This window comes from Sporolactobacillus shoreicorticis, assembly GCF_024125445.1.
GTDB lineage: Bacteria > Bacillota > Bacilli > Bacillales > Sporolactobacillaceae > Sporolactobacillus > Sporolactobacillus shoreicorticis.
In genome coordinates this window covers 57672-288357 of the sequence record NZ_JAMXWM010000001.1, presented here as the reverse complement: position 1 = coordinate 288357, position 230686 = coordinate 57672, and the positions used below count along the sequence as shown (strand labels likewise).

Sequence of the window (230686 nt, the reverse complement as noted above, 5' to 3'; positions counted from 1 at the left end):
GATAAACGAAGCTATTTCGGCAATGTATTTTTGTTGTTCCTCGTCCGGTATCATGTGTCCGGATTTTTGAAACGTGACAAGATTAAAACAAGAGATTTTTTGTCTATAAAGTTGTAAAATTTCTTCTGAGATATCGGATCGAATTTTAGAGTTCTTATTCTTGCCTACAAAAAAGGTGACAGGAATTCGCAATTGTGACAACTGAGAGGAAAAATCGATCTGAGTCGCCTCTCTTTCTAGTCCTTCCAGCGCTGTCTTTCGCATAAAATTCAGTATTGGAACACCCAAGTATTCAAGGTTTGCCCAAAATGCTACGGATTCTGAATCCGGCTTGCTATGCAGCGGAGGCTGATCAACAAGAATCAGTCCGCTCATGCTCTGTTGATTCTTCAGACTCCATCCAAGCGCATAGGATACGCCACGTGAAAATCCGAGGACACAATAATGATCAAGTTGAAGATGCTTCACCACTGCCTGAACATCAGAAAGGTGGTCGTCAAGATCGTAACCCTTAGCAGGAGTTGAACTTAATCCTCGCCCTCGGAAACTCAAGGCAACCGTATGACTTCCAACCTGTGAAAGTATCGGAATTGCTCTCTCCGCAGGCTCCCAAATTCCACCGATAACAAGCAGTGACGGAGTATCATGAGAAGGGACTCCATTTTCAAGCACATGTATTTTTACCGAACCATTACTAACAAAAAAACTTTTCATTTTAAGCCTCCCAAATCACATACTTGATTGTGCTGATTGATGATGCAGACACTAACAAAAGTATAGTAGATGTATCTTACTATTTTAGCATGAACGAATCTAAAAGCGCTAATATCAAACAAATTATTTTTACCAATCATCTCACAGGTTTGCCTTAAAATATTTGATAAGAGAAACCGGCAAAAAACACCTAAATCATAAGTCGTTGTTTTGCTTTTTTAAAGTTTTCTTTCTGCCATCTGCTATTTTTTAGTTGCTTTCCTCAAAATTTTCCTCTAAAAATTAGTCTACATATAATTTGTCCAGCTTTTTGCATGATTGTGTCTCCAACCGAAATTCCAGTGGAATTTCGGTTTTTATTTGTCCTTTTAGGGGAATGAATAATCATGTACCGCAAAGGAGCTGTTTTGTTACATGTTGAAAAAGATCATTTCTTCGGCCGGGCTCATTATATTGGTTTTACTCACTGCCTGCGGCACGACGCAAAATGCGGACTCCGGCCACTCGTCAACTCACGAGTCTTCAAGTCATGAGTCCATGGATCATATGGAATCGGACGACGACCAAACGCTGGATCTTCAGGAGGCCAACAATCCGAACTATAAAAAGGGGAGCAAGATCACATTGCTCAACGGTCACATGGCCGGAATGAAAAATGCGAAGGGGACTGTCGAGGCCGTCTATACAACTCATGTTTACAGTGTGTCATATAAGCCAATTACCGGTGGCAAGCCGGTCAGAAATCATAAATGGGTCGTTCAAGAAGAATTGGCAACGAAAAGCAACGCCCTTTTGCCCAAAGGCACAAAAGTGAAACTCAAAGCCGGTCACATGGAGGGGATGAACGGCGCAACCGCAACGATTGACAGCGGCAGTAAAACAAATGTGTACCGAGTGAGCTACACCGATACAAATACAGGCAAACTCATGAAGCATCATCAATGGATGCGCGAGGATGAACTGAAAAAACGTTAGTTGCCCGAGCAACGATGATTGGAATTGTCACTAAAAAACTTGCCCAAAGGGTCAAAAATAAAACACCTAAGCCAGGCAAACCGATATTATTAAGCATCAATTTCCTTGAGCTTGTCCTGCTGCAAATCTAATTAGGACATTCGCTTTTTTAAATTTCACAACTTTTCCTTTTTCGCAGCAGCAGATTCATCCGCATGCCGCCTTGACCCGCTTAATAAAACGTGTGCGCTCGTCTTTATTTCTCAGCAACTTTCTTACCTTTTTCCGTGATGAAAAATAGGCCCTAAACTCCGGATCCTGTTCAATGAACGTGCTGATCGAAGGGTGTTCCTTTACCAATTGCTGAAACCAGTATCGCTCTTGAACAGAACGGACATTGAATGCTCTTTTCTGCTCTCTTGATAAGAAAAAATATTTGCAATAGGAAAGAGAGTCTTTAGTTAGTTCCCATAACCCCTGTTCATCGATCATGTCCTTCACTCCAAATAATGATTTTTAATACATCGTGCCGGCCAGAATTCATAAAGACATATGCTGTCTATTTTCACACAGAAAGGCTTAAAATACGCTGCAACAATAGGCAGCGCTTTTTGTATTGCATCAGGATTGTCGATTAATAACGTGGCATGTGCCGTCCATTCATAGTCGTTGCGGCTACCCTTAATAAAATCGCTTTGAAAATTAAGTAATTCATGAGTTATATTAGGGGCCAAGAATAGAACACCTAAGCCAAACAAACTGATATGACTAAGGGTCAATTTTATTGGGCTCGTCCTGCTGCAAACCTTCTCAATACGTTCACTTATTTCTGATTGTTGATCGGGATCAAAGCTACCCAAGGTTAGATGATAGGGTAAATGCGCTGCTTGTTTGCCGATCATCCCTCGTTTCACAAGCTCATTTTGGATTTCACGCAATTTCGCCTGCGATTTACTGTCAAACTGGGCAAGCACATATAACAGTTTATCCGCCATAGCCTTCTCCTTCATCAATCAACGTTTTGTCATCTGACTTGTAAACAGATCAATTGTCTCAATTGGTTTACATTTGCTGTGATCAAAAGTAAGTTTCACAATCCAAGGCATCAAGTGCTTCATTTGTTCAAAATCTTCAAATCCGTATGCAGAATCGTAATGATTGATGATCGTGCTCAGAGCAGTACCATGACTGCCAACCGCCAAAACTTTATTGCAGTGTTCACTCAGCAAATGACCCAATGTATCAATCGTTCGAATCTGAACTTCTCTCAGACTCTCCGCCTGACAGTTTAAATTGAAAGTCCTCCCACTGTCTCTTTGAAAAAGCGTGAAAATTATTAACCCACTGCCCCACTTTTCGCTCACGAAACGCTTCGACCTTATGAACGAGAAGCCTCTTAATATCCGCAAAAGGTTTGACCGTATCTAGCGCCCGTCTGTAAGGGCTGGAAAGAACGAGATCAACACCTTTGTCAAGTAAGTAGTCGGTTACTCGTTCTCTGTCCTTCATTCCTTTTGCTAGTGGTTCCGTCATTGATATCGGACCGGGATCCGGGGATGATGGCGTTAATCAATCATTCAGGCTTCAGTTATTATGATGCAGATCACGAAATAGGATTTTCATATAACCCCGTCTGCAATAAAGCACACGCAAGACATAGATATGATCACGTTCATGCCGATAAAATACGAAATAGCTTCCGACTACTATGAAACCGCAATCAGTCTGCAAGCTCACTTTTAAAGATAAAAGAACGCCTGAATCCGGAAAGTCAGTAAGTCTATGGATCGATCTTGTGATATGAGTAATCATGCTAATCGCCGTTTCAGAGTTTTCAAGTTCCGATTCAATATATTTTTTAATCTCTTTTAAATCGATTTGCGCCATGGGAGATATAGAGATGATCATGTTACAACCCCAATGACTTTTCTACTTCATTTAGTGATAACCATCCTTTTTCACGTCCAGCTTTCTCACCTTCAACGAGTTGTGCCATCAGCTTCATCGTTGCCTGATTTTTTTCATAATCTGCGAGATCAATCAGTACATATTTCCCTCTTCCATTTTTTGTAAGAAATACCGGTTCACCCTCAGCAACATCACGCAATACTTCATTGTAATTCCGCAAATCCGAAACAGGTTTAATATTCGGCATTGGCTCACCCCTCTTATCGTTGTTCTTATTATACGTTAATTTGACGTAAAATAACACAGTAAAAACAACAGCAAAAATTCACACAAAACGTTCCGTTCTCACCTAACGTACTCAGGCAGCACAAATGAAAACGACACAAAGAGATGACTATCTTATTTGTGTCGTTTGTTTTTTAATCCTATTGAATTGATCGTTAGTTAGCGCCCTATAGACCTCAAAGGTTCGATTTGATCGAGAGACGGACCGATTCGCCAAGGTGAAAATTGTGGGTTAAATCCGTGTCAACCTGCCATCTGGCCGTTGCGGTCTTGACGGTATAACGGATGTCTTTGCCCTGGTACTGAACATTGGCTACTTCCCCGGGAATTCCTGAATCCCCCTGGTTGATTTCAATCTGTTCTGGACGGAGCGAATAAACCGATTCTTGTTTCAAAATTTCTGACACCCCATGATCTTCCCAATGCACATCCGGCGCTTCCTGTGGTGAAAAAAATGATCCTTGCCATTTGCCTTTAACAAGATTCGCTTTCCCTACAAAACGGGCGACAAAAGAGGTTTGGGGATGATTATAAATTGCTCTCGGTGTGCCGATTTGTTCAACGGAACCGTGATTCATCACCACGATGCGATCAGCCATGGCAAGCGCTTCACTCTGATCATGCGTCACATAAATAATTGACGTACCGGTTAGACGATGAATCTCTTGCAATTCACCGCGCATCGCAACGCGTAGTTCGGCATCCAAACTGCTGAGCGGCTCATCCATAAGCAGAAGCTTCGGCTGCGGAGCGATGGCACGCCCAAGTGCGACGCGCTGCCTTTGACCACCGGACAGCTCTTCAGGCATACGTTCTGCTAAATCCTGTAGTTTAATCATTTTCAATACCTCATCGGCGCGCTGCCTCATGTTCTTTTTTAACGCTTTGCTGACAAATTGATGATGCATCAGGGGGAACTCAATATGCCGGCGCACATTCATATGCGGCCAAAGGGCGAATGACTGAAAGACCATGCCAATATTGCGTTTTTCAGGAGGCACAATCTGCTTTGGACTTCCCACAACACGCCCATCCATCTCAATCGTCCCAGATGACGGGGCGTCAAAACCGGCCAGAAGACGGAGCAGCGTCGTTTTTCCGCATCCGGATGGTCCGAGGATAGCCATAAATTCGCCGTCTTCGACCGTGAGATTGACATGCTTCAGTGCAGTGAATGAACCAAAGGTCCGTTCAACTTCCGCAACTTTAATGGACATTGGCGATCCCTTCCTTTCGTCTCCAAAACGTTTGAACCAGCGACAAAATAGCAAATCCAATCAGAATAAGGAGCACAATCAGACTGGAAAACGCGGTTGAAAATGTTGTATACCCTGCCTGCTCATAACCGAAAATAACAACGCCAATTGTTTTTGATTGTGCAGAATAAAGCAGTGCGGAGACCGTCAGTTCTGTGAGTGCGGTCAGAAACAGCAAAGAAGCTCCGCTCAGAATGCCCGGAATGAGCAGCGGGATTAAAATTTTCTGCCACTTTGTCCACCCGTTTGCTCCACTAACCTGCGCCGCCTCCTCCATAGATCTGTCAACTTGAAGCACAGCCGTTGCACTTCCGCGCACCTGCAGAATAAGAAAACGTGTAAAATAAGCAATAAACAGAATCGTCATCGAGCCATAGATACCCGGATTCCATCCCGGTATCGGTTCCATCCAGACAAAAATCATCGACAGCGCCATAACCGTACCCGGAAGCGCGTATGGTAGACTAATAAAACTCTCGCATAGTTTCAGCCACCGTGACGACTTACGCACTTGCAGATAGGCAAAAGCAGTACCGATAACCGCACCAATCACTGTCGTTATCACAGCAAGATTCAGACTATTGCGGATCGCCAGCTGTGTATCCGGACTTTCAAACAGAACAAAGGCGTAATTTTTCAAACTCATATTCTGCATAGTAAAGTCCAGCCCATACGCCGGCAGCAGTGAAGTCATCATCATCGCAACAAACGGAATCATAGCAGTTGCAATGAAAAAGAGCCAGATGACAAGTTCCAAAACCACTCGTGAATGGCGAGAAAGAATGTAGCGAGGCTTACGTTCACTACTTGTTGTGGCGCCTGCTTTGAATGTCCGTTGAAGCAGCCATTGACCCAGCATTGCCAAAAGCGCCAGCACCCCAAGCAGTACTGAAAAAACTGAAGCACGAGCAAACGCATCCGGACCAAAACCAATAATCTGCTGATAAATATACGTGCTGAGCACATTGATATGTGCAGGAATTCCAAGAAAGGCGGGAATACCAAAATTATCAAGGCTTGCAAGAAAAGCCAAAAAGGCTCCGCTTACAATACCGGGAAGCGCCATTGGTAATGTGACTCGGCAGAAAGTCAGTGCTTTCGATCCGCCCGACACGCGGCATGCCTGCTCCATTTCCCGTGGGATTTTCCGCAGCACATTTACGGTAAACAAATAAACGAGCGGATAATGTGTGATCCCAAGAATAAAAATCATCCCCATATAACTGTAGAGATTCCATGGCTGCAGGTGACCCGGAAACAGAGAGAGCAATTTAGCCAGAAGACTATTCTCACTAAAAAGCTGCGTCCACGCCAATGTCGTGATATAAGACGGAATGACAAAAGGCAAAACAATAAAGAGCTGCATGATCTTTTTCCCGCGAATGGTGACATATGCCATCAGCCATGCAAATGAAACACCAAGAACGGTAGCAATCACCATCGAGCACGTGCTGATCAGCAGTGTATTCAAGACGACTCGCCAAGCAAACGGATCACTCAAAATGGTTTGATAATTTTCAAAGGTCACTCCATGTTCCGAATTGAAGCCAAGCGCTACAAGACGAAAGATCGGCCAAACAAAGAGCAAGACAAGACATAAGAATGTAATGGTTTGAATAGGAAAAGAGAGCCAGGCTGCTCTTGGCACTGTTCTCTCTTTTTCATCTGATAAAAATTTCAGGAAATTCATGGATTCACTCCACTCCTTCTTACTTGCCGAACAAATTCATAAATTCATCTTTATCATCATTTCTTGATTGATTCAGCGTCTTAATGTCGGCGCTCAGAACCTTAAGATCATCAATACTTTTCAGTCCTTCCGGTGCCTTGACGCCTGGACGGATCGGTGTATAGCCAAGACCCGCAGCAAGCTCTTGTCCTTCTTCCGAAAGAACGAAATCAACAAAAGCTTTGGCCGCTTTTTCATTTTTAGTATCTTTCATGATTCCAATCGGTTCGGTGATGACCGGTGATCCTTCAGAAGGATAAATCAGTTTGATCGGCGACCCTTGTTTTGCTGCATTGGCCACCACAAAATCAACAACCATTCCATAGGACTTATTTCCGGATGCAACCGCCTTTAAGACATCTCCGTTCCCTTGAACAACTGTCACTTGATTCTTTTTAAGATTCTTGTAGAATGGCCACCCGAACCGGTCATTCCGTGTAAAAACGCCTAAGTTATACGCCGCCGCTCCAGAATAAAGCGGGCTTGGCATAATCGCCTGACCCTTTGTTTTGGAATCAGTCAAAACGCTCCATGAGTCCGGTTCCTCTTTTACCTTCTTCGTATTAATTGCCAGCGCTGTTGCCATGACTTTCGTTCCTGTATAGTAGCCGTCGGAATCAATCAGCTCCTTAGGAAAATCAGCCGCTTCTTTTGATTTGTAAGCCATGAGCATGTCCTCATCTTTCAGTGTCTCAAAGGTTACCGCATCCGCCAGCAGAAGCACATCGGCCTGAACCTTGCCAGACTTTTTCTCCGCCTGAATCTTGCTCATCACATCTTCTGTCCCTGATCGGAACACATTCACTTTGACATCCGGATATTTTTTGTTAAATGCAGCGACAAGCTTCTGCTCATCCGTATCCGGCTGTGACGTATAAAAAGTCAAGATGCCGGTAAGTTTGTTTTCACCCTGCTTGCTCTCAGACGAACCCGTGGACTGTGATGTGCCGCATCCGGCAAGAATACCAAGCAATAGCAGAGATACAATCAAGTACTTAACGATTTTCATGAATAAATGCCTCCCTTGAGCTGTTGAATTCCCGAAACCATTGTTCAATCTGGTTCAAGTTTCGTTTTCCATTTTGCTTCCATTGAACTGGAGTAATCGTCACATAACCGTCCTTCAAGTGAATAAAATCCGAACCCTTTGTCAGCTCGTCCAGCTGCTGGTAGTCATCTTTCAGCCAGTAGTAGACATTGCCATATGGATCATTCATGCCAACATATTGATAGCGCGACACAGACAGATCAAGCGGTGCAACCTTGACACCGCGGCAGCACTCACGCGTGGTATAAGGAAAATTCACATTTAAAAAAACCCCTTTAGGAATCGTACTGCGTGCAATAATTTCACATATCTCATAGACAAGCTGCTGAACATTCTGGTAATTGACGCTGCGTCCGTCAAAAGCAGCCAGTGACAGAGATACGGCCGGAATATCGCACAACACGGCTTCAACCGCGGAGGCGATCGTTCCCGAATAGAACACGTCCCTGCCTATATTCGGCCCCAGATTGATTCCTGAAAAAACAAGATCGGGTTTTTCTTTCATCAGCACTTCGATGCCCATCTTCACGCAGTCAGCCGGAGTTCCGTTGACCGCCCATGCCGAAACATTATTTGGAAAAATATTCAGCGGCGTCGCTTTAATCGGATAGCTCAGCGTAATGGAATGACTGACCGCACTTTGTTCCCGATCAGGACAGACGACGCATACCTCTCCAAGGTGTCCAAGCACATTGACCAGCGCCTCGACTCCCGGAGCAAAAATACCATCATCATTAGACACGAGTATTTTCAAATAATTTCCCCCCACCGATACATCTTGCGTTTATAGAAAACTTGCCTTCGACGTTATTCATAGGTGTGAGCCGTTAGTCGAAGCTTCATAAATCACCGGACCGCTTACTTAAATGTTTTCACTTTTTTATTTGTGTAAGAAAGTCAAGATCAGCATGAAGAATCTCATGTGACGAGCTTACGTCAAAGCCTTCCAGAACAACCGGTACATCCACATTCTTCAGTACCGATAAAATTGATCGCAGCGGCAGATTCCCTTTACCCAGCGGAACATGACAGCGTCCCGCAATTGAATCACTGAAGTGTATCTTGCTTACCCTGTTTATACGTTTAAAATAAGTCAAAACATCTTCATCCAATGGTACATGAGCGATGTCAAAAGTCGTCATGACGCGCGGGCTCAGTTCATTTAAAAGACCGTTGATGATTTCCGGTGTTGTAATAAACTCCTTCGGAATATGCTCCATTAATTCAATCGACAGAGTCACTCCAAGCTGTTCCGCACGTTCTGCCAGATAGCAGAAACTGTCAATCAGCCATTTTGAATGCAGGTCTGATAATTCCGGCAGTGTCTGCCTTCCGGGATGAACCGTCACGTTTGAAGCGCCAATACGGCTTGCGAGACTCATGGATCGTTCAATTTCGTTAATGGATTGCTGGCGCACATGTTTATTTAACGCACATAAATTCAAATCCCAGCTGGCCGCATGAAGCGTCAATTTTTGCTTATCATGCAGGCTCGCCTTAACAATCAGTGACTCATCCGTACCACGCTGCCAAATGTGTTCCGCCCAAACCTCTACACCTGAAAAACCCAATTGATTCGCCAGTCTGATCACTTCGTCAACCTCGTCCGACCAGCAGAGTGTTGACGACAGAAACATCTGAAATCCCTCCCATTCGTATTCATTAACTTCCGTATCCTTAATGATAAAGAGAAACTTTTAATCACAAATAAACAAAAATAATCTTTATTGTGTATTTATTGTAAATTCATAAATTGTAAGATCATGGAATCCGAAACGATATCTATTAAAAAACGCAATAACAACAAGCCGTCCGGACAATTACATCCATTCATGTTGAACAATCATGTTAATACACGATTAAAAATTTACGCATTATTAATATTCACTGACAAATAGTGATCATTTCAGACAGCAAAAGTAAAAAAACTCCTCTGCGCTTATCCACTGCAAAATCGCAGAAAGAGCAAAGGAGCAAAAATATCTTAATGGAGTTTAAAAGAATGAAAAACAGATTAAAATTTTGATTCCATCATCGCGTCTTCATTCAGTGCAACGGAAAGCCGTCCGCCCCGCCGCTGCACTGACACTTGGTGATCATAGAATGCGGTCATGATTTCAGGCGTCATGACCTCGCCTGTAGTTCCGGATTTAAAGACGGTACCGGCTTTGAGCAAAAGTGTGTGCTCGAAGCACGGCAGCAGTTCTTCGACATGATGCGTCACGAAAATTATTGACGGTGTCTCCGACGAATTCGCCATTTTGGCAATAATCGACAGCATTTGTTCTCTTGCAAACAGATCTAAACCGTTGCATGGTTCATCCAGAATCAGCAACTTCGGATCCGCCATCAACGCGCGGGCGATCAACACTCGCTGCTTTTCACCTTGCGATAAAAGTCCGAATGGCCGATTCTCGAATGATCCGCAACCGAGTTTTGTTAATAGGGCATGTGCCTTTTCACGCTCCCCGGGTGACGTTTGCTCGTATAAACCAATTGAGGCAAATTTACCGCTGAGCACAATCGCTTCCGGACGTTCGCCCGGTCTGATTTTCTCAGAGAGTGCCGAACTGACCCAGCCGATTTTTTTGCGCAATTCACGCAGGTCGCAGGTCCCGAACGGCCGATTCAATACAGTCAGCTTACCACTCGTCGGCCAAATGTACCCGTTGATCATCTTCAGCAGGGTCGTTTTTCCTGAACCGTTGAGCCCGACAAGCGACCAATGTTCCCCTGTACGGACCTGCCAGTCCACGTTTTTGAGAACCATGTGATCTGAACGCACCCAGCTGATCTTTTGAGCATCAATGATCATACCGTGTTCCACCTTTCACAGATTGCAAGCATTACGATTTTCGCCTAATGCCATTTGTTTAATCACGGCAAGCTCTTCCGCATCCGCGTTGCCACCGCTGACAATTAATCCGACATGCTTTCCTTTCACAGACACACTGCCGGAAAGTGCCGCCGCAAGCGAGGCCGCACCGGCCCCCTCGACCAGCAACTTGCCGCGCTCCAGCATCAGAAGCATCGCTTGGGCAATCTGCGAATCCGTAACGGTTACCAGATCATCAAGATAATGTCTCAGGACAGGAACGGTACGCTCGCCCGGTTGATCGACGAGAATTCCTTCGGCAATTCCCGGCGATTGGCGGTTTGCCTGTTTCTTATCATGATGAAAAAGGTTATACGCCGCCGGTGCGTGATCGGATTGAACGCCGATCACACGGATACTTGGCTTGACATTTTTCAGATAGCAGACGGTTCCGGCAGCAAGCCCCCCACCGCCGATTGGTACAAGTACCGTGTCTAGATCAGAACATTGCGCGAGCATTTCTGCGGCGACGGTTCCCTGTCCGGCGATCACTTGATTGTCATCGAACGCATGGACAAAAACAGACTGGTGTGCTTGGCATTCGGCGCGTGCCGCCTCATAGGCTTCTTCATAGGATGCGCCGGCAAGCACAACCTCAGCGCCGTATGCAGCAGTCGCTTGAATTTTTGCCTGCGGGGTGCGCTCCGGCATAAAAATTTTTGCCATTGCCCCGCGTTTGGATGCCGCATAAGCGATCCCCTGGGCATGGTTGCCCGCAGATGCAGTCACAATACTGCACTTTAGTTCTCTAACGGACAGATGAGCCATTTTATTAAATGCGCCACGCAGTTTAAAAGATCCGGTTCGCTGCATGTTTTCCAGTTTCAAATGCAGATGTGCTCCGCTGATTCGGTTCAAGGTTGCCGACTCAAGCATCGGTGTCCGATGAACAACAGGCGTCAGTGTTTCGCGCGCCTCCGCGATGTCCGCTGCCGACACATAATCCCCAATGGTCTTCACCCTTTCTTTTGTTGCGATTCGGATTGTACCAACGTCGTTTTATTGAGCGACATTTGCCGTGATATCTTCGCTGTCCTGCTTGCCTTCCTTAACGAACGGCATCAGCTTACGCAGTTCGCGGCCGACGCGTTCGAGTTCCGAGTTATTTTCCTTTTGCTGAAGTGCGTTGAACATCGGGCGACCCACTTTGTTTTCAAGCACCCAATCGCGAGCAAATTTACCGGATTGGATATTTTCCAGGACCTTTTTCATACGCGCTTTGACACTGTCATCGATGACATAGCGGCCGACGGTAAAATCGCCGAATTTAGACGTATCTGAGCAAGAGTAACGCATGCCGGTCAAGCCGTTTTCATAGATCAGATCAGTGAGCATTTTCATTTCGTGACAGGTTTCAAAATAAGCATTTTCCGGTTGATAACCGGCTTCAACGAGTGTCTCAAACGCGGCTTCGATCAAATGAGTCAGCCCACCCATCAGCACTGCCTGTTCACCGAACAGATCGGTTTCCGTCTCTTCTTTGAACGTGGTCTTCAGGACGCCGGCACGAGCCGCTCCGAGGCCTTTTGCCCAAGCAAGCGCCAATTCCTCCGCTTCGCCGGACGGATTCTGTTCAACCGCGTAGAAGGCCGGAACACCGCCGCCGTTCAGATATTCGCGGCGGCAGAAGTGGCCGGGACCTTTAGGTGCGACCATGAATACATCGACATCTTTCGGCGGAACGATCTGAGTGAAATGGATGTTGAAGCCATGTGAGAAAGCAATGGCGTTGCCCGGTTCAAGCCCTTCCTGAACTTCACTGTAGTAAACCTCTGGCTGGCGTTCGTCGGGGAGCAGCATCATTACAACATCCGCTTCGGCAGCTGCCTCCTTAACACTTTTTACCGGAAAACCGTCACGCTGCGCCTTGTCCCAAGATTTGCCCGGCCTCACACCGATGGTTACGGAAAAACCGCTGTCGCGCAGGTTTTGCGCTTGTGAATGCCCCTGAGATCCGTACCCCATGATCGCTATTTTCTTGCCACGCAATACATTTTCATTAATATCCTTGTCGTAATAAACTTTCGCTGTCATTTTCGTATCCCCTTATCTGTTTTTGTTTTATTGCCAATAATGCAATAGTTACGACTAGTCTCGTCCTGCCGTGCATCCTTTCTCGCCGCGCGGGGCAACCGAATACACATCAACCAGCCTTTCTGCCTGCCTGATAAATCGATTCAACTGACGCTCATTTTCCGCAGCCAGTGTCATCGTCATCTGAAATCGAACGCCTTCTCGCTCAGCATGTAAATCAGCAATCGACAAATGACCGCGCGCAAGCAGCATGGTTACCCGCGCAAGAACATCTGGGCTGGCCGCTGTTTCTACCGATACCGCCTGTCTCATTGATTTACACCCCCGTCATTTCCATTAGGCCTTTGCCGGGAGGAACCATCGGCGTAACATTTTCCATCTGCTTCACGACACAATCGACAAGCACCGGCCCATCGGTTGTAAATACGGTTTCAATCATCTTAACTGCACAGGATGGATCGGTCAGCCGCTGCGCCGAAATTCCATAGCTTTCCGCGAGCCGGACAAAGTCAGGCTGCATGTCAGGAATGGATTCCGCATAGCGTTCTCCATAAAAAGATTCCTGCCATTGCCGAACCATGCCCAGCGTGTGATTGTTCAGAATAAAAATTTTCACCGGCAGTTTGCACTCTGCAATGACAGCCAGCTCCTGAAGCGTCATCTGAAAACCACCGTCGCCGAGAATCGCCACAACTTTTTTATGCAGACAGGCAATCTGGGCACCGATGGCAGCCGGAAGGCCGAAGCCCATAGTTCCGAGTCCGCCCGAGCTGACAAAACGGTTTGGCTGCTCGAAGCGGTAATATTGAGCGGCCCACATCTGATGCTGCCCGACATCCGTTGCGACGATAGCATCGGGACCGGCAAATCGGCAAATCTGCTCAATCACGTATTGCGGCAACAAGTCGCGACCGGTTTGGGCATAATGGGGCGGGTGCCGATCAGCATAGTCGCGCAAATGATTCAGCCATTGTTCGTGATCTGGCATCGGTTCTCGCAAAGCATTCTGCAATTGCTCAAGAACCATGCCGGCATCGCCAACCAAACCGTAGTCCGTATGCACCGCTTTGCCTATTTCCGATGGGTCGATATCAACATGTGCGATCTTGGCATTGCGGGCAAATTTTTCAAGATTCCCGGTCAGCCGGTCATCAAAGCGTGAACCGATATTGAGCAGCAAGTCACATTCGGAAAGTGCCATATTGGCGGCGAATGTGCCATGCATTCCGCCCATTCCGAAAAACAGCGGGTGCGACGCCGGCATACTGCCAAGGCCAAGAAACGTCGTCACCACCGGCAAATGACAGGTTTCGGCAAATCGGCGCAATTTTTCAGCGGCGTGGGCATGAAGCACACCGGCCCCGGAAAGCAGCATCGGGTGTTCGGCCTTATTCAATGCTTCAGCGAACCGTCTCACCACGTGATCATTTGCCTTATTTGGCACACGATAACCGGGAAGCCGGAAATCACGGGACAAATCCGGCGCATTTTCCAGCCGTCCCGCGCAAATATCCTTGGGCAGATCGACCAAAACCGGCCCCGGACGTCCGCTTGCTGCCAAGAAAAAAGCTTTGGCTACCACCTCAGGAAGTTCGCTCGCATGTCGGACACGAAAATTATGTTTTGTTACCGATCCGGTAATTCCGATGACATCCGCTTCTTGAAACGCGTCGGTGTTAATCGCCTGCCGCGTCACCTGTCCGGTAAAAACAACGAGTGGCAGTGAATCAATCAGTGCGTCCATCAGCCCGGTAACAAGGTTTGTCGCGCCCGGACCGCTTGTCGCGAGAACCACTCCGGGCTTCCCCGAAACCCGGGCATAGCCTTCGGCGGCATGCACTGCCCCTTGCTCATGCCGGGCAAGCACATGGCGCATGCGGTGACGATACACCGCATCATAGAGCGGCAGCACCGCGCCTCCCGGATAACCGAAAAGCACGTCCGTCCCCGTTTGCCGGATTAAGCGGATCAATAAATCTGCGCCTGTTTCTGTGCGCTGTTCCGTTTGTTCGGCCACAATAGGTTCCTCCTCTCTTTTTCTGAATCTGCCTTTGTTTCTGAGACCTTCATCCTTCTCTGTATTTTTCGCCTCAGCCCCCTCAATTCCTCAAGTGGAATTTTTTGGGGTTGGCACAAATGTTAATCACTTTAAAAAATTCAGTCAACCCCCTTTTTTGAATTTTATTCAGTAATTTTTGGGCGCTCTTATGGAAGAAAATAGTTTAAAAAAATTTTTTGAAGTGCTCGACAACTCTGGTGTGAGCAATGGGTCAATCATTTGTGAAAATTAGTGTTGACATGAATTTTCAACAGTGCTATATTTGCAGTACTAAAAAATTCGACAATTCAGGTAAGGAGCAACTTGCTATGAATATCCTAATCCAACGAGTCAATTACGTCTTGATTATTAGCTAGGGTCCCGGCATCCGTTGAAAATTTAACGAATGCTTGGATCCAGCTTGGTGTTGGATGGGTTCAAGCAAAGCCGCCCATTCAAATCGAATGGGCGGCTTTTTATTATGATTAAACAAGGAGGAATTTCTGTGAACGACCAGTATTGTGCCACATCTGTCTCTCATAATTTTTTCACTTGGCTGTTTTTCAATTTATTCCACAGCGTTTTCGGAAGTCGTGCTGCACGCGTTTTTAACACGAACACTAACAAGAAATACTTAAATAAATTCGTTATGCCGTTTCGGTCCGCATTCAAACATCTGTGTAACTGCCTGCGCTTCACACTCGGCCGGCGAACGATCCGTTCATTCTTCGTTGCGCATAACAGGTATTCATCCTTAAGTCTAAGACCGCTCCCCTTTGCAGGCAGATTGCAGCAAACACGAGTGAGAAAAAACCATGCAGTATTCCACCTAGTCATTCATCGTTTGATTCAAATTCTCAATTTGCCCATCATCATGAAAAGCATTATTTATCAGCAACTTTTCATTCAAAAAATTGACATGATTGCCCTAAGATAAAAAATGCAATAGATTGTCAAAAACTTAACAATCAAATTTGGCACCAAAGCGAACCCAGAAAGAATAATATGACAACTAAAGAGAGTCGAATCGCTCGATTGGCGGCTCAACAACTATTGCCCGCTGACCGGTCATAAATTAAAACCAAATGTCACCTAACGCATTCAGGTGTTTGGGTCAGACTTTCCAGAGGTCAATAGTTATGCTTTTTGTGAACACCTTCGCCTCAGAGCATTAAGAACCGTTAAAATTCCTAATGTATTGTCATAATAATTGATGTGTGCTGGAGTATATTGCCACGGCGGCGGATCACTAAAGGAATTAGATTCGAAGTACGCATGCAACACGTGGCTCTTAAGTTCGTGTAGATCCCAACGCTACTTGACAAAGTCGGAAAAATTTTCCATCCATCCGCATTTCGCGCACGGAGCTCCAACCGCATATCAATCCTATATATAGGAAGATTCTTTTTTCTACAAATGGTTTGATCGCCTCAACCATTCATTGATAAAAACCGGACACATCTGATCGACACCCGAAACCATAAAAAAATTTACGATCCTAACATTGCTTTTTGTTAGATAACCTCCTATAAATATTAAAAACGGTTAATCCCTGATAAGATTAACCATTTCTAATGACCTTATTAAATTATTTTTATTCCTCTATAAATTCTTTAGGATTAGCTCCATAAACATTTTCCTTGTCTTGGGTATCTGTGCAGAAATAAATAAGCAAAACAATCCACCCTAAAATAGGAATGAATCCAATAAGCTGCCACCATCCAGTTTTGCCAATATCGTGAAGGCGTCGAGCGCCAACTGCAAAAGTTGGTATAAGAACAGCTAAAGAATACAAAGAATAAATAATTGGCACACTACTTGGAAGCAGCCAATCAATCAGTCTAGCAATAACAAGAATGAAGAAGTTAAAAAGTACAAACATCCAGTATTCTGTTCGCGTCGCCCGACCGCTAAACCCTACATAATTTTTGATAACATCAAAATACCAATGCATAAAAAATCATCTCCTGCAAACTTTTTTAGTAGACATGGTATGAATAACAGTATAATTATAACTCATAATACTACTTAAGAATCCGCACAAATCATGCGCGACACCGAATAATTTATGCGTGACCACGCATGATCACGCATAGATTATCTTCTCATCTTGGAAGAAGTTTCTCTATTAATGGGCTTAAAAAACGAGTACATTCCCAAAAATGTGCTCGTTTTTTGATTATTCTTTTTTGCCTGTCGGAACAAATACAATATATAAGACGCACATAGGAATAATTATTCGAGATGCTGTCGATACAGGAATTACTTTGAAGTATGAAAATATAAGAAGAAAAACAGAAACGATAGTTATAGCTATTCTCAAAAAGAGATAAAATTTTTTCATGATCAATCCTTCTTAGTCATTGTCAATGTATATTGCTAATACCACTATCTGGATAGTAAGTGAAGAAACGTCGCTATTATATATCTTTTGATCTACAGACACATAAGTGTAAAACTGGACAGTTTACGCCGGGGTTAGATTTTGAGAAGAATTATTTTTAGTCATCGTATTTGATGATTCAGGCTCCCTTGCTGGTTTAGTAGCTGCATGGGCGATCGGTCAGAGCAAACGAATTGAAGAATAAATCGAATGCTCAAGTAACGATGGCATTTTGTTTGATTTCATAATTTAAATTCTCTCCTCTGTGATTTTTTAATTGTACATTCTACGAATTGAAAATGTTGTCATTTTATGTCGAATTGAAAATTATAACGGGAAAGAAAAGGATTTTTTTCGAAGCCGTCTGAAAAAGTTATTGTTTGAAAGGTAACTACCTCATTGGAATGGACTTTTTTCTCAGTATTAGATAGTCGAGTAAACCACGAAGGCGTGGATTATTGAACCAATAGACATAATCAAATCATTCAAATTCAAGATCGTTAACTATATCTAATCGCAATACGAACATTGCCCCCTTTAGGCTCCACATACAAGATGACTACGCCCCATTGCAAATGATATTCGATCACATTATCTGTGACATCATCCGGCTCACCTAACAGTGCATTAACCATCGGTTATGGCTTTCTTTCTTTAATTTTACTTTATAGTTAGACCAATTAGAGTAACTGTTAGATAAATGCTCATTTGCATTTTCTAATTCAATAGGTAGAAACTATTCCAAAGAGATTTTCCGAATATAGGTTCAACAATATTAAAGATCTTCGGGATTAATTGGTGTTTTCTCTTCAATTGAGGCAGATCTTCATTCACCTGTCGGTATTCATTTGTCAGATTTTGATCCAACTCCTGAACGTCGAGAACCATTTTCGCTCTTTTTTTCTCGGCGGAGTCCAATGCCTGATCCACATCATGATTGGAGAAGACGTTGATCGGCACAAGATCAGAGATACTGCTCAGAATTTTAGATATGTCTTCTCGTGCTCGCGCACCATTTCCTTGGAGCGTGCATACCTCAGGGACAGATCTTCATTCAGAAAGGGGACTTGGACCTTTGTATCCCCGCCAAGATCTTTATCATCAATCATGCCGGCAACACTTTGAAAATAAGCGATCTTCTTATCAATTAACCGCAGCCAGCTATCTACGACATTGACTTGCCCTGAATAGAACCGTTTAATTGCGTCTGCTCCTTTACCCTGAAAGTCGGAACCAAGCCCGGCTATTTGTTGAAAAGCATGACGCAACGTGTGGAACTGATCTCTCAGCGTTTGGTAGTGCTCGGCATGCGACTTAGCGGCTTTGATCAGTGATTCGGCGTCGATAGGTTTTCGTATCGCCTACCGAACCTGAACCACCGCCCATATTCACTCTCATTTTAATTACCTTCGAAATAATAGACGTTATGGGTTACTGAATAAATCTATATAATAAGGAAGAAATGTGATGAACTGTTGAAGAAACATGCGATGATGAAATGAAGCATTTTTGATTTATCTCCAATGTACAAAAAACGCTCTTTGGTGAATACGGTCTAAGTTCCTAAAAATCCGCTAATTTTTGGTGTTGTAACAGTTCTTCGATATTCTTCGACATTAAATTCCCTACCACTTTTCCTAGAAAAGCAATCAGCAGAAAAAAAAATGACCAGCAGCGAGGACGCCTGCTGGTCGATACCTATTCACTATTTAGCTCAATCCACACATACTACGCAATTTCTGCCGTCTGTTTTCGCTTGATATAATGCTTGGTCTGCGCGAATCATCAACTGAGGCAGCGCATCACTGCTCGATTTGAGCAGTGCCACCCCAATGCTCGCGGTCAGCAGAACTTCCGACCCGTCATCCAACATTATTTTTTCGGCTTCAATAGATTCCCGGATTGTTTCCGCGACACGCACCGCTCTTGAATGTCCCGTACGCACAAGAAAAACAACAAACTCCTCTCCGCCGATACGGCCGAGCAAATCCTGATCACCGATCACGCGCAGGCAAAGCCGTGCTACATGTTGCAGAGCCCTATCCCCGACAGCATGACCATGTAAATCATTAACGCGTTTAAAATGATCAATATCAAAGAACATTAACGCACATTTTCCTTTATGAATGATGTGCTGCTTCAGTTCATTTTGGGCGGCAAGCTCAAATGCTCTCCGGTTAAGAATCCCGGTCAAGGCATCGGTATGTGCAAGCTTCGACAGCTTGGCCTCCATTTGTTCCGAATGTCTGCGATAGTAATAGGCGGCGTACGCAAGCCCGACAAAGTTAGCCGTTACACTGGAAATATACATAAACTGCGTCATATATGAGTTTGTTTTCGTCATTGGCGGATACATTTGTGTGTAGTAAAACAAAAAAAGTGTGACAGTAAAAAGGAAAAAGATGACGATGAAACGCAATGAAATGGACCATCTTGCGAAGAAAACAATCGGCACAAGAGCAAGAAAATAATAGTAATACCCTTGATCCCAGCCAAGGATCAAAATACAAAAGACAGAATGTAGCGCGATTTCACAAATCCAAATAAAACTCGCAGTCCGCGCGTAACCTCTACGATTGAGCACGAAACACACAAGATCAAGCATAACGGCAAGGATGTTATTGATAAATGTTACCGGATTGCCTAAGAAATAAAAGATAGGAATAAACACGATATGAGCGACGCAGGCAAAGAGAAACATGTTGTTACAAAATATGGAGAACTTCCGATCACTGTCACTGTTTGAGTGAACGCTCTGAACCTGATTATTGGTCACCGATATTCTCATCACCAACTCATCCTCTGCATTGCAATCGCTTAATCGATCCTTTTTTAATATTATCGGAACTGTTTAAAGAAAGCTTAACTGCAAGGCTATCATAATTATAGCACGTCAAGAATGTGTCGCTTTAATACAAAATACTGGGGGAGTTATAATGAAGGAAAACAGGAGAAGAGACTATTTCCAAATATATGGCGCGTGCCACATCCTCAAGGTAATCTGTATGATCACAGGATCATGGAGCAACGGCAAAATCAGTAAAATACCATGAAAGAAGCACTGTTTACAGTGGTCTTTCATGGTAAATTCAGGATAGCAAGATTCCTGTTTTATACTTTCTGGTTAATCAGCTGCAGAATGTACTTTCTTTTTTGGTGAAACGGTTCTGAATAGCGTACACCATCTGTATCGTGCTCAATGATTGATTTCGTGAAATCCGTTTGAAAATCGGCAATGACCTTTCCCGGATGCTTGGACATCACAATGACCCGTGTCCCAAGAAGCAGTGCTTCATCGACGTCATGTGTAATAAAAAATATCGTTTTCTTTGAATTCCACCATATCGTACGGATCAGCTGCTGCATCTGTTCTCGGGTGAGCGCATCAAGCGCACCAAACGGTTCATCCATTAATAGAATTTCAGGATTATTGATTAATGCGCTGGCAATGGCCGCCCGCTGCTTCATCCCTCCCGACAACTCATACACCTTTTTATCAGCGAACGCTTGGAGCCCGACTTTCTCCAGATATATGTCTACTTTTTCGTTCACTGTTCTCTTTGGCACCTTTCTGACCAACGGACCAAACGCTATATTTTTACGTATGGAAAACCATTCGTAAAGAGGCGGATTTTGGAAAACAACGCCTCTGTGCCAGTCGATTCCTTTGATCTCTGTCTGATTCAGCTTCACACTGCCACGGGTAGGTTTGATGAATCCTGCCAGAATATTTAACAATGTGCTTTTTCCGCAACCACTCGGTCCCATGACGCAGACAAATTCACCATGGTAGAGGTTCAGATTGATGTTTTCAATTGCAGGAATCCTAGAATCTTTACTTTTATAAACAAGGCTTACGTCTTTTATCGAGATGAGCTCCCGATTTACTTCAGAAAAACCTTTAACGCCTAATACATGCTCATTGTTCATAATGACTTTTCGTTCCTTTCGCGTGATAAGGACCCGCTCCCCGGTTATTTAGATCCGGGATATAAAGATCGGTAAGTCGCTGAATCGATTTACTTTTTTAGTACCTTTTCAATATAGGTCGAATCGATCGCAGACTCAAACGTCGAAACATCCGGAGATTGGCTGATATCACCTTGTTCTTTATGGAAATCAGCGATTGTTTTCAGCGTCTCAGCAAGTTTTCCCTTACCGCTTTTGCCCAAATATTGATTTGAAAGCTGATCTTGAGGAGATGCCCAAATATTATCGGTAATCTGACCTTTTGCATTAGCCTCGGTTACATTTTCCCACTTTGCAACATCCTGCGTTGCGCGTTCCGGATCTTCCTTAACCAGATTGGAGACTTTAACAAGGGCCTGAACATATTTTTGTACAAGTGTCGGATAGTTTTTCGCAAATTCGCCACTTGCCACGGCAATCTCAGGAATAGTGACTCCCTTTTTCACTAAATCGCCGTCATTGGCAATGATTTTGCCACCTTTTTCAACGGCTTGATCCAATGCCGGGCTCCAAATATAAGCTGCGTCAATATCGCCTCGTGTCCATGCGGCCACGATGTCCTGTCCGCCCATATCCAGCAGCTTCACATCCTTCTTTGCGTCCAAGCCGGCCAACTTGAGTGTATTCAACAAAGCATACTGTGAAGTCGTACCAAAAGGTGTGGCAATTTTCTTTCCTTTCAAATCTACCAAAGAATTAATTTTCTGTTTCTTCTTCGCAACAAGCGCTTCAATGTTTCCGCCTTCCACATAGGGAACATACACTGCTTTGTAATCAATGCTATTGGCAATACCTAATGCAATAGGATACGAGCCAAAGGATGCCAAATCCACTTTTCTTGAGACGAATGCATTATTAATGTCCGTACCCGCGGAATAACTGATGACTTTGACCTTTACGCCAAAATTTTTGAGAAAGTTTTCTTTAACAAGAATCGCAGACTCAGGTCCGCCTTCGATAACACCGACATTAATTGACTTTGGATAAGGGTTCTTAGTAATTGGATCGCTTGCAGAAGAGCCTGTTGCTTTTGATGTATCGCCATTTTGCCCGCTGCAACCGAAAAGTGCACCCGTCAGAATCAAAATGATTCCCGCTGTTATGAGTGTCCGATACCCTTTCATTTTTCTCTACCCCTTTTCCCTGAATCATTTGATTTAATTTTTACCTTTCCAAAAAACAATGACATTCTCCAGCAGCAGCAATGCTTTATCCAGAACAATTCCGGTAATGCCCATAATGATAATCCCTACAAAGATTACATCACTGCGCAGATACTTGCTTGCATCCAGTACCATCCAGCCAATTCCCGAATCCGCGGCTACCATCTCTGCCGCGACAGAGGTGGCATAGGCAATACTCATCGCATTTCGCAATCCGATAAAAATGTCCGGAAGCGCTGCCGGCAAAATAACATAAAAAAATACTTGCCTTTTCTTTGCGCCGAGGGTACGCGCGCGGCGAATATAGTCGATGCGCACCCGAGCCACCCCGGCGACACAAGAAATAAAGAGTGGTGCAAAGGCGCCAATAAATAAAAGAAAAATCTTTGAACTGTCCCCGATGCCCATCCACAGAATGATTATTGTGTAATACCCTAACGGTGGCAACGGGCGTATGAAAGCAATAATCGGTTCAAAGACCGCACAAATTTTATCAGAATAACCACTGAGAAGCCCTAACGGAATAGCGGTCACTGCCGCCAGGAAAAACGCGATGAATAGTCTTCTTAAACTTGCCGACAGATGCTGCCAAAGTGTGTGCCCTTTGTAGCCGTCTTTAATCAAGTTCAGGAAACAATCCCACATCTCGCCTGGCGATGGAAAAATGACGCTTGAAATTCTTCCATGCCATGTTAAGGCTGTCCAAAGTATAAAAATAACAATACCGGTAAGCATGCTGATCAAATAATTTTTTTTCGAGTACGAGGTCATCATATTCCTCAATTCATAGTTAATCAGTTTGTTTAATGTGATATCACAATTTTAATGTACCCGATGTCTTCTCAAATTGGAAGACACGATAACTTTATATGGGGTATTTAATAATTAAATAGACGATGCTATGATCATTCTGATGAACCACCGCGCAGCATCGCTTCAATTACAAATCATTTTGATTCATTTTGCTCAGATCGAACCCTTCAATCATTTTAGACAGGGTTGTAAGAAAAATCTGATCAATTTTCTTTGTTTTATATTTAGCACTTTCCACATAACCGACTTCAAAGTCTAATTTTTTATCAGATACGGTAATTCTCCTTATCCAACCACTTTTCACGTATAAATCATTTTCAGACATAAAGCTTGGAAAAAAAGCAACATAATTATCATGCATGATCATGTTTTTAATAGAATCGAGATTATCTGTACGGAAAATAATGTTGGGCAGCTTATTCGCTCCAATCATATTGGTCAGGCCTCCGTTGTAACGTCTGAATTCATCCTGATAAGCAATGTACGGTTCCTGAACCAGTTCGGCATAGGTAATCCTTGATCTGTTCCAGAACGGTGATTTTCTGCCTACATAGAGTACGTATTCATCACGAAAGAGCGGTGTATACCTCAATTCCGTATTTCTCTCTAATTCCTCAAAACGAATCAGGATACCAAATTCCGAAATGCCGGAAGAAACATGCCGCGCCACACTATTGCTTTCCTCCGTCTCCACCGAAACGAGAATATCATCCGCTCGCCTTTTTAAAATTTGCAACACTTTGGGCAGTATCCAGTCACAAATGCATGGAATGCAGGCAATGTTAACCTCGCCGTCATTTCGATGCCTGTTTGAGATCTCAACGATTTCTTCCGTAGCTTTGAAAATACTTTCGGACTTTTGCAGCACCATCTCCCCGGCCAGTGTTGGTGTAACCCCGGAATTTGTTCGTTTCAAAAGATCAATGCTTAATTCTTTTTCCAATTTACTGATTGCGTAACTGACCGATGACTGAGAGATGAAATTTTTTTCAGCAGCAACGGAAATCGACTGATACTTGACCGCTTCCTTTAAAAAAAACAACTGCTCAAATTTCAATGGAACCTCCTCCCTTCTCATAAATAATTCCCAGTAAAACGATGTTAATTCATTTATTTATAGTCTTTTACTTAGATCAAGTCAATGAGCGTTATCACGCATCTTCCATATCATCATCGTCTGTGAACAATCAGGGCGTTTCACTTCGATCATTTTTTGCGAAAAAGAATCTATCGATCTTTTCGATACCCTATATTCTTTTTTGCTTCTATGCACCCGGATCGCGATTGCTTATGATAGATAACATTCTTAGGTTGTCCGTTACTATTAATGAATAGAGATAAACTGAAGGAGGAGACACGAGATGACAAGAGATGCAAGGACGCAGAAATTAATTGTTTTAGGCATTGACGGCATGGATTCCGCGACAACAAAACGTTTACTGGATGAGGGAAAACTTCCTCATATTAAACGCTTTTTAGAGCATGGCGCAACGCGTCAGGATCTGAGTATGCTCGGCGCTCATCCGACGATTACTCCGCCGTGCTGGACAACTCTGGCCACCGGCGCGTATCCGGGAACGCACGGAATTACCTGCTACTGGCGTCAATCCCCTGAAAGTCTTGATGCTGTGACCTACAACATCGACTCACGCAACTGCAAGGCGGAACAGATTTGGAACACGACCGTAGAAGCCGGGCTGAAAACACTTGTCTGGCACTGGCCGGGTTCTTCATGGCCGCCAAGCTCCGACAATCCGCTGCTGCATGTCGTCGATGGCACACAACCCGGTTCAGTCAACATGGGAATCGCCCAGATGGATTGGGAGAAAATTGTCTATGCCTCAAAAGAGACAAAAAAACTGCGTTTTATCCCGCATACGCAGAAAGCAGCGGGAGTGGGCTGTAATATTACGGATCTTGAGGAAGTTCTTCGAACCCAGCCGCAGACGGATGAAGCGGACAGCGAGGAAGATGAAATGATGGAACTCTGGTGGGGGGACAAGGCCAGAGAAGGCGGTGAAATACGTACTTATGTTAACGGCTTAGAGGATACGGAAATGATGATCGGCGCTAAAGTCGGTTATGATATCATTTTTACGCCACTGAAACCGGCTGAAAAATGGAATAGTGCGGCAGAAGATGCGCTCGAATTCACACTGCTTATTTCAGCAGGAAAAGAGAAACGTTTTGGACTGGTATTAAAAAACCAAGACGGCATTTATGATCACGTAGCCCTATACCGTTCAAAGCAGGACGCTGAACCATTCGTCACAATAGAAAAAGGAAAAATGGTCGGTGAAATTATTGACGACACGACCAAAAAGGGAAAAACCAGACCCAGTTGCCGCTCTTACAAAATACTTGAATTGGCGCCCGACGGAACGTCTCTGCGGCTCTGGATAAGTAATGCGCTTGATACGACAAACAAAATTCTGTGGCATCCGCAATCGCTGTATCCGACAATTGTTAATCATGTTGGTCATGTTCCTCCGGTCAGCCTGATCGGCGGAGAAGACTCTGAACTTGTGGATCAAATTTTCGAACCTTCGTGGGACGCCTATAACCAATGGCAGGCAGACAGCCTGATCTATCTGCTCGATCATGAACATTATGATGTTGTCTTCAGCCACTTGCATAATATTGACTGCGCCGGCCATCAAATCTGGCATCTTGCAAAAAATCTGGAGCCATGGAAACACACAGATGAGAAAGTTTACCAGGCGTTAATCGAACGCTTTTACATTCAGACCGACCGTTACCTTGGACGTTTTCTCCCCTATCTCGACGAAGGATTCACGATTCTCATCCTTTCTGACCACGGACTTCTGGTCGGTGAGAACGTGCCGCCTATTCTCGGTGAATACGGAGGACTCAATGTCAAAGTGATGGAAGAGCTTGGCTATACGGTGATGAAGAAGGACAAGAGCGGAAACGCAATCGGAGAAGTCGACTGGAGCAAAACACGCGCGGTGCAGATACGCAGCAATTATATTTATATCAATTTAAAGGGACGAGACAAACATGGTATTGTAGATCCTGCCGATAAATACAGATTGGAAGAACAGATCATTTCCGATCTTTATAACTATCGTGATGAAGCTACCGGGCAACGTGTTGTAGGGATTGCCTTACGCAATAAAGATGCGATCATTCTGGGCACAAGCGGGCCTGAATGCGGAGACATCTTTTTCACGGTTAATGAAGGATTTAATCGTTTGCATGGAGACGGCCTGACCACAGCTAAAGGCTACTTCGGTACCTCAGTCACGCCCCTTTTTATTGCAACAGGAAAAGGAGTCAGGCATGGATTTACCACTGACCGTGTGATCCGCCAGGTGGATGTAACACCGACAATCTCCTTCCTGCTTGGAACAAGAATACCTGATCAATGTGAAGGCGCACCTATTTATCAAATATTTCAAAAGGGACTTTGAAACTCTGGTTCGTTTCAGTCAGCTATTTAAACGAATTGATATCCATCTTTTGTGCCGTTCTGATCGGATATGTCAAAATAATTAATGACATCCTATCAGGACGGTCTTCTTTTGCATTAGCGTTTTGCCTTCATACGACATAGAAGACGGTAAGGCGTGCTCAATGACCAATCATGGGAACAGCACAGACATTAATAAACACCTCTGTCTCAACTGACCACCAGCGCTCTTCGTCCCATCGTATCATAGATTCTGATAAACTTTTCTTTCTCCACCTTTACATCCTTCCCACTCCGTTCAGTGGATTCACAGTCATTGAAAGAAACATAGTCCTCATCAACGCCTGTGACAACGATGCAATGCAACGGTCTCGGTGCAAATACTTCTTTGCCCGTCGGTGTATGCCAATATCTCAAGATGGGCATTTCATGAGAAATGGTGAACCAGACGAGAACAGGTATGCCGCTCGCCACATAATTCTGAATGACACTGAAGTCTTTGCCGTAAAGAGCGATGCCGCCGCTGCGGTATTGGTCGAGCACTTGTTTTAACGGATTAGGATTAATCGTAATGCCATCACCACGGGGATCACCGACAAAACCGTCTTCCGGATCGCCCCATGTTTTAATCGAACCATCTTCGTTTCTTGTTGCCGGTGTCGTATCAATCGGCATTTGATCAACAATCGTTTGTTTATCAACATTTATTCCATAGTAATGGAGCGCCATCGTTAAGGCGACGCCTTCGCATCCGGTCGGCAGCTCCGGCCTTTGTTTAATCAGCGGTACATCCAATCGTTTTATTGAGTTTGACTGTTCCTTCGCGCTCGTCGTTTCCACTTCCCTCATGTCGTTTTTTCGTTGCTGTATGCGTTGAACTATCGTTTATTTTTTTATTGATTTCTATAACTATTATAACAGATCATGGCGAACAGCTTGTGAAACAAAACACACCAACAATATGGACACAGTCCGTCACCGTTAGAATTGCCAATAATAGGAAACGTTTACATTTTTTTGAACAACTCCATAACGACCAAACCGGAGCATTACCGAAATGTCTGGAATCGAGGCAATCAATAACTATACAGTTGCTCTGATATCAAAAGAAGTGTAGTGACCCGGCTCAAAGTCGTGAATGTCCATATCTCTGATCTTGGCGAGAAAGTTGCCCCGTCCGATCGCTTGAATAAATTGATTTATTTGATGATTTGTTCCTTCCGCAGCAATTTCCACACGCCCATCATCTTTGTTTCTGACCCATCCGTTTATGTGATACTGAGCGGCTAACTGTTTTGTAAAATAACGAAAACCAACCCCCTGCACACGACCCGATAGTATCAGTTCCACGCTTCTCATCTTCCCAAGTTCACGATTCATTTTTTCCGGCTCCTTCATCTTGTATTGACTGTATTTGTGCGGTTTTGCTAAATGATTGTCATCTGTTTTATACCCTAAGAAGTCATAGAATGATCGGATGAATTGAATCGATAAAACACAAAAAACGCTCCCTTACTTTTGGGACGTTCAGGGCAGGTGCGCCAAAACTTTGGATCTTTTGCTGCGTATTTGTCTAGTTTTGAAGACGCGCATGCTTCTTTTCAATGATACTCTTCGCCTTTATGATAAAAATAATGCCTGCCGGTATTAACGATATCGCATTACAAATAAAGATGGACGGTGAGTGGAAAAATAGACCGTAAACGACCCAAAGTGCAAGTCCCATCAGGAACATAAAATACGTCAAGAGAGAGATGTCCGCTACCTGATTCGTTTTAATAACCTTTATGGCCTGTGGAAAGAAAGAGATACTTGTAAAGATACCTGCGATAAAGCCGATAATTTCTAACATTTCCAATCACTCCTTGCGGCTTCGGATCTGTGCCTGTTTTAGTCATCACAATTCCTTTAGATTTAACTTCATTTCGAAAATTTACGGTTCAGGGACGGATAACGCACTCTGAAACATCTGGACCGATCAATTTTCTGAGCATGGGAACGGTTATTCCATGAGAAATGGATAACGCGTAGGACTTTGATTCGGTGGTCTATTAAGCTCCAGTCTCACTTACATTTTCATGGTACACTGAATTTTTTTGCACACAATGCGATTCGATTATTTTGGGAACACCCTTCACCTTTTGATTTCTTTATCAACTGATGGGAAATTTTTCGATCAAATTCATAATAAAAAAAGGAACCATCACTTATGAAGTAATGATATCCTTTATGAAGCCTTTAAAAAAACAGAACCGTGAACACTTATGTGCGCTCCCATTCTTTTATTTGTCTTATTCAGCATTCTCATTTTGAAAAACATACCCAAAAGAAAGGGCTTCGCATAAAAAATTTAAGGTTGCCAGTGAAACGGGGCTTTCACTGACTTTGTTGTGATCTTTCACTGGATAAAGTGTTGACTGGAAATAAAGATTATAGGGAACGATGCTCGCTAATTCATTTCGTTCAAAATTCATATTCGTGATGGATAAAACCGGCACTTTTTTTACACGAAGCAACTTAAGATCATCCAAAAGATCCGGAATATCTCCGCTTAAGGAGATGACAATAAGCAAATCATTTTTATCCAACCATTTCAACGTTGTTTGTAATTCTCTTTTAGCTTCAATTAAATAAACGGCAACGCCAAAGTTTGAAAAATTCCTTTTTAATTCACTGGCAGCATTTCTCTGAGCAAACCCGGTACCATAAGCATAGATATGGCGAGCTTCTCTGATCCTTTCATAAATCGGGTGAAGATTAGTCCGCTCAAAAAAGGTCAGCGTATTGCGAATATTTTTTTCGGTTTCTTGTAGATAATTTTTCTCCCGTACAATTTCCGGTTCCAGTTCATTTTTAAGCGCGTATTTAAATTCGCTGAATCCTGAAAAGCCGAGTTTTTGGGCAGTTCGTAGAATCGATGATTTTGAGATATTGCAACTGCTGGCTATCTCTGTAATGCTTTCCTGAGCACATTTTTTCTTATTTTCTATGATATAGTGAAGTGTTGACAAGTCATTCTCATTCAATTGATCATAGTACTTCTTAATCAGCATTTCTATTTTCAAAGTCGCACCACCCCTTATACAGTTAAATCCATAAACCAGAAGCGGACTCCAAATGTATTTTTCAACATCTATGGTTTTTCAGACTTGCAGCGAGCGGTTGCAACGGCATTAAAATCATACATTAAGAAAGGCTATTCATGCGAAATAAATTGCCCTGCTATTAAATAATAACAGGGCAATTAACGAATAGCAATTGACTTAAGTAACGCAAATTTTGAAGTTCTGTGTAAGGACGTTCACATAAATAGTTGAAATCCGTTCGTAATGAAGGTCAAAGATTTACTTAATCCCTTCTTTGATCAAGCTTTCAAATGCTTCACGAACCTGGGGAACAGATAGTCCGACAATAACTTGAAATGCTTTTCCATGCCGGACGACACCGTGGGCACCTCCCGCTTTAAACGCCCCGTCAGGCTGCACTAAATGCTCATCCTTTACCGTGACTCTCAGACGTGTGGCACAGTTGGTCACATCCTGAATATTGTCAAACCCTCCGAGTGCATCAAGATAAATAGCGGCTGCTTCCGTATAACCGTTTGCATCCCCGGAAGTCTTTTCACCACCGTCCCCAACTTTTTTCTTATAATCTGCTTTAGAATACAATTTTGCCTCTTCATCATCTGCTTCACGGCCCGGAGTCGGCAAATTGAACTTCAAAATCAGGTAACGGAACAAGATGAAGTAGATGACAATAAAGATCAAACCGATAATGATCTGCGTTAGATAGGTCGGCCAATAATTACGAAACAAAGGAAGCCAGTTCTTAGAAGCAAGTGAGATTAAACCATCCCCCATATCACCAACTACCCCGAACAGATACATGGTCGTCTCCATAGTCGCACACAAAATAGCATGAATAATGAATAAAACCGGTGCAACGAATAAGAATGTAAATTCAAAAGGCTCTGTAATTCCGGCAAGAATGGCAGTCAATGCGGCCGGGATTAATAAGGCAAGTACCTTTTTCCTTTTTTCCTTCTTTGCAGTAACATAAAAAGCTGCGGCAATACCAACGGGAGGAAAGATTTTATCATTGCCAAACAGATCGAAACCGCCTTGCGGGAACAATTCTTTTAACGGCTTCGTTGATTGAGAGAATTCTCCTAAATGCTGCAGCCAGTATTTAATCGTTCCCCCGGGTGCCACTGCATCGCCAAGGGTAAAGGGAATATAAACAAAATGATGCAATCCTGTCGGTATCAGTACACGTTCAAGAAATGCGTAAATCCAAACACCGATAAATCCAGAATGGATCATGAAATATTGCATCGACGAAATGCCTCTTTGGACATTTGGCCAAACGAGACAAGTCAAAAATGCCATTGGGATCATGACGACAAATCCAATGATGACGACAAATGCTGAGCCTTGAAAAACGCCTAGGAATTCGGGTAGTTTTTTTTCAAAATACCGATTGTGAATCCAGACAACAATTGCTGAAATCACAATAGCACCTAAAATGCTTGTATCAAGTGTTTTCGTGCTGGCAATCATTTTCAACCCGGTACCCGCTGATTGCTTGCTGATATCGATGGCAAAGTTAACACCAAACGTTTTGCCCCAAAAAGTGAGAATGCTATTGATAAAGTAATTAAATGTTAAATAAGTAATTAAAGATTCCATGGCAGCCCGACCATTGGCTTGCTTCGCCAAACCAAGCGGAAGACCCACAACAAACAATAATTCCATTTGATTAAAAACGGTCCACCCGCCATTCTCAATCATTGTCCATATTTGTGTCCAAAATGTCCCAGGCTCTGCAATCCCCCCCACAATTAATGGATTGGTCATCATAATGGAAATCGCCAAAACAATTCCGGCAAAAGTAAACAGTAAAACCGGTGTGAACATTGCTCCACCAAAGCGCTGAATTTTCTGCATCATTGGAAACCCTCCTGATTCATTTAATCCTATCAATTTACACCTGTCACCACGTGCTATGGTGCTATGCATCGGTGCAGGCCTTCATGATATCGCTTACATTTAAATGATAAATGAATATCAATCGATTACAATCACTTTCACATAGTTTGGGAACGCAACGATGTTTAAGAGAAGGATTTCAGTTTGCGGGAATTTTCACAAGGAAGCTTGTTTAATTCTTTTTCTTTATTGCCATGCATACGAAACATCTTTCTTACTTAGTGTTAGAAGCCGATTGGAAAATTCCCTCAAAATGAGACATTATCCAAAAACGAAAGCGCTGTCCCAATCATCGTAAAATCTATTGTAAGCATTAAAAAATCGAGTAACATGAGAAACGTAAAAGCTATTCGCAAAAAAATAACAAGATCAACAAACATTTATGGAGGGACCAATGATGAAAAAGTTTTCCATTGTCATTGCCGGCGGCGGCAGTACTTATACACCTGGCATTGTTATGACCTTGCTCAACCACTTGGATCGATTCCCGATCCGTCAATTGAAATTTTATGATAATGACGGCGAACGCCAAAAAGTCATTGCCGATGCCTGTGAAGTCATCCTCAGAGAAAAAGCACCTGAAATCAAATTCGTTGCGACTACCGATCCGGAAGAAGGATTCACTGACGTCGATTTCGTTATGGCTCAAATTCGTGTCGGAAAATACGCGTTACGCGACCAAGATGAAAAGATCCCGCTAAAGTATGGTGTCATCGGTCAAGAAACCTGCGGCCCTGGCGGTATCGCCTATGGACTCCGTTCGATTGGCGGTGTACTGGAAATTGCTGATTATATGGAGAAATATTCACCGAATGCCTGGATGCTCAACTATTCAAATCCGGCATCAATCGTAGCCGAAGCAACTCGGCGTCTCAGACCAAATGCAAAAATTCTCAATATCTGCGATATGCCCGTCGGCATTCAGGAACGTATGGCAAAAATCGTCGGACTCAACTATTACAATGATCTTGAAGTGCGTTATTTTGGTTTGAACCATTTCGGGTGGTGGACCGCTGTTCGAGATAAACAAGGAAACGACCTGATGCCTAAGATTCGGGAATATGTAGCGGAACACGGATATCTTCTTCCGGATATCCCAGATGAATCAAGTTGGAAAGCAACCTTCGGCATGGCAAAAAATACCTTTGCCCTTGATCCTGAACGCTTTCCGAATACGTACCTCCAGTACTATCTTTACACAAAATTCGAAGCGGAGCATATGGATCCGCATCATACGCGTACAGATGAAGTTCGGGAAGGACGCGAAAAATTTGTGTTCAGTGAATGCAAAAAAATTGCCGCATCTCAATCCATTGAAGGCCTGAAATTCAAACCGGATGATCATTCCAACTACATCGTTGATTTATCTCGGGCGATCGCTTACAACACCCATGAACGTATGCTGGTCATTGTTGAGAATAATGGTGCTGTAGCAAACTTTGAACCAACAGCAATGGTTGAAGTTCCTTGCATTGTCGGATCAAACGGTCCCGAACGATTGGCGATGGGTGACATTCCGCGTTTTCAAAAAGGATTGCTTGAACAGCAGGTAGCCGTAGAAAAACTGGCAGTGGACGCATGGGAAGAGCATTCATACCTGAAGCTCTGGCAGGCGCTGACCTTGTCACACACCGTTCCGGATGCTTCCGTAGCTAAGAAGATCCTTGATGATCTGATCGAAGCAAACAAGGGCTTCTGGCCGGAATTAAAGAAAAATGAGCAAGTAAAAGAATTGGAACTTAACCTAAACTAATTTTTCACAGCCGTTCTTTCAATCAATACCCTGCTTTTTAAAAATAGAGCAGGGTATTGAAGTATCAACGATTTGTTGCTTTATCTTCATAATTAGCCTTAATTGTTTTACAGGAGTGATTAAAAATGAAAAATAGAATGCAACGTTTACTCCTTGTCCAAGTTTCATTTAAAAAACTATATGGTTTTTTGACTGTTTTTACCTTGATGACCCCTTGCCTGTACGGCAGCTATCTATTTTTAACCATGGTTCGAGATGGTAAAGATTTTAAGGAACTGTTGGTGTCCCACCCTCTTTATTCGGTTATGTTCACTGCTGTTCTGCTGAATGTGATCTGGGGGTATCTATTATTTCGATTGAATGGGAAACTTGATGATCAGGATGGAAGAAATTACAGCTACGGTATACTAGGACTGCTAACGATCGCTCAGCTTCTTGTTGGAAATATTGCAATCGCTATCATGGCTGCTTTTGTTATGATCCATGCGGACGCGCAATTGAAAGACGCCCTTTCGATTCGCAATATACTGCACGAGCGTCTGTTTTCGGCAATTGCAGCTGGCTTAGTTCTTTTCTCATTGTTATGCAGCTTCGCATTAATACGGTTGACTTTTTTCGCTTAAAACCAAAATAAAAATCGAAGGAGGCGATTGATATGTTCGGAAAGCTGTTTCAAAAGCAAGCAATTAAAGAAGAAAAGGTTTATGCACCCATATCTGGTAAATCACTGATGGTCACAGATGTCCCCGATCCGGTTTTCTCTGAAAAAATGATGGGTGAAGGAATGGCGATCACGCCGGATATTCGCACGCACACTATTGTCGCTCCCGTCGACGGTGAAGTGATCCAACTCGCTTCGACCAAGCACGCGTTCGGCATTCGTTCGAAACTAGGCGAAGAGATTCTCGTCCATATCGGACTGGATACCGTAGAACTCAAGGGCGAAGGTTTTGAAAATCTCGTTAAAGTCGGAGATAAAGTCAAAGTCGGGCGGCCTGTGATGAAGGTAGATTTTGATTATATCAGCGAACAAGGAAAAGGCATCATGGTTCCGATCGTGATCACAAACACTGCGGAAGACAAATTTTCTTTTAATTGGTCGGAATTAACCCAAGTCAAAGCCGGGGAATCCGTACTCTTTACATCGACACTCAAGAATTGAACGTTTTACAGACAAAGTAGCAAGGAGTGGTGGTTTTGAAACTGGCCGCCATTGATCTCGACGGAACACTCTTGAACAAGGATCAAGTCATCAGTCCCGAAAACATGAAGGCTCTTGCAGCAGCATCAGAGCATCATATTGTCACGATCGCGACAGGGCGGGCAATCATGGACGTTCAAGCGATGCTTAGGAATGAAGTACATCTGCCGGTGATTGCCTCAAACGGTGCGACGATTTTTGACCGTAGCGGACGTCTTCTGGATGAGGAACCGCTCCCTCAAGACGCCGCTGAAACACTGATTGCATACGCGGAACACCATCATCTCTATTATGAAGTAACAGTGGAACACGATCTGCTTGCACCGCCAGACGGCAAAATGATTCTTCGGAAAGAACTTGACCAATCAGAAGAACATCAGGAAACGGCGCAAAAGGCGCGGGCGCGGGCGGAAGTCCAGTTTAATCAGGCAGGCTGGAAACCACAGGCAGAGATCAGTAGGTTTATCCATCGTGGCTGTTCGGTTTACAAGCTACTGATTTTTTCCTTTAATAATCATGTTCTTGCTGACTTCAAGGAGCATTTTGCTGATCGAACGGATATTGCTTGTACCAACTCGGTGGGCTATACGGCGGAGTTCAACTCAAGTAAAAGTAACAAGGGCAAGGCGATCCGCCAGTTAGCCAAACGTTACGGTATCCATCAAAAAGATACCATTGTCATCGGCGACAGTCATAACGATCTGCCCATGTTTCGTGCAGCCGCGACACAGGTCGCTATGGGCAACGCTATTCCTTCGATCAAGGAAATCAGTTTCTATGTCACGCTCGACTGCAATCACGATGGTGTCGCATACAGTCTGAAACATCAGCTGGCATTATTTTAAAAAATATAACGGTCATTTGCTGACTCAGTAAATGATCTTTTTTATTGTACCGATTCTGTACTTATTTTATCTTTCCTATTGATAACCGTTTATTGTAACAGCTCATCCAGCATGGCTACTTCTCCACTCGATGCGTTTACAGCATAGTCGCAGTCTAATTTCCCACATAGAACGTAGAGCCGCTGCTTGAAGTCGTAGACATAATAAGGTTTTAATTCAATATAGGATTTAACTTTTTCATACGCTGCTTTTTTTGTCACCACTACTTCACCAGTTGTTTGAAATTGATTTATTGAGTCGATAAAGGGGTTGTTATCAATAAAGTTGCATAGATGAAGGCTGCTGCGATCAATCACAAGAGTGAGTTTTCTCTGTAAGGGTGGATTTTCTTTTTGAACACGCCTCACCGCAGCAAAGATATACCCTTGATCACGGTACAAGGATTTTAAAATCCATTTTCCTGAATCAGCTGTATATTCGCGGCTTAAGAACGCCCTGACTTCATGAATGCACATCCTCTGTTCCGGCCTTGTAATTGGTAACGAATCCGGACTTGGCTCACATGAGAAAGCTTGTTCAATCGTGGCTTTATCAGTCCAGTGAAGCACTTTTCTTTTACGAGGTTTGCCCAGAGGCTCGTCCCAATAAATCGTCTTGTCTATTGGGGTGAATGGATGTTCGTTCATAATAGGTTCATAAGGAATTTCCGATTTGCGGTCATTCGACAGATAAATCTCGTCGATGGCATAAACAGGAACGCGTTTTTCTTGCTCAAATCGAGGAATTTCGGTCAAGATCAGGCGCTCTTTCGCCAGCTCCGCAACTTTATCGAGTGTCAGCGAATACGCATCCTTTTGAATTTGTTGTTCATTCGGTACATGCACATAGGCTGAAAACGTCGTCAAGTTCCCTTGCGGATCGCATTGAATCTCAATCCATCCTGAAGGATACAGGGCGACGCCGTCTGCGCATTCACTAAAAGATAGCTTACCCGTTTTATCTTTTTGCATTTGAAATTGTTTTCCATAAACGAGTCCGGTCTCCTGTTCCACCCAGTTGATCATATCCTGCTTGCCCTTAAATTTAACTCCATCGGCAAAGGACTTATCGTTGACAAATACGACACTCTTGACTTTCTGCGTAGCCAGCTCAATTTCAATCACTGCCGTTCCTTCCGGATTTTGATCCTCCGCATGTGCCGCACTTTGATTGGGAAACCATTCCATAGATAGTGTGTATTCCGTATCATTAAACAGGTTGACCTTCTGAAAAAATTGGTAACCCTCTAAACGATAATGCTGCAATCCGAATTTGGCGCGCGTCGAATCAACGAGCCGTTTTAGTCTTAAATCCATTCCTTCAACCATCCTCCTTTTACTGCCGTTTACTCTTTTCAGAGCAGATTTGTTTTAATAAAGTAGTAGATATGTCCATAATAAAGGCAAAGACAGCGATTTGAAACATTCTGCCTTGCGTTTCGTAACTATCTAATAATAGAAACAGAATCTGAATGTTATGACATGGGAGTGACTATTTTGACGTTGCAAATACCTGAAGATGTGAACCTATTTGATGAAATGGTCAAACAGGCGAAGGCACATCCGAAAAAAGTAATCATTGAAGATACAAGCAGCTCATACACCTACAAAAAGTTCCTAATTGCCGTCAATATCATGAGCAAAAAGCTGGAACAGACGGTTGGGAATGACAAACGCGTCGGACTCTATTTGCCTAATGTGGTCGGACAGGTGATCGTGCTGTTCGGTCTGTTTAAAAACGAGCAAACGCCCTGCCTTTTAAATTTTACAATGGGCACAACAAACATCATCGACTGCATTGAGACAGCTTCCCTCGGAACCGTCATTACATCAAGAGAATTTGTTAAAACGGCGAATCTCGGTTTCGTCGTTGAAGAAATGGAAAAACAGGTTAAGCTGATCTATCTCGAAGATCTGGCGCATGGGATTACCACTTTTAATAAAATTGGCGGTCTGATCGAAGCAAGGACATCCAGATTGAAGAAAAAAGCGCCCGGCGAAGTGATCCTGTTTACTTCCGGTACGGAGTCGAAGCCAAAGGGTGTTGTACTGACCCATCGCAACATTTTTGCGAATATTAAGCAGACCTTTGCCCATATCGAGGTCAGAGAAACGGATCGTATTTTCAATCCATTGCCACTTTTCCATTCATTTGGCATGACCGTCGGTTCCATTTTACCGCTTGTCACGAATGTAAAAGCATACCTATATCCATCACCGCTCCGCTACAAAGAGATTCCGAAAGCAATTGAAAAAGATAAGAGTACACTTTTTGTCGCCACAAACACATTTTTCGAGAACTACGCCAAGTTTGCGACGAAGGAACAATTCCAGACACTGCGCATTGTGGTTGCCGGAGCAGAGAGATTGCAAAACGACGTAAGGAAAACCTATCAGGATAAATTCGGGATCACCATCTTAGAAGGTTATGGAGCAACGGAAACCTCGCCGATTATCTCGCTGAATACGCATGAGCGTTATAAGGCGGGTACGGTTGGTCCGTTGATTCCCCTAATGGAAGCGAAAATCGCTAAGGTAGAGGGCGTTAGCGAAGGTGGTAACCTGCTGCTCAAAGGTCCGAATGTAATGAAAGGTTATCTGATTCACGGACAAGGCTTCATTCCTTGTGGCGAATGGTACAATACCGGTGACATTGCTGAAATCGATAAAGATGGATTCATTCACATCATCGGCCGATTAAAGCGGTTTGCGAAAATTGCCGGCGAGATGATTTCTCTGAATAAGGTTGAGGAATTGGCACTTGATTGCTTTGGCGAGTCTAATTTTTATGCTGTATGTATCCCCGACAAACGTAAAGGTGAACAAATTGTTATGTTTACAACGAAAGCCAACGTTTCGGCGCGCGAGCTCAAGAAGTTCATCAAAAGCAAAAAGATGTCCATGCTCTACATGCCGTCCAGCATCGAACACGTGGAGGAAATTCCGCTTCTCGGCAGCGGCAAACCAAACTACTGGAAGTTGGAGAATCTGGCAAAAAGTAAAATAAAGTAAAACGATCAATAAGAGGCACCCATGAAAGGAGTAATCTTTTTTTGGGGCCTTTTTGTATAGATAAAGAACGTTCTCAGGTTGCCTGGTTGAAACGGAAATAAAGCCAAGTATTAAGGGGATTCGCTTATAACGATTAATCCCTTGCGAAACGAATGAAAATAAGTCCAAACCATCAATTATTGATCTTATCAACCGGATTGAATGAAGTTTTCGTTCAGTTTGATTCCAATGGAAATAAGAGGTAATTCGACAATTGGTGATGAAAGAAATGATCATCTAACCGCTGTGCGTTCTCTTGATACCTATTATCAATTAAAAAACAAACTGCATACTTGTCTTATTGGACCGAATCAGATGAAGATAGAAATGACGTTTTAGTCATTCTTTTTCCCCGAGAGTACTTCTATGAGCCACTTAAACTAACAATCTCTCTAAAATAAACATACAACAAGAGCTCCGGACCGAAGTTTTTTTGTATTGTCAGGTCATCTGCTATCAAAATTGAGCCGTTGTCATTCATTTAACGGTATTGCCTAGAATTTTACGTACAAGCATAACGAGCTGCGCACGTTCTCTCTCTGTAAGTCCTTCGACAGCAGCTTTCACGTGACGCACAATCTCCTCGTTGCCTGCCTGAGTCAATTCCCGTCCGGCAGGTGTTATGCACACATTGAATCCGCGCCGATCATTGGGAGAAACTTTACGTTCGACGAGGCCGCGACGCTCCGCTCGATCGACAAGGCCGGTAATGCTGGATTTGTCAAGGTTAAGATGCTTAGCGAGCTGCCGCATGCTTGGCTCTCGATCACGAAGAATTCCGAGCAGTCGAAGTTGAATAATCGACAGTCCATGCTCTGTCCCTACTCGTCCAAGGATTTCCTGAACAAGGAACGAGAGTTGGACCAATCCATCTACAATTGACTGATTTTGTATTGGATCATTGTTCATGTTGTTCACCCTTGTCACTTTTAGACTTTTTCTTCTCTCAGTGTACCACAGATTTGACTTTGTTTGTAAAACAAACTATATTGTTTGTGAAGCAAACTAATAACACACACGATGTGAATGGAGGTCTTTATTATGTACGCTGCTGTAGTGCACACGTTTGATTCCGTCCCAAACTATGAAATTTTCGATTTACTGCAGCCTTCGGGGAAAAATGAAGTACTTGTTGATGTTCTCGCCGCCGGTTTCCACCCTCGCGTTCGCTCTCAGGCTAACGGTTCTCACTATACCAGTACGAATCAACTGCCATTAATCCCCGGCATTGACGGTGTTGGGCGGCTGCCTGATGGTCAGCTCGTCTATTTTGTCACACCGGACAAATTTCTGGGTACGTTTGCGGAAAAAGCGGTCATCGACCTGCGGCGCAGTGTTCCGCTTACAGAAAATGCTAATCCGATTAATATTGCCGCTGCCATGAATCCGGCAATGTCTTCATGGGTAGCACTCCGCCGCCGTATCGATTTTCAGCCGGGACAAAAGCTTCTGGTTCTAGGTGCAACCGGAAATTCCGGACAGATGGCCGTCCAAATTGCCAAGCTTCTCGGTGCAAGTCAAGTGATCGGTGCCGGCCGTGATCCGGAACGTCTTGAATCTCTGCCGGCGTTAGGTGCGGATGCTACCGTGTCCTTGGCGGGCGATCCGAAGGAAGCTGCCAACCGGCTTGGTCAAGCAGCGTCTGAGGTTGACGTCGTCATTGACTATCTTTGGGGAAAACCGGCTGAACGCGCGATGCTCCCGATCCTGATGAAACGTTCTGATCGGAGCCGGAAGCTTTCCTGGATTCAAATCGGTTCCATTGCCGGACCAACCGCCGCCGTTCCTTCCGTCGCCCTGCGTTCTGCCAACTTTCAAGTGCTCGGCAGCGGTCAGGGCTCCGTCACGACCGCCGGATATCTAGCCGAATTCCCGGCATTGATCGATGTGATTACAGCCGGTAAGCTGAAGGTGAACGCGTCACCCGTCCCGCTCTCCGAAGTGGGGAACGTTTGGCGTGCTCCTGTTAAAAATGGAAAGCGGATTGTGTTCGTACCGACGATTTAATACAAGTAACAACGGTAAATTGAATACATTAAAACGCTTGAAAAATCTCCAAGCGTTTTTTTATTGTGCAAAAAGATTTAATAATTGATCTGTCTAAAATTGATCGTCGTCCTGCCACGATCAATCACGAGATCATTCAGTAATGCGTTTTACCGATATCCAAATTTCACTTTTGAACTTTGATGAGGTTGTGTCCTTGCTTTCATTCCAAAGGATCTCGGGCCCTTCAACCGCTTCATAATCAGACGAAGGAAACCATTCCGAATAGATGCGTCCCCACACGTCTTGCAGCGCATCGGGGAACGGACCGACCGCCTCAAAGACTGCCCACGTAGCTGCGGCAACTTCCAGTGATGCAAAAGGATCGGGGCACTCCTTTGTTGTTGCTGCACCGATATAATGATCAAGCGCTCCCTTTTCCTCCATTCTACCTTCAGAAAAATTGGTCGATGCACTGATGATTCCAGATGGCTCGATATTTGCGAGTCCTTTCAGGATCTTGATCTTTTGCTCATCCAAGCTCCGCCACATCGCCTCAATTTCAGAATTTACACCATTGAAAATAATTGGTACTCTTTTTTTCAAACCGACAATTCGAAAGGCATCTTTCTCTACAATGCGATATTTCATTTCGCTCACTCCCTGAATGGTTACTTGGAAGGTCATGCGTGGAAAGGCTTTGAGACTTTTCGCGGTATTCATTGCCTCTGAAGGCGTGATGCCGTGCAGGGAATGAAACGCACGAGTGAACGCATCCGCGGAAGTGTAGCCGTAGTTGACGGCAACGTCGATGACTTTGCGGCTGTCTCTGAGTTCAAATGCCGCAAGGGTCAACCGTCTTCGGCGAATATACTCGGAAATCGGTATGCCAGCAAGAAAGGAAAACATTCGCTTGAAATGATACTCCGAACAGCATGCGCGCCGTGCTGCTTCTTGATAATTGATCGTTTCTGTCAGATGCGCTTCAATGTAGTCCATGGCACAATTCATTCGTCTTAGCGAATCCATAGTCATGACCTCCTTGACTTAAAGATAACAAAAGAGAAACGAACAGATCCGACAATCTGTGCACCGTTAGGTAGGGTCGTTTCAATTCACCCTGAAGGATTGCATAAAAGTGCTGAGTATCAACGGAAAATAAGCGGAAATTTTCCGGTTATCTGCAATACGATGCTTGTTTCGTGGGTAAATAAAGGTAATTTTTCCGCTTATGCCAAACAAAACCCGCCATTTTCATATTTTTCGATTCGATAAGCGGAGTTTCTCCGTTTATTTCTTGGATGGGACGCTTTATCTGATCGTCAAACCGAATCTTATGATGCGTATCATCGTACCCACATGCTACAGTGCTAAACTTTCTTAACTTGTAACAAAAAAACTCATTCCCGAACCTTTAACGCGTTCAAGAATGAGTTTTTGTTCATTATGATGGAGATTCCTGCGGGACAGGTTTTCCCGCTTCAATCAATACCTTATTCCGTCCCATGCGTAAAACCAGAATCAGCATGATGGCACCGGTTCCCAGAAGCAGCCATTCGATCCGTATGAAATCCGCAATCGGCCCGAAAATCAGCATGCCCATCGGCATCATCGACGTAGAAATCATCCCCATGACACCAAAGACACGGCCCAAATAATCTTCTTCGACTTTTTCCTGCAGGAGCACGGTCGTCGGCGTATTTAAGATCGGCATGGCGACACCGAACAAAGCCATAAAAGTAAGATAGACCCAGAAGTTAAAAACGAGAGCCCCTAACGCAAGCGTGCAGATTCCCATCAATGCAGTCGAAAAGATTATCGTTTTTATTTTATTCTGGAAGCCGCCCCAAGACGCGATGATTCCTCCGCCGCTCATCATGCCGATGGAAAAGGCGATCTCAACCGCGGTTAGGCGCCAAACATCACTGCCAAACGTACGCGAAACTTGAAGCGGAGTCAGAAAAGCCGCCGGAGCCATCAAGACAAAGAAAACAGCAAAGTACAGAAAAAATATTTTTAGAAAGCTGTGATTATTTACATAGCGCAAGCCTTCTTTAAAGTCTTTGAAGTAACTGGTCGTCTGTTTCTTCAGCGCCTTTTCATGAACAGATACCTTAACCAAGGTAAACATAGTTGTAATCCCAATCACCGCTGTAATGACATCAATGAAGAAGATCATGTCAATGGAAGTCATGGTCAGCAAAGCTGCACTGACGATTGGCGAGACAAACATGATCACCGCTTGAATACTGCCGTTCGCGCCATTTACTTTCGTCAAATGATCCTTAGGTACAATTTGCGGCAGAATCGCACCAACCGCCGGCGTCTGGATTCCCGTCCCAAGAGCACGAATAGACGCCATGAGAAAAAGCAGCCAAATGGAATCAAATCCGGCTAAAAAGAAAAGAGCCAAGATGAGCGTTGCCGTAGCAACTAATCCGTCAGATAACATAATGAGGTTCTTTCTGTTAAATCGATCCGCCCATACGCCCGCGACAGGTGATAAAAGAAAGGTTGGAATAAATCCGCAAATAATGTAAATAGTCATCATTGATCCGGAACCTGTCCGCAGCGTGACATACCACATCATCGCATATTGAACCAAGGACGAACCAAAGAGCGAAATCGTCTGGCTGCCCAAAAAAAGAATACTATTCTTCAACCAGTGCTCCTTTAGAGGAACCGTTCGTGTAGTCACAGTGAATCACTCATTTCTTTTAAATTTTTCAATTAGTCTTTCACTGCAGATGCGCGATTCATCTGTTTCGGGCAGTAAAAAGAGGGGCGATTGATCCCCTCTTGTAAATTATCTATATTTATTAAATTCCCTAAAAACAGACAGACCACTCCCGTTGCTCCAAGCACAGTCAGAGCTCTCAAACATATTTAGTTAGCGAATGAAAGCAGTGATTCTTAATCTCATGGATGCTGTCAAAGGGAACCCCTCCTAATTTTTTTATAATCAATTAAAGTGTAACAAAGGAACGGAGTTTAGACAATCAAGAAAAAGGCCGCCTACAAAATTCGATCTGTCGCATCGATCACTGTTCCGATTGTTCATGGGCCAGCAGCCATTTCTTTCGTTCAACTCCACCGCCGTATCCCCCGAGTGTTCCATCCGATTGAATGACCCGATGGCATGGAACAATAATTGCGAGTTGATTGGCACCGTTCGCATTCCCGATTGCGCGAACAGCCTTCGGATTTCCGATCAGCACGGCCAGATCTTTATAAGTTGCCGTCTCGCCCATCTTTAGCTTCATTAACTGTTTCCAGACACTTTTTTGAAAATCGGAACCGATAAACATAATTGGTGTTTCAAACATGCTCAGTTCATGATCAAAATAGTCATGGAGTTCCTCTTTTATTTGATCCGATCGTTTCGTTGCTCCCGGTATAATCGCGGCGTTTAACCGATTTCTTAAGCGCTCAATTTCTCGTTCCAATCCTCGTCTGTCGGCAAACTCGAGCAAATAGAGAAAATCTTCATCCGCAATGCTCACCATGGGCCCTAAGGGGGTATCAATCCACTTTGCATAAAGTATTTTTATCTTCCTAGATCTGTTTGGTGTTCTGCCCATAATCTTGGAAAACGCATCATGGAATCCGCTCGAAGACGCGTATCCCGAATCAATTTGTGTATTAATAATTTTTTCTCCCGTCCGTATGGCATTCATCGCGATTCCCATTCTCCTTGCTCTGGCGTACTGTACAAAGGTCATATTATAGTTCTTCTTGAATTGTCTTCGGGCCGTCGCGGCATGAACGCCTAGCTCACTGAAATCGGAATCCTTCCATCTCTTCTCAGGGTTTTCTTCAACGAGAGCGACCATTTTTTGAACAAGCGGCAATTGTTTTTGCGGAAATGATAAGGGTTTGCATCGCTTACATGGGCGAAAACCTGCGAGAAGCGCTTCTTCCGCTGTCTTATAAAACAGGCAATTTTCATAATTCGGCTTTCTCGCCGGACACGTCGCATGGCAGAACACACCGGTTGTTTTAATACCCACAAAGAAAATTCCATCATATGCAGAATCCCGCTCGACCAGAGCTTGATAATATTCTCTTTTCATCGACTCATCGCTAATCACTGACAGACACCCCGTTTCAATTGAGCAAAGTTCTGCTGGTGCTACCCTTAGTTAAATTATAGCGGTACATTTATGATGAAACATACGAAAAATGAACATTGATTTTCCAAATCGGGCCTAAAAACAATACACAAAACAAATTCCCAAAGAATTATTTCTCCAGGAATTTGTTTTGTGCCGATCATACTCTCATCCAATTCGGTTACAGCTTAATATGCAGTTCCCCGCCTTCAGCGGTTACAACCGTATGGTCTTTCGTGACTTCGAATGGTATCGGCGCGTCATTCAATGAAACGGATTGCGCCTCAGTGTTGTTCAAAATGAGTATAAAAGAGTCGTAGCTTTTCTCGTAACCGTTATGTGTCCGACTCAATGATACATGGAGTTCCTTATTTGATGCGTCCAAGTGAGCAGTAAATTCATAAAGATTGTAGCTTCCCTTGCGATAATCGAAGCTTTCTCCATCATCCTGATAATGTATATAGCTGCCCGCCTCACCCTTTTCAGGCAGATACAGATCCAGTGTCAATTGATTTACTGCTTTTTCGCCAACATAATTTTGAACAGGGTAGAGAGGGATGAAGCTTGCTGCTTTAACATAGATCGGGCAGACGTCAAGCGGCGCTGTCTTCACAATGTATTGGCCGCCCTGATGGCTTTCCTTCGTCCAGAAATCAATCCATCGGCTGCCCTTCGGCAAGTAAACCAGCCGCTTCTTAGCACCTTGTTCGACCACGGGTGCGACAAGAATCGCTTCCCCGCAAAGAAATTGATCGTTGATCTCATAAGTTTTCGGATCGTTTTGATAGTCAAGCAGCAGCGGCCGCATGATCGGCAATCCGCTGATCTCTTCATCATGGAGCAGATCGTATAAATAGGGAAGCAGCTGATAACGTAAATTGATGTATTTTCGATTGATCGATTCGGTCTGTTCATCAAACGCCCACGGTTCCTGATCGCGCGTGAAAATACTGGAGTGGTTGCGGAACAGCGGGGTAAATGCACCGACCTGCACCCAGCGCGACAGCAGTTCGGAGGTACAGTCAAAACCAAAACCGCCGACATCCGTCCCGCAAAATGTGACACCGCTGAGCCCAAGATTCATCAGTATCGGCAACGCCATACGCAAATGTTCCCAAAGGCTCTGATTGTCTCCGGTCCAGACGGTGGAATATTTCTGCGTGCCGGCATAGCATGCACGTGTAATAACAAAAGGGCGTTTGCCTGTTGCCCGCTTGATTCCCTCATACGTCGCTTTCGCCATATAATGCCCGTAAACATTATGAATTTCGCGATGATCGGTTTGAATACCGTCATTGTTGAATTGAACATCGTCCGGAAGCGGTCCTTTAAAACTGGCCGGTTCATTCATGTCATTCCAAATGCCGGAAACGCCGAGATTGGTCATAATTTTCTGATTGTCCGCCCACCAGTTTCTCACGTTCTCATTGGAAAAATCGGGGAACAGAGCATCGCCCGGCCAAACCTGATTCACATAAGGAATGCCATCCTTATCCGTTGCAAAGTAGTGATTGGCGAGTCCTTGATCATAAATAGAGTAACCTCGATCCTTCTTGACTCCCGGATCAATAATCGTGACCACTTTGAACCCTTGCGTCTTTAACTTTTTCAGCAGTTCTTCCGGATTGGGAAACTTCTTGCGATCCCAAGTGAATACACGATAGCCGTCCATATAATCGATGTCAAGATGCAGAACATCACACGGAATCGCTTTTTTACGAAATGTATCGGCTACCTCATTAAGCCGTGCTTCAGGAGCGTAGGCCCAGCGACTTTGCTGATACCCAAGTGTCCAAAGCTGCGGCAGCGGCGTCGTTCCGGTCAGTTTTGTATAACCGGTGACAACTTCTTTAACTGAAGGACCATAAATAAAAAAGTAATCAAGATTGCCGCCCACTGCTGCGAAACTGTAGTATTCACTGTTCTCCTTCCCCAAATCAAATTGCGATTCAAAGGTAGTATCAAAGAAGTAACCGAACGCCTGATTGTCTTTCAATGCAATAAGAAACGGGATTGATTTGTACAAAGTTTCAAAGCTCTCAACATGTGGAGAAGGATCATCTGTATTCCACATCCTGTAGTGGTATCCTTTTTTATTTAAATGACCCGTCTTCTCGCCAAGTCCGTAAAAGAACGTGTTCGGATTCAGTTTCTTTTTTAATTTATAGCTGATTTTTTCCTCGGCTGAAGAAAGTTTATGACCTTCCTCAGCCGCCATGGCAATCCCTTCTCCCGCTCCTCTTCGAATAAAAGCTGTACCCGTTCCACGATAATCTTCACTGAGAATCGCACCGGAATGACCCGAGATGGTCACCTCAAATTCGTTTGTCACTTTAACCGTTAATTGTTCCGTGCGAATCGTCAGTACTCCTTCGGAAAAGTCAACAATGAGCACACCCGGTGCCTCTTCTAGATGTTCAATCGCTTTTGACGGACGCCGCTCACTTGCAAGAGCTGCAAAAAAGTTAATGATCGAAGGGGTAATCACGGTTATGATGACTTTGTTCTTTTCAAATTCAACCGTTATTCGATTTTGGTTCCTCGCGTATCCGATCAGTTCACCAAACATTGTGCACCTCCATAATTGATTGATTCTATTCTTATTTCTTCAAAAAAGAACGTTGCAAATCCTGCAAATTGCAGAATAAAAATGGTCCATAAGTTAAGTCAATATTTTTGTAAGCGTTTGCAAAAATATGATTCAATAGTACTTACTCACGCCTCAGTTCGAAACGTTTCATCATCGAACCTGTCTCGATTAAATGTGCAAGAAGCATCTTTTTTATTCCACTATTTTCTTCAAAATGCGTGCGGGATTTCCGGCGACAACAACATGATCCGGAACATCTTTAGTGACAACCGAACCTGAACCGACAACAACGTTATTCCCAATTGTGACCCCAGGATTAATCACAGACCTGCCGCCAATCCAAACATTATCGCCAATTGTTACCGGCTTGCCAAATTCCGCGCCTGATATACGCAGCTTTGCATCAAGCGGATGCGCCGCCGTATAAATATGCACACCCGGTGCAAGCATGCAGTTATCCCCAATATGAATCTCACAGATATCTAAAAAGACACAGTCAAAATTTGCATAGAAATGCTCGCCAACGTGGATATTGTATCCGTAGTCACAATGAAAAATCGGCTCAATAAAAAGCTGTTCCCCGGTCGAACCGAAGAGCTGCTTCAATAGGGTTATTCTTTTATCCCGCTCAGTTTCCAATGTCTCATTAAATAACCGGGTTAGCGCCCGGGCATTTAGTCGATCTTTTTTTAATTGCGGATCCGACGCATCGTACAGTTCGCCGCGAATCATTTTTTCTTTTTCGGATGTCATTGCTCAGGATCCTTTGTGGTTCGTTTTTTGTCGCTACAATTATTTTAACTGAAATAACACATAATTCCCACAAAAAATTCAAATGATTGTTAGAAAAACCGGGCAAAAACACCTGGTTTTGAATGCGCTCCGGTTGCTCGCATCAACAGGCGCGACCGCGGGCAGTCTAGAAGCCTCCTCAAACAAGCAAATGCCTCCTGAGTATCTCCAGGCCTGTACTCCCGCAGGATGCGGTGGCTATCGTGCTGCCCCGTATAAAAATAAGCGGAATTTTTCCAGTTATATGCATCATAGCGCTTGTTTCGCGGGTACATAAGGGTAATTTTTCCGCTTATGCAACGCAAAATCCACCATTTTCACGTTTTTCGATTCGATAAGCGGAATTTCTCCGTCTATTTTTCAGATTGGGCAATTCCTGCTCGTCCAACCGAATCTTATGACATTGATCGTCGTATCAACAAGACAAAACGCCAAATTTTTCTTTACCTGTTAAAAAACGCCCTGCAGAGAAACATGCCTGCAAGGCGTTTATAATCATAATATTCCAAAGTAGTCGATCAGCATCAAAATCACTTTGTAATGCCTTTCTGAAAAATCAGCGAACCACGAGAACGGATATGGGCGCATATTTTGCCATATATGCGGCTTGACTGCCAAAGTGTTTGGCAATACCCTTTTTATCTTCGGAACCAACAATCAATAAATCAGCATCCGTATGCGGAATAATGTCTTTAACAATCGCTTCACCGGGTTCACCTTCAGCTACAATGGCATCAACCTTTTCAACACCATAATCCAAAGCCGTTTTTTTGTAAAGCTGAACATGTTTTTCCAGGTCCTCACGCTTACCATGTATGAAGTCTTTATTTAAGGCCTGATACACATTCATCTCGTCTTTTTCCAATATAGAAACAATGGTCAATTTTAGTTTATCCTTTTTTGCACGATTCATAGCATATCTGAAAGCCAGCTGCGCATCTGCCGAATCATCAACACCCACAATTATATGTGAAAAATCATCTTCCAACTTTATTCCTCCATTCGATCATCACAAGGATGTAATGAATTGCCAAACAATTTGCAAGTTAAGATAGGTGAGCACAATGGTACATAACCAGGCAACAAGCGTTACCCATTTTTTATTAACAAAACGTTCACCCATTATTTTCTTTGAGCTGGTAAAAAGCGTCAGCGGAATCATCGATATCGGCAGAGCGACGGACAGGAATACTTGCGAGTTTACAAGCAAGTTATCCATTGCGCTTTCTTCACCGTGATAAATAATCGTGCAGGCTAAAACAGGAATAACAGAAATCAGACGTGTAATCAGACGGCGAGCCCACAGCGGCACCTTCATGTGAACGTAGCCTTCCATGACAATCTGCCCGGTCAACGTACCGGTAATCGTTGAATTTTGACCGGAAGCAAGAAGTGCGACGGCAAACAGAATACTTAAAACAGGACTTGCAACGGCACCGGCTAACTTATTATCCTGTAAAGCATTGAAAAGAGAAGTAAATGTGCCGAGACCTTCGCCATGCCCAAAGAACAACGCCGCACCTAATACGAGCAGCAGGCAGTTGATGATAAAGGCACCGGACAGTTGAATATTTGAATCCCAAGTTGCAAACTTAACTGCCTTTGCAACCTCTTCTTCATTGCTGTGATTGATGTTACGCGACTGTGCGATCGAGGAATGCAAGTACAAATTGTGCGGCATAACCGTCGCGCCGACAATGCCCAGAGCCATTGTTAATTGTCCCGTATGGAGAATTTCAGGCTTCGGAACAAAGCCGGCAAACATTGCAGCAATATTCGGGTTAGAAATAGCTACTTCATATAAGAAAACAAGCAGGATGACTGCAATGAGTGTAATAACAATGGCTTCAATTTTTCTAAATCCCAGCTTGGTGAGCAAAAGAAGCAGCAAAACATCAAGAACTGTCAGCGAAACGCCGACTACCAGCGGAATGTGGAACAATAGCTGCAGTGCGATCGCACCACCAATAACCTCAGCAATATCAGTTGCACAGATCGCGGCTTCTGTTGTAATCCAGAGAATCACCCCAAGTACTTTGCCCGTATGCGCCCGTGTCGCCTGGGCCAAATCCATGCGCGCAACAATTCCCAGTTTTGCAGACATATATTGCAGCAGCATGGCAATCAAACTTGAAATAAGAATAACTGAAATTAATAGATAACCATATTGCGCACCACCGCCAATCGATGTCACCCAGTTACCAGGATCCATATAGCCGACAGCGACCAGCGCACCCGGACCTGAGAAAGCGGCCAGTGTCCGCCAAAAGCTCCCTTCCTTAGGTACAGGAACTGTACTGTTTATTTCCTCAAGACTTGGTCCGTTTGCATACTTAATAAATTTATTGCGTTGCGATTGCTTAACATTTTCCAGTTCAGCCATACTTTCACACCTTTCTTTTTACGCATCACTATTTTTTTCTTGCTGAACCCGTGAATCATTATCAATGAAACGTCTATCAATTGATACTCAGCCTCATCTAAGACACGCCTGTTCTTGCGATAAGAAAATCATGGTCACAGCAAAAACCAACTGAATAAGATCGGAAAGCGATTATTATCATGACCATAATTTCTTTATTGCCGGAGCAACACTTTTCTTAAATGCTTCACTTTTTTAAGTTTCGATTCGCTTGCCCTCCTTATTCCCTCAGGTTACATTCTTTCTTATCAGAATTAAAGTTTCTTTTGAGAAACTTTAATTCCCTAATACAATATAACTCCGTTTTTCTTGGGTAACAACCCCTTTTTTAAAATTTTTTTCGATCCGTTTAAATTAAGTTTCAGCTTGATGTGAAGAGGCAACTTAGATGGAAAAATATGCCTACGGTACATAAATATTGGTTTCACTTATCATTAAAGTTGCCGCCTTTCTTTTAATTGTTCCGATTGCACAGACAACAACACGGCAGACCGAATAACATTCGGTCTGCCGTGTTTTCATTTTATTTTTTTAAGGTTAGTTTGGCTGCTTGTCAAACGCTTGAAATTTTTCCTTGATCGTATCTGCCGAATGTTTGAATCGCGCTTCTTCTTCATCAGTCAGCGGCAGGACGGTCACTTCTTCAACACCGTTTTTACCGATAATTGCCGGTTGACCGACATAGGTGCCGTACTTCTCACTGTAGCAGGAGCAAATGCAAGCGGCACGGGCATCAGACAGAACCGCTTGGCTTAGTTTAACTGCGCAGGTCGAAATGGCCCAGCTTGTGTAGCCCTTGCCCTTATAAACTTCCCAACCGCCGCGCCGCGCAGCTTCTTCCAGATCAGCCAGATTGAGGTTCCGTTCTTTAGCAAGTTCCGTAATTGGCAAGCCGTTTACTTGAACCGTCGACCATGCGGTAAATTGGGATTCACCGTGTTCGCCATATACAAAACCAGTAACATTTTTCGGATCACAGTCAAATTGATCCGATACCACTTTCTGCATCCGCGCCGTATCAAGGAATGTGCCTGTCGCAAACACCTGCTGCCTGCTCAGGCCGGTATTTTCCTGAAAATACTGCGTAATTGCGTCGCAAGGATTCATTGTATCAATGGCAACGCCGTGAAAACCAGAGGCTTTGACTTTAGGCGCGATATCCTGCACGATATTCTTCGTGTATTTGAATTCGGCCCAGCGATTGCCTTGTGCCTGCTTCTCCTTATACGCAAGAATATTGCCGGCAGTAATGAACAAAATGTCCGTATCGGCAAGCTCACTGTAATCATTAATTTTAATGATGGTCCTTGTGTCAATGCGGCCTTGCATGTCCTGCAGATCCAATTGTTCGGCGCGTGCCAGACCTTCGTTCGTATCAATAAGAATCAGCTCATCGGCAATCCCCTTTAATACGAGTTGAAATGCAACCGCAGCGCCGACATGACCAAGACCAATAATTGCATATTTTCTCATTGTTCATGCCCTCTTTATAGTAAAGTTAACATTCTATCATTATCTTAACATAGATCGATTTTTCTGAACCCGCTATCTATAAATTTTTCTAATAACATTGCATTTGAAGAAGTAGTAAACTCCGCAAATTTGGAACAACATCTTTTTACGCAGACTGATATACTGAACGTACCGTACGGTTGGAGGGAAAAACCCCATGAACACAATGGAAATCTTGCAAGATATTCTCGACTATGTTGACGAACATATTACCGATGCGATTAGCTTAGATTTACTGGCGGCTCGTGCCGGATTTTCTCCCTGGCATTTCGGCCGGGTTTTCCAATGGGGAACCGGCTATTCGGTAATGGCTTATGTGCGGAACCGCCGCCTTGCTTTTGCCGCCTATGAGCTCGCATCCGGACAGCGCATTCTTGATCTTTCACTGAAGTATGGATTTGAGACTCAATCCGGCTTCAGCAAGGCATTTCGCCGTTATTTCGGCTGCTCGCCGGGAACGTACCGTTTGCATGCACATGGTGCTTGGCCTCAGCCGCCAAACCTTCCCTGCACCAACACCTATTCGATTGGAGGAATTATTATGGAACCGAAATTTGTGACACTTCCTGCAGTAAAAATTGCCGGCTATGTATTGAAAACAACGGCAACTGACGGAGAAAACAGTCAGGCCATCCCTCAGTTTTGGAAAGACTATATGACGGACGGCAGGATGAAAAAGCTTCACGCCGAATCATTTGTCAAAAAGCATGACGAGTATGGGGCATGCTTCCCGGAAGATCCGCAGACCGGAGCATTTGAGTATGTGATTGGCGTTGAGCCGCTTAAAGAAGCAACAATTCCGGACAGCTATCAGGTTCGCGAGCTTCCAAGCGCCACTTATGCCGTCTTTTCCACGCCGCCCAGTAATGCTGCCAACTTTGTTTCTGCGATTCAGGGCACATGGAACTACATCTTTAACGAATGGTTTCCGAGGTCCGAGTATGAATATGCACCGAATTCTGCCGACTTTGAACTGTACGATGACACCTGCATGACCGATAACGACAAGGTATGCGCGATCTACATTCCCGTCGTGAAAAAACAAAACTAACTATTTGCTGATCATAAGGGTACTCTCAAAATCAGAGAGTCCCTTTTTTCTGCTTCCATGCCACCACTATCCTCGAAAATTTCAATAAAAATTATTCCGAATCAATCTCTCTGGAAATGACATAGTGTAATGCGCGCAGCGCATCGACAAGATGAAACCCCCAATGACTGTCGAAGCCGAGCTTCCAGTGCCAGGCAGCTTCATCGATCTCATTCTTTTTATACAGCTGCATACCTGCTTTAAGTTCTGCGTAAATATCGGACAAATCATCGCTCAGACTTCCTGTTAATGGTTCATCCGGATGATAAGGATCAAAGATTTCCCAGTACACATCATACTTTTTCACTTCAATGACCGGCAGATTAACGGTTTCTTGCCCTCCATCATAATCACAGTCTGAGTATTCCAGTGAAGATGCAGCCTGATAGAGAATGAGCAACTGCCGATGCAATTGTTTATAATCATCTAATTCGTCAACGCAGCGATTTTGTTCAAGGAAATTACAAAAGGCTTGAGCCGTTTGAAAAAAGTTCTGATTCGCACACATATTTTTGCTCACCGTATCCCCTACTAGATTTATTCACCTCGTGTTCAAAATGACGCATAACCGCTATGAATTGCGAGCAGCACCCCACTGACCTAGCTCCCGCTTAAATTTTTCTTTCTGTTCATCGTCCTGAAATACTTTTTTAAGATTGTATTTCTTGATAAATTTTCTGAACCGATAATCGTTTAGCAACTTCCGGCCATACTGCTGTTTAAACCAAGCCTCTCCTTCAAGATACTCTAAATTCACCTGAATTTGTGGATTGCGCAAGAAAATAAGACTAAATAAAAAAGAGAGAAAATCAAACAACGCCATAAATACCTCCCCGACAAAAAAGTATCGCTCATTTGCAGAATTCGTAACATGAAAAGAAGTACAAAACTTAATCTCGATCAATTTAGTGATGAATCATTTCATTGTGCTAACTCATAAATCCCATTTTTATAGACTTTATATAAGCCGACCGTTCCGCTGCCGCCATTTTTTCGAAGCGATTTGGAGATCAATTTGATCATATAGTATGAACCTTTTTTGTCTTTATTCAGCAATCCTCCCATATCGTCAAATAATAGATCGTTATTGTGATCCATTTTTAATTGCTGTTTCAAATATAACTGAGCAGAGGCACTAGTAGAGAGGGTAACGTTACCCGTGTTTGTGCTGCTAGAACTTGAATCAGCTTGGGCTGGCTGGCTGTTTTTACTCGTATTCGTACTTGATGACTGGTCAGTCGTATCACTTGTTGAGGAAGCGCCAGCAGAATCGGAATGATCACTTTCTTGGTCATTTACTGAATTTTGACCCATATCTATATCAGAATGATCTTCAGCGTGGTCACTGCTCTTATTTTTTGATGAATGGTTGGTGGAATCCGTGTTTTGATGTTCCTTTGAAACGTTTACCGCTGAGGTTGATGTTGCGCGCGCACTGCAACCGGAAAGGATAATCAAGAAAAACGTAGCAAATAGGATGATCAGACGCTTCATTAAAAAACCTCCAATGCCCTTTCAAATCGGATAAATTAAAAAAGGTAATTCAGACTAGGTAAGCCAAACTCATAGACATCTTAGTTCTTCTGTTCAGAAATCGCAAATGGAGAAAAATAGATCTGGAACTTTCAAGCGGGGCAAGAAAGACGTCATGCAAATGCTTAGTGGAAACGATGTGGAGGATTCGATATCTTCCACTAGGATTTAGTGATTTCATAAATCATCAGGTAGTCATCGATACCAAGCCGATCGTTATGATATTTATGACCGACCGCTTTAAAACCATTCTTTTGATAAAAACCATATGCTGTTGATCGGGCATTTACTTTGATTTGTTTGAAATGTTTCCTTTTTAAGTCACCAATCGCATCAATTAAGAGTTTTGATCCAATGCCCTGCTTTTGAAATTCAGGCTCAACAGCAAACGCAGTCAAGTGAGCAATTTGTGGTGCTTCGGCAAAAACACTAAACGTAGCAACGACCTTGTTATCAATTAATGCCGCATAGAAATCATTATCCTTTTCAACCGACAAATCCTCGCTGTAGATATCTTTGCCGATTGGTTTTCTTAAAACCCTATTTCTTAGTGTCAAAGCCTGTCGATAATAATTGCGATCAATCGTTTTATATTTAATAAAGGTTATCATTTTAAGATCACTCTGCTTAATCTATTTCATTGCCATTAAATGATTCGAACTCGGCGTAAATGCCGGCATAATCGTAACCGTAAAAAATGCGCGTGTATCCATAGTCATGAATTTCTTTTCATATATCTTTTATGTCGTCATCCGTTACATGGCCTTTCAGGCGACACAGCTATAGAGTTAGAATTGAACACTCAACCTTTGAAAATGATGTGTTCCTGTACCGAATTTAACCAAATCATGTTGAATCAGCCACTCAGCATCCAGCCCTGCTTCATGTAAAATGGAAGCATCCAGTCCCATTTCGTTATGTCCGCCAAAAACTTTTGAAACTTCTTTTTCCAAATGAGCAACCTTCTTAAAAGACTTTACTAATTCAAGTGGATCAGTCGAAGGATAGAAAGCGTAAATTGGTGTTCCTGTATAAATTAAGTCGCCGGAGAACAGATAGCCCGTTGATTCATCATAGAAGCATACATGGCCGGGTGAATGACCCGGAGTGTCAATGACATTAAGTTTTCGCGTGCCAAGTTCAAAGACATCCATGTCTTGAAACACTCCGGTTGGTTTTCCTTTGAAGGGATAGTAGCTTTCAGGCCGCACCGATGAAGGAATCGGTTTTGTCAGATCCTTAAAAACATCTTTACGAATCTGCTTGATAGATAAGCCCGGAATGCCGTTTTCCAACCAGCTTTTTTCTTTCTTATGAACATATATTTTCTTGAACAACCCATGACCACCAATATGATCCCAATGAACGTGAGTGGTCAATACAATTACCGGGAGTTGCGTCAGCTGTTCAACAACGAAGCTTATATCCCCTATACCAATTCCTGTATCAATGAGTGCTGCTTGCTTCCGCCCGATTAATAGGTAGGCGTGGACATGTTCCCAATGCCCGTACTCACTGATCGCATAAGTATGGGTATCAATCTTTTCGACTGTAAACCAATCGGAATTTGACATATACGCACTTCTTTTTGAGAAAAAATTTTTTATTCCACAGACATCTTCTTTATTTCGAATATCTTTTTTGTAAAAAATAGTGATTAAATCCCTCCGGATGATCTTCAAGCATACCAAAAACTTGAAATCCGTGTTTTTTATAAAATTCAGGAGCCTGAAAACTGAATGTATCCAAATCAATAAAGCGGCATTTGTTTTCCCGTGCAAAATGCTCCATCTTATTCAACAATTTACTGCCATATCCTTTACCACGGATTGTTTTATCAACCCACAAGAAATCAATATGCAGATGCCTCCAGAACATAGTTCCTGTGATTCCGCCCACTGTTTCCTGCTGTTCATCCTTTAAGATAAAACCGACCGTTTTAACCGATGTTTTAAGCCTGTCCGGAATTTGTTCCATATTATGTTCAATGACCTTTTTTCTTATAAACTCACGATCACTCTGTTCCAAGTATTGGATTATTTTCAAATGAAAGCAGCCCCTTTACCGGACAATAGTCGTATTTTTTGCAGGCAGTAGCCCAAAGCCGCAGGCAACCTATTGATAAGGATAATAATGAACAGCTTCCATTCTATATTCTCTTATGCATTGAATAGATCTGCGATTATATTGAACAATGCTGCATCCGTTGAAATGATGGTCTTTGTTTTCCGAATAGCATTTAAAAGACCATTCAAAAACAGCTGTTAATGAAACTGTATCGACGTATTGGTTTATGATCGCCCACTGCTTCACCCGATACTTCCTGTTTATCCAAGCATCAATCCATGTTTCTATTTGTTTGGTTCCTTTATACACGGAGCCATAGCATTCAACGATTTCACAGGAAGCGTCACAGGTACTTAGAATTAACTGTTTGTCGCTTTTCTTCCATCCGTTGACATAACTTTGAAAAAGTCGCCCCATCTCATCTCTGTTCATTTTGCTTCCATACTCCCTCCCCGATTGATCTTTTGACTTAAAACCACTCGGTTGTTCTAAAGCGCAATCCAGTAGCGCTGCGTGATCCTCTCTCCATGACGGATCTCGTTTTCAAGAATGCCACCATTATGAATAATCGTTTTTGCGGAACCGATGTTCTCTCGATCACATGTGAGCAGAACGCGCTTAAGATTTAGAGCTCTTGCCTTGTCAAGAGCCAGTTCCAGCATTTTGACCGCGCAGCCCTTATGCCGTTCGGAAGGCCGAACGCCGTACCCGATATGTCCTCCTAACTCCAGTAAGGCATCATTCAATTCATGACGCAAATGTACCGCACCATAGAGATGATTGTCCCCGTCCGTCAGAAAATATAAAGTTGCCGGCACCCAGCCGCGCTTGCGTACAACGTCAGTCTTTTCTTCTTCCAAATTTGCAAGAAATTGCTGATAGGAGATCGGGCCCTTTTCGGATGCAGCCGGAATAATTTCTTCTCCTGAATCTTTCCATTCTGACAAGTAACGATTAAAAGGAACTTCAAGTTCAGGGGTTAATTCAACTAATTGAAACATCAGATCACCTCATTATGTTGGGAAAAGAAACTTGTTCTTGCCGCCGAACTCCTGTTGACAATATTTTTTCCACTTTCTGATTTTCGTTCGAAAACTTTTGAATGGGGCAACGGAATTAATATGTATCCATTTCCACATTGGCCAGTTCGCACTCGTCACCGTCCATCTTCGCACTCCGGGTGTAAAAAGTTCATCATCGCTTAGTCCATTAATCCAAGTACACCATGTCTTGACCTTGTCTTCAAACAGTTCGCGAAGATCTTTTAAGGAGCAATCGCCGTATTGACAGTAAAATTGTTGATTAAGCAATCCAAGTTGATTCCACTTAAGATCAGGCGAAGGTGTGATCACTTCCTGACCGGCGAGCTCTTTATTTTCCCAGCCCATCACCAGACTCAGCCAGCCGAGTTGATAAGCGATCATCTCATGCGGCGTTTTGTCCACTGCTTCAATGCGCACATGTCGTTTCGTTTCCGGAACATCATCGAATTCGTTAATGAAAAGTTTAGCCGTTTTTTGGATTTCTCTGATTAAGGCTTCCTTGGTTGCATAATTGATCATGATCCATCCTCCAAAACATAGTCAAATCATAGAGTAAATTTAAATGCTCATTGCGACCCGCTTATCTTGAACGTTTCCGAGTGTTATGAAATTCCAGACCGGCTTCTGCATATTTCTGTTTGAAAAAGGATTCGTGAACACAGCGCCAGTAGGCGAGCGGGTGCCCTCACCTTCATGGTACGCATGCTCCCACGTTACTTCGTTAAAAGGAACGATTTCAACGACCACGGTTTTGATGATTGCAACCGGTGCACTGCTGCCATCAAGAATGATATTATATTCACCGACCTGTGGCAGTGGCTCGTCCTTTTCATACAAGTCATAGGCTGATGTCGTCGCGGTTTTGATGCCTTTGACAATCAAATCAGCCAATTGATTTGCCATCTCAGGCGTATCGCCGAATGCCCATGCTTGGTAATCATCATGCGTGATCCCGAATTTCATTTTAAATGAATTCCAGAATTTCTTTATCACTTCTACGTTTGCCATCCGTTTCCTCCTTTTACTCCAACAGTCCGCACAAGATTTACGCTCATCCGTTTATTAATTCGGATCTGAATGATTTCCTCAGTAGACAACAATTCTGTGTCCGCCATGACAATGATATTAAGAATGCGCTTCCTTTTTTCATAGACATTCTTTGTGCCGGACCGATTCTTTTTGTTCCATCCCCACAGGCGCAGTGCTGTTCTATACTGTAAAGCCATTCTCTCTGCTTTTTGCAGATTTCCCCAGTGATACGATTTCACTTGATGCTTGATCTGCTTTCATAACAGTTGCAAAACGCGGGATGGGAACACCTCGATTAAGTGTCGAAGTTCTAAAACCAAGCACAGAGAAATACAAAGTGAGAACGGACAACACGATAAGAATACCGATCAGCAGTCTTAATGCGTTCTTCTTGCTTGCCACTTTCACGCACGCCTCATCCTGAAAAAGCACACCTTTTTCAGTTCTTATTTTAAACAGTGTAAAGAACTTATTCACCCTAAAAAGTGATTCATTGACCGAAGTCTTTTCAATAAATGCTTCTCAGAGAAGCGGACACAATGAATCTTCTGCTCTGATTTTTCGCATTTTCATTTAAAATAGAGTAAACTTTTCATAACTTTTTATTTATGAATGGTGGTGATCAGATGGCGTGCATTATTTGGATTAACGGGACATTTGGTTCCGGGAAAACGACAACAGCCCATGAACTGAACAAATGCCTTCCGGATTCGTTCGTCTATGATCCCGAATATTTCGGTTACGCGCTGATGAAGAACACCCCGAAAATGCTTGCCAAATCAAATTTTCAGTCCGATCCTGAATGGGCTCCGATTGTGGCCCAACACTTAGCCAGAATTGCTCAATCGTACACGGGGGTGCTGATCGTCCCGATGACATTAATGAATGAAGCACTTTACGACTTACGACCGAATCATTGGCAGACTGCTGAAAAATCAGCTCCACGTACGGCACTTTACCCTCATGCTCAGGAAAGAGACGCTGCTGAAACGATTGCACAGCCGTCTGGAAGGACGACATTCCTGGGCGTACAGCCAGGCAGAGGATTGCCATAAGGAACTGTCCAAGAAAAAATATCGAATACATCTTCAAATGGATCATTATTCAGTGGATGAGGCAGTCCGAATCATTGCAAAACAATCAGAACTTGAGATCAGCGATGCACGATCTCCTCTGAGAAAAAGATTGGATCGGTTGCATGTTAAGCTCAGAGAAGTATCACTTTTTAAATAACGAACCGGTCATAAATTTTTTTGTCTCTTCGTGCCTGAACGCCGCTCAGCAACTTTGTCTTCTCGTTTCAACACCTTCAAGCTATTGAGAATGGCAAGAAGCAAGCTCCGAGTGTACATGGCGAACATAATCATCCTGCAGAAAAAACTGTTCTCAAAAAGTCTGTTTCATAGGCTTAAATATAACTATACGAGGAGTAATACAAGATGAAACGAACGATTCTCGCAATCTCCGGTGGCGGTTTTTCAGAAGAAAAAAGGGCCTTTATTGATGATTATTTACTGAAAATTCCTCGAAAGAAAGAATCTTTAAAAATAGCATTTATTGGGACAGCAAGTGATGATGCACAAGGTTATATCGATAAATTCTACAAAGCCTTTAAAGCGGAACGACCAACTCATCTGAGTATTAAAGATTTTACATCACCAAACATCCAAGACATTGTCAATGCTTTGGATATCGTGTACGTAGGCGGCGGTAATACACAATACATGCTTCATACTTGGCGACAGACAGAATTTGACACGGTACTAAAGAAGGCTTATCAAGCCGGTGTTATTTTAGCAGGGATCAGTGCAGGAGCCATGTGCTGGTTTGAAACCTGCTACAGTGACAATGACCAGGGAAAGTATGAGGTATTTAAGGGCCTAGGGCTGTTGCAGGGCAGCCTTTGTCCCCATTATAATCATGAAGAATGCCGTGCTGCGTTTGATCACTGGGCGTCTGCTCAATATAACGGTATCGTTTATACGCTGGCGGACAATGAAAATGTACACTTTATCAATGAAAAATTAGTGGCAAAAATCAGCACATGAGAAGCAGTAGTTTACCATGATCGTTGATTAATTCCTGAGAACACGGGAGCCTTAAACCGCCGCGATCTCCCAGGTCAACCTTTCATCGAAATACTGCTAGCTTAATTGGGCAAAAGCAACAGACTGTCCTTGATCACATGAGACAAAATGATTCTTTTCGTAAAAATGTCTGACTTTTGGCTCTTCCTCAGTCAACAGTACTTTTTGACGAACTTCTTTGTACTGGTTCAAAACATATTGAATTAATTCCGTTGCAATACCTTGATTTTGATGCGTCTTCAACACAAGTAAATCTTGAGTATAGATGATCGTTAATCCGTCACCAACGACACCGATCAGACCCCACAAGCTCGCCTGCATCCCATGCGGACCGAACCGATAATGACTGTTCGATGTCCTTTTGAAGCAGCGGCAAGTCTTTGATGTACGCCTACCACTGTGCGTCATGATACAGTTTATGGTCACGATAGGTTATGGCCACGGTACTCACCCCCAACTTTTTCTCAGAACGTTTCTCGCTCAAGGATAAACTTAATCAATTCATACAGACTGATCTTGTATGAATTCTTTGAAGATGGCATTGATCTATCATGAATGCAACACTGCTTTGCAATCCTGCCGGATCCCGCAGGATTGCACAAGTCGCTGCCCCAGCCCGCCTGTCACTCATCGGAGATTATAAAAAATACTTGCATGACGCCATATAAATAACATAGATTCCCACTGACAGAATAACAGCGTTCACCGGTTTCATCCAGTTCGTCAGCAAAAACACAGAAAAAATCAGAACGACCGCGCCAAATGCGCCAAATAGTCCATTAAATTCTGTAGTTCTGAACTCCTCAACATTCATGTATTTGATTTGCATGCCCATATTGATCAGCGTCATGAGCGGAATAAAAGTGATGACCCCGGATAAAAATAAAATTTTCGATTTACTGAAATAAGACATAAGTACAAAAATCGTCCCGCCAATGATAAATTTAATCACGTACCCCCACATCGACACATCACCTTCCCCGCAGTTGCCTGAATGATTGTTTACTGTTAAAAATACTATGAAACAAGGAAAGAGGCAAAACTTTTTTTGATTTGTAGAGCTATTATTTGTGCGCTGCTGCAAAAATCGGGAAGGGATCACAACATGATCGTCTCAATCGTGTTGTTTACGCGTTAAAAAGGGACAGAAAAGCAGAACGATAAATGCAATGCCCGTAATTGTACGGAAAGCAACGGCAAATACATGTGCGACAGCTTTCTTTGTTCTCGTCTGAAGCCAATCGGTCAGGCGGAATAATTCATTTTGCTGTTGATCCAGCAGTTTGTTAACAGAGCGCAGTGCCTGTTTTTTGGCAGATTTCTTCTGCTGCGCCATTTTTTCCGCCGCTCTCTGTCTCTCCTTATCGAGCTGTGCGAGCAGCAGGGTACGTTCTTGAGAATTCGGCCGGCGCTGCAGTTGTTGTTGCTGCAATTTAAACGCTTCGGCAATTTTCACCCATTTAACTTCAGCTTGGCGATCAATTTTTTTATTGACCTTATCCAGTTCCTTGGTACGCAGCAAAGCAAACGATTGATTGATCTTTTTGCGATTTGAAGATAGCGCGCCACCAGTAAACGTGTTCGTTTTAATCGCTTTGATCTTTATCCTCACGGTATTTTGGACAGATGGAAGAAGTATCGTATCACGGCTGATTCTTTTTAGCGCCTCGTACTTTACTTGATGCAATGATCCTTGCAGACTTCCAGTAAGAACAGCGACAATCAGTGCAACACCGACAATACTACCTAAGGTGCGTGCCATATTCCCAATGCCGGAAGCCATGCCAATGCTGCTTCCAGGCACTGCGCTGACAATTAGATTCATAATGACCGGCAGATTGATGCCGAATCCGCAGCCACTCAAAATTAAAACAAAGACAATATCCCGATAAGCCGTTCCTGCGTTGAACTGACTCATAAGCCATGTGGATAGGCCAATCATGCAGCTCGCTGCGGCAAGCAAAATGGCTGGCGGAATTTTCTTTATGAACCGACTGCAAATCAGCGACATCAGCATTGATCCAATCGAAAATGCACCTAGCACATAGCCAGCATGCAGTACGGACAACCCGCGAAGCCGTGTCAGATAAAGCGAACAGAGGAACATAATCGCATTAATCAAAATACCAATCAACAGAATAACATAGCTGCTGGATTGAAAAATCCGATTTCTGAATAGATAAATCGGCAGCATTGGTGTCTGCGTTTTCCATTCAACACCAAGAAAGATCAGCAGCGCAAGCGCAAAGGCCAAGAGTAAAATCAGCATCCCCGGATTGGTCCATCCATAATCATTGCCTTTAATCAGATAAAAAGTAAGTGAAGCGACTGCTCCCGAAAGAAAGAGCATGCCTGTCCAGTCAATTCGCCGGCTTGCTGATGAATCAAAGGATTCCGGAACAAACCAAGCCGTCAGTACAAAGGCCAGAGCACCGAGCGGAATGTTCACAAAGAAAACATCATGCCATGATCCATAATTGGTGAGCAGGCCGCCAAGGACGGGGCCGCATGCTGAAGCCAGTGCCGAACAGGCGCCCCAGACCGCGATCACAATGGGTTGCCGAGCTTTATCGAATAGGGACAAAAGTATTGGAATGGAGACGGGAACCAGTATCGCCGCTCCCATTCCCTGAACAATCCGGAAACTGATCAGCCAATGAATATTGGATGCAATGCCGCACAGCAGCGAAGAAACGGTAAAAACCATGATGCCAAGCAAAAACACACGCCTTCTTCCAAACTGATCGGCAAATCGGGCGGCACTGAGCAACAGAACGGCAAAAGCCATATTATAGGCATTAAGAATCCATGAACTATTGGAAACCGACGTATTTAAGTCCTTCATCATATCCGGCAAAACAATATTAACAATTGTTGTATCCAGTATTGCCATGACAAATGCAAGCGTTGCCGCGATAAATCCTAAACTCTTTCTCATTGTATCGTTCATAACGAATCCTCCCCGTCAATTTCTCAGGTAGATAATCAACAACACGGTGTTGATTATCTAAGCACAACTTAAGTATACTGAGGAAGAAAAGATTTTCTATCCGCAATTTCAGGCAGTCTGTCGCTTATGCAACAGATATGGGAAATGTGCCAATAAATGGAGGAATGATCCGTGAAAAAAGATCGTCGATATCTGAAAACAGAGAAACAGATTATTGACGTTTTTATTCAATTGCTGAATGAGAAGGGATTTAATCGGCTGACGGTCAGGGACATTGCCGATCGTGCCGATATCAACAGGGCTACCTTTTACCAGCACTATGTTGATAAATACACGTTACTGAAGCATTGTGAGGATCACTGGCTGCATAAAGCGGAATCCATGATGCAAACAATCATAAACGTCGATATGCTCACATTATACGATCATGGCACAGCCTTGCCTGGACTGGAGGAGGTTTTGGTCCACTATAAAGAGCATCGGATGCTGATCCTTGGTCTATTGGAAATTGGCGGTACCCCTTCATTTCGTGATCGGTTAACAGAAGCAGCACAGACTCATCTTAATACCATACTGAAAAGTCAGTTTAACGGAAAGGTGGCCTATCCAATGCCCTATATATCCGCATACCTGATCTCAGCCCATTTCGGGATCGTTCTCGAGTGGCTGAAGCGCGGAGCAAATGAACCAACAGAGGAAATTGCCACATTGATTACCCGGCTGACCCTTCACGGAGCATTACATGGATTGAATTTAGTTTAGTGAACAAGGAACGTTTTATCCCTTTGGTGTGAAAGTTCGGACATTAAGCGCGAATCGAGTGCCGGATCGATTTTAACTTTTATCGTTTTATCGAACAGCGCCGCCTCCGAATCTGCACTGAGCTCAGCACAATTGCTCGTTCAAAATGATTTTTCTTCTATATTATATTGAATTCATTGAGGGTGCATCCGATAAACATGACCTATTTCTCAAAATTTCCATGCGCTCAGCTCCGTTCACAGGATGGAAGAACTGTCTTAAGCATTTGTTCCTACGGTTATGCCTACCCGAATGCCAACGACCCCTATGATCGGGATTGGCACAAAAATTATTTATTACTGATGCTCCCGGGCTTCAAGGCCGAAATTGATGAAATCATTTTGGAAGGACATTCACTTAGGAACTGGATCAATGAACTGCGAGCGTTCTCTGCGCTGAAAACAGAGAAGATTTTTTTTGAGCCGACTGATCCGTATTTTTCACTCACCTTTCGTTTCTTGTCGCGTCGAAAAAATGTTTGCGCCGAAGGTTACGTACAGTACCCGATTGCAGATGGTGCTGTTCTGCGCTTTGAGCTGGAAACAGATTTAACCTTTATCGATTCATTCATCGCAGGATTGGAGACTATTCTGCATGTATTTCCCGAGCAGTCATAACCTATTATTCCAAGATACACCTGAAACGGTTGTATTGATTCTCTCGATCTTTTAATCTATAGTTAAAATAAGTAAGGCTTTGATGATTTACTGCTTTCATCAAGCCGTTTTTTTCGCATAGATTCTGTATGGAGGTATCCCTGCCTAAGAAAAGTGAGATGAACAGTGTGCGGTTACTTAATAGTTTATTTACTTTCATTATCATCTCGGTCGTTAATACGCTGATTTCGATCAAGCTTCCGAACTCCATATTCCATCTTGACAGTTGGTTGTTCAGAACAAGAGGATGGGAAAGAGAAGGCTATTTCTATCAGTATTGGTTCGGTGTGAAAAAATGGAAGAGCCTTCTGCCCGAACTCAGCGACTTCTTCTCCTTCCTTTTTTCCAAAAAACAAATGGGGCAGCCCAGTGCGGATTATCTCTACCGCTTTGCGCTGGAGACCTGCCGTGCCGAACTTGTTCACTGGTGCATTATTGTCAGCTCGATTCTTTTTATGCAATGGAATCATACAGGTGTCTCATTACTTACGGTTGTCATTGCTGTTGCGTGTAATCTTCCCTACATCATGATCCAGCGCTACAACCGTCCCAGAATTTTAAACATTTTAGCTAATAAGCGGGCGAACATCAGAGAAAATCGGATTAAAGATTTGGAAGTAGTCCATAAAGACGTATAAAGGAGAATTTTTTCTGTGACGAGAATCCTGTTCATTTCTTCGGAGCATACAGGCTGCGGACATAGAAGTATTACCGAGGCTTTAAGCGAGCAGCTGACGCTTCTTGCGCCGGATATTCAGTTCATGGTTATTGACGGATTTGCACTTGGCAACGGATTGCTTCGTTTCTCAAGCCGCGGCTACGATTCGTTCGCGGTTAAATTTCCATTCCTGTGGGGGCTCGTCTATCAATTGAGCAATCCGTTTAAAGGACTGGTCAACGCATTCATTGCGCGAAGTATTCGCAAATCGCTCTTAACAAAAATTCGTGCGTTTCAGCCCGACCTGGTCGTATCGGTGCATAATCTTTTTGTCGGTTCGGTCATTCGTGTCTTAAATCGGTCACATCAGGATATTCCGGTTGTCTCATTGGTCGCCGATTTAGACAATATCACCGGCCTTTGGGCAGATAAGCGGGCGGCCTGTGTAGTCTGTCCTTCTGAGGAAGCGCGGATGCGGATGCTAAAATCAGGGATGGCAGCCGAGCAATTGGCAATGACCGGCTTTCCGGTACGCGATGCATTCTGCACGGTGCATTTCCCCGAACCGCACCGTCTTGCAAACAGGGAGCCGATTTCGATTCTGCTGATGAGCGGAAGTCAGGGATCGGCTCAAGTATTGAAAATTGCACAAACTTTGCTTCACGATCAGCGCGTCCATCTGACTCTTATTGCCGGCCGTAACGCGGATTTGAAGAAAAAGATGGAGACTGCTCTGTCCGCCTATATTGGGAATCGAGCAGTCATCTATGGATTCACATCGGAAGTCAAGAAACTGATGATGGAAGCGGACCTGCTGATCATGCGTGCAAGTCCGAATGTATTAATGGAGGCCGTGAACCTTTGCAAACCGGTCATCGTGACCGGCGCGTTGCGCGGACAGGAGGCAAAGAATCCTCAGTTCGTCGTTCGCCACAAATTAGGGCTCTATTGCAGGAGCTTGAAGGATCTGCCGAAGATGGTCGCTGAACTCGTTGCAAACGACGGCGAAAGGCTGAAGGAAATTGCCCAAAATCAGTATCGCTTCAGAACGCCCGATTCGGCGCGTGTGATCGCTGAGCTGCTTATCCGGACAGCTAAAGAAGCCAACACGACTGAAGATCGTCCGATTGCCTGATCATTACTTGAACCGTCCAAATACTTTTCCAGGGTGTATGGTATGTCCAACAAAACAAAACTCAAACTGATATTCGGGATCATCATCACCATTCTTGTCCTCTATTATTCGTTCAAAACACTCGGCAGTCTTGACCTGAGCCCTCTAATCCATGCGAACATCAATGGATGGCTCGTTTTTATCTCCATTGCAGTCACCATCTATTCGAATTATATTCGCGGGCTCGGATATACGCTGGGCATTGATCCAAAAATTAACCGTCTGACCGCACTGCAAATCGTCGGGATCGGGCATGCGGCGAACATGATTCTACCGCTTCATATCGGGGACGGATTACGCTTCGCATTTTTCCCGGGCGACTATAGTCCGATGCGGCGAGCGAAACTGGTGATGATTCCGGCGATTGCCGATTCGATTGCGATTATTCTGGTTTCGCTGCTCGCCGTCCCTTTTTCCGGATTTAAAGATCCGACGATTGTTCGAATTCTTTGGATTCTTTTCTTTGCCTGCATTGTCCTGAGCATTGTTTTTCTCGTTGCAAGCTGCTGCGTGCCGCGGCTGCGCAGCTATATGCGGCAATACTTGACCATCAGCATGCTGAATATGGTGCTTTGGGTGTTGCTCTCCTATGTTCTGCTATTTCTGGCCACTTGGGCAGGACTGGCCGCATTCGGCTTCGGCTGGGGCCACTCCCTTCGTCTGTCGCTCGCTGTGTTCGCCACAACGAACTTGATTGGTTTTATTCCTGCTTCGCCCGGTGCCGTCGGCCTTTTTGAATACGGCGTAATCATCGGTCTCGCCGGACTGGGCATTCGGCAAAGCGATGCACTGTCAGCAGGGCTTCTGCTTCATGTCATTCAGTATGCGGCACTCCTGCCGCTTGGCATCGTTCTTTTTGTGCTCGCACTGCGCGGAAAATACGGAGAAACTGTAAAAAAAATACTGCATCAAAAAATGTAAAAGATCACATGGGATATGCGGCAGTTATCAATCTTAAATAAAATGCATCGCAGAACCGTTTGTCCTCGAATCGTGGAAATCACGTTCGTTTGCATCTATGGCGGGATGAAAAACGTGTTTGTACTTTCTTATACTCATATTCCAGTTCGGACAGCGATCATTCGAATAGATGCTTTCCGTCTTTTTTGCAAGATAAGAAAGTATAGCATTATGCCGTGACGGCCCTACAATTAGCGGCATTTCAACACTAAGTTCATTCCAGACGCGTAAGCGCGAGACGCCTGCGGGATCAGCGAAACAGGGAGAATCCTCAGGCACTGGTCTGCTCGAGGAAGCTTCCGGATCACCCGCGGCAAGTAGGCAGCTTCAGTGTCTCACAAGAACAAGGTCGATGATTAAAAACCGCATTTAGAGTAAAGGGGCTTTAGCGTTTTGCCTTGCTAGTGCGACGATCAACATAAGATTCAGTTGGGCGGATCAGGTAAGCGCTCAATCTGAGAAATAAACGGAAAAATTCCGTTTAATTAGAAAAGGAACGAAAAAATCGCTTAAATAGACGGAGAAATTCCACTTATCGAACCAAAAAATGTAAAAATGGAGGGATTTTCTTTGCATAAGCGGAAAAATTACCCTTATTTATCCGCGAAACAAGTGCCATGACTCATATAGGCGGAAAATCTCCGCTTATTTTGTTCGCTATTTAATGAAGAACCAAAATAATTTATGAAATAGAAATGTCTGTTTAAGACAAGGTTGATGATTCAAAGCCGCATTTGGAGTAAAGGAGCTTTCGCATAGAAAGGAATTTTTGCTAAAAACGCATACGTCCTGTACGCAATGCGAAAACCACCGCATCCTGCGGAAGTAAGGACCGGGTGCTTTTTGCCCTGTTTTGCTTATATACTCGGGTGCGCGATCAGTTGTTCAATTAATTGTTCACATCTGGTTTCCACTTCTCAGTGCACCGTCATAATGGCACATCTCCTTATAAAGAATAAAAAAGCCCGATCTCTCTTCACCTCGATAAGAAGAGAAATCAAGCTTTTCTTTATGCTGCCTTTAACGTACCACATCGGCTGATTGCTGAGGCTTCGCGGGACCGGCCCCTCCGCCTCTCCGGATAAGCATGATTCAATAGACGCGAACACTGTATGGTCAATTGTTCATTCCTGTACTCACTATTTGTTTCTACTCTTTAATGCCTTCAAAACGGCAACTGCGGATCGATAATAGAATTCCGCAGCGATGCGAATTCCTTTAGGATCTACTTGGAATGCGGGATGATGCCAATCCTCCGGCCCGTTCGATCCTACGAACGCGAACACTCCCGGTACTTCGCGTTGGAAGCAGGAAAAATCATCTCCGGCTACCGATACTTCCGGTGTCACTACCTGCGCTTCGTTTTCATTTGCTTCGCGAACAATCTGCGCTATTTTCTCATCATTAAACACGGATGGTGTTCCTTGGCCCCACTCCACAGCAATCTGTACGTTGTGAGCTCTCTGAAGCCCCTCGGCGATTGCGGTAAAGCGATCAATGATCAAATCCCGATCCTGATCATAAAAAGTGCGTACTGTGCCGAGCAATTCGACTTCCCCGGGCAGCACATTCCATACATCACCGCCATGAATACTGGTAATGCTTATAACCGCTTCATGCTTCGGCGAAACATTACGGCTGACGATCGTTTGCGCTGTTTGAACGAATGATGAGGCGGCAATAATGGGATCACGAGTCCGTTCGGGAATCGCCGCGTGTCCGCCGATTCCCTGAAATGTGATCTTGAATTTATCGCAAGCCGCCATTAAAGGTCCGGCTTTAATACCAATCGTCCCTACCGGCAAATCCGGTTTGTTGTGGATGCCAATGACCGCGTCCAGTCCTTTGAGTTGACCGTCTTTAATCACCTTCAGCCCCCCATGACCGGCTTCTTCAGCGGGCTGAAAAATTAACCGAACGCTGCCTGAGAGTTTCGCCTGATCTTTTTTCAACAATTCAGCAGTCCAAAGGAGTGCGGTCGTATGAAAGTCATGACCGCAGGCATGCATGACGCCTTCATTTTGCGATTTATAGGGCAAATCGGTTTGTTCATGAATCGGTAATGCGTCAATATCCGCGCGAAGTCCGACTACTGGTCCTTCCGGATCACCTGAAATCTCAGCGAAAACGCCGGTTGGCAGGCCGGTCTCCCGCAACGTAATGGATTGCTCCTGCAGCCAGTTTCTGATTTTTGTCGTTGTCTCATATTCATGCAGCGACAGTTCCGGGTGCTGGTGCAGCACTTTGAAAATGGATTGAAAAGCTGTTTCGTCATTGTCACGTGTGCTCATACTTGCTGTTCATCTGCCTTGCCATCAAATTTTTCGGCTGCTGCTCTTCACGGTCACTTTCATTTGCCAATGTTTCCACCCGATTTAAAGCATTCAAAATAAACGCCTCATCAAAGGTTTTAAAGACAAAGCGAAAGCCGAGCTCCGTTTGACACTCTCTAGCCAAAATTTCTTTAGCCTGAACCGAATCCTGAAGTCTGAATTGACTCAGCGAGTAACTTAGCCCGACTCGTTTGTAAAAAGGAAGCAGCTTTCGCACTTCAGCATCCTGACCCAGCGTGACGAGCAGCACGAGTATACCATACGCGACCTTTATTCCATGTTGATAACAGCCCGTCTCCGGAATCTTGCTCATTGCATTATGCACGGCGTGAGCTCCGGAAGCGCGCCCATAATCGCGGGCAAAACTGCCGACTGTTCCGGAAAGACCGACAATCACATCAGAGACAATACGAAAGGCGGGAGTGATCCGATGATGCTCCAGACTGGCCACTGCATCCTCTGAATACTGAAGAAGCAATTTTTTCGTTTGCAGTGCCGCATGGAGTCCGAGTGTTACAAATGGATCGATCTGCTGATTCGCATCTTTTGGTATCGCTTCCGCCTCATACCATTTTGCTAACGTATCCCCGATACCGGCAATGTAGTAATCTTTCGGTGAGTCAATCAGTAGAGACAAATCGACCAGCACCGCATAAGCGGATTCTTGAAAATGATCGCGGCCGATATGCTCGTGTTGCTGATTATAGATGATGGCGAGCGGCGTATACGCAGAACAGGTGCCCAGAACCGTTGGAATGCAGATATACTGTGCGCGCAGCCGGTGATTGACACCTTTGGCGGTATCTAATACACGTCCGCCTCCGATCCCGATAATTAAATCTGCCTGGTCAATTTCGCGCGTCAGTCGATCCATATCCTCATGACTTGATGTTCCATCATAACGATGAACCGGCCACTTAACTTCTTTTTTATATATTTTTTGAAAGGCCGCAAAAGATTTTTCACCTGTAACAATATGAACAGACGAGAAAGATGAAGCCAGTTCATCGAGTCGGCTGATCGCATCCTCAGTACACAAATATTGACTCGGGCCGCCTCTGACGATTTTTCCTAAATCCATTTTCTCACCTCATTTTTATTCAAATGCTTTGTCGATCGCCTGATCCAGATCACCGATCAAGTCATCCGTATCCTCTAATCCAATCGAAAGGCGAATCAGTGTATTGCTCAGTCCGGTTTTTTCACGGTTTAATGAAGGAATCTCGCGATGCGTGGTTCGGCTTGGGTTTACGATCAACGAACGCGCATCACCCACATTCGGCAAATAGCTGAAAATTTTTACAGAGCTCAGAATTTTCTTTGCCCGTACTTCAGTTCCTTCAATTTCAAATGCAAAGATTGCGCCAACTCCATGAGGAAAGTATCGGCTGACTAATTCATGCTGCGGATGCTCTTCCAATCCAGAATAGTGTACCGCTTTTACATGAGGATTGTCTGCCAAATATCGGGCAATTTTCTTTGCACTGCTCACCTGCTTTTCTAAGCGTTCGGACAAGGTTTCAATACCTAAGAGAACTAAATAAGCTTCAAACGGACTCAGTACGGCACCAAGCAAGCGAAGGTACTTAACTCTGACCCGTGCTGCAAATGCGTTCGAACCAAAAGTCTCAATAAAACTCCGCTTCTCACGCGCCTCTTCATTTTCCAAGACGAGCTCTTTTTCCTCAAACTGCTTAAACTTGCCATTTCCATAATCAAATTTTCCCGCGTCAACAATTAATCCTGAAACGGCTTCCCCATGTCCGCTGATTCCTTTTGTCGATGAATAGACGACAATGTCCGCACCATGGCGGATCGGGTTAAATAGATACGGTGTCGGAAACGTATTGTCAATAACCAGTGGAACACCATGTTGATGGGCCAATTCTGCCAGTGCCTCTACGTCCGTCACCGTTGTATCCGGATTCGTGACGCTTTCCGCAAAAATTGCTTTCGTATCCTCTTTGATCACGGCTGCAACACGCTCAAGGTCATTAATATCATCGATGAAATCAAAAACAATCCCAAATTTAGGAAACAGCGTTCGAAATTCATCAAAGCTGGAGCCATATATATTAGAAGCGGAAATGATTCTGCCGCCGCCCTCAGCCAAATTAAGTAATGTATAGGAAACAGCAGCCATGCCGGAGCCGACCGCCACCGCCTCTGAGGCGCCATCCAAATCAGCGATTCTCTGTTCAAGCACGGCAGTCGTCGGATTGCCGACTCTCGTATAGCTGAAGCCTTTTTCTTTAAGGTTGACCAGCCGTTCTGCACGCTCCGGGTCACCAAAACCAAAAGCAACCGTCTGATAGATCGGTACTTGCGATGCGTAGTTATGTTGTTCCGGATCATACCCTGCATGTATTTTCAGCGTATCAAATCGTTTCCCCGATTCCTTCGTCATCCCAAATCCCCATTTCTCATTCAAAATTTCACGTGCGCAAATTAAATTAAAGATACATCTGATAGGGTATATGCAATTGTTCTGAGATTTCTGCCATTTCTTTCACTGTTTCAGAATCGATTAGAATCCCGTTTTTCAAGCGATCTTCAAACGCGGCGGCTTCTTTGTCGCCATGTATGTAAATCTTTTCACCAGTTTCGGCTGGAAGGTTGCGAATTCGTTCAAGCATCACAGATAATGATTCTGAAATTTCGCCGGGATCACCAAACAAGTGCAGATCAATTGCAGTAAAAAAGTGACTGATTCCCTTGACTGTGCCGCTGCCAAGATCGGCAGAAAGATGACCTTGAGACAGGATTGACGTTAAGATCTCTACAATTAAAGCGTTACCGAAACCTTTATATCCGCCATTTTTTTCTCCCTTTCCTCCTACAGGAAGCATCCCTCCTATTTTAGGGGCAGCTGACAAATTCTTGCGTAATTTTTTTGCATCTTTGCTGATCTCATTGCTTTCATCAACTGCCCACGCTCCGGGAACCGTCTTTCCCCGTTTGGCATACACCTCAATTTTCCCGAGCGATACGACTGTTGTTGCCGCATCAAAAAGAAAACTGTGCGGCTGTGCCGGCATTGAAAAAGCAAGTGGATTACTGCCGAGAAACGGCTGCGTCGCATAAGTCGGAATCAAAAAAGGATTGGAATTGGTTGCGGAAATTCCCACCATTCCTTTGTCGCTCGCCATTTTGGCATAATAACCGGCCATTCCGTAATGATTCGAATGGCGAACTGAGACAATACCGACGCCGCTCTGTTCCGCTTTTTCAATCGCAAGCCGCATCGCTTTTCCCGCTACGAGCTGCCCCATTCCCTTATGTCCGTCAAGTACCGCGCTTACCGGCGTTTCACAAATAACCTCCGGAACCGCATCGACCTTGATGTCACCGGCATTAATTTTCCGATCATACATGGCGAGTCGCTGCACACCATGCGATTCAATGCCATAAAGATCGGTCGCCGTGATCGACCGCGCAATAATCGCACTGTCATTTTCCGAAAAACCGTATGCATCGTAAATCCTTTTCACCCATTGTTTTATCGCTTGATAGTCATACCGTTTCCCCATGTTCGCCTCCCTCACAAATCACGATCGAGATACACAATGTCGGGTCTGAAATTCCAGCCCTTTTTTCTCCAGAATTGTTTTCCTTCCTCATTATCAAGCACGACGTGCAAACCGATCTTCGTGATCTTTTCTCTTTTAAAAATGGAACAAACACGATCAATTAACTGGGTGCCGATTCCTTTTCCCTGATGCACAGGATCAACTGCCGTATGGTAAAGAAAACCTTTGCGTCCATCGGTTCCTCCGAGTATTGTTCCGATGATCCTCTCGTTAGTGACGGCGACCAAACAGGTCTCCGGATTCTTGCGAATAATACGATCAATTCCCTCATAACTATTGTCTAAGGAATTCAGATTCATTCCCGGCACTCGTGTCCATAGATCATAAGCGCCCTCGTAATCTTCAGAAACCATCCTGCGAATCTCCATGCTGCTTTCCACTCCAAACTATCTTTTCGCTTTTTCCAGTGCGCGCGCCAAATCTTCCAGCAGATCATCGGCATTCTCAATACCAATCGCCAAACGAAGCAATCCTTTTGTGATACCGATTTTTTCCTGAAGCTTTTCATCAAACGATTCATGCGTCATCGTTGCCGGCTGGCAAATCAGGCTTTCAACCCCGCCAAGACTGACGGCCAGATCAAACAACGAAAGTGCCGCTACAAACCGATCCTGATCATAATCTGATGCGAGACGAACGGAGATGACCGAGCCATGTCCCGATGCCTGACGCCGCTGAATTTCCTTTTCCTCCTGCGAGTACGATCCGGGATAATACAGTTGATCAATGCCGGGATGACTGCTAAAAAATTCAATGATCTTATTTGTATTCTCTTCTTGACGATCTAGGCGAACACTCAATGTCTTGATTCCTCGAATCAATGCATAGGAATCAGTCGGACTCAAGATTCCTCCAAGCGTATTCTGCAGAAATTTAAGTTTTTGTGCGATCTTATCTTGATTCGTTGCCACGAGACCGGCAATGACATCCGCGTGCCCACTCAGATATTTTGTTGCGGAATAAAGAACAAGATCGGCGCCTAACGCAAGTGGATTTTGATAATAGGCAGTTAAAAATGTATTATCAACGATCAGCAGTTTGCCCTTCTCGCGCGCGATCGCTGCAAGCCGCTGAATATCAGCAACGCGCAGCAGCGGATTTGACGGTGTCTCAATATAAAGTGCCGCCACATCATCATCCAGATCGTCCGCCTTCAGTTCATTAAAATCGTGCACCAATTCATAAGCGATGCCTCTCTCCGCAAAAAGGTTGCTGGCATAACGATAGGTTCCGCCGTACACGTTGTTGTTCAGCAGAATTTTATCACCGGACTTAAATAAACTGAAAACAGCGGAAACGGCCGCCATTCCCGAAGCAAACGCATAGGAATAGTCCGCCTGTTCAATTTTGGAAAACAAGGTTTCGAGATTATTCCGTGTCGGATTCCCGCCTCGCGCATACGCAAAGGACTGAAAACCATGCAGATTATCCTGAACATAGGTTGTTGCCAAGAAAATGGGCGGAACCACTGCGTGATTGGGATTATCTTTCGCATCAATTCCTTTCACAATCAATGAATCTAGTTTCACAATGCTTATCCTCCTCAAAATTCCTATGCTTGATTGTTGATAACCGGCTGCATTTAAATGCATGCCTGGCGGACGTCACGGATACGGTCACGTCACTGAACGTTTCACATGCCCAAGGCAGATCAATTGGCTCCCACATAAATGATTGGATGAATTGAAAATAATTGACATTTACTCTGCTCATTAATGATCACCCTCCCGCAAGCTATACTCTGAGTCTTCAGGTTCCATCCGGCCTGTCATTCACGCACCGCTAATCAAAAAAAGGCAATAAAAAAATGCTTTCTTATTTGAGAATAGATAAGAAAACATGGTGCACCGGTTCTCTTATCTCTCAGTCTAAACTGCTGGAATTAACACCATACACTGCGTGCTGGTTGTCGGGTTTCATTGGGCCAGTCCCTCCGCCACTCTTGATAAGAAGTTTACTATTTAATTTAAACGGAACATTTAGGTGACCATTAGGTTGCATGCGTCACCGTTAAAATATTCGTATGTGTTTACTAGGTAATATAATGTATTTAATAAATTATGTCAATGCTTATGCAAGAACTTAAACTTCGTCACTTAAACTTAAAATTGCTACTCATCCGCAAGGTTTGTTACATCAATGATTGCACGACATTTTCCCGATGTGGGCATGCATGCCCTTATGATCATTTCTCTGAATCGGAAGTGCATTTATCCGACCATTCACAAAGCAGTCCTTACTTTTGTTTGACGCACTTAAGCTTAATATTATAAAAATATAGTTATTGCCTTTTGCTAAGTTGATTTTTTCTGCGATGATGTTTCCATTCCATTTTATTTTTTTCGAGGGGTTGACAAGGATAATCGAATGGTTTAAATTTACCATCAACAAAGTAACCTGTTCATCCGCTGCTAATCATTAAGACGTTAATGGGCGGCAATGAACTCGTTTGTGATCAGTCGGGTACAGGTTTCACGCGACGTATCGCTGAAATCTTCCGCGCTTTGCCGATATCTTCTTAGACGCGATTTATTGCGGCCGCAATATTGCGTACCCGGTTTCATTCATTAGTCAAGAAAAGAGGTTTTGCACAAGCGCATATTAATATTGTTAATCATGACATTACTTTGGATGATGTATACGATCTATTGATCAAATAAATTTATTTGAAAAGTCTCAGCAGTTTATTGATCATCTATTTTTTTTGTACCAAATACCAAGTAATTTGAGATGTTTAGTTATTTTAACGAAAGCTTAGAACACTGCTGCAACGTATTCACAGATCAGCAACGGTTTCAGGTCTGATCATGGAATTATTTTGTATTTTATAATCAGAGGGGAGCAAGAAACATGGCGGAAAAAAGAAAAGTAAGCCGCTATGAATTATCCGGCGGCATGCAGCAACGCGTGGCACTGGCACGGGCATTGATCAATTACCCGAAGGTGCTGCTGTTTGACGAGCCTTTCGGAGCGCTTGATGCCTTTACACGGATGAAAATGCATGATGAACTTCTCAAAATTAAAGAAAGCACGAACATTACGATGGTCATGGTCACACATGATGTGGAAGAAGCGGTTTACTTAGCGGATCGCGTTTTTACAATGACTCCGCGACCGGCGATTCTGAAAAAGATCGTTGCGGTTGATTTGCCGCGTCCACGGAATCGGGATAGTAAAGAATTTATTGAAATAAAGGAAGAAATTCTCGATATCCTTAATTTTACGGCCTGACAAAATGATGTCCATAAATCGAATCATGATTCTGAGCGATCAATCCTCTCTGAAAAGAGGCATTGATCGCTTTTTTACAGATAAAAGGAAGAGATTATCGTTTTGCCTTGCTGATACGGCGATCAACCCAATCCGCACTGATCAACATATCAGGTTGGGTGAGCAAGTTAAACGCCCAATCTGAGAAATAAACGGAAAAATTTCGCTTAATTAGAAAATGAATGAAAAAATTACTTAAATAGACGGAGAAATTCCGCTTATCAAATTTAAAAACGTGAAAATGGAGGTTTTTGCTTTGCATAAGCGGAAAAATTACCCTTATGTACCCGCAAAACAAACACCATGATGCAAATAACCGGAAAATTTCCGCTTATTTTATACAGGGCAACGCGAAAACCACCGCATCCTGCGGAAGTAAGGACCGGGCGCTTTTTGCCCGGTTTTTCTACACGGATCCAATAAAGAACCTGTACCAATGCTGCTTGGCGCAGGCAGACATCGATGCATTTGATTTACCAAACCTCCCACCTTTTTTTAAATACCGTCCTTTTAATCACATTCGAGAAAAAAACGCGAATTTCTTAAAAAAATTCAACAACCGAGTTTAGAAAATCTGACGAATATAGATCTAAATACAAACAAACCATGGTCTGACCTTGGATAGATACCTCTGTCAGACCATAGCTTTTATTTCTGATTTTAAATGGGGTTACTTGTGATCAGGTGTCTCTCTATTCTCTCTCTTTCTATTCAGAGCAACGATTAGTGCTAGCACGGAGAAAACGAGTGCAGCCAGTGAAGATACGAGTGTAATAACCGAAAGTGTCTGATTGGCATTGGGCTTGGATTTCTTCGTATCTGTCTCCGCCGTACTCTTGACGACCTTTGTGATTGCATGAGGGGTTTCAGCATCTTCTTTGCCCGTCCATTCTACGATACTGCCGTCCTTGTACGTCTGATAAGCATTCCACGTGATACTGCCAGTTTTTTCAGGATTGAGCGCTCGGAATTCAAACTGTTGAAAAGCACCGGGGGCAATACCTGCGCCGGTCGCTGTCCATGTCACCGTCTGTACACGTTCCTTCGAATTTTTGACTGCTTTTGCTGTCCAGCCGGGTACCGGTTGGTAGCTGTAAAACGTGACATGAGTTGGAATCTGCAAAACGATTTTTGTTGTCGGAATCTCTTTTTCAGTAGGTACAGTGACTGTATAAGTCTCACTGGTGCCGGCGACAGCCTGCAACGGCTTAACGGTTACATGTGCCGACGCATTGAGTTGAAGGGCAAATAGAAGAAACACTGCGATCAGTGCAGCGAAACCTGCCTTACTGAACATCTTCATGATAAAACTCCTTATTCTGCAGAATTATTTGATGCTGACAAGAAAATCTTTATCAATTGACTGATAATTCTTGTCCAGCGCATGAACTTTGATCAGATAGCGATGGTTCATATCGAACGCATCTTTAATAACAAAACCCTTACCCAGTTTATCAACGGGAAATTGTATTTTCGACTCACCCATATCCATATCGATACAGCGAATGTTTAACACAACTTGCTGCAAATCACGCGCACGTTTTCTCTGTTTATTAAGGATATCCAGATACAACGTATTGGGTCCGCGCTTCAGTGGATCGAGGCGCAGAGAAAATGTATACCCGCTCGCTGTCGCATGTAATGTTTTTTTCGGATCTTCCAGCACGGCAGGACCTTTTTCGTTCTTTGTCGGTTTTCCATGATTAAATTTGGGGCTGAATCCCTCAAATGTGCTGTCCTGCTTCGCTGCCTTGGGCGCGGCAGCTTCAGGAACAGGCGGGGACACATTAGTTAAAACTGCCGCTGCCAGTAAAACCACAATACCGAGGATGAGTTCTCCGATGACACTTTTCTTCAGGAATTCACCTTGTCGTTTCGTGTGCAGATTGGAGAACAGGGCAAACAGCAGCATCGCCGCAAACAGAACTGCTTTAAGGATAATGATCTGTCCGTATGTCGATGTAAAAAGTGCGCGAAACGTCGACAGATGGATCATGCTGCTGAGCAATCCCGTTAAAAGAATCAGTCCTACAAGAATGAATGCAACCACTGAAAAACGGCGAATGGTCTGCCAGTAAATCGCCTTCTGCCGTTCCTGAGACTCATTCGCAGCTTTAACTGCTCCCGGGAGGAAAACCAAAATGCTAAATAATGAACCAAGCCAGATTGCAGCAGTAGCCAAATGCAGAAAATCCGCAATAACAGCCATGATGCGGATTCCTTGATCCTGAACCGCAGCTGTATGTCCGAGAAATGCCTTAACTAAAGAAAAGAACAACAGCAGAAAAAGCTGCACCAGGACAAGCCGGGTTGCTGTCTTCTCAGCGCGCGTGCGCATCAGCCAATAGAGCGCTGCAATACTCGCAAGCAATGCGGCAACCGCGAAAAACCAGAGCACGCCAAATGAGGTTGTAAACAGCGTCCCATACAGGCTGTCTCCGTTAAATGCATGCAGCCAATTAACGCCGGCGTTAATCGTTACCTGAAGCGGCAGCGAAAGCAGAGCACCGAGAAGCAGAATCCCTGCTGAAATCCATAACACTGCTTTGACGGATTTTCGTTTATAAAGAAGCGGACGATAAACAGGATAAAGAAATCGCACAAAGACAAGCGGTCCGAAGTAAACCGACAAACCGACATAAAGCAACCATCGAATTATCAGTTGATCCACACCCGGAGCAGTGCTGCCGTTTTTATCATTCTGAGCATCAGCCCGATCATTTACCGGCTGTCCGACCTTAAAAGCGATCGTCCCGTGAACGGCATGACCGTCAGCAGAAATTGCCTTCCACTTGATTCGATAATAGCCGGTGGAAAGCTTCCCCTTCACATTATTTTCAAGCACAGCAGGATTCTTTTTATCAATACGTGCCTGATTCGTGTCAATACGGGAGCCGGTTTCATCAACAAGCTGCAAAGAGAAAAAATTGGGCTGGATGCCTTCACTGAATTGAATGGATACGGTTTTGAGATCAGCGCTCGCCTGCTGGTTCTGAGCGGGATCCGACTTAATCACATAAGCATGTGCCGACGTAAATTTTGCAAAAAGCAGTGAAAAAAGAATAATGGCTGTAAAAATACCTATTTTTTGCTTCATAGTGCTACCATCCGTTCGCTAAAAATCATGACTGTCTTTCCATTTCTATCCTGCTTGTTCCTTTGGAGAACAGACCTGAGATCATTTTTTTCACCATAAAATGCTGATGAATGACTCCATTAACCAATTTAAACTACTGAACCACCTCCCTTTTTTCACAATAGAAAAAACAGCGATGCATGAGTGATGAATATCACAGAAATAATTTTAAGTAATCATAGCATCTTACTAGGCATTTAGCAACTCACTTATTTCTCCGTAAAACAAACAGCAATGTTTCAAACTACGCCGGACTTTAAGAGAGGTAAACCTGTCGTTCCACGATTCCTTCTCCGCAAACAACAGTTTCTTCCCCTTTTATGACTCATTGAGTTCGCAAATCGTTTACATCTGCAAACTTCGCAAATTCGGAACAACATCCCTTTTACAATTCCAATACACTGAGTGTACCGACTTGGGAGGATGCAATAAAACGCGATCCGTTTCAGGTCTTGTAATGACAAAGGGAGGTCATCTTATGACATTCAGTTTATTCGCTTTTACGTTCACCATTCGGCGCAGAAAACAAAGAACACCTCAGGAACGTTATCAGGATCGAGTTCGCATCGAAAAGCTGCGCAACCAAATGCTGGATCGACGTTTCGAACACGATCTGTGGATTCGATAATTCGTCCATCAAAAAATGATGATATAAATCTTCGCGGAAATCAAAGGTTCAAGTTGCTTTTGCAAATAAAGATCGGTCCACAAGTGATGCACCGAGGAAACGGTGCATAAACAGCAATAAAAGCATTGCTAAAGTTTGGACCGGCTGTCAGGATTCTACTCTGGATGAGACTGTTCCTTCCATTTTTTCCAGTCAGCTAAATCTCTTTTAAATCGTTTAAAACCGGCGGATCTATTCATGAGCATCTCATCTGCGTAGACAGCACTCGCTCATATTCTTGTTCCAGTTCCTCCAAGGTTAGCTGAAACAAATGCTTTCCATTCTTTTTGTAAATACGATGTGAAATGAGCTGATCAATTAATTGTTCGCGATACTCATTCGATTTGCGTTGAATACTATGGGCCATAAAGGGTCATCTCCTAAAAAAAGACTTAATCATCAGCAAGAGGATCGGTCCACTCGCATCGTTGCTGATTCCATTCTGATCGCCCGATACAAAATCAAAATCCCCTGTTTCACTTCGATAAGAAGAGGAAACAAGGGATCCATGATGCATTGACCTCGACTTATCTTCAAGCATTGCTGCTTTTGGAGTTAGCACCGTTCCTGTCGGCCGGTTGCTGAGGTTTCATCGGGCCAATCCCTCCACCTCTCTTGATAAGTACACTATTGAAAGAACTTAATCTTATATTATTACAATTAATCATATATGTAAACTATGAATAATGATTTATTTTTTATTCCTCTTTTTAGAGGATTAATTCACTACACGTTTCTGTTGAGCAACCACTTTTTGATGTGAGGGAAGCAGCAGAGACGCGATCAGCGTGGCAATGCCTATAAAAAAGACACATATAAAGACGAGATGAATGCCATGAGCCAAGTGAACAGCGGTGCTTCCGCCTGACGATATTTTTTCATCTGAAAGCGCGTTGTTAAAGATTGTTCCAAAGACCGCAATGCCGACGGTTTGCCCAACAGACCTCATCAGCATATTTGATGCGGTCGCCGCCCCGCGCATGCTCCATCCGACCGCAGATTGCACAAGTACCGTTGTCGGCGTCATCGCATAGCCCATGCCGAAGCCGATGACAATCATGATCCCGACGAAATACCAGTATGGCGACCCAAGTGACAAGGCCGCGAGCCAAATACCGCCAAGTGTGACGAGAATCGTACCGATCACAGCGGTTCGCTTTGATCCGACCTGATACATATAGCGTCCGGCAAGGGCTGCTCCGAGGGGCCAGGCGAGCGACATTGGCATCAGCGTCAGTCCTGAGCTTGTTGCGCTTTTACCAAGAATTGTCTGAATCCACATCGGCAGATAGACATTGACCGCAATGACGACACTGCTTGCCAACAGAGTCACAAGATTGGAAACAAGAATTACAGGAATTCGAAATAAAGATGGCGGAAGCATCGGCTCGTCCACTTTTGTTTCCAAATAACTAAATAAAGCCATGAAGATGACAAAAGCGGCAAAGAGCGCATATACTGGAGCCGAATTCCACGCAAAGCTTTGCCCCGCGTTAAGCAGCACATACAGAAGCGACGAGAGGCCGAGCGTAAACGCAGCCGCTCCAAAATAATCAATTGAATGGCTTGTATTCTTGTCAAACGATTCGTGAAAGCAAAAAGTAATCAAAAGCAGCGACACGAAGCCAATAGGCAAATTAATGAAAAAAATCCAGCGCCAGCTGATTTGGTCGACAAAAAAACCGCCAACGAGCGGACCAAGCAGACCGGCAATACCCCAGACCGAGCTGAACAGACCCTGCATTTTCGCCCGCTCCTCGCCTGGATAAAGATCACCGATAATTGTGAAAGTGATCGGCATCACCGCTCCCGCACCAATTCCCTGAATCGCACGAAAAATAATTAATTGCATCATCGTTTGCGACAGTCCGGATAAAACAGATCCGCCAATAAACAATATAACACCAATGATGAAGACTTTCTTTCGGCCGAACAGATCGGCAAGCTTGCCATAGATCGGCGTGGTCACCGACGTCGTCAACGTATAGATTGCAAACACCCAGCTGATTAAACTTAACCCATGCAAGTCGCGAACCACTTTCGGCATGGCGGTACTGACAATCGTCACATCAATCGCCACGATAAGAATGGCGACGAGCATGGCAACCGTAACGAGCTTACGGTTTGTTTTTTTATTTGACATGATCTTTGTCCCTCGATTCATGAAACACCGGCGCTCGGCAGAATTTCACTTGTATTGTTCCGCTTTTTTCATTAAGCTAGCATTAATCGGAGAGCACTTCGCTTATAGTAAACGGAGATATCTCCGTTCGTCAAGCACCTGACTTGTTTCTGAAAGGATGAAGTGAACTACATCGGGATTAAAATCCCGAGCTTCGGGAACATTGCAGAATAATATAAAAATGAGCGGCGACTTGCTGTATGGCAAGAATATTGCCCTCAACTGCGACGCCGTACAATCCCTTGGAAAGCTGATAATTGATGCGGAAGCCAAACATATTAACACCTTTTCGGCTTCAACTAATAAAATTTTCGGACCCAAGGGTGTCGACATTTGCTCCGTGAATCCTCATATCGCTCCCCCGCTGCAGCTGTCCGATGTACCGACAAAATACGGCATTTGTCCGGGATTAGTTCATCTCCCAGCTATTGCCGCTTTTGCTATGGCAGCCCAAGGAAGCCGTTCAATGGGCAAAGAAGAGCCTCAGCCATGTATAAGCATACGTGAGCAGTTTATTGCAGGCATTCGAAACAAAGACATTTCGTTCATAATAGAAGGATCCGCTCAGCACCAGCTGCCGCATATTTTCGCTATACGCATTTCCGGGATTGAGGGGCAGCAAATTATGCTTGCCGCCAATCGGCGTGGCTTGATCATTGCCACCGGGAGCGCATGCAGCGCGCCGGCCTTCGGACTTCTGCTGTCCTTGGCCGGTCAGCGAAGAAGCACGGCACTCGTCAGGCTGTCTTTCGGAGAAACAACTACTGAGGAATAATTGAGTCAGACCATTCAATTATTTCTCTGAAGCCGTCTCGGAGATGCACTCAGCCATGCAGGCGTAAACGCTCAGTTACACATTGTATTCATGCCCAATCAAATAACTAAAAAACCCTTTAAAAAGAATGACAAAAGATTTAACTTATTCATTATTTCATTAGCCAATCGATGAATTAAGCTATAATCGTTGCCATTGATGCCAAGAGTGATTGTGCTGACATGGATGCCTCGTGGTACTTCCGACGATGATATAGTTTTTTATTGTTTTCTGTCTGGTCTATCCCAAAAGTCGCACGCACCTTCCGTTACGGTTATCCGTAACCAGTGTACGCGCGGTTTCATTTGTTAACAGCTTAGCATTATTTTAAGGATAAAAGCCTAAAGCGTCACAACAAGTGGTGAAAATCCTTCGGTTGAGAATTTTATGGTGCCATTCTTCCCCGTATCCGTAATTGATTATATCATCGACATTCCCATTTTCAAACCTGAGAAATGCTGCATCCTCCAACGAAAAGGTCACGATCTTTTCGCCACTTGTCGCACGTCCTTTGTTATCAATAAACGAACCGCCGTATTCATTTGAAATATGCCACAAACCACTTCATCCAGATGGCCGTAACGTTCGGCAAGCCTGCCCGCTAAACGCGCACTGTATTTCTGAATGTCGGTGAATTCGGGCATGCATTATGACGCTCACCGAAACGGTGATGCCTACCGTAAAAATCGGTTCGCTCAACATCCCGGTATTTCTTCGCCATCCATGCTGCTGTCTTAACACACGAATGATCTCATCCAGTGCTGAAAAGTCATATTCATTCTCGCTCGGCTGCAGTTGTGCCCACGAAAAAACATTAACCGTCGCTTTATTCATAATCTGTGATAAGTTTCATGGAAAGGCGAATGAAATATCACCGGAGTTGGGGCGATGAAGGCTATGATCACCTGCAGCAGCTACTCAGCGCATGAAAGAATGGCTTACCGAACGAACATTGGTGATCTGCCTCGATTCCCCTGACAGGCAGGAGCCTCTGTCTGCTACCCGGATTCTGCCAAAAAAGGCGTGTCAAAAGGCCGCAGCTCAAACTCTGACCGAGGCACCGCCATATCTGAAACGCTCTGCTGGGACGCCGATTTATCAGGCCTTGAAAGACTTAGCTGGCTACTGATTTTTAACGCAAAAAGAAGTAAGGGAAAAGTCTTCCCTCATTGGTAAAAAGAGGGATTTGATCCAAGTCAGAGCCAGAAATCGTACAGATCGCTCAGAGTAATTAACAAAAATCATTTTATACTTAAGTGGGACCCATAATCACTTGACTTACCCATGTGCAATCAGCCAATACACAAATCGTGCAACCTGATGTATGATAGTCTTACTGCTTAAATTGGGGTGTGTGTTTCATGTGGGATTTAACAAAGGGGAGTCCGATTAAAAAAATAATAATGTTCACGATCCCGCTTCTTATCGGAAATCTTTTTCAGCAGCTTTACAACGTTGCCGATACAATCATCGTGGGCCGCACCATCAGTATTCGTGCTTTAGCCGCCGTCGGTGCGACAGATAGTTTATTTGCATTAATTATTGGATTCGCACAGGGGATGACAGCTGGACTAACCATTTTAACAGCACGCCGCCACGGTGCCGACGATTATTCTGGTGTTAAGCGTAGTTTTGCGGTCAATATTATCATCAGCACCATCGTTTCCCTGATCCTGACATTGATCGGCGTTCTCTTTGCCCGTCCGATACTCGTGCTGATGCAAACGCCTTACGACATCATTGACGATGCGCAAAAGTTTATCGTTGCCTGCTTCTGGGGGATCAGCGTTACCGTTTTGTACAATCTTTTTAATAACGCCCTGCGCTCTCTGGGCAACAGCCGGGCACCGCTTATTTTTCTGGCACTTGCCTGTGTTGTCAACATTGTTTTTGACTTTATTTTCATTCTGTTCTTTCATATGGGCGTCGCCGGTGCCGGCTATGCGTCGGTTGCGGCGCAGGGACTGTCCGCCCTCTGGTGTCTGCACTTCATCAAAAGGTTCGTTCCAGAACTTACGTTGTCGCGCAGCGATTTTGCGCATCTTTTTCGGGAAGTCAAGCCACATCTCCAGCTTGGTTTGCCGATGGGATTCCAGACATCGATCATTTCAATCGGAGCGATTATTGTTCAAGTCATGTTAAACACATTGGGATCAAATGCGGTTGCCGCTTATACAACAGCAGGACGTATCGATTTCTTAGCCACGCAGATCTCGTTGTCCTTCGGAATCACGATGGCCACCTATGCCGCACAGAATTTAGGTGCCCGCCAGTATGCGCGCATCCGCAAAGGCGTTCATCAGGCGATGGCGCTTTCTTGTGTACTGAGTGTTGTCATCGGTGTATTGATCATTACCTTCGCGATTCCTCTGTGCTATTTATTTGTCGGAGGCGAGCAGCCTGGTATCGTCCATTTGGCGCAAATTTATTTTCTGTGTAACAGCACGATGTACGCGCTGCTTTCTCTACTGCTGATTATACGTTACACGCTGCAGGGGCTCGGTCACAGCTTTTTACCTACGCTTTCCGGACTGATCGAACTGTTCATGCGTTCATTCGCAGTTACTTTTCTGATAAAGTTCTGGGGATTTGCCGGCGCCAGTCTCGCCAATCCGCTGGCATGGTGCGGTGGCTTGCTTATACTCATCGGCTCATACATCTCGGTCAGCCGTAAACTCAAAGCACGGGAAGCCAGCCAGCCAGCTTATAAAACACATCAGCCGCAGCCTGAGGCATACTGAGCATAAAACTTATTTTTCTACTTGGTTTGCAGAAGAACTTTCGCATTGTTGTACAGGCAGACGGTGTCCAGCAACGCGCTGACCGTGCAGAATGAATACATGAGACGGCGATCCGCCAAGGCTAAACGACCCCCAGCTAAAGCAGGTGAGTTCAGACATAAATGTCTGCGACTTAAAAGTCGCCACTCAAGACTGAAATCTTCTGAAAGGTTTTGTGCTCATGCACACTGAATTTTGACTGAACTCAGTCATTAATCTTAAAAATGTTGTCCTTGATTTTATTTGATTGGTTGGCAAAATAAGTACGGATGATTTCATCGGTCACGGTGCCGACCGTTGCATAAAAATAATCTCTGGACCATAAGTGCTGTCCCAAGCACCGTTTTTTCAGTTCTGGAAATTTATCTTGTAATAACCTAGATGAATGAACGTCCGTCCTTTTTAGGTACTGCATGACTTTACTCGAATCCAGACTGGGCGGACAGGAGATCAGCAAGTGAATATGCTCTTTACCTGCACTCCCACAAAATTGTGATCCCTCTAGCCTCACAGCCCTGCCAGATAAGTTCTCGTAACTGAACAGCAATCTGACCCCGCAATACTTTATATCGATATTTTGTCACCCAGATCACATGATACTTAATATCCATAGATCGCATGACCACTTTTTTGATAACCGTCCATACTTTTCACCTCTGTAAAAAGTATGGGCACGAAAAGCTAAGGCTAAAAGCAGATACCGTCTAAAGAAAGTAACGATGAGTATGCATGACGAAAAATAGACAATATGAAGAGAACGCTCTTTGCTTTACCTTAAAACAATCGTATCGATCTTTTCTAATTCCTCCATCGTAAAAGGCGAACTGTCTATCACTTTTTTAGATTATTCAGTATCTGCTACTTCTTTGACGCCCCAATGAGAACGCTGGTCACCGCTCCGTCGTAATTAGAAAGCCTGGCATACAAAGCCTTTCCGCTCTTTATCGCCTGATCAAGTGCACCCATCGTCTCTTCCAGCGTTTTTCCGGGTCCATCCGATGATGGTAAAAGACGTAAACATAATCAAGCTCCAGCCGTTTCAGATTTTGATCCACGCTGGACAGAAGATATTTTTACTTCCCCAGTTTCCTATAAGGACCGTCCCACATCTCATAGCCCGCTTTCGTGCTCATGATCAGCTCATCTCGATAGGGTTTAAAATTTTCCTTCAAGATTCTTCCCAAATTTTTTTCTGCGCTTCCCGCTTTCAGTCCATAATTATTGGTCAAATCAAAATGCATGATTCCATGATCAAAAGCCGTAAAACATAGCGTTTCCATTCGTCCGTATTCCGCCGTATCACCGAAACTATGCCAGAAGCCCAGTGACACAACCGGCAGTTTCAGTCCGCTGTTGCCGCAATAAGCGTAGGTCATTCAATCATATCGATTATCGGGTGCCATGATACATCGTCATCATCTCTCTTTCTTTATAACAGAAGATATCACTTCAAGTATACTTGAAGTCAACAGGTTATCTTATTTTACGAGAGCGCATGCAATAAATGTTTACACAATCAAGAATGTCTCAGAGATGTTCCATCTACCCGCATCGACACTGCATTACTACGAGGACATGAATATTTTGACCAACATCCGTCGAGCTGTCGTCGGTCAGCGCGTTTATGAAGAGAAACAAATTCATCGTTTCAGAACCATTTGCTGTCTTAAAAAGAACCGACTTATCGATTTTTAAACTGCAGACGTTCTTTACCTATGAAGAACATGAGCCGGGAACATATCGATGACATACTTAGTCTATTGAACGAGCAACAGCGGCAAATTACAAAACAGCTCACGCAGCTTCAAACAGATTTAGTACATGTAAAAAAAAAACTTCATTAACTACGACGATATCAAAATCGCCCTCATTGCATGGAGAGCGCTCCCCACTGGACGACTACAGAAAAAAGTTTTTTTGAGCATTGTAGATGGATGTCTTCATGAATCTGTTGAGATTTTTTCGTTCCATGTAATATATTTTTAACCGTTCATCTGATTTCGCCTAGTCCCCGCTGTTTTCCACTCAGAAATCGGTCCTTGAATGGGGATCTATGCAACATGCTCACCATATAAAAAGAGAATATCGCCTCTGGTTACTTCTAATTTACCTTGCATCGATAAACTGTCCTTACTGATCTTCAGGATCATGCTCATTCAATTCTTGTAAGAATCATTCTGGGAGTTTTTAAAAGACGGGCAAGGGGCTTTATCAACTAGGGATGTGGATCGTTGATTACCGAAAAAGAGTCATTGCGTGCGTATTTGTCGTTCTGATTCTTTTTGCAGCGATTGGTATCCAGTAAGGCGAAAGTTCAATGACAATAGGTCGCTTTCCGGTAGGGAATCTGTAAAGGCAAACAAGCTGTTAGAGAAAGAATTCCTGGCAGCAAATCCGATGGCGATCAGAGTCACCAAAAAAGCAGGTATTCAGACAGAGTTTACCGACACGGTAACCATCACCAAAATCGATACTGCCGAAATCTCTGAAGTATACGGCATTATTGCATTGTTTATTCTGGTGTGACCTTTGCCAGTTTTGTTGTAGCCGGTCTTCCGGTTATTTCGACAATTATCGGTCTACTCGTCGGCTTAATGGGTGTGTTTCTCTTAGTGCACTATTTCTCAGCAGTATCGGGTATGATAATTTTTTCTTTGATGGATTGCAAGAATAAATGAGTCGCCTGGATTCTTTCAGCAGCTACCTGCCTTCGTTTTATCCGTCATATCGGCCGACCCTGATCCCAGACACACAGCGTTCGTATGTACATCCGGAATTAATAAATTAATTCAATTTGATTTTCTCGCGTGAAAATAAGCCATTTATCACTAGGTTTTCGATCCGTAACAAGATAATCGATTTTTTCCAGCGGAAGTAGATTCATCAGCGCAATCTGTTCAAACTTGTCATGATCGGCAACAACAATTAGTTTACTCGCCTGCCTGATCATTAATCGTTTCACCTCCGCGTCAAAATTGTTCGATTCCGTAATTCCCCGTTCCATAGTGACTCCCTTACAACCAAGAATCGCCGTATCGACATTATATTTTTTCACCGTGTCAATCGCTTCAGGACCAACCAGTGAAAATGAAAAGGGTCTGAGAATCCCGCCCGTCGAAATCATTTTCTGATCATTCGTCGAACCAAGACGCAGCGCTTCAATTGAGTTTGTCAGTATGGTCAAATTCTTCTTCTGTTTATACAATTCATGAACGACAGCAAGTCCTGTCGAGGATGAATCAACAACTAAAGAATCGCCGTCTTTAATAAGATGGGAAACTCTGCGAGCTATATAGTGCTTTTCTTTCTGGTTCAATGTATTCCGTTCTTTATAGGAAACCTCTTCATTCGTATGCGTGTTTAAAAAAGCACCGCCGTAAATTCGTGTACAAAACCCTTCTTTCTCCATTTTTTCCAAATCACGACGAATGGTCTCTTCTGTCACATCAAACAAGACTGCCAGCTCTGAGACAAACACTTTCTTGTTTTTTGTAAGTTCACTTTTGATTCCGGCATAACGTTCAAAAGCAAGCATATGATACCCCCTGTCTGCTTAAATGAATTTGCTTGTTGACCTGCTCATTTTATAATGAACCTAGGAAACAAGCAACAATACAGAATAAAATGAGAAAAAAAGTAACCCCATCCCTTTCAGAACGAGGTTACCTTTGGTTCAAATCATGAACTGTAATTACTTTAAACGTCCAAATATCCTTCTCGAGGCGTTACATGAAAGGCCTTAGCCAAATCACTCAAATCCTTATCTGTGATTGTCTGTTCGATCTTCCCGCCCTGCTGCTGGATGATCGACCAAATCTGTGCCGCCTTTTCAATCGTTTCAATTAAACCGAAGGCCTCGTCAATCGAGCTTCCGGAAGCGAACAAACCATGCTGCGGCCAGATTACCGAACCGAAGTGTTCCAGTTTCGCGGCAGTCGCTTCGCCAATCGTCGTCGTTCCAGGAACCATCCACGGAAGAATACCCACTCCTTCAGGAAAGACAACGAGGGATTCGGTCTGCATCTTCCACAGAATTCGTGTGATTTCCCTTTCATCAAGCTTCTGAGTAAACGTCATCGCAATCAGATTCGTCGGATGGCAGTGCATAATCACACGCTGATCTGGGTTCATTTTTAACCGTGTTTTATGGCCCATCAAATGTGTTGGAAATTCACTCGTCGGCCGTCCGCCGTCATTGAAACCCCAAAGGAGATCCACACTTTTTCCATCATCGGCAATGCGTACCAAACCTGCATCACGTTCTGGAAAGTCAATCACGTTTTTAAAGTAGCGGCCCGTTCCTGTGACTAAAAAGTACATACCGGCCAGATCTTTACCGTCAAAATCAATTGGAATTGTCTTCAAAACCTTTTTCGTGTCTTCATAAGGTGTAACTTCCTCCTCTGTCAGTCGATAACTGACATTGCCACCATTACGTTCATCCCATCCATGATCGTATAACCGAAAAGTAATTTTTGACAGTTCCTGAACAAATGGTGAATTGATAAATTTACTCATAATCTTTGCCCCTCCTGATATGATTATCTTTTTAGTAGAACGTCTTTTTCATAAGCGACAATTTCCTTGAGCCATTCCGTTCCTACCGGTACACCGCTTTCCTGGCAGTAGTAATCCCAAACTGCGCCGAATGGATAGGATTTCAATTCTTCGGTGACAGCCAAACGCATTGTATAATTGCCTTCAAGCTCCGCTTTTTTCAAATCGTTAATCGGTGCCAAGAATGCTTGCAGTAATGCTTTTAAGGTAGAGCGTGAACCAACAACCCATGCGGCCAAACGATTAATCGTCGCGTCGAAGAAGTCAAGTCCGATGTTCGTTTTATCCAGAAGGTCATCACGAACGAGCGCGCGTGCAATGCGGGTCAGCGCATCATCAAAGATAACCACATGGTCACTGTCCCAGCGAACCGGACGGGAAACATGCAGCATCAGGCCCTTTCCGAATGGCAGGAATGCCGAAAATTTATCCGATACATCTTCGGTTGGGTGAAAGTGCCCGGCGTCAATCGTCCATAGCTTGCCACGGGTCAGCGCATAGGCTTCATAGAACTCATGTGAACCAACCGTATAGGATTCAACACCAGTTCCAAACAGTTTTCCTTCAACTGCTTCAATTGTGTATGCTTCGTCGATCTTTTCTTTCAAAATTTCATCGAGCGATTCAACCAAACGTAGACGCGGCGACAACTTGTCAATCGGATTATCTTTATAGCCATCAGGGATCCAGAAGTTGTTCACTGATTGCTGGCCGAGTTCTTTACCGAAATATTCGGCAATTTTGCGGCTGCCCTTGCCGACCTCAATCCAAAAATCGCGAATTTCTTTATCAGCACTGGCCAAGGTAAATCCGCTCGCCGACTTCGGATGTGAGAAAAAAGTGCCGTTCATGTCAAGCCCAACACCTTCTTGTTTTGCCCAGTCAACCCATGATTGGAAATGCTTCGGTTCCAGTTCGTTCAAATCTACCTTTTCATCTGTATCAGCATAAATGCTGTGCAGCTGAACTTTGTGCTTGCCCGGGATCACTGACAGTGCTTCACTCAAATCCTTTCTTAACTGATCTGCGGTTTTCGCACGACCCGGATAATTGCCGCTGACGGAAATGCCTCCGGTCAGATCCTGATTCGGAAACAGAAAACCCAGGACATCATCTCCTTGCCAGCAATGAATTGATAATTTTACGTTCTTTAATGCATTGATCGCTTTATCTGTGTCCACACCAATTTCCGCATAACGCTCTTTAGCAAGTTCGTAGCTTTTTGTAATCGTTTCGCTCATTAAAAAAACTTCCCTTCGTGTTTTAGTGGTCTAATTAATCGAGATGGAATACCTCATGCAAGTCCAACGCTACCGGACTGTTGTCCAGATTGGTTTTCATTAATGGTTTCATGTATGCCCACCATTTCTTGCAGATGTCGGTGTTTGCGATTTCGTTATAGCTCGCAACATCGGGTACTTCAAGATAGGCAAACAGTTCTCCGTTTTCCTTGTTGAGGAAAATGGAATAATTGGTCGCGCCATGGTCTTTCAATTCTTTCTTCATTTCCGGCCACAAATTGGCATGGCGTTTTTGATACTCGTCATAGACGTCTTTGTTTAGGTACATGATTTGTCCAATTCTAGGCATGCGGTTCACCTCCCTTGAATAAATGCTTGATATTTGGCCAATACGTCAGGATATTGATTATCCTGCGGTGTATAGGCCTTTATCTCAAATGACTGGTTGATCAGCTTTCGTGCTTCGACAAGATCAGAGAGATCTCCTGAGCTGATCATTTGCACAGCCAAATTACCCACGGCAGTCGCTTCGGATGGGCCGGCTTTAACTGTAATTCCTGAAAGCGTGCTTGTCAGCTGGTTCAGGAAATCAACATTACTTCCGCCACCAACAATGTGAAGCACCTTAATTGGTTGCCCGACAATTTTCCCCAGCTTCTCCAATTCGTTGGCGTAAAACAATGCGAGATTGCAGTAAGCAGCAGCCACTAACTCACCGGTCGTTTGAGGAACCGTTTGATGTGTTTCCTCACAATAAGCCTGAATTTCGTCAATCATACTTTTCGGATTGCTGAACCGATCATCATTGATGTTGATAAACTGTTGAAACGGTTCAACTTGTTCGGCCTGCGCGGCCATCTCCGCAAATGAGTACTTGTTATCTTGTTCACGGCGAATGCTCTGAACAATCCACAACCCCATTATGTTTTTCAGAAAACGATACGTTCCGTACGCGCCCCATTCATTTGTATAATTCTCTTTAAATGCTTCCGCACCGTTTTCCGGAACATTCAGTTCCTTGCCAAGAAGCGACCATGTACCTGAACTGAGAAAGGCCCAGTCGTCTCCTTCACCCGGTGTTCCCACAACCGCCGACGCCGTATCATGTGTCGCAACCGTAATCACTTCGCAATCGGGAAGATCATACTCCAGACGCCATTTATGCCGGATGGCGCCAAGAACACTACCCGATTCGGCCAACCGCGGGAACTGTTCCGGATAAACATTCACTTTTGCCAGCAAATCCTTATCAAACAGTCCCTCCCGCAAATTGAGCATCTGAGTCGTTGACGCGTTTGTCACTTCTGCGACGGCGTTTCCGGTGAGCACATACCCGATATAGTCGGGAATCATCATAATTCGATCTGTTTTTTTCAAGTCTTCTTTATTTTCTTTGTACAATTGATACAGCGTATTAAGTTCAAGAAATTGAATACCGGTCTTTTTGTAGATGTATTCCTTTGAAAGATCGCCTGTAAGCTCCTCAATCGCATGTCGTGTTCGTTGATCGCGATAACTAATTGGGTTTTGAAGCTTGCGCCCGTCCATCCCAACCAGCACATAATCTACCGCCCACGTATCAATTCCTACCTTCGCCTTGTTGACACCCATTCTTTTTGCCTTCTCAAGTCCGATAAAAATCTCGTGAATTAGCTGATCAATCGCCCAGCGATCATGTCCGTTTTCCTTCGTAAACCCGTTGATGAAACGATGAATCTCTTCCAGCACCAATTTCTTCTGATTATTTATTCGTCCCAGTATTAACCGACCGCTGGAAGCTCCTATGTCAACTGCAATATAATCATTCATGTAACACTCACCTCTCAACAAAATCCAAAACTCAGATTATCCTAATCAATTTATGCTTTAACTTTTTTACCATAGCGTTCTTCAACAATTTGCTGCAATGTTTTTCCTCTTGTTTGCGGTGTCCAAATCACGCCGATCAAGAGAGAAATCAAAAGTAAAACAATCATAAATGTTCCGGCAACCGTAAAACCAAGTGTTGTCAAAATGGTCGGAAAGATCATCGACCAAACACCCGCACTGCCGCGAACCGCAAAGAACATGACACCTTGAGAAGCCCCACGCACATTTGTCGGGAAAAGTTCTGTTGCCCACAATGCGTAAAATGCCTGAGCACTGATGCCTGCCGATACGCCCCAAGCAATAACGAATACCCAAAGCGCTGGCCAGCTCATATCAAAGAAGGTCAGAATCATCCACGAAATCACCGCCAAAGCCGCACCGACAAAGAACAGGCCACGTTGGCTTACTTTATCACCAAGCGGTACAAACAATGCGTAGGTTGCAACTGCTGTAATGACCCAAAGCACAGCCTGCAGCATGTTTGCTTGAAGGTTTGTCAAGCCACCAACTGTCGAATAAACATAAGGCATGAAGAAACCCATCGCTCCGGCAACCAGATTCCAGAACATATAGACACCGACTAAGAAAAGCAATGATTTGAAACTGATAACATTTGTAAAAAGCTGTTTGTACGGATGAACCTGTTTAACCGTTGCCTCAGCCTGCTTTTTCTTATCCTCAATCCAAATCTTCGACTCATTAAGCTGACGCTGCAATAGCCAAGCGATGAGTGCGACGATAAACAGTGAACCGAAAATGATTCGATTACCCAAAAGACCCAGTGGCGAGAAAATAATGCCCAGTGTGAAAATAATCGCCGGACCGCACGACCATGCGAATTGCGAAATACCGATATGTTTTGCCCGGTTGGACTCGTCCGATATCTCAGAGATATAGGTCCAAGAGGCCGGAACGCCGACACCGACTGCTATACCTGTAACGAAAAATCCGGCAAGCAGCATTGGAAAATTAAAAGAAAACATGATGGTGGCGATACCCAGCATATAAACCAGCATGTTGTACGTATAAATGAACTTGCGTCCATATTTATCCGCCAGACGCCCACCAATCAACGCGCCAACCGCGGAACCAAACGCATTAGCACTGATCGCGCCAAGAAGACCTACTTGCAAGCTGTTCAAATTCAATTCATTCGCCCACAATGTCAGCCCACTGGCACCTGCAACGATACATCCCGAATCTAGATAATTGGTCAGCGACACCGACGCAGTCGCTTTCCAGCTTTTCTTTTCTGTTGTAACAGCGGAACCACTCATAATATTCTCCTCCTAAGCTAATTTTTCACTGAAACCATCTAAACTATTTTGTTTCAAATTTCTTACATTTAGTCTTATGAACAAACGTTTTTGGCAAGCGCTTACATTTATTATTAAACAATGCTTTCACTTATGATACAATGACAATATCAAAGAATATAAGTATCAAATAAACATAATCGGGTGCAAACAAATATGAACAAAAGCAATTCAGAAATTATCAGGCAGAAATTATCAGACTTAACCCTTATCGAAAAAGAGCAAAAAGAAAACGGCATTCATATTCCGGATATTCCTTTCTCCTCCACTCGAATCAGCAATGACCGACTTGAGTTTCTCAATAACTTTTTCTTCAAGAAACAGGATCTATACATTAGTAAACACAATCGCTTTGCCGCTTATCCTCTGCACTCCCATCAATTCACCGAATTAAACTATATGCTGTCCGGTTCATGTCAACAGGTTATTGATGGAAAGCCGATAACGCTCAAACAGGGGCAATTACTGCTTATCGGAGTCGGAACAAGCCATGAGATCAAACCATTAGGCGAAAACGATCTTTTAATCAATATTCTTTTTAACAGGCGTGTGGTCACCGTTGAATGGTTAAATCAGATGAAAAATAGTCACAGCCCACTCATTCAATATCTTTTCGATTTGGCATTGAACAGAGGAAATACAGCGGTACACTTTTTATTTGATGCCGGCGAGTCCAAGAAAATTCAGTCCATCATAAAGAATATAATTAACGAGTACTACGCTGCGGAAGTTTATTCCAGCACTATTTCCAGTTTATATTTGCCAATTTTGTTTACAACACTTGCTCGTGAAATCGATCAAACACAAAAAAGCAATGCCAAAACGCCTGAAAAAATGGTCCCCGTACTTCGACTAATTGAAGATAACTATAAGGATCTCAATCTAACTAGGGCAGCAGCACAGCTTGGTTATAATAAAACTTATCTTGGTAATTTAATAAAAAAAACAATGGGCATTACGTTCACTCAGCTCATTATCAAACGACGGCTTTACCAGGCGCGATTGCTTCTTAATACGACCGACCTGCCAATCAGTGACATTGCTCAAGAATCCGGTTTTTCTAATAAAACCTATTTCTACAAAGTATTCAAAGATCGATTTGGCTATTTACCCGGCGAAGAAAAAAGAAGGCAGCGTTCATTCAAATAAATCCCAGAATGTGGATCACAATTTGAAACAAATGGGTTTCGGTAATGAACCCATTTGTTTCATTCATGGACTTCAGTCCGTTGAGCACGCGCAGCGCGCGAAACATCCCCCCTGCATAGCAGGAGGGAGCAACAGGTTATTATTATACAAAGAAGCGCTTCTTTTCGTAGAATATAGTGCTCAGGCAAGATTGCTACACGAAAGAAAGCGCTAGAATGGCTAATAAAGCAAACAGTTCAGCCCACACCAAATGGTTGTGTAAATATTATTTCGTATTTTCACCAAAGTACAGACGAAAAATTATCTACAATCAATATCGGAAAAGTTTGCAAGAAATCATGAAACAGCTCTGTCGGTATAAAGGGGGGGAATTTTAGAAGAGCATACGATACTTGATTCATGTACACCTTCTGTTCAGTATACCGCCTAAGATAAGCGTAGCGAGTTTTATGGGTATTTGTTAAAAGACAAAAGTGCGTTGATGATGTTTGATAAACATGCAAACTTAAAGTACAAATTTGGCAATCGTCATTTTTGAGGAGAGGGTTATTATGTGAGTACGGTAGGAATAAATGAAGCAACCATCAAGAAATATCAAGATTAAGAAAAACACGATGTTGCACTGGATAAATTAAGTGTACGCGAATATGAGACCCCTTTAGAAATCGCTGAATAGTACAAACACCCATTTATGGGTAAGCGCAATAAGCCTGAACAAAGTGAAGGCCAGCGCCTTAAGACGCTGGCCGGTACTCCAAGGTTTATTGCCTTAGTCCCCCCTTTTTGAAAGGTGGTTTTGATTGCATTCAATTCCGGTTACCATTAATGATCAGAAATCAGCGAGCGATACAGTTCAACGATATCACCAACGGTTGCTGTTCTCGGATTTCCTGCCGTGCAGACATCCGCTAACGCATCTTTGGCAATTGAAAGAATATCTTCCTCTTTCACGCCAAGTTCCGATATATTCTGGGGGATACCGACATCCTTTCCAAGCTGCCGAACAGCCGCAACAGCCGCATTGCGTACATCCTCAAGTGGCAATTCACGCGCGTTCGCTGCCCCCATCGCAATGGCAATCGACCGATACTTTTCACCTGAATAATCCTTGTTGTATTCCATAATTGTCGGAAGCAGTGATGCGCAAGCGACACCGTGCGGAATATTGTACCACGCGCTGAGCGGATGAGCCATACCATGAACAAGTCCAAGTCCAACATTTGAAAAACCCATACCGGCAATATACTGGCCCAAAGCCATGGATTCTCTTGCCTCTTGTTTCCCTGCAACAGAATCTCTTAACGAATGCCCGACAATTTCAATCGCTTTTAGATGCATCATGTCCGTCAGTTCCCAAGCGCCTTTTGTAATGTAGCCTTCAATAGCATGTGTCAACGCATCCATTCCTGTGGCTGCGCAAAGTGATTTCGGCATCCCCATCATCAAGTCACTGTCAACAAAAGCCACCACCGGAATGTCATGAGGGTCCACGCAGACGAATTTACGATTATTGGCTTTATCCGTGATAACATAGTTAATGGTTACTTCTGCCGCCGTGCCTGAGGTCGTTGGAACGGCAAAAATCGGTATACTTGGATTCCGTGTGCCCGGCTCACCCTCCAGACTGGTAATATCCTCATGCTCAGGATTCGCAGCAATAATTCCAACCGCTTTGGCGGTATCGATGGATGATCCTCCACCAATGGCTAGAATATAGTCTGCTCCTGACTCTTTAAATGCAGCTAATCCGCCACGGACCACTTCTATCGTTGGATTCGCCACAATTTGATCGAATATGGTATACGAAAATCCTTTTTCACCAAGTAAATCAATCACCTTGGTCGCTACTTGAAATTTAATTAAATCCTTGTCCGTAACAACAAGTGCCTTTTTGAACTGACGCTTTCTAATCTCATCAGCAATTTTCAATATGGCACCGTTTCCAAAATAAGATGTTTCATTCAGAATCATTCTACTGACAACCATGCCGATCCCCTCCTAATGTGATTGAATTCACAATATTAATTGTAAAGGACAATTAATGATCACACCGATTATTGTTAAATCGCAGATTATCAAACAAAAAATCACGCAATCAATCATTATCCAACATTCTTATTGTGGACGATTCCAAATAAAAAATCAAATTTTTTTAATCATACAACCAACATAATATTTTTGAATACGCTTGCTTAAGAAAAGCTAGGTATACCAAGCACTCTACAATCTTAATCAAGGTCTTTAAGAATGACTGGGATTGAAGTGATGATCAAAGTCACCAAGACTAAACCTGCCAAATTAAAAAAATATGAACAGAACCATTAAAAAAGTATCATTGAACGGTTTATTATGCCGTCGTTCACGAGATTGAATCTCTTGAAAGACAAAATAAAAAGCTTGCTGATTAAAAGCCCAAGAAGCTGACCCCCGCCATCGAGATCGCAGTGGTGGCACTCTCGCTTTATCCTGCACCTTCACGCTAGGCAAGCATGTAAGCCCGTTACCCACGCATTTTTGATGATCATGTTGATCAGTTCTATTTAAGCAATATAAATACCATTTTTCAGAATTAATAAACCGGTATTCATTTGGTACAATCCCCTAAACTGAGCTCATGCTGGTCAGTTTCATTGGTAGTACTGATTAAGAGCAAGCTGATTTTTCTTTCTAATTACGAAATAGATAGACGGCTCAAACAGATACGGCTTACTGTCTATTTTGCAATCTCTATCAAGAAAGGGTTTGCAAAACGTTATTATGTTTACTAAAATAATAGTTAACTGTTTACGAGCAAATCACGTACTATCTGAGTTGTCAAAATGTGAAATTCATTATTAATCTTGGCAAAATCATTTCATTTTTTGTCATCAACAAAATGATGTTGTTATGATCGTCTTTTAATGAGACAAGTATGTCGCGGAAGGGTGTCAAACTCTATGTTATTATTGCTTAGTACGCTGGTCACTACCATTACCCAGACTATTCTCTTATTTTTATTTGTCATCTTAGTTTGGATATTCACCGGCCGAAAACAAGGAGCAGAATTACCTGATTGGCTTGGCCTAAAGAAATTTCACTGGTCTAAAAAAATCGGCAATTTTTTCATTATCCTCCTCATTCTATACACGATGTTGAAATCATTTAGTCAGGTACTCATTCCGGATCACGCAGAAACAAGGCTTTTATTTTACCATGCTGGCGCAATTGCACTTATTCCTGCATGCATAGCTGCCTTTTTTCAGTCCGCATTACTCGAGGAAGTTGCTTTCCGAAGTATCATTACCAAAATTTTCAGTCGTCGTTATGGCTTCAGATCCGGTAACTTGATTCAAGCAATTTTGTTTGGTGTTTACTATTTTATCTTTATGATCGGAACGCTTGGCATTGGTTTGGCGTTATTCATTGCCATCATTGCCGCCTATTTCGGATATGCTTTCGGTAATATTAATGAAAAGAAAGCTGATGGATCAGTTTTTCCGAGCTGGCTACTAAATGGTACAGCATCTTTTGTTTCATACTTATTGATCATGTTTTAAGAGGAAGAATTGAGCCGGGCCATTCAATTATTCTCTGAGCCGTCTCGGAGGTGCACTCAGCCATGTAGGCGTAAACGCTCAGCGTTCATGTCCAATTAAATACCTAAAAAACAATTTAAAAGGATGGACAAAAAACCTTGACTTATTTATTATTCCATTGGTCAATCGATGAATTAAAATATATTTGTTACCACCGCTTGATGCCGGGAGCGATCATGTTGACATGGATGCCTCGTGGCAGATAAAGAACTGATACAAACAACCTGCTTAACCCGAGATAACCGTGTTATTAAAATCACCTCAGCCACACTTTGTTTCGAGGCACCTTTTCTCAGACAACTTGCAAGATCGACAAGACAAGGAAAAGATGTTTCGAAAATCCGGACAATCGGATAAAATCATTCAGAAAGTGCTTTGTCGCAACATATCAGGCTTATTGCTAAGTGACGGAAATGCCTCATTATTCATAAAATAACAAAGTGCATACCAACGATTTAGAAAAAAATGATCATGTTACGGCTTGCATTTCCATTGGTCAATCTGCTCGGGGAGACCATTGATGATCGAGAATCAACTGTTGAACCCGGTCATGAAGGGCCGGGTTGGTGAGCAGGGGCTGGCGGTAACCTTTTTTTCGTCGGGTATGGTATCTGGCTTCGGCATGAACCGCCGAGTACGTGCCATTACATGCTGATTACGTTTCAACTCACGGCTGACTATCGCAGCTGGGGATTGGCTCAGCAAGGCTCCCTTTTATTTTCTAAGTATTGCACTTAAAGTGTAAATTCAAGCTAAAAAAACGCAGAACCAATAATCAGTTCTGCGGTCCATACACAATTTTTTCAGATGCTTTCGGCATATGTCAAAACATAGTGTTCTGCGGCTTTTGACCACAGACCATTATTTTGAACAAGTAGCTCTTTTAACCCAGCATAGAACGAATCTGAATGATCTGTCGTGACAATCTCCTCCAACGATTTGCGAGGCATATTCTTGTGCGTATAGATCAGTTTTTTACCTCCTGGAATCGACGGCAGGGTCAGAGTCGTATCAGCAACCGCGTTTAATCCGAGCAGATGCGAAACCACTTTTTCGACCTTAACCTTCCGTTCTTCGACAAGTCTGATTGCAGCACGCATATCGTCGGTATTACCGCCTGAAGTCCCTACATAATGCGTAAAATTATAATGTACATCATATAGGTTAATTTCAGCAGAGAAGTTCTTATCTCTAGGTCCGGCAAAAAAATTCAGGCAGCCATCTTTAGCCAGCAGATGCGATGCTTGTGTCATCACCGGCTTTACCGGAACAAGCACGAAAATGTCGTCATAAGATTCATTATTTACCAGTGATTGAAGATAGGTTTCCTGATCTTCATACTTGCTGATATTTACATAATGAAGATTAATTCCGTCTTTTTTAGCATCTTCAGGTGCGTACAGTTTGGCAGCCGCTTCGATTTTTTCATCTGAAAGATCCGTAACGACAAGATTTTTAGGATTAACTGGTCCATGCAATGCATAATCAATTTGCAGAAGTCCCATTGGCCCCGTTCCACCCATAATGAGGAGATTTCCACCTTCCCTAATGCCCATTTTATGATCATAAGTTCCTTCAATGAGATGATAATTGGCGTTAAATCCGCCGATGACACAGGATAACGGTTCCAATAATGAGCCTTCAAAATATGTGTCCCCGTTATACTCCAAGAGGCAATCCTGCTCCATTACTTCATTTGGAATCACCACATAAGTCGCATCTCCGCCTATATATGGAAACGAATAGCCCGGACAATCCGGTCGATCCGGCAACTGTAGATTCGGCTGAATCGCAAACTTGCTTCCTTCATCGAACTTATCCTTCCATTTATCCCCTACCTTAACAATTTTTCCGCAAAATTCGTGTCCGACAATGATTGGATTTTCGGCAATGTCATTGGGTACTTTTTTGTGATCCTCTGCAATTTTTGCTTCTTTCCATGAGGACATGCAGATACTGTCCGTCACAACTTCAGCAAGAATTTCATTACACTTAATTTCCGGAAGCTCAAATTTTTCCAGTCGCAAATCTTCTTTTCCATATAATCTGAGTGCTGTTGTTTCCATCTTTTCATTCTCCCTCTCATTTTTCAATTTTTTGTCTCTTCTTTTATTTAAGAATACCTAACCAGTAACCAAGAATACCTACACCAAACAATGCGAAGATGAGTAAGATCGGACTTGCTTTCTTTTTCAATAGATACATCATCAGCAACGTCAGGCCAAGGGCAAGCAGGCCTGGACACAGTTGATCAAGAATTCCTTGCACAGTCATCGTTGACTTAACGCCTGCCTGATTGGTTGTTTGTGAAATGACAACAGGAACATTGATCTTAGTCCACTTGGTGACCAGCACACCCATGACAAAGAGTCCGAGAATACCTGCGCCTTCTGTAAGCTTCGTCAAAGTGTTCGAGGCCATATCCTTCACAATTCCCATGCCTGCACGATAGCCATAAGTAAGTCCATACCATTTCAATGCAAGACGAACCAGATTAAAACTGACGAAGAACAATAATGGTCCGAAGATACTGCCGTTAAGAGCGAAGGATGCACCCAGTGCGGCAGTAATCGGTCGCAATGTCCCCCAGATAAGCGGGTCGCCGACACCGGCAAGCGGTCCCATAAGACCGACCTTTAAACTGTTTATTGATCCATCATTAATCGCTTCACCGTCAGAGCGCGCTTCTTCCATTGCCGCAGTCACACCAACAACAGGACCGCAGACTGCCGGAGTCGTATTAAAGAATGCTAAATGACGTTTTAACGCAAGCCTGCGTTCCTCATCGGTTTTATAAAACTTTTTAATCGCCGGAATCATGTCAAAACAGAAGCCTAATGCATGAATTCGCTCATAATTAAAGGATGCTTGCTGAAAATTAGATCGAACGAACATATTGAACAGTTCTTTTTTATTTAACTTTTTGATTGTTTCACTCATCGTCATCTCCTCCTAATCCTCAAGCATGTCATCAGCAAGCGGCGCTGATGATCCTGCTGTGGTCGTTGTTTGCGGTCGTTCCTGATATTTTGGATTGAGCTGCGTATAGATAAAGGCGACAATCAAGCCAATTGCCCCAAAGCTGAGCAAGCTGAAGTTCAAGTACGATGCCAAAATGAATCCAAGAAAGAAGAATGGCATGAGGTATTTGGCACCCATCATATTGAGTACCATCGCATAGCCGACTGCGACGATAAATCCCCCTGCAACATTCAGGCCTCCGGTTACGACTTCAGGAATTGAGTTGAGAAGATGCTGAACACTCCCTGCGTTCATAAATACGGTAACCAGCAACGCCGGAATGGCGACGCGCAGTGCTTGAACAACGAGTGCGGACAGATGCAGGAAATCGAGAAGCTTGAAATTCACCCTTTCCGCAGCTCGGTCAGCCGCATGTTGGAAAAACACGGTAATCGTACGCGCGAATACGGTGAGTACTTGCCCCGCAGCAGCTACCGGTAATGCAATTGCAATACCTGCTTGAATGTTTTGATGGCCGACAATAACGAGAATCGCCGAAATGATACTGGCAAGCGCTGAGTCCGGTGATTGTGCCGCCCCAATATTCATCCAGCCAAGAGCAATGAGTTCCAATGTTCCTCCCAAAATTATGCCCGTTTGAATATCGCCGAGAATCAAACCGATAATTGTACAGGCAATCAATGGACGGTGCGTTTGAAACTCGTCAAGAACACTGCCCATACCGGCGATACAGGAGAAAATAAAGATGAGTATGATTTGGTATAATTGAATTTCCATAATTTTCGCCCCCTTCTATTTAGCCGAAGACAATCCTTCGATTTTTTTCATCAAATTGATCGGCGTATCACTGTCCACGACACGCAGTTCCAGTTTGACACCATGTTCATTTAATTTTTTGAATGCTTCAACGTCTTCAGTCCCCAGTGAAACGGCCTTTGTTATTTGTGTTTTTCCCTCACGATAAGCCATGCCACCGATATTAACGGATGTGATCGGTACATTCTGTTTGATCATTCGCAGTACATCTGTTGGATTAGTAAACAAATAGAAAACGGTTTCATTTTGGTATACAGGATTAAAATAAACCTTAACTGCCTTATCCACTTCGCACACATTCACTTTGGTTCCCGGCGGTGCCGCTTGTTTTAACAATGTTTTGCGAATCTCATCATGCGCAACTTCATCGCTGGCAATGATAATTCTTTTTGCATTCGCTTTTTTTACCCAAACCGTGGTTACTTGCCCATGGATTAAACGATCGTCTATTCGAGCAAAATGAATAATCATTAGAAGTCCTCCTCTTCCTGTTCTTTTAAAACATCCTTCAATACTTTAAATGTGTCCGGAACGACCTGCTTCAGCCATTCGACGATTTCTTCAAGTGATTTTATACTCTGATTTGAAACGGCCTCAAGACAGAGCGGAAGGCTGACACCACTGATCAGTTCAACATTATTGTGAGTCATTGCATAAGCAGCGGCAGCATTGTAAGGGCTTCCGCAAAAGATGTCGGTGAAAATTAACACATCTTTTAAATGATTGGCATCAACTGTTTCTGTCAGTTTCTTTTTTATATCTTCTAAGTTCTCACCCGGTACAAAACGAATTGGGTAAAAATTATTCGCTTCTCCGAAAATCATTTCAACGGATCTTTTCAGTGATTCAGCAAGATCGCCATGAGCGCATACAACAATTGAGTACATATGATTCACCTCCCCACACTTCGTTTTCACAGGAGGCTTTATCCTCTTGTTTTTCCACCCGCAATAGTATAAGTCGTACCGGTGATATAGCTTGCTCGATCCGAGCTCAAGAATGCGACAAGATCAGCGACTTCTTTCAGTTTTCCATCGCGTCTGAGTGGAATCGATTTATTCGTATATCCTTGACGGAGCTGCTCAACAGTAATGCCACGGGTATAAGCCAGTGCTTCTTCATAGGCCGGAGTGCGAAGTCCTGTTTTTTCGAGAATACCCGGTGCGAGACCAACAACTCGGACATTGTATTTGCCGAGTTCCTTTGCCCAGGAACGGGTGAAGCTGTAAATCGCTGCCTTGGTAGCCGCATAGGCACTTTGTCCTTCCGATCCTTCTAAACCGCTTTCAGAAACCATGTTAACAATGACCCCTTTTCCTGCCCTGACCATTTCCCCACCCGCGATTTGTGAGCAAAGAAAAACACCTTTTTGATTAATGCTGACAATCTTGTCAAAAATATCATCGCTCAACTCGTACTTACTGTTTTCTGCATTCGGATCGATTAAAAGTCTTGGAATATTAATTCCTGCATTGTTGACAATGACATCAACAGATCCAAACTGTTCTTTGGCTTTAGCAACCAGATTGACAACGCTCGCTCGATCAGTAACATCAGTTAGCACAAATAGAAGTTGGCTATCTTCTGCCTTGTCATAGAGCCCCTGATCCGGTTCGTGCAAGTCCGCAAGTACGACGTTGGCGTCATTTTCTAAAAGGGTTTCCACAACTGCTTTGCCAATTCCAGATGAACCTCCTGTTACGATCACTGTCTTGCCTTCAAGTCCAAGCCATTCACTCATGATAAAACCTCCAGATTCATTTTTATTCATAATCATATGCACAATTGTGATTAAAATGATCATTTGTGATTACATTCTTAGTATAAATTAAGTTACTGCGTTGTCAATTGTTCATATGTTGCAAAATTGTTAACTTTTAAAGCGTTTTCATATCTAGTTTTACAAATTTATTATTTTGGAATATAATATACGAATAGTTGTTTGCACATTTTCAATTACGTTGACCATTTGTGCGATATGGGGTGATGAAATGGATAACGTGGAAACGAAAAAAAAATATATTCAAATTGCTCAGCTGTATTATGAGCAGAATCTGACACAGAATGAAATCGCTCAAAAAACCGGTATCAACCGCACGTCAATCAGCCGTATTCTCAAGAAGATCCGAGAAGAAGGAATCGTCAAGATAACGATTAACTACGATCTCAATGACTTGTCATTAGCGGAAAAATTAGAGAAGACCTTTCATTTAAAAAAAGCGGTCGTGATTCCTGTCGACCGCCAGCAGCCCACGACTGTCAGACTTACGGCAATCGGCCAGGCCGCCGCACGTTTTCTTGATTCGATTCTGGAGGATAATGATGTCATCGGTTTTTCTTGGGGAAGCAGCCTCGCCGCCACGGTAGAAGCACTTGATCCGACCCAGGAACATAAAAATATTTTCTGCGTCCCTATGGTAGGGGGCCCTGCAGGAAAACTCGAAAGTCGCTTTCATGTCAATACGATTTGCTATCAGGCGGCAGAGAAGCTTAAAGGACGCTCATTAATGATTGATGTTCCCGCGATTGTTGAAAAACCGTCAATGAAAAACGACTGGATGCAGACCAAATACTACAAAGAAATCGCGGCGATGTGGAACAACATCAGCATTGCGTTGGTTGGCATAGGATCAATCAACAGTACCGGTCATTCGACATGGCACGCGTTCTACAGTGACAGTTCCGTCGAAAAATTTAAAGCAGCACACGTGATCGGCGATCTATGCTCCCGGTTCTATAATCAGAACGGCATTGAACTTCAAACGCATCTCTCAGATCGAACACTTTCAATCCCGCTGGATATTCTGCATAAAACACGTTATACAATCGGTGTGGCAGAATCCGAAGAAAAAATTCCCGGAATCCTTGGCGCATTAAATGGCGGCCATATCAATGTATTGATTACAACAGAAGAGACTGCTGCCGGTTTACTGAAGCTGAAGCAAGCAGAGCAAAATCAGACGAATTAACGCAAAGAGCCAAAGATCATATTTTCAGGATCTTTGGCTCTTTTAAAAGAATCAGATTGGCAATTGAAAAGCAGCCTTGATTTTATTGGGACTGCGCATCCAATTATTTCTTGTTAATCACAAATTGTGCAGCGATCTGTCTCAGCTCATCAGCGAGCGATGACAGGCTGGTCGCATTGTTTGCAACTTCTTCCATGGAAGCGGATTGTTGCTCTGCTGCTGCAGAAACATTTTCTGTCAGCCCACTTGCAGTCTCCGACAAATGAGCAATATCATCGATGCGTTCGACGATTTCGCCAGTAGCTCCTGAGATCATTTGTACAGAACGGTTGACCTCCTTTGTCGCTTCTGAAACAGATGTTACAGTCTCCTCAATGGTTGTAAACGTTTGGGTCGCTTCATCGGCAACAATAATTCCCTGGTCCACTTGCTCCGTACCGGTTTTCATGGATTGTGCCAGTTCGCGAACCTTTTGCAGAATAGATTCCTCAATTTCAGCAATCTTCTTCGAGGAATCTGAAGATTGATTCGCCAGTTTCTGAATTTCTGCCGCAACAACACTAAAGCCTTTGCCATGTTCACCGGCACGCGCTGCTTCAATCGCAGCATTTAGCGACAGAAGATGCGTCTGAGCGGCAATATCGTTAATCAAACTGTTTGTATAACTGATTAACTCCATCTTTTCCACCAAATCATTAAGCTCACCGGTGACCAATTTATTTGTTGATCGGATGTTTTTAATCTGTCCGGTTACTTGGTTCAACGAAATTTTACCGCTGTTTACGGTATCCATCGCCGCATCAGATTTGTCACGCAGTGTCCCCGCCTTCGTTGAAATATTTTCGATTTCTTTATAAATAGCCGTAACATTTTGTTTCGAAGCTTCCACTTTTTTATTTTGGTCTTGAGCACCGGCCGCGATTTCTTGAATTGAGTGGGCAACTTCATCAGATGTCGCTTTATTTTCTTCTGTTGAAGCAGTTAACTCTTCGGATGAAGACGCGAGTGCGGCCGCTTTTTCATCCACATGGGACAACACATCACTCAATGAATCAATCATTTGGTTGAACCCGATGCCTAAATGCTTGAATTCCTCAAAACCATCCGTATTTGCATAATCAGTAAGGTCCTTATCTGCAACCTTCTTCGCAACACCAATCAAATTTTTAATTGGACGAATGATCCACATAACAGCTGCTAATGCAATCAATGCCGCAATAACTGCTGTTATGCCCCCGACAATAATGGAGTTCCACAAAATACCGTTTGTATTTGCTTCAACTTCGCTCTGAAGCAGTGATCCGACAAGGATCCATCCTGTATTTTCATTCGTGACGTAGACATCTTGTTTGCGCACCCCTTTATAAACTGAATGAAACGCGCCGTGACTTGATTGTTTTACATGTTTCAGTAATTGTTCATCAGGGACTTTAACACCAGGTTTGAGATTCGGATGGGCAACAATTTTTCCGTCCCGGCTTATAATAAATGCATAGCCTTTTTGACCGATGTTTACTTTATTAGCTATTTTTTGAACATCATCCAGCTTTAAATCTAATCCGACCACGCCTTTTCCATCTGTTGTCGTTTCCGACAGGGACACGACATAGTCCTTCACCAATTCCGATTGATACGGTTCGTTAACAACAATATGGTGCGGATTCGCCATCGCACTTTTAAACCATGGCCGTAATGCAGGATTGTAATTATTCGGTTTGATCAGCGACTGCGGCGTATACACATAATGCCCCTTTTTATCGCCGACATAGGCTTGAGCAAGCCCGCTGTCCGATTGCTGCTGAGACAACAGTGTATTCAGGATTTCGCGATTTTCGCCGTTTGTCATCCTTGCAGTTGACACGTGGCTGGCTAAATAATCCAATCTTATTTTCTCTTTGTCAACCATCTGAGTAATGTTTTGATTGAGCAGTGTTACGCTATTTTCCGCACTGTCTTCCATTTGTGCCGTAACGGCATTCTTGGCATTAATAAAAGAGAATGTACCTACAATAGTTGCCGGAATGATGGTAAAACAGACGGCCGCAGTAATTAATACGCGCCGCAAATTCATTTTAACAAAGTGAAACTGAAATCGCTTTTTCTTTTTCGACATAGTTCAATAAAAACCCCTTCCTTTCGCTCTTAATAATATATCGGAAACAGAAGGAGCTTTTGTAATAAAAAATTCATATTACTATAACGATAATTTGATCAACTGTGATTTTTTTAACATTTTTATTTAATCTGTTTATTTAATTGAATAAAAGTTTTGCCGATTTAACAACTCGGGGAGCAATTCTTGCTTTCACCCTGACGTTCATCAAATTGGCGGCAAATGATCCAATAAACGGCTCTCAATCAAAAATAATTGATTCATTAATTTTAATGCGCGGATGAAGGGATTGAATGACCGGACAATTTTCTGCAATTTGATAAAATACATGTTCAATTTCGTTACGCACGCGTGCATTTGCTTTGATAAAAAATTGAACGTCGACTCTCGTGACCGGATTCGGATAATACACCCCGAGTTGATAATCAAATAAGACTTTTTTCAGTTCATAAGGAATACCACGTTCATCAAGTAGCTTTTCAAACACATACGTGCTGCAAGCTGCTGCCGATGCTGCTATGAGCTGCACCGGTGAAAAGCCGGAATCCTGGCTGATTGACCAATTTCCATGTGCATGGACAAGCTCAAGGGTCTCAGAAGGTTGAATCAGTTCCATATCTGCCGCCTCCGAAAAATCGTTCTTTAATTGCGTTTATTCAATTGTATGGCCGGAATCATATCGATATGAGCAGACATTGGAACGCAACGTATTAAAAAAACAACTTATTTTCAACATACTTTGAAAAAAAAGTCGAAATTTTGCTATACTATTGGAATGGCATGAAGTTCGTTAAACGGTTGGGTCAGTACGGTTGCTTGCCGTTGCTTCCTCGTGCACTACTCATTTCCGAACGATTTCGACAGTTAAAAGGAGAAAACCATGGTTAGAAAAAATGAATCGGGTAACTCGAGAAGTACACTTAGAAAATCAAAAAAGCGTCACCGCGTTCTTCGTGTTGTTTTGCTAAGTCTCGCACTTCTGCTGATCGCAGGAACCGCTTATGGATTCTTTGAGTATCATCATCTCAAACCAAAAAACCATTTTAAAAATCTTACAGTTGTCGGCGGCTCCTCAAAAAAAACAGGCAACTACAAAGAAAAAGCCGGCACATTCAATGTTCTGCTGATTGGATCTGACGCTCGGAAAGGAGATGCAGCGAGCCATACGGATTCCATGGTCCTGATCCATGCTGATTTGAACAATCACACCTATAACATGCTGAGCATTCCTCGTGACACGCGTGTATATATGCAGGGCTATGGCTATACGAAGCTGACCAGTGTTCAATATATTTCACAAGTGAAGCAAGGCGAGAAAAAAGGAATTATTTCAGCCGTACAAGCTGTTTCTAATCTCACCGGTGTGCCGATTCACTATTATGCCGAAACCAACTATTGGGGACTCCAATATATGGTCGATGCACTCGGTGGTATTGAAATGAACGTGCCGTTTAAGGTAACACTGACGCATCCCTGGTATAAGAGAAACTCGGGTAAAACATTTGCGGCCGGTGTTCACAAGTTGAATGGCGAAATGGTCGCCGAGCTTACCCATGAACGGTATTCACTGCCCGGCACCGACTATGGGCGCCAGCAGCTGCAGCAAGCAGCGCTGATCGGCATCGCCAAAAAAATTATGCAGCCGTCAAACGTCACACGGCTGCCGGCCCTTTCCCGCTCACTGTCCAAATTTCTGATTGCAACCAATATGTCCACAGAAGATATGGTCAGTGTCGGTCTCGGCGTCAAAGGCAACTTTCATCCGGAAAAACAGATCAAGTACCGCCAAGTTAAAGGCCAGAGCGCAAAGATGTATGATGATCTGCTCAAGGCCAACAACAGTCAAATCATCCTAAACAAGAACGAGCTTCAAACAACGATTAAAAAATACTTCTCCAACTGATGAGTATCGTCAAAAAAGCCGAACCGCGAAAAAACGCGGTCCGGCTTTTTAATCGAGCAGTGAGTGCAGCATGTTCTCGGATTTTAGAATTCGGACAGATTTTGGTAGAGCGTTTTCAAACGCTCCTTTGTTATCTCAACAGGATTATTGTTCATGTTCGGCGCAAAGCTTTTACCCACCAAATCATCAAGATCCGTGGAAGTGACGCCCGCTTCTTCCAACGTAGTATGAAGCTGCATTTCCTTTTTCATCGCATCCATCCGGTCAGCAAGCGCCGCACTGTCCTTGAATCCCAGCCGTTTGCTGAATGCCTGAAGCCGTTCAACCTCCGTACCTTCGCTGCTGTTCAGCCGCCAAAAAGAAGGTAAAGTGAAGGCGCATGCATCACCATGGGGTATTCGGTAATCCTGGGTCAACGGATAGGAACAGGCATGAGCTGCTGCTGTTTGAGTAATACCGAATGCAAGTCCTGCCGTAACCGACGCCTCGCTCATTTTTGCCCGTGCTTCCTTATTGCCCGGTTCATGATAAGCAGTGAGCAGATAATCAAAAACGAGTCTTGCCGCACGTTCCGCTGCAAGATCCGTCAGTGGCTGATGTTTTTTGCCGTAATAAGCTTCCAGCGAATGGGCAAGCACATCAAACCCGCTTGCAGCCGTTACCTGCGGTGGGCAGGTCGTCGTTAAATCCGGATCAACAAGCGCATAGACCGGATAAAGATAATCACTCGCCAGCAATGCTTTGACTCCACGTTCCGTATCCGTTAAAACCGAAGCCGTCGTCACTTCACTGGCCGTTCCGGATGTTGTCGGGACTGCGATCAACGGAATACCTGCATGATCGATCTTCCGCTCACCGGAAAGAAAATCCGCAGCACTGTATGGAGTGTCGGCGACAAAACATGCTGCCTTCGCGCAATCCATGACGCTTCCACCGCCGAGCGCAATCGCAAAGGTACACTGATATTCGCGGAGCATCGCCGCACAGGTGTCCGTATTCAGGACCGTCGGATTCGGTTGGATTGCTGAGAAAATGCCGACAATCCTTCCGTTCGACTGCTCCACCACACGTGATGCAATCCCGGACCGCATCATTGACGGTGCGCTGATTAACAAGCCCCGATCCACATTCATCTGATCCAGAATATCCGGCAATCTACTGAGTTTTCCGAAGCCGAAATCGATCGGCACCGGTTGTTTATAGTAAAAGCTTTCCATGAGCGTTCACCCTCTTTTCATTTCGATCCAACGGATTAGTCTGCAAAGTATCCATTTTTCCCAAATAGGCCTTCCCCAGTGATCCATCCTTTAAATCTCACTATAAAGCACAGGAAGCGGAAAACAAGCAACAGGAAAACGAAAAAAACTGTGCAACTGCACAATTCACTGCTGAAATGAGTCCCGCTCATCGCCCTTTTCTCCAACGCAAGATAATTCCGCTTCATTTTAGGCATTAAAAACAGCTTATTTAAGGAACTACAATTATTTCGCTTGATTCAGTCAGAGTGTCACGAAAGTTCACGGACAATGCGCAGCAGATCAGCCGGGCAATCAGCAATAAAATTCGGTCCCGCTTTTCGAATATTTTCGATTCCGTCGAAGCCCCAAGCTGCCCATATGACACGAATACCACACTTTCGGCTTGCCAAAATATCCCGCTCTTCATCACCAATATAAACGACCTGATCAGCTGTTAGCTGGTTGCGCTTCAAATAACGATGCATCAGCCGATCCTTCGCAAACAGCTTCTTCGAGCACATGACTGTCGAAAAATAATTCAATCCATGCATCTCCAGTAATGAGTGAATGTTTTTTTCTTCATTGGATGACAAAATTGCTAACGTATAGCCGGAGCCGCTTAATTCCTGCAGCATCTCCCCCACACCATCCATAAGGGGAATGCGCTGAAGCGACTTTTGATACAGTTTAGAAAGTTCACCGACAAGAAAAGGAATTCTATAAAAAGAAATGCCGAGTGCCGCGCAGCGTTCTTTCATTGAAAGCGACTTTAGTGAATCGAAACGCGCCAACGTCATTTTTTGGAAATGGTGCCGATCAGCCAATTCGTTGTATGCTGAAAGAAATGCTTCTTTTGAATCTGCCAATGTTCCGTCAAAATCAAAAAGAATTGCTCTAAGCATGATAAAGACCTCTATCTATGGATTTTCATACCAACATCTATTATGGGTTCGATCCGCAGTTTTTCAATTCAAAGTCCCATAGGTTTTGAAAATTAAGCTTAAGGACCCATGACCATCATTCTGATTTCACAGAAAAGCAACACAAAAGCGACTTATACCATGACTTTTTCATCACGATTTTTTTACTCTTTTTATGAATACTAGATAATAGAGATTAATATATTGCCAAGGAGTTGATTTTGATGCGCCAATTACAACCGTCAAACGAACTAGTATCAGATATCATTACTTTACTCAAACAGGAACAAAGACCACTGTATTCCGGTGAGATCGCCCGCAAACTGAACAAGAATGTTCGAGATGTTCTTTCTATTCTTTTCAATACAGCTTACCAGAAAATCATTCAAGTTGTCATAAATAAAGACGAAACCAACAAAATTTGTCAGCCTTCTTATAAAATAAGACCGGAAAATTCTAATTTAGATTGATAAAGAAAGATCACGCAGTTATTAAATCCAACACAGCAGCAGGTCTAGTGACAAAGCACTGATCACTGTTGTAATCAGAGTGCAACTAGAGACAAATTGCGGCTGGGCGTTGAATTGAATCGCATATAAGGTTGTGTTTGCTGCGCTCGGCATCGCTGCCATGACGATGATCACGTTCCGCAGCAGAGGATCAATCGGAAACAGCAGGCAGACGAGGAACGCGATCGCCGGAGATATAATGAGTCGAATAAAGGTGGCAAGACCAATCCGACCCCAATTCATATGGTTCACCGACACATTGGCCAACTGCATACCAAGAATAATCATAATAATTGGGATCGAGGTGTTGCTCACGAGTTCGATGCTTTGCATAAAATTAGCGGGAATGTGAATGTGAAACATTTGCAGGAGCAGAGCCGGAAGAATAACGTAATTCATCGGCTGCTTGAGAACAGTTCGGAGCGCCATTTTTGCGCTGCCTTTCCCATTTGCCGCAATATAGATACCGACAAAGCCCATCAGAATCGCGTGAAAGACCATGAGCGGCATTGCGTAGGCCACGCCCTGCTTCCCAAAAGCGAATAAAATGATCGGAACCCCGTAATTGCCGCTGTTCGCAAAAATGGTGGAGAGCAAAAACGCATTTGTTTCACTCTTGCTGTAGTGAAGGAGGCGGCATGCAATGATACCGACAGCAATTAACAGCAGCATAATAATCAGAGACGTTGCCGCAATATAAAAGAAACTAAGATTCATTGGTGTTGTATAAAAGATCGTAAAGACAAGAAACGGAAGCAGCAGATAGACGGCGAGCGTCGAGATCGGCTTGATATCTAATTTAAAGATTTTCTGTAGAATAAACCCGCTGAGAAAAATTAAAAATACCGGAAAAATCACATCGACAAAAATAAGCACAATCCGCTCCCTCTCTCTGCTTATCCATGGTTTTAATGAGTTACTCATTCATTTTACTTGGTTACCGTATGAAAGATCAAGACAAAAATGACTAAATATATACGCAAAAAAGCAGTTTCCATCGATCAAACGGAAACCGCCTTTTTGTTAATGAGATCTTCTTCAAGAATTTGTTTTCAATTGTTTTGCGCTTTCCGCCAAATGGAGCAGGTCTACGAGCATTTCATGACTTTTCGCTTGCAAGCCATGCTTCTTTGCAGTCTTCACAATGTATCCGTTTATATAATCAACTTCAGTCGGACGGTTATTAACCATATCCTGATACATCGACGGATGATGGAGCGGATTGACCTGCGTGCTTTCATGATCGATAATCTGCAGCATCTCTTCGCGACTTTGCATAAATCTGACACCATCCGCAACCCCCGCAGCATAGCCTTCATCAATTAATCGTCGCGACAGCTCATCCGCCCCAGAATAAGCCACATACTCGCCCATTGTGATATTCATCAACGTGCATAGTGTGTTGATGACCGAATTCATCAACAGCTTGGACCACAGGGTTCCCATGTAATTGGTTTGAAGTGTCGGATTCATGCCCGCTTTTTCAAATTCCCGAACCACCTCATGCGTGAACGCATCCGGCTTCTCGGTAACATTTACCAACTGTGTATGTGCCGCGCCTTTAACACCCATGAAATCCACTTCGCCCGGTGCATTAAGAACCGTCGCAATAAGTGCAATACCTGCGATAATACGCTGATCAGGAACATACTTGCGAATCTCGTCCACCGAACCGATGCCGTTTTGATTCGTCAGCACGTAGGTGTGTTCACCAATAAAATGCCGACACGCCTCCATTGCTTCCTCCGATTGCATCTGCTTGGTAAACAAAATGATAAGATCAGGTGTTTGCGTGTACTCTGTCGGCAAAAAAACGTTGACCGCTACTAAATGCCGATTCTGATGATCACGTGATACATAAACTCCGCCTTGTTCACGAATCGCCCGATAGCTGGGTTTCCACGGCTCAACAAAATCAACATCATTTCCTGCCTCTTGCAAGAGCACCCCATATCTGAACCCCATTGCTCCTGCACCAATCACTGTAATCTTCATTTCAATTCCTCCACTCATCTGTATCTCAGCTTGTCTGTAACTTTTTTCTATATACCCATCATACGCTAAATTGAGTGACGTAAAAAGAGTGGCTATTGAGTCAAGAAAAATAGGTAAGATTCAGGAAAAATCATGCATGGCACTCTATTTTTACGTCTCCTGTATTAAGATCAGCATCGATCATTCGTACCCCTGTTGGGTTTGCGTAAAAATCGTTCCATCTCTCTTTCATATTTTCGCGATCCTCCATTGTACCAAAGGATTACGAACGTAGCAGCACCGATTGTTTCTCCAGTCGGCCTGTCTTCTGTTAAAAGGGAGCGAGCGCCATTCGACTGCGCGACAGTCAAAATTTGTGTGTCTCAATAGCGCATTTGATAATGATCTGCTGCCTGCATTGCCACAAGTATATCCTCATGTCTCAGTATAAGTAGGCTCATCAGGTGTGTATCATTCGAACCATTTGCTGAACCCATTCAGGATCACAGCCATGTCTTAACATGATTACCGTAAACTCAGACAAATTTTGTACAGAAAGACATAATTGACCTTTAAAACGATCAAGAGCCTTGATTTTCTCTGTTTGTCATGATTTGATCGATCCCATGCATAGACAACTATATTGGTGTCCACTAAAATTTGTTCATTGAAAATCCCCCGGCCACGTCGTTCATACAGCTTTTCTCTAAATCATGAAACTCGGATTTTTTCATCTACCAAAAAAGCGCTCTAAGGATCAGGTTTAACGATCGCTAAGAAGCACCTTTTCAAACTACATTTAGTTTTTCATAAATTCTTATCCATATTATATGTCAGTTTCGACATGCTCATTGATTGCATGGTCAGGTCTTGTAAGAGATCGCGTGTTTCACTCAGTGCAAGTTCAGCATTTTTGCTGCTGGCCTCGGTCAGAACATCCGCAACCTCGTCAGGAGCCGCATTTTTTGCCGCTTCATCGGTTTCAGCGATCTTCCCAAGAAAATTGCTGTACAGATGTTCTTTGTAATCAAGCACCTGCTTGAGGAATGCGTGGTAATGCGGCTCCACGATGACCGGGATTGTTTTATAGAGCCAGTATGCTGAAGAAAGCGAAAGTTTCATCGGCGTTACTTCATATGATTCAGGAACAGATGTAATGTTTGTATAAAAAGGCACATAGGGACTGAATGTTCCCGCGAGCGACACCCATTGAATACCGGCAACCGCATCCGGCACATCGGGACGGATTTGCAGAATATGCGAATCCTGAGTTCGATTCAATGAGATCGCGCGGAATGCGGTCCGCTCTGCTTCGCTTCCGCTGCCCAGTGGGTCAAAAGGCGTCTCTTGATAATATGAATCGAGAATATACGCGATGTCATCAACAGCTATTTTCCGGCTTGCTTTGCGCAGGAATGGCAGCTCGTTTGACATCGGGTCCTGTTCAATTTCCGGGTTCAAATATTTTTGACCATACCATACGCGCGGTGTATTGTAGTGCCGATCAAAGACATTTTGCCGTCCGAAAATGTTGCGGAAATTGATCGTGTCAAAACCTGTGTTCAAATGATATTTCTCGATAAATTCAATCAGGTGCGTCGCCAGTAAGAAATTGTCCTTATCATAGGGATCAATTTCTTGAATCGCCGTCTGATTGGCGACCACCGCATAAGAATCGTCTGGAATACGCTGAGCAACCCATTGATGACCGGTCGCAATTTCCATATACCAAACCTCTTCCTTATCAGAAAACAAAACACCGTTCGACTCTGCCGCACCGTATTTTTCCACGATCGCTCCAAGTCTCTGCACACCTTCGCGCGCCGAATTTATATAGGGCAGCACGACCGTAACCATGCAATCTTCGGCGATGCCGTTTTCAACAAGCGGATCATAGCCCAACACGCGCGGATTGCCGTAAATGCTTTCTGTCGCGCTCATACCGACGTTTTTTTCATTGATTCCGGCATCTTCAAACGTCACATAACGTTCCTCACGATCCGGAATCGCCGTATAGCGATAGCGCTCCTTTGGCAAAGTGATTGTAAAGCGGTTGCTTGGCGATACATAGGTCTCCTCTTTTTCCAGCACTTGATGCGGATGCACCGTGAACTTTTTCGGGACAAGCACTTCATAGCTGTCCCCATTCCGAGCGATCATCGTTGAACCATCGAGCGTCGCGCCTTTGCCGACCAGTACTGTTGTACACGCCGCGTGTGAATTATTCTCCATTATGCCATCCCTTTATTCGCAAAATTAAGTTGCAAGTCATTCAAGCTTACTCCTATCTTAACTCAAACGTTCCCATGTGAAAATTGCAGAGATCATCAAATCCGCCATTGATTTTACCGAGAGTGAAAAGTTCTGTAGAAAGCATGCCGAATACGCGGCCTGAGTGCGTGACACAAGAGCATGATTCCGGATCGTAAACCAACGACTAATTTACCGAAAAGGTATCTCGTTAGCAGGCCACAAAACCTAAAACTTAACATTCGGCAGCGATGCATGTTTATCGATCCGGCTGCCGCGTTGCCGCGATTAGTCTCTCGCTTTCCTGATACCCTGGCAGGGTGTGCTGAACAATCCGCAGGCAATTTTTATGATCATAGAAGTCGAAGTGATTTTTCTGACTGACTTGATTCTTATAGTAATCCGACAAGCGATCCAATGACAGAATCCGATCCAATTTTTTTGCCACTTCATCCGATAGGAAAACAACATCACCGAACAGTTCCTTGGAAAAATCAAGATAAGCGCCACGTTTCTCCAAATACTCTGCCTGATCAAATTGAAAGAAAAGGACAGGTTTGTTTAGATAATAAAAATCCCACGAGACACTGGAATAATCGGTGATCAGTAAATCACATTCCACGATCAAATCCTGAATACTCTGATCCGGTTGGCAAAAAATGATATCATCTAAATGATTGTTATTTTGTTTAAAAGTCTTAAATACCGAATGCAGAAAAGGATGCAGCATCACCTTCAGTTGATACCGATGCTGCTTAAGTACATCTGCAAGTGCACGGTCATTAAGCAACTGTGTGACCTGTTTATAAAAACAACTTTCGAAAAAGATTTGATCCGCATTCAGCCACTCGCGCCATGTCGGCATGTAAAGAATCGTTCTCGACGGCCCTTGGCTTCTTTTCATATAAAGCGCGTCATAACGCGGCATTCCTGTAACAATCAGTTTTTCCTTGGGAATGCCCCAATCGTTGTTTTTAATCACAGCCTCCTGATGTGATGAACAGATAAAGTAATTGCTGCGCCGCGTATCAAAAATAAAAAGATTTTTCTTCAGGCCGTCAATCCCATGACCGAGATACACTTTGATCAGCTTCCGATTAGAAAAACAGCTGAAATCGATCTCAGGGGCTATGTCAGACTCCAAAGAGTGCGAATAATAACAGACGCTGGCAAATGAATAGAGCAGATAATTCCAGACAGATCCCAACTGATAGACAGGACCGTCAATGCTTGCGCGAATAGCCGCGCGCTTGTTGCTAAGCCCAAAATAAACAGTATAATCCGGAAAATTCGCTCGCAAATAGTGATGCAGTGCAGCAGCATTGTCGGCGTACTTTTCACCGCAATGCCCGCCGATCAGCGCTATTTTCTTCTTTTTCAGTTGAAAATAAAAGAAAGGACTGAGCAGTTTAGCCAGAACGATAGCCGAAAAATAACGGAATATCCCTTTTCTTCTTGAAAGAAATGATCTTTTTGCCAGCATTCTGCACATCGCTCCCTTTCCGCCCTTCGCCAGCCTTCTTTCATAAATACCGTGATCAACGGATTCCTGTCAAATAAATTGCTTACAGCTTTTATTGTTCGCATCTGATACGTGCATCGACTATCAGGTTTTATTCTTTTATGATTCTGTTCTCCGATGCAATCGATGTGATGGCTTTCACTTTGCATACAGGATGTACTTCCGCAGGATGCGGTGACTTTCGCGTTGCATACAGGATGTACTTCCGCAGGATGCGGTGACTTTCGCGTTGCATACAGGATGTACTTCCGCAGGATGCGGTGACTTTCGCGTTGCATACAGGACGTATGCGTATTTAGCGAAAGTTCCTTTACAGTTAGAAAGCTCCTTGCTCCAAATGCGGTTTTGAATCATCAACCTTGGGCTTGAACAGAAAGTATTCCAGTCCGTTATTAAGTAACGAAGTAAAATAAGCGGAGATTTTCCAGTTATATCCATCATGGCACTTGTTTCATGGGTAAATAAATAAGGGTAATTTTTCTGCTTATTCAAAGAAGAATCCTCCATTTTCACGTTTTTCGATTCGATAAGCGGAATTTCTCCGTCTATTCAAGCAGTTTCTCTCATTCATTTTCTATTAAGTGGAATTTTTCCGGTTATTTCTCAGATTGGGCACTTACCTGATCGCCCGACCGAATCTTATGCCGTTGATCGTCGTACCAGCAAGGAAAAACAATAAACTTTATCTGTAAAAAAGAGGCCTACGAAAGAGCAGCCTCTTTTCAAGCTATTTTATTTCCTTCCACGTGATTTCACCACAACGGTCATCTTATGATGTGCCTTGACTCCTGCTGAGTTGGAAACGGAATAGTGCACGTTATGGATACCGGGCTTTTTTGTTTTTATTTTACCGCCTGACACCTCTAACTTACTTGTCAAGTCACCATCTTTCGGGTCAACTGCCGTGATTCCTTCTAGTGGATGAAACGTCGCGCCGTAGTCAGCATATTTTTTATCCGGTCCTGTAATCGTAGGATTGTTTCCCCAAATGCTTTCTAAATGTGAGCCGACAGCTTTTGATACGGCCACCTTCCCGTTATTTACAAAAAAGGACAGTTTGTTTGTATCGCTCGGATGATCCGGATTCGGATAAACCACTTGAGTCAAGGTCTTCTCCCCATCATTGACAAAAGCTTCAATGGATGAGGAGTCCACATACACTGTCAGTTTTATCTTGTTTGGCCTACCATCTAATATTACCTTCGTATTTTGTCTTGTGATCGCTTCCCCATCCTTTGTTCGATCGAGATAGACCGTTCGGCTGCGTGGATGATAACCGACCTCAATATATTTCGATCCGTCTTCCGACGCTCTCACTCTGAATCCGAAACGGTTCGGCGTCTGCTTTTCTTTCCACGAAAAGTCGGCACTTACCCTGTACTGCTTACCCGAAAAGTCGCGAATTGGCAGGATGGTATCCTTTTTGGCATCGGCAGTGATGATTCGGTCACCCAATCGCTCGGTGCTTTGTCCTAAACGCTTCACTTCTCTGACAGGACTTTGATTGATGGTGTACCCATTTCCGCTTCTCTCCAGTGTCAATTCTCTCGGCAACGTCATCTCGCCATGCCATGGTGACGTGTTCTGTTCCCCGACGTAGGACCAGTTCGACATCCACCCCAGCATAATTGTGCGTCCAGGTGTCTCACCAAAAATGATACCGGCATAGAAATCCTCGCCAAAATCCAGCCATTGAGGATTTTTCATCGTTTCACTTGTTTCAGGAATAAATTTCTTCCCATTAAAATTACCGACAAAGTATTGCATACCCGAGCCGCCTGCCGGAGCACCCAGCTGCACACTTAGCGACAACACCCACTTGGTTCGATTGCTTCCTTTGACCTTCATCGGAATCAGCTCTGGACATTCCCACACACCGTTCCCTACGTCGTGCTCACGCTTGATCGCCGATTGATAGGTCCAATCTTTAAGATTCGTTGACGTGAAGAGATCAACTTCCTGCCCCGAGACGAGCGGCATTACCCATTGTTTGTTTTCCGAATCATAGACCACCTTCGGATCACGAAAATTTGCCGCGTCTGCGGTCGGTACTTGAGTAGCCGGGATCACCGGATTCTGATGATTATACTTGGTAAACGTTTTGCCTCCGTCTGTACTGTAGGCCATGTTCTGTTCCTGAACCTCGCGTATGCCCAAATAATTGCCCCAGGAATCTTTACTGTAATCATCATCTCTCACGGCCACCTGATACGTACTGGTATAGTAGGCAATCAATGTATTCTTGCCGAATCCGGCAACATTGTCCTTATCCAGAATCACAGAGCCACTGAATATATGGCGTTTGCCGTTTGGATTACCGGCGTCCCAATTTGTTGTCGGCCGCCCAATGTAATGAACAGGCTTCGCGTCATCCTTCGTTTTCATCCAAAAATCAACCCACGCATTATCATCGCTTTGAGGAATAGCTACCTCCTGCTCCTTCCAATGAATGAGGTCGGTACTTGTCGCATGCCCCCAGGACATATTGCCCCATTCATTGCCGCTCGGATTGTGTTGATAAAACATATGGTAAACTCCGTTATACTTAATCAATCCGTTCGGATCATTTAGCCAATTTTGCTGTGCCGAATAATGATATTGATCTCGGTAAGCCTCTTGATAGAGTGAACCTGCCGCCTGTGCATGCGAAAACGGCGCGGGAAAAGTCATGCCGAGACTTAAAAGAAGTACTGTTCCCGCTTTCATTATTTTTCTTAAATTCAAGCGATCTCCTCCCTTTTAATTAAGCGCTTTCATTTATGTGCTGAGTAAAACCGGCCCATATCGCCCTTATCTCCCTTACATCTGCTTCCCTTTTCTCGAATACCGGCCACCCGCCCATTTTATCCATGCAAGATTCATTCCAATTAGTGTGTTTGATGATGCTTACTGTCAAAAAAGTGCATCAATAAAGGAAAAATCGGCTAAGGTCTGATTCCAGATCAATCACTAACGAATCAATTCAAAACACTGCCTCGAAAAAAAAACACACCAATTATTCAAATAGCAGGCAAATGGTACACTATCCCATACAAAACAAAACAGTAAAAAAAAGAAAAAGCCTTTAAATACACCAGACTCTTTCTTAAACACATCATAGTCAACTCATCGCTGTTTCCACAAAGCTTAAGTTAAAGGAATTCCACGGACAGCCACAGGCGTCGAAAACACAATCTGCGTATTGGTCTTCCCAAAGCGCTGCAGCTCATTAATAAACGAATCAAGCAGTTCCGTACTTTCGAAAATAACTTTGATCAGCATTGCAAATTCACCGGAAACACAGTCACATTCAAGTACATTGGGAATCTTCTCGATATAATTATAGAATGCCTGTTTATCGTTCGGTTCAACCTTCAAATTGATATATGCCTTGATGTGATACCCCATTTTCTTGTAATCAATCAACGCATAGTAATTTTTAATCATTCCTTGTTTCTCCATCTGATGAATACGCGCCGATATGGTCGGCGACGAAATAAAGCACTCATTTGCCAGTGCTTTAATCGATACACGTGCATTTTGTTGCAGTCGATTCAGTATTTTGCGATCAATCGCATCCATTCGAGAAGACTCAACCCCTTCTTATGATCCTTACCCGAATTTATTATATGAGCGAATTAAAAAGAAAGCAAAATTCATAGTCAGATTTTATGACATCAATTCGTTATTTTGTTAATTTATTTGACACTAAATATTATTTCGTTAAATTAATTGTCCATGAATTTTTTTATTCAAGGAGTTCGCGTGCAAGTATAGCAATCTCACTGTTTTTCAACTATTTTAAACATGCAGGATGACATGAATTGGAGGAATGAGTTCGTGAGAATCGAAAAAGATGCGCTTGGTACGAAGCAAGTCCCTGAATTCGCCTATTATGGGATACACTCACTGCGGGCAAGGGAGAATTTTGATGTAACATCGGAAAGACTTGATGTCGAACTGATTAACGGACTGGCGCAGATCAAAAAAGCGGCCGCACTTGTTAATTATGAAGCAGGGAAACTAACCAAGGAAAAGAAAGCCGCGATCACACGTGCTTGCGATGAAATCTTGGATCGGCAATTCGACGCTCATTTTATTGTCCCGCCGATTCAAGGAAGCGCGGGAACGTCCATTAATATGAATGCAAATGAAGTCATCGCTAATCGAGCGATTGAATGGCTGGGCGCACGCAAAGGTGACTACTGCCTCGTCCATCCGAACGATGATGTGAACAAGTGTCAGTCAACAAATGACGTGTTCCCGTCCGCAAGCAAGCTGGCACTTCTGCAGCTGACCCGTCTGCTCTCTTTTGAAATTGAGGATTTACTGAGCAGCCTGCTCCGCAAAGCAGATGCTTTGGAAAATGTTATTAAACTTGGGCGCACGCAATTGCAAGACGCGCTGCCGACAACAGTTGGCAGTACCTTCAAGGCATTTGCCGCAGCACTTGGCCGCCATTTAACGGAATTCACGCGCAGCCGCGAAGCCTTAAAGACGTTGAATCTCGGCGGCACAGCGATCGGCACTTCCGTCAACGCTTCTGCCTATTATGTCGATCATATTGTTCCTAAACTGAGTCAGCTGACAGGCGAAGACTTGTGGCAAGCGGATAATTTGATTGATGCGACGCAAAATGTCGACGCGTTCGTTCGGCTCTCTCACAGCTACAAGCTGCTCTCCATTACTTTGTCAAAAATGGCCAATGACCTGCGGCTGCTCTCAAGCGGTCCCCAGTTCGGATTTAATGAACTGAGTCTGCCGAAAAAGCAAGCCGGGTCATCCATTATGCCTGGAAAAGTGAATCCGGTCATTCCCGAACTCGTCAATCAAGTGGCCTTCCAAGTCATCGGCTACGACACAACCATCACCATGGCGGCTGAAGCCGGTCAGTTGGAGCTGAACGCATTTGAACCGATTATCGTTCGCAATCTCATCGTCTCGACACATTTGCTGCAAAAAACACTGCACACATTCCGAGTCAACTGCATCGACGACATTCAGGCAAACGAAGAAAGATGCCTGAGTCAAGCGGAAAACTGTTCGGTTTTGGCGACTGCTCTCGTTCCTTTTATTGGATACAACAAAACATGTGAACTGGTGAACCACTCCATGCAAACCGGAATACCAATTAAAACGATCGTCAGCGAAATGCCACTTGCCCCGGCAAACGTATTGGAATTGCTAAGCCCTAAAAAGCTTGTTCATTTATACGATCAGCGCACCATGATCAATTAAATGATTATGGCGCGTCACTTTTCTAGAGACACTTCTGTTTTGTTCCTCAAGACAGGAGTGTTTGCTAAGCACCGTTCGTTGCACGATTAGCATTGCGGCTTCCTATTGAGCAACCTTTTTTCAAGCCAAAATGAAAGGGACCTTTAGTCATGTATGATCTTCCAACGAATCATACCTGCCCAAGGTCCTCTTTTTTATCGGCCGCCCGATCTTTAGTTCTGCGTGCTGCGCAGGAGCTCGGTTTCATCCCAACGAATTTCATGGCCTTCAATAACCACCCCGAACTCGGGTTTTGCGCGTTCTGCTTAGATATAATCATCAAGCACATCGGCGAGAATCGCCTTCGGATCCCGTTCGAACGGATCACCGTAACCGCCGCCACATGGACCGACAATCTCTAATGTTTCACCGGGATGTGTTTTCTTGTACGGCACTTTAGATGGAAGCGACAATTCGTCGCCTTTATTATTTTTAAAAATCAGCTTGCTTGGTGTACGTCATGTCCTCCGTTAAAAGCCCAAGGAGCGTATTTTTGCCCTTCACCTTCGACGGAAAATCCGCCTTCATCTGTAAATTCGATATCACGAATTGGACCGACACCGCCGCGAAATTTTCCGGACGCCGCGGCGTCATCAGGAAATTCATAGCGTGTGACACTCAATGGCTGATTCGATTCAAGATCTTCATCAGGATCCGTACTTTTCAGCATCTCCGACTTGTCGAATTTTCCTGATATAATTCTGGAACACATCATAGCCGGATCAAAGCGGGCAACCTCCAACGCCGCAATAACCCCCAGCACACCGTCAAACCGTCCGCCTCTTTTAACAGAATCCAAATGCGAACCCATGACGAACGGCGGCTGATCTTCGCTTTCCCCCATGGTGGCGTAGATATTGGCCACGTCGTCAACTTTGACCGTCATTCCAAGTTCCTCGCAACATGAAATGAGGTAAGTTCGCGCCCTGATATCCTCCTTCGAGAGCGACAAACGCGTCACACCATTATGATCCGTACGGCCAAAATCAGCAAACCGTTCAATCGTCTTCTTCAATCGTTCCGCATTGACAAGTACCTTTTGTTCCTGCATGAACAACCACCTCCCTAGCAATCAGAATCTTCTATGCAGAACACCATGATGAATAAATGACATTTCTCATTAAAAAAAATATCTTTCATTTTGAGAAAACTGCTGTTCTCAATCATGGAGTCATCAGCTTTTGATCTGAAAAAAGATACTCCTTTTCAAACATGGCAAGTGCTGATTCAAACAGATCCATCGCTTCATTAATTTGCTCTGCCGTAATGATCAGTGGCGGCGCAATGATGACACTGGACTCGTGAGAATAAGTATAGAAACCTTGGTTCAGAAGTAGACCAACAAATTTCTTCATCAAGCCGACCGTATCCTTGCCATAATCCATGCCGTAAGCAATGATCGGCTCCTTCGTCTGCTTATCCTTAACAAGCTCAACCGCCGCAAATAAGCCGATATGCCGGACATCACCGACCGAGACAAAGCGCGCCTTGAGCTGCTCCAACCGCTCCGCCAGCACATCCCCCATTTCTGCCGCATGTTCAACCAAGTGCTCGTCCTTATAAATATCCAGTGTCGCGCAGCCAATCTGAGTAGATACGGTGTGTCCACTATAAGTCAATCCGGTCATCAGTACATGACCATCAAAATAATCGGCAATGGCCTGACTAACAATCACACCACCAAGTGGACTGTAGCCGCAAGTGACACCTTTCGCAAATGTCATGATATCCGGTTTGATGTCAAAATGCTCAACCGCAAACATTTTTCCTGTGCGTCCAAAACCCGCCATAACCTCGTCGCAGATCATCAAAATCCCGTATTTAGTGCACAACTCGCGAACGCCTTCCATATAACCTTTGGGCGGAATCAGCACGCCATTGCTTCCCGGAATGGTCTCCATAAAGATCGCAGCAATCGAATCCGGACCTTCATAAAGAATTTGGCTGTTCAGCCGATCCACGTAAAAAGCTGCCGCCGCTTCCTCACTGTCAAAATGTATTGATTCACGATAAAGATAAGGGGTCTCGAATTTGATAAACCCCGGCAATCCCGGCTCAACAGTGAACCTGCGATTCTCACCGGAAAGATTGCCAGCCCCAAAGGTCGCTCCATGGTAGGATCGATAGCGGGAGAATATTTTATATCGCCCGGTGACCATGCGTGCAATTTTCACTGCGTGATCATTTGAATCCGCACCGGCGTTAGCAAAGAAGACTTTCGCCATATTTTTTGGCGCCACCTCAATGATCTTCCGAGCCAGTTCCGCCTTTGAAGCAGTCGCAAATCCCGGCGAGGAAAGTGGAACTTCACCAATGTGCTTGAACTCCTCCATCAGCCTCGGATGATTGTGACCGACATTCAAGTAAACGAGTTGCGAACACATGTCGTAATGCTTCTTGCCCGCATCATCCCAGAAGAAGATACCGCTTGCTTTCTTAATGATCTTAGGATCGACGTCTTTCTGTTTGGACCAGGAATGCAAGACATACAACTGATCGTCCTCTTTGATTTGCCGGTCTTCAATCGGTTTCATAACCCGCCATCTCCAATCATTTTTCTGAATTAATATAATATAATGATATACCTATCTATATCGAATACAATGAACATTCAGCTAAAAAATAATGTGCATCTGCACAAGGCAAATACACATTACTTAATCATATCTTCAATCATAAATGCCAACTGCAAATTAGTTTTCACAAAGGGATGACAAAGATCCGCACCAAGAATCGCCTCGATCTTTTTCACCTTATAGAGAACGGTATTGCGGTGGATAAATTCCTTGCGTGCGATTTGTGACGTTCGCCCGTCCTCCTCAAGAAAGACTCGCAAAAAATGAACGAGATCCGTTTCATGCAGACGATCATAGCGATACAGGGCACCTAAATATTTCTGGCAGAAATCTTCAATCACGCGGTGTTCCTGTACATCCATAATAATGCGATATGCCCCTAATTCATTGTATTCATAGATTTGCAGATTCGGATGACGCTTCGTGAGTCGAAGTACCATCAACGCTTCATGATAACTCTTCATGACTTTTGTTAACGTGTATTCATTTCCCCTGCCAAGAGACAACGGGCTCGTACCAAGTTGTGACGCATATCCATTTCTAATGGTTTGCATGAGGGAAACAAGCGGCAGATCTGATCCACGTATTTGAACAACAAGGAAGATCAGCTGATGGTCATGATGGGTGGATAGGAGCAGTCGATATTTTCGCGAAAGCGTTGTTTCGACAACATAACCGATTGAGGAAGAAGGGGGCTTTTTTGGATCAAAGGAACATACAATAATTGAAAATAATTGGTCGGTTTTGATGCCCAGCTGATCAAGTTCTTTATACACATGGGCATAATCGGGAGTGTCATGAAATAAGAGTTCGTTCAGCGCGTGCTTTGAGCGGGTTTGGTTCTGCTCCGCCGAAGCAAGAAATTGAACCGTGATTTTTACAAAATCCGCGACCCGGTATGCCCACGGCATGTCAAAGATCGGAAATTGATGCGCATTTGCAAATTCCCGCACTTGTTCCGGAATACGGGGAATATAAGGACCGACATTTAGAACCACACCGGATGCCTTATGCTCGTAGACATTGACAACCATCGACATAAGTCTTTGCTCATCTTTTTCCATATTAATGCCCGTCGTCACAAGCAGCTCGCCTTCTTTAAAAAAATCGAAAAGACTGTCACTCTCCATAACGTTCACACCGGAAATCAAACGATTCATCCCCTCTTTACCGGCAACAAGGCGAATCGATTCCAGTTCAGGCAACGCAAATAAATGGTTAAGTGTACTCATCACATAACCTCCTCGTATCCAAAACAATTAGAAAACAAATAATCAAATCATACGATTGCCAAAGATTATTGGAGCTAAGAAGAAAACATTCTCAGAGTTATTTAAAAATTGACACATATTAATAGTATCACTATATAATTAACCCATCACTCTGTCCAATAAGAAACAGAGAACCGTCCCACTCCCCAAATTGGTTGTCATGAAGTAAAAACAGGCGAATCAATTGCGCGCAAAGCCTGTAGAAAGAGCCCTTCCGACAATGTCTCTGCCAAGAGAGCTCTTTTGAATGAGCATAAATGATCCGATCAATATTTCAGTAATTCAAAACGCAGTGTATAGCCGAAAAATTTTCCATAAATAGTTTATGATCCGCGCCTGCTTAACCGCCCAGCCGATATCAGTTGCGTACTGGTGCAATGCCAATTGGGTATTTGCCGGATTCCAGCGCATTTTATACAGTGTATCCTGATGGTAAGCCGCATTGTTGATATAGCTTTGCGCGATAAATTTTGCGCCGCCGAGGATCGCCGCTTCCGGAGTAAACCAACCTTGCTTTGCCGCAAAATCTGCACCCACTTGATTCGGATTGTCATCCGTAGCGCCGATGCCGAACATGTTATAGACTACGTGCTGCTGACCGTCCGTTCCGGCACCCTGCAATTGTCCGGTCGCAAGCGGGGACGCGCCGTTGCCCGTTTCAAGCAGCGCATGCGCGATCAGATGGATTTCATTGATAGGCTGATCGCTTGCCGCCTGAATGAATGTCGCCGCTTTTCCCGCAAGAATACCTTTCCCATTTAATATATTGGTGTTTATCTCATCCGCATTGACACTGGTCGCCGTTGAGAGATTCAGAATTGGTTACAGGCCTGTCTTCACTCCCTCATTACAAAAAAGCAGACCAAAAATCGGCCTGCTTCCTTAATTGAGATTCGCTTAAAAACTTCCGATAACCACTGTATCCAACGATTTCAGAATTTCCACAGTCAAATTCACAGCAGATACAAAATCCTCATAAGCTACATAACAATACGGAGTATGAGCATAACGTACCGGAACACTGATCACAACGGTTGGCGCGCCTTGATATAAATTAATCACTGCGCCATCATTTCCGCCGCCTGTGCGCACGGAACGCTGCGTTCTGATCCCGTTCTCCTTCGCAATATCCAGACAAAACTGTTGAAAGCGCGGATTGACAATGATCGACTTGTCAAAATCACGCAGCATCGGTCCACGTTTCAGTCCGGTCTGGATCATATAATCCGGCATGACGGTATCAGCCGCCGGTGCACCTTCAAAAACAATTGAGACATCAGGACTGATTTTCTTTACAGCAACCTGAGCGCCACGCTCCCCGACTTCCTCCTGAGCAGATAATGACGCCACGACATCCACATTTAGAGCCGTTCCGTCCAGTTCACGGAGCACCTCAGTCATGACTGCCGTCCCAATGCGATTATCAAATGCTTTTCCAAGCATCAAATCCTTATCCTTGAGAAACTCAAAAGTTACATCAGGTACGACAGGCGCACCAACATCAATTTTAAAATCACGCACTGCCTCCTCAGCAGAAGTTGCCCCGACGTCAATCACCATATCGGCGACCTGAGGCAGACGGTTACGCTCTTCAGCGGTCATAAAATGCGGCGGCGTGCTGGCAATAATCGCCGGAATATACACGCCTTCTCGGTTGCGCACTCGCACCTTATGCGCCGGAATATTTGCCCGAACCCAGCCGCCGACCGTCACAAAGCGCAACATTCCGTTCGGTTTGATCGCTTGAATCATAAAACCAACCTCGTCACTGTGCGCGTCTAACTGAACGACCAGACTGTTTCCCGAATTTTCCTTTCGTTTCACATACACATTGCGCATATGATCCGCAACAACTTTGCCGAACGGTCGCACCGCCGCAGAAAATAAACCGGTAACCTCATCTTCAAAACCTGAAACACCATTTGCATTGGATAATTTCTCAATCAATCTCAATGACTGCTCTTTGTCCATAATTTAGCTCCTCACCATAACTTTTGCCCTTTCATTATAGTACATGGCTGACGAGTATATGAGCATGGACTCTCATTCATCACTCACAATGATTCTTACAGCATCTGAACCTTTTGCTTTTAGCAATATATTATCAATTTTTGAAAACTGCCGTTACCTAGACCAAAAGATCACTATAATAGAGCTTATAAAAAGATTCAAGATACAGATCCTGTTCATTGCCGCCTTCCAAACGAATCCGACGCAGAAGCAGTTCTTTAAAAGAACTGCCGCCAAACTGACTGACATGCTGCTCCGCCGATTGGACCTTCAAATCGAATGTTTCACGAATCGTTACCGAATAATTAGGGTCCTCTGCGTTAAACAGATAGGTTTCTTGTGGTTTTGAAGGTTCAATTCCTTCTTCCAGATGCTCGGGGTAGTAGCAGAAACCATCTGCCAAATAACCAGCCTCGGAGGCAACACGGCCAATGGTCATATGATCAGAGTGAACATCATATTTTTTAAAGGGATCAAAAGTAAACAAAAGATCCGGCTGCTCCAATCTAATTTTCCGAAACACCCTCTCTTTGAGTTCTGCTTCTTCAGCAAACAGAGTTCCATCGGAGAAATTCAGCCAGCTGATGTTAACCCCGAGAACATTAGCTGCCCGTCCCATTTCTTTCTGACGGATCGCTGTTACTTGTTCAGGTGTTTGCGTCCGGTCATGTGTTCCTTTATCACCATTTGTAGCAATCACAACCAGAACCTTATTTCCTTCTCGCACCAACTTGGCTAACGTGCCGCTTATAAACGTCTCGTCATCCGGATGCGCGATAAAGACAATCGCTTTTTTTCCCCTGACTCCCATGTTATCCCTTCTCGTATTAAATGAATAAATGCCTGCTGTTACTTAACTATTTATTGACTTGACTGTCAGCTGTATTCTACTGACCGATCAATAGGTCTTTGATCTGATCTTTTTCAAAATTTATCTTCATTCTTGAGAAAAAGAAACAGCATTGAATCTAATGCTGTTTCTTTTATAATAAGGCAGCTCTTTTGAGCATTCATATGTTTTTGCTTTATTAATTAACCGGCGCAGTATACTTCAATTGATCGCCCATGACTTCGTCTTTGAGGAACAAAGCGCATTTTTGTGCGGTTAAGGTGCAATTTACGCCGCAAAGCGGTCCGCAGACAGCATTTTGATTTTGCTGACGATTCTTCTCAATCGCGTAAAGCACTTCATGATAAGGAATCAATGGGTCAATGCCCGACAGTGCCATGTCCGCATACATAGGCGCAGTGACCGCGGCGCGAACCGTCCGGGTGAGGCAGGGAAATTCCAGTCCGCCGGGAATGGGGTCACAGGGAATACCGATGTTCGCCTGCAGGGCCATCGAAGCGGCATGTTGCACTTGTTCGCCTGTTCCTCCGGCCATCCATGTAATCGCGCCGGAAGCCATCGCGCAGCATATACCTGATTCGCCGACACATCCGGACGCACCGGAAGCATGTGCGTGAGTGAAGGCGATCGCACCCAGTCCCGCGGCAACAATCAGCCCCTCAATCAATTTTTCATGTGAAAAACCGCGCGCCTCACGTACCGCTTCAAGCGCGGAATAAAGATAGCCGCCTCCTGTTCCCATCGGTCCCGGAACGATCACGACACCGGGAATTTTCGCATTGGTCGAGTAGGCATAATCCATAATTCGCGATGTCAGTGAATCGACCAGTTGAATTGACTTATGTTTGTAACGATTCCAGTGTTTTCCATAAACCGGAAGCAGCGGTGTATCTGGAACATTCTCATATCCGAGTTCCTCAAGCGCGTGAATTTGATGGTTGAGAATGCCGGAAATTTTCTCAAAGTACGCCACAATCTTTGATTCGCTCCATCCGGAAAAATCTTTTTCATAATCAATCGCCGTCTGAACGAAACTCTGCTGCCGATTATGCGAAAGCTCAATCCATTCGTCAACCGTTCGAAACAGTTGTGGTTTACGTCCCGCTGTGGTGACAACCGGCAAAAGCGCGGGAAGAAAGAGAAAGTCCGCATTTTCAAAGAAATATTCCAGCTCTTTTTCGGGAAGAACGGATGAAAATTCAATAAAATAACCGAATTCATCCTGCTTATTTTTTAGCTGCTTCTGCGCGATGTATTCATTTTCAAAACGGTCAATCAGATCAGTCACTTGATCGGCATATTTGCCTGATGCATCTTGAACAAGCAAGCCAAAGGTATCCGCCTGCCAGTGAATCGGATAGCCATTGACTTCATAAATATTGATCATTCCGCCGCCCACGGACTCACCGATCAATTGTCCTGTCCGGCCGTCTCTGCCGATTAAATCAAACTGCACACTTCCCGGATAACCATTCTCTTCCTCCAAAGCAGTAAATTCATAAGAAATACCTTTTTCTCTGGCAAACGTATGCGCCTCAAAGAGTCGAGCATCGTCGGGAGCAAAGTCCTGCAAACCACCAAGATACCCTCGATCATCCATCATATTTCCTAAATTTCTCAAATGTCGTTTGTCACTGGGATTAAATGAAATTGCCGCACGCAAAAGCGGCGATTTTATTAGATAATGCGCGACGCGGCCAACACGGCTGGTACCGGCAAAGCTGCCGCTCGAACCCGGTTGCATGATCGGACCAAATACATCATTAAAGAAATCAGGATAAAAGAGTTTCGTCATCGTGCCGACCCCCTTCGAAATAGGCCTTGACCAGAGCGATAAACAAAGGAACAGAAGTCTCAAAAGCTTTCGGATCGACTTTGAATTTACTGTTATGAACCGGGTAAGGCGAATTCACCCCGACATTAAAGAAGGTACCCGGAATGATCTGCTGGTAGCTGGAAAAGTCCTCACCACCCATGCTCGGTTCCAAATTCACTACTTCAAAGTGATTTTCCCTTGCAACAGCTTCAACTAATCTCGTTAAGCGACCATCATTGACTACTGCCGGAGCGCCGTCCCCCCATTTAAATTCACCGGAAATTCCATTGGTGGCGGCAATCCCGCGAGTGACTTCCTGCAGCCGGGTTTTAATTTTCTCGCGCACTGCTTTGTCATAAGAGCGCACCGTTCCTTCAAGCAAAGCGCTATTTGGCAGCACGTTCCATGTCTTGCCGGATTCAATATGAGTGATGGAAACAACACTCGGCTCAAACGGACTGACATTTCGGCTGACAATTGTTTGAGCGGAGCCAATGAATTCACCGGTTGCGACAATCACATCATTGGCGCCTTCCGGATGAGCGGCATGCCCGCCTTTCCCATTGAACGTGACAAAAAAACGATCAACCGCCGCATTCAGGTTGCCTTCCTTCACCCCGATGACTCCGGTCGGAAGCTCATCGTTCACATGGAGACCGAAGATGGCTTCCACGCCGTTTAATATTCCGGTCTGTACGACTTTGTCGGCTCCATGATCCACCTCTTCAGCCGGTTGAAATATAAGTAAAACCGTTCCATTTAACTGATCTTCACTTTTCTTCAATTCCAGTGCGGTCGCCAGTAAATTGGTTAAATGAAAATCATGGCCGCAGGCGTGCATCTGATTTGGCTTCTCAGAAGAATAGGTCAAACCGGATTCCTCATGAATCGGCAGCGCGTCAATATCCGCTCGCAATGCGATCAAAGGGCCCGAATTTTTCCCACCAATCTTCGCAAAGACCCCTGTGTCCAATGGATTTGGCAAAATATCGATATCGTGCTCTTGAAGCACCGCCTTAATCTTCCGCGTCGTCTCAAATTCATGAAGCGCGAGCTCTGGATGTCGGTGAAACCAATGAAATAATGATTCCAGCGTCTGAAGCGTTTCCCTTTTTAATTCAGACTGAGTCATGCTATACCTCCTCGTAAGTCAATTTTTGCAGAAAAGCTTGCGTTCGGACGCTTTTACTGTTCTCGAAGAGATCTTTGGGATTAGAGTCTTCAACCAGTTCGCCGTGCTCAAGGAAAATAATCCGGCTTGCGACGCTCCGAACAAAGCGCATCTCATGAGAAACTAGGATCATGGTCATTCCTTGCGCGGCAATTTGCTTAATCAAATGAAGAATCTCGCCGACCCATTCCGGATCAAGCGCGCTCGTCGGCTCGTCGAAAAGCATAACTTTAGGATCAACTGCAAGCGCCCGTGCAATACCCACGCGCTGCTGCTGCCCTCCTGAGAGATTGGCCGGATAATCGTGCAGCTTGTCCCCCATGCCGACCTTTTTCAGCAAGGCTTCAGCCTTCTCCTCCGCCTCTTTTTGCTTTAGTTTTGAGACGATGACAAGGCTCTCTGTAACATTTTCAAGTACCGTCTTATTCTTGAATAGATTGTAATGTTGAAAGACCATTGAACTCTGCCCGCGCAGGCGCCTCACATCGTGTTTGCTGTATTTTGATGCGTCAATGGTGACCTCCCCCACAGTAATTCTTCCTGAATCAGGAACTTCCAGCCAATTTAGCAAGCGCAGGAGTGTCGTCTTCCCCGCGCCGCTTGGGCCAATAAGGGTCACGACCTCGCCCTGGTTGATAGTGAGATTAATATTCTTTAAGACTTGTGTTCCTTCGAAGGATTTACTCACGTTATCTAATTGAATCACTGATCGACTTTCCTTTCATAGCGCTTTGCGTGCACTTCCACTTTGGAAAGCGCAAAGGCAACGACCGCGCAGATCACCCAATAAATAATTGAAACCACGACATAAATTTCAAAGAATCGAAATGAACGCGACCCGACAATTTTTGCCTGTGCCATGAGATCAATAATGGAAATCGTAAAAACCAGCGACGTTGCTTTTATCAGCGAGATTAAGGTATTCGACAATGGTGGAATTGCGATACCGATTGCCTGCGGAATGATGACGCGCCACAGCGCCTGAAGCCGCGTCATATTCACGCTGTAGCATGCCTCAAGCTGCCCGGAATCCACCGCCAAGAGCGAGCTTCGCATCGTTTCCGACATATAAGCTCCGGCATTTATGGCCAGCGCGATGATGGCAAAAGCAATGCTGGGTACTCCGTTTACATCAAACGCAGTCCCAAATTTTTCATTAATCGCCTTTAGAAATAAGGGAATTCCGTAATAAACAAGCATGATTTGAACCAAATCAGGTGTCCCGCGAATAAATGAAATATAAGCCTTTGCTATCGGACTAAGAATTCTTATGTTTGAATACCTGATGAACGAGACAATAAACGCGATCACAAGCCCGATCACCGCAGATACAAAAGCAATGAACAAGGTTATCGGCAATGCCTTCAGAATCTCAGGAAATGATTGAATCATGAATACCGGATCGAAAATTTTTCCCATTTTTTCCTATTCCTTCAAAAGTTAATTACTCTTTTGCTGCTGCTTCCTCAGTTGTATAATCCTTACCAAGATACTTTTCAGACAACTTTTTTAAGGTTCCGTCTTTACGCAGGGATATCAGCGCTTTATCGATTAATTTTTGGTATTTACTGCCACGGTCATTTTTCACATAGAGCAAATGAATCGGACTGATCCCCAGCTCTGGAGCAGTTGTTCCATCAACCTTAATGCCTAATTTTTTCGCGGTTAAGTTCGTTGTGATGATGTTACTGATTGTCGCATCAACACGTTTGGAATCAATTTCCTGCAACGCCTTGTTAATATCTCCATCTGTGTATTTAATCGTGATCTTATTTCCGTGTTTTTTATTATATTCTTCCAACTGAGTGGTCGTAGCGGTACCTACGCCTGCAGCTACATTTTTCCCATTCAGGTCTTTCAGTGATTTAATATCGGTTCTCCCCGCCTTATAGATAATTTGCGAACTGCCATAGAGATAGGGTTCTTCTGAAAAGAGGTACTTCTTTTCACGTTCCGGATTCTTTCCGAGATTACTTGCGATAATGTCAAATTTCCCGGATTCCAAAGCGACGAAGATGCTGTCCCATGCTGTAGGAACATAGTTGAATTTGAGCGACGGAACCTTCTTATCGACCGCTCTCATCACGGCAATATCATAGCCGTCCGCTTTGCCATTCGAATCGACATAGTTGTAAGGAGGGTACGCACCTTCCGTTCCAACATTAACGGTCGTGACTTTCACCGCTTTTTTCTTATCAGATGCCGAGCTGTTCCCGCAAGCCGCTACGGTCAGCAAGAGAATAAATGCCAGCAAGGATGCAACGAATTTCTTTTTCATTATTCTTCCCCCAATTTTTGTCTATTTGCTCATTTAATAATTATTCCTATAAATTTGCTTGTATTATGCCATCGTGCATGTACCGCTCATGGTGTCCCCTCTCTCTCGTATACGTTTGCGGCAGTTCTTTTGATGAAAAATAAAAACGATTACTTTTCCTGGGTGCAAGAAAAATAATCGCCGCTGCCGTCCGGCTTTACTTTTCTTATCTCCCAGAATAATTCTGCCGGAATTAACACCATACACAGTTTCCAATGCTGGTTGTTGGGGTTCATTGGGCCGGTCCCTCCCCCGCTCTTGATAAGAATGATTTAGTTTGTGATTCGATCATACGAAAGTTCCTATGAAGAGTCAATACTTATTCATAGTATTTATATATGATTTATCATATTTTTAAATTAACGTTCATTAATTTGTAGAATAATTTGCAAAGATATTTCATTCATCATTTTGTGTTCTTCCCCCCAGATGCTTCTCATAGAGATTCATAAGTGACTGAAACATAACCTGAATACCAGTCTTGATATCTTCCCATGAGGTATACTCATCCGGATGATGACTGATACCGCCTCGACTCGGTACAAAAATCATGCCCGTATCTGTAAGTGTGCTCATTGCATTTGTATCGTGGTTCGCCCCGCTTACCATATTTATGAATGGGATGCTTAGCGATGCCGTAGCTCTATTAATTTCCAATTTAACCGAATCAGACAACGCTGCAGGATGTTTTTCGACAACTGTCTTGAATTGGTTTTGACCATTCATTAACAGCCATTCTTCAACTCTATTTTTTAAGTTCAGAACCTTCTTCCAGTTCATCCCTCTTACTTCCACAATCAATTGTACTTCTCCTGGGACAACACTGGGAGTGTTTGGAATTACTTGCAGTCTGCCAATGGTTGCTACGACTTGACTGTTTGGCTCTGCTGCCCATTCATTGACACTCTGCACCAAACGAGCCGCGAGAACAAGCGCATCGTCCCGCATCGACATTGGCGTTGTACCGGCATGAGCCGCTTTTCCATAAAGATGCACGTCCAACCGAATCATTCCTGCGATACCTTCAACAATCCCTATTTTCTGATGTGATTGTTCAAGTACCGCACCCTGTTCAATATGCATTTCAAGAAAACTGATGAAGTCGCCCTTCTTCTTACGGACACTCTCCAGATCATCCTTAGAAAAACCGAGTTGTCTGGATTTTTGTTCGAATTCCGTAGTAAACGTAACCAGTCCTGCTATAGCTCGGCTTCCAAATGTCCCACCAAGAATGTTCGCTTCCTCACCTGTAAAGCATATGAGTTCCAATGGTACATCAGGCTGAACATGTTGTTCATACAGCATATAAAGGCATTCCAAACCTGCAATTACGCCCAACGTTCCGTCAAATAGTCCGCCATCAGGAACCGTATCCAAGTGTGAGCCAAATGCAATTGAGGGTCCGGTTGTATCACCCATTCTGCCATAAACATTATGGATTCGATCCTGCTTCACACTACATTGAATTGCTTCTAATTTATGAATAAGCCACTTATGTGCAGCTTCCTCTTTGTCAGAAAATGCGAGTCTTGTATAGCCTGCCTCGACTTCAGTAAGTTCAACAATCTCTTGATACCATGCTTTGACACGGTTCATATTGACCATTAATTTTATCATATTCGTTCTCCTTGCATAAAAGGATCGTGTACTGTCTCAATTATTCTGCTGCAGATCCGGGTACAAACTTGCCATAGTTCATGTCGGCAGTAATTTTCGTTCCATCAAAAACGGTGTTCCCTCTGATGATCGTTTCAATGATCTTCCCACGCAGCTTCTTCTGATTAAATGGTGTTAATTTTGCCTGAGAGTGCAATTTCATCTCATCAATAATTGTTTGTTTTGAAGGATCAATAATCGTGAGATCGGCATCGTAACCGATTGTGATTTTTCCTTTTCCAGGTACTTGATATGCTTCAGCAGGATGCGTGGCGAGTAAATGAGCAAATTGTACAGGTGTCAGTCTTCCCGACATAACGCCGCCGTCAAACATCAATGGTATAAGAAGCTCAACTCCCGGCAGACCTGAAGGTGATTTAAAAATATTATCCTTCCCCTTTATTTTTTGTTCCAAGCTCCAAGGTGCATGATCTGACGTAATCATGTCAATTTGATTGCCTTCTAACTTCTCCCACATCTTTTGTACATCTTCCGGCTCTCGAACAGGCGGATTCATTTTCGCACGCGGGCCCTGTTCTTCTAAGTCATGAACATCTAATAGTAAATAGTGATAGCAAGTTTCACAAGTCACTTGAACTCCTTGTTTTTTAAACAGCTGAATCAGTTCAATTGAACGAGGATGGCTGACATGTACAATATGGAGCTTAGCTCCTGTCCAATAAGCAAATTCAAGCAATTTCAAAATAGCACTCGTTTCGGTCACTGGCGGACGTGTCTCCATATGCGCACGCGGATACACTTTACCTTTTTTTTGGTACTCTTCAATCATTTGATAAATAACTTCGCCATTTTCCGAATGGAATGCGGCCCGTAAATTCACTTCTTTTATTATTTTCATCGCTTTAAGAATTTCAGGGTCAGGGATTCTTGGAAATCGATAGGGATCGGTTTCGAATGTTGAGAGTTTAAACGCTACTGCCCCGGCTTTGGCCATAGGAATAATTTGATCCGTTCCATTTTTCTTCGCAATGGTCCCCCAAAGACAAATGTCGACTACTGTTTTTCCCTCAAGACGCTGAATTTTTTTCTCAAATATCTTTACATTGTTTATCGGATCAGGTCGATCATAGGGCATATCAAAAAAAGTCGTAACGCCGCCAAAAGCAGCAGCTTCACTTGTTGCAGCCACACCTTCATCCGGATTGCTGTAACAATGCACATGAGTATCAATAAATCCTGGAAAAATAAAAGAGCCATTAAAGTCCTTCACATTTTTACTGACAAGTCCATTCTGTTGATCGGTGATATGCGTGATTTTACCCTTTGAAATTCCAATCGCACCATTCATCACTTTATCAGGCAAAACAATATTCCCCTTTACCACTAAATCAAATGGTTCCATATACATCTTCCTTTCCGAATAATTTTATCAATATACGATAAATAATTATTATATTGTATAATATTATACAATATTTATTTTCATTATTAAAGCAATTTTCGATCATTTCGTTTGCTTATGTGAATTAAAAAAAGCCTGAAAGACGCCTGAGCATCTTCCAAACATTGTGTTTTTTCGTCCAAATTTCAAATAGTTTAGACGATCTTTACATTCATAACAAACTCTAATTGTTTCGTAATTTCCTTTGCTGCCTGAACTACTTTTTCGATGAACAGATTATAATTGCTCTCCTTGATTCGATTCCCGGGTCCGGCAATTGTGAGACTCGCAATTACATTGTGCTTATAATCGAAAATCGGTGCTGCAATACCAACAATTCCGGCATCAACTTCACTATTTGTTGTACTATATCCGTTTTCTCTTATTTTCTTCAGTTCATTACTAAGTATTTGCGCTTCCTGCGGATCCAGTGTGTCAAGTATCTGTTTCACGACCCGATCCGTTTCGAATGCGAGAATAGATTTACCCGAGGCACCATTCTGCATTGGAAAGGACTTGCCGTCTTCCGCAACAAAACGGACGAGAAAGGATCCCGGTATGCTTTGTATAGAGATTACGTTAACTCCTGCACGCACGAATAGGACCGCTGTCTCTTTAGTCTCTTGAACCAGTTCTTTCATATATGGTTTAGCAATAGCACTTAATTGCTGCTCTGTTTGGTTGTTTAAGCTTTTTGCCAGATCAAAAATACGGAGACCAAGTCCTATTTGTCCTTGACCTTTTCTTTCAATAATGCCGTTTCGTTCTAATGTCTGCAGTAAACGATAGGCTGAGCTTTCAGGGATCGAAACCTTTTCAGCAATATCCGTTACCGATAACGTTCCACCTGCTTCTCCCAGTACAAACAGTATATCCAACGCTCTTTCCAGTGATTGCGTTCCCTTCACAGGCAAAAATCCTCTCTTCTTCATTTAAGTGATAGCCTATTACCACATTATAATATATCTCTTTTCATGAGAAAACGCTATTCTTAATTAAAAAAAGACTGACCAGATCCGGTCAGCCTTCTATATTGTTAGGCTATATATTCCTGATATTCAGTCAGCATGCACAACTAATGAGCGAGTACGGCAAGCGTTCATTTGACCCAAGCATCCATGGTTTACCATCAACAACGATTGAATCTACTGCTTCGTTATAGAAACTGATGAGGCCTTGGATCTCATGCACTTCCGGCAAGGGCTCAGCGTAGCTCCAGACCGCATCTGTATACTGGTTCCCATTCACATTTACCGTCCAAAAAGAGGCAATCCCTTTATACGGGCATCGAGTGTGCTTTTCTGATTCGGTCAACAGCTCCATCCGGACATCCTCTCTGGGCAGATAGTATCTGGAGGTAAGTCCGGTTTCATACAGAATGACCGGACGGGTACTTTCAGCGACAACTTCACCGCCAACAATTACTTTGACACGACGAGAGCTGGGTATCGCATCAATGCGTGTATAAGGATCTCTCGCATGAACAAAGACCTCTTCCTCCTCAAGCCACGATTCAGCTTTTTCCCAGACAAATGCTACATAACCTTTTAAGAAATTACTTTCTAATTTAGGTGTAGCAAAGCCCCATGCAGCATCTTCAATAATCTGACCGTTTAAGGCTACATGCCAATAGTCTTTAATTCCAACATTCTGATCCTCTTCTTGAAATTTTGATGGTTTCAGGAATTCTGTTCGAACATCTTCCAGTGGAAAATAATAGATGGGAAGTTTCTGGATCTCCATCACAATCAGTGCACGTTTACTACTCGCAACAGTGACACCGGCAAATCGAACCCGAATCCATTTTTGACTGCGTTCAGCCCTTATTTGCCAACCTTCATAATCCTCATCTCTCAACGTCCACTGCGGATCTGCATGTAACATCATATGTCTCATTCCTTTCCTTAAACGATTTAATGCAGCTCGTGTTCATTAAATGTATCAAGTGAGGATAAATACCACGAAGGCTTTTCTTCTAACACATCATTAACAAACACTTGAACTTTCTCATTATAAAAAGAAAGCAGTCCCTTAATTTTCGACATTTCCGCAATGGGTTCTCGGTACCTCCAGACAATATCTTCATAGGTATTACCATCAATAACTGCCGACCAATAGGTAGCAATCCCTTTATATGGGCAACGCGAGCTCGTTTCCGATGGCACAAGATGCTCCATGACAACGTTTTCCTTCGGCAAATAATAGCGAACCGGAACACCAGTCTCAAAAACAATGACTGGCCGACTGCTTTCAGCGAGCGTAATACCGTCCAATACAATTCTTATATGCCGCGAACTATATAAAGCATCAATTCGCTTGTATGGGTCTCTCGGGTGAAGATATATTTCCTCCTCGCCTTCATACCATGCATCAAGCTTGTTCCAGCAAAAAGCATAATAACCTTTTATTTTTTCAATTTTTGATCCCGGATTTTGATAACACCAAACAGCATCTTCTGCCACGCAATCACCGACCTTGATGCTCCAGTAATTTGCTTCACCTCTAAGCGAACATGAATTGCTTGTTTCAGATGGAGTGAATAAATCTGTTCGTACATCATTTTCGGGAAAATAATACACCGGCAATCTTCCACGCTCATGCAGCAGCATAACTTTTTTACTATCTGCGATCGTTACTCCATTAAATGTAGCACGCACCCACCTTGGAGTTGATTCGAATAGCAACGTTTTTTTCTTGGTAGTTACCTTAGTTTTTGTCACATGAATCAAATCGGTATGGATTAAATCGGTCACACGTGTGCCCCCCTGTATATCGATGTCATATTACAGACATTATTTCTCTACCTTTTCTTTAAATGCATAATCGTAGAGCTTAATTCCGAGTGCCTCTTCTACTTCGGGATAAACGGTCGGATCCTTAACGCTCGAACTCAGTGGAATTTGAGATTTATCAATCTTAAAAACAGCAACTTCTGTGCCTGTTTCAATTTCATTCGTGCTCAAAGGCTGGCCGGTTGCTGCTGAGATCATCGCAATGACATCCGGATATGTGGACAGTCGGTTATGCTTTGCGTCTTCAATAGCCATGAATTCATTCATAACATAAAGAATGAGCTGCCCATCCTGCGTGGTAACCTCAATGGTTCCGATATCAAACGCTTCATTTGTATAGTGCATATTTTTCCTCGTTACTTTACCTCTTCCGACAATTTCACCTTTTGTCTGCTTGCAGATCGCATTGATCACGGCCTCAGGTCCATTTGGTTCTGCTTCAATGATTGCATTTCCCAAGTCAATTGCCTTAGACAGGCCACCAATCGCTGCATTTTCTTTAATATATTTGGCTGTTAGCGGATGGCGCGCCGCGGCAATGAACCCTCCTGACAAGTCTGAAGCAATTCTCAGGATTTTGGACGTTTTTGCTGAGGTTCCTGAAACAACAACTTCCATATAATTTCCTTTTTCGGCCTTTCCCCCAGCAACAGCCTGAATTGTTTGGTAATTAAGATTATTTGCAACGCCCATGGCACCCATCTTTCCGGTAGGATGAGCGCGAATATCACCAGTCGCATCGACAACAACAAGACCCAGAGCTGCTGAGGGAAGCCATCCGTTTGTCGAACTGGACTTGCCATTTTGCGGTGTCATCACACCGACAATTTTCCCCTCATATTTTTCCATGACAAGCTGGACTGCTTTAATATAGTCTTTTCCAAGCATTTGCCAATCGGTCGTTCCTGCGGGCGCACCGATTGCCGTACATGTTAAAATGATCGCATCGTCAGGTAATTCATCAACAGAGACAAGTTTAACTCTGTCTAAGGTCAGAGCTGCCTGTCCCATTGCCAGACCATGTTCGTAAAATCCGCCACCGCCGCTGGCAAATATAGATCCTCCCTTACAAGCTGCCTCAACATCTTTTCTTGTTAATTCACGCATTTCTGTTCTCCTCCTTTAATGCTTCTGTATCAATACGACGTATCTTCTTCTTTTCCACTTCATCTAAGGATTCTTCATAGCCGGCATCTGCATACCGCAATATTCCCAAGGTTGTATCGTTGTCCAATGTACACTTCAAACGTGCATCTGCATCCTCAGTGCCATCGGCAACTAAAGTAACGCCAGCACTTTGCATATATCCCGTATAACCTCCGCCGCCGGAGTGAATGGCGACAAGATCTGCCATGGACGAGCAATTCATCATTGCATTCAAGAGCGGCCAATCGGTGATCGCGTCACTGCCGTCTTTCATTTTTTCCGTCATAATATTTGGATGCGTCATAGCACCTGCATCGAGATGATCCCGAGTGAACGCAACCGGACCGGTCAGCTCGCCATTCCGAACCATCTGATTGACGGCTAGAGCAAGCCGTGTCCGTTCTCCATGTCCCAGCCATCCAATACGTGCCGGCAACCCTTGAAATGGAACATATTGATTCGCAAGGTGTATCCAATTCGTTACAATCTGATTATCAGCAAATTCTTTTAAAATGAATCGATCAATTTTCCTGATATTATCCGGATCACCGGATAAAGCGATCCAGCGAAACGGACCAATTGCTCGCGCAAAGAGCGGTCGTAAAAATGCCTCAGTGAAAATATCAATTTGGAACGCATCCTTCACACCATATTTAGATGCTTGGGTACGGATATTATTTCCGTTGTCAAATACAATGGAACCTTTCTCTTTAAAGGCAAGCATTGCCCTTACTTCTTTAGCAATAGATTCGCCTGAGTCTTTTTCCAGCTGCTTCGGATTGTTCGCGCGCGCCTCCGCAACACCAGTCATACTGTAACCAATTGGAACATAACCGTAAACTAAATCATGAGCAGCTGTCTGATCAGAGACAATATCAGGAACAAGCCCGCGATCAAGGATTTCCGGGTAGACTTCCGCGGCGTTGCCAAGCAGTCCTACAGAAACGCTCTTCTCTAGCTCCACAGCTTGACGAATCCATTCCAAAGCCTCATCCAAACAGTTTGTTTTCTTTTGTAGATAGCCGCTTTCAATACGTTTGTCAATATGTGCTTCATTTACATCCACGCATAAAATCGCTGCCCCAGCCATCACACCTGCGAGCGGCTGCGAACCGCCCATCCCGCCTAGCCCGGCTGTTAAAATGAATCTGCCTTTGAGATTAGAGTCGAAATGCATGCGTGCGATCGTCTGAAAAATTTCATAAGTTCCCTGAATAACACCCTGAGAACCGATGTACTGCCAATCTCCAGCTGTCAGACCGCCCCAGCATATTAATTCTTTGCGCTCCAATTCATAGAAATGATCACTGCTTGCCCATTGGCCAACGATATTACCATTTGCCATTAAGACAAGTGGCGCATTGACATGGGTACGAATAACGCCAATCGGTTTGCCGGACTGAACAATCAGTGTCTCATCTTCATTCATTGTTTTCAGTGCTGCAACTATTGAACGATAGGATGGCCAGTTCCTCGCAGATTTTCCTAATGCTCCATACACAATGAGTTCATCCTGATTTTCTGCATTTTCCATAACATTTTCCAATAGGCGAAGCAGCCCCTCTTGACGCCAGCCCTTGCACCTTAATTCCAATCCTCGTTTTGCTGCAATCTTCACCATCTCTGTGCAACTCCTTTTTTAATCTGTGCCTTTTATCTGACTGATTGATGTGCATTAGACTAAATTGCTCCTTTTGCTTTAGCTAATGCTGCGGATTCCAGGACTGAGAGAAAATAATTTACAAATATTGCAAGACTTGCAACTAAAAGAGTTCCCCACAAAATTGCCGGAATGTTGCCATTGTATAACCCTTGAAATAAGATCACACCCAAACCTCCAGCATTAATCCACGAGGCAACCGTTGCAATCCCAATGACTGAAACGGCAGCAATACGCATTCCACCCAAGATCGTCGGAAGAGCAATCACTAATTCAATTTTAGAAAAGAGCTGCCATGAATTAAGCCCCATCCCCTTCCCTGCTTCAATAATTGATGGCTCTACCGAATGGAATCCGGCAACAACATTGCGTACAAGAATTAATTGGCAATACGCAACGAGCGCAATTACTGCCGGAACAAATCCCAGCCCGAAGACAGGAATTAGCAGTGCAAACATCGCCAGACTTGGAATTGTATAAATGACGCTCAAAACAGGCATGATTACAGACGCTATATATTTGTTTTTTGCCAATACAATTCCTGCCGGAAAGGCAATCACAAGTGCAATAAAAAGCGTCATTGCTGTCAGCTCTATATGTTGAAGGAAAAGGGTTGTAACTTCTAAATAATTATTTTGAATATAGTCAATCAATAGATCACGCTCCCGATTTCTCTTTTACCAGCGGATTATACCTGCCGAATCTCATGAAGCGTTACTTGTCCGACAAGTTCATTCTTTTCGTTAGTAATCTTTACATAGTCAAAGGAGCTCTCAAGTAGTTTCAATAAAACTTCTTTGATACTTGCCAGTTCATTTATCGACACTGCATCTGCATTCACCGGAATGGAATCCACATTATGATTCATAACATCGCGTGCCTTCACAAAAATCATTCTCTGCAAAAGATCATCGGCATGAACAAGATTTCGAACAAAGTCATTCGCCGGTTTCTTCAAGATGTTCAGTGGTGTATCAAATTGCTGAATTTCACCGGCATTCATAATAATCACTTTATCGCCCAATTTAAGTGCTTCGATAATATCATGAGTAACAAACAGTATCGTTTTATGAAGTTTCTTTTGTATTCGCAGGAATTCATCTTGGAGCTCATTGCGATTAATCGCGTCAATCGCACCAAAAGGCTCGTCCATGAGCATAATTGACGGATCTGCAGCCATGGCCCGTGCGATACCCACCCTCTGCTGCTGACCACCGGATAGCTGTCTCGGATAACGCTTTCTATAGTCTGTCGGTGAAAGTCCGACCAGACGAAGCAGAGCATCAATTCTTTCATCAATTTTCTTTTTTTCCCAGCCAAGAATCTTCGGTACGGTCGCTACATTTTGTTCAATGGTCATATGTTGAAATAAACCGGTTTGCTGAATTACATAACCTATTTTTCTTCTCAGCGCTGTTGGAGAAATCGTTGTTACATCCTCGCCATTAATATAAATTTTCCCCGTTGATGGCTCATAAAGACGGTTAACCATTTTCAACAAAGTCGTTTTACCGCAGCCCGATGCACCTAAAATTGTCACAAAACTGCCGCTCTCTATTTTTAGATTTGTTTTTTTAACAGACGGCTGGTTAGCCGTACCAAATGATTTGCTTATCCCCTCAAGCTTGATCGCATCGTTGTTCGACTTCACTCTGTCACCTCCGATCATGATTCATCCATTATTGAGCGATTATTTTTTAATGAGATCATTATCAATAAGAAATTGCTTCGCCACATCCTGATATTTTTGCTTTTGCAGATCGACTTGAGCATTCATTTCCTGCATATTCTTTTCAGTCAGTTTGGCCGATACGGCGTTTATCACCTTTTGAACATTTGGATCTTTTTTTATTACATTGGCGCGTATAACCGGGCATACAAAGTACGGCGGATAGAAATGCTTATTATCTTCCAGAAGGACTACATTTTTGTTTGTCAGCTGTCCATCTGTAGTAAAGGCTACAATAGCATCTGCTTTGCCATTTTCTAAAAGCTGATATCTTAATCCGTAATCATAGATTTTGCTGCTCTTAAAATTAAAACCGCCATAAGTTGCCTTTAATCCTTTCAATCCATCGGCACGTTCGTCAAATTCCGGTGTCGATGCGAAGTTAATCTTTTTCGATTCACGTGCAAAATCAGAGAATGTATGAATGTTATACTTGTCGGAAATTTTTTTGCTGACTGCAAGTCCATTTGAATCATTAGCTTTCGACGGATTCAGCCAAATCAAGTTCCATTTGTCTTTGTACTGTTTCGCAACTTCTTTATAAACCGCATCAGCATCCGTCAGTTTATTTTCTTTCAAAATATCGAGGAGGCCGGTTCCTGTATATTCCGGATACATATCAATGTCACCTTTTTTCAAAGCTTCATGGGCAACAAGAGTTCCGCCAAGATTTAGCTTTCGATTCACTTTATATCCTGCATTTTCTAACGCATCTGCGTACATTTCTCCAAGAATGATGCTCTCAGTAAAATTCTTAGAACCAATTGTGATGGTCTGTTTGGGCGCACCATTACCGGACCCTTTCGATGCATTATTCTGAACAGTCACGAGTGCAATCAACCCAATAATGATAACGATAATAAAAATAGATAGACCAATGATGGTTTTACGTGATTTTGCCAAAGCGTTCATCTCCCTTTAACTAAGCTCTTTTATATTTTGTAAATACTCTTTCTATTGATCCGAATAATAATTCTGAAAGTATAGCAAGTAACGCAACCGGGAGAGCACCAACGAGAAGCATTGAAAAGTTGTACATACTCAATCCGCTGATAATAAATGTGCCTAATCCGCCACCGCCAATGAATGCAGCAAGTGTGGCACTGGAAATAATTTCAACGGAGGCCGTTCGAATACCTGATAAAATTAATGGGAGAGCAATTGGAATTTCAATTTTCATCAAAATTTGCCTTGCACTCATACCCATGCCTCTTGCTGATTCAAGAATCTCTTGATCCACACTCTTTATCCCTATAAATGTATTAATCAGGATAGGCGGACAAGCCAGAACAATTAGTGCAATTAATGCAGGAGCAAATCCTGTGCCCAGCAACGGCATAACAATGATCAAAATCGCCAGACTAGGTATAACCCTGAATGTATTTACCAAGCTCATGATAAGATTCGAAAGTTTAGCATGTCGCGCACAAAGAATAGCAAACGGAATACCGATCATTAATCCTAGCAAAAGTGATAAACCACTCAATTCAAGATGAGTCCATACAGCATCGCCAAATTCATTCTGGTGGCTGTGCAAATAAATTAAAGCCCCTGCTATTAAATCCATTAAATCCTCCTCCCAAATAAATGACACGATATCGTTCTTCAATAATCACATAATGATAATTAATTATTATATTTTGATATTATTAAAAACTTTTGCTATTGTCAACCTTAAAAATATACATTGTTAGAACTCATCACATTGTCTTTTAAAAGCTTATAGGCTTTCTCAATATCAATGGATAGATTTCGATCCTGGTCTAAGAAAGCAATGCGGCACCTCATTGATTGATAGAGCTGCTTGGTTCCTTTTCCAAGAAGTATGTTTCCGCGCAAATCAATAGCCTGAGCTGCATGCATGGTTTCAATGCCAAAAATATAGTACAAATTATCCATGATTTTCTCAGATTTCTGTACAGCATAAACTGAATTTGTTGCATGATCCTCAATGTCTCCTGCAAGAGGAAAAAAATTGGTGGAAACCGGACGACACAAATCCTGAATTTCGGCCTCAAGAGCTGCAATTGTTTTTTGGATGGTTGCGAATCCAAGTACGGACTTATCCTTTGGTGCTAGAAAACGCGGCAGCCCTGTAAATTCCGGATTTCCCAGCTTAATGATACGAAAGCATGCAATTCTCGCCATATGGCAAAGTGCTAGATTGATCATTTCAATGCCAAGGACAAGAGTGGTTATTTCATAGTTTGCGCACGAAATGATTTCCTTTTCGTTCACCAGCACTGCCGGATTGTCCTCGGAAGCATTCAAATAAATAGACACTTGATTCTTAAGATAATCCAGAGAATCTCTCACCGATCCATGAACGCTAAACGCCCCTCTAAAGCTGAGCGGATCTTGCAGATTTTTTCTCTTATGTCCGTCCCAAAGATAGCTGCTCTCTAAATACTTTCGCACTGCCGCGGCAGTCTTTTTCTGACCCTCAGCCTTCTTCGCATCGACGACAGAACGATTAAGCGGCGTCACATTGCCGTCAAATCCTTCAAGTGACATTGCGTAAATTAAATTCGCCAAGTTTAGAAACACTTCTACTTGTTGGATGAAAAGCACAGTTTTCGCAATAAATAATGCGTTAGAACTGACAATCGCCAGTCCATCTTTAGGTCCGAGTCTTATTTTTTTCAACCCACATTTTTCTAGTGCTTCTGCTGCAGCCATTCGTACGCCTTTATAGCGAACCTCTCCCTCCCCAATCAACGCCAGTCCGATTGAAGCCAGACATCCGATATCGGCAGCTCCAACAGATCCGCGTTCATATACAATAGGAGAGATCTCTGCGTTCAGAAATGCCTGATACATGCGTACGATTTCCGGTTGTACCCCAGTATAGCCTAACAGAAGTGTGTTGAGGCGAATGAGTATAGCCGCTCGGACGGTTTCCTCCGAGGCTTCTGGTCCAACTGAAATGCAATGAGACAAAAGAAGACTGTGATTATAGCGTTCATACTGCTCAGGTGATACGTGTTGATCTTTGTTTTGACCTACGCCGCGATTCAATCCATAAACCGGGATTTCCGAATAGACTTGCTGTTCAATAAATTGACGTCCTGCGACTACTTTATCCATGGCATGATCAGCAATAATAATCTTATCTTTTTTCCGCGCAACACGAATGATATCTTTAATCGTTAAACGTTGTCCATCCAATACAATCTCATGAGTCTTCACTTATTCCCTTTCTCCCCGCTCTGAAAAAATTTTAAAATGCATGCGATTTAATGACCGTGAATGTTTTTCGATAATGCGGCATAAAGAGAATTGCGATGAATGAAACGGCAGCACAGATCATCACATACCAAGCCGGGGCAAACGTATTATGAAAAACCTCAGTAAATAAAGTTAAAATGGCAGGTGCAAAACCGCCTAATAAAGCATTCGGAAGATTATAAGTTAGCGAGATTCCCGTAGCACGCACTTCTGTAGGAAAAATTTCCGATAATGCAGAAGGGGCTACACCAACAAAGAGAGAAACCAAAAGACAAAATACAGTTTGCGTGATCACCAATACGAAGAAAGAATGAACACTCTGAACGAAAAGCAGCATTGGATAGACACCAACAAACAGAAGCCCCGTAGAAAAGAGCAGCATCTTCTGTCTGCCAATTTTATCTGAATAAAGTCCTGACAACAGACAGCCAATAAACATGCACACATTGGCTACCAATGACGCAGTAAAGGATTCAGAACTGCTAAAATGCAGTGTCTTTTGTTCATAGGTCGGCATAAAGATAATCAGCGTATAGACACTAACAACCCACAGCACTGAAAAACTGATGCCAAGAATTAATTCTTTCGGGTACTTGCTAAGTGCCTTCAGCAAGGGTATCGTTTCACGTGTTAAATCATCCTTTTCTTTCTTCCGCTCTGCAATAAATTGAGGGGTTTCATCTAACTTATTGCGCAAGTAGAGGCCAACCGGAGCAATCAAGACCCCAAGCAAAAAAGGAATGCGCCATCCCCAGGAGGCAACCTGTTGCTGCGTAAATGAAAGGGTCACGATCGTCGCAACGAGTGCTCCCAGTATATTGGAAACAGCCATACTTGCCTGCAACCAGGCAGCATATTTTCCTTTGTTCTCTTCATCTGCATATTCGACCAAGAAAGCAGAGGCCCCGCCCATCTCACCACCTGCCGAGAAACCTTGCAGTACTCTTCCTACTAAAATAAGAATTGGAGCGCCAAATCCGATTGCGTAATAAGATGGCGCAAGCCCAATGACAAGTACTCCTGCCGCCATCATGATAATTGTCAACGTGAGCAATGCTTTTCGTCCGTTTCGATCTCCATAGTTACCCAATATAATGGCGCCTAACGGCCGAATGATAAAGCCCACCCCAAAGATAAGGAATGCACTAATCAATTGAACAGAACTGTTTCCTTCGGGAAAAAAGTTCTGAGAAATATAAATTGCAAAAAAAGCGTACACAGAAAAATCATACCATTCCAACGCATTACCAACGGATGCAGCAGCAACTGCTTTAACCACCTTTTTCTTAGAAACAGAAACGACTGTCGTCATCATCATTCACGCCCCATTCGATTGATTAAAAGTTCAAGCGACTATTGTACGGTTTTCTTAATTCTAACTTCCATCCCCTCAAAATATATCATATAGTGATAATATAATTTTATATATTGATATAATTATAATATTCTTATTTTAATTTTTCAATATTCATTTTTATTTATTTAATACAGAAAGTTAAATCCATTAAATATAATAATTATTACGTATTTACTATGTATTATTTTAAAAAATAATCCCCATCCTAAATGGATGAGGATTTGATTCTTTGACTTACCTTATTTCTCAGGCAGCTCCTGTTGAATTCAGCATCTATGCTAAAAAAAGTAGTTGCCGGGCTTCATTGGGCCAATTTCCTCTATTATTATTGATAATCATTTATTAAATTATAATAATAATAGTATATATAGATTTACATATCAAGGATTAAAGCAATTATTTTCAATTAATTTCTGAGATCATTGATCTGTTACTTCTTGTATTGATCGCTGAACTCTAATTTGCTCCATCACTCCACTTCAAAATCATCTCCAAAGATGCCTTTCAGGTGATCTTCAAAGTGTTCGTGGACGGTCTTGAATTTCTCATCAAATTCTTCTCGTGTAATGATCCCTTTTTCCATCAACAGGTAGAAAAGGGCTGTGTTTCGTTCATAATTCAACACAGCTTCTGATCCGAGTTCGGTTATCAGTTCATCGTTGGTCATCAAAATATCTCCTCACTATCGTCATGTCGGCAGCAGTGACGCTCCTAAGAGCAGGATAAACAAAATAGCTTTTCGTCATACGTGAAGAGATTCTCTAAACCAAATGATCAAACGGAAAACGCGATGGTCGGTTCATGAATCACCGTTAACTCCGTTCAATAGGATCATCTGTTTGAACAAAACGATAAAGCATGTATCCCAAAACAGCACCCGTTGTATTGAGAATCACATCATCAATATCAGTCATACGATTAGGCATAAAAAGCTGAATCCATTCAATGGTCGCTGAAAAAAGAGCGCCTATAAATAGGGTGTGTGCCCAATGAAAGTGCGGATACTTCATCGTCAAGAAAAAACCAAAGGGCAGAAACAGCATCATATTCCCCAGATCATCAACAATAAAATAGAACAAAGAATCTGATTGAAAATTTTTGAAAATCATAAGTGGATTCAAATTAATCGTAAAATGGCGAGCAGGCGGCTCTGCAACATTTCCGGTATGGATGACATCATGCGGAATCAACGTCAGATACAATACAAACAAAATGGAGAAGGTTAGAAATATGTTAACGAAAGCGGTTTTTAGTTGTTTCATCAAGTCTCTTCCCGCTATATTTTTCGAAAAATCATCGCTTACCTGTCTGTATTGTTCGTTATCTCAAGATGATCTGTCGACCACGTAGGATGTTGTTTTCGAATAAACTCCGATAAGTTAAAGCAAAACTGAATATCAAGGTTGCCTATATTCGCTCAACCATCCTTTTTTTTGCATAAAAATGGTACGTAAAAAACAATCCAAATTCATATCAATGATGAACTCAGATTGTTTCGCTTTTTGAAAAGAATCATATTGCCTGTGATCAACAGATAAATTAAATGGACTCTTTAACCACTTTGCGCTCAAATGGATCTGAGCTAATCCCCTCTTCAAGAATTTTCTTCGCCCATTCCTTTGCTGAGAAGAGTGAATGATCACGGTAATTGCCGCAGCTTTCAATAGTCGTCCCCTGAACGTCATCCCAAGTGGCTTCGTTTGCGATAAATTCAAGAGAACCTTTCAGCGCTTTAGCAACATCAATTTGATCATGTTCCCCCCAAAGAATCAAGTGAAAACCAGTGCGGCAGCCGAATGGCGAGCAGTCAATCACACCATCCAGCCGATCACGCAGCAGACTGGCCAGCATGTGTTCAATCGTATGCAGTCCTGCTGTCGGAATCGCATTCTCATTCGGCTGTACAAAACGCAAATCATAATTTTGGATGACATCGCCCTTAGGCCCTTTCTCTTTTCCAATCAATCGGACGTATGGGGCCTTGACTTTCGTATGATCAAGTGTAAAGCTTTCAACCTTTGCCATAATCACAATCGCCTCGTTTTTTGTATTTTCATGATGACTCCTTACCATTTTATCAGCACCGCACCTATATTGCATGATATTAGAAGGTAATGTTTCTTTTAATACTTAAACGCCGGAACATAGACTCCGTTGTAAAGCTTCTTAATCTTATTTGCGACCGAAGCCGTGTGATAAGCATCGACTACTTTCTTATATGTTTTATTATTCTTGTCGGCTGTACGTGCAACAATGACATTAATCCACGGTTTGTTATTCGGATCATCAAGATCAGGTTTAATTCGATAAATCGAGTCGGTGACCGGATTCATTTTATTATCAATAATAAAGTTACTATTTGTAATGCCCGCTGCAAAATCCGGAAGCAGACTAGGAATTTTGGCCGGATCTACTTCAACAATCTTCACATTCTTTTTATTTTCTGTAATATCCTTCACAGCAGGTGAGTACCCTTTACTTGGATCAAGCTTGATCAGTCCTGCACTCTCCAGAACCTTAAGGGCGCGGCCGGCATTAGTAACATTGTTCGGAATTGCAATTTTATCTCCGCTTTTAATTTGTTTCAGATTTTTAATTTTTTTTGAATAGACATTTAAGGGCACAATATAGGACTGAGCGATAACAGTAAACTTATAGCCCTTTTGTTTTTTCTCCTGGTTCAGAAAAGCATAGTGCTGGAAGGCTGTCAGATCAAGCTCTTTATTATCCTGAGATTGATTGGCAATGATACCGTCAGTAAACTTAACCAGCTTAACCTGAATGTTTTCCTTCTTCAAATTCTTATTGACCTGTTCCCAGATCGGATCGTCACTGTTACCGACAACCCCCACCTTCACTTCTTTGATTTTTGAATCGGTGCCAGACGATGCACTGCAAGCCGTAAGAGCCAGAACAAAACTGAGAATGAGGATAAAAGTGCTGAATTTAATCATCTTCTTCATGAGAAACGCCTCCTAATGTGTGGTTCTTTTTGAAATAAATGTACCCAGTATTTGAACAATGCTGACAAAAATGAGTAAAACAATAATGGACACATACGTTGCATCCAGCTGATTTTGCTGATAGCCGTAACGAATCGCGAAATCACCAATTCCGCCGCCACCGACAACGCCGACAATAGCAGTTAATCCAATCAAACTGATTACCGTAATCGTCGTCACCCGCACGATAGACGAAATGCCTTCTTTTAAATAGACAGAAAGAATAATTTGAAAAGGTGACAAGCCCATTGCAATCCCTGATTCGATCAATCCGTCATCCACCTCACTCAAAGCAGATTCAATCTGTCTTGAGAAAAAAGGAGTAATTCCGACAATGAGCGGAAACAGAGTGCCCTGTACACCGACGGCCGTTCCGGAAATCAAGCGAGTAATTGGAATTAGAGCGGCAATGAGAATAATGAATGGAATCGAGCGGAACAGATTGATTAATTTATCAAACACGTTGAAGACAAAGGAATTTGCTAGAATATCGCCCTTTCTCGTAGAAACGAGTAAAATGCCAATGACCAGACTGAGTATAAAAGAAATCAGGCCTGATACGAAGACCATTTGCAGCGTTTGAATGATTGAAAGATAAAATTCATCCATGACCTGAGAAACATTCGGAAGCAGAAGCTGCAACACGTTATCCATGATTCAACACCTCGACAGCGACATATCTTTGCTTCACGTATTCAAGTGCGCGATCAATAGCCGACTCCTGACCACTCAAAATAACAACGAGTCCGCCGAGCGGATTGCCGCTCAAAATTTGAATATCGCCAAACACGATATTGGCGTCAACATGAAACGTTCTCGAAATATAGGAGATGAGCGGCTCCGAGACGCTGCTTGTCGTATAGCTTATTTTAAGCAGCAGCTGTCCCGGCTGCAGCTGCACAACAGGAGATTGCGTTTCAATCAATGTTTTCACACTGCCTAGCGCAGATGTTGTTTCAATGAATGACTGTGTCAACTCTTGTTGTGGATTGGAGAAGACAGAATAAACATCGCCGCGCTCAATGATCTTCCCTTTATCAAGGACTGAGACTTTCTGGCATATTTCCTTGACCACCGACATTTCGTGCGTTATCACTACGATTGTTAAACCTAATTCCTTATTCAATTTCTTCAAGAGATGGAGAATCGACTTCGTTGTTTTCGGATCCAACGCGCTTGTCGCTTCATCGCACAAAAGAATTTTCGGTTGGTTAACTAGAGCCCGTGCAATAGCTACCCGCTGTTTCTGCCCGCCGGACAGTTGCGAGGGATAAGCATTTCGTTTGTCCGGTAAATCAACAAGTTCCAGTAATTCGGTTATTCGTTTATCGATCTGCTGCTTTGACAGTCCACTATGTTTTAGAGGAAGCGCTATATTGCCAAAAACAGTTCGAGACGGCATGAGATTGAATTGCTGAAAAATCATACCGATTTTCCTACGGATCGCTCTTAGTTCGTATGATTTTAAACCGACAATATTTTGTCCTTCAAAGAAGATATCGCCTTCAGTTGGCTTCTCGATTCCGTTAAAGCAACGGACGAGCGTTGATTTTCCAGCACCACTGTAGCCGATGATGCCAAAAATCTCGCCCTTTTCTATGGAGAGGCTGACATCTTTTAGTACCGGTTGTACTTTTTTATCAACGATAAAGGTTTTAACCACATGTTCGGTACGTATAATTTCCGAGGCTGACACCGATTTGCGCCTCCTTTCATGTATTTTCTAGTAGGATTACTTGGTTTTAAGACCTAGTTATTCCTTTCTGCAGAGTCAGCCGTATACTTATCAAGCTGTCTAATGGATTCAAGAACAGAATCCTCCGTCACTTTAAAAGGGAGCAAATGAATGGTTTTATCCAGACCGACCGAATAAGCAGCTAACTGGCGTATCTCTTCTTCGGAGCGTGTATTAAGATGCAAATCCTGTAAACCTGCCGGCAGATTCAGACGACGGTAAAACGGCAGCAGGCGACGGATTTCATCCCACTTTTTTTCAAGCGCCAACTGGACCATAATGCCATAGGCCACTTTTACTCCATGCAGCAGATGCACCGTTTCTGGAAAATAAGTGAGCGCATCATGTATGGAATGCGCCGCAGTCGCGCGCCCATAGGCATCTCCAAAACCGCCGACCAAACCACCCGCGATAATGTTCGTTTCCATGACAAGCTGCCAGGCGTCCGATAAAACGCCCTGCTTCATATCCTCGACCGCCTGCGCGCCGTGATTCAAAGGAATATCTCGGCAGATTTTGGCAGACTCGCGTGCATACATGAGCGAGAGGTGATTGGTACCGACACGCGTCAGCAAGCTGTCGGACTCATACCATTTCGCCAATGTATCGGCAATTCCGGCGATAAAATAATCCAAAGGAGAATCCAAAATCACTCTCGGCTCGATAAGAACAAGGCTGGACTGTCTCGGATAGAGTTCATGCCCAATCGAAATTCCGTCATCCTTATAAAGAACGCTGAGTGCCGACCATGCGGCACAGTTGCTTGCCATCGTCGGCAGGATCACAAGTTGAATTCCGCCCGATTTCACCGCTGCCGCTTTCGCCGTGTCGATGACCTTTCCCCCGCCGATTCCAATGACCAGATCAATCCTCAATCTGTGAATCTCTTCAATGACTCGATCAATCTCTTTGTGCGAACATTCACTGCCAAACCTCATGTCGAACACATCAAAGCCTGCCTGAGTTAGATCTGGGAAATACGGTGCCGCCTTTTGCCAGGATTTTACGCCATGAAGAATAAGAATCCGCGTGGCAGACAATACTTTGAGAAATTCCGGCAGATAATCATAGGCGCCTACTTCAGAAATATACTGCTGAGGTCCGACTCTGGAAACCACGTGAAAAGACATTGCATTGAACTCCTTTAAAAACAAAATGGTGAAGACAGCCTTTAATTCATGGTCATTCCGCCCGTCACATTGATTGCCTGACCAGTCATATAGGCAGAAAGCGGGCTAGCCAAAAACAGAGCAACATTGGCTACATCAGATGGAAGCGCCGTTCTTCCCAGCGGTACTTGCGAACAATCTTCCTGATAGATCTGTTCCGGAGTCATATTTCTGAGCTTAGCGCCGTCAATCCGCTCCCGATGCTTCATGCTCGTTTCGACAATGCCCGGACAGATGGCATTGACCAGAATTTGTTGATGAGCCAGTTCAACGGCCATGACCTTCGTGAATCCGAGTACCGCATGCTTGGATGAACAATAATTTCCCATGCAGCGGTAACCATTTTTCCCGGCCTGTGACGCAATATTAATGATCCGCCCTTCGATTCCATGTTCATTCATCTGACGAGCAACCGCTTGTGATACAAGAAAAGTTCCTTTGGCATTGACATCCATGACTCGGTCCCAGTCTTCTTCCTTGATGTCCATAGCATAATCCATCGTTGAAATTCCCGCACTGTTCACGACAATAGTTATAGGTCCCCCAAAAAGATCGGCAGCCGTCTTCACCACATGATTGACATCTTCCTTATTCGTCACATCCAGTTTGAGATGTATCAAACGATCAGATTTCCGTTCTGTCTTTTGTTCGAAAGTGACATCGGCAATAGCCACCGCGGCACCGGCTTCGAGAAAGAGGTCGGCAATCCCCTTGCCGATCCCAGAACCACCTCCGGTAATGAATACATTTTGACCTGTTAAATCTATCTTTATCATCTTACGCCTTAATCTCCCAACCTATTAAAATAAGTGCAACGCGTCAATTCGTCTGACCGCCTCCGCCAACACGTCTTCACTGTGCACGAGACTGATTCTTATAAAGTCGTTACCTTTTTCCCCGAAACCAATTCCCGGAGCCGTCACAATATGTGCTTCACGAAACAACAAATCCGTGAAAGACTGACTGTCATATCCAGCCGGAACCTTAAGCCAGGCAAAAAATGTGCCCGGTGGAGAGTCAGCCTTCCAGCCTATTCGTCTTAAGCCACTGATGAGCACATCACGCCTCTGTTGATAGATGTGAACCAGTCTCGTTACACACTCCTGCGATGATTGCAGTGCACATGCCGCGGCATCTTGAACTGCACCGAACACCGTGCTGCAGGCATGCATTTGAAAGTGATTCAATGCCCTTATAATAGAAGCATTTCCCACAGCAAAACCGAATCGCCAGCCTGCCATATTATATGTTTTCGATAGCGTATACACTTCAACTGCAACGCTCTTTGCTTGTTCAATTTGGAGCAGGCTCAACGGCTTACTATGATCAAATCCAAGTGAAGCATAGGCAAAGTCATTAACAACCGGAATGTGGTGTGTTTGGGCAAAATCAATCGTTTTTTGAAAGAAATCTTTCGTTGCCAGTGCACCGGTCGGATTGTTCGGATAGTTGAGCATAAGGAGCCGTGCGTTTGGCAGAACATCGTCCGGAATGCTTCGATAATCAGGAAGAAAGCGATTCGACTCCTCAAGCGGCATGGCGTAGGTTCTTGCCTGCGCCAATGTAGCCGAGGAGTAATAAATAGGATAGCAAGGATCTGTAATCAGCATATAATCGCCGGGATTAAGCAGGACTTGCGGGATTCCAGTAATACCGATATGAGAGCCGTGGAAAACAGCGATTTCATTAGTCGGATCCAATGTCACTCCATATTCTTTTTTATAAAAATCAGTAATGGCCAATCGTACCTTTTCTTTTCCGATAAACGGGGGATAGGCATGATTTTCCGGCTGATCCGCTCCTGCTTTTAAAGAAGCCACAATGTGTTCAGGTGTCGGAAGGTCGGGATTCCCCTTGGATAAGTTAATGTACGGTACCCCTGTCTTTTCTACTGCAGCCAATTTATGATCCAATTGACCAAAAAAGTTAACAGGCAGTTTTCGAACACGCTCTGAAGGCTCAAAATAAACCAAAGCTGCATCTCCTTCGAATATCCATGACTAGTACCTATCCTCTTTCTTAATGCCAAAAACCAATGGTGCCAACTGTTCCAGATACCTGGCATCTACAGCATCAAAATGATTAACTAAAGGGCTGTCTAAATCCAGAACGCCAAAGAATCGATTACTGCCCGGTTCAAGAACAGGAACGACAATCTCTGACTTGGAACGCTGATCACACGCAATATGACCGGGAAATTGATGAACATCCGGGACAATTTCTGTTTTTCTTGTAAAAGCTACCTTGCCACACACGCCCTTCTGAAGCGGGATATGCATACAAGCAACTCTGCCCTGAAACGGTCCAAGAATTAATTCATTGTTCTTCCATCGATAAAAGGTCGTTCCGTTTAGCCCGGGAACCTTTTCAAAAATAAGAGAGACCATATTGCTCATGTTTGCAACCAGATCAAATTCCTGTTCAAGCAGGGCGCATAGCTGTTTGAACAAATCAACATATACTTTTTCTTTGCTCATATGACGTCCACCTGTTCACTATCCATAATAATGAAGAAACAAAACTAACCCACCTGATGGATTAACGCTATTTTATATGCATAATTCATATGTGTCAACTAAGATTTAAACGCTACTAATCTTTTCTCTCTCTTTGAAGTATGTGTGGTCTTTACCGTCAATTTATGAATGACGGAATAAATAATAATTGAATGATAGAAAAGCCGGGTAAAAAACGCCCGGTTCTTACTTCCGCAGGATGCGCTGACTTTCGCGTTGCCCCGTATAAAAATAAGCGGAGATTTTCCGGTTATATGCATCATAGCGCTTCTTTCACGGGTAAATAAAGGTAATTTTTCTGCTTATTCAAAAAAATCCCTCCTTTTTCATATTTTTCGATTCGATAAGCTGAATTTTTCCGTTTATTTCTCAGATTGGGCGCTTAACCTGCCTGCCCGATCGAATCTTATGACGTTGATCGTCGTACTAGCAAGGCAAAACGATCAATGTTCTTTACCTGTAAAAAAACGCCGTTTGCATGATCAGCAAACGACGATTTCTCTTTAAAGCAAGATTTTCATTTACCTACGCATACCCATGAATCACACAGATAGATCTTTTATTTATAGAGATCCGGATGCATTTCCTTGGCCAGCTTTTCGAGTCCATCAATCGTATCGTAATTGTAGCCAAACAGGTAATTGTAGTCCATCGTATAAAGTTTCTTGTCCTTAATCGCCCTCATGCTGGCAAGCTTCGGATTAGCGTACAGTGCTTTTTTCATTTTAGCACCATCGTTTTCCCAATCAAGCACAATCAGCACATCTGGATTCTTTTTGACCAGTGTTTCGACGCTGACATTGCCGGTTTCATTTATAAATACATTGTCCAGCTTGACCATCTTAAAAGCGTTGTTGAAGAACGTTTCTTTGCCTGCCGGATAGATCGAAACGACCTTTGGATCGGACATAAACATTAAAGCAAAGGTCTGTGTTTTCTTGATCTTCGATAATTTGGAGGTAATCCTTTTCTGTTTTTTCTTTAATTGGTCGGCGAACGCCTTAGCTTTGTCTTGAACATTGAAGATCTTGCCGAGGTGATCAATGTCTTTGTAAATCGAATCATACGAGCCTCCGGGAATGGAGGATTCGAGAACATAGGTACCAACCCCCATACTGTTCAACGAATCAACAGTACCGACGCCCCAGTCCGCATTGTCAAACAGATCGCCGCGGCTGACAATGATATCTGGATTTGTTCCAATTGCCGCCTCTTTTCCGACATAGTCACTGCTGAGCTTCTTCAACGAAGCATATTGTTTCGCAACAGTTGGATCTGCAATACCGAAATTGCCACCAACGCCGACAATCTTGTCCTTCAATCCGAGATGAAGAAGCAGTTCAGCCACTGTTTTGGTTGTTGCCATCACCCGCTTCGGTTCTTTCTTGTAAACTTCATTTTTTTTCTTCCAGGCCTTACCTCCTTCTGTCTTTGTATAATTATGAATGGTCAGCGGATAATGCGATTTACTGCTCTTTACCGCTTTCTCTGTTCCGCCTGCTGCATTGCTTCCACAACCAGCAAGCAGCAGCAGCGCTGCCAGACAGCCGGCAATTAAACTTTTCTTTTTCATTTTTGTATGTCTCCTCCTCAAATTCCGTAGGCAAAGCCTAAACGATGTGTCACCGGATTGATGTAAGTCCGGCATTTTATTTGATACAAAGCCTCGACGGTTTCCGGTGTCAAAACTTCTTCCGGTTTCCCGTGCGCAAAGATTTCTCCATCTTTAACGGCATAAATATAATCACAGTACATGACCGCCAGTTCCAAGTCGTGGAGCGCTGCCAATACGCTGATTCCGAGCTGCTTCACACATGAGAGGATCTCGAACTGATAACGGATATCAAGATGATTGGTCGGCTCATCGAGAATCATCAGCTCCGGCTGCTGGGCAATTGTGCGTGCAAGAATAACACGCTGCTTCTCCCCCCCGGACAGCGACAGATAGCTGCGTGTCCGATAATGAGTCAGGCGTGTCCGGCGCAGTGCTTCCTCAACAATCTGGTAATCATCGGACTGGTCCGGTTCCAATAATTTCTTGTGCGGCGTCCGGCCAAGCAGCACCATCTGTTCGACGGTTAAATCGAAACTCATTTCATTGAACTGCCCAACAACACCCAAATGCTGCGATACTTTTTTCTCGGTGCTCTTCAAGACATCCAGATCGTTCAGAAACACGGTTCCCCCATGAGGCGTCAGACTTTTATAAATGCTTTTCAGCAGCGTCGATTTGCCGCAACCGTTTGGACCGATCAGACCGACAAACTGCCTGTTCCTCACAAATACAGAAGCATTTTTAATAATTTCCTTTTTTCCTCGACGTACCTGCAGGTTTTTTGCCGTCAGTTCCATTGCTCACCCTCCGAATTTATAGCCTTTTTTCACAATCATATAGATAAACAGCGGTGAACCGATTACGGATGTGATAATACCGATCGGCAGATCTACATTGTGAATCAGGATTCGTGACAGAATATCCGCCCAGATCATGAAAAGACTGCCGATAAGCAGTGTTGCCGGAATCAGACGCTTGTGGTCTGCGCCAAACAGTCCGCGACAAATGTGCGGCACAATCAATCCGACAAAGCCGATCGTACCGGCATAAGCCACCATCGTTCCTGTGATCAGCGCAGCAAGTACCATATAAATTTTGCGAAAGATGCTTAAATTAATGCCCAGTGTCACTGCGGATTCATCGCCGAGCAGCATTGTATTAAGCACGCGATGCTGGAAAAGAAAAAAAACGCATCCGAGCAGGACAACTGCAGCCAAAATCGGGATTTTTTCCCAGCTTGACGGCGCAAGACTCCCCATTGACCAGAAAGCAACCTGCTGCACACCCTCAGCATTATTTGCAAAATAAATGACTAAATCAGAAAAAGAACTGCAGAACGCACCGATCACGACACCGGACAAGATGAGTTTCACTGAGGTTGCCCTGCCACCGATACTTGACAGCAGGAGCACCGCAGCAGAAGTAACCGCAGCCCCTGCAAATGCACCAAATGCAACACCAAAATTGGCGAAGAACGATCCAAATCCAATAAGAATGGCAATCGTTGCACCCAGCGACGCACCTGAAGAAATGCCGATAATATACGGATCTGCCAGCGGATTTTGCACGGTTGCCTGCATCACCGCTCCACACAAAGAAAGGCCCATGCCGATCAGCAAAGCAAAAATCACCCGTGGCATCCGAATCTGAAAAATAATATTGCTATTGGATTCCTGGATCCCATGCAATGAACCCAGCTTGCCGTTCGTCAGTGCATGCAGCAGAATATTCATCGATTGCCCGAACGGAATATGTACTTGTCCGATGGATACCGAATAAACCGCTGAAACAGCGATCAAAAAAAGTAACAGAAGAATAATAGGATAATAGAAGCAGCCCGTTATTCCTCGTGATTCCAGGCGTTGCAAAATGCCACCTCATTTCACTATATAAATGATAATGATTCTCATTATCTTTATCGTTATATATGATAATTCATGTTGTGAAAATTATCAAGGGTGACTTTTATCACACGCGAAAAAATTTAGCACTGCAGAATTTTTAGTAACTGCTTAATCGTACCCGTACGGACTTCCGCTATTCTTAAGAAAAGTTCAGTTATTCTCAGCTAGACAAAAAAATCCCCTCTGAACTACAGATACCCATAGTTCAGAGGAGATTCAGATGATTCACGATTTTCACTTACAGTCCATTAATCGTGTAATACCAGATATCCTTGTCAACAGCACCGACGATGCCGCTCGATGATCCGCTGCTCGTGTATTGCCAGATATCAACATCGAAGTTCGCGCCGGGTCCTTGCTGAGTTTCTTGTCCGCGATACCGTGCAAGCCAAATTAAAAACTTCGGCTGAGAAGGCTGCGCCGCAACAACATTTGGTAAATCAATTTTATTGTTATAGAACGAAAGATTCGAATAGATTCCCAATTGATTGAATCCGTTCTTTCTCATTTGATCAATAAATGCCTTCACATTGTTCGTTAAGGTCTGCTTGTCCACACCGTTTGTTGTTTCAACGTCAATAAAGAGATAGTGGAGAGAAACACCTTGCGCGTTAGCCGTACGAATCTGTTTTGAGAAAACATTGGCTTCATTTCTGGAACCTGCTTCATCCGATCCACGGAAGAAGTGGTACGCATTGACCGTTAAACCTGCATTTTTGGCCCCAACCGCATTGCTGACAAACGTACTGTCCGTATTACCGCCTTCAGAAGCCTTTGCAATGATAAATCTGTTGCCGTCCTGCTTGATCGCATTAAAGTCAATAGTTCCATTTCCTGCATCATTTTGATAATGCGAAATATCAAGCCCGAACTGAGATCCGCTGGTTACCGGCGGATCGGTCGGCTGATTACTCGAGGCCGCGGGCTGCGTCGTCGTTAGATACTTCGCCTGAACATAGCCTGAGACATTACCAAATTTAACTTGAGCATATTTTTTGCCCTTCCCAGTAATCGTCACCCGGTTGTTGACCGCCAGAATCAGTCGCGTTGTGTAATGCACACTTGGGTTATTACGAATCTTCAGTGTGTTGGACGTAACATAGGCATTATATGCGCGAAATGGCTGTGAATTAAGGTGAATATTCTGTACATAACCGGTTTTACCGCCATAGTTGACAAGCGCATATTTTTTGCCCTTGCCAAGTACCGTAACCTTATTACCCATTGTTAACGTATGCCGAACCGAATAATGAACACTCGCATTGTTGCGAATCTTCAAAGTATAGGAAGTCACATAAGCGCTTAACGATTTGAACTTACTTTTATTCAAATGAATATTCTGTACATAACCGGTTGTGCCCCCATAGCTGACAAGCGCGTATTTTTTGCCCTTGCCGAGTACTGTAACTTTGTTCGCCATATTTAGTGTACGTTTAGTTGAATAATGAACACTCGCGTTACTACGCATTTTCAGCGTGTATGAAGTTACATAAGCACTGTAAGATTTAAATTTGCTGCGGCTTAAGTGCTGCGTTTGAACGTAACCAGTTGTATTCCCGTATTTAATTCGGGAATACTTTCCTGATCGGCTCGTCACCGTGACTTTATTCCCCATGCTCAATGTGCGTAATGTTCGATAATGAGTACTTGCCTTACTGCGGACTTTCAATGTGTAAGAAGTGACGTAGGAACTGTACGAAGAACTTGCCTGCGCGGTACCACCTGTAAAACTCAGTGACAGTGCAACCAAAGCCATGGCCAGAAGTCCTGAAATCAAATATCTTGCTCGATGCTTCACTTTTCACTCTCCCTTTTTATATCGTTGGAACCTCCCATGGTTCAACATATTGTTACAAAGCTGGAAAACTATGTACTCTATAAAAATAGCATTTTTCTAGTAGCGTGTACATAGAGCAATACACCTATATGGAAATTCACTGAAGTGTCAGAGATTACAGCACATAAACCTTTTTCTTGTCACTCCGCCAAAAACAGCAGCTGAATTTCATCATTCTGTCAATAGGCACTATTTTCCGAATTTTATATACTTAATCTACCAACTATTATAAGGAGGATTCGCATGGCTTCCATCGTGCTGAACCATATTAAGAAGCGCTATGACAACAGTGACGCGCTCGCGGTAAAAGATTTTCATCTAACCATTAAAGATCAGGAATTTATTGTACTTGTCGGTCCCTCCGGTTGCGGTAAATCGACAACCCTGCGAATGATTGCCGGACTCGAACAGATTTCCGAAGGCGAACTCTTTATTAGTGAATCACACGCGATTCTTTGTATTGACCCGCCAAACATTCCAGCACCTCTGCTGTGCCGTCTATACTGCCGTCATTTACGGCAATAATTTCTTTTTTCGGATAAGGCATTTCCGACAAATACCGGATCGTTTCAATAATTGTGGACTCCTCATTATAACAAGGCACAACGAAATTCACCATTGGCCAATCAATCGATTCAAAGTCAACCGATTCATGGCGTTCACGATATAGATAAAACAAAAGCGCTCCCGTCATCCAAACCAAAGACATAATGAATGGATAGAAAAAAACAAACCGCGGGAACATCTCAACGATAAAATGTATGAATTCCATTTCCATCTCTCGTTTCACAAGAATGGTCCAATGCCAAACACATCCAATGTTGCCTGTTTACCTTTCGCAAAGCACCTTGAATTTTTAGTTGACATCATTTGCGCCGTGATTACTAATGACCACAGCAACCCGACCACAGCAGTCTTTTGCACGTCGCTATTTTCCATAAATTGTCTGACCCGATCTGAGCACATATCCAATCATAAATGTGAAAAAGGACCTCAAATGCACAGAAGAACAAACCTTTCTATCTGCTCATTAAAAGGCCATTATGTTTTAAAAGGATATCGTGCGACAAAGTGCCTTTTATTTTCCCGATTTATTCCAGTCACTTATCGATTTATCGAGTCTTCCTTGATTTCCCGGTCTTCTTTTAGTTTTGAAAGAATCCTTATGCAGCTGCTTCTGCGTCCGATCGATTTGATAATGGTAATCGCGCGGATCATTTCCGAAGCACTGATTTTATCCCAGTACTCACCCCGTCGGGTTCTGAAGAGATTTTCAGTCTAAAACCAATCGGGGTGGCTTTTGACTTTGCGGTTACATCACGCCCTGATTCACCAGATTTGATGGTTTTTGATCTTTACTTAATCGCTGCACAAGCTGTTTCAACGTTGTTTTCCGCGCATCATAAAAGGAATCTTCAGAGATAAATGCTGAATGTGGGGTGATAATCGTATTTTCTATATTAAATAGAGGACTGCTTTCCGTTTCCTCATCTTCAATGACATCAACAGCAGCAGCTCTGATTTCACCATCCGTTAGGGCTTTAGCAAGTGCCGTCTCATCAACAACCTTGCCGCGTGCAGTGTTAATCAAAAAAGCATCCCTTTTCATCAGCTTCAATTCACGCCAAGAAATGAGATGTGTGGTCGAATCCATGAGCGGACAATGCAGCGACAGAATATCCGACTGCATGAGCAGCTCCTCAAATGTCTCCGCTTTTTTCGCACCATATTCTTCCAAGAAAGCTTTTGTTTTTGTTGGCGCAAAAACAAGTACTTTGACGCTGAGTGCACGAAGCATGGGCATCATTGTTTTAGGTATACTGCCGAAAAAATAGAGCCCGACGGTTTTTCCTGTCAATCGATGGGTTTTGTATCCATACAATGGGTCCCACTTTCCGCCACGCACCGTCCGATCAAGCAATGTAATTTTCCGAGTCAGATCAATGATTAATCCAACAGTATGCAATGCTACTTCCTCTGAACAAAAACCCGGACAATTCGTTACACACACGCCATGATCAGTCGCTGATTCGACATCCACATTATCGACACCAATCGATTGAAGGGCGATGATTTTCAAATTCGGCAATTCCTCCATAATTTCCCGGGAAATTTGCTGATATTCGACAACAACACCATCCGCCTCTTTCGCATGATTAATAAATGGTTGCACCCCATTATAATCCTTAACTTCAATGAGTTCCAAATTATCAATACCCCACGTGTTCAGCAAATCGTGTTCATAATCCAGATTATCGTCAATGTTATAGTAAAAGACTTTCTTTTTTTCCATGACCTCAGTCCTTTCTTATTGAACGCAAAGTCGATTCATCACTGAATCGATTATTGTGATTCCTTGATCAATCTCATCCCGAGTCACATTCAGCGGCGTGGCAAAACGCATGCCGTTATGATGGACGCCGCAGGATAGCGTCAGCAATTTATTTTTCAGGCAGCCGGTCCTGACTGCTTCCAATAGATCTCCGGCAGGGCTGCCATCCGGATGAGAAAATTCAATCGCCAGCATTAGCCCCAGTCCCCGAACATCGGAAATACAGTTGTATTTCTTTTGCAGTCCCACTAATTGACTCTTCAAGTATGTGCCAGCCTCGTTCACATGCTTAAGCAGAGCCGATTGTTTGAATTCATCCAGAACAGCCAAAGCGGACGCCGCACAAATTGGATTTCCGCCAAAAGTGGTACCATGCATTCCCGGATGCCATTCCTTCATAATTGCCGCTGTCGAAATCACCGCGCTCATTGGCAAACCGCCGGCAATTGCCTTGCCTATTGTCATAATATCGGGTACCACATCAAAGTAACTGCTCGCAAACATTTTCCCTGTCCGTCCGTAACCCGATTGAATTTCATCTAGAATCAGCAAAATGCCATATCGATCACAGCGCTCACGAATTTCCTGTACAAACGCCCTCGAAGGAACAACATAACCGCCCTCGCCTTGAACGGGTTCCATAATAATCGCCGCTACCTGATCAGGTGCCACAAGATTTTCAAAAAGTCGATCCAGTTCACTCAGACAAAACTTCGTTCTTTGCTCTTCATTGAATCCCTTAGGACATAAATCCTTTGACGGATACGCCGTAAAATAAACTGAACCCACCAATGGTTCATAATACTTGCGATAGTTGGCATTCGAGCCCGTCACGGATAAAGCCCCGAATGACCGTCCATGAAAAGAGCCTTGAAACGCGATGATCGCCGGTCTCCGTGTGTAAACCTTAGCCAGCTTCAGCGCACCGTCCACTGCTTCTGCTCCCCCATTGGAGAAGAATACGGAATCCAACTCACCCGGCGTCACTCCGGCCAGCCGCCTCGCAAGCTCAAGCGTTGCCGGGTAATTGACAACATTGAACGAGGCTGTAATCAGTTTCTCCGCCTGCGCTTTAATCGCTTCAACAATCTTCGGATGGCAATGTCCCAGCGCATTGACCGCGATTCCCTGAACGAAATCCAGATACCGATCCCCTTTACTATCGGTCAAATAACAACCCTTGCCACTTACAGCAATCAGGTCCGTTGCCTTTGCAAGTGCCGGACTCAAATAAGGCTGATAGTCCTCGAAATTCATCTTCATCCCCCCATCGTAGGATTAAGTCATTGGCTCATTGCTGGAAAGTTTCATTTTATATAGGTATTTGGGGTTTGGGGGAATATGCTTCACTCATGTTCTTTTGCAATCTTTGCATAGCAATTAACTATTACATTTTTATAAACGGCCGCTCTACAAAGCATCCAGGTCTACATTATTTTGTCTATTTGCGTTAAATGTTGCCGCGCGCAAAAAAGTGGTGCTGTCAAAAAAACTCACAATAATCATGCGGATAATGTTTGCATTTATCAGCAGCAAAGCAGCAACAACAAAGGATAGATTAATTATTCCTGCAAACGGAAAACTGCACTTCATCGATCAGGGAATTCCATAATTGTACCCAACAATAGCTCAATTTCTTTTTATCTAAATTGATCTCAGTTGGAGAGAATGGGAGTCGCTCTAGAAATTCAGATCCGTCCCATCGACGCCTGAAACAGTCTCATCTATATGTAACAATACATGTAACTTTTTTGTAATCGTTTTTTGGTAGTATTTTCTTGAGTGAATGACTTCTCAAATTGATTCAGGAGGATCTATCAATGCTTCGAGATATGTACATTGTTCAATTCATTGATCATTATTATTCTTCATGGTATTTAAGTAAAACGATGCTCATTAACACCGATAAAACAAAATACACCAAAGGTGATATTATCGTGTTTGAGGACAATAAATACTTAGTGCTTGAAGATTATGCGTATTTAAGAGTTGCTAAATATAATTGCAAAATTAATCCGTTAGTCTCCTTAATTGAGCAGATTCCTAATGTTTAAAATTTTCCCTGATCGGTAATAACTATTATAGAAACAACCTTTCCCCGGCCCCATTGCATAATGGGGTCTTTTTTTGTAGAAAACTAATGTTTTTCGGGTTAATCATTTTACAGAATCGTAAAGCACTTTGGAAATATGGGTCTTTATACCCAAAACTTTATATTTGTTTCTAATTTGTGAACAGTTGGATAATTATTTTTTTATAATTGCAAATAAATATTTCCATTAATTTAAATATTTAGTATGATTTAACCAAGGAGGTGAGCACAGCAATAATTTATTAAAGGAACCCCCGACACATCAATTCATTGATGTGCAAAAGCCTACGTAATTAAACGCTTGTCCCCGCATTCCAGCAAGTCATCGCAACAAAAGGTCAGCCACTCTCAGTTGCTGATTTCCTATCCCCACCCCCAAGTCGCCACATGCGCACCTTGCCAAACCAAGGGGAATGATTTAGGTTCGGAACCCACAACTTCCACGTCAGTCATAAATACTCTTATTTGCTGTGCAACCTCCCCATTTTCTTATTTCCACTATACAAACTAGATTTTCGTGAACATCTCTTGATTAGATGGTTCAAAAACAAATATTTATGAAGCAGCCATCTCTTGAAGAGATGACTGCTTATTTTTACTCGCTCAAACGATCTCTTTGTAAAAAGATTTGCATGATGAATTAAACCGATTCTCTCAATACAATATTTATCGGAATTATCTGGCATCTTTCATTGGATGTCAGTACCTCTAAATGAATTAATTTCAGTAAAAGATCACAGGCTTTCTTTGCCAATTGGTCACTATCCTGTTTCACGGATGACAGTGACGGAGAACTGTAGGTACATAAAAGATCATCATCAAAACCAATAATTTTGACATTCTCAGGTACTTTTAGGCCAAATTCGCGACAGGCCTTCATCGCTCCGAACGCCAAACGGTCATTGATCGCAAAAACACCGTCAAACAAATCACCCTGCCGCAGACTTTTTAAGATTTGAAGCCTTGCTGCTTCAGGCTTTGTTTCCTTATCTTCAACCCTGATGACTTTGTTGACACTGTAAGGCAATCCATATGTTTCAAGTGCGTCCTTAAACCCTCGGAGCCGCTCTCTTGATGAATAAAGATTTTCATGACTGATAATAATACCTAATTTTTCACATCCCTTTTTAATCAATACCTCCGTTGCTAATAAGCCACCGCGATAATGATCAGAACTGATGAAAACAACATTGTCGGCATTCTTGGGCTTGCGGTCAATGCATACAGTAAGCGTTTGTGCTTGAACGACCGATGGATCAAATTCCTGATCACCAGAGATAACTAATAATCCATCGACCATTTTTCCTTCCAGCGTTCGCAAATAGGCCAGTTCCTTCTGCTCATCTCGGTCAGTATTGCATATAATCACTGAATAACCCTTAGAGTACAGATATTTTTCCATTCTCAATACAATAGACGAAAAAAAGGCATTGCTGATATCGGGTACGAGTACGCCAATTGTAAATGATTTTTTCATTCTAAGACTTTTAGCAATATAGTTCATACCATAATTATTTTCTTTAATTACTTTCATGACATGATGCCGTGTCTTTTCAGAAAATCTGCCATTATTATTAATGACTCGTGAAACGGTTGCAGGAGAAACTCCGCTAAGCTTGGCAATCTGTTTAATCGAAATTTTATTTTCATCATTATTATTCATGCTGTTAACACAAACTTTCTCATCATTTATTTTACCTTACAATTACAACCACAGTGAACGGTCACCGCTTTATTTATTTTCTTTGTTCCTCCTCAATAGCTGAGAGCATGTTCACCCGACGTCCATGTCTGCCGCCAAGAAACGCTGCATCAAGCTATTCTTTGACGATCATCTTGGCTAGTTCCTCGCAATAGCCCATGATCCAAAAGCCAGTATGTTGGTATTATTGTGTTCACGTGAAAGTTTCGCACTATAAGGTTCGCTGCATACAACCGCCCGAATATCCTTGACTTTATTTGCTGCAAGCGAAATGCCCACACCCGTTCCGCAAATGATCATTCCAAGATCCGTTTCGCCTGAAGCAACCATTTGCCCTACCTTTTCACCATAGATTGGATAATCCGTTTGTTCACTCGAATCCGTTCCTACGTTTACCGTTTCATGCCCCAATTCATGTAAACAGTCAACAATTGCCGGTTTTAAAATAAGTCCGACATGATCATCACCAATAGCAATTTTCACCGTTTAAGCCTCCTGTTGTTCTTTCAATGAACGAATAATTTGATTATAGCTTTTTCCCTTTCCAAAAAGGGCTGAAGTTCCGAGAACAAAACCGGTCACACCTAAGGGATTGAGCTCATTGATCTTCTCAGGAGAGATTGCTCCGTCGACAACGATTTCAAAGTGATAATCCCTGCGAATCCGACTCAGCTGTTTAATTTTCCCGGTTACAAATTCCAGATACTCCTGCCCTGCAAAACCGGGATTGACCGTCATAACTAAGACTTGATCAACAAGCGGCAATAACTCACTAATTGAAGCAATAGACGTTCCCGGATTGATGGCAATTCCGGCTTCTGCACCAATCTGTTTAATTTGACTAATAATCCGCGCAGAATGCGGAGTTGCTTCAGGATGAAAATAAACACGCTTCGCACCTAATGTCACAAACATCGCCACATATCTTTCCGGATGATCAATCATTAAATGGACATCAAGCATCTTATCCGCGTGATCTGCAACGGTTTTAAAATCCTCCGGACTCATACCAAAATTCGGAACAAACGAGCCATCCATAATATCCATGTGAAACCCATCAATAGCAGCAGCTGAAAGCTGTTCTACCTCATCTGACAAATGATTAAAACCGGCACACATCATTGATGGATACAATTTTCTTTGCATCGCGCAGTCCCTCACTCTCAATTTTGGGTAATCGTTTTCTCAAACATGAAAAATAAAAATTGAATTTAAACATATTTGACCAAAGGGGGGATTGAGTAATCGTTTTCTCATCTTACCATTTAATCATAACAAAATAGAATTATTTTGTAAAGGCTTTCACAATTAAACCATTTTAAATGATAAAACCCTAATCGAAAAGCTTTTTGCGAAAAACAAGTAGATAAACCGCTTCTTTCTTAGTAAAAATATTTCTCGTTTATAACTCCTAACTCGTAGCATCCCTGTCCTTTGTAAAAAAGGGAGGTACACACCTGTATTTCCATGTGTAATTAAAAGAGTCTTTTTCACCTATTATTTTCAGCGTCTTCTCAAACACGTTCATTTTCATAATCACTATCAATAATGCTCTATAGAAAAAGGAATGAATGCATACTGCCATTCATTCCTTTACAAATCCCCAACCTAAGGACCACAACATAATCCGTGAGCGTCTGTTTAAATTGTTCACGATTCACTCAGAAAGGTTTGTTTTGTTTCATTAATTGCCGGGATCAGTGTTAACATTAGGATACAGACAACTGCTTTAATTTTTGATTAAAGAACTCAGTGCTGTAGAGAAACACTTATTATGCATCATCTGGTTTTTGTTCCGGTACCCGATTTTCGGTTTGGAGGTACCAGTTTCTTCCCTTTAGAATCAATGACATCTCGGTACCAATAAAAGCTTTTCTTCTTTTTGCGCTGAAGAGTTCCTTCTCCATTGTCATTCATGTCAACATAGATGAACCCATATCTTTTTTTCATTTCACCTGTACCGGCACTGACTAGGTCAATGGGACCCCAGGTGGTGTAGCCGATTACATCAACACCATCTTTAATAGCTTCACCAATCTGAAACAAATGATCATTGAAATAGTTAATTCTATAATCATCATTGATTGATCCATCTGCTTCTATGTTATCCGTCGCACCGAGCCCGTTTTCAACGATAAAGAGCGGCTTTTGGTAACGATCATATAAACCATTTAATGAATAGCGAAGCCCCACTGGATCTATTGGCCAATGCCAATCTGAAACCTCAAGATATGGATTGGCAACCGATTGATACGTATTAGGTAATTCTTCATCGCCGTTGGGAAAAATACGTGTCCAGTTAATTGAAAGTCGTAATGAAGAAAAATGCATTTCGGCTAATAGTTTAATGTCCTCCTGAAAATGTCCGTAAAAATCAATTGCCCTATATGAAGAGTAATAATATTTATCCTTAATTTCCAGGAACTCCTTTGGATGTGCAAGCATTTCTTCGCGATTCGGCCATGAAGGTTCCACATCAACAATGGATAATCCCTTTCCAAATTTCGATAAACAAAGCAAGGACTTAGTTGCTCTTATGCTCGGCCGAATTTTAAACTTCCTTATAGTATAAAAAATAATATATACGGCTCCCGTGTTTCCGTATATAATTAGATATAGTGATTGAAATACAAATCGATTAAAAGAGAGGTGAACGGAATGAACGAAGAACTTAAGTTAATTCTCACAGAAATGCGACAAGGATTTAAAGAAGTCAACCAAAAATTTGAAACCATTGACCGAAAATTCGAGGGCATTGATCGAAGATTTGATGCTGTCGATCAACGGTTTAATGCTATTGACCAACGGTTTGATGCTGTTGATCAACGACTTGATGCTGTCGATCAGCGACTTGATGCTGTTGATCAACGACTTGATGCTGTTGATCAGCGACTTGATGCTGTTGATCAGCGACTTGATGCTGTTGATCGGCGACTTGATGCTGTTGATCAGCGACTTGATGGAATGAACGATCGCTTAAATCAAATTGAGAGAAAAGTAGATGGCATTCAAAAACAAGTCGCTGAAAATTCAGAATCCATCACCGCTCTAAATGTGAAAGCTGACGAACAAGCAAAAATTTTAACTACCCTTTCCGTACGGTCGATTGTCCAAGAAGGTGAAATTAGAAACTTAAAACAGGCTCGATAATAGAGACGAGCTCCTCCTTAGTTGCTCCTATACGTTTGACTGCTTAATGTGTAGCCCTTTTTGATTCCGAAATCAAGAACCTATTTGCGGATCAAGCTCACTACGCAATACTATAACCAACCTTACAAATAAAATCTTTCGTTTAATAACGGGACAGATAGACAATACGCAGTTTAGCTTAAAAAGACTCAACATGCTCCGACAAGCGGATCAATCGTTCCTATTTTCTCGATTTTTTGCGTCATCAAATTCGATAATCTCTCCCTGAACGGCTCTCATTCGATCATGTTCTTCCGCATAATCCGCAATAGGTCTACTTCTAGATTTAAATTATAAATTCTCTATTCCAGATACTCCGAACTGCTTCTTATATTAACCTACCAGTAAACGTGACGTGTGCAGGTATAGTGAAGAGCCCCAAAAATTTATCGCTATTTGGGACTCTTCTTCTTTATTCTATTGTCGTCTGCTCTGATTCCGATTAACTAGCAATCAACGAATCAGCAAAATCATTCAATAATTTTAAGATCTTTGGATACCGCATTCAGTACCTCACAGCCATCCTCTGTCACAAGCACAAGATCCTCAATACGTACGCCTGTTTCACCAGGGATATAGATGCCCGGTTCTACTGAGAAAATCATTCCAGGCTGTGTGAGCATATGATTTGAACTGCTGTTATCAGGGATTTCATGGCATTCTAATCCACAGCCGTGACCGAGTCGATGGGTAAAGTATTTTCCATAGCCGGCATGTTCAATAATTCTTCGTGCGGTAAGGTCAATAGCACTCATCGGAATACCCGGACGGATCATAGCCTCAGCGGCAAGATTGGCTTCTTTAACTGTTTCATACACTTTTCTCTGCTCATCACTAGTCTTACGGAAGAAAACAGTTCGTGTCATATCGCACCAATATTTTTTTATTGGATTAAAGATATCGAAAACAATCCCATCTCCCTCCTTAAGGATGGAATCTGCAGACCAGTGGTGAGGGTCTGCTGCGTTGGCACCAAATGAAACAATCTGTCCTTCAGGAGAATGATCGCCTCCGTTTGCCGCATACAGTTTCTCAATGTACATAGAAATTTCGTTTTCACGAATACCTGGTTGCAATTTTGCCATTGCTTTTTCCATGATCATGTCATTGATTTGGGATGCATGGCGCATTTGTGCAATTTCTTCTTCATCCTTTAACATGCGCGCATGATCAACTGGACCAGATCCTGGAACGGGTACAACATCCTGGCGAAGCTTCATCATATTGATGAGAAAGGATGAGGGCCAGAATTTATCAATCCCAATCTCTCCCGGTTTAATCACCTTGGTTAGATCAGCAACAGGATTATCCGAATCACTGTGAAGGACTAATTCAATTCCTTCCCGAGGAACTAGGTCAAACAATTCATTTCCAAACAGGATGGCTTTACCGTTATCTTGAATGTACAATGCAAGCAGCCGCTCAATGGGTTCAACCCAATAGCCAGTCAAATAATACACAGAAGCAGTTGAAGTGACAAGTATCTGCTTAAGATGTTCCTCTTCCATATTTTTCAATACTCGATTAAGCCTTTGCCGATTCACTAGGATTACTTCCTTTCAAATTTTCACCGTAACGTATAAATGTTGAAAATTAAAATAAATTTTCAGGATTCAGTGGTTTCAGATCATCAACCACAAAAAGCCCGTCTTTTCGAATCAATTCACCGTCAAAATACATGTTGCCTCCACCATATTCCGGTCTTTGAATACTAATCAGATCCCAGTGCACAGCAGAATGATTCCCATTACTACTGTCATCATAACAGTTGCCCGGTGTGAAATGAAAACTTCCTGCAATCTTCTCATCAAAAAGGATATCTTCCATAGGTGTCATAATCACCGGATTAACGCCGATCGCAAATTCACCAATGTAACGGGCACCCTCATCTGTATCAAGTATTTTATTTAATAGCTCCGTATTATTTGAGGTTGCGCGAATAATCTTTCCCTCTTTAAATTCAAAGGTGACATCTTTGAATAGAAAACTATTATACGGAGACGGGACATTGTACGTGATCACGCCGTTAACAGAATCCCGTACAGGAGCAGTATAAATCTCTCCATCCGGAATATTTTTGTTGCCATGCATGCCATGTGACGGGATATCACGGATAGAAAAGCGAATATCCGTGCCTGCGCCGGTAATATGCACTTCATCCACACTGTCCATTCTCTTCTCAATGTTTTTCATCGCTTCACCCATTTTTTTATAATCAAGCAAGCAGGCTTTAAAGTAGAAATCCTCATACTCCTCTGTGGCCATGCCTGCAAGCTGAGCCATCGCATCATTGGGATAGCGCAGCACCGTCCATTTGGTATGGTTACAACGCTGACGTAAATGAAGAGGACCCCAATAATTTTTATTATACACGGCTTGTTGAGAATCCGAGATATTATTCCATGCATGAATATTATCTGTAGCACGGACATCAATGTACGCGTCCATGTTTTTCATGCGTGTTAATTCATAACTGGTTACGTTTTCCATATGTGCATCATCAGCTCCGGCAACAAGCGCACCTTCAATAGAATAATCAAAAACGTGAATAAAAGGTTGTCCGCCCGCATGATAAGCTTCTTCTACTAAAGCTTTTGCCAATGTATAGGCATGTCCGTGAAGTTCAATTAAAATCTTTTCGCCCTTTTTCAGATCAACTGCTTCATTAATCAAAAATTGAGCATACTTCCGAATTCTCGTGTCTTCCATTGCTAAAAATCTCCTTTTCAATACAATCTTTTAAATCAGGTGATTGATGACTACCGCCAACTGCATAGATATCAGCATTCAACTGTACAGGTGACAGATTGTTTTATGCTTTTCAGAAAGATTTACTTGTCGAGGCGCTGCCTTGGAACAGATATCCATTGCGTTTGGACAACGTTCATGAAACGGACATCCTGAGGGGGGATAAACCGGGCTCGGCACTTCACCATTTAGAACGATCCGATCTGTATGCTCGTCCGGATTACGAATCGGAATCGCAGACAGCAGTGCGCGTGTATAAGGATGTTTCGGATCTCTAAAGAGTTCTTCAGTAGGTGCGGCTTCGACCATTTTCCCAAGATACATCACGATGATTCTGTCTGTAATATGCCGAACCACATTCAAGTCATGAGAAATGAACAAGTAAGTCAGCTGAAACTCATGCTGTAAATGCATTAAAAGATTGATTACTTGCGCCTGCACAGACACATCTAATGCGGACACGGGTTCATCAGCCACAATAAGCAACGGATGGAGAATAACAGCCCGCGCAATGGCGATACGTTGCCTCTGCCCTCCCGACAGCTCATTCGGATATCGTGTAAGATAAGTATCAGTCAATCCAATCGTTTTCAGCATTTTTCTTACCTTTTCAATTCGTTTCTTTTTATCATATAAATGGTGCACATGCAATGGTTCAGTTAGAATCTGTTGAATCGTTTTATGCGGGTCTAGCGACGCATAAGGGTCCTGAAAAATCATCTGTATCCTTCTTCGTATTTGTCGAAGCTCTTGTCCTTTGAGCTTACTAATGTCTGTACCCTCAAAGATAATTTTTCCAGACGTTGGCTGGCTCAACTGCAATACGGTTCGTCCGGTTGTTGATTTACCACAACCACTTTCACCAACTAAACCAACCGTTTCGCCCTTATAAATGGAAAAACTAACATCATCAACCGCCTTAACCCGTTGACCACTACTGAACCATCCATCATTCACCGTGTAATATTTTTTTAGATTCACAACCTGCAAGACTCTATCATTCTCCATGCTGCTCACCCACCTTCTGCTCAGCATAGAGCCAGCATCTGCAGATTTGACCGTCAACTTTTACAACCGGTGGACTCATTTTGCAGCGATCAAATGCCATGGGGCAACGATTTGAGAACGAGCATCCTAAAGGCAGTTCGTTCAATCCGGGAACATTCCCTTTTATCGCATACAGCTTTTGTTTTCTTTCATCTTCCTTCGGCATTGAGGCAAGCAGGCCTTTTGAATACGGATGCTTTGGACTATTGAAGAAAGTTCTCACATCTGCTTCCTCAACAATCTGACCGGTATACATCACAATGACGCGATCACATAGCTCCGCAACAACACCTAGATCGTGCGTGATAAAAATAATCGACATGTTATTTTTTTGCTTAATCTTCTTTAGAAGATCAAGGATCTGTGCCTGAATGGTTACATCCAGAGCTGTCGTCGGTTCGTCTGCAATAAGAAGTTGCGGTTCACAAATAATTGCCAGACAAATCATCACGCGTTGCCTCATCCCTCCGGATAACTGATGAGGGTATTGATGGATGATTTCTTCCGTTCTGGAAATACCGACCAATTTCAGCATGTCAATGATTCGTTTCTTCATCTCTTTTTTCCCAAGCTTTGTATGCTTGCGCAAAGGCTGGCTCAATTGATCGCCAATTGTAAAAACAGGATTTAAAGAAGTCATTGGCTCCTGGAAGATCATCGACATTTTGCTGCCTCTTAATTTTCTCCGCTCATGCTCTTTCAAATGGGTAATTTCCTGATCTTCAAAAAGCACTTTCCCTTTACTGATCTCCGCCATGTCATTTGGAAGCAACCCCATAACCGAAAGCAATGTGACACTCTTTCCGCATCCGGATTCTCCGACAATGCCCAACGTTTCACCTTCATGGACTCGGAAGCTTACTCCTCTAAGCGGCTGCACGCCTCCACGTCGTGTTTGAAACTTTACCTCTAAATTAGAAACATCAAGAATATTCTTCATGATTCAAAATCGCCCCCCGTCGCGCTTTTATAAGTCATGATCCAGCTCATCTCTCAACCAGTCACCGAACAAATTGATCCCAAGTGCTGTGATGACGATAGCGAGTCCGGGAAAAGTAATCATCCACCAAGCATTAAATATATAGTCTTTTCCTTCATTCAACATATTTCCCCAGGCAGGCTGCGGGGGCTGGACACCAAAGCCAAGAAAACTGACAGAGGCTTCAGCAATAATAAAATTAGCGACCTGCAACGAAGCTAAAACAATGATCGGGGTAAACAGATTAGGCAGAATATGCTTGACCATAATCTCCCATCCTGACACACCTGTTGCCACGCAAGCAATAATAAATTCCTTCTCGCGAATTGCGAGAACCTCACTGCGAACCACGCGAGCAAATACAACCCAACCAGCAATAATCAGAGATATAATAATATTTTTCAGCCCGCTTCCCAGTACTGCGTTGACAACGAGAACAAGAAGAATGAACGGAAAACTGAGTTGGACATCTACAATGCGCATCAGAACCATATCGAGCCAGCCACGGAAAAAACCCGCAAGAACGCCGATTACCGTTCCGATAACGCCTGCGAGAACCACCGTAACAATACCAATAGTCAGCGATACTCTCGTACCAAGAATGACTCTGGAGAAAACATCCCTGCCCAGCTGATCCGTTCCCATCAAATGTCCCTCAGTATGGGGAGGAAGTAATTTCTGTGCTGTCTCTGTATCCATTGGATTAAATGGAACAATTAAAAAACCTATAATCCCGATCACGAACAAAAGACATATGATAAAGAAACCGGCGAGTCCTGTTTTACTACGGATAAGATCCGAGAAGAAGGAAACGAAATGACTTTTTCTTCGCAAAACAGGCATTGATTTCTCTTCAGTATCTGTTTTTCGTACCACGTTTGTCATTGTTACCTTCCCTTCATTTCAATCGAATTTGTGGATCCACAACCGAATAAAGCAAGTCCGCTGCGAAATTGATAACTGAATAAATTAATGAGATGACAAAGATGCCCGCCATGACAACTGGAAAATCTCTGGACATCAATGCATTCATCACCTGCATGCCGATTCCCGGCCAAGAAAAGACAATCTCTGTAATCACAGCGCCCTCCAACAAGGCCCCCAGGTCTAATGCGATAAGCGTTATAATTGGGAGCAATGCATTTTTGAGCGCATACTTGGTCAAAATCTCTAATGTAGACACACCGACTGCTTTCATCGTTCGAATATAGTCTTTTTTTAAGACATCCAGCATTTTGGATCTTGTGAAACGTACAAGTCTAGCCAGACTATATATCGCCAATGTTGCTGTTGGAAGAATCATTGAGAGCGATGCAGATCTTCCACCGGTTGGAAACCAATGCAGTTTAACAGCGAAAAAATAGATGAAAAGCAGACCCAGCCAAAAGCTTGGAATCGCCTGCCCCAGAACAGTCAAACCAACACCGAACTTATCAAACCAAGTGTTCCTTTTATAGGCAGACAGCACACCAATCGGTATTGCTATAACGAGTGATACAACGAATGCGGACAAAGCCAGCTGCAGGGTTGCCGGAAAACTGGATAGAATCCTGCCAAGTGCACTTTCTTTTGTAACTAATGAATCTCCAAAATCTCCCTGTACGACATGTATGATATAATCAGCATATTGAACATACAGAGGACGATCAAAGCCGAGGGTATGACGGTATTCTGCAATCTGATCCTTTGGAGCATCCGGCGGCAGAAATAGAATAGTAGGATCGCCTGATAACCGTACCAAAAAAAACACGCCGGTTAAAGCAAGAAATACAACGATTAATGTTTGAAGAACACGTTTTATAATAAATTCGGGCACATTGTTCCTCCTTTCTTAACAACCGATATGACGTACTACGTTCCTTGCTTTTTTATTTCCAGCTCATATCGAAAATTTGTAATGTTTCATCGGTTCGCGGTGTGAAGTTCAGACTGTTGTTGACCGCATAAATGTTTTCTTGTTGCCACAGCGGAACCCATGCTGCCTTATCAACCAGCATTTGCTCAACCTTGCCAAAGGCCTTTTTTCTTTCTGACTCTTTAAATAATGGAATGGCCTTATTGATTGCTGATTCAACCTTTGGATCATAGAATCCACTATACGGGGCGTTTTTGGTAAATAGGTTTTGAATGGTCGTCTGCCCTTCATATGAGGGACCCCAGCCTAAAAAGAACATATCGCCCGCACGGTGCTGCGTTATTTTCGCCAAATGAGCCCCCCACTCATTAACATGAACATTCACTTTAATTCCTATTTTCCCCAACTGGGCAGCGATTGCCTGAGAAACTTGCTTATCCATCGGATATCTTCCGGTCGGCGTATCAAGAGTCAGAGTCATTTTTTGGGGATCATATCCGGCCTCCTTCAATAAACTAATCGCTTTCTTAGAATCATAAGTATATCCTTTGGTTGCTACATAATCCTGATTGTTTTTCGCGAGCGATCCCGTGATCTGAACCCCGTATCCATTTAATTGAGTTCTTAAGAGACTAGGCACATCCACCGCATAATTAATGGCTTGCCTTACTTTCTGATTCTTCATCGGTCCGTTGCTGAATGTATTTAAAGCCAAGTAATCCACACGTGCTGATTTAACCTGTTCTATTTTCCCTGTTGATGACTCTTTAACCTGTTTAACAGAATCAACGGGAACATTATCAAACAAGTCAATTTCACCGTTCAAAAAGCTTGCCATACGGCTGCTGAACTCAGGGATATAGCGGAACTCAACTTTTTTGACTTTAGGTTTTCCTGCCCAATACTGATTATTTGCTGTCAAATTCAGATATTGATTTCTTTTCCATTCTTTCAGCTTATAAGGTCCCGTACCGATCGGAGCAACTGCTGCTTTCTTCAAACCGACTTTTTTTAAATAATCAGGCTCCATAACGAGAAGGTCATCAGCGATACGATGCAGAAAAGTAGGGTATGGGGTTGAGGTGATAATTTGCACGGTGTAATCATTTACGACTTTAACTTCTTTAATTGCAGCCCATCTTGATAAATAAGCGGATTTATTGGCTTTATCAAGAATGTAGTCAACGCTTCCCTTTACAGCTTCTGCATTAAATGGCTGTCCGTTCTGAAACTTAACCCCTTTTCTTAACGAGAACTCCCATGTATTTGGATTGACACTTTTCCATTTTGTCGCCAGCCATGGTTTGAATTCACCTGTTTTTGCATCTCTCTTGATTAGTGGATCATAGATATTACGGATCTGAACATCGGTAGCTGAGTTTACATCCGTATTAGCCAATAATGTAGTTGCATCAGATTGAAGAGCAATAGATAATTGCTTGTTTTTTAAAGAAATTCCTGATTTTGGATTTGATGAGCATGCTGAAGTAAGCACCATTAGCATGGCGACAATGATTAACAACAGCGACGAGCCTTTTTTCTTTTTGCGCATAGCCATTTTTTGATTATCCTCCCAAGTATCATTTTTAATTTAGAATAGTCAGACTTCAGAACATATTTGAATCGCTATCAACAATTTATCATCTCCTGACTTTTATCTGTATTTTGTTAAAAAGGTCGAATCAATTTATGTAAGTTTTGCTTACAAAAATTATTATATACAACATTATGTTGTGTGTAAATGTTTTTCCAGACTTTTTATTGTATTTTTATTATTTCACAAGTTCTTATTGTATAATTTCCGCATTAATAAGGGGTGTTGCCTGTTGGCTACTTTTTCTGATCGATTAAAAAAATTAAGAGAAGAAGCGAATCTGAAGCAGGAAGATGTGGCAAAGAAGCTTCGCATAAGCACAAGTGCTTATGGTTACTACGAGCAGGGAAGAAACGAACCTTCACTGGAAACATTGCTGACCTTATCTGTATTGTTTGATGCCAGTGCGGACTATTTAATGGGGCAAACTAATGTCAGAAAGCATTCAAGTTCTTATAAAATCAATAACTTAGATCTGTCAGCAGATGATATAAAACTATTGACAGAGTTAAAGAAATACCCTAATCTTATTGATCAATTGATTACAGATCCTGAGAAAAACCTTGCTGCATTAAATCGATACTGGACGTTTTTTCAGGATGAGCTTAAAACATTTCACAAATAAGTAAGCGGCCCCCTGTGTCGTAATAATGCATACCTTTTGCGAAGGGATTAAAATTGTTATCGAGCAATCGATAATGTATAACCTTTTTGGTGAACCATAGGGACTGATTCACTGATATGCCAGCAATTTCATGGCACAATTTAAATTCCCACATCCAACATTGTCGTAATGAACAAATTGGATCGCGTCATCTTCACTTTGCAGATCAGGCAAGAAAAATAATAATGACCAAAGCATTAGTAACCCCTTATTTTTCAAGCACTCGAATAAAAATCCGCTAAACTTCGGACCTCCGCCTAGACTAAACGAAGTGAATCTATCACATGACCGATAGTCACTTCTGTCTGCAATGTTGGTCTTGATACAATTAGATAAAAAGAAGAATCCGTCTATAATTGTGGAAGCAGGACGGTTTTTTTATGATTTCAGTTATGCCCCTTGATCATGCAGACCTGATCAAGCATACGTTCTCTACCAGGCCATTTTAAATGTGTATCAAACTTCTGCCTTTTCCCCTAAAAATGGGAACATACAGATGGTAACCAATTCAATTAATCTAGCATTTGAAAGAAATCTAGGGGAAGATCGTGAAGTGTTTGCCTTCCCTTGTCCTCCAATTGTAAAGCACAAGGTTCCCCATTCATTGTAATTGATTGTTTATACAGCAATCCTAAATTTAACCGCCAACTTAAATAATTTACATACATTTATTAATCAATCAAAAAATGACTGGTCATTAGCTCATTTGTTGTTTCACTAACGACCGGCCACCTTTTGGTTGATTCAAATGAATGAACACAAGATTCGAGCACGAATGACCGCCTTCAGTGAAATTCCGTTGAAAAGCGGCTAAGAAAATTTTTTGTACGCTGATGCTGAGGGTAGTTAAAAATTTGTTCCGGCGGTCCTTGTTCGATAATCTGACCGTCTGCCATGAAGACCACACGATCAGCGATATCTCGTGCGAATGCCATTTCATGGGTAATCAGCAGCATTGCCATTTCATCCTCTTCAGCAATTTCACGAATTACCTCCAGTACTTCACCTACAAGTTCAGGGTCAAGGGCGGAAGTCACTTCATCAAACAACATTATTTTTGGTTTCATCACAACGGCACGCGCCATTGCCACCCGTTGCTGCTGTCCTCCGGATAATTGTGCCGGATAGGCATCACATTTATGCTCAAGCCCCACTTTCTTTAGAATTTTACGTGCCCGATCTTCCGCTTCTTTTTTTGTCAATCCCAGTACATGAACCTGGGCTTCCATCACATTTCGGAGTATGGTCATATGTGGGAACAAGTTATACTGCTGAAAAACCATGCCGATCTGGCCACGAACCTGGCGTAAATGTTTAAGATTGGCGTCAACAAGCTTGCCATTCGCGCGACGATGCCATAAAAGTTTCCCCCCAATTTCAATGGTTCCCTCTGTCGGCTTTTCAAGGGTCATCAGCATCCGTGCCAATGTTGTCTTTCCCGAACCACTGGGACCGATCATGGCAACTTTTTCACCAGATAATATATCAAAATTGATCCCTTTCATGACTTCTGTGTCACCAAATTTCATACCAATGTTTCGATACTTCACATAGGGTTCTTGATTTAATAGACTTGCGTCACTTGTTCGTGGCATAGTGATCCTCCTCAATTTTAGATGCTTTCACTGAGAGATCAAATCGATGCTGAATCCGTCTCTCCGTATATTGAAACAGCAGCGAGGCAGGATAGCTGAGCAGTAGGAAAATCACACCTACATCAGTAAATGCCTCCACATATCGGAATGAATTGGAACCAATGATTTGGGCAGCTTGAACCATTTCCACAATGGATATCGCCGAAAGCAGCGGCGTTTCTTTAAACATGACGATAAAATAGTTCCCGAGCATTGGAATGATCGGAGGAATTGCCTGTGGCATAATCACATGTGTCCATACTTTTATCTTTGACAAATTGAGTGCGGTCGACGCTTCCCACTGACCTTTCGGAATTGAATCAATTCCTGTACGAAACACCTCGGTCAAATAGGTACTGTAATGGAGACCGAGTCCCAGTACACCTGCTGAAAAAGGCGACAAAGTGATACCAAACGTCGGAAAGACAAAAAAGATAAAATACAACTGTACAAGCAGCGGCGTGCTTCGAACAAATTCAACAATCGCAACAACCGCGAATTTTAGTGGTTTTATTGAAGAACGACGACAGATTGTCCAGAATAACCCCAGTACAGTGGCAACGATAAAACCGACAATTGTTGCTTCAATCGTGACAACCATTGCTTGAAGAAGTTGCGGCAAGATAGAAATCGCAAAATCCCAGCTCCACATCGCTTAACCCCTCCCCACTGATTGTTTTTTTTCAAGCCAACGAAAGCCCAGTGTAATCGGATAGGCAATGATAAAATAAATGATCAACAAATAAATAAAAATTTGTGTTGTTTCCATTGTTGCTGATCGAAGAGCTAACGCTTGAAACGTTAAATCTGCCAATGTGACTAACGATATGAGTGACGTGCCTTTCAGCAACTCAATAGTCAGGTTACTAAATGTCGGCAGCATGATCAAAAAGGCCTGCGGTAAAATAACTGATCGCATACGTCTATAAGGTGACATATTTAAGGCTATGGAGGCTTCAGTCTGCCCTTTAGGAACTGCTCTAATTGATGTTCGGACAACTACAGCCCCGTACGCCCCATAGTTCAGACCAAGCCCAAGAACACCCACAAGCATCGCCGGAAGCCTGATTCCAAGAATAGGAAGACTGAAATACAGCCAGAAAAGCTGCACGAGTAAAGAGGTTCCTCGAAATACTTCGATAAAAAGAGTTGCGCTCCATCGAGGAATCCTCCATTTGCTCAGGCTCATGAAACCAATAATAAAAGATAAAACCAGCGCTAAAAGGACGGAGTAAATCAAGACTTGCAAGGTGACACCTAATCCTTTTAACAACCCGTTAAAAATCGCCATGTTTGCATCCATTTTGTTCACTCCTTACCTTTTTTAGTTGAAAAAACGTTTTTGTCTGGTTCCAAATGGCGGGCAGTTCGTCTCAGAAAATAGAAAGAAAGAGAGAATTTCTCTCTCCAAAACGATCTGAATGTCTGTTCTGTTTCTCAATCGATGAGCAACCATTATTTTATGAGTTCTTCTACGGTTGCATCTCCGGGCAGTTCATCTTCGGTAAAACCATATTTCTTTAAGATTTCAAGCAGCTCGCCATTCTTTTTCATCTTTTCCAGTTCTTCATTAAAAGCCTTGCGGAAATCATCATCCGACTTTCTGAATACCGTCGCACCATAGCTTCGAATGCTTTTGCCGTCGATGGTCGGCTGTACAAAATCTTCAACCTTTTCCACATTTTTTGCTTTAGAAGTGTCGAGCACCGATTTCAAAGAAGGACCTGTCATCGTAATGACATCGACACGTCCGGCTTGAAGCGCGGAGAGTGCACTTGGATTATCCGAATAGACCTTGATCTGTTTTTTACTTACACCGGATTCTTCAAGATATTTGCTTTCTGCCGCACCGCCCATGACACCAATCGTCACATTCTTGTTCTTTTTAATGTCATCGTAGCTTTTGATATTTTTAGGATTACCTTTCTTAACCGCGATTGCTTCGCCAATGCTGTAATCCGGATTCGCAAAATCTACTTCTTTCGCACGTTCCGGTGTAATGTACATTCCTGCGGTAATCATGTCAAAACGATTGGCTTTCAAGCCTGGAATCAAGGAACCGAATTGTGTGAGCACGCCATCCATTTCTTTGATGCCTAATCTTTTCAAAATCACTCGTGCCACTTCCACTGCTTCTCCTTCCAGTTTCCCGTCTGTAGTCGCGTAAGCGTAAGGTTTTTCATTGGCAAATCCGACTGTGATATGACCGGATTTCTTCGCTTTTTCAAAAGTTGTCATCTTTGAACCGGAATTTGATGATTCGCTTCCCGAATTTCCGCACCCGACAAGACCAAATACCAACAGAGCAATCATTACTGTCATTACCCACTTTTTCATTCAATTCACTCCTACTTTAGTGTAATAATATATTTAAAATTCAATATATTCTAGTTATAAAAAGAGCAGTTTCCCGCCGCCTCCTATTATTCTCTTGGATCTTAAGAGAAGATCTTTATCATTATTCTTTCTTATTCATTGTTCTTGTTTACTTGGAATCCGTTCAGGATGACTGCATAGATTCAGCAGTGCCCCCGTCAGCACCGTGACACCGGTCAATAGACTGCGCTCATCGAGATCAAAGATTGGCGCATGCAGATCCCTCTTGATGCCGTCATCCTTCGCGCAGCCGAGGAAAAACATTGCTGACGGAACCTTTTTCGCCATATGGGCAAAGTCTTCACCGCCAAGCCCGAATGTGTCTGATAAAATTCGCAGATCTGATCGCTGGTTCTCAATGACCGATCGAAGTACATCTGCGAGCTGCGGATGATTGTAGACAGATGGTTCGCCATGATTGACTTGCAATGAATAGGTACCCCCGAGCGGCTTAACGATTGACAAAACATTCTCGAACTGCTGAACAAGACGCTGACGAACATCAGGTGAATAGCTTCTGAAGGTGCCTCCAAGTGTCACTTCAGAAGGAATCACATTATTCGTTTGCACCTCACCTGCATGCACATGGCAAACACTGACAACAGCCGGTTCGAGTGGAGATATTTCTCTGGCAACAATCCCCTGCATTGTCTGTAACACGGATCCCAGCATCCAGATTGGATCTTTTCCAAGATGCGGATAGGCTCCATGCCCGCCCGCTCCCTGAATTTTCACTGTGAATTCATCAACATTTGCCGTACAATATCCGTCTGGTACCAATACATCCCCTAACGGGTACTGAGGCATCATATGCAAAGCAAACAGAGCATCAAGATCATCAAGTACTCCGGTCTCTATGAGGTATTGCGCGCCTGTTTTTCCCGTTTCATCGGTCGTTTCCTCGGCAGGTTGGAAGAGAAAACGAACCGTTCCCTTTAAATTTCCAAGTTTCCAAGCCTCGCCAATCAGGTGAGCAACGCTCAGAGCAATCGACATATGCGCATCATGACCGCACGCATGCATGACGCCAACATTCTGTGAACGATAGGTACAATCATTTTGTTCATGAATCGGCAGGGCGTCGATATCCGAGCGTATGCCGACAACGGGTCCTTTTCCACCGCTAATCGTTCCAATCACCGCGTTCTTCAGTCCAATTCCTTTTTGAACATCCATGCCTTCAATTTTTGACAGCTCATCTGCAACAAAATCAGCTGTTGCGTCTTCATGAAAACTCAGTTCGGGATACTCATGCAATGTTCGCCGGTAGTAAACTGTTTTTGGAAATAATACCTGTGCCCGATTATATACCCAGGAATCTATCACGCCGTTCACTCCTGTAAGGTTAATAATTGCGATTGATTAAGCTTCTCAAAAGCTTGTTCCAAGTCAGCGACCAGATCTTCCGTATCCTCAATACCCACAGAAATACGAATCAGCCCGTCGGGAATACCCATCGCTTTTCGTTCCTTGGCAGTACACTCAACATGGCTGGTTGTACGCGCGGGGCCGTAAGTGGTTTCAACCGCGCCAAGGTTTGCTGCGCGATTGGCATACTTCAATGCAGGAAGCAGAATTTTTACCGAATCCATGCCCCCCTTGAGTGAAAAACTGAGCATCGCTCCAAAGCCGTCCATCTGTTTTTCAGCAATATCATAATTCGTGTGAGATTCAAGGCCCGGATAAAAGACATCATCAACCCACTCCTGCTTTTGCAAAAGTTTGGCAATAGCCATTGCACTCTTCGCTTGCTGCAGCACGCGAAGCTTTAAGGTTTTCATCCCGCGCAAGAGTAGATAAGCAGCCCAAGGATCAAGCGATGCACCGTTAATTTCCCGGTAATGATAGATCTGTTCTACAAGCTCACGCGATCCGCAAACGACACCGCCTAATGCGTCGGCATGTCCGCCGAGAAACTTGGTCGCACTATGAAGAACAAGGTCGGCCCCTAACGAGAGCGGATGCTGATTAATCGGTGTCGCAAATGTATTATCCACAACAACCAACGCGCCGGCCGCATGTCCGGCTTTTGCCATCCGTTCAATATCGGTGATTTTAACTGTCGGATTTGTCGGAGTCTCCAGATATAAAATCTTGCATCCTTTAGCGACCTCTTCCTCAATCGCTTCGTGATCACCTGTTGTGCACAGAGCAACTTCCACGCCTATTTTCGGAAGAAATTCCGTAAAAAGTTTATTGGTTCCGCCGTAAGTATCTTTAATCGAAACAATACGATCTCCGGGGGTCAAGAAGGTGTACAGCGTATTGCTGATTGCCGCCATTCCGGTAGAAAAACTCGTTGCGTCATCTGCACCTTCAAGTGTCTTGACTTTATCTTCAAACGCTTGAACAGTAGGATTGGTATTACGTCCATAAATATGACCTGGCTTCTTGCCGATAGCGACGTCATACCACTCGTCCATGTCGTCGTAGTTATAAGCCACACTGACAATGACGGGAACTTGTGTTGCATGATGTACGAGCACTTCTTTTTCACCGGACCAAACGGCTTGAGTACCTGCTTTTGGTTTTTGACTCACAAAGAATCTCTCCTTCTCTTAGTTGGTTTGATTACCTTTTGATTCTGCCTTTAATTGCTGCAGGGCGTAGCGAGCAATCGCTGTATCCTGCACGCCCGTGCCTGTTAAATCGCAGAGCGTGATTTGATCGTCATTTTCTCTTCCAGGGACGTTACCTGACGTCAAAGCGCCGAGTTCAATGATTCGCGAATCCTCCAGGCTCAGAACCCCGTGCTCCAATGCATGATGCAGTTCACCGCATTGTTTGCATTGCTTGATGACGTCACAGACAATCAAATCGGCATGGTGAAAAATTTTCTCATCAATCTCTTGCTTGGTCCCTGTATCCGCACCCATTGCGGTGATGTGCAGTCCCTTATGCAACCATTCAGTTTTAATAATCGGTGCTTTTGCCGGTGTCGTTGTGACAACAATTTCAGACTGCTTCACAAGTTGTTCCGGCGTCGGGACGCTCTCCACCGCAACGCCTAAATTCGCGCTCATTTCCGCAATATACGTGTCTACGGCTTCCTTTCTGCGACCATAAACGAGTAGCTTTTTGTACGGTCGAACCAGATACAAAGCCTCCATCTGCAGACGTGCCTGCAAGCCTGTGCCGATCACACCAGCGGTATCAATATGCGGCTTTGCTAAATAGTCGGCCGCAATCGCGCCGGCCGCGGCGGTCCGGACATCGGTAAGGTATCCATTGTCCATCAGTATCGCTTCCGGCAATCCGGTCACGGAGCTCATCAAGAGCATCATCCCGCTTAAGCTCGGCAGACCAAGCGCTTTATTATTAAAGAATCCGGATGATATTTTAATCGCAAATGTATCTAATCCTTTAATGTAGGCCGACTTGATATCGACCTCTCCACTGTTCTCAGGAATATCGATACTCATGATCGGAGGCATGGCCGCATTTCCTTGATCCAGTTGCGTAAATCCATCCTCCACCTTCTGAATCACGGTTCGGTTGAGGGCAACGCAGCTTCGAATAGCTTCTTCATGATAGAGGTGCACAACAGACCTCCTCCTTTTTACTTCAGAAATAGTTTGCGAGGAAAATCAGCAAGCGGTTCGCAACCATCTTCCGTAATACGAATGGCTTCGGTACATTCAAAGCCGATATCATCCATCCAAATTCCCGGCATCAAATGGAACGTCATATTGGGTTTAAGCACCGTTTGATCACCCGGTCTGAAGCTTGCGGTATGTTCGCCCCAATCCGGCGGATAGTTCACGCCGATCGAGTAACCGGCACGTGATTCCTTCTCAAATCCGTATTTATGAATCACTTTCCGCCAAACCTGTTCTACCGCTTCGCCGGTCATACCCGGTTTTATTGCCTCAATCGTCGTATTGATTCCCTCAATACAGGCTTTAGACAGATCGTTCATTTTCTGATCCGGCTCGCCAATATAAACAGTACGCGCCAGCGGCGAATGATAGTGTTTATAGGCACCGGCAATTTCAATCATTACAGGAATGTTGTTTGTGTACCTTTCATCCGACCAATTCAAGTGAGAAGTGGATGTGTGCTCACCGGCAGGAAGGATTGGCGCGATCGCAGTATAATCGCCCCCGAATTCCTCTGTTCCGGCAATTTGCTGATGAACAATCGCTGCAGCAACATCACATTCGCGCACGCCTTCCTGGATATGATCAATCGCTTGCTGCATTGATCTTTCAACAATTCTCGCTGCTCGCCGCATGTAAGCAATCTCTTGATCCGACTTAATGATCCGAACGAAGTTTACAAGTGTTGTTGCGTCCTTAAAGGTCGCTTCCGGCAATCCTTCATTTAATTTCACGTAACAGGCAGCGGTAAAATAATAAGCATCCATTTCAAGTCCGATCGTTCGTTTCGTCTGCCCGATTTCCGCTAATATATTACAAACAAAATCCATTGGATGTTTTTCAGCAGACTGAATATGATCTTCCGGATATGGAATGATATGATTGTCATCAAGCCAAGTGGTGAAACGTGCTCCATTCCCATCCTGCATACGGCCGATCCAAAAAGGCTGTTCCTCATCAATAACAACAATAATCATTTGGTGAACGTAGAACGACCAGCCGTCATAACCGGATAAATAGTTCATATTGGCGGGATTGGTCACCAAAAGAACCTCAATACCTTTTTCCTGCATGCTGGCTTTTGTCTTCTTAAGACGCTCTTTGTATTCTGCTAATTCGAACGATAACATTATTCTTCTTCCTTTCGGCGTTATATTTAATGACATATCGTGTTCTGATTAATGACTTAATTTTATCGAAAACAACGATTGACAGCTATCGTCAAAATTGTAAGAACATTTCGATATAGGTTTTGTCACTTTACATAATGGATTCAGCGCCCAACTCCTTATAAAATGTAAAGGTTAATTGGTCGATCCGCAAAAAATAAGCCACACATGTTAGAAAAAATCACACAAACATTTCCAATTGGTTTAAATTTATTGATTCTATTTACTTGCTTCATGTACATTAAGAATAGAGGGGAATAAAAATGAAAGCAGAAATGCAAGATTCCGCAAATACAAAAATCACAGTGCAGGATGTATGGAAAGCGAGAAAAGCTATAGCGCCGATTGTTCAAAAAACACCTTTACTCTATTCACCGTCTCTCTCCTCAGCCACGCAGGCAAATATCTATTTAAAATGCGAGCACCTCCACGTGAGCGGTGCCTTTAAATTACGTGGTGCGGTCAATGCCCTCGCGCATCTGTCATCGGGGCAGAAAGCGCATGGGGTCACCACCTTTTCAACAGGAAATCATGGAATTGCCGTAGCGACAGCCGCAAAAAAAATGGGGATACAGGCAACCATCTGTGTATCGAAGCATGTACCGGAAGCTAAGTCGCAATTGATTCAATCTTTAGGTGCCGAATTGAAAATTGCTGGTGAATCGCAGGACGATGCGGAGGCCTACTGCTATAAATTGGAACGTGAACAGGGTCTGGCGGTCATTCCCCCTTTTGACCATCCGGATATTATTGCCGGGCAGGGAACCATGGCACTTGAAATTCTGGAGGAGCTTCCGGATGTTGATTGTGTACTAGCTGGATTGTCAGGAGGAGGATTGCTCTCCGGTATCAGCCTCGTGATGAAACAGACGAATCCGCACATACGTGCCATCGGCCTGTCCATGGAAAAAGGTGCTGCAATGTACCAAAGTCTCTGTGCAGGTAAACCGGTCATCACCGAAGAATACCCCACACTGGCTGACAGTCTTCTTGGCGGGATCGGAAATAATAATCAGATGACCTTCCCTCTGATCCAAAAATATCTCGATGATGCCTTGCTTATTCCAGAGGTGACGATCGCCAAAGGAATGGCTCATCTCTATGCCCATCATCATATGGTGGTCGAGGGTGCTGGCGCGATTTCAACCGGAGCGCTTTTAGATCATCAGGTTTCCGTTACCCCTTCATCCAATATTGTACTGGTCATCAGCGGATGCAATGTTGATTTGCAAGAACATGCCTCAGCCGTTCGGCCCTATCTTAACGAGAAATAAACTGTGCTTCGCTCTGAACAAATGACAGGAGGTACTCGATCTTGTTTTACTCTGTACATCAAATTCTCGCTAACCCAATCATGCAAAAAGCAGAGATCCTTTCCGGCAAGGATCTGACTGCACGTCCCATCGAATCGGTATCGGTCATTGAACTGCCCGTCGAGAAATTTGTTCGTAAAAATGAATTTGTACTGACGACGGGTATCGGTTTTGGTGACGATCCGAAAATCTTCGACGCATTTGTTCAAGAAATTTACGCATCACAAGCCTCTGCTCTTGCAATCGCGACCGGACGCCATGTCAAGACCATTCCGAAACGGATCGTTGCTTTCGCTAAGGAAAATAATTTTCCTCTTATTCATATGCCCTGGGAGATTCGCTTTTCCGATGTCATCAAAACGGTTATCAGCGGGATTCACCATCAGGAAGATGTACTGTTAGAAGAATATAAGCAGCTTCAACGAACGATCATTGCTTTATATTTAGATGGCAAATCACTGAATGACGCACTTGCATTAATGGAAAAGCATTCAAAATCTCACATTTACATCCTACAAAGAAAGAGCGAGGACATTCTTTCATCGAATCCGAATGCTCACTCGCAGCATCTTCATTTAAATCAACTAATCACGGATAAACCCTCTGTGATAACGACCCAGTGGGGTACACGCGCGCAAGTATATCCGTTTCATATTCTCAATCAGAAGCAAGCTGCACTGGTGATTGATTCCAATCCTTCGCTTGCACAGACCATTCCTCGGTCTGCGCTGGAACAAGTAACCATTGTTTTACAGTTGTGGTTTAAGAAAAATCAACTGCTTGTTGAAGAAAGAAACAGAGAAAAAACAGAACTGATTCACGCAATCATTCATCAAGACTGGAATAGCTGGGATCATTTACTTGCGCGAACCCGGGTTCAAGATCTGAATGTTTCAGGAAACTATCAATGTATTGTCGGACTCCCGGAACAGTGGACCAGCAAGAAAAACAGTACCGATGAGAAGAACGACCTTTTACAATTGGCCACCAGATGCGCCAGGCAAATCGAACCATCCAATCTATGCGCCTTTTACTCAAACTATCTCGTCATTTTCATTCAAGTTACGGATGAACACCTTGACATCTATCACACACTCATTGACCTGATCGAAGAAAAATTAAACGCATATTATTTTCCTGCTTTTTCATGGGGCATCAGTGATCGACCGTCAGAGATCAGATCGCTTTCTAAAAGCTACAAAAACGCTCGTATTGCTCTTGAAACGGGTAGAAGTCAGAACGGTTCCGGAAGTCGCAGCACCTTTGCTGATACTTCCGAGTTTCGTATGCTTTCCCAGCTTTCCAAGGATGAAGTCACGAGAGAAGCCGTACGAAAGATCATTGGACCGCTGGTCAGCTACAACAAAGAGCGCGGGTTGGATCTTTTCCTGACGTTGACCGCTTATATGAAGCACAACGGAAACGTCAGTCAGACTGCGCGCGCCTTATCACTGCAGCGCCAATCGTTAATCTATCGCCTTCAAAAGATTGAAACATTGACGGGAAAGTCGCTTTCCAAATCAGATGATCTCTTTCTTCTTCAACTCTGCATCAAGCTGTGGGCCATTAATGCCCAATAATTACATCCACAGTTAAAAAAGAATCGGCGAGGAAGGCCGCAGCTTCCCTCGTCGATTCTTTTTAATGATTATCTTCATCGATCAATCAGTTACTTACTTCATCTTTACTGCGCTCATGGACTTTGCTCAGTGCCTGATCCAGATCATGAATTAAATCATCTGCATCTTCAATACCGACCGACAAGCGCACCTGACCGTCAAAAATGCTGACACGATGACGTTCTTCCTGCGTCATGTCAAAATGGCTCATTGATGGCGAATGCTGAATCAGTGAATCAACATTTCCGAGACTGGTTGCCAGGCTGAATACTCGAGTCGCATTCATAACTTTTCGCACAGCTGCAATACCACCTTTAATGTCGACACTCATCATGCCACCGTAACCTCTCATTTGTTTCTTTGCCGTTTCGTGGCTCGGGTGAGAAGGGAGCCCAGGATAGTAGACATGGTCGACCATTGGATGGTTTTCCAGAAATAATGCCACCTTCATCGCATTTTCGCAATGCCGTTCCATACGTATTCCCAACGTCTTCATTCCTTGCATAATTTGCCATGCCGCAAACGGATCAAGTACTGCGCCAAAGCATTGCAAATAAGGCATTCTCGCCTTATCGATCAACTTTTTGCTGCCTGCAATCACGCCCGCGGTAACCGTCCCATGCCCACAAAGGTATTTGGTTGCACTATGAACGACCAAATCGGCCCCAAGATCAAGAGGATTCTGAAGGTACGGGGAGGCAAACGTACTGTCCACAATCAACTTCACACCTTCCTGCCGATGGGCAACTTCAGCAATCGCTTCAATATCACTGATCTTCAGCGTAGGATTTGCCGGAGTTTCAACATAGATCAACGACGTATTCGGCTTCATGGCTGCCTTTACTGCCGCAGGATCTGGGGTATCCACAATCGAATACGTGACATGAAATTCCGGAAGAACTTTCGTAAACAGCGCAAAGGTGCAGCCATAGATGACATCACCGAAGATGATATGTTCTCCGCCCTTGATCACAGACATCACCGCCGTAGAAATAGCCCCAAGGCCCGATGCCAAACCAAGTGCTGCCTCCGCGTGCTCCAAATAAGCAATCTTCCGCTCCAGTTCATTGACCGTCGGATTACCAAATCGGCTGTAGACAAATCCTTGATCAATATTCTGATTTAACCGGACCGCCTCATCAAAATTTGGAAGGACAAACGTCGACGTCTGGTATAAAGGACTAACATGCGATCCGTATACAGGATCTCGCTCTTGTTCTGCATGAAGAACATCGGTATTGATTTTCAAATGAATACACCCCTTATCCTAGTAAAAGCTTCTTTCACTTTGTTATTTCATCCATATCAAGTCAGCGTTTATTGATTACACTCATCGTATACGATTTATCTTTTCATTTTCACCTACAATATGTATGAAAATTAAAAAAATCATGCTAACAATTTGTATGGTAGGACAAAAGTGGATCAGATATTGAAACTTCAAACTACGGGTTACTGATGCTGAGCTCATTAATGATTATTTAGAGTGCGTCCTATTCCCAACCAATTAAGAGATTGTATCAATGGAATTCTTGAGATAACGTTTTCGCATCAGCCAGCATCACATGGCAACAAGCTCAGTTACAGGCATGTGAATCTGAACAGATAGTCTCCATATACTGGAATCATAACATGTAGACAGGTTCGGAAGGGATCAAATGTTCAGCAGATATGCACGAATCTGTTCATACGAAGCAGAAAAAGGTCTTCCTTCTTCATAGTGGCAGGTCATGAACGAACGGTCGATCATGAATAGCCTCCTCGTGTATCCTGAAGCCCCACAATGACGTTCTCCCTGTAGGCTCTACGCCACCTTTTAGCTGATGACTTCACACGATGCATTTCCAAAACATTAGGATCAAAGCCATGTTCTTTAAAAATCTGTCTCGGGAATTTTCCTTTCTCATTTTCAGCTATAAAAATACGTTTAAATTCATCAAGTGTAGGTAATTTCTTTAGCGCTAATCGCTTTAAACGTAGGAATTCCGAAAGAAACGTTTTATTTCTTTGTCTGTAAGTGCTTATGGATCATCGAATCCTCATCATCCCGTATTTCTTAATATAAAAGCGTCTACTCTATAGGGTGCAGTTAGAATAATTTAAGTTTTATTATTTTCCAACTCGATGTCTGTGGAGGTTCTCCAATGCCCAGCTACCAGCAGAGATGCTTCTTAGAGTTTCGCCTCTTTGCATTTAATTCACAGCGTTTTCCTTTGCTGTAAATAAATAACCATCCCATAAGTGCGCGGGATGGTTTGGTTTATCAATAAGAGCATTTATTTTTCTGTTTGAAACGTTTGGACGATCTGGTTCAGTTCATCGGCAATGCTGCTGAGTTCTGTTGCGCTTCTAGCCATTTCGCCAACAGACGCGGATTGTTCTTCGGTCGCTGCCGATACCCCTTGTGTCTGCTCAGAAGCCTGCTCAGCAAAAACTTCAATGGGGCGATATGCGGCCGTCGCTTCTTCCGTTGATTCAGCAATTTGACGGATAATCTTTGATATCTTCTCAATTTCGACGATCGAATTGCTCACGAATGTCTCTATGTTGTCAAAAGATTGATCACTTTCTTTGACCGCATGAATGCCCTTATCAACTTCTTTAATTCCCGTATTCATGGATTGGACAACCTTTTCCGTATCTTCCTGAATCGTTGCGATGATGGAACTGATGCGATCGGCATTTTCAGAGGATTGGACGGATAGTTTTTGAATTTCAGTGGCGACAACAGCAAACCCTTTTCCATATTCACCGGCACGAGCGGCTTCAATGGAAGCATTGAGGGACAATAACTGAGTCTGCGACGCAACATCATTGATCACATGGATGATTGCATTAATCTCTTGCGACTGTTTGCTTAAGTTGCTAACCATTTCAGCCAAATGAGTAACTGTTTGTTTAATCTTAGCCATTTGATTATTCGTTACATCAACGGTTTCCTGACCGTTATCGATAAATTTTCGCGAATCTTCGTACCGCCTCGCGAGTTGACTCATCTGCTCGGTCACTGAAGCAATCGATTGATTAATTGACTGAGCATTTGTTGTCAGTCTCTTAATTCCACTTGCCTGCTGATTGGCCGCACCTGCAATCTGCTCGATCGAGTGAGCAATTTCATCTGTTGTCGCCTTACTTTCTTCAGTAGAAGCGGTCAATTCTTCAGAGGAAGCAGTCAGCAATTCAGACTTGCTGCTCAGCGTATGGACGATTCCTTTTAGCGAATCAATCATTTTGTTGGTGCTCCACCCTAGCTGCGCAAGCTCCTCACTTGTTTTCATTGACGTCGTATCCAGTTCCTCAGTCAGGTCATTATTGCTTACTTTTTCAAATACCGTGACCATTTTCTTCAACGGTTTGGTCACATAGTTACGAACCAGCCACACCGTAAGCAGAATAACAATAATTAAGTTAACAAGAACACTTAAAATAATGGTGAACGTGAGCGGATTCACGAGCCCATTAATATCTTTAACATTCACATTGCCGGTAATTCGCCAACCTGTAAGACTATTGATTGCACTGTAAACCTTCTGATCATGATACACAAAAGGCTTGGACTTATTGCTTGCCAATTGCTTCACAAACAAATCATCAGCTTTTGTTCCGATTTTACCTTTTTTATTAACAACCCATTTATTTTCTCGATCAAGCAAAGAGACATAGCCCGTTGCACCGACTTTTGCTTGATTGACTAATTTTTTAATTTTATTCAGTTTTAGATCCATACCAATGACGCCCTTACTATCTTTGGTTGTTTGCGCAATCGTAACCGTCATGACGTTAGATCCATCCGAAGAACGGTAGGGGGAAGTGATGATTAGCTGTCCCGGATGCTCCATTGCCTGTTTATACCATGGTCGCGTACGAGGATCAAGACTTTTGGGAATTTTAACCGATGAAGGAAAAAAGGCAAGCTCACCTTTCCTATTGGCAAGATACAATGCCGCCTGATCCTGATCAGCTCTCTGAATATTGCCAAGAGCTGCTTGGAGTTTAACGCTGTCAATGTCGCTCGTTAACTGGCCACTCAATTTCGTAACCATATAAATCTTGCCATCAATGAATTGGTTTAAATTTTTATTCAATAGTTTAATGTTGTTCGTCGTATGATCGTCCAGCTGCACTTGGCTCGATTTTTTGACCTGCTGAACGATAATCATCCCAAAGAAGAAATTGGGTATGACGATAACAACTATGAGAAAAATCATCATAAACCCAGTAAAACTTAAATGCCTTCTCTCTCTTTTCTCTTCCGTCACCTTCACTGCCTCCTTAGAAACTGATGAAACTCAAACGTATTATCGACAAATGATGTACTTTGTTTAAACGGCAACACCGGTCGCTCGCAAAAAAAGCCTCCCTCAAAAATCAAATGAAAGGACAAACCTGTTCACTCAAAAATAAAGCAAATCTCCGCATTTTTTCATCTCAAAATTCATTATACTATGCTATGTACCCGATATCTTGTTCCAATCAGAGCATTCGCTCCAATAAAAAAACACCCTTCATTTTCGAAAGGCAGTTCATCTTTGCCGAATACTTATTTTCTTAAAAACACATTATCCGTCTCAGATCTTTTACATTTGATCATCAGTCAACTGTTTCGATAACAAACAGCTTTGAAACGAGCTCCAAGAATCAGTAAGTGGTTTATTGAGCTCTAAACCTGATTAACAAAATAGCCTGCATTCATAAGTTCATCTCCGTCAAGAGCTTCATTGCCGCCGTTCACCTTATACACCTTGTCAGGATTTATCCCTTTCATGTAGAAACGCAGATAGGATGAGTTAGGTCTGCTCAATAGTTGCATTCTTCTCTTTACTTGAAAAATTAAGTTTTTATCGTGTATTTAGAGCCTTTTAATATCCACTCTTTATTTCGCATTTTCCTCTCCGGTGTTGCCATCTATCAGATACGACACTCAGCCACTCCGAACAGGCATGTGAATCTCAGCAAGATAGTCTCCATATACTGAGATCATAGCATGATAGACAGGTTCGGAAAGAATCAGTTGATGTTCGGCAGGTATGCACAAATCTGTTCATACGAAGCGGAAAAGGCTTTCCTTCTTCATAGTGGCGATCATGAGTGAGTGGTCGATCATAAGCGACGCTTCAAAGCGGCAGTGATCCTGTGTCCTGCATTCATAAGTTCCGTTCAGTAGCAAATAAAACGTGAAACGAACCTTGCGATCATCTTCTTGAAGGGATTCAATTGTCATGACCAGCGATCTCATTGGATAGAGGCCGCTTTTCATAGCCTTCAACTTCAGTTGTTCCGATTTCTCGAGCCATAAATCCTTTTCAATCGTTTGCTCACAGATGAGTACGTTAAATAAAATTAATGAAGATTCCTGAACTTCCGGATCACCCGCATTCATTATTGAACCCCCACTTTCCGTTCGATATATTGAAAATCACGGTTCCCCTTAAAAAATTGAAAAAGGAGAAGTGAGCGTTAAATCATTATCCTCAATAATTGGTAAATTTTATTGTCGATGATCGAGAAAACAATAAAATCGAGAAAATAAAACATCGTTCAACAGAAAAAGGGGACCGACTGGATCCCCTCGATATTTAAAATGGTTTTTCAAACATACCCGATAGGCACGGAAAAATATCCCCCTTTTTCACATAAGTCCGTCACTTCTCTAATTCTTTGAATGCCAACGCAAAGTTTCCCAGTGTTGCTGATCCGTTATCTTTCACTCTTGGCATTCTTATATACGTGTTTAGATCCGGAACTTTGATGTACTTGTTATTGAGTTCCGTAAAGTTGCGTCTCACTTTCTCCAGAAACGCCTCACTGACGACACCGCCGCCAAACACGATGTTATCCGGCCTCAGGATCATCGTTTGCTGAATCGCGGCTTGGGCGACATAGTACGACAGAATATCCCAGACCGGATGGTTCAATGGAACATCTTTTCCTTTAATGCCGAGCCTGGCGTCAAAGGTTGGTCCCGAAGCCAGACCCTCCAGACAATCTTGATGAAATGGACATATCCCTTCGAATGTTAGATCATCCGGATGCCGTTTCACCCTTACATGCCCCATTTCAGTATGGCCTTGCGATCCGACGATCTTTCCGTCGATGACCGCACCACCGCCAACACCGGTTCCAATCGTCAGATAGACTAAGGATCGGATCTTTTCATTAAATAATTGTGCGAGCACATATTCCCCATATGCCGATCCATTCACATCCGTTGTAAAGAAAACAGGTATGTTCAGTGCTTCTTTAATTGGTCCTACAAAATTAGTTTGGCTCCACCCTTTTTTAGGAGTTTCGGTAATATATCCGTACAATGCGTTGTTTTTCTGGATTTCGATCGGACCGAAAGAGGCGATAGATAACGCAACCAAATCCTCAAATTGTTTGAAAAAGTTGATTACCTTAGTGAACGTGGTCCTTGGATCTGTCGTGGGGATTGATACCTTTTCGATAACTCGATAGTCCTCATTTCCTACTGCACACACAAACTTCGTCCCGCCTGCTTCGATACTGCCTAATAACATAGCCTCTATCTCCCATTTCATTTATATATAATCATTCAGCCAAAATCATTCATTACTTCCTAATTTATAGACATTCAGATCGCACCAAGTGCTTTGCTGCGCCCTTAACTGAAAATGAAGAGCCCCCTGTGAATAAAAACGTTCTGAAAATGTGGCTTCTCCATTGTTGATAAAAAGTTCAAATGATGACGTATCTATATATGCCCTAATCATTATCTTTGACAACCGCACTGCCGGAAAAGCAGCCGTCTTTGTCTTCATCATCGCCGGGAGTCAACGCAACCGGACATTCCTCCCAATGAATCAGATCCATACTGCGAACGTGGCCCCAGTGCATCGGTCCCCATTCTGAACTGTAGGGATGATATTGAAAAAAAGCATGGTAGTACCCCTTAAAGAAGCATAATCCGTTGGGATCATTCATCCAGCCCTTTGGCGGCATGATATGATAGCTTTGTCTGTATCGGTCATTCATTCTCTGATTCATTCAAAAGGAACTCCTTTCAATCCTTACTAGATTAATAAATCGCACGAGTGAAGCTTCTTAAATAATTGTTAAATCAGAAGTTCGCTTATCGATTTCCTAATAATCGGCGGACATTTAACACGCGTAATCGAAACAGCTTTATTCGCATTTTTCTCATGACAGATTCTCAGTAATTTTCGAATGCCTAGGACACCTAGATCATAGTGAGGCAGTCCGACTGTTGTCAATGCGGGATGCAGATGAGCAGAGATGACCATCTGGTCGTCGAAACCAACGACAGACATATCCCCGGGAATGGACAGTCCCCTCTGTCTAAGCCCATCATAAATCCCCATCGCAACACGATCATTATGACAAAACACCGCGGTTGCCCCGCTATCAATGAGCAAACCTGTTACTTCAAATCCTCCTTCTTGATTCGGTTTCACATACGTAATCAACGAGGAATCAAAAGGAATTTCCGCCTCCTCAAGCACCTGTTTGTACCCTTCCAGCCGCCCCGTTTGTGCAGGCGAGGGAGACGTTGTGTTAACGAAAGCGATGTGTCGATGACCGGCCTTTATAAGAAGTTCAGTTGCTGCTCGACCGCCTTGAACTTCATCGGGAACAATGGCAGGATAAAGCCCCTGCTTATCAAAACAGTTGACGAGTAACGCAGGTTTTTCCGATTGAAACTTCGGCGTCTCCACCGGGCGGTGATACCAGGTTGAGTAGATAACGCCCTGCACCTGCTGTTCAGCCATCATGGCAAGTGCTTTGTCTTCAACAGATTCCTTGCCTCCAGTATCAATAATGAGTAGAAGTTTCCCGCTTCGCCAAGCTTCGTCCCGAGCTCCTTTAATGATCTGCCCCGCAAAAGGCATGGTTGCAACATCATCTGTCACGAAACCAATAAGATCCGATGTGCCATTCACGAGGCCTTTTCCTAAAGCGTGGGGTTGATAGCCAAGTGAATGGGCTATTTTTCGGACTCGATTGCGTGTACTTGCCGGAATCCGATGTTTTTCATTATCATTGATTGACCATGAAGCCGTTGCAACGGAGACTCCGGCTGCTTTAGCAACATCGTGCAATGTAATTTTTCTCAACTACCTTACCCCCTCTATTCCCCAGACCGACAAAGCAGCGATTGCCGTGATCACGATCGCAACAGGAAAGACCGGTATATAGGAGCCCGCAAGTGTAACTAACGTCGATGTAATGACTGCACCAATTGCCTAGCCGGCACAACTGGCCATGTTAAGAAATCTCAGGTCTTTGCCAGCACTCTCCTTGCTCGGCAGAACATCAAAACACTTTGTTATTCATAAATAATTACCCCTTTCATTTTAAGATTACTAGTATTTAAATTGCTTAAACGTTTAAGCGGTTAAGCATCTAACAGCATTGAAAGCGCTATCCGATTTTGTCAACAATAATTTCGAAACCCCCTTCATTAATCTCTTTTAAATTAATCTACCATTTCTTTCTACTCAATTACCATGATACAAAACTTAGGGAAGTACTTCCTTTTTTACGTTTTGAAACCCTTGAGGCACAAGGGCTAATGATTATGAAATTGATTCGGGTAACTAAAAATAAATAAAAAGCCAATTAATCTAAAAAAGCAACCTCAGTTTTAGATCATGGCTTTGTCAAAAGATGTTATTTGTATGATACAAGATAGCTTGGATTTTACTTTTTTTACTCTGTGAAATGCATTTTATTTCAAGGTAAACTTTCATTACGCAGTAAATCATCCCCTAAAATAAATCGGGTTTGAAATAAGTTCAAGTTTTTTCTCCAACCCTTTAATATAATTTCCGTAAATTTCAATACGAAAAAATTTACTGTTTTTGCAAACTTGACTATACTCAGCATCTGAACATTTTTTGGGGATAGTTTTTATTTCTCTGCCATTGTCTGTAATGAAATGAATCTCCTCTCCACCCTTAAGTTGACTTACAGATACAGTGATTTCACTATGACGATCTACTGTGTCACCGAATGAACATGCTTTGCTCCAGAGATCCAGTGTCGGGGCATTGATCGTATAGGTGATATAGCCGCTCCCATGACGTATTGCAGAAAGAATATCCTCAGGATCTTTTGACAGCGCATAGACACAATAAGTTGGTACTCCCAAACTATTTAACAGACCCGGTCGATGAAAGTCACTCCCGCCAGTTATTGGAATCTTTTTTCCCAGACACAATTGTTCATGCCACCAATTAATTGCTTTCATATTCCGTTCGGCTATGACACCATTCCAAATTTCAATTGCGTCAAAAGGAACATCAAAACCCCATTTCCACGGACAATCCGGACAAAATGGATGATTCAACACGATCAAGGCGCCATTATTCTGTGCCTCTGACATTTTAGAGCGAGTGTCGTCAATTGATTGAGACACAAAATTTCCAGCAAAAGGTTTGACGGTACCAAGAAATCCTGCGTGACCGTTATATTGTGTCCATTCCATCCCAGGAATCACTGTTAATGTTCCTGAATTAAAATAATTCGTATTTACAGCAAAGTTATTATGATCCGTAATAAAAAGATAATCTAGATTCAATTCTTTAGCTTGACGGACAATCGTCTCAATTGACAGTGCGCCATCAGAACCGTTCGTGTGAACGTGGGTGTCACCTTTAAACAATCGTCGTTTCTTTGGTGTGAAAAGAATTGTATAAGTAACTTCAATGCCTTCTTCCGGGATTTTATAGGCGCCTACTGTGACTGTCCACTTGCCCGGTTTAATGGGATCGTTTAGAAATCCGACAGAACTTTCTGTACTTGAAAAAAACAAATGAGATCGGTTTGAGCCTGACGATCCAAGATAGTGTCGATCCGAAGAAGTTATCGAAAAGTCAATCGTCGCATGATCTTCAGTAAGAGTGACACCTTGCTGTTTCATCTGCTTCACTTTTTCATAGCTGTATTCAATATCAATTCGTTCAATCCCTTCACCCACATTAAATTCAAATGGAAGATAGAGACCTTCATCGGCTTTCGTTAAATTCTTTTTAATCACAATTTGATTAGCTGACATTCTATCAATCCCTCTTTTATGTTGAGTAAATGACGAATCATCGATTTTGTTCTTTATGCCCCTCGCTGATAAGGAAGGTCATAACTAAACTAACGATAATCGCGGCTAATGGAAAAAATACAAACAGAAATTTTGATGCCTGATCCGGAACCGTACCTGGTGATGAACCACTCGAAAAATGGTAGAGATTCTCAACAAGAAAAAAAGCAAAGCCAATAAATATTCCATTCACTCGATACATTAAATTAAAGAAACTGCTATACACACCCTCCAATCTTTTTCCATGATTTTCATAACCGCGGTCAATCAAATTCGCACCGACAATATCAGAAGAAGCCATAACACCGGATATTCCAAATCCTATCAAGCAGCTAAAAAGTGCAAGGGAACTTAGGCTGCTCGAAAAGGCCATTAATAGAAAACCAATGAAAATGATAATGGTAGCCGTTCGCAAAACATTCAAAGCAGAAATAGCACTAGAAACACGTCCCCAAAATAACATTCCAATAACGGTTACCGTAAGAACTCCGAAGAATATTAGTGAAGTTGCGGATGGTCCGAGATGAAGTGCATATTTAATAAAAAAAGGCATGCTTTGCATGAACATCGAGAAAGAAATGCTATAGAAGGCCGTCGAGACACCATAGAACCAAAGGTTTTTTTCCTTAACAATAGTTAAAAAACTATTTATCAGACCAAAATCCGGGTCTTTTTGACGTTCAGGATTTTCATAACAACCAAATGTGCAAAACCAGATAATAACCCATGCAAGAATCCCGTAGATAACGGCAACGCTGAAATAGCCCAGATGCTCGGTAAGAATTGGTGTCAGAGCGATACTGATTGCCATAGCAGCAATTTGAAAGGCTTGTCTTAAAACGTTCGTTTTTATTCTCATCTGATTCTCTGGGAAAAGTTCTGGGAAAAGCGAGCCATAATTCAAATTGATAATTAAATCTAACGAAGTTGTCAGCACGTAAAATCCGCCTAGATAACACATGAGCAATAGCTTATTCTCAAATGCATCACCGCTAAAAAAACAAATTAACGAAACAACAAGTAGTGGTGTTGATATGATTAACCAAGGCTTTCTCCGTCCCCAACGCGTCCGCGTACGGTCAGACAAAAAACCAAACCAGAATATATTCAATACATCAACAATTGTATAAATAAATAGGATCATTGAAAATTGTGTTGACGTGATCCCAATCTGATCAATACAATAGATCGCTGCATAGGTTCGAAGCAAATTAATTGGAATTGATGTACCGAGCATACCCACTGCATATCGAAACGGACTTGTTCTTTTGTTTGAACTTATGTAGGATCCATCCTTACTAAGCGTTTCCAACATGAGCGTCACCCTTTAATCGAACCTAGATTCATTCCACTCACCAAGAACCTTTGAGCAATGATATATGCAATAATTAGTGGAAGCACAGAGATAACAATACCTGCCATGATCGCATTCGGTGCAATAAATGTCGTTCCAGAATTTGCCGTACTGTTAAAGATCAAAGAACGAAGAACAACTGGCAATGTAAATTTGTTCTGATCAGTAATAATGGTCACAGGGATCAGCAGACTGTTCCATTTCGATACAAAAGACACGAAGCCCACGGTGACTAACCCCGGTATAGACATCGGGAGATAGATTTTAAAGAAAATTTTAAATTCACTTGCATAATCAATTTGCGCCGCTTCAAATAATGATTGTGGAATGGCTTCGAAATAGTTTTTCATAAGAATAATGCCGAACCCTGACATTAATCCATTGACAATAAGCCCTGAGTAAGTATTCAGCAGACCCAGATCTCGGTTCAAACTATAAATAGAAACAAGCGTCAATTCACTAGGAATCATCATAGTAATTAGGACAAAGCTCAGAATTAGATTACGGAACGGTAAATCCTTTTTTGTTAAAATATAGCCAACTAGTGCTGACAGTAATACTTGAAAAAAAGTGCCGACTGTTGTTACGAACAACGAATTTAAAAACGGAAGCCACAAGTTTTGTGTTTTCCAAATAAGTACAAATCCTTCAACAGAAAATTCTTTTGGAAACAGAGTAATTCCTGGTACCATAGAATTTTTACTCGTTGAGAACGCAATCGCAAGGACATTCATAAACGGGATAATCATGGAGATAAAAAGGATTATCAACATGAATCGATTTAGTAACCGAGCTGGACGAGATAATTGATTTTTATTTTTTCTTAGGTACACATGGTTCACTTCCATTCTTTTTTGAAGATTAAATGATGAAAAACAAGAGTAATTAAAAAAGTCACTAGAAGAAGAACCACTGATGCTGAAGTAGCCACACCAATATCAAATCGAACAATCCCCTTCTCGAAAATATAGAGCAAAGGCGTTCTCACCGAGTCAATAATAGCTGGATTTCCCATTACATACACTTGATCGAAATTGGTGAATAATCCAATGATCCCAAGTAAACATATTGTTTTCATTGTTGGTACGAGTTCAGGAAGAATAATCTTTGACATTTGTTTTCCTCGTGAAGCAGAGTCGATTTGGGCAGCTTCAAAAAGATTTGAATTAATAACAACAATACTCGCAAAGAAAAGCACTGCCGTGTAGCCAATATCTTTCCATGCTCCTGTAAGAACCATTATGAGTTTCGCATAGTGAGGTTCTGTGAGAAATTGCATCGGCTTTACAGATAATGCAGATAGAAAACCATTAGCCAAACCGTGGGAACTTAAAAGATACACCCAAATTCCACCAACAATCGTCCAAGAGAACAGGTATGGTAAATAAGTCGTGGTTTGAACTAATGATCTCAAATGCTTATTTCTGATCTCATTAAGAAGCAGTGCTAGAATCAGCCCACCTATAAAGGTTAGAAGAAAAGTTCCTAAACCAATGACAAATCCATTTCCAAGAGAGGCCATAAACTCTTTATCTGCGAACAACTCGCGATAATTTTCAAGTCCGCTCCATTCTGCAACACCCAATAATTTGCTTTTCTGGAAGCTTTGAATGAGCCCCATAAAAAGTGGGATATAAGAAAATATGCAAAAATACAAAAGTAGCGGAATAAGCATGATATAAACGAAACGGTATTTTTTCATCTTCCGTAAAGTAGCTGATTTTGACTTTGATGAACATTTCATATAAATTAAACCTCCTTTGACATGCCAAAAGATCATTGAATATAAGAAAGGTGTATTTTCATGAATCCACACAAGGATCATAAAAATCACCTCTCTCCTCTCGTTTCTATTAGCTGAACCTAGATCCATTCATTTCATTGACAGTTTAATGCTCGATTAATCAATAACCTTCTTCGCCTTAAGATTTTCTCGCATTTCTTTCAACCCGTCTTCAACCGATACTTCACCCTTAACCATTCTGATCGCCTCTTTAGATACAATGGTCGTATAATCAGCGGTTTCCGGCAGATAACTTTCGGTAGAAGCATATTTTAAGAAACCTAACGCATCTTCAACACCTGGATTGTATGGAAGCGGCGACTTATACTTTTCTGAGATTGGGAATGGGGCGCCGTGATCCATGCCTGCTTCCTTCCCCTTTTCCGTTAATTCTACTTTTCCGTTATCATCCGTGTAGTCGTAACCTTTCGCCCCGACTGATAAAAGATCTCCACCTTTTTGAGTAGCTAATGTTTCTAGGACTTTCATGGCTTCCTTAGCATTTTTGCTCGTCGATGGAATACCCCACAATGAAGCAGCACCACGTGTTAACATGTATGCTCCATCTTTGTTCTTTGTCCCGCCATGAGCAACAGCCTTGAATTCATTTGGATAACTGCCTGCCGCATTAACATTATAGAGGCCTGTCCAAGCAGCCCAGTCCGTGACAACCCCCGTTTGAGAGGATTGGAATTTATTCCTCAATTCTTTTGTTGTATCTGTAAGTGCATCCGGATCCATAAGTCCTTCTTTATATAATTTTCTCAGCCAGCTCCATACAGGAGCAGCGGCGTCTGTACTCCACGGAACGGTTTTCTTTCCATTTTCATCAACAACGATTCCGCCTTTTAATCCTTCACTTGCAAACCATGGTTGGAGGTCAAAAAGTAAGCTTAATGAAACATTAAATGGATAGAATCCTTGGGTCTTATCCTTATCCTTCAATTGTTTAAACAATTGATAATAACCATCCAATGTGTCTGCATCCTTAAAATCAATACCATATTTATTTATTAGCCCTTCGTTTACATTAACTACTCGTTCAATTTCCTTTTTATTAAAACTTGCATATATTTTGCCGTCTATTTCAATGTTTTTCCATTCTTTTTCTGGTATAATTGATGTGTCTGAAAGTATATTAGAATCTTCAACGGCACTGGTAATGTCTTGAAGAGCTCCTTGCTTCACTAAATCGGGTAACTGACTTTGATCAAAATAAACAAGATCGAGATTTTCTCCCCCTGCCTTTAATTTTTGCATGAGTACCGTATTGTAATCATCGGCAGGCTTGATCATGTTAATTTTGTATCCGGTTAGTTGCCCCAATTCTTTTTCAAAGGCTTTCATTCCTTCTTCATCCTTACCACCTGTCACGGCTGTAAGAATATTGATTGTTGGTTTGCTGGTTTTATCGTCTGTTTTGTTTGAGTTCCCGCAACCTGCCAGTACACCGACAAGTAAAGCAACACATAGTAAAATACCTGTTAGTTTATTCATGTTCAGTTAGAGCTCCTTCTTTTTAAGTGTTCACCTGATATCGGATCGAAGAAGTGCATGTTTTCCCTCTTGATTTTTAGACCGTAGTTCGTGCTTGGCGACATTTTGGACGAGAGATTTTTTTTAACGATTAGTTCTCCTTCCTCTAACATAAAATAAATAAGATTTTCCGAACCAAGAAATTCGATAAGATTTGGCTTTATTCCTGATTCTCCAGTGGTTAGCTCACTGAGTTGAATGTATTCCGGCCTGATTCCAAGAATCACCTCCTTTCCTACATAAGGTTGAAGCAATACTTGGTAATCATCTGGGACTTGAACGTTGAACTCGCTAAGCTTAAATGATTGGCTATTTTTAATTTTTACACGTAATAAATTCATGGGCGGTGAACCAATAAAACCCGCAACAAATAGATTGCTCGGATACAGATAGATACGTTCCGGCGTGTCAATCTGCTGAATGATTCCTTTATTCATGACCACAATCTTGTCGGCCAACGTCATTGCTTCCGTTTGATCATGGGTAACATAGATCATCGTAGCTTTAAGCCGATTATGTAAGTCAGCAATCATTTTTCTCGTTTGTACGCGAAGCTTCGCATCCAGATTCGACAATGGCTCATCAAGAAGAAACACCTTAGGCTCCTTTACAATCGCTCGTCCTAATGCGACACGCTGACGCTGACCACCTGACAATTGTTTCGGCATACGTTTTCTAAAATCAGAAAGATCCAATAGAGAACAAGCCATGTCAACTTTCTGCATAATTGTTTGTTTTGGTTTGCGCTGATTCTTGAGTCCAAAAGACAAATTCTCTTCTACAGACATATGCGGGTAGAGTGCATAGTCCTGAAAGACCATGGCTATGTCTCTCATTTTCACATCTACGTCATTTAACGACTGTTCTTCAAGAATAATTTCTCCTGATGTAATCTCTTCCAGACCGGCAAGCATTCTCAGAAATGTTGATTTTCCGCAGCCTGAAGGGCCAACAAAAACAACCAATTCACCTTTATTAATTGAAAAATTCGCGTTGCGAACAGCATATCCTTGATTGTTTTTCCCGTCCACATATTGCTTGGATACATGTTTGAAAGTTAAAAAACTCATTTGCTTACTCCTAACTCGTTTGAATAATCTTTGTTGATCCCATTATTTTTAAAACTGAATCAATACGTTTATTGTGCAGGCGCTTTGAGTCTACATTTTCGATAAGGTCAATTAGAAGCTGCGCAGCCTCATGTCCTAAACGCAGTTCATTTAATTCCACTACGGTTAGAGGGGGCTGAAACACCTCACTTGAATTAAGTCCGGAACAAATGGCAATCACAGATAAATCATCAGGTATCGATTTGCCACGCTCATAGGCAGCATGGTAAACACCTTTAGCCATAATATCAGAATCAGTAATGAATGCCTGAACGTCTAAACAGTCCAACTCTTTTTTCGCAATCTCATAAGCAAAAGTCTGTGGGTCAGCTTTTTCCTCCAAAAAATAATGCCGATACTGCGTGTCCAAATAATGATGTTTATGAATCGCACGTTCAAAGCCTCTTTTTCTTTCTAAAGAGTAGGTTCGGGATGCCTGTGAGTTTAAGAAACAAAGATTTGCAGCACCATTTTCGATTAGAAAATCCGTGACAATATACCCAATATGAACATTATCATTGTCAACATGATAAACATTTTTTATTTCCGTATCCGGTGGCGTTCCTACCCATACTCGTTTTATTTGTTCATCCATCCGTCTATCGGAAACTGCTTCATGGGACTCTGGATTCAAAATAATTTCCCCATCAATCGGAAAGAAGTGCTTTTTTTGTTTTCCCGATGGATTGATAAGCAAATAGTAATTTCGCTCATCGCAGACAGACAGAATCCCTCTAATAATATTTTGATGAAAATCCGTTGATGATTTTGTATCTGTATTAAAAGAAACACCGATAACTTGCGATTTTTTCGTCGCCAAAGTTGACGCAAAATAATTAGGTCTGTAGTTCAGTTCTTCAGCCGCTTGCAAAATTTTTTCTTTTAATTCCTTGCTGATTTCCTTTTTTTTGCTAAAGAAATTAGACACCGTACTTTTTGCGACATTTGCTTTTTTTGCAACGTCATTAATTGTGACCAAAAGGATCCCTCCACCAAGAAAACCGGTTCGCTGATAGGCTATAAAAATCTCTCAAACAATTTATATATTAATCGTTAACCGTTAACCCCTTGTTGGAGTAAAGTAAAGTTTAAGTTAATTCAGCTGAGCCAACTGACAAGAAGACCAAAGGCAACATGATGCTTTAAGATCCGTACGTCTTCATTTCCCCTGCAATGATCTTCATCACTAAAATTGTTTAGTTTTTGTCTATCTATATAACGTACCATAAAAAAATAAAAGGTATGAGCAGAGCGAAGAGCATTGTTAACCCATCTGATCGGATCAAGGCAGAAAATGCTAACCGAATTATAAGCTGAAACCGAACAACTTAGTCTCCGAACTCGCGCAATAAAATTGGACAATAGGCGTCCAAGTATTACTGATTATGCCATATTTTATACATTGCATGCCGCCATAAATAAATGTCGCGGGTGCTAATAAAATAATAATTAAAAGACGTCCAATAGAAACAGGGTTAGTTGATATTTTATAATTTATTAGACAACGAAAAGGCGAATTGATTTGCAGTGAACGATTGGCATGCTGTTTCGCGCCTACGCACTCAATGAATTAAAAATCCATAATTAAAAACGCCCCTCAAATCAGCAGATACTATCACGCATCTGCTTTTTCTGAGAGGCAAAAATATAAGCAAGCATGAATCATTCCCCGTGACAGGATATTAATCAGTTTTCTTTTTTCTCATCACAATACCTACTGCTATAAGAATTAGAATGACGCCGAGTGAAACGGTCCAGACGTTGAATACATCACCAGTTTTAGGCAGGGAGGACGATGCCCCAGCATCTTTATCCTGTTTCTGGCTAGTATTCTCGGCTGCGGAAGAATCATCCGTAGATCCATTTGAATGTTCCACGTTTCCAGCACTCGAACCTGAATCATTTGATTCATTCTCGTTTTTGGTGTCCTGACCGTTATTTGAATTAACACGAATGGCCTGAAGTCGTTTTGTCAAAGCTGTCTTATCTGCACCTTCAGTAAGAGCGTTGACTAACTTTTTCGCGGCTTCAATAGTTTTCTGATCTCGACTCTGTTCCGCATTCCGGACTGCTGCCTCGGCATCAGCAATGGTATCCTTACTGGAAGGATCTGTAGTTTCATCGTTTTTAAAACCATCAACAAGCTGTAGATCAGCCATCGCCTGATTCAATTCATCAATTGCTATGTTAACTTGTTTCTGATCATCAACACTTAATGCATTATTGTCATACGTCGCAATGGCCTCTTGTAACTTGGTTTTGAACACATCCTGACTAACCTCTTTATATTGAGACAAATCGAATTTATTTGCCTTTGCAATTGCGGTTTCAAGAGCTGTCTTATCTGCCGACTTCTTCAAAGCAGCCTGAGCCCTTGATAAGTTATCCAGGACTGACGCGACATCCTTAGGGACGGCATCTGCATTATCCAACACTTTTTGCGCGTTGTTCAGTGCAGAGGTAAAATCACTCTGACCGGTAATCGAATAATCGTTCAGGTTCAGTGCTTTTGCTGATTTTACTGCTGCTTCAAGTTGCGTCTTATCAGCAGGATGTGCGGTCAGTGTGACATCATCCACAGCACTGCCATCCGGATGAGCGGCAATTAAATTCATTTTATTGCCATTCACTTGAGCGGTGAGATAAACGACTTCATTCTTATCTTTTTGAACGACTTCGAATACAGAAGGGTCATTCGGCTGGATATCGTACGTTTTGTTCCCTGTATGTCCGGCCGCAATATAGACTGTCCCCGCACTTGCCCTTTTGTTAGCCACGAGTGGATAGGTACGTCCATATGAGTGATCATGGCCATTGAACACAAGATCAATACCGAGCTCGTCACATACCGGGGCAAGCATATTATGGAACATTGTCGATTGGGCATCAGCAGGATTTTTGTTATACGCCGGCTGATGGGTGGCAATGATCTTCCAAGTCTGATGCGTTGCCTTCATGTCTTTGCGCAGCCAGTCCATTTCCTTCTTCATCATATCTGCATTATCCGTCCAGCCAATCACCGCAATGTGCATATTTCCATAATCAACCGAATAAGTACCTGTTTTGTTAATCTCTGGTCCATTCGTGTTTGGCATCGCCAGCATTGAAGCAGACTTGATTCCGTTATCTCCTTGGTATTCATGGTTGCCTAATACGTGGATCATATCCAATGAGTCAAATACAGGATGCTTGTTAAACATCTCTGCAGTCATGTCGGCCTCATCAAAGAATGTCTGGTCATCAGTAAAGTCTCCAACATGAATAGCGAAGTCCGATTTAACAGATGCATTCTCAATCCGTGTGAGAATCTTATCAAAGTCCTCTAATCCGCTTGATTCAGTTACTTGAGTATCGCCAAATACATTGAATGTCATCTGATTGCTATCGGTTAACGTTTTAAATCCTCGAATATCCGACCAGTTTTTTCCGTCGCCAACTCTAAATACGTAAAGTGTCCCCGGTTTTAATCCAATTGCCTTCGCGCTGTTAAGTTTGACGGCACTGCTATCACTGGAGTAGGTGAGTAATTGTCTCTTTCCGACAAAATTCTGGAAAGCTTGATTACCTTTAGCGTCATATTCTGACTTTGCGGCCACTTGCATAATTGCCTGCTCTTCACTTTGAAGCGGATTGGTCATCCAGGTCACTGACTTTTCTGTTTTCGGATTCTGAGTAGCGCCGACAAGAATATTGGACGGCATTTCCGTCTTCTGTGCATTGTACGACTGACCGGATGCAGCAAAACTATAATTTTCTCCTTTCTGTGCGGTTAACTTAAATTTCTGCGCACTCCTCGTCGGCAGAGAACTGGTTAGTTTCCCTTGAGTATCGGTCGTGCCCAGCGACTGAGTCTTACCATCTGCCGAGGTCATGCTGACCTCTACCCCGGAAACCGGCTGACCATCCTGGGTTTGTACCTGCACGATGCCGTCTGAGCCGACAACCATAGGCTCTATCTGTATTTGATAAGCAGCAACAACCGGCACTTCACCTGGGTTGCTTGAGAAAGATGCATTAAAAGAGTTTCCCTGTGCATTCACAAACGTTGCGTTACCCTCGGTTATGCTGTAAGAAATCTTTGCACCCTCCACGGTGCTCGAAGGCACAGAAACCATAATTGTTGCCAGATCTCCGGCTTGTTTCGGTGCCCCATCATTTTGAATCGTCAGCTTCAGATCACCGGTTGCCTGATCGTACATATAGGTGCTTCCGGCAGCACTTTTGGCAAAAGTAACATCTTTAACCGGAAAACCCTTGCCAAAATTAATTGTAGCGGTTGCACCCTTCACATTGGAAAGGTCATCTGCCGACAGTTTCAGCGAATAGATACCTCCAAGTGAGGCATTTCTTTCTTTTGGACTGAGGCTTATTTTCGTCCCGTTTCCGGTATTCACTGTGAAGTAAGCATCCTTACCAGTCTCGTTGCCGAAGTTATCCTGAATGGAGATATGAACATGATGCACGCCATCAGCCCACTGATAACCGGAGAGTGTAAATGTTCCATCCTTGTCGTAGGAATAGTGATCCTTTGCACCAGTATATTCGGTTCCATCTACCCAAATCCGGTTACGATCCCAATTGATGCCGGTCGCATGAGCATCACTCATATCATCGTGAATCGCTGTCGTCAGGTTCACCTGAGCATTCGTGTATGATTTTCCATCCACATTGATTGAATCGATGATCGGCGACTTGAGGTCGTCAACATTTGCCCCATATACAGCTCTGACGTTATCCACATAAACGCTACCTTTAGTCATCGGTCCTCCTCCTGGCTGTCCCGATTTCAGTGACATCATCCGAATCATCTGCTTCGGGAAGGTTTTGAATGGCCCCTCATAGTTAGCGGGTATTGGTGCCTCAACATATTTCCAGCCTGTCCAGTTGATTCCCTCAGTCTGCGTCGTCAGGTTAATTGGTTTATTTGTACCTGCTTTATCATAGACATACATTCTCAGCCAGTATCCTTGAGCTTCCGATGTCGCATGCACCCACATGCCAATACCGGTCGGCATCCCAGGAATATCTTTGCTTTTTGCCGGACCGGCGTAGGCACCAAGCGTTGCGTTTTTGGTCGCATTGGTGAAGTCATAATCCATCCTGAGTGAATGATCGCCGAATCGAATAATTCCATCTGGATAATCCGAAAGCGAGAGGACGGAAACTTCACCACGTCCTGCTGTTGAAGGTGACCAGTCACCTAATCCAGCTTCAAAATCATACAGAATAGTCGGCAACTGCCCCACAGTTACACTAAGCGTTGCGGATAAGTTCGCCCCCGTAAGTGTCGCTATTAGATCACCCGAGGCACTTTTACTTCCAGTATGAAGTATATCCGTGTTGTCAATAGTTCCCATATTCGGATCAAAACTCCACTTAATATCGCCATCATGTAAAATAACCTCACGCCCCTCGTAGCGAGCAACCAATCCTAAATCATTTGATGTATTGAACTTCAGACTCAATGCTTTTTGAGTAAAAAGAAGTTCATCTGGTACCGCAATTTCAACATCGGTACTACCAATAATTTTTCCGTTATACGAAAGGGTGACAGTTACTTTACCTTCCTTTCCATTCGATTGGAATACACCCTTGGTCGTTTCGATGCTGCCGAAAGTGGGGTCAGACAGGCCCCAGCTGAGTCCATCTGCGGGTAATGGCGCTGAATAGCCGGCTGCATCTTTACCCTTTGCTGTGAACGTGATCGTTGAATTTGGTGAATAGGTTTTATCAGCCGGGGAAATGACTGCTGATGCAAACACATGATCTGCAGAAGCATTTGATATGATGAGCCAGGAGTTGGCTACCGTGCGCTCAGTTCCATCAGACGGACGGTTTTTTAAACTGAGTTCATCCTCTCCAGGTGTTCTGGAAATATAAGTTGTCGAACCCCCTCCATCAAGGTTTACTGCCTGAATTGCTCCCATATCAAGCATTAGCTGTGCCAAGTCAGACATCGAAATCCCATTTGAATACGGAGCCTGCCGGCCATCAATAACAACAAAAAAGACTGTATTATCACCCTTGATTCCTACTGCCGTTCTTGGTTCAATATTTGCCCCAATCGGCGATGTATTACCAATTTTTCCATCTTTTACTAAAATGTTTTTTGCACCTAAGGCCTGTTTTAAATTTGCTTTAATTTGGTTGTACTTTGTTTGGTCACCAATAATCGGCGTTCCATCGTTTAAAACACCGAAGAATGTTGCATCGCTTCCGTTCGCTTGATGAATTTCAATACCGTTTTTCACAACATTACCTTGAGGTTCACCTGTCGCCATATTATAAAAGTCTGCATTAACCCCGGTAACAACATTTTTTCCATTCTTAATTGCCGCATTTGCCTCTTCACGAACTGATTGCATACCGTAATCGTGTCCGTCGTCTGGCATCCCGGGGTATAGTGCTGTGTTCTTGTTGCTCAGATCAACATTTACAGTAAAAAGCTCGGTTCTGTCGCCCGCCGCATTTTTATATGTAATATGCTTTTCTTCAATCCCGGAAGCTAATTGCGTGCTGGTTTCATTAATGATCTGTTTCATTACCGAGGATGAAACATTCGTCTGTTCCAATGCGTGTGCAGGAATATTTGAAATGAATTGTGTAAATAAAAAAGTGGCCAATGTCATAGAAACGATCGATTTACTGCACAGTTTCACGTTTTTTTACTTCCTCCCCATAGTTTAGAATCGCTCATTCAGGAAACCCACCTATCTTTTTCTCATGCTTCCATCCAAAGCACAGTTGAATTATATAATTTGGAAATTGATTAGAAATTGATTACACATAATAAAATAGTAATGATACTGTAAAAATGCTTAGTTATACGAAAATGAATTGATCAGTATACTTCAGAAAAGATTGTGCTTCCATGAGCTGCGATCTAACTCTGTTCCACTTTTTCCCATAAAAAAATCTCTTTTACCAACGAATTGTAATCTGTTGAGCCAAAAGGATTATATCTCATGTGAATTTAATGACCTTCCGTGAACCTGTCACTTCTCCAATTCTTTGAATGCCAAAACAAAGTTACCCAAGTGTTGTCGATCTGTTATCTTTAATTTTTGGCATGCTTATGTACGTGATTAGATCCGGAACTTTGATGTACTTGTTATTTATTTCAACAAAGTCGCGATTCACTATTTTGCTAAGCATGTCCCTATTTGGATACAGCACTCTCCAAAATGTTCAGGTTTTGTCTATTTAATCAGAGTAATATAAAACAAGAATTAAAACAGTGAATCGGACATGGCCACAATGACGTGGCACTGAGAGGAGCAAAATGAGTGTTAAGTGATTTATTGATCGGAACAAAACAGGAAATCATTTCAAAGTTACAAAGTGATAACCAACGACTTGATCGCCGGATTCTCGCAATAAAAAATGAATGGACTCGTATGCGCGCACAATATGAAGAAGATATGAAAAAATTGCGGACCATTCGAGAGCATCACGCTCTTATTAAAAATGGTGAAGAAATCCACCGTCTGAATGTCACTATAAAAGAAAAGCAGACAAAAGCATTGATGAATACACAAAAATAAAACAGTCAGGTATCCTTTTAAACTTTGTCTCTTGTCGTTACCACAAACGCAAATTTTTATGCGATACAATCGAGATTATGATTTTCATTTACCTCATTAGGACATACAGACGCCATGTATAAAAAAAAAGCGGCGCGTGCGGCCGCTTTTTTACTTTCCAATTTTTTTGAACAATTCAAGTTACTTGGTTGAAAAGTTTTGATCAATCAGATCGTATTCGTCTTTGGAAAGGTTTACTTTAGCTGATTGCACAATTCCCGGAATTTGACCGGCATTGCGAGCGCCGGGGATCACTGCAGCTAAATTAGGATTAGCTAAATACCATGCCAGTACAATCTGGAGAACATCGACATGATGCTGCCTCGCAATCGGGCGCAGCGTATCAACCGCAGCCATCGTTTTTTGGAACACTTCACCTGTAAATTTCTTATCTTTGCTGCGCGGATCATTTTCAGCAAAGGTTGAATCCTTCGTATATTTGCCGGTAAGTAACCCCGATTCAAGCGGAAAGTAAGGAATAAATGAACTATGTGCGTCATTCAAATACGGGAATAGCGTTTCTTCATCTTCGCGGTGAATTAAGCTGTAATAATTTTCGACGACATCAACATAACCATCCTGGTTCGCTTCCTTCACTTGTTCAGGCGTGAAATTTGAAATGCCAATTGCCCGTAGTTTTCCTGCCTCTCGCAGTTCTTGGAGCGCACCAACAGCTTCGCTTTTCGGTGTTTTTTCATCAGGGAAATGAATATAGAAAATGTCAATATAATCGGTTTTTAGTCGCCGGAGTGCATCATCAACCGACTTTGTCAGGAATTGCGGTTCATTATTCAAAAGCATGCCACCGCTTGAGAAGTCGTGCGCCGCTTTGTCGGCAATGATCACTTGATCTCTCGGGAAATCGGCAATAGCTTCACCAATCAATTCCTCCGAACGTCCTTTACCATAAATAAATGCTGTATCGAGCAGCTCGATTCCCGATTCAAGAGCAGTGCGAATCGTCGCAAGACCGTCTGATTCCGACAGATTTGGAAACAAATTGTGTCCACCGACCTTGTTTGTACCTAGTCCAAGTGGTACTGTTTCAACTTGACTTTTTCCAATTTTAATCTTATCCATCAACTTACCTCCTCAAGATTCTTCATCTTCTTGAATATAGCACAGCAATCGAAAGAAAACCGTTTCCATGCTTGTAGGTTCTATGGATGTAAGTAAATCGTTAGTCACAAAAAATTTAGTCGGTGTAGGGTATAGTGCTCGTGCACCCCTTTCATTAAGCTTCCAGAAGTTTGTTATTAACGAATCTTAGAGAACTGGAATCTTTGCTCTTCTTCAGATAGAATAATTTCAATTTTTTATTTATTATTTATTTTTTTGCCATTTGATAGGAAATAGTTAATCATTAAATAGTCTGATTTTATAGATTATACTGTTTTTGAGGAAGTGATGTGATGATTTCTTTAACTGAGCGGCAAGTGAATATCCTTGGTGAATTGCGAGATACGGATGGGTATGTAACGGTAAAGCGTTTATCGGAGCGATTTCATGTGAGTGAACGGTCCATTCGCTATGATTTGGACTTCATTAAGTGTTTTCTTCATGAACTTGGAGTGACGCTCATTCGCAAGCAAGGTCAGGGAATTATGCTCCAAATGCATCCGAAGCAAGAGTCAGTGATCAGTCAGGTGCTCCAGCAAATGAATCATTTGGTGCTCTCTAGGGAAAATCTCACGTATGCCCTCGCGGTTCAAATTATGATGGACCAAGAGACAACACTTGACCGATTGGGGGAGATCTATGAAACAAGTAAATCGACAATTTTCCATTATCTGTCCTCAGTGGATGACCGGTTAAAAAAGCACGGGGTGACCGTTGAGCGAAAACGCTCGAAGGGGATCTCAATTACAGGTAATGAGATTGATATTCGCTATGCATTTATCTCTTTAATCAATGAAATTACTGAGAAAAGCCACATCACGAAACAAAGCTTTATCAAAATCTTTGCTCAAGAACGTGTGAATAAAGCGAAAGCATTTATTAAGACCTTTGAAGCAAGAACACAGATTCAATTCAGTGACAGCGCGTTAAAAGAGCTTGTGCTCATCATTTGCTATCAAATGAGTCGGATCGCAAAGGATCATTACGTTGCCTATCCGTTCATTGAAGTGAAAAATCATTTGAATTCATTTGCATTTGAATGGGTTAAAGAACAGCTTCAGAGCGACACGACACATTCATTTCCTGATGACGAAGTTGTCTTTACTTTAAAGCAGTTTAAGTTATCCAAAATTACCTCTGCACCGATTGGTGAAGAAAATTTTGTTGTTGATGATGAGACCTATCAGGTCAGTCTCTACTTTGCAAAGGAGGCCAGTAAGGCAATTGGCATTAATTTTACTAAAGATGACGAGTTTATTCATGCTTTAACCTATCATCTGCGCGTCGCTCTGAATCGAATGAAACATCACTTGCCGATAGAAAATGCATTGACCGAGCAAGTCAAATACAAGTTTCGTTTTATCTATGAGATCACGCGTAAAATTGTAATCAAACTGGAGCAGCATTTAGGCATCACTTTTCCGGAAGAAGAAATTGCCTTTATTGCCATGCATCTTGGTGCCAGTTATGAACGCCATTCAGCAACCGGGTATATGCCCACTGCGTTAATTGTATGCGGATCCGGATTAGCAACTTCCTCACTGCTTGCTAGTCGATTAAAAGTAATGATGCCTGAAATCAAATGTGACGGACCGATTAACTTATCGAATCTGCAAACGTTTGATCTTTCAACCATTGATTTCATTATTTCTACGGTACCCATTGACTTTTCAAAGCGAAAAGTAATTGTTGTTAATCCGCTGCTTGAATCAGATGATTTGATTCGCTTACGAAAACTGCTTTTTCGCAAAGTCTATCAAAAGCAAATGAATGATCTTCTTGAAATTAATCAGCCGACCGCAACACTCGAAGCATTGATTCCAAAGAATCATATTCAATTGAACATACAGCCTACCGACTGGCGTACAGCCATCGCTCACGCAAGCAATCCGCTGCTTCGCCATCAGAACATCACCGAAAAATATGTCGATGCCATGATCAAGGCCGTTGAAGAACTTGGACCTTACATGGTCTTTATTCCGAACGTCGCAATAGTTCATGCTTCATATAAAGATGGAGTAAATAAAGATGGAATGAGTCTTTTGACCCTAAAGGAACCAATCATTTTCGGTGATCGAACGGATGTGACAGTGAAGGTGATTATCGTGATGTGTGCCACAAAGGCCGATTCCGATCATTTTATTAAGCTCGTTAAACTATTGGATAACAAAGACAATATGAACACTTTGAAACAAGCAACGCGGATAGACGAACTCTTACTCTTAAACAACCGAAACAGTTAGGTGTGATTTAATGGCTCAATTTATAGAAAAAAGCAATATCATGCTGCAGCAAACGGTGGATAATTGGGAAGATGCAATCCGGCAATCCGGGCTGCTGCTGCTTCAGAATCACAGTATCGATTTCGCGTATATCAACGAGATGGTGAAGGCCGTGAAAACCTTGGGTCCGTACATGGTCATCATCCCACATGTTGCACTCGGTCATGCACGTCCCGGGAAACACGTAAAAAAGAACGACATCAGTTTACTGACACTGAAAAAGCCAATTAACTTTGGCAGCGAACATAACGATCCGGTCAATGTCATCTTTGCTTTCTGCGCCGAGGGAAGCGAAGGACATCTGCAGCTTTTAAAGAAATTAGGCTTGCTGCTTGATGATCCACACATCATGCAAACCATACAAGAAAGCAGCGATCTCAATCAGATTGATCGTTTAATTAACGAGGAGATGGACAAATGAAACGATTGAAAATTTTGACTGTATGCGGATTTGGTGTCGGTTCATCGCTTGTATTAAAAATGAAGCTTGATGAACTCCTAAAAGAAGAAGGCATTGATGCACATGTTGAAACGGCAGATGTCGGTTCAGCATCATCAACACCGTGCGATATTATTTTCACTTCAAAAGAACTGAGTGAAAAATTGATTAGTTCTGTTCAAGTCCCTGTCATCAGGGTCTCTAATTTCATTGATAAAAATGAAATCAAAGAAGCCGGTTTAGAAAAATTACATGAACTAATTAAGGAGTGAACAGTCAATGGTCATCATTGATTTTATTGTCAATCAAATTCTTAGACAGCCTGCATTATTTCTTGGAATTATTGCAGCAGCAGGACTCATCATTCAGCGAAAAAGCTTGTCCGATACGATCAGCGGAACAGCGAAAACAATTATTGGTGTCGTTATCCTGACACAGGGAACGACCATACTCATAAACTCGATTACACCGCTTTCTGGAGCCTTTAATCTGCTCTATAAAATTCCAGATGCTCAAGTTCTGCATCCTATGGGTTCAGACAATCTCATTAAACAGTATGGTTCTCAGATTGGACTGACAATGCTTTTTGCTTTCGCCATAAATCTTATCGTTGCTCGATTCACACCTTTGAAAAACATTTTTCTAACCGGTCACATGCTTTTCTGGTTCCCGTTCATTTTCATTGCCGTATCCATTGAAAGTGGCTTAGAAGGGGCTTTCATTGTCATTTTTGCGACGATATTTACCGCTATTTACATGATTTTTGCGCCTGCTTTAATTAAGCCATTTGTGAAAAAGGTTACCGGATCAGATTCATTCACACTCGGTCATCCAACGATTGGATTATCCCTATTATCCGGCCTTTTAGGAAAGTGGCTGGGTAATAAGAAAAAGTCAACTGAGGATATTAAATTTCCAAAACAGTTGGAATTTCTCAGAGAAATAACGATTACATCTTCCATAGTAATGTTTATTGTGTATATCATCATCGGCCTCATTCTTGGCGTTGACCGATCAAAAACAGTGTTTGATAAAACACAGAGTTTAGTCACCTTTTCGTTGCTGCAAGGGATTACCTTCGGTGCCGGATTAACCATTCTTTTGCTTGGTGTCCGTATGATGCTTGCTGAAATCATTCCCGCATTCAAAGGAATTTCCGACAAAGTCATTCCAAATGCAATACCGGCACTGGACTGCCCAATTATCTTCCCGTTTGCGCCTAATGCCGTATTAATTGGTTTCATTACATCAATGGTTACCTCGTCGATCACGCTCTTCATTATCGGATCTGCCGGACTGTTCCCTTACGCAGTCGTCCCGTTAACCATTACATGCTTCTTTGAAATTGGAACAGCCGCAGTGATTGGCAATGGTACAGGCGGATTAAGAGGCGCTGTAATCGGATCAGGTGTTGCCGGGGTGCTTATGATTCTGCTCGTCGGTTTCTCAATTCCATTCCTGCAGCACACCGTTTCTGACTGGATCATCGTCTTCGGAGGCAATGACTTCTCGTTGTGGTCGATCATCGCCGGAGCAATAGGAAAACTCTTTTAACGGAGGAGCGCAATCATGAACAACATCATGAACACATATTTTGAACATGTAAAACAAATAGCAGAAACAGTTCTGGAAACACAGGAAGAAAACATGCGTGCGGCTGCGAACTTCTTTGCCGAGACAATCAAAAGCGGGCATACGATTTATGCATTCGGTGCGTCACACGCAGGAATTATCACTGAAGAGCTGTTTTATCGTACCGGTGGACTGGCACTCATCAACCCGGTGCTGACTCCTTCCCTGATGCTCAATACAAAACCCGTCACCATGACTTCAAAGATGGAACGCCTTAGCGGATTCGGCAAAATAATTTTTTCAACCCTGCCTGCCTCCGAAGGCGACACGCTTTTGATCCATTCCGTTTCAGGAAGAAATCCGGTATCGATTGAAATGGCCATCGCTGCACAGGAAAAAGGACTGAATACGGTCGCTCTGACAAATCTCACCTATTCGAAACAGGTAACTTCGAGACATTCAAGTGGAAAACGTCTGTTTGAAGTCTGTGATCTCGTTATCGACAACTGCGGGGATTTTGAAGATTCATCGATGCAGCTAGCTGGCTTGGAACAAAAAGTTGCACCAACCTCTACAGCAATTGGTTCACTGATTGCAAATGCGATTGTCTTAAAGACCGCAGAAAAGCTTTTGGATGAGGGCATCACGCCACCGGTTTTTCATAGTTCCAATGTCGACGGCGGCGACGCATTCAATACTAAGATCTTTAAAGCATATACGGAGCAGATTCATTATATGTGAGCGTTTTAGCATAAGCACTCAATTGAGTCCGTCCGGAAAGCTTTAAAACAACGAGTTGGGAGAAAAAATCAATTTTTCTCTCAACTTATCTTTTTTATTGGTGAAAATCACTAATTTTCCCTTTGAGCCAAAGCCAATATAAAAAATTAACAGATCTTTTAAAAAGGAATCTGCCTTTGGCCCACTTCACCCAATTGATTAGTTCTTAATTGCAGCAAGCCATTCATTACAGAATCCATCGTAGGGTTCAATCTTTTTCCCTTGCTTTAATAGCTGAATCATCATTGGAATATTATCATCTTTTTTCAAGCCGATAAGAAGCTGAGTCATGATTTGTGAAAATTTGCTATTTAAATTTTTGCTGATTCTCTGTACCCATTCACCTTTAAAAGAGTTGAATAGTGTTGGTGAATAGTCTTCGAGCATTTGCAGGAAGGTTTCACACTTATCAACGCTGTTTTCCTCCGCCCAAAAAAGATGATCAATTTCCTTCAAATAAGTGCCAATATCACTTTGAATATCAGCATTCAAAGCAATTGAATCACGGCTGATGATCAGCATCTCCTGCAACGATTTATCTGACTGACTCTGAAAAATCTTATTTAAATGATTAAGCTGGACACGCAAATGATTTCGAGCTTTATCTAGTTCCATATCTGGGGTAAAGGCGTCAATAATTGTATCTCTTTTGACTGCACCGCGATTCAATATTAAAAATAAAAGGATTTCTTTCGCACTTCGCTGATTCCAGTTTCCTTTTACCTCCAGACCATTCCAATAAACATGGATTCCTTGTTCCATGATGGACATACGCAGGTACCGCCTCCGGGTCGTTTTCGGGTGGTATGCTCGTTCAATTAAGCGATACATGCTATTGATATGACTTTGATAATCTGTAGAAATCATGACTGAAGATTTGGAGCTCGCAAGAAATTGACACAAAACACTCGCGGCAAAAGCAGGCTGATCAAGTGGTACGAGTCTTGATGAATTAGGAATGAGCATGAAATGGCTATTAAAAACATATTTGCTCAAGATCATCGCCAACTCGGACGGATATACGGGATCATATGCGCCATGCATAAATAAAACAGGCATCTTCAATTTCTTCAACTCTTGAAGTAAATCGAAATCAGTCCATTGAAGAAGTTCCTGGTAGGGGTTCACGATCGTTTCAGTGGATACGCGTCGCAGTGCCCTGGTAATGATTTTTGCCTTATGAAGCGTAATTGGATATATGTTTTCAAGAAGATATTTTTTTTCAAATAAAGATCGATCCAGTTTAAGCAATTGAATCAGTGATTCACATTCAGGCACAAATGTGCTCCTCTGAAAATGGAATGGAAATGAGATAAGTGTCAGCGACTCAACTTTTTCTGGTCTCTTCAATGCGAAATTAAATGCGAGAAAGGAGCTGAATCTGCATCCCACCAAATGAATTTTATTCAAATGTAAATGATCAAGAAGGGCAAGCAAATCGGATGTAAAATGATCAATCGAAAAGGGCAATAAAGATTGTGTCGTTTTTCCATGTGCATAGAGATCAAAAACCAGCAGGTTCATCTGTTGATCCATTTCTCTAATAAGCTCTGACCACATTGTTGCATCAAGGCAAAGGTCATGAACAAATACAAATGTCGGTGCCGACTCCTTTTCCTTCCTGTATTTAAAATGGATTGAATAATTTTGATTGTTTTGAGTAAGCATGAGATTAAACACCTGCTTTCATTCTTGGGCCTATGGAATTTAGACTTGATGTATCTCCTCTTTAATAAAAAAGGTGACTATTATTGAGGCAATGTCTGTAATAATGCAAGTTTCTCATCGCAATAGCCGTCATAAGGTTCGATCACCTTGCCGGCCTCAAGAATTTCACGCATGGGCTGCAGCATTCTCTTCCGCTCAAGCAGAGGCAACAATCGCTCCATTGAGAAAACAAGTTTCTCTTCAATTTGATCGGACAGTGTGAAAATCCAGTCGCAACGGAATGCAGAAAAAGCACCCGGCTCATAATTTTGCAGTAATTTAATAAACTTTTTTGCTTGTTTATTAAGAGAAACCTTATCGTCAAACAAATTGCTGAGTTGTTTCAAGTATGTTCGCACATCACAGACCAGTTCAGCATTTATCATAACGATATCTTCGCCGACAATTAAAATTTCACGAAGGGTCGAATCGGAACTGTTATGAAAAATTTTGTTTAAATGGCTAAGCCAGACACGCAAATTATTTTTTGCCTGCTCCTTAGGAATATCGGACAAAAACGCTTGAATTAAATCCTTTCTTTTAACAATTCCGTTATGTAAAAAGAGGTATAAGAGTATTTCTTTAGCCCGGCGCTGATTCCATTTCCCCTCAATCGGGCAGCCATTCCATAAAATCTCGGTATCATGCATCATGTTCATCGTCAAAACATGGTGCTGTATTTGCTGATCATTAAATATATCCTGAATAACATCGCGAAAATTCGAAATGATTTGCTGATGAACAGGCATAACCGGAACCGGCGTTTTTTGGCTGTTCAAATAGTCTTTCAAATAGTAAGCAACCAGATCCGGACGATCAATGGAAAGGACATGCGACGCATTGGGAATATTGAACCATCGGCAATTCGAGATACAGGCAGAAAAAAGCGCAGTGAATTGAATCGGATAAAGCTGATCCTTATCACCATGTAACAGAAGCGTTGGCACGTTCACACTACTTAGTGCATCAGTAAAATGAAAATGCTTTGTACCATAGGTATCAATCAGCAATTGAAGCGAATTTTGAAATACATCTGAAGACAGCTTTTCAAATGCAGACCGGAATTCTTTTTTCTTTAATGGCGTTTTATTGTGCAGGCACTGCATCATTAATTTCTGCAAGAGCAGATTGCGGTCGATTTCAATCAGTTGTGAATAAAGCGAGAACGTACGCTGGCATTCTGAATTCGGAAGATAAAAATTCACCGACAGCAGTGTAAGTGAACCAACACGCGCACTGCACCTTTGTGCATACTCGTATGCGATAAAGCCACCAAATCCATTTCCCACAAGATGAACGGCGTCAACATGTAAATAATCAATCAAGGCACTAAGCTCTGATTGAAAAAGATCAAACGAAACCGGAACGCCGCAGTCTTTCGTTTCGCCGTGCCCATAGATATCATAAACAATGTAATTAAAATGATGATCAAGTTGTTTGATCAAGAGACGCCATTGAGTGGAATCAAGCAATAAATCATGGATAAATAGAATTGTAGGTGAATGAAAATCATTAATAATATATTCATAATGAAGCCGATAGTTCTTGAGTTCTAGATTTGCCATTCCGCTCATCCTTTTGTAAGCAAGATCGTCAGTAATGCCGTCATTGAGTCGAATAAAATCATTTGGAATTATGTGAAAAAATGCACAAAACAGATACTGTCAACTTCACTAACGGAGTCCTATTGAAATGATGATGTAATGTTTGTTTTGATAGAATACTTTATACCAAGATTGTCCAATGGCACATGGACACCTCTCAGTTTAGCAAAGTGCAGAAACCGGTACAAACGAACGACAAAGAAAAAATCAGACAAAGGAGCCTTTTGGATAAATGAAACGTTATGTTTTTTATCTGCGTCCGAAAAGGCGGAATATGTTTCACCAGTCAAGTATCTATTTCAGCGTCATTATCGCAGCGAACATAAATCAGGCTGTTATCATCTTTTCAGAACGTTATCACCTTATGTTCCATAGCATTATTGCGATGACAAAAGCCAAATTTCAAATTAATTTTAAAGACTGTAAAGGGAATGATGAAACTCTATTGACCTATGTAGTTATTGAAGAGAAAAAAACAATATTTGATAAAAAACGATGAAATTCTTTTAATTTGTTGATTGCGCTACCTCAATCCGTTCCAAATAACGAGCCTTTACTTGTTATTGCCTCTAATGAATAAGTACTCAAGCCTTTTTAAATACAGGTAAAAATACTGAACAATTCTTGGCTTTCTCGTACTCCTTGATCCAATCACTTGATTCATAATGACAGGATCGGGCAAAACCTCGCGTTTCAGAAAAATGATCTTTTGTTTTATATCGTCATAATCCCTTAGTTGCTGTAGCCGTTTTATCAGTGTCGGCAAGGTTTCTTTCGGTCCGATTTTACGCCCCAGTTCATTTGTGGACCACCAAAAGGTTTTTTTTTCATAAAAGGGTAACGGGAGAATCTCGTTAAGGCCAGGAAATTCATGATAAACAATGGTCAGTGTGCGAACAATTCGACGATAGGTTTTCTGTTGTTTTGCAAAGACCAACAGATCCGAATAACTTAATGAATGCTGCAGTGCACAAATCATTTGAGCAATGTCAATAAAATGTTTCCAACCATTCAGTTCATGATTCCAGGCATGAAGACAGATCACATAGAACATATGGAAGTCAGATAATGTATGGATATAACGATAATTCGCCAGGGGAAGTGAAGCATTCCAAATCATACCCATGTGCAAACTCGACGTACCGCTTCTAAGAAAGTGCCAGTGTAATTCAATAATGGATTTTCGATTTGTTTTCAGATCGTGCTTGTAAAAAACCCGATGAAAATGCTCAGGCTCCTCTTGCTGTTCATGAAGATAACCTAACGCCTTAACAATGGATACAGCGGTTTTCATTTGTTCGGGACGGACAAGAATATCAAGATCACGGGAATACCTAGCGGATAGATCACCATAGTATTGTTCTGAAAAAAGAGTCCCTTTAAATGGAATGACACCTATGGATCGTGCTTCGAAACAGTTAAGCAACGCTCGCATATCGGCTTTCAGCAACATATTGCTGTACAATGTTTTGTATGCGGCGTCTGTTACGGCTTGCTGAAAAAAGGATGGGACACGATTGAGCAGTCCCCTCTTCTTCAGAAGTGAGTAGATCTGCGGAGCTACATAATCAAATTGCTTGTCTTCCAAAATTCTCCTGAAAATTTTAATGTCATTCCAGTTAAAATCACGATTATAGAAAAGTGCCTGTAGAAGTTTAAGCATCATCAAACCTCCGTCCATAGGATGAAAGAATCGGTGTGGTGTTCCCCATTTGCTGCAGTCTGCGATAGAGACCGCTCTCCATCATTAAATAATGGTGCGTTCCTTCCTGAACAATTCGTCCTTTTTCCATCACAACAATGTGATCTGCATTCTGTATGGTGGTCAAACGATGAGCAATGACAAGTGTCGTCCGCTTTTCCATGAGACGATCAAGAGATACCTTCACTTGGGCTTCCGTTTTATTGTCTAAAGCGGATGTCGCTTCATCGAGAAGCAAGAGCGGTGCATTTTTTATTAAAGCACGTGCAATGGCTATTCTTTGCTTCTGACCACCTGAAAGACTCATGCCGCGCTCACCGATTACTGTGTCATATCCCTCTGGCAAAGAGCGGATGAACGGATCAATTGTTGCTGCCCGAGCCGCACAAATCATCTCGGATTCAGATGCCCGGCTTCCAAGAAGAAGATTTTCTCGAACAGTTCCATTGAATAAAAAGGTTTCCTGAGGTACGTGGGCAATGAGTGTTCTGAGTTGTTTCAGTGAAAACGATTGAATCGGCAGCCCATTAATCAGTATCATGCCTTCTTGCGGCTCATA

Annotated in this window: 210 protein-coding genes, 7 pseudogenes and 3 riboswitches (2 of these 220 only partly in view); of the genes and pseudogenes, 43 read left to right on the top strand and 174 right to left on the bottom strand. The window is 43.0% G+C overall.

The genetic code is table 11. The features are described 5' to 3' along the window. A protein-coding gene (locus tag NIE88_RS01340; RefSeq protein WP_253057898.1) for an alpha/beta fold hydrolase crosses the window boundary here: on the bottom strand, window positions 1-714 show its 5' portion. The gene continues 21 nt to the left of window position 1, outside the view; 714 of the gene's 735 nt are visible here — the first part of the coding sequence; its start codon is at window positions 712-714; the stop codon falls past the left edge of the window. A 414-nt stretch (window positions 715-1128) separates the two neighbouring features. Here NIE88_RS01340 and NIE88_RS01335 point away from each other — a divergent pair, with 414 nt between their 5' ends. Beyond that, window positions 1129-1689, top strand: a complete 561-nt coding sequence (locus tag NIE88_RS01335; RefSeq protein WP_253057897.1) for a YdhK family protein — start codon at window positions 1129-1131, stop codon at window positions 1687-1689. 186 nt (window positions 1690-1875) lie between these two features. Here NIE88_RS01335 and NIE88_RS01330 read toward each other — a convergent pair whose 3' ends face one another. The 23 genes and pseudogenes from NIE88_RS01330 to NIE88_RS01230 all read right to left on the bottom strand — a co-directional run bounded on the left by NIE88_RS01330 (window position 1876) and on the right by NIE88_RS01230 (window position 24226). Continuing rightward, window positions 1876-2160, bottom strand: coding sequence for a hypothetical protein (locus NIE88_RS01330; protein ID WP_253057896.1), 285 nt, complete (start codon window positions 2158-2160; stop codon window positions 1876-1878). Window positions 2161-2165: 5 nt separating this feature from the next. After that, the gene (locus NIE88_RS01325) at window positions 2166-2663 is read right to left on the bottom strand and encodes a 2'-5' RNA ligase family protein (protein ID WP_253057895.1); all 498 of its coding nucleotides are present in this window, start codon (window positions 2661-2663) and stop codon (window positions 2166-2168) included. 18 nt (window positions 2664-2681) lie between these two features. Next, the gene (locus tag NIE88_RS22715; protein ID WP_373689391.1) at window positions 2682-2897 is read right to left on the bottom strand and encodes a hypothetical protein; all 216 of its coding nucleotides are present in this window, start codon (window positions 2895-2897) and stop codon (window positions 2682-2684) included. A gap of 13 nt (window positions 2898-2910) precedes the next feature. Further along, window positions 2911-3201, bottom strand: coding sequence for a histidine phosphatase family protein (locus NIE88_RS01320; RefSeq protein WP_253057894.1), 291 nt, complete (start codon window positions 3199-3201; stop codon window positions 2911-2913). Between the two features lie 51 nt (window positions 3202-3252). Then, window positions 3253-3576: a type II toxin-antitoxin system RelE/ParE family toxin gene (locus NIE88_RS22710; RefSeq protein WP_373689386.1), complete on the bottom strand. Its 324-nt coding sequence runs from the start codon at window positions 3574-3576 to the stop codon at window positions 3253-3255. A gap of 1 nt (window position 3577) precedes the next feature. After that, window positions 3578-3823: a type II toxin-antitoxin system prevent-host-death family antitoxin gene (locus NIE88_RS01315; RefSeq protein ID WP_253057893.1), complete on the bottom strand. Its 246-nt coding sequence runs from the start codon at window positions 3821-3823 to the stop codon at window positions 3578-3580. A gap of 214 nt (window positions 3824-4037) precedes the next feature. After that, window positions 4038-5078 (bottom strand): ABC transporter ATP-binding protein, encoded by a 1041-nt coding sequence (locus tag NIE88_RS01310; protein WP_253057892.1) that lies wholly within the window; start codon window positions 5076-5078, stop codon window positions 4038-4040. Beyond that, window positions 5068-6807 (bottom strand): ABC transporter permease, encoded by a 1740-nt coding sequence (locus tag NIE88_RS01305; RefSeq protein ID WP_253057891.1) that lies wholly within the window; start codon window positions 6805-6807, stop codon window positions 5068-5070. Before NIE88_RS01305 ends, NIE88_RS01310 begins: the two co-directional genes overlap by 11 nt. 19 nt (window positions 6808-6826) lie before the next feature. Continuing rightward, entirely contained in the window at window positions 6827-7855 is a 1029-nt protein-coding gene (locus tag NIE88_RS01300; RefSeq protein ID WP_253057890.1) for an ABC transporter substrate-binding protein, read from the bottom strand. Beyond that, the gene (surE, locus tag NIE88_RS01295) at window positions 7842-8648 is read right to left on the bottom strand and encodes a 5'/3'-nucleotidase SurE (protein WP_253057889.1); all 807 of its coding nucleotides are present in this window, start codon (window positions 8646-8648) and stop codon (window positions 7842-7844) included. Before surE ends, NIE88_RS01300 begins: the two co-directional genes overlap by 14 nt. A gap of 118 nt (window positions 8649-8766) precedes the next feature. Then, on the bottom strand, window positions 8767-9531 hold the full coding sequence (locus tag NIE88_RS01290) for a sugar phosphate isomerase/epimerase family protein (protein WP_253057888.1): 765 nt from the start codon (window positions 9529-9531) through the stop codon (window positions 8767-8769). Window positions 9532-9908: 377 nt separating this feature from the next. Further along, on the bottom strand, window positions 9909-10709 hold the full coding sequence (locus NIE88_RS01285) for an ABC transporter ATP-binding protein (protein WP_253057887.1): 801 nt from the start codon (window positions 10707-10709) through the stop codon (window positions 9909-9911). A gap of 15 nt (window positions 10710-10724) precedes the next feature. Next, window positions 10725-11729 carry a threonine ammonia-lyase gene (locus NIE88_RS01280; RefSeq protein ID WP_253057886.1) on the bottom strand — a complete coding sequence of 335 codons (1005 nt, stop codon included), beginning with the start codon at window positions 11727-11729 and terminating at the stop codon, window positions 10725-10727. A gap of 39 nt (window positions 11730-11768) precedes the next feature. Next, window positions 11769-12803, bottom strand: coding sequence for a ketol-acid reductoisomerase (ilvC, locus tag NIE88_RS01275; RefSeq protein ID WP_253057885.1), 1035 nt, complete (start codon window positions 12801-12803; stop codon window positions 11769-11771). 54 nt (window positions 12804-12857) lie between these two features. Then, window positions 12858-13115 (bottom strand): ACT domain-containing protein, encoded by a 258-nt coding sequence (locus NIE88_RS01270; protein ID WP_253057884.1) that lies wholly within the window; start codon window positions 13113-13115, stop codon window positions 12858-12860. A gap of 4 nt (window positions 13116-13119) precedes the next feature. Beyond that, window positions 13120-14820: a biosynthetic-type acetolactate synthase large subunit gene (gene ilvB, locus NIE88_RS01265; RefSeq protein ID WP_253057883.1), complete on the bottom strand. Its 1701-nt coding sequence runs from the start codon at window positions 14818-14820 to the stop codon at window positions 13120-13122. Window positions 14821-16435: 1615 nt separating this feature from the next. Beyond that, on the bottom strand, window positions 16436-16795 hold the full coding sequence (locus NIE88_RS01260) for a DUF805 domain-containing protein (RefSeq protein ID WP_253057882.1): 360 nt from the start codon (window positions 16793-16795) through the stop codon (window positions 16436-16438). 1146 nt (window positions 16796-17941) lie between these two features. Then, a pseudogene (locus NIE88_RS01255) lies at window positions 17942-18552 on the bottom strand (T7SS effector LXG polymorphic toxin). Window positions 18553-18938: 386 nt separating this feature from the next. Next, complete coding sequence (locus NIE88_RS01250) at window positions 18939-20012, bottom strand: GGDEF domain-containing protein (RefSeq protein ID WP_253057881.1); 1074 nt, start codon at window positions 20010-20012, stop codon at window positions 18939-18941. 323 nt (window positions 20013-20335) lie between these two features. Beyond that, complete coding sequence (locus NIE88_RS01245) at window positions 20336-21154, bottom strand: ABC transporter ATP-binding protein (RefSeq protein WP_253057880.1); 819 nt, start codon at window positions 21152-21154, stop codon at window positions 20336-20338. Between the two features lie 89 nt (window positions 21155-21243). Then, entirely contained in the window at window positions 21244-22317 is a 1074-nt protein-coding gene (locus tag NIE88_RS01240; RefSeq protein WP_253057879.1) for a taurine ABC transporter substrate-binding protein, read from the bottom strand. 33 nt (window positions 22318-22350) lie between these two features. After that, window positions 22351-23127 carry an ABC transporter permease gene (locus NIE88_RS01235; protein WP_253057878.1) on the bottom strand — a complete coding sequence of 259 codons (777 nt, stop codon included), beginning with the start codon at window positions 23125-23127 and terminating at the stop codon, window positions 22351-22353. A 169-nt stretch (window positions 23128-23296) separates the two neighbouring features. Then, window positions 23297-24226, bottom strand: a complete 930-nt coding sequence (locus NIE88_RS01230) for a LysR family transcriptional regulator (RefSeq protein WP_253057877.1) — start codon at window positions 24224-24226, stop codon at window positions 23297-23299. A gap of 304 nt (window positions 24227-24530) precedes the next feature. Here NIE88_RS01230 and NIE88_RS01225 point away from each other — a divergent pair, with 304 nt between their 5' ends. Beyond that, the gene (locus tag NIE88_RS01225) at window positions 24531-26603 is read left to right on the top strand and encodes an alkaline phosphatase family protein (protein WP_253057876.1); all 2073 of its coding nucleotides are present in this window, start codon (window positions 24531-24533) and stop codon (window positions 26601-26603) included. Window positions 26604-26812: 209 nt separating this feature from the next. On the opposite strand, the gene NIE88_RS01220 is transcribed toward NIE88_RS01225, so the two are convergent. The 5 genes from NIE88_RS01220 to NIE88_RS01200 form a co-directional block, all read right to left on the bottom strand. Then, window positions 26813-27451, bottom strand: coding sequence for a C39 family peptidase (locus tag NIE88_RS01220; RefSeq protein WP_253057875.1), 639 nt, complete (start codon window positions 27449-27451; stop codon window positions 26813-26815). Between the two features lie 234 nt (window positions 27452-27685). Continuing rightward, on the bottom strand, window positions 27686-27982 hold the full coding sequence (locus tag NIE88_RS01215; protein ID WP_253057874.1) for an acylphosphatase: 297 nt from the start codon (window positions 27980-27982) through the stop codon (window positions 27686-27688). A gap of 193 nt (window positions 27983-28175) precedes the next feature. Further along, entirely contained in the window at window positions 28176-28454 is a 279-nt protein-coding gene (locus NIE88_RS01210; RefSeq protein WP_253057873.1) for a SemiSWEET family sugar transporter, read from the bottom strand. A gap of 439 nt (window positions 28455-28893) precedes the next feature. Then, window positions 28894-29667 (bottom strand): MurR/RpiR family transcriptional regulator, encoded by a 774-nt coding sequence (locus NIE88_RS01205; protein ID WP_253057872.1) that lies wholly within the window; start codon window positions 29665-29667, stop codon window positions 28894-28896. A 279-nt stretch (window positions 29668-29946) separates the two neighbouring features. Next, on the bottom strand, window positions 29947-31551 hold the full coding sequence (locus NIE88_RS01200) for an alpha-glucoside-specific PTS transporter subunit IIBC (protein WP_253057871.1): 1605 nt from the start codon (window positions 31549-31551) through the stop codon (window positions 29947-29949). Window positions 31552-31987: 436 nt separating this feature from the next. On the opposite strand from NIE88_RS01200, the gene NIE88_RS01195 reads away from it, so the two are divergent. The 4 genes from NIE88_RS01195 (at window position 31988) to NIE88_RS01180 (ending at window position 35389) form a co-directional block, all read left to right on the top strand. Further along, window positions 31988-33343, top strand: a complete 1356-nt coding sequence (locus tag NIE88_RS01195; RefSeq protein WP_373689385.1) for a 6-phospho-alpha-glucosidase — start codon at window positions 31988-31990, stop codon at window positions 33341-33343. 125 nt (window positions 33344-33468) lie between these two features. Continuing rightward, a complete protein-coding gene (locus NIE88_RS01190) occupies window positions 33469-33966 on the top strand; it encodes a hypothetical protein (protein WP_253057869.1) in 498 nt (165 codons plus the stop codon). 32 nt (window positions 33967-33998) lie between these two features. After that, the gene (locus NIE88_RS01185) at window positions 33999-34505 is read left to right on the top strand and encodes a PTS sugar transporter subunit IIA (RefSeq protein WP_253057868.1); all 507 of its coding nucleotides are present in this window, start codon (window positions 33999-34001) and stop codon (window positions 34503-34505) included. A gap of 35 nt (window positions 34506-34540) precedes the next feature. Further along, window positions 34541-35389 carry a Cof-type HAD-IIB family hydrolase gene (locus NIE88_RS01180; protein ID WP_253057867.1) on the top strand — a complete coding sequence of 283 codons (849 nt, stop codon included), beginning with the start codon at window positions 34541-34543 and terminating at the stop codon, window positions 35387-35389. Between the two features lie 89 nt (window positions 35390-35478). On the opposite strand, the gene NIE88_RS01175 is transcribed toward NIE88_RS01180, so the two are convergent. After that, complete coding sequence (locus tag NIE88_RS01175) at window positions 35479-36744, bottom strand: hypothetical protein (protein WP_253057866.1); 1266 nt, start codon at window positions 36742-36744, stop codon at window positions 35479-35481. Window positions 36745-36915: 171 nt separating this feature from the next. Here NIE88_RS01175 and NIE88_RS01170 point away from each other — a divergent pair, with 171 nt between their 5' ends. After that, the gene (locus NIE88_RS01170; protein ID WP_253057959.1) at window positions 36916-38439 is read left to right on the top strand and encodes an AMP-binding protein; all 1524 of its coding nucleotides are present in this window, start codon (window positions 36916-36918) and stop codon (window positions 38437-38439) included. 516 nt (window positions 38440-38955) lie between these two features. Here NIE88_RS01170 and NIE88_RS01165 read toward each other — a convergent pair. After that, window positions 38956-39387 carry a MarR family winged helix-turn-helix transcriptional regulator gene (locus NIE88_RS01165; RefSeq protein ID WP_253057865.1) on the bottom strand — a complete coding sequence of 144 codons (432 nt, stop codon included), beginning with the start codon at window positions 39385-39387 and terminating at the stop codon, window positions 38956-38958. A 132-nt stretch (window positions 39388-39519) separates the two neighbouring features. Between NIE88_RS01165 and NIE88_RS01160 the strand changes: the two genes are divergently transcribed. Further along, the gene (locus NIE88_RS01160) at window positions 39520-40485 is read left to right on the top strand and encodes a quinone oxidoreductase family protein (protein WP_253057864.1); all 966 of its coding nucleotides are present in this window, start codon (window positions 39520-39522) and stop codon (window positions 40483-40485) included. A 132-nt stretch (window positions 40486-40617) separates the two neighbouring features. Here the strand turns inward: NIE88_RS01160 and NIE88_RS01155 are convergent, their stop codons facing one another. From NIE88_RS01155 to NIE88_RS01120, 8 genes are all read right to left on the bottom strand, one after another. Next, the gene (locus NIE88_RS01155) at window positions 40618-41493 is read right to left on the bottom strand and encodes an AraC family transcriptional regulator (RefSeq protein ID WP_253057863.1); all 876 of its coding nucleotides are present in this window, start codon (window positions 41491-41493) and stop codon (window positions 40618-40620) included. Between the two features lie 415 nt (window positions 41494-41908). Further along, a complete protein-coding gene (locus tag NIE88_RS01150; protein ID WP_290446240.1) occupies window positions 41909-43126 on the bottom strand; it encodes an MFS transporter in 1218 nt (405 codons plus the stop codon). 379 nt (window positions 43127-43505) lie between these two features. Further along, on the bottom strand, window positions 43506-44552 hold the full coding sequence (locus NIE88_RS01145; RefSeq protein ID WP_253057957.1) for a bifunctional transcriptional activator/DNA repair enzyme AdaA: 1047 nt from the start codon (window positions 44550-44552) through the stop codon (window positions 43506-43508). Between the two features lie 205 nt (window positions 44553-44757). Next, entirely contained in the window at window positions 44758-47145 is a 2388-nt protein-coding gene (locus tag NIE88_RS01140; protein ID WP_253057861.1) for a glycoside hydrolase family 31 protein, read from the bottom strand. Window positions 47146-47358: 213 nt separating this feature from the next. Then, window positions 47359-47919, bottom strand: a complete 561-nt coding sequence (locus NIE88_RS01135; protein ID WP_253057860.1) for a maltose acetyltransferase domain-containing protein — start codon at window positions 47917-47919, stop codon at window positions 47359-47361. A 595-nt stretch (window positions 47920-48514) separates the two neighbouring features. Next, complete coding sequence (locus NIE88_RS01130) at window positions 48515-48946, bottom strand: universal stress protein (protein WP_253057859.1); 432 nt, start codon at window positions 48944-48946, stop codon at window positions 48515-48517. A gap of 21 nt (window positions 48947-48967) precedes the next feature. Continuing rightward, entirely contained in the window at window positions 48968-50341 is a 1374-nt protein-coding gene (locus NIE88_RS01125; RefSeq protein WP_253057858.1) for an Nramp family divalent metal transporter, read from the bottom strand. Between the two features lie 576 nt (window positions 50342-50917). Beyond that, window positions 50918-51853 (bottom strand): L-lactate dehydrogenase, encoded by a 936-nt coding sequence (locus NIE88_RS01120; protein ID WP_253057857.1) that lies wholly within the window; start codon window positions 51851-51853, stop codon window positions 50918-50920. Window positions 51854-52049: 196 nt separating this feature from the next. On the opposite strand from NIE88_RS01120, the gene NIE88_RS01115 reads away from it, so the two are divergent. Continuing rightward, entirely contained in the window at window positions 52050-52943 is an 894-nt protein-coding gene (locus NIE88_RS01115; RefSeq protein ID WP_253057856.1) for an AraC family transcriptional regulator, read from the top strand. A 91-nt stretch (window positions 52944-53034) separates the two neighbouring features. Here the strand turns inward: NIE88_RS01115 and NIE88_RS01110 are convergent, their stop codons facing one another. The 12 genes from NIE88_RS01110 to NIE88_RS01055 form a co-directional block, all read right to left on the bottom strand. Continuing rightward, entirely contained in the window at window positions 53035-53502 is a 468-nt protein-coding gene (locus NIE88_RS01110; protein ID WP_253057855.1) for a DUF5063 domain-containing protein, read from the bottom strand. A gap of 51 nt (window positions 53503-53553) precedes the next feature. Beyond that, window positions 53554-53805 (bottom strand): hypothetical protein, encoded by a 252-nt coding sequence (locus NIE88_RS01105; protein ID WP_253057854.1) that lies wholly within the window; start codon window positions 53803-53805, stop codon window positions 53554-53556. A gap of 98 nt (window positions 53806-53903) precedes the next feature. Continuing rightward, window positions 53904-54476 carry a putative periplasmic lipoprotein gene (locus tag NIE88_RS01100; protein ID WP_253057853.1) on the bottom strand — a complete coding sequence of 191 codons (573 nt, stop codon included), beginning with the start codon at window positions 54474-54476 and terminating at the stop codon, window positions 53904-53906. Window positions 54477-54676: 200 nt separating this feature from the next. Beyond that, window positions 54677-55126 carry a GNAT family N-acetyltransferase gene (locus NIE88_RS01095; RefSeq protein WP_253057852.1) on the bottom strand — a complete coding sequence of 150 codons (450 nt, stop codon included), beginning with the start codon at window positions 55124-55126 and terminating at the stop codon, window positions 54677-54679. A 177-nt stretch (window positions 55127-55303) separates the two neighbouring features. Beyond that, window positions 55304-56089, bottom strand: coding sequence for an MBL fold metallo-hydrolase (locus NIE88_RS01090; RefSeq protein WP_253057851.1), 786 nt, complete (start codon window positions 56087-56089; stop codon window positions 55304-55306). A 49-nt stretch (window positions 56090-56138) separates the two neighbouring features. Then, a complete protein-coding gene (locus NIE88_RS01085; protein WP_253057850.1) occupies window positions 56139-56561 on the bottom strand; it encodes a GNAT family N-acetyltransferase in 423 nt (140 codons plus the stop codon). A 69-nt stretch (window positions 56562-56630) separates the two neighbouring features. Then, complete coding sequence (locus NIE88_RS01080; protein ID WP_253057849.1) at window positions 56631-57014, bottom strand: hypothetical protein; 384 nt, start codon at window positions 57012-57014, stop codon at window positions 56631-56633. Between the two features lie 56 nt (window positions 57015-57070). Then, window positions 57071-57583, bottom strand: a complete 513-nt coding sequence (locus NIE88_RS01075) for a GNAT family N-acetyltransferase (protein WP_253057848.1) — start codon at window positions 57581-57583, stop codon at window positions 57071-57073. A 12-nt stretch (window positions 57584-57595) separates the two neighbouring features. Further along, window positions 57596-58144 (bottom strand): ClbS/DfsB family four-helix bundle protein, encoded by a 549-nt coding sequence (locus NIE88_RS01070; RefSeq protein ID WP_253057847.1) that lies wholly within the window; start codon window positions 58142-58144, stop codon window positions 57596-57598. 39 nt (window positions 58145-58183) lie between these two features. Next, window positions 58184-58633, bottom strand: a complete 450-nt coding sequence (locus NIE88_RS01065; RefSeq protein ID WP_253057846.1) for an ASCH domain-containing protein — start codon at window positions 58631-58633, stop codon at window positions 58184-58186. Then, the gene (locus NIE88_RS01060) at window positions 58621-58851 is read right to left on the bottom strand and encodes a hypothetical protein (protein ID WP_253057845.1); all 231 of its coding nucleotides are present in this window, start codon (window positions 58849-58851) and stop codon (window positions 58621-58623) included. The genes NIE88_RS01065 and NIE88_RS01060 overlap by 13 nt, the downstream gene beginning before the upstream one ends. Next, a complete protein-coding gene (locus NIE88_RS01055; protein WP_253057844.1) occupies window positions 58835-59062 on the bottom strand; it encodes a hypothetical protein in 228 nt (75 codons plus the stop codon). The genes NIE88_RS01060 and NIE88_RS01055 overlap by 17 nt, the downstream gene beginning before the upstream one ends. A 218-nt stretch (window positions 59063-59280) precedes the next feature. Here NIE88_RS01055 and NIE88_RS01050 point away from each other — a divergent pair, with 218 nt between their 5' ends. Both NIE88_RS01050 and NIE88_RS01045 read left to right on the top strand, forming a co-directional pair. Continuing rightward, entirely contained in the window at window positions 59281-59709 is a 429-nt protein-coding gene (locus NIE88_RS01050; protein ID WP_253057843.1) for an AAA family ATPase, read from the top strand. Window positions 59710-60093: 384 nt separating this feature from the next. Next, window positions 60094-60702, top strand: a complete 609-nt coding sequence (locus NIE88_RS01045) for a Type 1 glutamine amidotransferase-like domain-containing protein (protein WP_253057842.1) — start codon at window positions 60094-60096, stop codon at window positions 60700-60702. 96 nt (window positions 60703-60798) lie between these two features. On the opposite strand, the gene NIE88_RS01040 is transcribed toward NIE88_RS01045, so the two are convergent. The 3 genes from NIE88_RS01040 to NIE88_RS01030 form a co-directional block, all read right to left on the bottom strand. Next, window positions 60799-61050, bottom strand: coding sequence for a GNAT family N-acetyltransferase (locus NIE88_RS01040; RefSeq protein ID WP_253057841.1), 252 nt, complete (start codon window positions 61048-61050; stop codon window positions 60799-60801). A gap of 328 nt (window positions 61051-61378) precedes the next feature. Next, window positions 61379-61705 carry a GlpM family protein gene (locus NIE88_RS01035; RefSeq protein WP_253057840.1) on the bottom strand — a complete coding sequence of 109 codons (327 nt, stop codon included), beginning with the start codon at window positions 61703-61705 and terminating at the stop codon, window positions 61379-61381. A gap of 150 nt (window positions 61706-61855) precedes the next feature. After that, window positions 61856-63691 carry an MFS transporter gene (locus NIE88_RS01030; RefSeq protein ID WP_253057839.1) on the bottom strand — a complete coding sequence of 612 codons (1836 nt, stop codon included), beginning with the start codon at window positions 63689-63691 and terminating at the stop codon, window positions 61856-61858. A 171-nt stretch (window positions 63692-63862) separates the two neighbouring features. On the opposite strand from NIE88_RS01030, the gene NIE88_RS01025 reads away from it, so the two are divergent. The 5 genes from NIE88_RS01025 to NIE88_RS01005 all read left to right on the top strand — a co-directional run bounded on the left by NIE88_RS01025 (window position 63863) and on the right by NIE88_RS01005 (window position 67901). Continuing rightward, window positions 63863-64453: a TetR/AcrR family transcriptional regulator gene (locus NIE88_RS01025; protein ID WP_253057838.1), complete on the top strand. Its 591-nt coding sequence runs from the start codon at window positions 63863-63865 to the stop codon at window positions 64451-64453. A 197-nt stretch (window positions 64454-64650) separates the two neighbouring features. Then, window positions 64651-65109, top strand: a complete 459-nt coding sequence (locus tag NIE88_RS01020; RefSeq protein WP_253057837.1) for a WapI family immunity protein — start codon at window positions 64651-64653, stop codon at window positions 65107-65109. A gap of 158 nt (window positions 65110-65267) precedes the next feature. Beyond that, a complete protein-coding gene (locus NIE88_RS01015; RefSeq protein WP_253057836.1) occupies window positions 65268-65786 on the top strand; it encodes a glycosyl-4,4'-diaponeurosporenoate acyltransferase CrtO family protein in 519 nt (172 codons plus the stop codon). A 15-nt stretch (window positions 65787-65801) separates the two neighbouring features. After that, entirely contained in the window at window positions 65802-66941 is a 1140-nt protein-coding gene (locus NIE88_RS01010; protein ID WP_253057835.1) for an MGDG synthase family glycosyltransferase, read from the top strand. Window positions 66942-66983: 42 nt separating this feature from the next. After that, the gene (locus NIE88_RS01005) at window positions 66984-67901 is read left to right on the top strand and encodes a lysylphosphatidylglycerol synthase transmembrane domain-containing protein (RefSeq protein WP_253057834.1); all 918 of its coding nucleotides are present in this window, start codon (window positions 66984-66986) and stop codon (window positions 67899-67901) included. Between the two features lie 1178 nt (window positions 67902-69079). Here the strand turns inward: NIE88_RS01005 and NIE88_RS01000 are convergent. Genes NIE88_RS01000 through NIE88_RS00975 form a run of 6 tightly spaced genes read right to left on the bottom strand, consistent with a single transcriptional unit; the run spans window position 69080 to window position 75392 of the window. Then, window positions 69080-70231, bottom strand: coding sequence for an amidohydrolase (locus NIE88_RS01000; protein WP_253057833.1), 1152 nt, complete (start codon window positions 70229-70231; stop codon window positions 69080-69082). Then, window positions 70218-71354, bottom strand: a complete 1137-nt coding sequence (locus NIE88_RS00995; protein ID WP_253057832.1) for an iron-containing alcohol dehydrogenase family protein — start codon at window positions 71352-71354, stop codon at window positions 70218-70220. Before NIE88_RS00995 ends, NIE88_RS01000 begins: the two co-directional genes overlap by 14 nt. 15 nt (window positions 71355-71369) lie before the next feature. Then, on the bottom strand, window positions 71370-72680 hold the full coding sequence (locus tag NIE88_RS00990; protein WP_253057831.1) for an O-acetylhomoserine aminocarboxypropyltransferase/cysteine synthase family protein: 1311 nt from the start codon (window positions 72678-72680) through the stop codon (window positions 71370-71372). Window positions 72681-72726: 46 nt separating this feature from the next. Then, a complete protein-coding gene (locus tag NIE88_RS00985) occupies window positions 72727-73803 on the bottom strand; it encodes an Ldh family oxidoreductase (RefSeq protein WP_253057830.1) in 1077 nt (358 codons plus the stop codon). 11 nt (window positions 73804-73814) lie between these two features. Continuing rightward, window positions 73815-74231 carry a GNAT family N-acetyltransferase gene (locus tag NIE88_RS00980; protein ID WP_253057829.1) on the bottom strand — a complete coding sequence of 139 codons (417 nt, stop codon included), beginning with the start codon at window positions 74229-74231 and terminating at the stop codon, window positions 73815-73817. A gap of 18 nt (window positions 74232-74249) precedes the next feature. Next, the gene (locus tag NIE88_RS00975) at window positions 74250-75392 is read right to left on the bottom strand and encodes a trans-sulfuration enzyme family protein (RefSeq protein WP_253057828.1); all 1143 of its coding nucleotides are present in this window, start codon (window positions 75390-75392) and stop codon (window positions 74250-74252) included. Window positions 75393-75716: 324 nt separating this feature from the next. After that, window positions 75717-75815, bottom strand: a riboswitch (SAM riboswitch). Between the two features lie 898 nt (window positions 75816-76713). On the opposite strand from NIE88_RS00975, the gene NIE88_RS00970 reads away from it, so the two are divergent. After that, window positions 76714-77094 carry an ABC transporter ATP-binding protein gene (locus NIE88_RS00970; protein ID WP_253057827.1) on the top strand — a complete coding sequence of 127 codons (381 nt, stop codon included), beginning with the start codon at window positions 76714-76716 and terminating at the stop codon, window positions 77092-77094. A gap of 709 nt (window positions 77095-77803) precedes the next feature. On the opposite strand, the gene NIE88_RS00965 is transcribed toward NIE88_RS00970, so the two are convergent. Together NIE88_RS00965 and NIE88_RS00960 are read right to left on the bottom strand one after the other, a co-directional pair. Next, complete coding sequence (locus NIE88_RS00965; RefSeq protein WP_253057826.1) at window positions 77804-78436, bottom strand: YcnI family copper-binding membrane protein; 633 nt, start codon at window positions 78434-78436, stop codon at window positions 77804-77806. A gap of 24 nt (window positions 78437-78460) precedes the next feature. Next, window positions 78461-80230: a copper resistance CopC/CopD family protein gene (locus NIE88_RS00960; RefSeq protein WP_253057825.1), complete on the bottom strand. Its 1770-nt coding sequence runs from the start codon at window positions 80228-80230 to the stop codon at window positions 78461-78463. Between the two features lie 517 nt (window positions 80231-80747). Between NIE88_RS00960 and NIE88_RS00955 the strand changes: the two genes are divergently transcribed. Next, window positions 80748-80897: a YrzI family small protein gene (locus tag NIE88_RS00955; RefSeq protein WP_253057824.1), complete on the top strand. Its 150-nt coding sequence runs from the start codon at window positions 80748-80750 to the stop codon at window positions 80895-80897. A gap of 235 nt (window positions 80898-81132) precedes the next feature. On the opposite strand, the gene NIE88_RS00950 is transcribed toward NIE88_RS00955, so the two are convergent. Continuing rightward, complete coding sequence (locus NIE88_RS00950) at window positions 81133-81303, bottom strand: Fur-regulated basic protein FbpA (protein ID WP_253057823.1); 171 nt, start codon at window positions 81301-81303, stop codon at window positions 81133-81135. Window positions 81304-81460: 157 nt separating this feature from the next. Further along, window positions 81461-81561: riboswitch (SAM riboswitch) on the bottom strand. 93 nt (window positions 81562-81654) lie between these two features. After that, window positions 81655-83079: an MDR family MFS transporter gene (locus NIE88_RS00945; protein ID WP_253057822.1), complete on the bottom strand. Its 1425-nt coding sequence runs from the start codon at window positions 83077-83079 to the stop codon at window positions 81655-81657. A gap of 202 nt (window positions 83080-83281) precedes the next feature. Here NIE88_RS00945 and NIE88_RS00940 point away from each other — a divergent pair, with 202 nt between their 5' ends. After that, window positions 83282-83893: an aminotransferase class V-fold PLP-dependent enzyme gene (locus NIE88_RS00940; RefSeq protein ID WP_290446238.1), complete on the top strand. Its 612-nt coding sequence runs from the start codon at window positions 83282-83284 to the stop codon at window positions 83891-83893. 518 nt (window positions 83894-84411) lie between these two features. Here NIE88_RS00940 and NIE88_RS00935 read toward each other — a convergent pair. Both NIE88_RS00935 and NIE88_RS22705 read right to left on the bottom strand, forming a co-directional pair. After that, window positions 84412-84576 (bottom strand): hypothetical protein, encoded by a 165-nt coding sequence (locus NIE88_RS00935; protein ID WP_253057975.1) that lies wholly within the window; start codon window positions 84574-84576, stop codon window positions 84412-84414. Then, window positions 84534-84766 (bottom strand): annotated as a pseudogene (locus NIE88_RS22705) (beta-galactosidase). The gene NIE88_RS00935 and the pseudogene NIE88_RS22705 overlap by 43 nt, the downstream one beginning before the upstream one ends. A gap of 527 nt (window positions 84767-85293) precedes the next feature. Here NIE88_RS22705 and NIE88_RS00920 point away from each other — a divergent pair. Further along, the gene (locus tag NIE88_RS00920) at window positions 85294-86673 is read left to right on the top strand and encodes an MATE family efflux transporter (RefSeq protein ID WP_253057820.1); all 1380 of its coding nucleotides are present in this window, start codon (window positions 85294-85296) and stop codon (window positions 86671-86673) included. A 244-nt stretch (window positions 86674-86917) separates the two neighbouring features. Here the strand turns inward: NIE88_RS00920 and NIE88_RS22700 are convergent, their stop codons facing one another. The 3 genes and pseudogenes from NIE88_RS22700 to NIE88_RS22690 all read right to left on the bottom strand — a co-directional run. Continuing rightward, on the bottom strand, window positions 86918-87127 hold the full coding sequence (locus tag NIE88_RS22700; protein ID WP_373689390.1) for a transposase: 210 nt from the start codon (window positions 87125-87127) through the stop codon (window positions 86918-86920). A 55-nt stretch (window positions 87128-87182) separates the two neighbouring features. Next, entirely contained in the window at window positions 87183-87323 is a 141-nt protein-coding gene (locus tag NIE88_RS22695) for a transposase (protein ID WP_373689384.1), read from the bottom strand. A 274-nt stretch (window positions 87324-87597) separates the two neighbouring features. After that, window positions 87598-88088 (bottom strand): annotated as a pseudogene (locus NIE88_RS22690) (aldo/keto reductase); the annotation flags it as partial. A gap of 25 nt (window positions 88089-88113) precedes the next feature. Here NIE88_RS22690 and NIE88_RS22295 point away from each other — a divergent pair. Together NIE88_RS22295 and NIE88_RS22290 are read left to right on the top strand one after the other, a co-directional pair. Further along, window positions 88114-88407, top strand: coding sequence for a MerR family transcriptional regulator (locus NIE88_RS22295; protein ID WP_290446237.1), 294 nt, complete (start codon window positions 88114-88116; stop codon window positions 88405-88407). A 702-nt stretch (window positions 88408-89109) separates the two neighbouring features. Continuing rightward, a complete protein-coding gene (locus NIE88_RS22290; RefSeq protein WP_290446236.1) occupies window positions 89110-89238 on the top strand; it encodes a hypothetical protein in 129 nt (42 codons plus the stop codon). 250 nt (window positions 89239-89488) lie between these two features. Here NIE88_RS22290 and NIE88_RS00900 read toward each other — a convergent pair whose 3' ends face one another. The 6 genes from NIE88_RS00900 to NIE88_RS00875 all read right to left on the bottom strand — a co-directional run bounded on the left by NIE88_RS00900 (window position 89489) and on the right by NIE88_RS00875 (window position 95656). After that, on the bottom strand, window positions 89489-90247 hold the full coding sequence (locus tag NIE88_RS00900) for a DeoR/GlpR family DNA-binding transcription regulator (RefSeq protein WP_253057818.1): 759 nt from the start codon (window positions 90245-90247) through the stop codon (window positions 89489-89491). A gap of 161 nt (window positions 90248-90408) precedes the next feature. Next, window positions 90409-91230 (bottom strand): rhamnulose-1-phosphate aldolase, encoded by an 822-nt coding sequence (rhaD, locus tag NIE88_RS00895; RefSeq protein WP_253057817.1) that lies wholly within the window; start codon window positions 91228-91230, stop codon window positions 90409-90411. A gap of 23 nt (window positions 91231-91253) precedes the next feature. Beyond that, window positions 91254-92510, bottom strand: a complete 1257-nt coding sequence (locus NIE88_RS00890) for an L-rhamnose isomerase (RefSeq protein ID WP_253057816.1) — start codon at window positions 92508-92510, stop codon at window positions 91254-91256. A 34-nt stretch (window positions 92511-92544) separates the two neighbouring features. After that, on the bottom strand, window positions 92545-92859 hold the full coding sequence (gene rhaM, locus NIE88_RS00885) for an L-rhamnose mutarotase (protein WP_253057815.1): 315 nt from the start codon (window positions 92857-92859) through the stop codon (window positions 92545-92547). Window positions 92860-92864: 5 nt separating this feature from the next. Next, a complete protein-coding gene (rhaB, locus tag NIE88_RS00880) occupies window positions 92865-94319 on the bottom strand; it encodes a rhamnulokinase (protein ID WP_253057814.1) in 1455 nt (484 codons plus the stop codon). 50 nt (window positions 94320-94369) lie between these two features. Further along, on the bottom strand, window positions 94370-95656 hold the full coding sequence (locus NIE88_RS00875; RefSeq protein ID WP_253057813.1) for an MFS transporter: 1287 nt from the start codon (window positions 95654-95656) through the stop codon (window positions 94370-94372). A 195-nt stretch (window positions 95657-95851) separates the two neighbouring features. Between NIE88_RS00875 and NIE88_RS00870 the strand changes: the two genes are divergently transcribed. Together NIE88_RS00870 and tnpA are read left to right on the top strand one after the other, a co-directional pair. Then, entirely contained in the window at window positions 95852-96844 is a 993-nt protein-coding gene (locus NIE88_RS00870) for an AraC family transcriptional regulator (protein ID WP_253057812.1), read from the top strand. A gap of 215 nt (window positions 96845-97059) precedes the next feature. Beyond that, a pseudogene (gene tnpA, locus NIE88_RS00865) lies at window positions 97060-97520 on the top strand (IS200/IS605 family transposase). Window positions 97521-97666: 146 nt separating this feature from the next. Here the strand turns inward: tnpA and fucO are convergent. Beyond that, window positions 97667-98830: a lactaldehyde reductase gene (fucO, locus tag NIE88_RS00860; protein ID WP_253057811.1), complete on the bottom strand. Its 1164-nt coding sequence runs from the start codon at window positions 98828-98830 to the stop codon at window positions 97667-97669. Window positions 98831-99780: 950 nt separating this feature from the next. Between fucO and NIE88_RS00855 the strand changes: the two genes are divergently transcribed. Both NIE88_RS00855 and NIE88_RS22285 read left to right on the top strand, forming a co-directional pair. Then, complete coding sequence (locus NIE88_RS00855) at window positions 99781-100380, top strand: CPBP family intramembrane glutamic endopeptidase (RefSeq protein ID WP_253057810.1); 600 nt, start codon at window positions 99781-99783, stop codon at window positions 100378-100380. Window positions 100381-100939: 559 nt separating this feature from the next. Further along, window positions 100940-101074, top strand: coding sequence for a hypothetical protein (locus NIE88_RS22285; protein ID WP_290446235.1), 135 nt, complete (start codon window positions 100940-100942; stop codon window positions 101072-101074). Window positions 101075-101222: 148 nt separating this feature from the next. Here NIE88_RS22285 and NIE88_RS00850 read toward each other — a convergent pair whose 3' ends face one another. From NIE88_RS00850 to NIE88_RS00825, 6 genes are read right to left on the bottom strand one after another with little or no spacing between them, the layout of a single operon-like run. Continuing rightward, window positions 101223-102485 carry a zinc-binding dehydrogenase gene (locus tag NIE88_RS00850; protein ID WP_253057809.1) on the bottom strand — a complete coding sequence of 421 codons (1263 nt, stop codon included), beginning with the start codon at window positions 102483-102485 and terminating at the stop codon, window positions 101223-101225. A 43-nt stretch (window positions 102486-102528) separates the two neighbouring features. Next, on the bottom strand, window positions 102529-103359 hold the full coding sequence (locus NIE88_RS00845) for a mannose/fructose/sorbose PTS transporter subunit IID (protein WP_253057808.1): 831 nt from the start codon (window positions 103357-103359) through the stop codon (window positions 102529-102531). Between the two features lie 12 nt (window positions 103360-103371). Continuing rightward, on the bottom strand, window positions 103372-104172 hold the full coding sequence (locus tag NIE88_RS00840; protein ID WP_309247004.1) for a PTS mannose/fructose/sorbose transporter subunit IIC: 801 nt from the start codon (window positions 104170-104172) through the stop codon (window positions 103372-103374). A 21-nt stretch (window positions 104173-104193) separates the two neighbouring features. Continuing rightward, window positions 104194-104688 carry a mannose/fructose/sorbose PTS transporter subunit IIB gene (locus NIE88_RS00835; protein WP_253057806.1) on the bottom strand — a complete coding sequence of 165 codons (495 nt, stop codon included), beginning with the start codon at window positions 104686-104688 and terminating at the stop codon, window positions 104194-104196. After that, window positions 104688-105104, bottom strand: a complete 417-nt coding sequence (locus NIE88_RS00830; protein ID WP_253057805.1) for a PTS sugar transporter subunit IIA — start codon at window positions 105102-105104, stop codon at window positions 104688-104690. Before NIE88_RS00830 ends, NIE88_RS00835 begins: the two co-directional genes overlap by 1 nt. Window positions 105105-105142: 38 nt before the next feature. Then, window positions 105143-105958, bottom strand: a complete 816-nt coding sequence (locus NIE88_RS00825; RefSeq protein ID WP_253057804.1) for an SDR family oxidoreductase — start codon at window positions 105956-105958, stop codon at window positions 105143-105145. 250 nt (window positions 105959-106208) lie between these two features. Here NIE88_RS00825 and NIE88_RS00820 point away from each other — a divergent pair, with 250 nt between their 5' ends. Further along, on the top strand, window positions 106209-107186 hold the full coding sequence (locus NIE88_RS00820; protein WP_253057803.1) for a sugar-binding transcriptional regulator: 978 nt from the start codon (window positions 106209-106211) through the stop codon (window positions 107184-107186). Window positions 107187-107289: 103 nt separating this feature from the next. Here NIE88_RS00820 and NIE88_RS00815 read toward each other — a convergent pair whose 3' ends face one another. Beyond that, the gene (locus NIE88_RS00815; protein WP_253057802.1) at window positions 107290-109299 is read right to left on the bottom strand and encodes a methyl-accepting chemotaxis protein; all 2010 of its coding nucleotides are present in this window, start codon (window positions 109297-109299) and stop codon (window positions 107290-107292) included. A 241-nt stretch (window positions 109300-109540) separates the two neighbouring features. Further along, window positions 109541-109915 (bottom strand): OsmC family protein, encoded by a 375-nt coding sequence (locus tag NIE88_RS00810; protein WP_253057801.1) that lies wholly within the window; start codon window positions 109913-109915, stop codon window positions 109541-109543. Window positions 109916-110179: 264 nt separating this feature from the next. Here NIE88_RS00810 and NIE88_RS00805 point away from each other — a divergent pair, with 264 nt between their 5' ends. Then, window positions 110180-111202, top strand: a complete 1023-nt coding sequence (locus NIE88_RS00805) for an LCP family protein (protein WP_253057800.1) — start codon at window positions 110180-110182, stop codon at window positions 111200-111202. 83 nt (window positions 111203-111285) lie between these two features. Here NIE88_RS00805 and NIE88_RS00800 read toward each other — a convergent pair whose 3' ends face one another. Beyond that, window positions 111286-112419, bottom strand: coding sequence for an iron-containing alcohol dehydrogenase family protein (locus tag NIE88_RS00800; protein ID WP_253057799.1), 1134 nt, complete (start codon window positions 112417-112419; stop codon window positions 111286-111288). Window positions 112420-112709: 290 nt separating this feature from the next. Further along, a complete protein-coding gene (locus tag NIE88_RS00795) occupies window positions 112710-113342 on the bottom strand; it encodes an HAD-IA family hydrolase (RefSeq protein WP_253057798.1) in 633 nt (210 codons plus the stop codon). Between the two features lie 242 nt (window positions 113343-113584). Between NIE88_RS00795 and NIE88_RS00790 the strand changes: the two genes are divergently transcribed. Then, window positions 113585-113830 carry a hypothetical protein gene (locus NIE88_RS00790; RefSeq protein ID WP_253057797.1) on the top strand — a complete coding sequence of 82 codons (246 nt, stop codon included), beginning with the start codon at window positions 113585-113587 and terminating at the stop codon, window positions 113828-113830. Window positions 113831-113851: 21 nt separating this feature from the next. Here the strand turns inward: NIE88_RS00790 and NIE88_RS00785 are convergent, their stop codons facing one another. The 6 genes from NIE88_RS00785 to NIE88_RS00760 all read right to left on the bottom strand — a co-directional run bounded on the left by NIE88_RS00785 (window position 113852) and on the right by NIE88_RS00760 (window position 123176). Beyond that, window positions 113852-114745, bottom strand: coding sequence for an AEC family transporter (locus NIE88_RS00785; RefSeq protein WP_253057796.1), 894 nt, complete (start codon window positions 114743-114745; stop codon window positions 113852-113854). A 162-nt stretch (window positions 114746-114907) separates the two neighbouring features. After that, on the bottom strand, window positions 114908-115864 hold the full coding sequence (locus NIE88_RS00780; protein WP_253057795.1) for a ketopantoate reductase family protein: 957 nt from the start codon (window positions 115862-115864) through the stop codon (window positions 114908-114910). Between the two features lie 786 nt (window positions 115865-116650). Then, complete coding sequence (locus tag NIE88_RS00775) at window positions 116651-118075, bottom strand: C69 family dipeptidase (RefSeq protein ID WP_253057794.1); 1425 nt, start codon at window positions 118073-118075, stop codon at window positions 116651-116653. Between the two features lie 277 nt (window positions 118076-118352). Next, window positions 118353-119576, bottom strand: a complete 1224-nt coding sequence (locus NIE88_RS00770; protein ID WP_253057793.1) for a CDP-glycerol glycerophosphotransferase family protein — start codon at window positions 119574-119576, stop codon at window positions 118353-118355. A 771-nt stretch (window positions 119577-120347) separates the two neighbouring features. After that, window positions 120348-122339, bottom strand: a complete 1992-nt coding sequence (locus NIE88_RS00765) for a GH32 C-terminal domain-containing protein (protein ID WP_253057792.1) — start codon at window positions 122337-122339, stop codon at window positions 120348-120350. A 402-nt stretch (window positions 122340-122741) separates the two neighbouring features. Beyond that, on the bottom strand, window positions 122742-123176 hold the full coding sequence (locus NIE88_RS00760) for an Lrp/AsnC family transcriptional regulator (protein ID WP_253057791.1): 435 nt from the start codon (window positions 123174-123176) through the stop codon (window positions 122742-122744). 258 nt (window positions 123177-123434) lie between these two features. Here NIE88_RS00760 and NIE88_RS00755 point away from each other — a divergent pair, with 258 nt between their 5' ends. Then, window positions 123435-124832, top strand: coding sequence for an aspartate ammonia-lyase (locus NIE88_RS00755; protein WP_253057790.1), 1398 nt, complete (start codon window positions 123435-123437; stop codon window positions 124830-124832). Between the two features lie 305 nt (window positions 124833-125137). On the opposite strand, the gene NIE88_RS00750 is transcribed toward NIE88_RS00755, so the two are convergent. From NIE88_RS00750 to NIE88_RS00555, 39 genes are all read right to left on the bottom strand, one after another. After that, window positions 125138-125284 (bottom strand): hypothetical protein, encoded by a 147-nt coding sequence (locus NIE88_RS00750; protein ID WP_253057789.1) that lies wholly within the window; start codon window positions 125282-125284, stop codon window positions 125138-125140. A 26-nt stretch (window positions 125285-125310) separates the two neighbouring features. After that, window positions 125311-125922, bottom strand: a complete 612-nt coding sequence (locus tag NIE88_RS00740; RefSeq protein ID WP_373689383.1) for a hydantoinase B/oxoprolinase family protein — start codon at window positions 125920-125922, stop codon at window positions 125311-125313. A gap of 112 nt (window positions 125923-126034) precedes the next feature. Continuing rightward, window positions 126035-127405: an aminotransferase class III-fold pyridoxal phosphate-dependent enzyme gene (locus tag NIE88_RS00735; RefSeq protein ID WP_253057788.1), complete on the bottom strand. Its 1371-nt coding sequence runs from the start codon at window positions 127403-127405 to the stop codon at window positions 126035-126037. 119 nt (window positions 127406-127524) lie between these two features. Next, a complete protein-coding gene (locus NIE88_RS00730) occupies window positions 127525-128679 on the bottom strand; it encodes a PucR family transcriptional regulator (RefSeq protein ID WP_253057787.1) in 1155 nt (384 codons plus the stop codon). A 321-nt stretch (window positions 128680-129000) separates the two neighbouring features. Continuing rightward, complete coding sequence (locus NIE88_RS00725) at window positions 129001-129438, bottom strand: N-acetylglucosaminidase (RefSeq protein ID WP_373689389.1); 438 nt, start codon at window positions 129436-129438, stop codon at window positions 129001-129003. A 177-nt stretch (window positions 129439-129615) separates the two neighbouring features. After that, window positions 129616-130689 carry a M42 family metallopeptidase gene (locus tag NIE88_RS00720; protein WP_253057786.1) on the bottom strand — a complete coding sequence of 358 codons (1074 nt, stop codon included), beginning with the start codon at window positions 130687-130689 and terminating at the stop codon, window positions 129616-129618. Window positions 130690-130846: 157 nt separating this feature from the next. Beyond that, a complete protein-coding gene (locus tag NIE88_RS00715) occupies window positions 130847-131539 on the bottom strand; it encodes a PIG-L deacetylase family protein (RefSeq protein ID WP_253057785.1) in 693 nt (230 codons plus the stop codon). A 217-nt stretch (window positions 131540-131756) separates the two neighbouring features. After that, window positions 131757-133373, bottom strand: a complete 1617-nt coding sequence (locus NIE88_RS00710) for an L-serine ammonia-lyase, iron-sulfur-dependent, subunit alpha (RefSeq protein ID WP_253057784.1) — start codon at window positions 133371-133373, stop codon at window positions 131757-131759. Beyond that, complete coding sequence (locus NIE88_RS00705; RefSeq protein WP_253057783.1) at window positions 133351-134526, bottom strand: amidohydrolase; 1176 nt, start codon at window positions 134524-134526, stop codon at window positions 133351-133353. Before NIE88_RS00705 ends, NIE88_RS00710 begins: the two co-directional genes overlap by 23 nt. Window position 134527: 1 nt before the next feature. Continuing rightward, window positions 134528-135271: an amino acid ABC transporter ATP-binding protein gene (locus NIE88_RS00700; protein WP_253057782.1), complete on the bottom strand. Its 744-nt coding sequence runs from the start codon at window positions 135269-135271 to the stop codon at window positions 134528-134530. Further along, window positions 135268-135984, bottom strand: a complete 717-nt coding sequence (locus NIE88_RS00695) for an amino acid ABC transporter permease (protein ID WP_253057781.1) — start codon at window positions 135982-135984, stop codon at window positions 135268-135270. Before NIE88_RS00695 ends, NIE88_RS00700 begins: the two co-directional genes overlap by 4 nt. Before the next feature lie 25 nt (window positions 135985-136009). Next, the gene (locus NIE88_RS00690; RefSeq protein ID WP_253057780.1) at window positions 136010-136843 is read right to left on the bottom strand and encodes a transporter substrate-binding domain-containing protein; all 834 of its coding nucleotides are present in this window, start codon (window positions 136841-136843) and stop codon (window positions 136010-136012) included. A 202-nt stretch (window positions 136844-137045) separates the two neighbouring features. After that, a riboswitch (SAM riboswitch) is annotated at window positions 137046-137150 on the bottom strand. Window positions 137151-137281: 131 nt separating this feature from the next. Then, entirely contained in the window at window positions 137282-138499 is a 1218-nt protein-coding gene (locus tag NIE88_RS00685) for a hydantoinase/carbamoylase family amidase (protein WP_253057779.1), read from the bottom strand. 40 nt (window positions 138500-138539) lie between these two features. Beyond that, window positions 138540-139901 (bottom strand): hydantoin-5-propionate amidohydrolase, encoded by a 1362-nt coding sequence (locus tag NIE88_RS00680; RefSeq protein ID WP_253057778.1) that lies wholly within the window; start codon window positions 139899-139901, stop codon window positions 138540-138542. A gap of 194 nt (window positions 139902-140095) precedes the next feature. Then, window positions 140096-140848: an IclR family transcriptional regulator gene (locus NIE88_RS00675; RefSeq protein WP_253057777.1), complete on the bottom strand. Its 753-nt coding sequence runs from the start codon at window positions 140846-140848 to the stop codon at window positions 140096-140098. Window positions 140849-141002: 154 nt separating this feature from the next. After that, window positions 141003-141827: a DUF427 domain-containing protein gene (locus NIE88_RS00670; protein ID WP_253057776.1), complete on the bottom strand. Its 825-nt coding sequence runs from the start codon at window positions 141825-141827 to the stop codon at window positions 141003-141005. A gap of 26 nt (window positions 141828-141853) precedes the next feature. Then, window positions 141854-142693: a DUF427 domain-containing protein gene (locus NIE88_RS00665; protein WP_253057775.1), complete on the bottom strand. Its 840-nt coding sequence runs from the start codon at window positions 142691-142693 to the stop codon at window positions 141854-141856. 39 nt (window positions 142694-142732) lie between these two features. Beyond that, window positions 142733-143839: a thiohydantoin desulfurase gene (gene ertC / locus NIE88_RS00660; RefSeq protein WP_253057774.1), complete on the bottom strand. Its 1107-nt coding sequence runs from the start codon at window positions 143837-143839 to the stop codon at window positions 142733-142735. Then, a complete protein-coding gene (gene ertB / locus NIE88_RS00655; protein ID WP_253057773.1) occupies window positions 143832-145499 on the bottom strand; it encodes a thiourocanate hydratase in 1668 nt (555 codons plus the stop codon). Before ertB ends, ertC begins: the two co-directional genes overlap by 8 nt. A 59-nt stretch (window positions 145500-145558) precedes the next feature. Next, window positions 145559-146191: an ABC transporter permease gene (locus tag NIE88_RS00650; protein ID WP_253057772.1), complete on the bottom strand. Its 633-nt coding sequence runs from the start codon at window positions 146189-146191 to the stop codon at window positions 145559-145561. A 35-nt stretch (window positions 146192-146226) separates the two neighbouring features. After that, the gene (locus NIE88_RS00645) at window positions 146227-147189 is read right to left on the bottom strand and encodes an ABC transporter ATP-binding protein (RefSeq protein WP_253057771.1); all 963 of its coding nucleotides are present in this window, start codon (window positions 147187-147189) and stop codon (window positions 146227-146229) included. 39 nt (window positions 147190-147228) lie between these two features. Beyond that, window positions 147229-148170, bottom strand: a complete 942-nt coding sequence (locus NIE88_RS00640) for an ABC transporter substrate-binding protein (protein ID WP_253057770.1) — start codon at window positions 148168-148170, stop codon at window positions 147229-147231. 19 nt (window positions 148171-148189) lie between these two features. After that, complete coding sequence (locus NIE88_RS00635) at window positions 148190-148834, bottom strand: ABC transporter permease (RefSeq protein WP_253057769.1); 645 nt, start codon at window positions 148832-148834, stop codon at window positions 148190-148192. Window positions 148835-148941: 107 nt separating this feature from the next. Continuing rightward, a complete protein-coding gene (locus NIE88_RS00630) occupies window positions 148942-150456 on the bottom strand; it encodes an HAL/PAL/TAL family ammonia-lyase (protein WP_253057768.1) in 1515 nt (504 codons plus the stop codon). 31 nt (window positions 150457-150487) lie between these two features. Continuing rightward, complete coding sequence (locus NIE88_RS00625; RefSeq protein WP_253057767.1) at window positions 150488-151810, bottom strand: MFS transporter; 1323 nt, start codon at window positions 151808-151810, stop codon at window positions 150488-150490. Window positions 151811-152321: 511 nt separating this feature from the next. Further along, window positions 152322-152519, bottom strand: coding sequence for a hypothetical protein (locus NIE88_RS00620; RefSeq protein ID WP_253057766.1), 198 nt, complete (start codon window positions 152517-152519; stop codon window positions 152322-152324). Between the two features lie 145 nt (window positions 152520-152664). Beyond that, window positions 152665-153114: a VanZ family protein gene (locus tag NIE88_RS00615; RefSeq protein WP_253057765.1), complete on the bottom strand. Its 450-nt coding sequence runs from the start codon at window positions 153112-153114 to the stop codon at window positions 152665-152667. 277 nt (window positions 153115-153391) lie between these two features. Then, window positions 153392-153877 carry an S-ribosylhomocysteine lyase gene (locus tag NIE88_RS00610; RefSeq protein WP_253057764.1) on the bottom strand — a complete coding sequence of 162 codons (486 nt, stop codon included), beginning with the start codon at window positions 153875-153877 and terminating at the stop codon, window positions 153392-153394. 98 nt (window positions 153878-153975) lie between these two features. Next, the gene (locus NIE88_RS00605) at window positions 153976-154815 is read right to left on the bottom strand and encodes a MetQ/NlpA family ABC transporter substrate-binding protein (RefSeq protein WP_253057763.1); all 840 of its coding nucleotides are present in this window, start codon (window positions 154813-154815) and stop codon (window positions 153976-153978) included. 12 nt (window positions 154816-154827) lie between these two features. Next, complete coding sequence (locus NIE88_RS00600; protein WP_253057762.1) at window positions 154828-155508, bottom strand: methionine ABC transporter permease; 681 nt, start codon at window positions 155506-155508, stop codon at window positions 154828-154830. Next, entirely contained in the window at window positions 155501-156550 is a 1050-nt protein-coding gene (locus NIE88_RS00595) for a methionine ABC transporter ATP-binding protein (protein WP_444965489.1), read from the bottom strand. Before NIE88_RS00595 ends, NIE88_RS00600 begins: the two co-directional genes overlap by 8 nt. 53 nt (window positions 156551-156603) lie before the next feature. Continuing rightward, window positions 156604-157719 carry an iron-containing alcohol dehydrogenase family protein gene (locus tag NIE88_RS00590; RefSeq protein WP_253057761.1) on the bottom strand — a complete coding sequence of 372 codons (1116 nt, stop codon included), beginning with the start codon at window positions 157717-157719 and terminating at the stop codon, window positions 156604-156606. Between the two features lie 41 nt (window positions 157720-157760). After that, window positions 157761-158534, bottom strand: coding sequence for an SDR family NAD(P)-dependent oxidoreductase (locus NIE88_RS00585; RefSeq protein ID WP_253057760.1), 774 nt, complete (start codon window positions 158532-158534; stop codon window positions 157761-157763). A 24-nt stretch (window positions 158535-158558) separates the two neighbouring features. Next, the gene (locus tag NIE88_RS00580) at window positions 158559-159731 is read right to left on the bottom strand and encodes an aminotransferase class I/II-fold pyridoxal phosphate-dependent enzyme (protein ID WP_253057759.1); all 1173 of its coding nucleotides are present in this window, start codon (window positions 159729-159731) and stop codon (window positions 158559-158561) included. A gap of 27 nt (window positions 159732-159758) precedes the next feature. Beyond that, window positions 159759-160235, bottom strand: a complete 477-nt coding sequence (gene msrC, locus NIE88_RS00575; protein WP_253057758.1) for a free L-methionine (R)-S-oxide reductase MsrC — start codon at window positions 160233-160235, stop codon at window positions 159759-159761. Window positions 160236-160833: 598 nt separating this feature from the next. Further along, a complete protein-coding gene (locus tag NIE88_RS00570) occupies window positions 160834-161847 on the bottom strand; it encodes an ABC transporter substrate-binding protein (protein WP_253057757.1) in 1014 nt (337 codons plus the stop codon). 17 nt (window positions 161848-161864) lie between these two features. Beyond that, on the bottom strand, window positions 161865-162626 hold the full coding sequence (locus NIE88_RS00565; protein WP_253057756.1) for an ABC transporter ATP-binding protein: 762 nt from the start codon (window positions 162624-162626) through the stop codon (window positions 161865-161867). A 3-nt stretch (window positions 162627-162629) separates the two neighbouring features. Further along, window positions 162630-163697 carry a FecCD family ABC transporter permease gene (locus tag NIE88_RS00560; RefSeq protein WP_253057755.1) on the bottom strand — a complete coding sequence of 356 codons (1068 nt, stop codon included), beginning with the start codon at window positions 163695-163697 and terminating at the stop codon, window positions 162630-162632. A 274-nt stretch (window positions 163698-163971) separates the two neighbouring features. After that, complete coding sequence (locus NIE88_RS00555) at window positions 163972-165531, bottom strand: GH25 family lysozyme (RefSeq protein ID WP_253057754.1); 1560 nt, start codon at window positions 165529-165531, stop codon at window positions 163972-163974. A 282-nt stretch (window positions 165532-165813) separates the two neighbouring features. Here NIE88_RS00555 and NIE88_RS00550 point away from each other — a divergent pair. Continuing rightward, window positions 165814-166011, top strand: a pseudogene (locus NIE88_RS00550) (ATP-binding cassette domain-containing protein); the annotation flags it as partial. On the opposite strand, the gene NIE88_RS22685 reads toward NIE88_RS00550, so the two are convergent. The 3 genes from NIE88_RS22685 to NIE88_RS00540 form a co-directional block, all read right to left on the bottom strand. After that, complete coding sequence (locus tag NIE88_RS22685; RefSeq protein ID WP_373689388.1) at window positions 166004-166189, bottom strand: glycosyltransferase; 186 nt, start codon at window positions 166187-166189, stop codon at window positions 166004-166006. The pseudogene NIE88_RS00550 and the gene NIE88_RS22685 sit on opposite strands and share 8 nt — an antisense overlap. Before the next feature lie 693 nt (window positions 166190-166882). Then, window positions 166883-167863, bottom strand: coding sequence for a C-terminal binding protein (locus tag NIE88_RS00545; protein ID WP_253057753.1), 981 nt, complete (start codon window positions 167861-167863; stop codon window positions 166883-166885). Window positions 167864-167878: 15 nt separating this feature from the next. Then, on the bottom strand, window positions 167879-169159 hold the full coding sequence (locus tag NIE88_RS00540) for an aspartate aminotransferase family protein (RefSeq protein WP_253057752.1): 1281 nt from the start codon (window positions 169157-169159) through the stop codon (window positions 167879-167881). A 563-nt stretch (window positions 169160-169722) separates the two neighbouring features. Between NIE88_RS00540 and NIE88_RS00535 the strand changes: the two genes are divergently transcribed. Continuing rightward, window positions 169723-169956 carry a hypothetical protein gene (locus NIE88_RS00535; RefSeq protein WP_253057751.1) on the top strand — a complete coding sequence of 78 codons (234 nt, stop codon included), beginning with the start codon at window positions 169723-169725 and terminating at the stop codon, window positions 169954-169956. A gap of 678 nt (window positions 169957-170634) precedes the next feature. Here NIE88_RS00535 and NIE88_RS00530 read toward each other — a convergent pair. The 4 genes and pseudogenes from NIE88_RS00530 to NIE88_RS00515 all read right to left on the bottom strand — a co-directional run bounded on the left by NIE88_RS00530 (window position 170635) and on the right by NIE88_RS00515 (window position 174216). After that, window positions 170635-171657, bottom strand: coding sequence for a LacI family DNA-binding transcriptional regulator (locus NIE88_RS00530; RefSeq protein ID WP_253057750.1), 1023 nt, complete (start codon window positions 171655-171657; stop codon window positions 170635-170637). A gap of 73 nt (window positions 171658-171730) precedes the next feature. Next, window positions 171731-172179, bottom strand: a pseudogene (gene rpiB, locus NIE88_RS00525) (ribose 5-phosphate isomerase B). 3 nt (window positions 172180-172182) lie between these two features. Next, window positions 172183-172842 carry a ribulose-phosphate 3-epimerase gene (locus NIE88_RS00520; RefSeq protein WP_253057749.1) on the bottom strand — a complete coding sequence of 220 codons (660 nt, stop codon included), beginning with the start codon at window positions 172840-172842 and terminating at the stop codon, window positions 172183-172185. 633 nt (window positions 172843-173475) lie between these two features. Next, window positions 173476-174216, bottom strand: a complete 741-nt coding sequence (locus NIE88_RS00515) for a family 1 glycosylhydrolase (protein ID WP_507237319.1) — start codon at window positions 174214-174216, stop codon at window positions 173476-173478. 138 nt (window positions 174217-174354) lie between these two features. On the opposite strand from NIE88_RS00515, the gene NIE88_RS00505 reads away from it, so the two are divergent. Beyond that, entirely contained in the window at window positions 174355-174846 is a 492-nt protein-coding gene (locus tag NIE88_RS00505; protein ID WP_253057747.1) for a hypothetical protein, read from the top strand. A gap of 509 nt (window positions 174847-175355) precedes the next feature. On the opposite strand, the gene NIE88_RS22550 is transcribed toward NIE88_RS00505, so the two are convergent. From NIE88_RS22550 to NIE88_RS00470, 7 genes are all read right to left on the bottom strand, one after another. Next, a complete protein-coding gene (locus NIE88_RS22550) occupies window positions 175356-176429 on the bottom strand; it encodes a M24 family metallopeptidase (RefSeq protein ID WP_253057746.1) in 1074 nt (357 codons plus the stop codon). A 49-nt stretch (window positions 176430-176478) separates the two neighbouring features. Continuing rightward, window positions 176479-177594 (bottom strand): aminopeptidase, encoded by a 1116-nt coding sequence (locus NIE88_RS00495; protein WP_253057745.1) that lies wholly within the window; start codon window positions 177592-177594, stop codon window positions 176479-176481. A 78-nt stretch (window positions 177595-177672) separates the two neighbouring features. Continuing rightward, window positions 177673-178641: an ABC transporter ATP-binding protein gene (locus tag NIE88_RS00490; RefSeq protein ID WP_253057744.1), complete on the bottom strand. Its 969-nt coding sequence runs from the start codon at window positions 178639-178641 to the stop codon at window positions 177673-177675. Continuing rightward, on the bottom strand, window positions 178631-179620 hold the full coding sequence (locus NIE88_RS00485) for an ABC transporter ATP-binding protein (RefSeq protein WP_253057743.1): 990 nt from the start codon (window positions 179618-179620) through the stop codon (window positions 178631-178633). Before NIE88_RS00485 ends, NIE88_RS00490 begins: the two co-directional genes overlap by 11 nt. Window positions 179621-179647: 27 nt before the next feature. Continuing rightward, on the bottom strand, window positions 179648-180544 hold the full coding sequence (locus NIE88_RS00480; protein WP_253057742.1) for an ABC transporter permease: 897 nt from the start codon (window positions 180542-180544) through the stop codon (window positions 179648-179650). Between the two features lie 13 nt (window positions 180545-180557). Next, entirely contained in the window at window positions 180558-181475 is a 918-nt protein-coding gene (locus NIE88_RS00475; protein ID WP_253057741.1) for an ABC transporter permease, read from the bottom strand. Between the two features lie 52 nt (window positions 181476-181527). After that, a complete protein-coding gene (locus NIE88_RS00470) occupies window positions 181528-183072 on the bottom strand; it encodes an ABC transporter substrate-binding protein (protein ID WP_253057740.1) in 1545 nt (514 codons plus the stop codon). Window positions 183073-183340: 268 nt separating this feature from the next. Between NIE88_RS00470 and NIE88_RS00465 the strand changes: the two genes are divergently transcribed. Continuing rightward, window positions 183341-183733, top strand: a complete 393-nt coding sequence (locus NIE88_RS00465; RefSeq protein WP_253057739.1) for a helix-turn-helix domain-containing protein — start codon at window positions 183341-183343, stop codon at window positions 183731-183733. Window positions 183734-184557: 824 nt separating this feature from the next. On the opposite strand, the gene ehuA is transcribed toward NIE88_RS00465, so the two are convergent. From ehuA to NIE88_RS00425, 8 genes are all read right to left on the bottom strand, one after another. After that, entirely contained in the window at window positions 184558-185367 is an 810-nt protein-coding gene (ehuA, locus tag NIE88_RS00460; protein ID WP_290446231.1) for an ectoine/hydroxyectoine ABC transporter ATP-binding protein EhuA, read from the bottom strand. Further along, entirely contained in the window at window positions 185351-186058 is a 708-nt protein-coding gene (ehuD, locus tag NIE88_RS00455; protein WP_253057738.1) for an ectoine/hydroxyectoine ABC transporter permease subunit EhuD, read from the bottom strand. Before ehuD ends, ehuA begins: the two co-directional genes overlap by 17 nt. Window positions 186059-186061: 3 nt before the next feature. After that, window positions 186062-186709 (bottom strand): ectoine/hydroxyectoine ABC transporter permease subunit EhuC, encoded by a 648-nt coding sequence (gene ehuC, locus NIE88_RS00450; protein ID WP_253057737.1) that lies wholly within the window; start codon window positions 186707-186709, stop codon window positions 186062-186064. A gap of 152 nt (window positions 186710-186861) precedes the next feature. Next, the gene (gene ehuB, locus NIE88_RS00445; protein WP_253057736.1) at window positions 186862-187743 is read right to left on the bottom strand and encodes an ectoine/hydroxyectoine ABC transporter substrate-binding protein EhuB; all 882 of its coding nucleotides are present in this window, start codon (window positions 187741-187743) and stop codon (window positions 186862-186864) included. Between the two features lie 135 nt (window positions 187744-187878). Continuing rightward, window positions 187879-189108, bottom strand: coding sequence for a M20 metallopeptidase family protein (locus NIE88_RS00440; protein ID WP_253057735.1), 1230 nt, complete (start codon window positions 189106-189108; stop codon window positions 187879-187881). A 5-nt stretch (window positions 189109-189113) separates the two neighbouring features. Beyond that, a complete protein-coding gene (locus tag NIE88_RS00435; protein WP_253057734.1) occupies window positions 189114-190322 on the bottom strand; it encodes a cystathionine gamma-synthase family protein in 1209 nt (402 codons plus the stop codon). Between the two features lie 18 nt (window positions 190323-190340). Beyond that, window positions 190341-191324 (bottom strand): cyclodeaminase, encoded by a 984-nt coding sequence (locus tag NIE88_RS00430; RefSeq protein ID WP_253057733.1) that lies wholly within the window; start codon window positions 191322-191324, stop codon window positions 190341-190343. A 17-nt stretch (window positions 191325-191341) separates the two neighbouring features. Then, window positions 191342-192511, bottom strand: a complete 1170-nt coding sequence (locus NIE88_RS00425; RefSeq protein WP_253057732.1) for a M24 family metallopeptidase — start codon at window positions 192509-192511, stop codon at window positions 191342-191344. A gap of 302 nt (window positions 192512-192813) precedes the next feature. On the opposite strand from NIE88_RS00425, the gene eutB reads away from it, so the two are divergent. After that, window positions 192814-193824 carry a hydroxyectoine utilization dehydratase EutB gene (eutB, locus tag NIE88_RS00420; protein WP_253057731.1) on the top strand — a complete coding sequence of 337 codons (1011 nt, stop codon included), beginning with the start codon at window positions 192814-192816 and terminating at the stop codon, window positions 193822-193824. A 41-nt stretch (window positions 193825-193865) separates the two neighbouring features. After that, window positions 193866-195443: a PucR family transcriptional regulator gene (locus NIE88_RS00415; RefSeq protein ID WP_253057730.1), complete on the top strand. Its 1578-nt coding sequence runs from the start codon at window positions 193866-193868 to the stop codon at window positions 195441-195443. Between the two features lie 85 nt (window positions 195444-195528). Here the strand turns inward: NIE88_RS00415 and NIE88_RS00410 are convergent, their stop codons facing one another. The 16 genes and pseudogenes from NIE88_RS00410 to NIE88_RS00335 form a co-directional block, all read right to left on the bottom strand. Continuing rightward, window positions 195529-196731 (bottom strand): trans-sulfuration enzyme family protein, encoded by a 1203-nt coding sequence (locus NIE88_RS00410; RefSeq protein WP_253057729.1) that lies wholly within the window; start codon window positions 196729-196731, stop codon window positions 195529-195531. A 1027-nt stretch (window positions 196732-197758) separates the two neighbouring features. Continuing rightward, complete coding sequence (locus NIE88_RS00400; protein WP_253057728.1) at window positions 197759-199741, bottom strand: methyl-accepting chemotaxis protein; 1983 nt, start codon at window positions 199739-199741, stop codon at window positions 197759-197761. 401 nt (window positions 199742-200142) lie between these two features. Further along, complete coding sequence (locus NIE88_RS00395; RefSeq protein WP_253057727.1) at window positions 200143-200283, bottom strand: GH36 C-terminal domain-containing protein; 141 nt, start codon at window positions 200281-200283, stop codon at window positions 200143-200145. A 240-nt stretch (window positions 200284-200523) separates the two neighbouring features. Next, window positions 200524-200862, bottom strand: a complete 339-nt coding sequence (locus NIE88_RS00390) for a hypothetical protein (RefSeq protein WP_253057726.1) — start codon at window positions 200860-200862, stop codon at window positions 200524-200526. 262 nt (window positions 200863-201124) lie between these two features. Continuing rightward, on the bottom strand, window positions 201125-202000 hold the full coding sequence (gene scrK / locus NIE88_RS00385; protein WP_253057725.1) for a fructokinase ScrK: 876 nt from the start codon (window positions 201998-202000) through the stop codon (window positions 201125-201127). Between the two features lie 45 nt (window positions 202001-202045). Further along, a complete protein-coding gene (locus NIE88_RS22675; protein ID WP_373689382.1) occupies window positions 202046-202213 on the bottom strand; it encodes a GH32 C-terminal domain-containing protein in 168 nt (55 codons plus the stop codon). Continuing rightward, a pseudogene (locus NIE88_RS00380) lies at window positions 202212-202487 on the bottom strand (glycoside hydrolase family 32 protein); the annotation flags it as partial. The pseudogene NIE88_RS00380 and the gene NIE88_RS22675, both read right to left, overlap by 2 nt. Window positions 202488-202555: 68 nt before the next feature. Next, the gene (locus tag NIE88_RS00375) at window positions 202556-203575 is read right to left on the bottom strand and encodes a LacI family DNA-binding transcriptional regulator (protein ID WP_253057724.1); all 1020 of its coding nucleotides are present in this window, start codon (window positions 203573-203575) and stop codon (window positions 202556-202558) included. 647 nt (window positions 203576-204222) lie between these two features. Then, window positions 204223-205518, bottom strand: a complete 1296-nt coding sequence (locus NIE88_RS00370) for a CehA/McbA family metallohydrolase (protein WP_253057723.1) — start codon at window positions 205516-205518, stop codon at window positions 204223-204225. Between the two features lie 37 nt (window positions 205519-205555). Continuing rightward, window positions 205556-206872, bottom strand: coding sequence for an MFS transporter (locus tag NIE88_RS00365; RefSeq protein WP_253057722.1), 1317 nt, complete (start codon window positions 206870-206872; stop codon window positions 205556-205558). Between the two features lie 5 nt (window positions 206873-206877). Next, window positions 206878-207603: a carbohydrate ABC transporter permease gene (locus NIE88_RS00360; protein ID WP_253057721.1), complete on the bottom strand. Its 726-nt coding sequence runs from the start codon at window positions 207601-207603 to the stop codon at window positions 206878-206880. A 146-nt stretch (window positions 207604-207749) separates the two neighbouring features. Next, a complete protein-coding gene (locus tag NIE88_RS00355; protein WP_253057720.1) occupies window positions 207750-208655 on the bottom strand; it encodes an ABC transporter permease subunit in 906 nt (301 codons plus the stop codon). Window positions 208656-208811: 156 nt separating this feature from the next. Continuing rightward, a complete protein-coding gene (locus NIE88_RS00350; RefSeq protein ID WP_253057719.1) occupies window positions 208812-210191 on the bottom strand; it encodes an ABC transporter substrate-binding protein in 1380 nt (459 codons plus the stop codon). Window positions 210192-210193: 2 nt separating this feature from the next. Beyond that, window positions 210194-211300, bottom strand: coding sequence for an ABC transporter ATP-binding protein (locus NIE88_RS00345; RefSeq protein ID WP_253057718.1), 1107 nt, complete (start codon window positions 211298-211300; stop codon window positions 210194-210196). A gap of 10 nt (window positions 211301-211310) precedes the next feature. After that, a complete protein-coding gene (locus tag NIE88_RS00340) occupies window positions 211311-212318 on the bottom strand; it encodes a LacI family DNA-binding transcriptional regulator (RefSeq protein ID WP_253057717.1) in 1008 nt (335 codons plus the stop codon). A 703-nt stretch (window positions 212319-213021) separates the two neighbouring features. Continuing rightward, the gene (locus NIE88_RS00335; protein WP_253057716.1) at window positions 213022-217998 is read right to left on the bottom strand and encodes a phosphodiester glycosidase family protein; all 4977 of its coding nucleotides are present in this window, start codon (window positions 217996-217998) and stop codon (window positions 213022-213024) included. Between the two features lie 627 nt (window positions 217999-218625). Here NIE88_RS00335 and NIE88_RS00330 point away from each other — a divergent pair. Beyond that, window positions 218626-218883, top strand: a complete 258-nt coding sequence (locus tag NIE88_RS00330; protein ID WP_253057715.1) for a hypothetical protein — start codon at window positions 218626-218628, stop codon at window positions 218881-218883. 180 nt (window positions 218884-219063) lie between these two features. On the opposite strand, the gene NIE88_RS00325 is transcribed toward NIE88_RS00330, so the two are convergent. Further along, window positions 219064-220002 (bottom strand): aldo/keto reductase, encoded by a 939-nt coding sequence (locus NIE88_RS00325; RefSeq protein WP_253057714.1) that lies wholly within the window; start codon window positions 220000-220002, stop codon window positions 219064-219066. 332 nt (window positions 220003-220334) lie between these two features. On the opposite strand from NIE88_RS00325, the gene NIE88_RS00320 reads away from it, so the two are divergent. From NIE88_RS00320 to NIE88_RS00300, 5 genes are read left to right on the top strand one after another with little or no spacing between them, the layout of a single operon-like run. Further along, entirely contained in the window at window positions 220335-222284 is a 1950-nt protein-coding gene (locus tag NIE88_RS00320) for a BglG family transcription antiterminator (protein WP_253057713.1), read from the top strand. A gap of 10 nt (window positions 222285-222294) precedes the next feature. Further along, window positions 222295-222744 (top strand): PTS sugar transporter subunit IIA, encoded by a 450-nt coding sequence (locus NIE88_RS00315; protein WP_253057712.1) that lies wholly within the window; start codon window positions 222295-222297, stop codon window positions 222742-222744. Further along, the gene (locus NIE88_RS00310) at window positions 222741-223034 is read left to right on the top strand and encodes a PTS sugar transporter subunit IIB (protein ID WP_253057711.1); all 294 of its coding nucleotides are present in this window, start codon (window positions 222741-222743) and stop codon (window positions 223032-223034) included. The genes NIE88_RS00315 and NIE88_RS00310 overlap by 4 nt, the downstream gene beginning before the upstream one ends. A 7-nt stretch (window positions 223035-223041) precedes the next feature. Next, on the top strand, window positions 223042-224316 hold the full coding sequence (ulaA, locus tag NIE88_RS00305) for a PTS ascorbate transporter subunit IIC (protein WP_253057710.1): 1275 nt from the start codon (window positions 223042-223044) through the stop codon (window positions 224314-224316). A 15-nt stretch (window positions 224317-224331) separates the two neighbouring features. Continuing rightward, entirely contained in the window at window positions 224332-225075 is a 744-nt protein-coding gene (locus NIE88_RS00300) for an SIS domain-containing protein (RefSeq protein WP_253057709.1), read from the top strand. 198 nt (window positions 225076-225273) lie between these two features. Here NIE88_RS00300 and NIE88_RS00295 read toward each other — a convergent pair whose 3' ends face one another. Together NIE88_RS00295 and NIE88_RS00290 are read right to left on the bottom strand one after the other, a co-directional pair. Next, window positions 225274-226782 carry an alpha/beta fold hydrolase gene (locus NIE88_RS00295; protein ID WP_253057708.1) on the bottom strand — a complete coding sequence of 503 codons (1509 nt, stop codon included), beginning with the start codon at window positions 226780-226782 and terminating at the stop codon, window positions 225274-225276. Between the two features lie 80 nt (window positions 226783-226862). Continuing rightward, a complete protein-coding gene (locus tag NIE88_RS00290) occupies window positions 226863-228386 on the bottom strand; it encodes an alpha/beta fold hydrolase (RefSeq protein WP_253057707.1) in 1524 nt (507 codons plus the stop codon). 271 nt (window positions 228387-228657) lie between these two features. On the opposite strand from NIE88_RS00290, the gene NIE88_RS00285 reads away from it, so the two are divergent. Further along, complete coding sequence (locus NIE88_RS00285; protein WP_253057706.1) at window positions 228658-228924, top strand: hypothetical protein; 267 nt, start codon at window positions 228658-228660, stop codon at window positions 228922-228924. A gap of 54 nt (window positions 228925-228978) precedes the next feature. Here the strand turns inward: NIE88_RS00285 and NIE88_RS00280 are convergent, their stop codons facing one another. Both NIE88_RS00280 and NIE88_RS00275 read right to left on the bottom strand, forming a co-directional pair. Next, window positions 228979-230088 (bottom strand): nucleotidyltransferase family protein, encoded by a 1110-nt coding sequence (locus NIE88_RS00280; protein WP_253057705.1) that lies wholly within the window; start codon window positions 230086-230088, stop codon window positions 228979-228981. After that, window positions 230081-230686, bottom strand: the 3' end of a protein-coding gene (locus NIE88_RS00275; RefSeq protein ID WP_253057704.1) for an ABC transporter ATP-binding protein. The gene runs 1191 nt beyond the window's last position; 606 of the gene's 1797 nt are visible here — the last part of the coding sequence; its start codon lies off the right edge, out of view; the stop codon is at window positions 230081-230083. The genes NIE88_RS00280 and NIE88_RS00275 overlap by 8 nt, the downstream gene beginning before the upstream one ends.

Bases quoted from the DNA above. Each gene is read 5' to 3' on its own strand.
- NIE88_RS01335 (WP_253057897.1), top strand. From the start codon at position 1,129: ATGTTGAAAAAGATCATTTCTTCGGCCGGGCTCATTATATTGGTTTTA.
- NIE88_RS01330 (WP_253057896.1), bottom strand. From the start codon at position 2,160: ATGATCGATGAACAGGGGTTATGGGAACTAACTAAAGACTCTCTTTCC.
- NIE88_RS01325 (WP_253057895.1), bottom strand. From the start codon at position 2,663: ATGGCGGATAAACTGTTATATGTGCTTGCCCAGTTTGACAGTAAATCG.
- NIE88_RS01320 (WP_253057894.1), bottom strand. From the start codon at position 3,201: ATGACGGAACCACTAGCAAAAGGAATGAAGGACAGAGAACGAGTAACC.
- NIE88_RS22710 (WP_373689386.1), bottom strand. From the start codon at position 3,576: ATGATCATCTCTATATCTCCCATGGCGCAAATCGATTTAAAAGAGATT.
- NIE88_RS01315 (WP_253057893.1), bottom strand. From the start codon at position 3,823: ATGCCGAATATTAAACCTGTTTCGGATTTGCGGAATTACAATGAAGTA.
- NIE88_RS01310 (WP_253057892.1), bottom strand. From the start codon at position 5,078: ATGTCCATTAAAGTTGCGGAAGTTGAACGGACCTTTGGTTCATTCACT.
- NIE88_RS01305 (WP_253057891.1), bottom strand. From the start codon at position 6,807: ATGAATTTCCTGAAATTTTTATCAGATGAAAAAGAGAGAACAGTGCCA.
- NIE88_RS01300 (WP_253057890.1), bottom strand. From the start codon at position 7,855: ATGAAAATCGTTAAGTACTTGATTGTATCTCTGCTATTGCTTGGTATT.
- NIE88_RS01290 (WP_253057888.1), bottom strand. From the start codon at position 9,531: ATGTTTCTGTCGTCAACACTCTGCTGGTCGGACGAGGTTGACGAAGTG.
- NIE88_RS01285 (WP_253057887.1), bottom strand. From the start codon at position 10,709: ATGATCATTGATGCTCAAAAGATCAGCTGGGTGCGTTCAGATCACATG.
- ilvC (WP_253057885.1), bottom strand. From the start codon at position 12,803: ATGACAGCGAAAGTTTATTACGACAAGGATATTAATGAAAATGTATTG.
- NIE88_RS01270 (WP_253057884.1), bottom strand. From the start codon at position 13,115: ATGAGACAGGCGGTATCGGTAGAAACAGCGGCCAGCCCAGATGTTCTT.
- NIE88_RS01260 (WP_253057882.1), bottom strand. From the start codon at position 16,795: ATGCATTGGTATTTTGATGTTATCAAAAATTATGTAGGGTTTAGCGGT.
- NIE88_RS01250 (WP_253057881.1), bottom strand. From the start codon at position 20,012: ATGAGAATATCGGTGACCAATAATCAGGTTCAGAGCGTTCACTCAAAC.
- NIE88_RS01245 (WP_253057880.1), bottom strand. From the start codon at position 21,154: ATGAACAATGAGCATGTATTAGGCGTTAAAGGTTTTTCTGAAGTAAAT.
- NIE88_RS01240 (WP_253057879.1), bottom strand. From the start codon at position 22,317: ATGAAAGGGTATCGGACACTCATAACAGCGGGAATCATTTTGATTCTG.
- NIE88_RS01235 (WP_253057878.1), bottom strand. From the start codon at position 23,127: ATGACCTCGTACTCGAAAAAAAATTATTTGATCAGCATGCTTACCGGT.
- NIE88_RS01225 (WP_253057876.1), top strand. From the start codon at position 24,531: ATGACAAGAGATGCAAGGACGCAGAAATTAATTGTTTTAGGCATTGAC.
- NIE88_RS01220 (WP_253057875.1), bottom strand. From the start codon at position 27,451: ATGAGGGAAGTGGAAACGACGAGCGCGAAGGAACAGTCAAACTCAATA.
- NIE88_RS01215 (WP_253057874.1), bottom strand. From the start codon at position 27,982: ATGAATCGTGAACTTGGGAAGATGAGAAGCGTGGAACTGATACTATCG.
- NIE88_RS01210 (WP_253057873.1), bottom strand. From the start codon at position 28,454: ATGTTAGAAATTATCGGCTTTATCGCAGGTATCTTTACAAGTATCTCT.
- NIE88_RS01200 (WP_253057871.1), bottom strand. From the start codon at position 31,551: ATGATGCAGAAAATTCAGCGCTTTGGTGGAGCAATGTTCACACCGGTT.
- NIE88_RS01195 (WP_373689385.1), top strand. From the start codon at position 31,988: ATGAAAAAGTTTTCCATTGTCATTGCCGGCGGCGGCAGTACTTATACA.
- NIE88_RS01190 (WP_253057869.1), top strand. From the start codon at position 33,469: ATGAAAAATAGAATGCAACGTTTACTCCTTGTCCAAGTTTCATTTAAA.
- NIE88_RS01185 (WP_253057868.1), top strand. From the start codon at position 33,999: ATGTTCGGAAAGCTGTTTCAAAAGCAAGCAATTAAAGAAGAAAAGGTT.
- NIE88_RS01175 (WP_253057866.1), bottom strand. From the start codon at position 36,744: ATGGATTTAAGACTAAAACGGCTCGTTGATTCGACGCGCGCCAAATTC.
- NIE88_RS01165 (WP_253057865.1), bottom strand. From the start codon at position 39,387: ATGAACAATGATCCAATACAAAATCAGTCAATTGTAGATGGATTGGTC.
- NIE88_RS01160 (WP_253057864.1), top strand. From the start codon at position 39,520: ATGTACGCTGCTGTAGTGCACACGTTTGATTCCGTCCCAAACTATGAA.
- NIE88_RS01155 (WP_253057863.1), bottom strand. From the start codon at position 41,493: ATGGATTCGCTAAGACGAATGAATTGTGCCATGGACTACATTGAAGCG.
- NIE88_RS01140 (WP_253057861.1), bottom strand. From the start codon at position 47,145: ATGTTTGGTGAACTGATCGGATACGCGAGGAACCAAAATCGAATAACG.
- NIE88_RS01135 (WP_253057860.1), bottom strand. From the start codon at position 47,919: ATGACATCCGAAAAAGAAAAAATGATTCGCGGCGAACTGTACGATGCG.
- NIE88_RS01125 (WP_253057858.1), bottom strand. From the start codon at position 50,341: ATGGCTGAACTGGAAAATGTTAAGCAATCGCAACGCAATAAATTTATT.
- NIE88_RS01120 (WP_253057857.1), bottom strand. From the start codon at position 51,853: ATGAGAAAATATGCAATTATTGGTCTTGGTCATGTCGGCGCTGCGGTT.
- NIE88_RS01115 (WP_253057856.1), top strand. From the start codon at position 52,050: ATGAACACAATGGAAATCTTGCAAGATATTCTCGACTATGTTGACGAA.
- NIE88_RS01105 (WP_253057854.1), bottom strand. From the start codon at position 53,805: ATGGCGTTGTTTGATTTTCTCTCTTTTTTATTTAGTCTTATTTTCTTG.
- NIE88_RS01100 (WP_253057853.1), bottom strand. From the start codon at position 54,476: ATGAAGCGTCTGATCATCCTATTTGCTACGTTTTTCTTGATTATCCTT.
- NIE88_RS01095 (WP_253057852.1), bottom strand. From the start codon at position 55,126: ATGATAACCTTTATTAAATATAAAACGATTGATCGCAATTATTATCGA.
- NIE88_RS01090 (WP_253057851.1), bottom strand. From the start codon at position 56,089: ATGTCAAATTCCGATTGGTTTACAGTCGAAAAGATTGATACCCATACT.
- NIE88_RS01080 (WP_253057849.1), bottom strand. From the start codon at position 57,014: ATGAACAGAGATGAGATGGGGCGACTTTTTCAAAGTTATGTCAACGGA.
- NIE88_RS01075 (WP_253057848.1), bottom strand. From the start codon at position 57,583: ATGTTTCAATTAGTTGAATTAACCCCTGAACTTGAAGTTCCTTTTAAT.
- NIE88_RS01070 (WP_253057847.1), bottom strand. From the start codon at position 58,144: ATGATCAATTATGCAACCAAGGAAGCCTTAATCAGAGAAATCCAAAAA.
- NIE88_RS01065 (WP_253057846.1), bottom strand. From the start codon at position 58,633: ATGGCAAACGTAGAAGTGATAAAGAAATTCTGGAATTCATTTAAAATG.
- NIE88_RS01060 (WP_253057845.1), bottom strand. From the start codon at position 58,851: ATGGCTTTACAGTATAGAACAGCACTGCGCCTGTGGGGATGGAACAAA.
- NIE88_RS01050 (WP_253057843.1), top strand. From the start codon at position 59,281: ATGGCGTGCATTATTTGGATTAACGGGACATTTGGTTCCGGGAAAACG.
- NIE88_RS01045 (WP_253057842.1), top strand. From the start codon at position 60,094: ATGAAACGAACGATTCTCGCAATCTCCGGTGGCGGTTTTTCAGAAGAA.
- NIE88_RS01035 (WP_253057840.1), bottom strand. From the start codon at position 61,705: ATGTGGGGGTACGTGATTAAATTTATCATTGGCGGGACGATTTTTGTA.
- NIE88_RS01030 (WP_253057839.1), bottom strand. From the start codon at position 63,691: ATGAACGATACAATGAGAAAGAGTTTAGGATTTATCGCGGCAACGCTT.
- NIE88_RS01020 (WP_253057837.1), top strand. From the start codon at position 64,651: ATGACCTATTTCTCAAAATTTCCATGCGCTCAGCTCCGTTCACAGGAT.
- NIE88_RS01015 (WP_253057836.1), top strand. From the start codon at position 65,268: ATGAACAGTGTGCGGTTACTTAATAGTTTATTTACTTTCATTATCATC.
- NIE88_RS01005 (WP_253057834.1), top strand. From the start codon at position 66,984: ATGTCCAACAAAACAAAACTCAAACTGATATTCGGGATCATCATCACC.
- NIE88_RS01000 (WP_253057833.1), bottom strand. From the start codon at position 70,231: ATGAGCACACGTGACAATGACGAAACAGCTTTTCAATCCATTTTCAAA.
- NIE88_RS00995 (WP_253057832.1), bottom strand. From the start codon at position 71,354: ATGGATTTAGGAAAAATCGTCAGAGGCGGCCCGAGTCAATATTTGTGT.
- NIE88_RS00990 (WP_253057831.1), bottom strand. From the start codon at position 72,680: ATGACGAAGGAATCGGGGAAACGATTTGATACGCTGAAAATACATGCA.
- NIE88_RS00985 (WP_253057830.1), bottom strand. From the start codon at position 73,803: ATGGGGAAACGGTATGACTATCAAGCGATAAAACAATGGGTGAAAAGG.
- NIE88_RS00980 (WP_253057829.1), bottom strand. From the start codon at position 74,231: ATGGAGATTCGCAGGATGGTTTCTGAAGATTACGAGGGCGCTTATGAT.
- NIE88_RS00970 (WP_253057827.1), top strand. From the start codon at position 76,714: ATGGCGGAAAAAAGAAAAGTAAGCCGCTATGAATTATCCGGCGGCATG.
- NIE88_RS00965 (WP_253057826.1), bottom strand. From the start codon at position 78,436: ATGAAGATGTTCAGTAAGGCAGGTTTCGCTGCACTGATCGCAGTGTTT.
- NIE88_RS00960 (WP_253057825.1), bottom strand. From the start codon at position 80,230: ATGAAGCAAAAAATAGGTATTTTTACAGCCATTATTCTTTTTTCACTG.
- NIE88_RS00955 (WP_253057824.1), top strand. From the start codon at position 80,748: ATGACATTCAGTTTATTCGCTTTTACGTTCACCATTCGGCGCAGAAAA.
- NIE88_RS00950 (WP_253057823.1), bottom strand. From the start codon at position 81,303: ATGGCCCATAGTATTCAACGCAAATCGAATGAGTATCGCGAACAATTA.
- NIE88_RS00945 (WP_253057822.1), bottom strand. From the start codon at position 83,079: ATGTCAAATAAAAAAACAAACCGTAAGCTCGTTACGGTTGCCATGCTC.
- NIE88_RS00935 (WP_253057975.1), bottom strand. From the start codon at position 84,576: ATGCCCGAATTCACCGACATTCAGAAATACAGTGCGCGTTTAGCGGGC.
- NIE88_RS00920 (WP_253057820.1), top strand. From the start codon at position 85,294: ATGTGGGATTTAACAAAGGGGAGTCCGATTAAAAAAATAATAATGTTC.
- NIE88_RS22700 (WP_373689390.1), bottom strand. From the start codon at position 87,127: ATGCAGTACCTAAAAAGGACGGACGTTCATTCATCTAGGTTATTACAA.
- NIE88_RS22695 (WP_373689384.1), bottom strand. From the start codon at position 87,323: ATGGATATTAAGTATCATGTGATCTGGGTGACAAAATATCGATATAAA.
- NIE88_RS22295 (WP_290446237.1), top strand. From the start codon at position 88,114: ATGATACATCGTCATCATCTCTCTTTCTTTATAACAGAAGATATCACT.
- NIE88_RS22290 (WP_290446236.1), top strand. From the start codon at position 89,110: ATGGCGATCAGAGTCACCAAAAAAGCAGGTATTCAGACAGAGTTTACC.
- NIE88_RS00900 (WP_253057818.1), bottom strand. From the start codon at position 90,247: ATGCTTGCTTTTGAACGTTATGCCGGAATCAAAAGTGAACTTACAAAA.
- rhaD (WP_253057817.1), bottom strand. From the start codon at position 91,230: ATGAGTAAATTTATCAATTCACCATTTGTTCAGGAACTGTCAAAAATT.
- NIE88_RS00890 (WP_253057816.1), bottom strand. From the start codon at position 92,510: ATGAGCGAAACGATTACAAAAAGCTACGAACTTGCTAAAGAGCGTTAT.
- rhaM (WP_253057815.1), bottom strand. From the start codon at position 92,859: ATGCCTAGAATTGGACAAATCATGTACCTAAACAAAGACGTCTATGAC.
- rhaB (WP_253057814.1), bottom strand. From the start codon at position 94,319: ATGAATGATTATATTGCAGTTGACATAGGAGCTTCCAGCGGTCGGTTA.
- NIE88_RS00875 (WP_253057813.1), bottom strand. From the start codon at position 95,656: ATGAGTGGTTCCGCTGTTACAACAGAAAAGAAAAGCTGGAAAGCGACT.
- NIE88_RS00870 (WP_253057812.1), top strand. From the start codon at position 95,852: ATGAACAAAAGCAATTCAGAAATTATCAGGCAGAAATTATCAGACTTA.
- fucO (WP_253057811.1), bottom strand. From the start codon at position 98,830: ATGGTTGTCAGTAGAATGATTCTGAATGAAACATCTTATTTTGGAAAC.
- NIE88_RS00855 (WP_253057810.1), top strand. From the start codon at position 99,781: ATGTTATTATTGCTTAGTACGCTGGTCACTACCATTACCCAGACTATT.
- NIE88_RS22285 (WP_290446235.1), top strand. From the start codon at position 100,940: ATGATCGAGAATCAACTGTTGAACCCGGTCATGAAGGGCCGGGTTGGT.
- NIE88_RS00850 (WP_253057809.1), bottom strand. From the start codon at position 102,485: ATGGAAACAACAGCACTCAGATTATATGGAAAAGAAGATTTGCGACTG.
- NIE88_RS00845 (WP_253057808.1), bottom strand. From the start codon at position 103,359: ATGAGTGAAACAATCAAAAAGTTAAATAAAAAAGAACTGTTCAATATG.
- NIE88_RS00835 (WP_253057806.1), bottom strand. From the start codon at position 104,688: ATGATTATTCATTTTGCTCGAATAGACGATCGTTTAATCCATGGGCAA.
- NIE88_RS00830 (WP_253057805.1), bottom strand. From the start codon at position 105,104: ATGTACTCAATTGTTGTATGCGCTCATGGCGATCTTGCTGAATCACTG.
- NIE88_RS00825 (WP_253057804.1), bottom strand. From the start codon at position 105,958: ATGAGTGAATGGCTTGGACTTGAAGGCAAGACAGTGATCGTAACAGGA.
- NIE88_RS00820 (WP_253057803.1), top strand. From the start codon at position 106,209: ATGGATAACGTGGAAACGAAAAAAAAATATATTCAAATTGCTCAGCTG.
- NIE88_RS00815 (WP_253057802.1), bottom strand. From the start codon at position 109,299: ATGTCGAAAAAGAAAAAGCGATTTCAGTTTCACTTTGTTAAAATGAAT.
- NIE88_RS00810 (WP_253057801.1), bottom strand. From the start codon at position 109,915: ATGGAACTGATTCAACCTTCTGAGACCCTTGAGCTTGTCCATGCACAT.
- NIE88_RS00805 (WP_253057800.1), top strand. From the start codon at position 110,180: ATGGTTAGAAAAAATGAATCGGGTAACTCGAGAAGTACACTTAGAAAA.
- NIE88_RS00800 (WP_253057799.1), bottom strand. From the start codon at position 112,419: ATGGAAAGCTTTTACTATAAACAACCGGTGCCGATCGATTTCGGCTTC.
- NIE88_RS00795 (WP_253057798.1), bottom strand. From the start codon at position 113,342: ATGCTTAGAGCAATTCTTTTTGATTTTGACGGAACATTGGCAGATTCA.
- NIE88_RS00790 (WP_253057797.1), top strand. From the start codon at position 113,585: ATGCGCCAATTACAACCGTCAAACGAACTAGTATCAGATATCATTACT.
- NIE88_RS00780 (WP_253057795.1), bottom strand. From the start codon at position 115,864: ATGAAGATTACAGTGATTGGTGCAGGAGCAATGGGGTTCAGATATGGG.
- NIE88_RS00775 (WP_253057794.1), bottom strand. From the start codon at position 118,075: ATGGAGAATAATTCACACGCGGCGTGTACAACAGTACTGGTCGGCAAA.
- NIE88_RS00770 (WP_253057793.1), bottom strand. From the start codon at position 119,576: ATGCTGGCAAAAAGATCATTTCTTTCAAGAAGAAAAGGGATATTCCGT.
- NIE88_RS00760 (WP_253057791.1), bottom strand. From the start codon at position 123,176: ATGGATGCGATTGATCGCAAAATACTGAATCGACTGCAACAAAATGCA.
- NIE88_RS00740 (WP_373689383.1), bottom strand. From the start codon at position 125,922: ATGCAGGAACAAAAGGTACTTGTCAATGCGGAACGATTGAAGAAGACG.
- NIE88_RS00735 (WP_253057788.1), bottom strand. From the start codon at position 127,405: ATGAAACCGATTGAAGACCGGCAAATCAAAGAGGACGATCAGTTGTAT.
- NIE88_RS00730 (WP_253057787.1), bottom strand. From the start codon at position 128,679: ATGAGTACACTTAACCATTTATTTGCGTTGCCTGAACTGGAATCGATT.
- NIE88_RS00720 (WP_253057786.1), bottom strand. From the start codon at position 130,689: ATGGACAAAGAGCAGTCATTGAGATTGATTGAGAAATTATCCAATGCA.
- NIE88_RS00715 (WP_253057785.1), bottom strand. From the start codon at position 131,539: ATGGGAGTCAGGGGAAAAAAAGCGATTGTCTTTATCGCGCATCCGGAT.
- NIE88_RS00710 (WP_253057784.1), bottom strand. From the start codon at position 133,373: ATGACGAAACTCTTTTATCCTGATTTCTTTAATGATGTATTTGGTCCG.
- NIE88_RS00705 (WP_253057783.1), bottom strand. From the start codon at position 134,526: ATGACTCAGTCTGAATTAAAAAGGGAAACGCTTCAGACGCTGGAATCA.
- NIE88_RS00695 (WP_253057781.1), bottom strand. From the start codon at position 135,984: ATGGGAAAAATTTTCGATCCGGTATTCATGATTCAATCATTTCCTGAG.
- NIE88_RS00690 (WP_253057780.1), bottom strand. From the start codon at position 136,843: ATGAAAAAGAAATTCGTTGCATCCTTGCTGGCATTTATTCTCTTGCTG.
- NIE88_RS00685 (WP_253057779.1), bottom strand. From the start codon at position 138,499: ATGATAAAATTAATGGTCAATATGAACCGTGTCAAAGCATGGTATCAA.
- NIE88_RS00680 (WP_253057778.1), bottom strand. From the start codon at position 139,901: ATGGAACCATTTGATTTAGTGGTAAAGGGGAATATTGTTTTGCCTGAT.
- NIE88_RS00670 (WP_253057776.1), bottom strand. From the start codon at position 141,827: ATGATGTTACATGCAGATCCGCAGTGGACGTTGAGAGATGAGGATTAT.
- ertC (WP_253057774.1), bottom strand. From the start codon at position 143,839: ATGCGTGAATTAACAAGAAAAGATGTTGAGGCAGCTTGTAAGGGAGGA.
- ertB (WP_253057773.1), bottom strand. From the start codon at position 145,499: ATGGTGAAGATTGCAGCAAAACGAGGATTGGAATTAAGGTGCAAGGGC.
- NIE88_RS00635 (WP_253057769.1), bottom strand. From the start codon at position 148,834: ATGGATTTAATAGCAGGGGCTTTAATTTATTTGCACAGCCACCAGAAT.
- NIE88_RS00625 (WP_253057767.1), bottom strand. From the start codon at position 151,810: ATGATGACGACAGTCGTTTCTGTTTCTAAGAAAAAGGTGGTTAAAGCA.
- NIE88_RS00620 (WP_253057766.1), bottom strand. From the start codon at position 152,519: ATGACCAACGATGAACTGATAACCGAACTCGGATCAGAAGCTGTGTTG.
- NIE88_RS00615 (WP_253057765.1), bottom strand. From the start codon at position 153,114: ATGAAACAACTAAAAACCGCTTTCGTTAACATATTTCTAACCTTCTCC.
- NIE88_RS00610 (WP_253057764.1), bottom strand. From the start codon at position 153,877: ATGGCAAAGGTTGAAAGCTTTACACTTGATCATACGAAAGTCAAGGCC.
- NIE88_RS00605 (WP_253057763.1), bottom strand. From the start codon at position 154,815: ATGAAGAAGATGATTAAATTCAGCACTTTTATCCTCATTCTCAGTTTT.
- NIE88_RS00600 (WP_253057762.1), bottom strand. From the start codon at position 155,508: ATGGATAACGTGTTGCAGCTTCTGCTTCCGAATGTTTCTCAGGTCATG.
- NIE88_RS00590 (WP_253057761.1), bottom strand. From the start codon at position 157,719: ATGTCTTTTCACGTGGTTTCCAGAGTCGGACCTCAGCAGTATATTTCT.
- NIE88_RS00585 (WP_253057760.1), bottom strand. From the start codon at position 158,534: ATGATAAAGATAGATTTAACAGGTCAAAATGTATTCATTACCGGAGGT.
- msrC (WP_253057758.1), bottom strand. From the start codon at position 160,235: ATGAGCAAAGAAAAAGTATATGTTGATTTGTTCAAACAGCTATGCGCC.
- NIE88_RS00570 (WP_253057757.1), bottom strand. From the start codon at position 161,847: ATGAAAAAGAAAAGTTTAATTGCCGGCTGTCTGGCAGCGCTGCTGCTG.
- NIE88_RS00565 (WP_253057756.1), bottom strand. From the start codon at position 162,626: ATGGAACTGACGGCAAAAAACCTGCAGGTACGTCGAGGAAAAAAGGAA.
- NIE88_RS22685 (WP_373689388.1), bottom strand. From the start codon at position 166,189: ATGGTGAATTTCGTTGTGCCTTGTTATAATGAGGAGTCCACAATTATT.
- NIE88_RS00545 (WP_253057753.1), bottom strand. From the start codon at position 167,863: ATGGAAAAAAAGAAAGTCTTTTACTATAACATTGACGATAATCTGGAT.
- NIE88_RS00540 (WP_253057752.1), bottom strand. From the start codon at position 169,159: ATGAATTTCGAGGACTATCAGCCTTATTTGAGTCCGGCACTTGCAAAG.
- NIE88_RS00535 (WP_253057751.1), top strand. From the start codon at position 169,723: ATGCTTCGAGATATGTACATTGTTCAATTCATTGATCATTATTATTCT.
- NIE88_RS00530 (WP_253057750.1), bottom strand. From the start codon at position 171,657: ATGAATAATAATGATGAAAATAAAATTTCGATTAAACAGATTGCCAAG.
- NIE88_RS00520 (WP_253057749.1), bottom strand. From the start codon at position 172,842: ATGCAAAGAAAATTGTATCCATCAATGATGTGTGCCGGTTTTAATCAT.
- NIE88_RS00505 (WP_253057747.1), top strand. From the start codon at position 174,355: ATGAACGAAGAACTTAAGTTAATTCTCACAGAAATGCGACAAGGATTT.
- NIE88_RS00495 (WP_253057745.1), bottom strand. From the start codon at position 177,594: ATGGAAGACACGAGAATTCGGAAGTATGCTCAATTTTTGATTAATGAA.
- NIE88_RS00490 (WP_253057744.1), bottom strand. From the start codon at position 178,641: ATGGAGAATGATAGAGTCTTGCAGGTTGTGAATCTAAAAAAATATTAC.
- NIE88_RS00485 (WP_253057743.1), bottom strand. From the start codon at position 179,620: ATGAAGAATATTCTTGATGTTTCTAATTTAGAGGTAAAGTTTCAAACA.
- NIE88_RS00480 (WP_253057742.1), bottom strand. From the start codon at position 180,544: ATGACAAACGTGGTACGAAAAACAGATACTGAAGAGAAATCAATGCCT.
- NIE88_RS00470 (WP_253057740.1), bottom strand. From the start codon at position 183,072: ATGGCTATGCGCAAAAAGAAAAAAGGCTCGTCGCTGTTGTTAATCATT.
- ehuA (WP_290446231.1), bottom strand. From the start codon at position 185,367: ATGCCACGAACAAGTGACGCAAGTCTATTAAATCAAGAACCCTATGTG.
- ehuD (WP_253057738.1), bottom strand. From the start codon at position 186,058: ATGTGGAGCTGGGATTTTGCGATTTCTATCTTGCCGCAACTTCTTCAA.
- ehuC (WP_253057737.1), bottom strand. From the start codon at position 186,709: ATGGATGCAAACATGGCGATTTTTAACGGGTTGTTAAAAGGATTAGGT.
- ehuB (WP_253057736.1), bottom strand. From the start codon at position 187,743: ATGAAAAAGTGGGTAATGACAGTAATGATTGCTCTGTTGGTATTTGGT.
- NIE88_RS00425 (WP_253057732.1), bottom strand. From the start codon at position 192,511: ATGTTATCGTTCGAATTAGCAGAATACAAAGAGCGTCTTAAGAAGACA.
- eutB (WP_253057731.1), top strand. From the start codon at position 192,814: ATGAAAGCAGAAATGCAAGATTCCGCAAATACAAAAATCACAGTGCAG.
- NIE88_RS00390 (WP_253057726.1), bottom strand. From the start codon at position 200,862: ATGAATGCGGGTGATCCGGAAGTTCAGGAATCTTCATTAATTTTATTT.
- scrK (WP_253057725.1), bottom strand. From the start codon at position 202,000: ATGTTATTAGGCAGTATCGAAGCAGGCGGGACGAAGTTTGTGTGTGCA.
- NIE88_RS22675 (WP_373689382.1), bottom strand. From the start codon at position 202,213: ATGATTAGGGCATATATAGATACGTCATCATTTGAACTTTTTATCAAC.
- NIE88_RS00370 (WP_253057723.1), bottom strand. From the start codon at position 205,518: ATGTCAGCTAATCAAATTGTGATTAAAAAGAATTTAACGAAAGCCGAT.
- NIE88_RS00365 (WP_253057722.1), bottom strand. From the start codon at position 206,872: ATGTTGGAAACGCTTAGTAAGGATGGATCCTACATAAGTTCAAACAAA.
- NIE88_RS00360 (WP_253057721.1), bottom strand. From the start codon at position 207,603: ATGGTACCAGGAATTACTCTGTTTCCAAAAGAATTTTCTGTTGAAGGA.
- NIE88_RS00355 (WP_253057720.1), bottom strand. From the start codon at position 208,655: ATGAAATGTTCATCAAAGTCAAAATCAGCTACTTTACGGAAGATGAAA.
- NIE88_RS00350 (WP_253057719.1), bottom strand. From the start codon at position 210,191: ATGAATAAACTAACAGGTATTTTACTATGTGTTGCTTTACTTGTCGGT.
- NIE88_RS00345 (WP_253057718.1), bottom strand. From the start codon at position 211,300: ATGAGTTTTTTAACTTTCAAACATGTATCCAAGCAATATGTGGACGGG.
- NIE88_RS00325 (WP_253057714.1), bottom strand. From the start codon at position 220,002: ATGGATAAGATTAAAATTGGAAAAAGTCAAGTTGAAACAGTACCACTT.
- NIE88_RS00320 (WP_253057713.1), top strand. From the start codon at position 220,335: ATGATTTCTTTAACTGAGCGGCAAGTGAATATCCTTGGTGAATTGCGA.
- NIE88_RS00315 (WP_253057712.1), top strand. From the start codon at position 222,295: ATGGCTCAATTTATAGAAAAAAGCAATATCATGCTGCAGCAAACGGTG.
- NIE88_RS00310 (WP_253057711.1), top strand. From the start codon at position 222,741: ATGAAACGATTGAAAATTTTGACTGTATGCGGATTTGGTGTCGGTTCA.
- ulaA (WP_253057710.1), top strand. From the start codon at position 223,042: ATGGTCATCATTGATTTTATTGTCAATCAAATTCTTAGACAGCCTGCA.
- NIE88_RS00300 (WP_253057709.1), top strand. From the start codon at position 224,332: ATGAACAACATCATGAACACATATTTTGAACATGTAAAACAAATAGCA.
- NIE88_RS00295 (WP_253057708.1), bottom strand. From the start codon at position 226,782: ATGCTTACTCAAAACAATCAAAATTATTCAATCCATTTTAAATACAGG.
- NIE88_RS00290 (WP_253057707.1), bottom strand. From the start codon at position 228,386: ATGGCAAATCTAGAACTCAAGAACTATCGGCTTCATTATGAATATATT.
- NIE88_RS00285 (WP_253057706.1), top strand. From the start codon at position 228,658: ATGAAACGTTATGTTTTTTATCTGCGTCCGAAAAGGCGGAATATGTTT.
- NIE88_RS00280 (WP_253057705.1), bottom strand. From the start codon at position 230,088: ATGCTTAAACTTCTACAGGCACTTTTCTATAATCGTGATTTTAACTGG.